At 67.7% G+C, this 198,929-nt stretch carries 125 protein-coding genes and 1 pseudogene; 44 read left to right on the plus strand and 82 right to left on the minus strand.

What is annotated here, in order from left to right; translation table 11 throughout:
• The first annotated feature begins 467 nt into the window (after positions 1–467).
• Complete coding sequence (locus GOPIP_RS13900) at positions 468–2,048, plus strand: HNH endonuclease signature motif containing protein (RefSeq protein WP_006370328.1); 1,581 nt, start codon at positions 468–470, stop codon at positions 2,046–2,048.
• 200 nt (positions 2,049–2,248) lie between these two features.
• Here the strand turns inward: GOPIP_RS13900 and GOPIP_RS13905 are convergent, their stop codons facing one another.
• The 5 genes from GOPIP_RS13905 to GOPIP_RS13925 all read right to left on the minus strand — a co-directional run bounded on the left by GOPIP_RS13905 (position 2,249) and on the right by GOPIP_RS13925 (position 8,313).
• Entirely contained in the window at positions 2,249–3,256 is a 1,008-nt protein-coding gene (locus GOPIP_RS13905) for a Gfo/Idh/MocA family oxidoreductase (RefSeq protein WP_006370329.1), read from the minus strand.
• The gene (locus GOPIP_RS13910; RefSeq protein WP_006370330.1) at positions 3,253–4,287 is read right to left on the minus strand and encodes a Gfo/Idh/MocA family protein; all 1,035 of its coding nucleotides are present in this window, start codon (positions 4,285–4,287) and stop codon (positions 3,253–3,255) included. The genes GOPIP_RS13905 and GOPIP_RS13910 overlap by 4 nt, the downstream gene beginning before the upstream one ends.
• A gap of 39 nt (positions 4,288–4,326) precedes the next feature.
• Complete coding sequence (locus GOPIP_RS13915; protein WP_006370331.1) at positions 4,327–5,565, minus strand: substrate-binding domain-containing protein; 1,239 nt, start codon at positions 5,563–5,565, stop codon at positions 4,327–4,329.
• A 124-nt stretch (positions 5,566–5,689) separates the two neighbouring features.
• Positions 5,690–7,132 (minus strand): MFS transporter, encoded by a 1,443-nt coding sequence (locus GOPIP_RS13920; protein ID WP_006370332.1) that lies wholly within the window; start codon positions 7,130–7,132, stop codon positions 5,690–5,692.
• A complete protein-coding gene (locus tag GOPIP_RS13925) occupies positions 7,087–8,313 on the minus strand; it encodes a Gfo/Idh/MocA family protein (RefSeq protein WP_006370333.1) in 1,227 nt (408 codons plus the stop codon). The genes GOPIP_RS13920 and GOPIP_RS13925 overlap by 46 nt, the downstream gene beginning before the upstream one ends.
• 170 nt (positions 8,314–8,483) lie before the next feature.
• Here GOPIP_RS13925 and iolC point away from each other — a divergent pair, with 170 nt between their 5' ends.
• The 8 genes from iolC to GOPIP_RS13965 all read left to right on the plus strand — a co-directional run bounded on the left by iolC (position 8,484) and on the right by GOPIP_RS13965 (position 17,837).
• Positions 8,484–9,485: a 5-dehydro-2-deoxygluconokinase gene (iolC, locus tag GOPIP_RS13930; RefSeq protein ID WP_006370334.1), complete on the plus strand. Its 1,002-nt coding sequence runs from the start codon at positions 8,484–8,486 to the stop codon at positions 9,483–9,485.
• Positions 9,478–10,404 (plus strand): Cgl0159 family (beta/alpha)8-fold protein, encoded by a 927-nt coding sequence (locus GOPIP_RS13935; protein WP_035728038.1) that lies wholly within the window; start codon positions 9,478–9,480, stop codon positions 10,402–10,404. Before iolC ends, GOPIP_RS13935 begins: the two co-directional genes overlap by 8 nt.
• Positions 10,405–10,413: 9 nt before the next feature.
• Positions 10,414–11,277 carry a 5-deoxy-glucuronate isomerase gene (gene iolB / locus GOPIP_RS13940; protein ID WP_006370336.1) on the plus strand — a complete coding sequence of 288 codons (864 nt, stop codon included), beginning with the start codon at positions 10,414–10,416 and terminating at the stop codon, positions 11,275–11,277.
• A gap of 30 nt (positions 11,278–11,307) precedes the next feature.
• On the plus strand, positions 11,308–13,350 hold the full coding sequence (gene iolD, locus GOPIP_RS13945; protein WP_006370337.1) for a 3D-(3,5/4)-trihydroxycyclohexane-1,2-dione acylhydrolase (decyclizing): 2,043 nt from the start codon (positions 11,308–11,310) through the stop codon (positions 13,348–13,350).
• Positions 13,350–14,255, plus strand: a complete 906-nt coding sequence (locus tag GOPIP_RS13950; RefSeq protein ID WP_006370338.1) for a sugar phosphate isomerase/epimerase family protein — start codon at positions 13,350–13,352, stop codon at positions 14,253–14,255. The genes iolD and GOPIP_RS13950 overlap by 1 nt, the downstream gene beginning before the upstream one ends.
• A 51-nt stretch (positions 14,256–14,306) precedes the next feature.
• The gene (locus GOPIP_RS13955; protein ID WP_006370339.1) at positions 14,307–15,365 is read left to right on the plus strand and encodes a Gfo/Idh/MocA family protein; all 1,059 of its coding nucleotides are present in this window, start codon (positions 14,307–14,309) and stop codon (positions 15,363–15,365) included.
• Positions 15,366–15,368: 3 nt separating this feature from the next.
• Positions 15,369–16,244, plus strand: a complete 876-nt coding sequence (locus tag GOPIP_RS13960) for a sugar phosphate isomerase/epimerase family protein (protein ID WP_006370340.1) — start codon at positions 15,369–15,371, stop codon at positions 16,242–16,244.
• Between the two features lie 99 nt (positions 16,245–16,343).
• The gene (locus tag GOPIP_RS13965; RefSeq protein ID WP_006370341.1) at positions 16,344–17,837 is read left to right on the plus strand and encodes a CoA-acylating methylmalonate-semialdehyde dehydrogenase; all 1,494 of its coding nucleotides are present in this window, start codon (positions 16,344–16,346) and stop codon (positions 17,835–17,837) included.
• 532 nt (positions 17,838–18,369) lie between these two features.
• Here the strand turns inward: GOPIP_RS13965 and GOPIP_RS13970 are convergent.
• Positions 18,370–19,410 (minus strand): LacI family DNA-binding transcriptional regulator, encoded by a 1,041-nt coding sequence (locus GOPIP_RS13970; protein ID WP_020170499.1) that lies wholly within the window; start codon positions 19,408–19,410, stop codon positions 18,370–18,372.
• A gap of 108 nt (positions 19,411–19,518) precedes the next feature.
• Here GOPIP_RS13970 and GOPIP_RS13975 point away from each other — a divergent pair, with 108 nt between their 5' ends.
• Complete coding sequence (locus GOPIP_RS13975) at positions 19,519–20,934, plus strand: sugar porter family MFS transporter (RefSeq protein WP_006370344.1); 1,416 nt, start codon at positions 19,519–19,521, stop codon at positions 20,932–20,934.
• 113 nt (positions 20,935–21,047) lie between these two features.
• On the opposite strand, the gene GOPIP_RS13980 is transcribed toward GOPIP_RS13975, so the two are convergent.
• Both GOPIP_RS13980 and GOPIP_RS13985 read right to left on the minus strand, forming a co-directional pair.
• Complete coding sequence (locus GOPIP_RS13980) at positions 21,048–22,067, minus strand: Gfo/Idh/MocA family protein (protein WP_006370345.1); 1,020 nt, start codon at positions 22,065–22,067, stop codon at positions 21,048–21,050.
• A 42-nt stretch (positions 22,068–22,109) separates the two neighbouring features.
• Complete coding sequence (locus GOPIP_RS13985; protein ID WP_244421151.1) at positions 22,110–23,012, minus strand: LysR family transcriptional regulator; 903 nt, start codon at positions 23,010–23,012, stop codon at positions 22,110–22,112.
• Between the two features lie 90 nt (positions 23,013–23,102).
• On the opposite strand from GOPIP_RS13985, the gene GOPIP_RS13990 reads away from it, so the two are divergent.
• Complete coding sequence (locus tag GOPIP_RS13990; protein ID WP_006370349.1) at positions 23,103–24,365, plus strand: MFS transporter; 1,263 nt, start codon at positions 23,103–23,105, stop codon at positions 24,363–24,365.
• Here GOPIP_RS13990 and GOPIP_RS13995 read toward each other — a convergent pair.
• The 6 genes from GOPIP_RS13995 to GOPIP_RS14020 form a co-directional block, all read right to left on the minus strand.
• Positions 24,362–25,579: a fatty acid desaturase family protein gene (locus GOPIP_RS13995; protein WP_006370350.1), complete on the minus strand. Its 1,218-nt coding sequence runs from the start codon at positions 25,577–25,579 to the stop codon at positions 24,362–24,364. The genes GOPIP_RS13990 and GOPIP_RS13995 overlap by 4 nt on opposite strands.
• A gap of 44 nt (positions 25,580–25,623) precedes the next feature.
• Positions 25,624–26,946 carry a fatty acid desaturase family protein gene (locus GOPIP_RS14000; protein ID WP_006370351.1) on the minus strand — a complete coding sequence of 441 codons (1,323 nt, stop codon included), beginning with the start codon at positions 26,944–26,946 and terminating at the stop codon, positions 25,624–25,626.
• 145 nt (positions 26,947–27,091) lie between these two features.
• Positions 27,092–28,204, minus strand: a complete 1,113-nt coding sequence (locus tag GOPIP_RS14005) for a GNAT family N-acetyltransferase (RefSeq protein WP_006370352.1) — start codon at positions 28,202–28,204, stop codon at positions 27,092–27,094.
• A 121-nt stretch (positions 28,205–28,325) separates the two neighbouring features.
• Positions 28,326–29,468, minus strand: a complete 1,143-nt coding sequence (locus GOPIP_RS14010; protein ID WP_050955267.1) for a ferredoxin reductase — start codon at positions 29,466–29,468, stop codon at positions 28,326–28,328.
• A 115-nt stretch (positions 29,469–29,583) separates the two neighbouring features.
• Positions 29,584–30,150: a DUF6912 family protein gene (locus tag GOPIP_RS14015; protein ID WP_006370354.1), complete on the minus strand. Its 567-nt coding sequence runs from the start codon at positions 30,148–30,150 to the stop codon at positions 29,584–29,586.
• Between the two features lie 76 nt (positions 30,151–30,226).
• Complete coding sequence (locus tag GOPIP_RS14020) at positions 30,227–31,669, minus strand: wax ester/triacylglycerol synthase domain-containing protein (RefSeq protein WP_006370355.1); 1,443 nt, start codon at positions 31,667–31,669, stop codon at positions 30,227–30,229.
• A gap of 145 nt (positions 31,670–31,814) precedes the next feature.
• On the opposite strand from GOPIP_RS14020, the gene GOPIP_RS14025 reads away from it, so the two are divergent.
• Complete coding sequence (locus GOPIP_RS14025) at positions 31,815–32,894, plus strand: 2,3-butanediol dehydrogenase (RefSeq protein ID WP_006370356.1); 1,080 nt, start codon at positions 31,815–31,817, stop codon at positions 32,892–32,894.
• An 8-nt stretch (positions 32,895–32,902) separates the two neighbouring features.
• Here the strand turns inward: GOPIP_RS14025 and GOPIP_RS14030 are convergent, their stop codons facing one another.
• From GOPIP_RS14030 to hpf, 3 genes are all read right to left on the minus strand, one after another.
• Complete coding sequence (locus GOPIP_RS14030) at positions 32,903–33,517, minus strand: Rv3235 family protein (protein ID WP_014360918.1); 615 nt, start codon at positions 33,515–33,517, stop codon at positions 32,903–32,905.
• A 65-nt stretch (positions 33,518–33,582) separates the two neighbouring features.
• Positions 33,583–36,408, minus strand: a complete 2,826-nt coding sequence (secA, locus tag GOPIP_RS14035; protein ID WP_006370358.1) for a preprotein translocase subunit SecA — start codon at positions 36,406–36,408, stop codon at positions 33,583–33,585.
• A gap of 204 nt (positions 36,409–36,612) precedes the next feature.
• The gene (hpf, locus tag GOPIP_RS14040) at positions 36,613–37,380 is read right to left on the minus strand and encodes a ribosome hibernation-promoting factor, HPF/YfiA family (RefSeq protein ID WP_006370359.1); all 768 of its coding nucleotides are present in this window, start codon (positions 37,378–37,380) and stop codon (positions 36,613–36,615) included.
• Positions 37,381–37,868: 488 nt separating this feature from the next.
• Here hpf and GOPIP_RS14045 point away from each other — a divergent pair, with 488 nt between their 5' ends.
• Entirely contained in the window at positions 37,869–38,549 is a 681-nt protein-coding gene (locus tag GOPIP_RS14045; protein WP_006370360.1) for a ComF family protein, read from the plus strand.
• Positions 38,550–38,577: 28 nt separating this feature from the next.
• On the opposite strand, the gene lpqB is transcribed toward GOPIP_RS14045, so the two are convergent.
• The 3 genes from lpqB to mtrA are packed head-to-tail and all read right to left on the minus strand — an operon-like array spanning position 38,578 to position 42,681.
• Positions 38,578–40,350, minus strand: a complete 1,773-nt coding sequence (gene lpqB, locus GOPIP_RS14050; protein WP_006370361.1) for an MtrAB system accessory lipoprotein LpqB — start codon at positions 40,348–40,350, stop codon at positions 38,578–38,580.
• Entirely contained in the window at positions 40,340–42,007 is a 1,668-nt protein-coding gene (gene mtrB, locus GOPIP_RS14055) for an MtrAB system histidine kinase MtrB (protein WP_006370362.1), read from the minus strand. The genes lpqB and mtrB overlap by 11 nt, the downstream gene beginning before the upstream one ends.
• Positions 42,004–42,681 carry an MtrAB system response regulator MtrA gene (gene mtrA, locus GOPIP_RS14060; protein ID WP_004023513.1) on the minus strand — a complete coding sequence of 226 codons (678 nt, stop codon included), beginning with the start codon at positions 42,679–42,681 and terminating at the stop codon, positions 42,004–42,006. The genes mtrB and mtrA overlap by 4 nt, the downstream gene beginning before the upstream one ends.
• 152 nt (positions 42,682–42,833) lie before the next feature.
• Here mtrA and GOPIP_RS14065 point away from each other — a divergent pair, with 152 nt between their 5' ends.
• Complete coding sequence (locus GOPIP_RS14065) at positions 42,834–43,493, plus strand: dTMP kinase (protein WP_006370363.1); 660 nt, start codon at positions 42,834–42,836, stop codon at positions 43,491–43,493.
• Positions 43,494–43,547: 54 nt separating this feature from the next.
• On the plus strand, positions 43,548–44,582 hold the full coding sequence (locus GOPIP_RS14070) for a hypothetical protein (protein WP_006370364.1): 1,035 nt from the start codon (positions 43,548–43,550) through the stop codon (positions 44,580–44,582).
• A 90-nt stretch (positions 44,583–44,672) separates the two neighbouring features.
• Here the strand turns inward: GOPIP_RS14070 and ahcY are convergent, their stop codons facing one another.
• The 12 genes from ahcY to GOPIP_RS14130 all read right to left on the minus strand — a co-directional run bounded on the left by ahcY (position 44,673) and on the right by GOPIP_RS14130 (position 54,808).
• The gene (ahcY, locus tag GOPIP_RS14075; protein WP_006370365.1) at positions 44,673–46,151 is read right to left on the minus strand and encodes an adenosylhomocysteinase; all 1,479 of its coding nucleotides are present in this window, start codon (positions 46,149–46,151) and stop codon (positions 44,673–44,675) included.
• A gap of 178 nt (positions 46,152–46,329) precedes the next feature.
• The gene (locus tag GOPIP_RS14080; protein WP_006370366.1) at positions 46,330–47,877 is read right to left on the minus strand and encodes an amino acid permease; all 1,548 of its coding nucleotides are present in this window, start codon (positions 47,875–47,877) and stop codon (positions 46,330–46,332) included.
• Between the two features lie 117 nt (positions 47,878–47,994).
• Positions 47,995–48,942: a cation diffusion facilitator family transporter gene (locus GOPIP_RS14085; RefSeq protein ID WP_006370367.1), complete on the minus strand. Its 948-nt coding sequence runs from the start codon at positions 48,940–48,942 to the stop codon at positions 47,995–47,997.
• Between the two features lie 220 nt (positions 48,943–49,162).
• Positions 49,163–49,465, minus strand: coding sequence for a WXG100 family type VII secretion target (locus tag GOPIP_RS14090; protein ID WP_006370368.1), 303 nt, complete (start codon positions 49,463–49,465; stop codon positions 49,163–49,165).
• Between the two features lie 161 nt (positions 49,466–49,626).
• Complete coding sequence (locus GOPIP_RS14095) at positions 49,627–49,944, minus strand: WXG100 family type VII secretion target (protein WP_006370369.1); 318 nt, start codon at positions 49,942–49,944, stop codon at positions 49,627–49,629.
• A 114-nt stretch (positions 49,945–50,058) separates the two neighbouring features.
• Positions 50,059–50,886 carry an ESX secretion-associated protein EspG gene (locus GOPIP_RS14100; RefSeq protein ID WP_244421152.1) on the minus strand — a complete coding sequence of 276 codons (828 nt, stop codon included), beginning with the start codon at positions 50,884–50,886 and terminating at the stop codon, positions 50,059–50,061.
• Between the two features lie 2 nt (positions 50,887–50,888).
• Positions 50,889–51,887: a PPE domain-containing protein gene (locus tag GOPIP_RS14105; RefSeq protein ID WP_006370371.1), complete on the minus strand. Its 999-nt coding sequence runs from the start codon at positions 51,885–51,887 to the stop codon at positions 50,889–50,891.
• A 95-nt stretch (positions 51,888–51,982) separates the two neighbouring features.
• Positions 51,983–52,300 (minus strand): PE domain-containing protein, encoded by a 318-nt coding sequence (locus tag GOPIP_RS14110; protein WP_006370372.1) that lies wholly within the window; start codon positions 52,298–52,300, stop codon positions 51,983–51,985.
• Between the two features lie 34 nt (positions 52,301–52,334).
• On the minus strand, positions 52,335–53,699 hold the full coding sequence (locus tag GOPIP_RS14115; protein ID WP_006370373.1) for a hypothetical protein: 1,365 nt from the start codon (positions 53,697–53,699) through the stop codon (positions 52,335–52,337).
• Positions 53,696–54,004, minus strand: a complete 309-nt coding sequence (locus GOPIP_RS14120; protein WP_006370374.1) for a type VII secretion target — start codon at positions 54,002–54,004, stop codon at positions 53,696–53,698. Before GOPIP_RS14120 ends, GOPIP_RS14115 begins: the two co-directional genes overlap by 4 nt.
• 121 nt (positions 54,005–54,125) lie before the next feature.
• A complete protein-coding gene (locus GOPIP_RS14125) occupies positions 54,126–54,455 on the minus strand; it encodes a hypothetical protein (RefSeq protein ID WP_035728066.1) in 330 nt (109 codons plus the stop codon).
• A 5-nt stretch (positions 54,456–54,460) separates the two neighbouring features.
• Entirely contained in the window at positions 54,461–54,808 is a 348-nt protein-coding gene (locus tag GOPIP_RS14130) for a hypothetical protein (RefSeq protein ID WP_006370376.1), read from the minus strand.
• A gap of 413 nt (positions 54,809–55,221) precedes the next feature.
• Here GOPIP_RS14130 and GOPIP_RS14135 point away from each other — a divergent pair, with 413 nt between their 5' ends.
• Positions 55,222–56,799 carry a MinD/ParA family ATP-binding protein gene (locus GOPIP_RS14135; RefSeq protein ID WP_244421153.1) on the plus strand — a complete coding sequence of 526 codons (1,578 nt, stop codon included), beginning with the start codon at positions 55,222–55,224 and terminating at the stop codon, positions 56,797–56,799.
• Positions 56,800–56,838: 39 nt separating this feature from the next.
• Here GOPIP_RS14135 and GOPIP_RS14140 read toward each other — a convergent pair whose 3' ends face one another.
• Positions 56,839–57,486 carry a DedA family protein gene (locus GOPIP_RS14140; protein ID WP_006370378.1) on the minus strand — a complete coding sequence of 216 codons (648 nt, stop codon included), beginning with the start codon at positions 57,484–57,486 and terminating at the stop codon, positions 56,839–56,841.
• 197 nt (positions 57,487–57,683) lie between these two features.
• On the opposite strand from GOPIP_RS14140, the gene GOPIP_RS14145 reads away from it, so the two are divergent.
• Together GOPIP_RS14145 and GOPIP_RS14150 are read left to right on the plus strand one after the other, a co-directional pair.
• Positions 57,684–58,778 carry an alpha/beta fold hydrolase gene (locus GOPIP_RS14145; protein WP_006370379.1) on the plus strand — a complete coding sequence of 365 codons (1,095 nt, stop codon included), beginning with the start codon at positions 57,684–57,686 and terminating at the stop codon, positions 58,776–58,778.
• A gap of 73 nt (positions 58,779–58,851) precedes the next feature.
• Positions 58,852–59,433 (plus strand): NINE protein, encoded by a 582-nt coding sequence (locus GOPIP_RS14150; RefSeq protein WP_079930625.1) that lies wholly within the window; start codon positions 58,852–58,854, stop codon positions 59,431–59,433.
• 28 nt (positions 59,434–59,461) lie between these two features.
• Here the strand turns inward: GOPIP_RS14150 and GOPIP_RS14155 are convergent, their stop codons facing one another.
• On the minus strand, positions 59,462–61,435 hold the full coding sequence (locus tag GOPIP_RS14155; protein WP_006370381.1) for a sugar phosphate isomerase/epimerase and 4-hydroxyphenylpyruvate domain-containing protein: 1,974 nt from the start codon (positions 61,433–61,435) through the stop codon (positions 59,462–59,464).
• Between the two features lie 224 nt (positions 61,436–61,659).
• Between GOPIP_RS14155 and GOPIP_RS14160 the strand changes: the two genes are divergently transcribed.
• From GOPIP_RS14160 to GOPIP_RS14170, 3 genes are all read left to right on the plus strand, one after another.
• Complete coding sequence (locus GOPIP_RS14160; protein WP_006370382.1) at positions 61,660–63,024, plus strand: MFS transporter; 1,365 nt, start codon at positions 61,660–61,662, stop codon at positions 63,022–63,024.
• A 59-nt stretch (positions 63,025–63,083) separates the two neighbouring features.
• Positions 63,084–64,022 carry a shikimate dehydrogenase gene (locus GOPIP_RS14165; RefSeq protein ID WP_006370383.1) on the plus strand — a complete coding sequence of 313 codons (939 nt, stop codon included), beginning with the start codon at positions 63,084–63,086 and terminating at the stop codon, positions 64,020–64,022.
• Between the two features lie 158 nt (positions 64,023–64,180).
• The gene (locus GOPIP_RS14170) at positions 64,181–64,828 is read left to right on the plus strand and encodes a TetR/AcrR family transcriptional regulator (protein ID WP_006370384.1); all 648 of its coding nucleotides are present in this window, start codon (positions 64,181–64,183) and stop codon (positions 64,826–64,828) included.
• Positions 64,829–64,834: 6 nt separating this feature from the next.
• Here the strand turns inward: GOPIP_RS14170 and truA are convergent, their stop codons facing one another.
• The 8 genes from truA to infA form a co-directional block, all read right to left on the minus strand.
• Positions 64,835–65,728 carry a tRNA pseudouridine(38-40) synthase TruA gene (gene truA, locus GOPIP_RS14175; RefSeq protein ID WP_006370385.1) on the minus strand — a complete coding sequence of 298 codons (894 nt, stop codon included), beginning with the start codon at positions 65,726–65,728 and terminating at the stop codon, positions 64,835–64,837.
• An 8-nt stretch (positions 65,729–65,736) separates the two neighbouring features.
• Positions 65,737–66,366, minus strand: a complete 630-nt coding sequence (gene rplQ / locus GOPIP_RS14180; protein ID WP_006370386.1) for a 50S ribosomal protein L17 — start codon at positions 66,364–66,366, stop codon at positions 65,737–65,739.
• Between the two features lie 63 nt (positions 66,367–66,429).
• Positions 66,430–67,482, minus strand: a complete 1,053-nt coding sequence (locus tag GOPIP_RS14185; RefSeq protein WP_006370387.1) for a DNA-directed RNA polymerase subunit alpha — start codon at positions 67,480–67,482, stop codon at positions 66,430–66,432.
• Between the two features lie 91 nt (positions 67,483–67,573).
• On the minus strand, positions 67,574–68,179 hold the full coding sequence (gene rpsD / locus GOPIP_RS14190) for a 30S ribosomal protein S4 (RefSeq protein ID WP_006370388.1): 606 nt from the start codon (positions 68,177–68,179) through the stop codon (positions 67,574–67,576).
• A gap of 21 nt (positions 68,180–68,200) precedes the next feature.
• Positions 68,201–68,608 (minus strand): 30S ribosomal protein S11, encoded by a 408-nt coding sequence (gene rpsK, locus GOPIP_RS14195; RefSeq protein ID WP_005207980.1) that lies wholly within the window; start codon positions 68,606–68,608, stop codon positions 68,201–68,203.
• Positions 68,608–68,976 carry a 30S ribosomal protein S13 gene (gene rpsM, locus GOPIP_RS14200; protein ID WP_005170495.1) on the minus strand — a complete coding sequence of 123 codons (369 nt, stop codon included), beginning with the start codon at positions 68,974–68,976 and terminating at the stop codon, positions 68,608–68,610. The genes rpsK and rpsM overlap by 1 nt, the downstream gene beginning before the upstream one ends.
• A gap of 195 nt (positions 68,977–69,171) precedes the next feature.
• Positions 69,172–69,285, minus strand: coding sequence for a 50S ribosomal protein L36 (gene rpmJ, locus GOPIP_RS14205; RefSeq protein WP_005207978.1), 114 nt, complete (start codon positions 69,283–69,285; stop codon positions 69,172–69,174).
• Positions 69,286–69,378: 93 nt separating this feature from the next.
• Positions 69,379–69,600: a translation initiation factor IF-1 gene (gene infA, locus GOPIP_RS14210; RefSeq protein WP_005170487.1), complete on the minus strand. Its 222-nt coding sequence runs from the start codon at positions 69,598–69,600 to the stop codon at positions 69,379–69,381.
• A gap of 318 nt (positions 69,601–69,918) precedes the next feature.
• Here infA and GOPIP_RS14215 point away from each other — a divergent pair, with 318 nt between their 5' ends.
• Together GOPIP_RS14215 and GOPIP_RS14220 are read left to right on the plus strand one after the other, a co-directional pair.
• Positions 69,919–70,314 carry a phage holin family protein gene (locus GOPIP_RS14215; protein WP_006370390.1) on the plus strand — a complete coding sequence of 132 codons (396 nt, stop codon included), beginning with the start codon at positions 69,919–69,921 and terminating at the stop codon, positions 70,312–70,314.
• Positions 70,315–70,475: 161 nt separating this feature from the next.
• Positions 70,476–70,703: a hypothetical protein gene (locus GOPIP_RS14220; RefSeq protein WP_006370391.1), complete on the plus strand. Its 228-nt coding sequence runs from the start codon at positions 70,476–70,478 to the stop codon at positions 70,701–70,703.
• A 54-nt stretch (positions 70,704–70,757) separates the two neighbouring features.
• On the opposite strand, the gene GOPIP_RS14225 is transcribed toward GOPIP_RS14220, so the two are convergent.
• On the minus strand, positions 70,758–71,606 hold the full coding sequence (locus GOPIP_RS14225; RefSeq protein ID WP_035728069.1) for an LLM class F420-dependent oxidoreductase: 849 nt from the start codon (positions 71,604–71,606) through the stop codon (positions 70,758–70,760).
• Positions 71,607–71,740: 134 nt separating this feature from the next.
• Between GOPIP_RS14225 and GOPIP_RS14230 the strand changes: the two genes are divergently transcribed.
• Both GOPIP_RS14230 and GOPIP_RS14235 read left to right on the plus strand, forming a co-directional pair.
• A complete protein-coding gene (locus tag GOPIP_RS14230) occupies positions 71,741–71,920 on the plus strand; it encodes a DUF1059 domain-containing protein (protein ID WP_006370393.1) in 180 nt (59 codons plus the stop codon).
• Positions 71,921–71,981: 61 nt separating this feature from the next.
• A complete protein-coding gene (locus GOPIP_RS14235) occupies positions 71,982–73,109 on the plus strand; it encodes an EAL domain-containing protein (protein ID WP_244421154.1) in 1,128 nt (375 codons plus the stop codon).
• 46 nt (positions 73,110–73,155) lie between these two features.
• Here GOPIP_RS14235 and GOPIP_RS14240 read toward each other — a convergent pair whose 3' ends face one another.
• A complete protein-coding gene (locus GOPIP_RS14240; protein WP_035728051.1) occupies positions 73,156–74,982 on the minus strand; it encodes a hypothetical protein in 1,827 nt (608 codons plus the stop codon).
• A 106-nt stretch (positions 74,983–75,088) separates the two neighbouring features.
• Between GOPIP_RS14240 and dtd the strand changes: the two genes are divergently transcribed.
• Both dtd and fdhD read left to right on the plus strand, forming a co-directional pair.
• Positions 75,089–75,550 carry a D-aminoacyl-tRNA deacylase gene (dtd, locus tag GOPIP_RS14245; RefSeq protein ID WP_006370396.1) on the plus strand — a complete coding sequence of 154 codons (462 nt, stop codon included), beginning with the start codon at positions 75,089–75,091 and terminating at the stop codon, positions 75,548–75,550.
• Between the two features lie 19 nt (positions 75,551–75,569).
• On the plus strand, positions 75,570–76,412 hold the full coding sequence (gene fdhD / locus GOPIP_RS14250; RefSeq protein ID WP_006370397.1) for a formate dehydrogenase accessory sulfurtransferase FdhD: 843 nt from the start codon (positions 75,570–75,572) through the stop codon (positions 76,410–76,412).
• A 34-nt stretch (positions 76,413–76,446) separates the two neighbouring features.
• Here the strand turns inward: fdhD and GOPIP_RS14255 are convergent, their stop codons facing one another.
• From GOPIP_RS14255 to GOPIP_RS14320, 14 genes and pseudogenes are all read right to left on the minus strand, one after another.
• Complete coding sequence (locus GOPIP_RS14255; protein WP_006370398.1) at positions 76,447–77,511, minus strand: ABC transporter ATP-binding protein; 1,065 nt, start codon at positions 77,509–77,511, stop codon at positions 76,447–76,449.
• Positions 77,511–78,821, minus strand: a complete 1,311-nt coding sequence (locus GOPIP_RS14260) for an ABC transporter substrate-binding protein (RefSeq protein WP_006370399.1) — start codon at positions 78,819–78,821, stop codon at positions 77,511–77,513. The genes GOPIP_RS14255 and GOPIP_RS14260 overlap by 1 nt, the downstream gene beginning before the upstream one ends.
• Positions 78,822–78,901: 80 nt before the next feature.
• The gene (locus GOPIP_RS14265; RefSeq protein WP_006370401.1) at positions 78,902–79,822 is read right to left on the minus strand and encodes a carbohydrate ABC transporter permease; all 921 of its coding nucleotides are present in this window, start codon (positions 79,820–79,822) and stop codon (positions 78,902–78,904) included.
• The gene (locus tag GOPIP_RS14270; protein ID WP_020170473.1) at positions 79,819–80,736 is read right to left on the minus strand and encodes a carbohydrate ABC transporter permease; all 918 of its coding nucleotides are present in this window, start codon (positions 80,734–80,736) and stop codon (positions 79,819–79,821) included. Before GOPIP_RS14270 ends, GOPIP_RS14265 begins: the two co-directional genes overlap by 4 nt.
• A gap of 132 nt (positions 80,737–80,868) precedes the next feature.
• A complete protein-coding gene (gene map / locus GOPIP_RS14275; protein WP_035728053.1) occupies positions 80,869–81,663 on the minus strand; it encodes a type I methionyl aminopeptidase in 795 nt (264 codons plus the stop codon).
• 101 nt (positions 81,664–81,764) lie between these two features.
• Positions 81,765–82,318 (minus strand): annotated as a pseudogene (locus tag GOPIP_RS14280) (adenylate kinase).
• The gene (gene secY / locus GOPIP_RS14285; RefSeq protein WP_006370409.1) at positions 82,315–83,637 is read right to left on the minus strand and encodes a preprotein translocase subunit SecY; all 1,323 of its coding nucleotides are present in this window, start codon (positions 83,635–83,637) and stop codon (positions 82,315–82,317) included. Before secY ends, GOPIP_RS14280 begins: the two are co-directional and overlap by 4 nt.
• A 334-nt stretch (positions 83,638–83,971) precedes the next feature.
• Entirely contained in the window at positions 83,972–84,412 is a 441-nt protein-coding gene (gene rplO / locus GOPIP_RS14290) for a 50S ribosomal protein L15 (RefSeq protein WP_006370411.1), read from the minus strand.
• Positions 84,409–84,594, minus strand: coding sequence for a 50S ribosomal protein L30 (gene rpmD / locus GOPIP_RS14295; protein WP_006370412.1), 186 nt, complete (start codon positions 84,592–84,594; stop codon positions 84,409–84,411). The genes rplO and rpmD overlap by 4 nt, the downstream gene beginning before the upstream one ends.
• 5 nt (positions 84,595–84,599) lie before the next feature.
• Positions 84,600–85,247, minus strand: a complete 648-nt coding sequence (gene rpsE, locus GOPIP_RS14300; RefSeq protein ID WP_006370413.1) for a 30S ribosomal protein S5 — start codon at positions 85,245–85,247, stop codon at positions 84,600–84,602.
• Positions 85,248–85,290: 43 nt separating this feature from the next.
• Positions 85,291–85,695 (minus strand): 50S ribosomal protein L18, encoded by a 405-nt coding sequence (gene rplR / locus GOPIP_RS14305; RefSeq protein ID WP_006370414.1) that lies wholly within the window; start codon positions 85,693–85,695, stop codon positions 85,291–85,293.
• Between the two features lie 3 nt (positions 85,696–85,698).
• On the minus strand, positions 85,699–86,235 hold the full coding sequence (gene rplF / locus GOPIP_RS14310; protein WP_006370415.1) for a 50S ribosomal protein L6: 537 nt from the start codon (positions 86,233–86,235) through the stop codon (positions 85,699–85,701).
• A 16-nt stretch (positions 86,236–86,251) separates the two neighbouring features.
• Entirely contained in the window at positions 86,252–86,650 is a 399-nt protein-coding gene (gene rpsH, locus GOPIP_RS14315) for a 30S ribosomal protein S8 (RefSeq protein WP_006370416.1), read from the minus strand.
• A 298-nt stretch (positions 86,651–86,948) separates the two neighbouring features.
• Positions 86,949–87,710 carry a hypothetical protein gene (locus GOPIP_RS14320; protein ID WP_006370417.1) on the minus strand — a complete coding sequence of 254 codons (762 nt, stop codon included), beginning with the start codon at positions 87,708–87,710 and terminating at the stop codon, positions 86,949–86,951.
• A 37-nt stretch (positions 87,711–87,747) separates the two neighbouring features.
• Here GOPIP_RS14320 and GOPIP_RS14325 point away from each other — a divergent pair, with 37 nt between their 5' ends.
• Together GOPIP_RS14325 and GOPIP_RS14330 are read left to right on the plus strand one after the other, a co-directional pair.
• Entirely contained in the window at positions 87,748–88,509 is a 762-nt protein-coding gene (locus tag GOPIP_RS14325) for a DUF2127 domain-containing protein (protein ID WP_006370418.1), read from the plus strand.
• Between the two features lie 80 nt (positions 88,510–88,589).
• Positions 88,590–88,919 carry a cupin domain-containing protein gene (locus GOPIP_RS14330; RefSeq protein ID WP_006370419.1) on the plus strand — a complete coding sequence of 110 codons (330 nt, stop codon included), beginning with the start codon at positions 88,590–88,592 and terminating at the stop codon, positions 88,917–88,919.
• Between the two features lie 593 nt (positions 88,920–89,512).
• Here GOPIP_RS14330 and GOPIP_RS14335 read toward each other — a convergent pair.
• The 5 genes from GOPIP_RS14335 to GOPIP_RS14355 are packed head-to-tail and all read right to left on the minus strand — an operon-like array spanning position 89,513 to position 97,336.
• Positions 89,513–90,004, minus strand: coding sequence for a hypothetical protein (locus GOPIP_RS14335; RefSeq protein WP_006370420.1), 492 nt, complete (start codon positions 90,002–90,004; stop codon positions 89,513–89,515).
• A complete protein-coding gene (locus GOPIP_RS14340; protein ID WP_006370421.1) occupies positions 90,001–90,858 on the minus strand; it encodes a ParA family protein in 858 nt (285 codons plus the stop codon). The genes GOPIP_RS14335 and GOPIP_RS14340 overlap by 4 nt, the downstream gene beginning before the upstream one ends.
• Before the next feature lie 24 nt (positions 90,859–90,882).
• Positions 90,883–93,834: a Z1 domain-containing protein gene (locus GOPIP_RS14345; RefSeq protein WP_006370422.1), complete on the minus strand. Its 2,952-nt coding sequence runs from the start codon at positions 93,832–93,834 to the stop codon at positions 90,883–90,885.
• A complete protein-coding gene (locus GOPIP_RS14350; protein WP_006370423.1) occupies positions 93,831–95,279 on the minus strand; it encodes an ATP-binding protein in 1,449 nt (482 codons plus the stop codon). The genes GOPIP_RS14345 and GOPIP_RS14350 overlap by 4 nt, the downstream gene beginning before the upstream one ends.
• The gene (locus GOPIP_RS14355) at positions 95,276–97,336 is read right to left on the minus strand and encodes a hypothetical protein (protein ID WP_006370424.1); all 2,061 of its coding nucleotides are present in this window, start codon (positions 97,334–97,336) and stop codon (positions 95,276–95,278) included. The genes GOPIP_RS14350 and GOPIP_RS14355 overlap by 4 nt, the downstream gene beginning before the upstream one ends.
• 212 nt (positions 97,337–97,548) lie before the next feature.
• Here GOPIP_RS14355 and GOPIP_RS14360 point away from each other — a divergent pair, with 212 nt between their 5' ends.
• The 3 genes from GOPIP_RS14360 (at position 97,549) to GOPIP_RS14370 (ending at position 100,917) form a co-directional block, all read left to right on the plus strand.
• Entirely contained in the window at positions 97,549–98,157 is a 609-nt protein-coding gene (locus GOPIP_RS14360) for a DUF4262 domain-containing protein (protein WP_006370425.1), read from the plus strand.
• A 102-nt stretch (positions 98,158–98,259) separates the two neighbouring features.
• Positions 98,260–99,621 (plus strand): AIM24 family protein, encoded by a 1,362-nt coding sequence (locus GOPIP_RS14365; RefSeq protein WP_006370426.1) that lies wholly within the window; start codon positions 98,260–98,262, stop codon positions 99,619–99,621.
• A gap of 201 nt (positions 99,622–99,822) precedes the next feature.
• Entirely contained in the window at positions 99,823–100,917 is a 1,095-nt protein-coding gene (locus GOPIP_RS14370) for an esterase/lipase family protein (RefSeq protein ID WP_020170468.1), read from the plus strand.
• A gap of 108 nt (positions 100,918–101,025) precedes the next feature.
• Here GOPIP_RS14370 and GOPIP_RS14375 read toward each other — a convergent pair whose 3' ends face one another.
• On the minus strand, positions 101,026–102,450 hold the full coding sequence (locus tag GOPIP_RS14375; protein WP_006370428.1) for an aspartate ammonia-lyase: 1,425 nt from the start codon (positions 102,448–102,450) through the stop codon (positions 101,026–101,028).
• A gap of 121 nt (positions 102,451–102,571) precedes the next feature.
• Between GOPIP_RS14375 and GOPIP_RS14380 the strand changes: the two genes are divergently transcribed.
• The gene (locus GOPIP_RS14380; protein ID WP_006370429.1) at positions 102,572–103,261 is read left to right on the plus strand and encodes a FadR/GntR family transcriptional regulator; all 690 of its coding nucleotides are present in this window, start codon (positions 102,572–102,574) and stop codon (positions 103,259–103,261) included.
• Positions 103,262–103,291: 30 nt separating this feature from the next.
• Here GOPIP_RS14380 and GOPIP_RS14385 read toward each other — a convergent pair whose 3' ends face one another.
• The 6 genes from GOPIP_RS14385 to rplN form a co-directional block, all read right to left on the minus strand.
• Positions 103,292–103,711 carry a hemophore-related protein gene (locus tag GOPIP_RS14385; RefSeq protein ID WP_006370430.1) on the minus strand — a complete coding sequence of 140 codons (420 nt, stop codon included), beginning with the start codon at positions 103,709–103,711 and terminating at the stop codon, positions 103,292–103,294.
• Positions 103,712–103,875: 164 nt separating this feature from the next.
• Entirely contained in the window at positions 103,876–104,688 is an 813-nt protein-coding gene (locus GOPIP_RS14390) for a thioesterase family protein (protein WP_006370431.1), read from the minus strand.
• A 274-nt stretch (positions 104,689–104,962) separates the two neighbouring features.
• Positions 104,963–105,148, minus strand: coding sequence for a type Z 30S ribosomal protein S14 (locus tag GOPIP_RS14395; RefSeq protein WP_006370432.1), 186 nt, complete (start codon positions 105,146–105,148; stop codon positions 104,963–104,965).
• Between the two features lies 1 nt (position 105,149).
• On the minus strand, positions 105,150–105,728 hold the full coding sequence (gene rplE / locus GOPIP_RS14400; RefSeq protein WP_006370433.1) for a 50S ribosomal protein L5: 579 nt from the start codon (positions 105,726–105,728) through the stop codon (positions 105,150–105,152).
• A gap of 1 nt (position 105,729) precedes the next feature.
• Positions 105,730–106,047, minus strand: coding sequence for a 50S ribosomal protein L24 (gene rplX, locus GOPIP_RS14405; protein ID WP_006370434.1), 318 nt, complete (start codon positions 106,045–106,047; stop codon positions 105,730–105,732).
• Position 106,048: 1 nt separating this feature from the next.
• Positions 106,049–106,417, minus strand: a complete 369-nt coding sequence (gene rplN, locus GOPIP_RS14410) for a 50S ribosomal protein L14 (RefSeq protein ID WP_006370435.1) — start codon at positions 106,415–106,417, stop codon at positions 106,049–106,051.
• 480 nt (positions 106,418–106,897) lie between these two features.
• Between rplN and GOPIP_RS14415 the strand changes: the two genes are divergently transcribed.
• From GOPIP_RS14415 to GOPIP_RS14440, 6 genes are all read left to right on the plus strand, one after another.
• The gene (locus GOPIP_RS14415) at positions 106,898–120,739 is read left to right on the plus strand and encodes a non-ribosomal peptide synthetase (protein WP_035728056.1); all 13,842 of its coding nucleotides are present in this window, start codon (positions 106,898–106,900) and stop codon (positions 120,737–120,739) included.
• A 62-nt stretch (positions 120,740–120,801) separates the two neighbouring features.
• Entirely contained in the window at positions 120,802–121,056 is a 255-nt protein-coding gene (locus tag GOPIP_RS14420; RefSeq protein ID WP_006370437.1) for an MbtH family protein, read from the plus strand.
• The gene (locus GOPIP_RS14425) at positions 121,043–122,182 is read left to right on the plus strand and encodes an ABC transporter ATP-binding protein (protein ID WP_373278843.1); all 1,140 of its coding nucleotides are present in this window, start codon (positions 121,043–121,045) and stop codon (positions 122,180–122,182) included. Before GOPIP_RS14420 ends, GOPIP_RS14425 begins: the two co-directional genes overlap by 14 nt.
• Positions 122,172–122,954, plus strand: coding sequence for an ABC transporter permease (locus GOPIP_RS14430; RefSeq protein ID WP_006370439.1), 783 nt, complete (start codon positions 122,172–122,174; stop codon positions 122,952–122,954). The genes GOPIP_RS14425 and GOPIP_RS14430 overlap by 11 nt, the downstream gene beginning before the upstream one ends.
• A gap of 34 nt (positions 122,955–122,988) precedes the next feature.
• Positions 122,989–123,681 carry a sigma-70 family RNA polymerase sigma factor gene (locus GOPIP_RS14435; RefSeq protein ID WP_006370440.1) on the plus strand — a complete coding sequence of 231 codons (693 nt, stop codon included), beginning with the start codon at positions 122,989–122,991 and terminating at the stop codon, positions 123,679–123,681.
• Positions 123,674–124,663: an anti-sigma factor gene (locus GOPIP_RS14440; RefSeq protein WP_006370441.1), complete on the plus strand. Its 990-nt coding sequence runs from the start codon at positions 123,674–123,676 to the stop codon at positions 124,661–124,663. Before GOPIP_RS14435 ends, GOPIP_RS14440 begins: the two co-directional genes overlap by 8 nt.
• A 107-nt stretch (positions 124,664–124,770) precedes the next feature.
• On the opposite strand, the gene GOPIP_RS14445 is transcribed toward GOPIP_RS14440, so the two are convergent.
• On the minus strand, positions 124,771–125,217 hold the full coding sequence (locus GOPIP_RS14445; protein WP_006370442.1) for a response regulator transcription factor: 447 nt from the start codon (positions 125,215–125,217) through the stop codon (positions 124,771–124,773).
• Positions 125,218–125,399: 182 nt separating this feature from the next.
• Positions 125,400–125,561, minus strand: coding sequence for a hypothetical protein (locus tag GOPIP_RS29105; RefSeq protein ID WP_006370443.1), 162 nt, complete (start codon positions 125,559–125,561; stop codon positions 125,400–125,402).
• Positions 125,562–125,699: 138 nt separating this feature from the next.
• On the opposite strand from GOPIP_RS29105, the gene GOPIP_RS14450 reads away from it, so the two are divergent.
• A complete protein-coding gene (locus GOPIP_RS14450; protein ID WP_006370444.1) occupies positions 125,700–126,482 on the plus strand; it encodes an acetoacetate decarboxylase family protein in 783 nt (260 codons plus the stop codon).
• Between the two features lie 130 nt (positions 126,483–126,612).
• Positions 126,613–127,650: a pirin family protein gene (locus GOPIP_RS14455; RefSeq protein WP_006370445.1), complete on the plus strand. Its 1,038-nt coding sequence runs from the start codon at positions 126,613–126,615 to the stop codon at positions 127,648–127,650.
• A 19-nt stretch (positions 127,651–127,669) separates the two neighbouring features.
• Here GOPIP_RS14455 and GOPIP_RS14460 read toward each other — a convergent pair whose 3' ends face one another.
• Positions 127,670–128,317, minus strand: a complete 648-nt coding sequence (locus GOPIP_RS14460; RefSeq protein WP_006370446.1) for a CE1759 family FMN reductase — start codon at positions 128,315–128,317, stop codon at positions 127,670–127,672.
• Positions 128,314–129,438 (minus strand): LLM class flavin-dependent oxidoreductase, encoded by a 1,125-nt coding sequence (locus GOPIP_RS14465; protein ID WP_006370447.1) that lies wholly within the window; start codon positions 129,436–129,438, stop codon positions 128,314–128,316. Before GOPIP_RS14465 ends, GOPIP_RS14460 begins: the two co-directional genes overlap by 4 nt.
• Positions 129,439–129,586: 148 nt before the next feature.
• Here GOPIP_RS14465 and GOPIP_RS14470 point away from each other — a divergent pair, with 148 nt between their 5' ends.
• Positions 129,587–130,093, plus strand: a complete 507-nt coding sequence (locus tag GOPIP_RS14470; protein ID WP_006370448.1) for an MTB12 C-terminal domain-containing protein — start codon at positions 129,587–129,589, stop codon at positions 130,091–130,093.
• A gap of 158 nt (positions 130,094–130,251) precedes the next feature.
• Complete coding sequence (locus tag GOPIP_RS14475; RefSeq protein ID WP_006370449.1) at positions 130,252–130,803, plus strand: DUF4190 domain-containing protein; 552 nt, start codon at positions 130,252–130,254, stop codon at positions 130,801–130,803.
• 50 nt (positions 130,804–130,853) lie between these two features.
• On the opposite strand, the gene GOPIP_RS14480 is transcribed toward GOPIP_RS14475, so the two are convergent.
• The 8 genes from GOPIP_RS14480 to GOPIP_RS29480 all read right to left on the minus strand — a co-directional run bounded on the left by GOPIP_RS14480 (position 130,854) and on the right by GOPIP_RS29480 (position 197,795).
• Entirely contained in the window at positions 130,854–131,159 is a 306-nt protein-coding gene (locus GOPIP_RS14480; RefSeq protein WP_238534739.1) for a hypothetical protein, read from the minus strand.
• 315 nt (positions 131,160–131,474) lie between these two features.
• The gene (locus GOPIP_RS14485) at positions 131,475–131,708 is read right to left on the minus strand and encodes an MbtH family protein (RefSeq protein WP_006370451.1); all 234 of its coding nucleotides are present in this window, start codon (positions 131,706–131,708) and stop codon (positions 131,475–131,477) included.
• Positions 131,709–131,806: 98 nt separating this feature from the next.
• Entirely contained in the window at positions 131,807–145,573 is a 13,767-nt protein-coding gene (locus tag GOPIP_RS14490; RefSeq protein ID WP_006370452.1) for a non-ribosomal peptide synthetase, read from the minus strand.
• Positions 145,570–185,856, minus strand: coding sequence for a non-ribosomal peptide synthase/polyketide synthase (locus tag GOPIP_RS14495; protein WP_006370453.1), 40,287 nt, complete (start codon positions 185,854–185,856; stop codon positions 145,570–145,572). Before GOPIP_RS14495 ends, GOPIP_RS14490 begins: the two co-directional genes overlap by 4 nt.
• Positions 185,853–194,177: a non-ribosomal peptide synthetase gene (locus GOPIP_RS14500; RefSeq protein WP_050955266.1), complete on the minus strand. Its 8,325-nt coding sequence runs from the start codon at positions 194,175–194,177 to the stop codon at positions 185,853–185,855. The genes GOPIP_RS14495 and GOPIP_RS14500 overlap by 4 nt, the downstream gene beginning before the upstream one ends.
• A gap of 309 nt (positions 194,178–194,486) precedes the next feature.
• Positions 194,487–195,329 carry an ABC transporter permease gene (locus GOPIP_RS14505; protein ID WP_006370455.1) on the minus strand — a complete coding sequence of 281 codons (843 nt, stop codon included), beginning with the start codon at positions 195,327–195,329 and terminating at the stop codon, positions 194,487–194,489.
• Positions 195,326–196,186: an ABC transporter permease gene (locus tag GOPIP_RS14510; RefSeq protein ID WP_006370456.1), complete on the minus strand. Its 861-nt coding sequence runs from the start codon at positions 196,184–196,186 to the stop codon at positions 195,326–195,328. Before GOPIP_RS14510 ends, GOPIP_RS14505 begins: the two co-directional genes overlap by 4 nt.
• 19 nt (positions 196,187–196,205) lie before the next feature.
• A complete protein-coding gene (locus GOPIP_RS29480) occupies positions 196,206–197,795 on the minus strand; it encodes an ATP-binding cassette domain-containing protein (RefSeq protein ID WP_238534741.1) in 1,590 nt (529 codons plus the stop codon).
• A 410-nt stretch (positions 197,796–198,205) separates the two neighbouring features.
• On the opposite strand from GOPIP_RS29480, the gene GOPIP_RS14525 reads away from it, so the two are divergent.
• Positions 198,206–198,929, plus strand: a 724-nt coding sequence (locus tag GOPIP_RS14525) for a glycosyltransferase family 2 protein (protein WP_006370458.1), incomplete at its 3' end; no start/stop codon positions are given.

A 198,929-nucleotide genomic window follows, 5' to 3' on the forward strand; every position in this document is an offset into this window, starting at 1 on the left:
AAAGGTCCGGAGTAAAACGCGTACGGGGCGGTTTTCTGACCGACGCTCGACCCTTTCCCCGATGGTGCAGCGCTTCCATCACCCGACGCTCGCTCCTTTCCCCCGATGGTCGAGCGCTTCCATCACCCGACGCTCGCTCCCTTCCCCCCGATGGTCGAGCGCTTCCATCACCCGACGCTCGCTCCCTTCCCCCCCGATGGTCGAGCGCTTCCATCACCCGACGCTCGCTCCTTTCCCCCGATGGTCGAGGTGCGAGCCGCGTGCGGCGAGCCTCGAGACCCTGGTGAGATGACAAGTATCGCAACCACATCCACTACCCACTCGACGTGATTGACCGCCCAGTCGACGCGCCCGAAAGAAGTTGTCCACAGATTTCTCCGGTCTGGCGATCATCGGACCGGTTTTGTCGGTACCCCTTCGTACACTTGTTCTCATCAAGTCCGATCGCGGGAGGGGAGATTGTTCGGATGTCGACCACATTGACGTTCACCGACCCGGAAGCCGACGCTGCCGCGATCACAGCCATGTCGCGCGACGAGCTCATCGAGACCGGCCCTGAGCTGTTGCGCCAATCGCGTAAGCATGAGGCCCGGACGGTGCTGGCAGCCGCCGCGCTGGCGGATCGGGTGTATCGGGAGCGTTTGGCGGGCCAGTCCGAGGTCGAGGTATGGGGCTCGGTGATCGAGCACGCCGACAAACTCGCACGCGCCGAAGTGTCATTGCAATTCACGATCTCCCGCAGCAAAGCCGGCAGCTGGATAGCGCTGGCGGACCTCCTCAAAGAACTCCCCCTGATCCGCGCTGCGTATTTGAACGGGGAACTCTCCACCAACCGGGCCTCGATCATGGCGCGCGCCGCCCAGCGTGGCGGGGACATCGACGTGGACACCGACACCGACACCGTCGATACCGGTGACGAGTCCGAGATGACGTTCGAAGAGATCGTCCTGGACTACGGATCCCGCGCCACCACCGACCCGGTACTGGCGCAGCAGCTCGACGCTGCGTTGATTTCAATGAACCCCGACAGTGTCACCGAGGAACGCGAAGACATCGCCGACCTGGTGGGACACGTGACCATCACCACCCCCGATGTTGCCGGGCACTCCTCTCTGGATGCGGTTGTTCCCGCGCACTACGGGGTATTTCTCACGACGCAGATCAACGCCCTCGTTGACGAACGGACCTGCCGCAAGGACCCGCGCCGCGTGGGATCGCTGCGGGTGATCGCCCTCGGGGAGATCACCGGAGTGCCCGGAGCCCGGCTCGACTGCGAATGCGGCTTGGAGAGTTGCGCGAAAGGCGGTGCTGCCCGTGACGAGTCGGCGGAGACACCCGCTGACGCTGCGGATGCACAAGCGTGGGACGACCTGCTCCCCGAACCCGCCGATGCCGATGTGCCCGAAGTCGAGTTGGTGGAGCCGGTCGTCGAACCCGAGGTCCCCGACCCGATGGATGAGCCGACGCCGGAAGAGGTTCCGGTGGCGTTCGGGCGGGCCCTGGTCGTACCCGGGGCACCCGTACTGACGGTGTTGAAGGATCCGGACGGGATTCTCGTCCCCCGGTTGCAGGGATACGGGCCGATCGACCCCGACTACGCGGCCACCCTGTCCGAGGTTGCGAAGACCATCCATTATCCCGAATCCGTGCGCACGGCTGGACCGTTGATCCCACAGATCTCCGACCGCGCACAGGCACCGCCGGCCGACCCCACCGGACACGGCGGTCACACCGTGCCACCACCTGGGGCATTGACCTATGCACCCAGCGCCACACTGCGCGCTGAGGTGCTCGCCAACGACGCCTGGTGCCGATACCCCTACTGCGGAACGCCGTCACACCTGTGCGACCTCGACCACTGGCGACCCTTCAACCACACCGACCCCGAGGCCGGAGGCTGGACGGTGCTCGGCGACCTGATCCCGCTGTGTCGGGCCGATCATCAGCGCAAACATCTCGCCGAGTGGGTGCCGACGCTCTACACCGATCGGCGGGTGCAGTGGCGGAGCAAGCGGACTGGGCAGGTGATTGTCACGTATCCGCGGTGACGGGGTTTCGTTGTGGGCTGGAACCAGCTGTGGCTCAACGGGTCTCGAGGCTCCTCGCTGGCGCTCGTCGCACCTCGACCACCAGAATAGGACGCCTCGAACACCAAGAAAAGACACCTCGATCACCGGGGAAAGGGACGCCTCGACCGCCGAGGAAAGGGCCTCGACCACCGAGGGGAAAGGCACCTGAGTTGCCCGGGCTATGCCCCGACGGTCTCGCGGGCGTAGGCCACCGGAACCACTTGCCCATCGTGGGTCATCGATTCGATGACGGCTTCGGCGACGATCGCGGCGCGTAGGCCGTCCTCGGCGGTTGCCAGGCGCGGGGCTCGGCCGGTTTCCAGGGCGCGGACCCATTCGCAGAGTTGCTCGCGGTAGGCGTCGGCGTAGCGCGGACGCCAGTCAGCGGGGTAGGCGAGCGATCGGGCGCGCCCACGGTCGGTGACCACGGTGGAGGGCAAGGTCAGCGCGGCAACACCCTCCTCCCCGACCACCTCGCACCGGGTGTCGTATCCGTACTGCGCGTTGAGGAACACCTCCACGGTGATGAGTACGTCGGATTCGGTGCGCATCACCAGGATCTGCGGATCGATGCGACGACCGGCGTGCCGCGAGGAGCGTCCGGCGTGCCAACTCACCTCGGCGATCGGCGAACCGATCAGCCATGGCATCACATCGAGTTCGTGGATGGCCGAGTTGGTCACCGTCGACGCCGAATCGCCGTCGGGATGGGCCTCGACCGTACGGCTCACACAATGTGCGACGAGCACCTCGCCGAGTTCGCCCGAGGTGACGCTGCGTCGCAGGTCCACATACGAGGGGTCGAATCTGCGCATGAATCCGACGCTGATCAGGGAACGGCCACTGCGCTTCTCGGCCGCGCACACCGAGCGTGACTCGGCGACCGTCGGCGCGAGCGGCTTCTCACACAGCACCGGCTTGCCCGCATCGATCACCGCGAGGGTCAGCGCAGCGTGGGTCGAATCGTGCGAGGCGATGATGACGGCGTCGACGTCGTCGGCGGCGATCAGAGCCTGCGCGTCGTCCACCACGCGGGCGGAACGCAACTGCGCAGCAACCGTATTCGCCGACGCAGCATTGACATCGGCGATCGCGGTCACCTCCGCGCCGTTGACGTAACGATCGAGGGTGTGTGCGTGATCGGCGCCCATCACGCCGACGCCGATGATGCCGATACGGATGGTCATGGGTGCTGCTCCCCGGGGAAAACGATGTCGAGACGTGCGCGGATGGCGTCCATGGTGGTCAGGGTCGAGATCACGTCGTCGAGCGGGTGGATGGTGGATTCGCGGTTGCCCGAGACGATCTCACGGGCGGCGTCGGCCGCCGAGTAGTGCAGCCCGTCCTCATGGCCGCCGTGTTCCTCGTCGTGTCGCAGTACACCGCCGTCGCGCAGACGCACCTCGAACGGTCCCGGCTGATAGAAGGGCCCGGGAATCCGCACCTGTCCATCGACTCCGCAGATCGCCGCCGATGTCGGGGTGTCGGAGAGGATGGTGGTGTTGAGCACCGCCTGCGCACCGTCGACGTTGCCGAGCACCGCCGAGATCTGGCCGTTGAGTTCGGCATTCGCCGGGGTACCGAGGGCGGCGATGTCGGTGGGGGCGCCGAGGACCCAGTGCGCGAAGGCCACCGGGTAGGAGCCGAGATCGAGCATCGGACCGCCGGCCAGGGCCGGATCGTAGATGCGGTGATCGGTGGTGAAGTACTCGCCGTGGTCGGCCATCACCGTGCGGATCTCACCGAGCATCCCGGAGTCGAGTACCTGCCGCAGGACATCGAACTTGGGCAGGAATCGCGACCACATCGCCTCACCGGCGAACAACCCTGTTCGCGTGGACTTCTCGGCGATCTCACGCGCCTGCTCGGCGTTGATGCCCAGCGGTTTCTCCACCAAGACGTGCTTTCCGGCGTCCAACGCGGCGAGTGCGCCGGGCCGGTGCTCGGTGTGCGGGGTGCACACGTAGACGATGTCGACCGACGGGTCGGCGAGCAGCGACTCGTACGACCCGTGATGAGCGGCGATCCCGAAGCTCCGCGCGAACTCCTCGGCGCGGCCGGCCGATCGCGAACCGACGGCAACGACCTCTTGGGAGGTGTGTTTCTGCAACGCCGCAACGAACCTCGAGGCGATCCACCCGGGGCCGAGGATGCCCCAGCGCATGGCGGGTGCCGACCGGGGGTCGGGGGTACGGGCAGCGGGAAGATGCACGGGCACAGGTGTCCTTTCCGACAACGATGCGAGAAGTGTTGGGAATCAGCCGATCCGGTAGACGTGTTTGCCGACCTCACGGGCCTTGCGGGCCCAGTCGTCGCCGAGATCGCCTGGCAGTGCCACGAGTACGGCGTCGATGTCGGGATCCTCGAGCAGATCCTCATACAGTCCGTAGCTGGCCATGATTCCGAGCCGATCGGCAATGCGCCACGCCGTCAACGTCGATGCGCTGGCAACGACCTCGATGGACCCGGTCAGCAGCCCCGGGGTACCCAGCGCCCGCTGCACCTCATCGCCGAGGTCGTCGAGCATCAGTCCCCACCGGCGCCGGGCCGGAACGTCGGGGCGCTCCGGGGTGGGTGCCACCGCGATCTCCTTGACCGCGGCCGTCGTCGACCGGACCACCAGTTGCGGTTCCAGGGCCACCTCGCCATGGAATCCGCAAGCAGCAGAAGCCACCTCGACACCGGCCAGGATGCGGCCGAGGGCCTCGATCGCGGCGTCGGCGAGACCAGGCACGTCCTGACGGACCGTCGTCAACTCCACGCCCTCGACACCGGCGAGATGTCCGTCGTCGTAGCCCACCACCGACATCTCGGCCGGGATCTCCACCCCCTGCGCGCGCATGACGTCGATGAAACCGAACGCCATCCGATCGTTGGCGAGGAAGACCGCGGTCGGCCGTGGCAGTCGTTCCAGGATCTCGTGGGCCACCCGGGCCCCGGCCTCTTCGGTGTAGTCGCCGCGCAGGATCTGGCAATGCTGCTGCAGTCCGGCCGCGGTCATTGCACCGATGTAGCCGCGCTGCCGCTCCGCGGCGCAGGGGTGGTCGCCGCCGCCGATGTGGACGATCGCGTTGTGCCCCAGATCGATCAGGTGCTGCACCGCCAGATGGGCGCCCTGCCATTCGTCGGTGCCGACGGTCACGCGGCCCAACCCGGGGACACGCTCGCCGATGACCACCGAGGCCGCCGGGAGGTCGAGATCGTCGTCATGGGTGGCGCCGATGACGATGATGCCGTCGCAGCCCATGCCGACCAGATCGGTGACGGCGCGTCGGCGGGTCCGTGCACGCCCGTGCCCGCTCAGCGCGAGGCGATACGACGACTGTCCGGGCGTGACCGCACGCCGGTCGGCCGCGGCATAGAGCGCGTCGACGAGGTCGGCCTCGAACGGGTTGGAGGCGTCGAACACGACGCCGACCAGCGCACACCCGACTGCTGCATCGACCGACCGGTCTGGCGTCGTACTCGACGACGGCGACTCCACGCTGCTGGTCATGGGGTGATCCTCTGGTTGGGGGCGAACGAATCGGCCGACAAGCCGCACCGGCGTCGTTGATTCACTGTCGATGTAAGTCGGATCACACCCAAAAGTCAATACTTTGTCCGGACATACTGAGAAATCAGCGAGTGCCGAGTGCGTGCGCACCCACCCGCGAGGGCAGTGCACTCGCGCCGACCGCGCAGACCACCATCACGACGGCCAGAATCACGAAGACCGCGGAATACGCCCCGGCCGGGAGCACCGCTGCCGTCGTGCCGAGCAGTGCGATCGCCATCGACGCGAGCGCAACACCGAAGGCATTGCCCAGTTCCTGCACGGCAGCGTGTAGGGCATTTGCGTCACCGAGTCGTCCGTCGCCCACGTCGGCGAAGGCGAGCGTGTTGTACGCGGAGAAACCGATCGACCGCAGCATTCCGGACACCACCAGCACGAACGCCAGCAGCCACGCCGGCGTCGCTGCACCGACCGCGGCCAACGCCACGAACGTCACCACCGACGCCGCCGACACCACCAGGAGAACGCGGCGGATTCCCCAGCGGCGCATCAATGGTGTGGTCAGGGGTTTGATGACGACGTTGCCGGCGAAGAGCGCGGTCACCATCGCGCCGGCCGTCACCGGCGACCAGCCGAAGTGCACCTGCAGCATCAGCGGCACCACGAAGGGCACCGCGCTGATCGCAAGCCGGTACGCCGTGCCGTATCCGATCACCGAGGCGAAGGAATGTATGCGCAGCACAGCGAGATTCAGCAACGGATCGCGCGCCGAACGCAGATGTACGACGGTGCCGACGCCGACGACAATGGCCACCACCAGCCCTGCCACGACGATCACCCAGCGCACCGGCGTCGCGGAGAGCACCTCCGCCACGGTCATCGCCGCACCGACCGCCACCATCGTGCCCAACGCCCCGACCACATCGAGCCGACGAATCGGCCGCCCAACGTCGGGTCGCAGAATACGCAGTGCGGCAACGACTCCGATGATGCCGATCGGAATGTTGAGGAGGAAGATGACCTGCCAGGAGGCGTGCTCGACGATCAGCCCGCCCAGCAGCGGTGCCACCACCGGCGCAACGAGCGCAGGCCAGGTCAGGTAGGCGATCGCCCGCGCCACATGCCCCACCGACACCGCCCGCAGAACCGCGAGCCGCCCGATCGGCACCATCATCGCCCCACCGGCCGCCTGGACCACCCGCATCCCGATCAGCACCGGAAGTGACGGCGCCAGAGCACATCCCACCGACGCGAGGGTGAACACCACCAGTGCGAGCACGAACACCCGGCGCACACCGAAGCGCTCGGCGATCCAACTGCTCAACGGGATGAGCACCGCCAACGTGATCAGGTAGGCGGTGACCACCCCGGCCGCATCGAGCGCCCCCACGCCGAAGCCCGCGGCAATGGACGGCAGGGCCGTGACGACGATGGTGGCATCGAGGATCTCCATGAACATCGCGCCCGCACCGAGCAGTGCCAACGCGCGCGGAAAATCCCCACTCGGCTGCGGTGGTGAGGTCACGAGGCGCTCGAGACCGCCTCCACCGGTGCGGGCGAGACCCATCGCCCCTCGCGCACCGAGGCCGTCATGGCGTCGAGCGCCTCGGCGGCACGCACCGCGTCGTCGATGGTGGCACCCGGCCCCACCTGGGCGAGTGCGTCGGGGCCGGCGATGGCCGCGGCGAATCGGGCGGCCTCGATCACCTTGAGATCGTCGTAACCCATGGCGTTGGCCGAGCCCGGCTGGAAGGCGCCGTACTGTCCGTGGCCGGGGCCCACGAACAGCGTCGACACCGACAGATCCTGGATCACCCGGGACGCGCCGCTGCGCCCGATCTCGAGTTCACCCATGCGGCGATAGTCCCACCGCACGATTCCGGTGGTGCCGTGGATCTCGAATCCGTACGAATTCTGCTCGCCCACCGACACCCGACTCGCCTCCAGGACGCACCGCGCGCCCGAGGTCATCCGCAACTGCGCCGACAGGTAATCCTCGTTCTCCACCGGCCCGCGCACACCCCCGGTGGCCAGCTGGTGGCCCGACGTCGCGCCGGTCGGCTCGGGCCGGGTGTCGATGAAGATCGCGGTGTCGGCGATGAGTGAGTCGATACCGCCGAGGAGATACCAGACGAGGTCGACGCCGTGCGAGGCGAGATCACCGAGGACCCCGTTGCCGCCGCGTTCACGCTGAAAGCGCCAGCTCAGCGCGCCGTCGGGATGGGCGGCGTAATCGCTGAAGAACCGGAAACGCGCGTGGGTGACCTCGCCGATCTCCCCGGCTGCCACGATCTCCCGTGCCAACGCGACCGCGGGAGCGTTGCGATAGTTGAACCCGACCGCGGTGCTCACCCCGGCCCGGTGCGCCGCGTCGGCGACGGCACGGGCGTCGGCCGACGACAGCCCGACTGGCTTCTCGATCCATAGGTGCTTGCCGGACTCGACCACCGCACAACCGATTTCGCGGTGCAGAAAGTTCGGTGCGGTCACACTCACCCCGGCGATCGCGGGATCGGCCACGAGGTCGCGCCAGTCGGTGACGCCACGTGCGTCGAACTGTTGCCCCGCCGCGTCGGCCCGCCCGGGCACGTCGTCGGCGATGGCCACCAACCGGGGTGCCGGGCGCAGCTGCGGATAGTGGTGCGCCACTCGGGCGTACGCCTGCGCGTGGGCTCGGCCCATCCAGCCGAAACCGATGATCCCCACCGGCAATTCGGCGGAGGACCCGGACACTGCACTCGTCGTCATGGGAATCCCTTCCTGGTTGCTGCATTCGGCACCGCACTCGTGGCGGCTGTGATCCGCGCCACCCACTATGCCAGGTAAGAATGTCAGGACAAAGTCTTGACATTGCTCTGTGGTGTGCCGCACAGTGGAGGAGCGAACACCGCGAACGACTTACGAGCAGGGAGCAGTCCGTGACCACAGCCCGACCAACACCCGTCTTCGACGTGCTGGCGATCGGCCGCAGCGGCGTCGACATCTATCCGCAGCAGATCGGCGTCGGCCTCGAGGAGGTCACCAGCTTCGGTAAGTTCCTCGGCGGCAGCGCAGCCAACGTGACCGTCGCGGCCGCCCGGCTCGGACACTCCGCGGCTCTGATCTCCGGCGTGGGCGACGACCCGTTCGGCCGCTTCGTCCGTGCCGAGCTGGCCCGACTCGGCGTCGACAACCGCTTCGTCGGCGTCGACGACGTGTACGCGACACCGGTGACGTTCTGCGAGATCTACCCGCCTGACGACTTCCCCCTGTACTTCTATCGCAAGCCCACCGCCCCCGACCTGCAGGTCGCCGTCGCCGATATCGACACCGTCGCCGTCGCCGATGCTCGACTGTACTGGTCGACGGTGACCGGACTGTCCGAAGAGCCCTCGCGCAGCGCGCATTTCGCAGCATGGGAGGCTCGGGCCCGTCGACCGCTGACGGTGCTCGATCTCGATTACCGCCCGATGTTCTGGGAGTCACCGGCCGCGGCCACCGAGCAGGTGCAGCGCGCACTGACCGAGGTGACCGTCGCGGTGGGCAACCGCGAGGAGTGCGAGGTCGCCGTCGGTGAGACCGATCCGCACAAGGCTGCCGACGCACTGCTCGACCTCGGTGTCGAACTCGCGATCGTCAAGCAGGGACCGCGCGGAGTGCTCGGCAAGACGCGTCACGAGACCGTCGAGGTCGCCCCGCTCCCGGTCGACGTCGTCAACGGACTCGGCGCCGGCGACAGTTTCGGTGGCTCGCTGTGCCACGGACTGCTCTCGGAGTGGCCACTGGAGAAGATCCTGCTGCACGCCAACGCCGCCGGCGCGATCGTCGCCGGTCGCCTCGAATGTTCCACTGCCATGCCCACCGCCGACGAGGTCGCCGCGTTCGCTGCCACCGCAGCATCCACCGGCACCGACAACGCCCAGGAGAGCCTCCATGTCTGAACTCGCCACCACGATCACCCCGACCGACCTGCTCACCGAGTTGCCCACCTGCACCTCCTACGCCGAGGTGACCGCCGTCCGCGCACAGCGCCCCGAGATCATCGGACAGGCCTGGGCTCGCCGGCGTCGGCGCGACACCGTCAACGGTGACGAGCGGCTGATGATCGTCGCCGCCGATCACCCGGCCCGCGGCGCGCTGTCGGTGGGCAAGAACCCGACCGCCATGAACAGCCGCACCGATCTGTTGGACCGCCTGCGCGTCGCGCTGGCCAACCCCGGCGTCGACGGCGTCCTCGCCACCTCCGACATTCTCGAGGATCTGCTGCTTCTCGGGGCGCTCGAGGACAAGGTGGTGTTCTCGTCGATGAACCGCGGCGGACTGGCCGGCTCCTCGTTCGAACTCGACGACCGGATGACCGCGGCCACCGCCTCCTGGACCGTCGAGGCCGGCCTCAACGGCGCAAAGATGCTCTGCCGCATCGATCTCGACGATCCCGGCACCCTGAACATGTTGACCTCGTGCGCCGCCGCGGTCGACGAACTCGCCGCGGGCGAGGTGATCGCGATGCTCGAGCCGTTCATGTCCCAACGGATCGAGGGCAAGGTCCGCAACGACCTGAGCGCCGATGCAGTGATCAAGTCGATGCACATCATCCAGGGCATCGGCTCGACGTCGGCCTACACCTGGCTGAAGTTGCCGGTCGTCGACGAGATGGAGCGCGTCATGGACGCCACCACGATGCCGACGCTGCTCCTCGGTGGCGACCCGCAGACCGCGCCCGAAGAGACCTTCGCGAGTTGGGAACGGGCACTGGCGATTCCATCCGTTCGCGGACTCATCGTCGGCCGCACCCTGCTGTATCCGTCCGACGACGACGTCGCCACCGCGGTCGACACCGCCGTGAACCTGGTGAGCTGAGGCAACACCATGAACAGCAAGTACTACGTCCCGGCCGGCAGCGCCACCGCGCCGCTGAGTGTCGACGTGACGCCGGAGTCCGCCGGTTGGACCGAATCCTCGCTCTGGGTGGCGCAATTGGGTCCGGGTGACTCGATCACGCGCAGCTCCGGGCCCGACGAGATCATCGTGATCCCGCTGTCCGGCTCGGCCGTGGTGGCCTGCGACGGAAGACAGTTCGAGCTCGAGGGTCGCCAGAGCGTCTTCGACGGGCCGAGTGACTTCGCCTACGTCGGCCGGGACTCGGAGTTCACCGTGACCAGTGCCGACGGTGGCCGATTCGCACTGTGCGGCGCACGGGCGTCAACGACGCTGCCGTTCCGGTACGGTCCGAGGGCCGGTGTGCCGGTGGAGCTTCGCGGTGCGGGCAACTGTAGCCGGCAGGTCCACAACTTCGGCACCGCCGACGTGTTCGAGGCCGACTCGATCATCGCCTGCGAGGTCATCACCCCGGGCGGCAACTGGTCGAGCTACCCCGCGCACAAGCATGACGAGAACTCCGAGGTCGAATCGCAGCTCGAGGAGATCTACTACTTCGAGTTCAGTCAGATAACCGGTTTCGGCTATCACCGGGTTTACGGAACGCCCGAGCGCCCCATCGAGGTGCTCGAGGAGGTCCGCTCGGGTGACGTCGTCCTCGTACCGCACGGCTATCACGGACCGTCGATCGCCGCTCCCGGCTATCACATGTACTACCTCAACGTGATGGCCGGACCGGGCCCCGAACGGACCTGGAAGATCTGTGACGATCCCGCCCACACCTGGCTGCGCGGCAGCTGGGAACATCAGGAGATCGATCCGCGTCTCCCGCTGCACGACAACAACTCCCACTGACCACCACCCACCACTGAGAAAGAAGTCATCGTGGCACCGATCAACCAGGGGCGCGCCGGCGGCGTGACCGGCGTCCGCACCCCGCACGGTGAACCGACCGTCCGGCTGACCGTCGCGCAGGCGACCGTGCGCTTCTTGGCCAACCAGTACGTCGAGCGTGACGGCGAGCGGTCGAAGTTCTTCGCCGGCTGTTTCGGCATCTTCGGTCACGGCAACGTCGCCGGACTCGGACAGGCGTTGCTGCAGAACGAGATCGACGACGTCGATGCCGGGCGCGAGCTGTCGCTGAAGTACGTGCTCGGACGTAACGAGCAGGCGATGGTGCATTCGGCCGTCGGCTATGCCCGGATGAAGGATCGTCTGCAGTCGTGGGCCGTGACCGCCTCGGTCGGACCCGGTGCCACCAACATGCTCACCGGCGCCGCACTGGCCACCATCAACCGGATTCCGGTGCTGCTCTTGCCGGCCGATACCTTTGCCACGCGTGCCACCTCCCCGGTGCTGCAGGAGCTGGAGTTGCCCTCGTCGGGTGATGTCACCGTCAACGATGCGTTCAAGCCGGTCTCGCGGTACTTCGACCGCGTGTGGCGGCCGGAGCAGCTGGCCGGCGCGTTACTCGGCGCAATGCGAGTGCTGACCGACCCGGTGGAGACCGGCGCCGCGACCGTCGCCATCCCGCAGGACGTGCAGGCCGAGGCGTTCGACTTCCCCGAATCGCTGTTCGCCGAACGCACCTGGCATGTGGCGCGCCCGCTGCCCGAACGTCGCGTGATCGCCGAGGCAGCCGAGATCATCCGCTCGGCACGCCGACCGCTGATCGTCGCCGGTGGCGGGGTCATCTACTCCGGTGCCACCGAGGCGCTCGCCGACTTCTGTTCGCGCACCGGCATTCCGGTCGGCCAGAGCCAGGCCGGCAAGGGCTCGCTGCCCTATGACCACCCACAGTCGGTGGGTGCCATCGGCTCCACCGGCACCACCGCCGCCAACGCGCTCGCCGCCGACGCCGACGTCGTCATCGGGATCGGCACGCGCTACAGCGATTTCACGACCGCCTCGCGTACCGCGTTCACCGGCGAGGGCGTGCGTTTCGTCAACATCAATGTCGCATCCCTGGATTCGGTCAAGCATGCCGGCTACAGCGTCGTCGCCGACGCCCGGGAGGCCATCGAGGCGCTCGACGAGCTGCTGGCCGATCACCGCGTCGAGCAGTCCTACCGTGACCGGGTCGCCGAGCTCGCCGCCGAGTGGGATCGCATCGTCGACGACGCATACTCCCCCACCGCCGTCGGCGTCAACGTCGCCACCGGCGAGGAGGCGCTGACCCAGGGCTCGGTCATCGGTCTGGTCAACGAGACCTCCGATCCGCGCGACGTGGTGGTGTGTGCCGCCGGATCGATGCCCGGCGATCTGCACAAGTTGTGGCGGACCCGCGATGCCAAGGGCTATCACGTCGAATACGGGTATTCCTGCATGGGATACGAAGTCGCCGGTGGTCTCGGCGTCAAGATGGCCTGCCCGGACCGCGACGTGTTCGTCATGGTCGGCGATGGTTCGTATCTGATGATGGCCACCGAATTGGTGACCGCCGTCCAAGAGAACCTGAAGGTCATCGTGGTGCTCGTGCAGAATCATGGCTTCGCCTCCATCGGCTCGCTCTCGGAGTCGTTGGGGTCGCAGCGATTCGGCACCGACTACCGCTATCGCGGTGAGAGCGGACGCCTCAACGGGTCCACGCTTCCGATCGACCTGGCGGCCAACGCCGCATCCCTGGGCGCCGACGTCATCCGTGCCGGCACCGCCGCCGAATTCGCCGACGCCATCAAGACCGCGAAGGCCGCCGACCGCACCACCGTCATCCACGTCGAGACCGATCCGCTGATCGGTGCCCCCGACAGTGAATCCTGGTGGGACGTCCCGGTATCGGAGACCTCGACCCTGGAATCCACCCAGCAGGCCTACGGCGTCTACGAGCAGTGGAAAGCCGTCCAGCGCCCCTATCTCGCCCCCACCACGCCGGCCGACTCCCCTGCGCCGTCGAACAATCCCGCCCCGTCGAACAATGGAGTTCAGTGATGTCGAAGATCCTCGTCGGTTCCGCCCCCGACTCGTGGGGCGTCTGGTTCCCCGACGATCCGCAGCAGACCCCCTACACCCGCTTCCTCGACGAGGTCGCCGCGTCGGGTTATGAGTGGATCGAGTTGGGCCCGTACGGTTATCTGCCCACCGATCCACAGCAGTTGCGCGACGAGCTCGGCAGTCGTGGACTGAAGCTCTCGGCCGGCACGGTGTTCGAGCATCTGCACCAGGACGATTCGTGGGATGCGGTGTGGACTCAGATCGAGGACGTCGCCAAGTTGACCGCAGCCGTCGGTGGCAAGCACGTCGTCGTCATCCCGGAGATGTGGCGCGACCCGGCCACCGGCGAGGTGCTCGAGGATCGCACGCTCACCGATGAGCAGTGGCGCAAGAAGACCCAGGGCATGAACGAACTGGGCAAGGCGATGTTCGAGAAGTACGGTGTGCGGGCGCAATACCACCCGCATGCCGACTCCCACGTCGACACCGAGGAGAACATCTACCGGTTCCTGGAGAACACCGACCAGCAGTTCGTGAACCTGTGCCTGGACACCGGTCACGTCAGCTACTGCGGAGGCGACAACATCGCCATCATCAACGCCCACCCCGACCGCATCGGGTACCTGCACCTCAAGCAGGTCGACGAGCAGGTTCGGGCCAAGGTCGCCGCCGATGACCTGCCGTTCGGCGAGGCGGTCCGCCTGGGCGCGATGACCGAACCGCCGCGTGGCATCCCGGAGATGCCGCCGCTGCTCGAGGCCGTCGCCGCTCTCGACATCGACATCTTCGGCATCGTCGAGCAGGACATGTACCCCTGCAGTCCCGATGCCCCGCTGCCCATCGCCCAGCGCACCCAGAAGTATCTGGGATCGTGCGGTGTGCCGGCCGTCCGTTTCAGCTGATTCTCTCTCCCTCCAACTTATTTCACCCCGAACTATTTCACGGAGTACACCATGACCGACTTGCGTATCGCCGTCCTGGGCGTCGGGATGATGGGTGCCGACCACGTCGCCCGCATCACCGAACGCATCAAGGGCGCCACCGTCACCGTCCTCAACGACTACTTCCCGGAGAAGGCCGAGGAACTCGCGGCGACGATTCCGGGCTGCCGGGTGATCAACGATCCGCTCGACGCGATCGCCGATCCCGATGTCGACGCCGTCATCCTCGCCACCCCCGGTCCCACCCACGAGAAGCAGTTGCTGGCGTGCCTGGAGGCCGGCAAGCCGGTGATGTGCGAGAAGCCGCTGACCACCGATGTGGCCACCTCCCTGGAGGTCGTCAAGCGGGAAGCGGAGTTGGGGCGCAAGCTGATCCAGGTCGGGTTCATGCGGCGCTTCGATCACGAATACGAGCAGCTGAAGTCGCTCATCGACGACGGCACCTTCGGGCAGCTGCTGGTGGCGCATTGCGTGCACCGCAACCCGATGGTCCCACCGGGTTTCGACTCGGCGATGATCGTCAAGGATTCGATCGTCCACGAGGTCGACGTCACCCGGTTCCTGTTCGACGAGGAGATCGTCTCGGTGCAGATCATCGCGCCGGGTTCCAATCCGCAGGCGCCCGAGGGCCTCAAGGACCCGCAGATCGCGATCTTCCGTACCGCGTCGGGTCGCCACATCGACGTCGAGTGCTTCGTCACCACCGGTGTCGCCTACGAGGTGCGCACCGAGGTCGTCGGTGAATTCGGTTCTGCCTTCATCGGTCTCGACCAGGGCGGCGTGGTGCGCAAGCAGCGCAACCCCGTGCAGTCCAGTGCCGGAGGAAGGAAGGTTGCGGGGATCTGGGGCGGCGATATCACGCCGTCGTTCGTGGAGCGCTTCGGCGCCGCCTACGATGCCGAGATCCAGCGGTGGGTCAACGCCGTCAAGGCCGGCATCAACGTCGACGGCCCCGGTGCGTGGGACGGTTATGCCGCGGCCGCGGTGTGCGCGGCGGGTGTCAAGGCTCTCGAGACCGGCGAGATCGTCACCGTCGACATGGTCGACCGCGCATCGATTGCGGGGGCCTGATCCATGAAGGTCGCCCTCGATCCCACGCCGTTCCATCATTCCCATTCGCTGCTCGAATTGCCGGGCGTGGTCGCCGATCTCGGGTACGAGTACCTGCAGCTGACCCCGCACGTCGACATGATCCCGTTCTTCAATCATCCCAAGGCCGACGACGATCTCGTCGCGAGGTTTCGCCGGGCGTGCAAGGACGCCGGCGTCGGAATCGCTTCGGTGCTACCGGTATTGCGGTGGTCCGGGCCCGACGAGGACGCCCGCGAGGCGGCCGTGCGCTACTGGAAACGCGCCATCCAGATCACCGTCGATCTGGGCGTGAACGTGATGAACACCGAGTTCTCCGGTCGTCCGGAGAAGCCGGAGGAGTCCGAGCGGGCCTTCTACCGGTCGATGGAGGAACTCGTGCCGATCATCGAACGTGAGGGCATCGACGTCCGGATCGATCCGCACCCAGATGATTTCGTGGAGGACGGGTTGGCCGCGATCCGCATGATCCGCGGGATCAACTCGAAGAACTTCGGTTTGGTCTACGTCGCCTGCCACAGCTTCCACATGGGCGGCAACATGCGGGAGATCATGACGACCGCCGGTGACATGCTTCGCCTGGTGCACGTGGCCGACACCATGGATCATCGTGCCTCACACGGGCTTCGCTACATCACCAACCCGCCCGGTAACGCCGTACGCGTGCACCAGCACCTCAAGATCGGCGACGGCGACGTCAATTGGGACGAGTTCTTCGGCACACTCGGCGAGATCGGCTTCTACGACCGCGACGACTCGGTCATGGTGTCGAGTGTGTTCGCCGAGAACGAGAACGCCGACGAGGTGTCCCGCTACCAGCTCGCCACGATGAACGACTACGTCGCCAAATTCCGTCCCTGACCCCGTTCACCGACACACCCCGCTCACTGCCCACACACCCAGTCCCCCACTGATTTCGGCGTCGCGTGACTGCACACGTCGCAGAACAGGAGTACCTCCATGTCCACCACCGTCTCCCACTGGGCCAACAACAAGCCCTACCCGGGTACCTCGAATGCCACTGCGCCGGTGACGAATCCGGCGACCGGACAGGTCACCGGGCAGGTCGCGTTGGCCAATGACGCCGACGCCCGCGCGGTGATCGACGCCGCCGCGGCGGCGTTCCCCGCCTGGCGTGACACCTCGCTGGCCAAGCGCACCTCCATCCTGTTCCGCTTCCGGGAACTGCTCAACGAGCGCAAGGGCGAGCTGGCTCAGATCATCACCGCCGAACACGGCAAAGTCCTCTCCGACGCCCTCGGCGAGATCTCCCGCGGCCAGGAAGTCGTCGAATTCGCCTGCGGCATCCCGCACCTGCTCAAGGGCGGATTCACCGAAAACGCCTCCACCAAGGTCGACGTCTTCAACATCCGCCAACCCCTCGGACCCATCGGCATCATCTCCCCCTTCAACTTCCCCGCCATGGTCCCCATGTGGTTCTTCCCCATCGCCATCGCCGCCGGCAACACCGTGGTCCTCAAACCCTCCGAAAAGGACCCCACCGCGTCGATCTGGCTGGCCGAACTCTGGAAAGAAGCCGGACTGCCCGACGGCGTGTTCAACGTCCTACAAGGCGACAAGACCGCCGTCGACGAACTACTCACCAACCCGTCGATCAAATCCATCAGCTTCGTCGGCTCCACCCCGATCGCCCAATACGTCTACGCCACCGGCACCGCCGCGGGTAAACGCGTCCAAGCCCTCGGCGGCGCGAAAAACCACGCCATCATCCTGCCCGACGCCGACCTCGACCTCGCCGCCGACGCCATGGTCAACGCCGGCTTCGGCTCCGCCGGCGAACGCTGCATGGCCATCAGCGTGGCCGTGGCCGTCGGCGACATCGCCGACGAACTGGTCGCCAAGATCACCGAACGCGCCCGAACCATCACAACCGGTGACGGCACCAAGAACTCCGACATGGGACCGCTGGTCACCGCCGCCCACCGCGACAAGGTCGCCTCCTACGTCGACGCCGGCGAACAAGCCGGCGCGACCGTCGTTCTCGATGGCCGTGGTGTCGAAGCGGACGGCGGAGCCGACGGGTTCTGGTTGGGGCCAACCCTGTTCGACAACGTCACCCCCGACATGAGCATCTACACCGACGAAATCTTCGGACCCGTCCTGTCGGTCGTGCGCGTCGACTCCTACGACCAAGCCCTCGAACTGATCAACTCCAACCCCTACGGCAACGGCACCGCCATCTTCACCAACGACGGCGGCGCCGCCCGACGCTTCCAGAACGAAGTCGAAGTCGGCATGGTCGGCATCAACGTCCCCATCCCCGTCCCCATGGCCTACTACAGCTTCGGCGGCTGGAAAGCCTCCCTCTTCGGCGACACCCACGCCCACGGCACCGAAGGCATCCACTTCTTCACCCGCGCCAAAGCCATCACCAGCCGCTGGCTCGACCCCTCCCACGGCGGACTCAACCTCGGCTTCCCCCAGAACGCCTGAGATCAACTCCCCGGAGGATCACGCCTGTGCGATGAGTCGGCGTACGGCGGCTACCTGAGTCGACGCATCCACACCCGGGAATCCCGCTCGCGGCACGCCCCCGCTGCGAGCGGGATTCTTTGTGTGGTGGTCCGGAACCAGCATCACGGCAAGCGGTCTCGAGGCTCGGCGCACGCGCCTCGCACCTCGACCATCGGGAGGGGGACACCACCCCGATCGAGGGGAACGCCCCGTCCGCTCTCTCGATCGAGGGGGAAACGTCCCGTCGTCTTTCCCGAACGAAGGGGAGCGCACCGTCACCTTTCCCCGATGGTCGAGGTGCCGAGGAGCGCCAGCGACGAGGCCTCGAGACCCCGCTGCGAGCGGGATTCTTTGTGTGGTGGTCCGGAACCAGCACCACGGCAAGCGGTCTCGAGGCTCGGCGCACGCGCCTCGCACCTCGACCATCGATCCGGGGGGCGACCATCCGGGGGGCTCGGCGACCGATCGGTTGGGGAAGGCCAACCGGGAGGCGCTCGGCGACCACCCGGCACTACCGCTGCTCGCGGGGTGGAGCCGTCGTGCCGCGCACTTTCAGCGAGGGTTCGAGCACGACGTCATCGCCGCCGTCGGACTGGTCGGTGAGCATTGCGACGGCGAGATCGACTGCGGTGGTGGCCATTCCGGTTGCGTCCTGGTGGATCGTGGTCAGATCGATCCGGGGGTTGTCGGACAGCAGGCTGTCGTCGTAGCCGACGAGCGAGATGTCGCCGGGGACGTCGACACCGGCTCGGGTGAACACGTCGAGCAGCCCGAGCGCGCAGCGGTCGTTGCCGGCGAGGATGGCTGTCGGTAACCTGCTGCGCCCCAGGAGTTCTCGTGCGGCGCGCGCACCCGCATCCTCACGATGCGCGCCGGCCACGATCGCGATGTGCTCGGAGAGCCCGTGTCGTTGCATCGCCGTGCGGTAGCCGAGGGTACGGTCGCCGGCCCCCGGACCGTCACCGCCGTCGACGTGCAGGATGTCCCGGTGACCCAGTCCCACAAGATAATCCACGGCCTGCGCCATGCCGAGATGGTCGTCGGTGCGCACCGTCGCCACTGCGCCCGCATGCAGTACGTCCTCGGTCAACGTCCGGCCCACCACCACCATCGGTGCGCGTGCCGCCACCGGGAGCAACTCGGCGCCGTCGGTGTGCGGCCCCAGCACGATCAGGGCACCGCAGCGGTGATCGATCAGCCGCTCGAGCGAGGACACCTCCGAGCGCTCCGGCAGGTTCGCCGTCAACAACACGTCGTGGTTCAGCGCCTCGGCCGCCGGATACATGTGGGTGACGAGCTCGGACTGGAACAACTGCGACATGTCGACCAGCACGCCGAGAGTGCGGCTCCGCCCCCGGGCGAGCATCCGGGCGACCGAGTCGGGACGGTAACCCAACTCCTCGGCGACGGCGAGCACGCGCAGCTGCGTCTCCTCCCCCGCACCAGGCTTGCCGGCCAGGATGAACGAGACCAAAGTGCGCGACACGCCGGCGCGTTCGGCCACGTCGGCCATGGTCGGTCGCCGACGCCGGGACCCTGCAGTGGTCGTCATGACTAACCCCGTTTCCGAGTGACGCTTGACACAATCGCTTTGTCAGGACATAGTACTACTCACACGCGTTAGTAACGCGCGTTAGTTCCCCAGGAAATCGAGGTTTCCATGTCTACGACGACATCAGCCGCTTCCAACAGGCGGTTTCTCACCAAGCTCACCGTCATCGCCACTCTCGGCGGACTGCTCTTCGGCTACGACACCGGAGTGATCTCCGGTGCGCTGCTCTACATGAAAGACGATCTCCACCTCTCGGCCTTCGGCGAAGCCACCGTCGTCAGCGCCCTACTCTTCCCCGGCGCCGCCTTCGGCGCACTGTTCGGCGGCCGCGTGGCCGACCGGCTCGGGCGCAAGCGCACGCTGCTGCTGTGCGGCCTGGTCTTCCTGGTCGGCGCCGTCGGCTGCGCCCTCGCCCCGAATGTGGCGATCATGGTCATCGCCCGCATCATCCTCGGCCTCGGCGTCGGCGCCGCGGCGGTCACCTGCCCCCTCTATCTGGCCGAGATGGCGCCCGCCGAGCGTCGTGGCCGGATGGTCACCATCAACGAGTTGATGATCGTCACCGGTCAGATGTTGGCCTTCGCCATGAACGCGCTGCTCGACCACATCGTCACCGACCCGCACGTGTGGCGCGTCATGCTCGCCGTCGCCGCGGTGCCCGCGGTCGCACTGTTGCTGGGCATGCTCGCCCTGCCCGACTCGCCGCGCTGGTACGCCCTCAAAGGACGCCTCGATGAGTCACGAAACGTCCTGGGCCGCAGCCGTACACCCGACGAGGCCGACGCCGAGTACGCGACCATCGTCGATCACATCACGCACATGCGCGGTGGCCGCACCCCGCTGTCGGTGGTGCGCGACGTGCCGTGGATTCGACGGATCGTGCTGATCGGTTGCGGGCTGGCCATCATCCAGCAGGCAACCGGCATCAACACCGTGAACTACTACGCACCGACGATCCTCGAGCAGAGCGGACTGGGCGTCAGCGCCGCACTCATCGCGACCATCGCGGTCGGCGTCACCTCGGTGGTCACCACCATCATCGGCATCATCCTGCTGGGCTACATCGGCCGCCGCACCATGCTGCTGATCGGCTTCTCGGGCGTCGCGATCACCCAGGCCGCCCTCGCCCTGGCATTCCTGCTGCCGCAGACGACCTCACGCAGCTACATCATCCTCGCGTGCATGGTGGCCTTCGTCGCCTTCGTGCAGATGTTCATCGGCACCTGCGTGTGGCTGCTGCTCTCGGAGATCTTCCCGCTCAGCGTCCGCGGCTTCGCGATGGGCATCGCGGTCTTCGTCCTCTGGTGCACCAACGCGCTGATCTCGTTCCTGTTCCCGGTGCTCAACTCGGCACTCGGCTCGACCGGAACCTTCGGACTGTTCGTCTTGGTCAATCTCGCCTCGCTGGCCTTCGTGTACCGATCGGTGCCGGAGACCAAGGGCATCACCCTCGAAGGCCTCGAGGAGCACCTCGAAGCCCATCACGACAGCCGCAGCCCGGCCGCGGTGACCGCAGCAGCCTGACCGCAGGCACGGCACGACAACCGAACACCGACGAACCCCGTGGGCGAGACCATTCGGTCTCGCCCACGGGGTTCGGTCGTCAGAGACGCAGGGTCGTCAGAGATGCAGGGTCGTCAGAGGCGTACGAGGACCCCTTCGTCGGCGCTGCGTCGTGCGGCGTCGAGCACCTCGAGCACCGCAACGCCCTCCGACGCCGGGACAGGCTGGGGCGCACCGTGATCCACCGCTGCGGCGAATCGCCGATAATACTCGTCGGCACGCCCCTGCGCCGACGGGACCGTCCGGGCGCCAGCGGCGGTGTGCAGCGTCCCGAGCCGGTCGGGACGTTCGAATCCCCACCCCGCCGGATCGTCGACCGGCCGCTTGCCCGCGAGGATCTGCTCGGTCTGCGCGTCGGTGCCGTCGCTGAGGTATGCGCCGAGCGAACCGTAAAGCCGCCACTGTCGCGACACGACGTGGTTGAGCTTGCTCGAGGTCACCGTGGAGAAGACGCCGCTGCGGTGGGTCATCGACACGCTGAATCCACAGTCGGTCCGACCGGCCGGCAGATCCACCCGGTCGAGGTGGGCGTACACCGACTCGACCGGCCCCAGCAGGGTGAGCATCTGATCGACGAGGTGTGCGCCGATGTCGCGCAACAGTCCACCCGTGGGGCCTGCGTCGAGTCCGGCGGCCTCGTCGAGGTCATACCGCGACTCCACCCGCCAGAGGTCACCGAGTTCGGGCAGCACACCGGTGACGGTCGCGAAGTCGGCGTCGAAGCGGCGATTGTGGAACACACTCAGCAACACACCGGCTTTCGCCGCCGCCCGCTCCAGTTCCCGACCGCCGTCGGCATCCGGCGCGAAGGGCTTGTCGGCCACCACGTGCACGCCCCGCGACACCGCCTCGAGCACCAGATCACGGCGCGTCTGCGGCGGCGTGGTGATGGTCACCGCGTCCACGCCGGCATCGAGCAGATCGCCGAGTGAGTCGAAGACCGCAACACCCGGAAGATCCGTCGCCACCTCGCGGCGACGATCGGGGTTGCGGGTGACCACCCCGGCCAGCTCGATCTCGGGTACCGCCTGGATATAGGGCGCATGGAAGATCCGTCCACCCGCGCCGTAACCGACCAATCCCAGTCTCACCATCGACTCCACTTCATTTGTCCGGACATTGGTACAAATGTAGCGTCAGGCAGTCCGTGTCGTCACCTCCCGGACGATGTCGAGTACCGCCCGGGCGGCCGTCGATGGCGAGCGCACAGAGGAGTGCGCGATCGAGACAACCCAGTCGAGATCGCGGTCGGTGCAGGGCACCCCCACCGCACCGGCGTGGTCGTGGGCGACGCTCCAGGGCACCAAGGTCACCCCGAAATCGTTGAGCGCCAATCGGATACCGAACTCTTGATCGGCCACCTCGATCACCGATCGGCGGTGCGGGAGCCACTTGTCGGTCACCGCGCGGGTACCCCACCCGGGCGGATAGTCGATGGTGCGTTCGGCGGCGAGATCCGCGGCAGTGAAGCCGCCGGCCCGAACCAGCCGGTGGTCGGGGTGGGCCACCAGCACCAGGGGCTCTCGGGCCAGCCGGTACACGGTGATGCCGGGGATCTCCTGATCCGGACCGCCGAGCAGTGCCAGATCCAGCGTTCCGTCGCGCAGCCCGCGGATGTTGCCCTGACTGCCCTGCGGATTCTGCCGCATCGCGATCGCGACACCCGGATGCCGCCGATGCACCGCCCCGAACGCCTCCGCGAGATCGATGGTGACGATGTTGACCAAGGCACCCACCGCGACATCACCGCGGATGTCCCCGCGCAGCGCCGCGAGGGCGTCGACGATCTCGGCGCGCGCCCGGACCGCGGCTCGAGCGGGTTCGACGACAGCGCGCCCGGCCTCGGTGAGCACCAGCGTGGTCGGGGTGCGATCGAAGAGTGGCGCGCCGACCTCGCGCTCGAGTTTGGCCACCGACGTCGACACCGCCGACTGCACGACCTGCATCGACCGTGCCGCAGCGGTGAAGGTGCCATGCTCACAGCACGCGAGGAAGTAGTCGAGTTGTCGCAGTTCCATCGTGATCGCCCTCTCACTCACCCCCGCCGACCTGGCCATCATCTTCGATGTAGATGTGGCCATCAGAATCTATCGCTTTTCTTCACGACGACCGGGCCGCACCATGGGTACATGGCGTCGACGACCTCCTCCCCGACCACCCGACTCAGCCGGGTGATCGTGCTGTTGTTCGCGGTGACCGCGGGGTCCTCGGCGGGCTGTCTCTACTACCTGCAGCCCCTGCTGCACGAGGTCGGCGGCGACCTCCACGTCTCGACGACGGCCGCGGGCCTGATCATCTCGGTGACCCAGGTCGGCTATCTGATCGGTCTGGCTCTGGTCGTACCGCTAGGCGACTTCCTGGACCGCCGACGGCTCGTCGGCGGGCTGCTGGTCGTGTCGTGCATCGGTTTGGCGATCGCCGCGGCGGCACCCACCTACGCGGTCCTGATGATCATGGTGTTCGCGGTCGGGGTGTCGGCGTCGGCGGCGCAGGTGGTCGTGCCGTGGGCCGCGGCGGTGGCCGGGCCGAGTGAACGCGGCGCCGTCGTCGGCACGGTGATGAGCGGATTGCTCGTCGGCATCCTGTTCTCGCGCGTCCTGTCGGGTCTCATCGCGCAGGCGGGCGGCTGGCGCACCGTGCTCGTCGTCGCCGCGGTCATGCAGGTGATGATGGCCGCGGCCGTGTGGTGGCGGGCGCCGCACACCGCGGTCGAGCGCTCGAACAGCACCTCGTATCCGCGTGTGCTGGCCTCGATCGCGACGCTGATCCGCACGGAGAACGTCCTGAGACACCGCATGGTGCTCGGCGGGCTGAACATGGCCGCCTTCTCCGCGATGTGGACGGCGATCGCGTTCCTGCTCGCCGGAGCGCACGGCTCGTCGTATCACTTCTCCGACGCCGAGATCGGGCTGTTCGGTCTGGCCGGGGTGGCCGGCGCACTGGCCGCCCCGCGGGTCGGCAGACTCGCCGACCGCGGCTATCTGCGCCACACCCAGTACGGCGTGTGGGTCGTCCAGCTTCTCAGCTGGGGGCTGCTGTGGGCGGGTGCGCATCAGGTGTTGGTGCTGATCCTGGCGCTTCTCGTCTTCGATTTCGGCGTGCAGGGCGTGCAGATCGCCAACCAGGCCGCGGTGTACTCGCTCGACGGCGAGGCACGCTCTCGGCTGACGACCGCCTACATGGTGGCCTACTTCGCCGGTGGCGTCGCGGGTTCGGCGTTCGGCGGATGGGCGTATCAGATCGGCGGCTGGAACCTGGTGTGCGCTGCGGGTGCGGCCACCGCAGTACTCGGCATCGTGCTGTGGGCGGCGTTCGCAATCGGTGAGCGCGAGCACTCGGTGCAAGGAGTCGCCGCGCAGCAACGGCTGCGCGGCGAAGTCCAGGCGGTCTAGCGCGAACTCAGCGCGCGACGGCGCAACCGCCGCCTGCGCCGGGCCTCGGCGATGGCCGAGCGCAGACCGAGCGCCTTGTCGATGCCCGCGAAGCGCCGTTCCGACGCCGTCTCGGGTGCATCGTCGGCGGTGTCGCGCAGGAACCGGTCCGGCAACGCGAGTTTGTTGATGGTGCGCAGCGTCTTGCCGTATTGCACCCACAGCGAGCCGGTCGTGTAGGGCAGATCGTATTTCTCACACAGTTCACGCACGCGCACCGAGATGTCGGCGAGCCGATTGCTCGGCAGATCGGGATAGAGATGGTGCTCGATCTGGTAGCAGAGGTTCCCCGACATGAACGCCATGGCCGGGCCTGCGTGAAAGTTGGCGCTGCCCAACATCTGTCGCAGATACCACTGACCCTGGGTCTCGTCCTCGAGGGTGTCGACGGTGAACTTCTCCGCGCCGTCCGGGAAATGACCGCAGAAGATGACCACGTACGCCCACAGGTTGCGGATCAGATTCGCCGTCAGATTCGCGGTCAGGGTGTGCCGGAAATTCGGGCCGGTCAGCGCCGGGAACAACACATAGTCCTTGGCGACCTGCTTGCCGATCTTGCGACCGAATTCCTTCATCTGCGGGATCGCGACCTCTTTGGGCTTCTCGCCCTGAATGACCTCTTTGAGCGCGAGGTCGTGCAGGCCGATGCCCCATTCGAAGGTGGCCGCCAGGATGACGTTGAACAGCGGCTGCAGCGCGCGGCGCGGTTCCCAGGGCTCGTCGCGGGTGACCCGCAGGATCTTGTAGCCGACGTCGTGATCCATGCCGACGACGTTGGTGTACTTGTGATGGATGTAGTTGTGGGAGTGCTTCCAGTGCGGCGACGCGCACACCATGTCCCATTCCCACGTCGTCGAGTGGACCTCGGGATCGTTCATCCAATCCCACTGCCCGTGCATCACGTTGTGCCCGAGCTCCATGTTCTCGATGATCTTGGCCACTGCGAGCGCGCCGGTGCCCAGCAGCCACAACGACCGCCGATGGCTGCCGAGCAGCGCGAGACGCCCGGCGACCTCGAGGACCCGGTGTGCGAGGATCGTGCGCCGCAGGTAGGTGACGTCGCGCACCCCGCGGTCGGCCTCGATCTCGCGGCGCAGCGCGTCGAGTTCGGCCCCGAGCGCCTCGACGTCGGCGTCGGTCAGGTGGGCGTACTCATTGATGTCGGTGATTGCCATCGGTGTCCATTATGCGCTTGCGGCGCCGAGACGGGGAGCCCGCCTCATGCCGCGCGACGCTCCACCACCTGGGACGATCGTCCCACTCGGGTCCGCCGACGCTCGCGCAGGGACTTGATCGCCGAGCGCAGTCCGCGGCGCCGCCCGGTCAACGGGTCGACGGTCGCATGCAATCGGGTGCCCTCGGGCAGACCTTGCTTGAAACGACGTTCGGACGCGGTCTCGGGTGCGTCGTCGGCGGTGGCCGAGAGGTATTTGTTCGGCAGCGACAGCTTGGCGATGGTGCGCCACGACTTCGCGTACTGCAGCGGGAACGAGCCGGTGGTGTAGGGCAGGTCGTACTTCTCGCACAGCGCGCGCACCCGCACCGCGATCTCGGCGAGCCGATTGCTCGGCAGGTCGGGGAAGATGTGGTGCTCGATCTGATAGGAGAGGTTGCCGCTCATGAATGCCAGCACCGGTCCGCACCGGAAGTTGGCGCTGCCCAACATCTGTCGCAAATACCACTCGGCCTGCGTCTCGGAGTCGACGTCCTGCTTGGTGAACTTCTCGGCGCCGTCCGGGAAGTGCCCGCAGAAGATGACGGCGTTGGTCCACAGGTTGCGGATGACGTTGGCCATCGCGTCGGCGGTCGCCGCCTTGCGGAAAGCCGTTGCGGCATCCCGCTTGTCGCCACCCAACACCACCGCTGCGGCGGCGACCAGGGTCGGCTGCACGGCATAGTCCTTGGCGAGCTGCCTGCCCACCTTGCGGCCCACGTCGGCCAGATCCCGGCGGAACTGTTCCTTGGCCTCGGGGGTGCGGCGCTTCTTGCCGAGCTCGAGATGTTGTGCGGCAACGCCGTATTCGAACAACAGCGCGAGCAGCGTGTTGTACACCAGGTTGCCCAGGTAGAACGGCCGCCACCGCTGATCGCGCGTCACGCGCAGCAGCCCATAGCCCACGTCGTCATCCATGCCGAGCACGTTGGTGTACTTGTGATGGATGTAGTTGTGGGTGTGCTTCCAATGCGCCGATGGGTCGGTGTTGTCCCACTCCCACGTGGTCGAGTGCACCTCGGGATCGTTCATCCAATCCCACTGCCCGTGCATCACGTTGTGCCCGAGCTCCATGTTCTCCACGATCTTGGCGACGCCGAGGGTGGCTGCACCCGCCCACCACAGCCCGCGATTGCGCGAGCCGGCGATCATCGTCCGACCGGCGAGCTCGAGTCCGCGTTGGAAGCGGATCGTGTTGCGGATGTAGCGGGCGTCACGCTCTCCGCGTGCCGCCTCGATGTCGGCCCGGATGGCATCGAGTTCGGCGCCGAGGGCCTCGACGTCGGACTCGGACAGGTGGGCGTATTCGGGGATGTCGGTGATCGCCATGGGTTCCTCTCACCTCACGCCGCGGCCGGGACAATCCGCTCCGGCCTACGGCTACGTTTCCGTAACTTACGATAGCGTAGGTTACTGGGCGCGAGCTGTCCAGCCTTGGTGAAACAGACATCGGTGCGACCTCGGTCGGGACCGCTCAGAGTGTGCAGTTCTCCCGCAGGAGCTCGTACCCGACGAGATCCTCGATGTGGCCGTCGGAACTCGCGGCCAGGGGCTGGGTGCCGAACTCGGTGAAACCGGCGTTGCGGGCGAGCGCCCGACTGCCCTCGTTGGAGGCGGCGGCGAACATCGTCAGCCGCCGGATGTCGAGGACATCGAAGATGTGGCGCACCGCCGCCGGGAATGCTTCTCCCAGAACACCTTTGCCGCGCGACGCCGGATGCGTGTAGAAGCCGATCTCGGCGCCGGTGACGTCGTCGATCGCGAAGATCGAGATGTCGCCCATGTATTCGTCGGTCTCCTGATCGGCGACCGCCCAGGTGCAGGTGTTCCCGCAAGCAGCGGTCCACCACTTACGGGTGCGTTCGAGTGCCGCATGTTCGACCGACAGCGGATCGGGGCGCTCGAAGAGGTATTTGCGCGAGATCGGGTCGTCGAGGGTCTCGCGGATCCGCTCGTCATCCTTCTCGGCCAGCGGGCGCAACCGGAATCGTTCGGTGTCGAAGGTGGTGGCATGCCACCGCGATTTCGGTGCGAAGTCGTCGCCGGCATGCCACTTCGCACACCACGCGTCGACAACGCGGCTGTTCATCTCGAGCCAGTCCGGCAGGCGCGCGAGCAGGGTGAACCCGGCGGCGTGGGCGACCCGAAGGCTCGCCAGATTGCCCTCGGCGGCGTGGAACCGCACGACCTCCACGTCGCGTTCGGCGGCCGCATACGTCATCGCGAGCACCACCGCGCGACGCGCGAGACCCGCTCCCCGGGCATCGGGGTGCAGGACGAATCCGACCTCGACGATCCGCCCGGCGCCCTGCAGTTCGACGCTGCCGACGAATCGGCCCTCGTGCTCGATCGCCCAGGTCATGGAGTCGCCGTCGTCCCACCCCCGCAGGGCCCCGTCGATGAATCGCTCGGCGTCGGAACGGCCGTAGGGCGAGGGCATGCGCGCCCAGCGCATGGTCAGCGGGTCGGTGGCATAACCGACCACGCGATCGATGTCGTCGCCCCGGTGTGCCCGCAGGGTGACCACCCCGTCGGAGCAGACCGGAACCTCGGTCGTTTCGGACAGTCGGGACACTTCGGCTCGCACGCGGATCTCCTCCGTGGTCGACAGCAGCCGTGTTCGAGCCTAACGGGTCTGCGGCGACGGGGCGATGTTTGCACCCGATCGATCGGGTCCGGGCACGGCGGCGGGGCGTCGCAGCGCGCTGTCAGACGTCGAGGGTGCAGTCCCCCGCCGCCGCGCTGACGCAGGTCTGGATGCGTTCACCCTCGACATGTTCGACGCCCGACCGCAGGTCGCGAACGCATCCGCGGTCGAGCATCACCACACAGCTCTGACAGATACCCATGCGGCACCCGAACGGCATCAGGACACCCGCCGACTCCCCCGCCTCGAGCAGAGTGGTGGCGCCGTCGACGTCCTGCGTGCGCCCGGAACGGCCGAACGTCACCGTCCCGCCCACCGCGCCCACCACGCCACGCTCGAGGGCGAACCGCTCGATGTGCAGTAGATCGGCATGACCGTCGGCGAACACACCGGAGACCATGTCGAGGAAGGCGCCCGGTCCGCACGCCCACGTCTGCCGCTGCGTCCAATCCGGACACAGTGCGGTCAGCGAGTCCGGGGTCACCTTGCCGTCGGTCCGGGTGTATTGGATGTGCAGATCGATGACGCCGTCGGCGTGCAAGCGGGCCAGTTCGTCGCCGAAGAGCAGATCCGCGGGCGTCGGGGTGGAATGGATGAGCCGGATGTCGGTGCGCTGGTGGCGGTGAGCCATGGTGCGCAGCATCGAGATGATCGGCGTGATGCCACTGCCGGCCGTGACGAACAAGATCTTGTCCGGAAGTGGTTGCGGGAGCACGAATTCACCTTGCGGTGCGGCCAACCGCACGACGGTGCCCGGCGTCAGGCCGTTGACCAGATGCGAGGACAGGAAGCCCTCCGGCATCGCCTTGACGGTGATGGCGATGGTCCCCTCGTCGCGCGTCGTGTCGGGGACGGAGGTCAGCGAGTAGGAGCGCCAGGTCCACCGACCGTCGACGAGCACGCCGATGCCGATGTACTGACCGGGCACGTAGTCGAAGGAGAATCCCCACCCCGGGCGGATCCGAATGGTCGCCGAGTCCTCGGTCTCGGCGGTGACCGACACGATCTTGCCGCGCAGTTCGCGCGCCGACCACAGCGGATTGGCCAGATGCAGATAGTCGTCGGGCAGCAGCGGGGTGGTCACCCGGGCAACAGCAGCCCGAATCCACTGCCCGCCCCTGGTCCGGGCGGCGATCCCCGACACCGGTTCCTCGAATCGCTCCCGGATGTCCCGAATGCTGATTCCCCCAGCCCTGATCTTCATGGCGCCCATCCTCGAACTCGTCGATCCGCTCACCGGACCACCGTAACCTACGGGAGCGTAGGTTAGCGTGTCGGCGACCGGCCGTCAGCGGTTGTCGCCGGGGCGGTGTGGCGTCTCAGAGCAGTTCGAGGAGGAACGGCAGCTCTTGGGTGGCATACCACCCCAGGTCGTGATCCTCGACGTCGCCGACGGCCAGTTCGGCGTCCTCGTCACCGAGGTCGGCGGCGTCGATGACGACCACGGCGTTGCGCACCGCGGCCTCGGCGTCGGCCCCGTCGACGTGCACCGAGGCGACGGCCGAGCGCGGGATCGGTCCGGCGACACGGACCACGGCGTCGTCGAGTTCGGGATGCAGGGTGGGGTTCTCGACGTCGGCGGCCACGACGGCCCGACGCGGTGGCAGCTTCGGGGTGACACCGGGCTTGGTACCCGCCGCATCGGCGGCGAGTTCGGCATCGGCGTGGGCGTCACCGGGTGCGGGGGCCTCACCGGCGAGCAGCCGCAACGACGCCCGCGCGGCCTCACGCATCGCGACCTCGGCGAGTTCCTCGTCGTCGCCTGACAGGAACGATTCGCGCAGGGCCGGGGTCAGCGCGAATCCCGTTCCGCCGACCGGGCGGAACTCACCCGACTCGTCGAGTTCCATCAACATCGTCAACGTCGCCGGAAAGTACACCCTCATCGATGAGTCCTTCGCTTCTGCACGCGCTCACCCTACTGGCCGGCGGCGGTGGGCGTGACCACGCGATCGCTCCCAGTCATTGCGCCCCCAGTAATTCCTCGAACGACTCGGCGACATAACCCGCGAGGGCGGGCAGATCACCGATCACGCCGCGGTCGGCGGTGAACGCGAAGTTCAACCGGTCGAGATACTCCACCACCCCGATCGACAGCGCATGTCCGGCGATCAGGCCCGGCACCGCATGCAGAGCACTCACCTTGCGCCCCAAGACATATCGATCCGACACCGGCGAGCTGGTGATGGACAGGGGGATGTTGTAGCCCCGAGTGCCCAACGACCGGAAGGCCCACGAGCTGAATTCCGGGAACGGCACCATACCGAGTTCGGGAAGCAGCGGACGCGGACCGAGTGTCACCCGGCGCGACGATTGGGCGTACCGATCGGCGAGCGCGGCGACCTGCGAGAGTCGCACCTTCGGATTGTCCTCTCCCACGGGCAGATCCGTCACGAAGCCCGGGGTACCCACATCGATCCACGTGGCATCCCGCTCGGCGTCCGGTGCCACCCCCGGATCCCGGGTCGACAGCGGGATCTCGACGCGGACCGTGTCGGTGATGGGTGCGGCGACGTCGAAGGACAACAGCCATCGGCGCATCACGCCGCTGACGATCGCCAGCACCACATCGTTGACGGTGCAGCGGTGGTGTTCGGCGATCTTGGCGCAGTCACGACGGGGCACCGAGGACACCGCGAACATCTGCGAGGAACTGCCCGGCGAATTCAGCGGACTCTGCGGCGCCGAGTCGGTCACGTCCCCGATCAGATCGCCGATGCGACGCACCGTGGAGTCGACGACCGTGCGGACACCCCCGACGACGCCGTTGCCGGTGACGACCGAATCGATGAACTCCCCCGGCCGCGACACCGCCTCGGCGAGTGCACCGATCGCCAGCGACGTCGCACCAGGTGGGTGTCCGGGCATCCACAGGTCGGGCTCGTACTGGACGACGTCGGCGGTCTCGTCGGTGATCACCTGACTGATCTCGGGTCCGGCGAAGTCGTCGACCAGACACCGATGGCTCTTGGTGAGCACCGCATATCCGTTGCCCTCGAGCCCCTCGATCAGATACATCTCCCACAGCGGCCGGGACCGATCCAGCGGGCGCGACATCACGCGCGCGATCAGATCGCCGAGCTCGGCCAGGGTGCCCGGGCGGGGCAGCCCGGAGCGGCGGATGTGGAAGTTGATGTCGAAGTCGTGATCGTCGACCCACACCGGCCGCGCCAGACCCATCGTCACCGGCAGGACGATCTGCCGGTAGCGCGGCGCGAGCTGTAACCGGTTCTCCACCAACGACACCAGCGAGGGGTAGTCGAGGACGTGCTGGGCCCCGTCGGGTGCGGCCCCGGCGGGCGGGCCGGCATCGTCGAAGATCAGCAGCGCCCCCAGATGGCTGGTCGCGCCCGCCGGATCCAGGAAGTAGTACATCGCCTCGCGCGGGGACAACCGATTGGCCACATCGACGATCGTAAGGCCTCGGGTGCAACCCCTCGGCAACTGTTGCCCGACCCGGGCGCTCGGTTCTTCACTCGATGCCAGAGTGCCCGGCGAGGAACCGACGACCACGACGGTGCGCCGGCACCGGAGAAGAACGGAGTTGATGATGCGCGCAGCACGCTATTACGACCGTGGGGACATCCGGATCGAGGACATCGACGAGCCCACCGTCGAGCCCGGAACGGTCGCCATCGACGTGGCGTGGTGTGGGATCTGCGGCACCGACCTGCACGAGTACGCCGACGGGCCCATCTTCATCCCGCCGTCGGGGCATCCGCAGCCGATCAGCGGCGAGAGCGCGCCGATCACGCTGGGACACGAGATGTCGGGCGTGGTCTCGGCGGTCGGCGACGGTGTCGAGGACCTCGCGCCGGGCGATCACGTCGTCGTGGAGCCCTACATCATCGCCGACGGCGTCGACACCGGCCCGGACAGCCACAACTATCACCTCTCGGCCGACATGAATTTCATCGGGCTCGGTGGTCGCGGCGGCGGGCTCGGCGAGAAGATCGTCGTCGAGCGACGCTGGGTCCACAAGGTGTCCAAGGACATTCCCCTCGACCAGGCGGCGTTGATCGAACCCCTGTCGGTGGGTTTCCATGCGGTGCAACGCAGTGGCGCCGGCGCCGGGGACGTCGCGTTGATCACCGGAGCCGGCCCGATCGGTCTGCTCACCGCAGCGGTGTGCAAGGCCGAAGGCATCACCACGATCGTCAGCGAACCGAGTCGGCTGCGCCGGGAGAAGGCACGTGACACCGGTGTCGGTGACCACATCGTCGACCCGTCGACGCAGGACGTGGTGCAGGTCGTCCGCGACCTCACCGACGGTCGCGGCGCCGACGTCGGCTTCGAATGCACCTCGGTGCAACCTGCCCTCGACACCCTCTTCGATGCACTCAAGCCGACGGGAGTCCTTGTGGTGGTGTCGATCTGGGGTCACCCCGGAACGCTCGACATGCAGAAGCTGGTGCTCAAGGAGATCGACATGCGCGGCACCATCGCCTATGTCAACAGTCATCCGGCGACCATCCGGCTCGTCGAGGAGGGCAAGGTCGATCTCGCACCCTTCATCACCGGGCGCATCGGACTCGACCAGCTTCTCGACGAGGGCTTCGACACGTTGTTGCACCACAACGAAACCGCGGTGAAGATCCTGGTGTCGCCGTCCGGTGCGGGCGTGCGCTGAGCGCCGGCTCAGCTCATCTCCAACGTCGCCAGCCGCCACCGGTATTCGACCCGAACCGGAAGGCTGGATCGGACCCGGCCGGCCTGGCGCACCCGAACCGGGACGCGTTCGATGCGTCCGGCGAAAGCGCGAACCCGGCGACCCCGCTCGAAACTGCCGAAGATCTCCGCCGTCGACGGATCACACATCTGGATGTGGATTCGTCGGATGCGGGCGCTCACGCCCACGGCGCGGTTCTCGGGCCGGGCGATGTCGGGGCGCAGCAGGGTGACGATGTGTTCGTAGAGCTGCGGGGAGACCGCGGTCTCCAGGTGTACCGCCGGACGCCGCCGATCGAGGACCTCGAGCAGTGCGGTGATGGTCCGCGCGGCAACGCGTCGTGCCTCGACCGTTCCCGCCGGTACCGCCACCGGCTCGGGTCGTCGCACCGGCGGCGTGCCGAGCGGCGCGGTCACCAGCGGCCCGTCGGTCGCCCGGCTCGGCTCCCCGACCGGCTCGTAGGCGGGTGCGGCAACGACGCGCAGATGATCGACGGGGGCATCGGCCACCGCGTGAACGGGAGCATGAGCCCCTGCGCGAGCGGGAGCGTCGGCGGGAACGGTGGCGGTGAGGGTTGTGGTCATGGAAATCGGACGCACCGCAGGGCGCCCCGGTTCCACTTTGTCCGAAGTTTTTTTCGGCGACTGCGCTACCGACGCTTCTTCTTGGCCTTCGGTGGTCGGGAGGTCTTGGTCTGTGCGCGGGCCGCGGCGCGGCGTTCACGCCGGGACGCCGACATGACCGCCGGATCCTCTAGCTCCTCGGCCTCACTGTGGCTGACCTCGCCACCACCCTCGTCTGGTCCGGAGAACGTCATCGCCGAGACATCGGGGCCACCGTCGTCGGGCGCGCCGTCACCGACCGCCCGCAGTGCAGGCGGCGCCTGGCTCGACGCACCGGTCGCGGCACCGGCCAGCGCGGGTGCCGGCTGTCGCAGTGAGGCCGCGGCGGGCGCGGGAACGGGCGGGGCCTCGGTCTGGACCTGCACGTTGAACAGGAACTGCAGGGTCTCTTCCTTCAGGCCCTCGAGCATGCCGCTGAACATGTCGAAACCCTCGCGCTGATACTCCACGACCGGGTCACGCTGGGCCATCGACCGCAGGTGGATGCCCTCACGCAGGTAGTCCATCTCGTAGAGGTGGTCGCGCCACTTGCGGTCGAGCACCGACAGCAGGATCGTCCGCTCGAGCTGACGCATCGCGCCCTCGCCGGCGACCTCGGTGATCTGCGCCTCCCGCTTCTCGTAGGCGGCCTGCGCGTCGGCGATGAGGATCTCCTTGAGCTCCTCGGCGGAGATGTCGTCACGCTCGCCGTACTCGTTCTCGCCGACGACCTCCTTGGGATCGAGCTCGATCGGGTAGAGCGCACGGCACGCCGACCACAGTTCGTCGAGATCCCAGTCCTCGGCATAGCCCTCGGCAGTCGCTCCGTCGACATACGCGCCGACGACCTCGGCAACCATCTCCAGGATCTGCTCCCGGTGGTCGGAGCCCTCGAGGATGGTGCGGCGCTCGGCGTAGATGACCTTGCGCTGCTCGTTCATCACCTCGTCGTACTTGAGGACGTTCTTGCGGACCTCGAAGTTCTGCTGCTCGACCTGGGTCTGCGCGCTGCGGATGGCCTTGGTGACCATCTTCGCCTCGATGGGCACGTCGTCGGGCAGGTTCACCCGGTTCATGATCGACTCGAGGGCCGCGCCGTTGAATCGGCGCATCAGCTCGTCGCCGAGCGAGAGGTAGAACCGGGACTCCCCCGGATCGCCCTGACGACCGGAACGGCCGCGCAACTGGTTGTCGATGCGACGCGACTCATGGCGTTCGGTACCGAGCACGTACAGACCGCCGGCCGCACGGACCTGCTCGGCCTCCTCGGCCGCGGCCGCCCGCGCGGTCTCGATCGCCTCTTCCCACGCGGCCTCGTACTCGTCGGGAGTCGACACCGGGTCGAGGCCCGCCTTGCGCAGCCGCGTGTCGGCGATGATGTCGGGATTGCCACCGAGGACGACGTCGGTACCGCGACCGGCCATGTTCGTGGCGACGGTGACCGCACCGATACGACCGGCCTCGGCGACGATCTGGGCTTCCTGCTCGTGGAACTTCGCGTTCAGCACGGTGTGCGGGATGTCGCGTTTGGTGAGCTGGCGCGACAAGTACTCCGAGCGCTCGACGCTGGTGGTACCGATCAACACCGGCTGGCCGATCTCGTGGCGTTCGGTGATGTCGTCGACCACCGCGGAGAACTTGGCCTCCTCGGTCTTGTAGATCAGATCGCCCTGGTCCTTGCGGATCATCGGCTTGTTGGTCGGGATCGGCAGTACGCCCAGCTTGTAGATCTGGTCGAACTCGGCGGCCTCGGTCTCGGCGGTACCCGTCATGCCGGCGAGCTTGTCGTACATGCGGAAGTAGTTCTGCAGCGTGATCGTGGCCAGCGTCTGGTTCTCGGCCTTGATCTCGACGCCTTCCTTGGCCTCGATCGCCTGGTGCAGACCCTCGTTGAACCGGCGACCGTCGAGCACGCGACCGGTGAACTCGTCGACGATGAGGACCTCACCATTGCGGACGATGTAGTCCTTGTCGCGGTGGAACAGCTCCTTGACCTTGATGGCGTTGTTGAGATAACTCACCAGCGGTGAGTTGGCCGCCTCGTAGAGGTTGTCGATGCCCAACTGGTCCTCGACGAACTCCACGCCGGCCTCGTGCACGCCGATGGTCTTCTTCTTGATGTCGACCTCGTAGTGCTCGTCACGCTCGAGAAGCGGTGCGATGCGGGCGAATTCGACGTACCACTTACTCGATCCCTCGGTCGGCCCGGAGATGATCAGCGGGGTGCGCGCCTCGTCGATGAGGATCGAGTCGACCTCGTCGACGATCGCGAAGTTGTGGCCGCGCTGCACCAACTCCTCGAGGGAGTGCGCCATGTTGTCGCGCAGATAGTCGAAGCCGAATTCGTTGTTGGTGCCGTAGGTGATGTCGGCGGCGTAGGCCTCGCGGCGCTGATCCGGCGACATCCCGGTCAGGATGACCGCGGTCTCGAGGCCGAGGAACCGGTGCACCCGGCCCATCCACTCGGCGTCGCGCTTGGCGAGATAGTCGTTGACGGTGACGACGTGGACGCCGTCACCGGAGATCGCATTGAGGTAGGCCGGCAGCACACAGGTGAGGGTCTTGCCCTCACCGGTCTTCATCTCGGCGATGTTGCCGTAGTGCAGCGCCGCGCCGCCCATGATCTGGACGTGGAAGTGTTTCTGGTCGAGAACGCGCCAGGCGGCCTCGCGGGCCACCGCGAACGCCTCGGGCAACAGTTCCTCGAGCGTCTCGCCCTCGGCGTAGCGCTCCTTGAACTCGTCGGTCTTGGCCCGCAGATCGTCGTCGCCGAGCGCCTCGACCTCGTCGGACAATGTCTCGACGTGCGATGCGATGGCATCGAGTCGCTTGACCATCCGGCCTTCGCCGATGCGCAGCAGCTTGTTCAGCACCGTTGATCGAGTCCCTTACTCATGTCGACGTCCAACCACGGCCCGTGCAGCGCACAGGCCGCCGTCCATCGTACCGAGGCCGCCTGAAGAAGATCTGATCGGCCGCGTCGGGGGTCCGGGATCGATGCGCCTACCGACGCACGGCAGGGCGGTCCGGACGATATGTCCGCACCGCCCCGCCGACGTGCTCGACCGGTTCTCCGATCAGGCGAGTCGGATCAGCCCGTAGTCGAAGGCGTGTCGTCGGTAGACCACCGACGGCTTGTCGGTCTCCTTGTCGTGGAACAGGAAGAAGTCGTGCCCGACGAGTTCCATCTCGTAGAGCGCGTCGTCGACGGTCATCGGCACCGCCGGGTGCTCCTTGACGCGGACCACCTGACCGGGCGTGCGTTCGGCGACACCGTCATCCCACTGCTGGTCGGCCGACTGTTCGGCATCCTCGGGCGAGGGGCCCGCATCGACCGACAGCTGATTGTCACGCAGGCGGGGTGCCCCGACCTCGGTGGCCTCGGCCACCGACAGCGGTCGGCGGTTGCCGTAGTGCACCTTGCGGCGGTCCTTGACCCGACGCAGTCGCGACTCGATCTTGTCCAGTGCCGACTCGAGTGCCGAGTAGAAATTCTCGCCACACGCCTGTGCGCGTACCACCGGGCCCTTGCCCATCGCGGTGAGTTCCACCTGCTGACAGACCTTGGACTGGCGGCGGTTGCGTTCGTGGTTCAGCTCGACGTCGAAGCGGAAAATGGTCGGATCGTAGCGTTCGAGTCGGGCGAGCTTGTCGCCGACGAAGATCCGGTAATGCTCGGGTATTTCGACGTTGCGGCCGCTGAACGCCACCTTGGCGTTGGGCTCGGCGGGTTCGTCGGACTCCACCGTTCCCGGTGGGATGACGAACGCGGACTGGTTGTCGATGTCGTCGACCGCGGCGACCTTGGATTCGCGCTGGCCCTTGCGGTGGATGACAGATGACATGGAACTACCTCCTGGAAAGTGCTATTCGACCTCGAGGTGCCGAGCACGGGGTCCACCAATCACATGCGCCCAAGAGGACTGTCAAAGAAGTTGGCGCTCAATGATTTCGGATGGATCCTTCAATGTCGACTCAAGAATCGCAGAGCAGGAACCGAGTCAGTACCGACCGACGGTCGGCACCCATGTGCACTGGCCTCACCTCCCGGCGCGGAGCGGTGTGTGCTCCTCCGCGATGACCAATCAACCTCTTGTACCTCTGACCGTAGTCGGATGTTCGCAGCGCGGCCACGTTTCTGATCAGTGCGTCACGTCGTGGTCACCGAAGTCGGGACCAACGGCCCACCATCCGAGCGCAACGACCGGCGATACACAGACCCGGACCGGTCCACGGCGGTGACGCCCTCACGCCTGCGCAGCCGGATATCGCCGGCGTCTGATGCCACGCTCGTCGGGTGACTTCGTCCCCGCCCCGCTCCTTTGGCTCTTTCATGTCGGTCCTCGCCGTGGGGATGGGCCGGGTCGGCGTCGAGGGCGCCGACCTCGTCCTGCCCCGCACGTGCGGTGGATGCGGCCGCCCCGGGTGCGACTGGTGTCCCGACTGTGCGGCGAGGATCGCCGACGCGCCCCTCGAACTGCATCCCCGGGTGGCGATCGACATCCCGGTGTGGTCGGTGGGACGTTATCGGGGACCGCTGCGCGCCTCGATCATCGCGATGAAGGAGCACGGAAGACGTGACCTCGTCACACCTCTCGGACGGGCGCTGGCCGACACGCTGATCACGCTGGCCCGCTGGGGCGAGCTGCCCGACGCCGCGCGGCTTCATCTGATCCCGGCGCCGACCCGCCCGCTTGCGGCCCGGCGTCGTGGCGGTGACCCGGTGACGGCAATCGCCGGCGTCGCGGCCGGACGACTGGGTCCACGGGCCCGGGTGCGGCCGCTGTTGACCACGGCGATGACCACCCGCGACTCGTCGGGTCTCGACGCGCGCGAGCGGCGCGCGAACCTGCGTGGCAGCGTCCGTATCCGCACCGGCGCACGCTGTCCTCCGGGTGCGGCGATCCTCGTCGACGACGTGCTCACCACCGGCGCGACGGCTGCCGAATCGGTGCGGGTGTGCCGCGCACACGGCATCGGGATCGGTGCGGTCGTCGTCCTCGCCGGGGCCTGAATTGCCTGGCGCCACAACCGAGTTGTCGTCAGGGGATGACCGGGATGGTCCCCGGTGTCATCGCCGGTTCGACCTCGGTCCAGTATTCGTCGGCCTGACCGTTGGTGCTGCCGAGACGCAACACACCACGCTGGTCGGCGATGTAGACGGTCGTCGGGTTGGCAACGACCGCGGTGACCGGCGGCGAGACGTTGCCACTGAGCAGGCCGACGGCCGGGGTGCCGCTGATCGACACCTGCACCACGGGCGAGTCGGTGGCGTCACGGGCGACCATCACGGTGGTCGGCGACGCCCAGTCCAGCGACACCGCGCGATTGCCGATGTTGTAGGCGGCGATCATCGGCTGCGCGAGGGTGAGTTGCCCGTCGGCGTTGGTCGCGAGCACCGCGAACACCACCTGGCCGGACACGATCATCGCGACCCGCACCCCGTCGGGGGCGACCTGCATCTCGGTGATCGGACCGCGCACCAGCGCGGCGACCTGCCCGGCGTCGATCTCGGCGACGCGGGCACCGCCGGGGTCGTTGCCGATCCACTCGACGGGCCGGCCGTCGACGACGGCCCAGACCAGGTCGTTCTCGGGACCGAAGGAGGGCCGGGTGATCGACGTGCCGGAGGCGATCGTCGTCGGCGCCCCACCGTAGTCGCCGACCGCCAGATTCAGCCGGGGGTCGGGGCCGTCGGCGGCGAGGACGGCGGCCACATGCGATCCGTCCGGAGAGATCGACGCCGACCGTACCGAGGTCCCGGCGCCGAGCGGACCCGGCACCGGCACGGTGCCGTCGTCGATGACCTTGGACATCGCTCCATTGCGAATGATGTTGAGCCCCACCGCCGATGTCGGCGGCACGTTCGGGTCGAAGGCCCGCACGTCGGTCGTCTGCCATCCCGCGGCCCGGTCGCCGACGAGTGGTGCACCGTCGGCGTTGATGACGTACGGACCGCCGATGTCGGCTCCGCTGAGGGTCCAGATGATCTGTGCGGCGAGCAGCGTGCGATCCCGGGTGGACGGACTGCCGATACCGGTCAGGTCGACGCGCACCCCGCCGCCGGCCACCGGAGTGACCGGACCCCGCATCGCGGCCCCACTCGGAAACGCGGAATCGACCGCGGTGGCCAGATCGTCGGCCGGCCCGTCGATCAACGTGTTCACCAGCGTCGTCGGGTCCGAATCGGTACCGCCGTAGAGCCACCTCGGGTCCGGCACGAGGTGCGATCGCGTCCGGTCGGTGTAGTACACCGAGACCGAGCGGTAGCTGACCTCGAACTGGTTGCGGTCGATCATCGTGCGGTCGGGCAGGGTGCCGTCGATGCGCCACTGATTGCCCACCCGCGCCAACGTCAGGGTGGTCTCCACCTGTCCGGTCGCCGGCAGCAGTTGACCGTCGGGTTTGAGGACGCCCACGTTGTCGCCGACGAGGCGCATCCGAACGGCGGTCGGGCTGCGCTGATCGACGTAGGTGTTGATGTCATCGAGGATGATCGCGTCACCGCGCTCGTCCCATTGCGCCGCGGTCACCGGGGCGAGGAACTTGCGGGCCGCGGCGTGCGCGTCGGTGGGTGCCGCGGTGGCCTTGAGGTATGCGCGGACCAGCGCCTCGGGGTCCATGTCCGGCTGGGGCGCCGGCACCGCGTTGGTCGGGCCCTCGCGGGCGAAGGAGCTGATGGGTTGCGGCAGCGAATCGTCGGGGATACCGCCGCAGGCCGCGACCAGCGCCGCGACGACACACAGCAGCGGTACCAGCAGGCGCCATCTCGCCCCGACCGACCTCGTCGCGGCCGACCGATGTTCACTCGCCACCGACGGCTCCCTCGACGCGGGCGGGTTTGGCGACGCTCTTGACCTTGCTCGCGCCGACCGGCTTCAGCGGCAGCGGAGAGCCGAGCACCTTGTGTCCGCGTACCAGGGGCAGGGTCAGCCGGAAGCAGGCACCTTGACCGGGTTCGCCCCACGCTTCCAGCCGGCCCTGATGCAGCCGGGCGTCCTCGATGCTGATCGCCAGGCCCAGCCCGGTGCCGCCGGATCGGCGGAACCTCGACGGATCGGAGCGCCAGAAGCGGTTGAACACCAACTTCTCCTCACCCGGACGAAGACCGATGCCCTGATCGCGGACGGTGATCGCCACGGCGTCGCCGTCGGAACGCATCGACAACGTCACGGGTTTGCGCTCCCCGTGGTCGATCGCGTTGGCCAGCAAATTGCGCAGGATTCGCTCGACCCGGCGCGGGTCGATCTCGGCGAGGACCGGCTCGGCCGGGAGATCGAGGATCAATTCGGTACCGGTCTCCTCGGCCAGGCGCGACACCGTCGAGAGCGCAGCGTCGATCGGGATCGCCATGTCCATCCGTTCGGCGGCCAGCTCGGCCATACCCGCATCGTGTCGGGAGATCTCCAGCAGTTCGTTGAGCAGCGTCTCGAACCGGTCGAGTTCCTTGTCCAACAATTCCACGGATCGGCGGCGCACCGGGTCGAGCTCGTCGCGGCCCTCATAGAGCACGTCGCTGGCCATCCGGACGGTGGTCAGCGGCGTCCGCAACTCGTGACTGACGTCGGAGGTGAACTGCCGTTGCAGCCCACCGAACTCCTCGAGGTGGGTGATCTGCTTGGACAGGCTCTCGGCCATGTCGTTGAACGACATGGCCAGCCTTGCCATGTCGTCCTCACCGCGGACCGGCATGCGTTCCTTGAGTCGGCCGTCGGCGAATCGGACGGCGATCCTCGACGCCGAGCGCACCGGGATGACCACCTGTCTCGACACCAGCCAGGCGATCGCCGCCAGGAGACCGAGCAACACCACACCACCGGTCAGCAACGTGCCCCGGACCAGGTCGACCGTGCTGTTCTCGGTGGTCAACGGGAAGACGAGGTACAACTCCAGCCCGGGCACCGAGGCGTTGGTGGGTGAGCCGATGATGAGTGCGGGTTCCTGGCCGCCGGTCGAGTTGGCCACCGACGAATACTGGTAGGCGATCTGACCGCCCTGCACCATGTCGCGCAGGTTCCGGGGGATCTCCGACACCGGTCCGACGCCGGTCGCACTGCCGTCGGCGCCGGTACCGGGCACCAGCAGCACCGTGTCGAACGTGCCGACGTTGCCCGACGACTGTCCGCTGTCGATGTCCCGGTCGGTGAGCAGCGACCGTGTCTGGCGCAGCCGGTTCTGCACCGACATGTTGCCGTCACCGCTGGCGAGATCGCGTTCCACCGACACCCGGGCGCGCTCGACCTCCTCGGTCGCCGCAGTGAGTTTGACGTCGAGCAGCCGGTCGGTGATCTGACTCATCAGGACGAACCCGAGGATCAGGAGCACGACGAAAGACAGCACCAACGTCGAGACCACAACCCGCAACTGCAGTGAGCGTCGCCAGATCCGGCCGAAGACCGAGGCGATCGCGCTCGCCGTGCGGGTGAGCCGTCCGAAGGTGCTGTTGACGCGTCGTCTGTTGCGACCGATCACGGCGGGCCGGCCTTGTAGCCGACCCCCCTCACCGTCAGAACGACCTCCGGGTTCTCCGGGTCGGTCTCGACCTTCGCGCGTAACCGCTGAACATGCACGTTGACGAGTCTAGTGTCGGCCGGATGCCGATAACCCCACACCTGCTCGAGCAGGACGTCGCGGGTGAACACCTGTCGGGGTTTGCGGGCCAACGCCACGAGCAGGTCGAATTCGAGCGGCGTCAAGGAGATCGGGACGCCGTCGCGGGTCACCTTGTGTGCGGGAACGTCGATCTCCACCGGCCCGATCGACAGCAGTTCCGCGGGCTCCTCGTCGGTGCGGCGCAGCCGTGCGCGCACGCGGGCGACGAGTTCCTTGGGTTTGAACGGTTTGACCATGTAGTCGTCGGCGCCCGACTCCAGGCCGAGCACCACATCGACGGTGTCGGACTTGGCGGTCAGCATCACGATCGGCACCCCGGAGTCGGCGCGCAGCACCCGGCAGACGTCGATGCCGTTCATTCCCGGCAACATCAGGTCGAGCAACACCAGATCGGGGCGGATCTCGCGAACAGCGGTCAGCGCCTGGGTCCCATCACCCACCACGAACGGCTCGAACCCCTCGCCGCGCAACACGATCGTGAGCATCTCGGCGAGCGCGGCATCATCATCGACGACGAGGATCCGTGGCTTCATGCTGACAATGGTGACACTGTTGTGACCATCCGGCCGTGATCGACGCGCCGCGCGTTCGTGACGCCCGGACGCCGGTGGCCGCCGCCGTCCGGGCAGAGTGGTCACGCGGACACAACCGCACAGGCAACCGGTCAATCACACAGGAGCACAAGGTGGGTCGACTCATCGCCGTCGAGGGACTCGACGGCGCCGGTAAGAACACGCTGGTCACCGGCCTGGTTCGGCGATGGCGGGAGCGGGGTGTCGCCGTGGCCACGGTCACCTTCCCGCGGTATCACCAGTCGCTGTTCGCCGACGTCGCGGCCGAGGCGCTCCACGGCGAGCACGGGGACCTACGCGAGAGCGTGTACGCGATGGCCCTGTTGTTCGCGCTCGACCGATCGGCGGCGGCCCCGGAGATCCGGGCCGCGCTCGAGAGCAATGACGTCGTCGTCGCCGACCGCTATGTCGCGTCGAACGCCGCCTACAGTGCCGCGCGTCTCGCCCAATCCGCCGACGGTGAGGTCGTGCGATGGGTGCACGACCTGGAATTCGGGCGGCTGGATCTCCCCCGACCCGACCACACCCTGTTCCTCGCCGTGTCGGCGGACGTCGCGATGAGTCGAGCGCAGGCACGATCCGCCGGCGACCCGACGCGACCCCGCGATCACTATGAGCGCGACGCGGATCTGCAACGCCGTGTCGATGCGACGTATCGCGAGCTGGCCCGGTCCGGGTGGGCCTCGCCGTGGACGGAGGTGGCCGACGCGGCACCGGAGACACTGATCGACCTACTCGGCGCCGGGGTCGACGACCCGAATGACGCGCGCTGACGCCGCCGCACGCGGTCCGATAGCCTGGCTGGACCCACGTCGCGAGGAAGACTTATGACCTATCCGCCGCCCCATGGTGGCGATGCACCGCGGGAGCCCGCACAGTCGGCACCCACGCCCGAGGAGGTCGCCGACCCGGTGACCCCTGGTGCGGGACCGACCCCGACGCCCGCGCAGATGCCGACCCGCACGATGACGACCTGGACTGCCGGCGGACACACTCCGCCACCGCAGGCGCCTTCGCCGCAGGGTCCCGCGCCCGGCGCGGCCGCCTTCCCGCCACCGACACCGGTGTCGCAACCCGTTGCCGCCCAACCCTTTTCATCACCGGTGCCGCCGTCGTACCAGCAGCCGCCCCCGTACCAGCAGCCGCCGTCTCAGCCGGCGCCGGGGTCGTTCGGTCTGCCGGCGACTCCTGGACTCCCGGCGGGCGGCGTGCCGGGAGGTGGCTTCGGGCCCGGTGGCGGCTTCGGGCCCGGCGGCCCGACCGGTCCCGGCATGCCCGGTGGCGGGCAACGTCCGCCGGGCGGCCCGCGTAACACCGGCGCGCTCGTTGCCATCGGCGCGGGCGTGCTCACGGTCGTCGTGATCGTGGCACTCGCGGTGACGTTGATCGTGGTCAACACCGGCAGCAGCACCGACACCACGGTCGCGACCGGTGCGCCGTCGACCGCTCCGTCCACACCCGGCGGTGGTGGCGCGAGCACCGCACCCGACACCGACACCCCGACCCAGTCCGCCCCGGACACCGACGGTACGTCCGCGGTGGACCCGGCGACCGCATACGCCATCGCCGACGCGATGCAGCGCTACATCGCCGCGGCCAATGCCCGCGACGTCGCCCGGATGCAGGCCACGGTCTGTAGCGCGGCGCGATCGTCGGTGCAGGCGCCAACACAGCAGGGCAACCTGGTGCTCGAACAACTGCGGGTGAACTCCATCAACGGCGACACCGCACAGTCGACGATCCAGACCCACCTGGAGCTGGGATCGCAACGCAGCAGCAGCCAGGAGGACACGGTGAGTTTCGAACGCGAGAACTCGTCCTGGTACTACTGCCCGGGCGCCGAGCCCGCCATCACCGCCTGAGGACACCGAGAACCCGGTACTGACGAATAGCGAAAAACGCTGCCCCGCTCGAGGTGTCGAGCGGGGCAGCGTTTTCGAGATGGGTGCGCCTCAGTAACGGTAGTGCTCGGGCTTGTAGGGTCCCTCGACGTCGACGTTGATGTACTCGGCCTGCTCCTTGGTGAGCTTGGTCAGCGTGCCGCCGAGCGCCTCGACGTGGATCTTGGCGACCTTCTCATCGAGATGCTTGGGCAGCCGGTAGACCTCGTTGTCGTACTCGTCGTTCTTGGTCCACAGTTCGATCTGTGCGATGACCTGGTTGGAGAAGCTGTTGCTCATCACGAACGACGGATGACCGGTCGCGTTGCCGAGATTGAGCAGCCGGCCCTCGCTCAGCACGATTATCGAGTGGCCGTCGTCGAAGATCCACTGATCGACCTGCGGCTTGACGTTGATCCGCTTGGCGCCGGAACGCTCGAGACCCGCCATGTCGATCTCGTTGTCGAAGTGCCCGATGTTGCCCAGGATCGCCTGGTTCTTCATCTGCTTCATGTGCTCGAGCAGGATGATGTCCTTGTTACCGGTCGAGGTGATGACGATGTCGGCCCCGGAGATCGCATCCTCGACGGTGACCACGTCGAATCCGTCCATCAGTGCCTGCAGGGCGTTGATCGGGTCGATCTCGGTGACCTGGACGCGTGCGCCCTGACCGGCCAGCGATTCCGCACAGCCCTTGCCGACGTCGCCGTACCCGCAGATCAGGACCTTCTTGCCGCCGATGAGGACGTCGGTGCCGCGGTTGATGCCGTCGATGAGCGAGTGGCGGGTGCCGTATTTGTTGTCGAACTTGGACTTGGTGACCGAGTCGTTGACGTTGATGGCCGGGAACGCCAGGTCGCCGGCAGCGGCGAACTGATAGAGCCGCAGCACACCGGTGGTCGTCTCCTCGGTGACGCCCTTGACCGACTCGGCGACCTTCGACCACTTGGTCTTGTCGGCCTCGAAGCTCGACCGCAGCAGATCCAGGAAGACCTTGTACTCGGCGGAGTCGTTCTCATCGGCGGGCGGAACGACACCGGCCTTCTCGAACTCGGCGCCGCGCAGCACCAGCATGGTGGCATCGCCGCCGTCGTCGAGGATCATGTTGGCGGGCTCGTCGGGGTTGGGCCAGGTGAGCATCTGCTCGGCGGCCCACCAGTACTCCTCGAGCGTTTCGCCCTTCCACGCGAACACCGGGACGCCCTTGGGCTCGTCGGGCGTGCCGTGCGGGCCGACGACGACTGCGGCGGCGGCGTGGTCCTGGGTGGAGAAGATGTTGCACGAGGCCCACCGGACCTGCGCACCGAGCGACACGAGCGTCTCGATGAGCACCGCGGTCTGGATGGTCATGTGCAGCGACCCCGAGATCCGTGCGCCCTTGAGCGGGGCGACCTCGGCGTATTCGCGCCGCAGCGACATCAGGCCGGGCATCTCGTGTTCGGCGAGTTCGATCTCCTTGCGGCCGAAGTCGGCCAGCGAGAGATCGGCAACCTTGAAGTCGATGCCGTTGATGGAGTCTGCCTGCGGTGCGTCGTTCTGCACCATGGTCATCTGGTCCCCTTCGGAGTCGGTGTGGCTCCTCGCGTGACACCGGTGAGCGCAGGGTGCGCCCACCGGGGACACGACGAAGAGATCTGAGGACCAGGCTATCCGACGCCGTCAGCGGGCCGCCGGGCGTGGGGCGTGGGCGCCGAGCGGGACGCCACCGGGCGCGCCGCTCCAGGGCGGATCACTCCTTGGACAGGTCGGGGCCTCCGGACGCGGCGGCACCCGCGCTGACGGTGTCGACGCCCTCGACCTCGCCGCGCTCACGCTTGCCGACCATCGAGTGGCGCATGCCGTACAGGAAGTAGACGGCCACACCGATCACCATCCAGATGACGAAGCGAATCCAGGTCAGCGCCGACAGATTGAGCATCAGCCAGATGCAGGCCAGGATGGCCAGGACCGGGATGATCGGTCCGCCGGGAACGGTGAAGCCGCGGTCGAGATCCGGCCGGGTGCGGCGCAGGATCATCACACCCGCCGCCACGACGATGAACGCGAACAGCGTCCCGACGTTGACCATCTCCTCCAGTTTGTCGATCGGGAAGAAGCCGGCGACGATGAACACCACCAGTCCGATCAGCAGGGTGAGCCGGGCCGGGGTACCGAAACGCGGGTGCGTCTTGGCCAGACCGCGTGGCAGCAATCCGTCGCGGCACATGGCGAACAACACCCGCGACTGGCCGAGCATCAGGACCATCACGACGGTCGTCAGACCGGCGAGGGCACCGATGGCAATGGTTTTCTCCGCCCAGGTGACCCCGTTGAGCGCGAATGCGGTGGCCAGATTCTTGGGTTCGCCGTTGCCTGCGCTGGTGGCCAGCTGTGTGTAGCTGACCATTCCGGTCACCACGATGGTCACCAGGACGTAGAGGACGGTGACGATCGCCAGCGATCCGAGGATTCCGCGGGGGACGTCCCGACGCGGGTTCCGGGTTTCCTCGGCGGTGGTGGCGACCACGTCGAATCCGATGAACGCGAAGAAGACGATCGACGCCGCCGCCAACACGCCGTACCAGCCGTAGGAGCTCTCGCCGCCACCGGTGATCAATGAGAACAGTGACGAGTCGACCGACTTCTCGGCGCCCGCACCGCTTTCGCCGGGCGGGATGAACGGGCTGAAGTTGGCGGCCTTGACGTAGAAGAACCCGACGACGATCACCAGCAGCACCACGGCCACCTTGATGGCCGTGATGACGGCACTGACGCGCGAGGACAGTTTGGTGCCGAGTACCAGCAGCGTGGTCACCACGGCGACGATGATCATCGCCCCCCAGTCGATTGTCACCGACCCCACATCGACTGTGCCGCCGGAGAATCCGAACACACTGCCGAGATAGGACGACCACCCCTTGGACACCACCGAGGCGCCCACGGCGAACTCCAGGATCAGATCCCACCCGAGAATCCACGCGAGGAACTCGCCGAAGGTCGCGTAACCGAAGGTGTACGCCGATCCGGCGACCGGCACGGTCGAGGCGAATTCGGCGTAACACAGCGCCGCCAGGGCACAGGCGATGGCGGCCATGATGAACGACAGCGAGATGGCCGGGCCGGCCTTGTTACCCGCGGTGGTCGCGGTGATGGTGAAAATACCTGCGCCGATGACCACCGACACCCCGAAGACCATCAGATCCCACGAAGTCAGGTTCTTGCGCAGTTGGTGTCCGGGCTCATCGGTGTCGGCCATCGATTGCTCGACGGACTTGACCCGGGTCAGCGGGTTGGCCATTCGCCTCGACCTCTCTTGTTTGGTGCAGCCGTGTGCGGTTCGAGCCGATCGGCGAGAACGACCACCACGGTGCCGACTGGTTGCGGTGGGCTAGACGCTAATCGACGCGATCACGACTTACCCGGATTTCGGTGCGGATCGGGCCGACGGATCGCTGCGGTCGATATCGGGTTCGAGGTAGATGATGCGGGCCTGCGGTACCGCCGCACGCACCCTGGTCTCGGCGGCGTCGATGGTATGGGCCACGGTCTGCAGGTCGGCGTTCGGTGGCATCGCGATCTTCGCGGCCACCAGCATCTCCTCCGGGCCGAGGTACTGGGTCTTGATGTGGATGACGCGGTCGACGCCGTCGGCGGCGAGCGCTGTCATGATCGCGGCCTCCTCGGATTCGGTGGCGCCCTCCCCGATCAACAGGCTCTTCATCTCCACGATGAGCACGATCGCGATGACCCCCAGCAACACCCCGATGCAGACCGTCCCGATGCCGTCCCAGATCGCATCGCCGGTCGCCATCGTCAAGCCCACGCCGCCGAGGGCGAGGACGAGACCGATGAGGGCTCCGCTGTCCTCGAGCAGGACGACGGGCAGTTCGGGGTTGCGAGAGTTGCGGATGAACCGCCACCAGCTCGCCGACCCCTTCAACGGCCGCGACTCGCGAAATGCGGTGGCGAAGCTGTAGCTCTCCAGGCAGATCGCGACGAGCAGGATGACGACCGCGACGAGCGGCGACTCAAGCCCGTGGTCGTGGGCGTGAATGATCTTCTCGACTCCCTCGTAGAGCGCGAAAAGCGAACCGAGAGCGAAGATCACGAGTGCGACGATGAACGAGTAGAAATACCGGTCGCGCCCATACCCGAAGGGATGCAGCCGATCGGCCCGGCGGGCCGATCGTTGTTGCCCGAGCAGCAGTAGGCCCTGGTTGGCGGTGTCGGCGACCGAGTGCACGCCCTCGGCGAGCATCGACGACGAGCCGGTGACGGCGAACCCGACGAACTTGGCGATCGCGATACCGGCATTGGCGGTCAGGGCGGCGACGATCGCCTTCTTGGAACCTTCGGCGGACACGAGCTGATCCTCCCATTCGCCGGGAACCCGGCATGACGGCGCAACATCGCGAACTCTAGGGCATCACCGCGCGCCGGGACACCACCATCGGCACCGGCGCGAGCACCGCCACCGAGCCCTCACCGGCGGATCGGGTGACGAGCCGATGCCCACACCTTCGGTGCCGGAGCCCCCGCGGCGCCGAAGGTGTGGGGTGTGGGCCGGGCCCGTTGCGGCGGACCTAGACGAGCCCGCCGAAGCCGCGTGCGATCGAGGTATCGGTCTCGTTCATCACCGTCCGCGCATTGGTGACGCCGCGCTGGATGCCGAGCAACTGCTCGCGGGCCTGCATGAACACGCGGTCCCAGTTCTGCTGGGCGGCGTCGTAGGCCTGCTTCGCGCCGGGCGAGCGCCAATTGCCGTCGAGTGCGGCGACTTGAGATTTCAGCTGCGACGCCAGGTCTTCGAGGCGGCCGAACTGGGCGTTCAGTCCCCCTTCGAGGTCGCCGAGGGCGGCGAAGTCGTACTTGATTCTCCCGGACATGGGAAGTCCTTTCGGTCAGATGTGGTCATGGCCAGAGTTGATCGAGCTCGGTGGTGATTCGAGCTCGGTGGTGGTCGAGCTCGGTGGTGATTCGAGGTCAGTGGTGAGGTGCGCCAGTCGGGCCGGGGCCCACAGACACGGTGGTCTACAGCGGCAGCGGTCTACAGGCGCAGCGGCCCCTCGGCGCCGAAGCCGCCCGCGGCCTGCGAATCCTGGTCGTCGTAGCCGCTGAAACCAGCGGTCAACTGGTTCCGGATGTCGTCGAGAGCGGCGTTGAGCGCCGTCGCCGACGAGTTCCAGTCGGTGTGGGTGTTGTCGAATGCGTTGGACGCCCGGCCGTTCCAGCTGGACACGCCCGTCGACGCCGCGGTGGCGATCTGCCGGATCACCGCCTGCATGTCGTCGACGATCTGCGAGACCGATTGCGCTGTGGCCAAGCCTGATTCGACGTCGACGTCAACTGCTCCATCGAGATTCATGGTGCTCCTCCTCATAGATGTCGGCACCGTCGTCGCGATGCCCCCGAAGCGCTGTCCGTGCGGACAGGCGCTGATGTCCCCCGGCGAAGATCTCGATGGGGAAATCCCGTCGACTCATGGGAACCACCGTCGTCCGGGCAGGGTGTCGATCAGCCGGTCCACGGCCGCACCGATCCGATGCCCCGTTCCCGGGGTGATGGTGGTCCACAATCTGTCGTCGGGAGATCTGCTGAGGCCCATCAGAATTCGACCCGCACGCGAGTCGATGATCCCGATGGCCCCAGAAGTCTGGGTGAAGGCGCCGCCGGCACGCGAGGTGGCCACGATCTCCCACCGCACGTCGCAGGACAGCAACGCGTCGGCCACACGGATCGCATCGGCGGCCGTGGCGCCCCATGCACGCAGTGCCGCAACAACACCGGCGGTGTCGGCACAGTGGCCGAACCTCTCGGCCAGTTCGCGGGTGGGGACGCTGGTCTCGGTGAAGTCCAGTGCGTCGTGCGGGCCGCACGTCGCGCGAACGACGCCCGCCAGGGCGTTGGTGTCACGCACGTCGAGGAGGGCGAGGTCGAGGTGATCGCCTCGCCGCACCGCGAGAACGTGGTCGTGACCGCGCCGGGCCACGCAGGCGCGAACCGTCGAATCGGTGGCGAAACCCCGGATCTCGAGTTCCCGGTCGGGGTGGGCGAGCACCCCGAGCACCAGGTCGGCCCACAGCGTGGGGCCGCTGCTGTCGACGAGTCCCGCCTCCGTGATGGCACGGTCCAGAGTGGCATCGTCGTGATCGGCAAGGCCTCGGGTGTCGGCTCCTGTCTCGCTGTGTGCACCGTCGGCCGCCGGCGTCCAGAGGTCGAGGACCACCGGCCAGGTGGTGACCCCACATCGTTGCCCGAGTCGGCGCAATACCGCGATCTCGAGGCGGCGGGAATCGGTGGAGGTCACGATCACGGCGTCCTCCCCGTGTCCAGGATGAGGGTCTGCTCGACGTATCGGGGGTCGAGCGCCGTGCTCGACTGTGCGGCGACCTCGGCCCAGGTTTCCGGAGGGCGTGGGGACGCTTCGGCCTGCCCGATCTCGGCCTGTGCCTGGGTATCGACGCGGACGACACGGTCGCCCATCGATGCCGTCGAGGTCATCGGTGCCATGGGCGGAGGTAGCGCGGACGACGCTCCGGACGTCGTCGATCCCGCCTGACCCGCGCCGGCGGTGGTGACCGCCGTGGGTGACGCGGCGGGCGCCGAGGCCACCATCGTCGGCGTGTACGCACCCCGAGGAGTCGGCGCCGAGAGCATCATCGGCGCAACGATTCCCGTGCCCGCGCCCGACCCATGACCCGCGGCGGCGGGGACGACCGGCGTCTGCGGCGATCGGCTCGACGTGGTGACCGGCGGGGTGTCGGGCACCAGTTGTGGTGCGGAACAGGGAGCTCGCCAGGGCTGTGCCAGCGGCTCGGCGGCCGTTTCGTAGGCCTCCATCACCCGTGCCGCGCGCATCCGTTGATCGTGGACCGCGCGTTCGGCGTGCGCGGCCGCCCCGGTGGCGATCGGCGCGACCGAGGCGACGACCGCCGCACCATGCGCGAGCGTGTCGGCGAGATCGACCTCCGCGGTGCTCGGCATCGCCAGGCGCGCCACCGACACGGCGAGTGACTGCGCCTCGGTCATCGCCGCAGCTTCGGTGGCCTGCGCCGCCATGTCGGTCAACCATCCGAGGAGATCGTCGAGGCGGTCGAGGGCGTCGGTGGCTGCGCCGGACTCCCAGTCGGCCCGCAGTCGTGCGAGGACGGCTCCGTATTCGGCTGCTGCGCCGGTGAACTCACCGGCGAGTGCGCCCCAGGCGATCGCGGCGTCGGCGAACGCCGACGCTCCGGGTCCCTCGACGAGGTCGCTCGCGAGTCGGCGACTGGTACGGGTGTCCCAGAGGACTCCGGTGAATCCGGTCATGCCCACTCCTCTCGGCTGCTCGGTGGGTTGGTCGGGATGACGGTCTACGGACGGGGTTCAGGTGGTCATGCGGTCGTCGGCGCCTGGGGCCGTCGTCAGGTCCGCAGTCCGGTCGCGGCTTGATCGTCGGCGTCGGCGAGGTCGCCGGCGTGGGACCGCAGCATCGCCGCGATGTTGCGCAGTTGTTCGATGCCGGAGGTCGCGTCCTCGGCGAAGCGATCGGCCACCGCGGTGGCCGAGGCCGCCGTGGTCACCGATACCTCGTCTCGACCGGGCGCGGCGACTGCGGCCTCCGCGGCGAGTCGTCCGAGCGCTTCTTTCAGGGACAGCGCCAGACGTTCGAGATCGGCGCAGGCCCTGGACAACTCATGCGGATCGACGTCCACGTTGCCGGTGGTTGGTGACGGTGTCACGGGCTGACCTTTCTGATGGTGACGAGCACTGGACTCATCGGGGTGAGACCGGCCCGGCCGGACCGAGTCGTAATTCGATGTCGGGCGGGGTCTCCGGGTCGGCGTCGGCGCCGAGCACGGCGGGAGCGACGTCCGCGACGCCGCCGACCATCTGCTTTCCGTTGTCCTCGGTCACCAGATAATCGGGAACCTCGTGGGTGTCGTCGGACGACCCGGCCCCGCGTGCAGCCCCGGCGGCGGCCATCGGCGCCATCGATGCCGGCATCGGTGTGGCGGTCCCGGAGGCCGCACGCGCCGGGGAGGCCGGGGTGTAGCTCGCCGGTTCGGTGGCACCGACGACGGGCATCCCGGAACGGGCCGCGCCCAGCGGCGCGGTGATCGCCGTACCACCGGCCCCACCACCGCCGCGGCCGGCACCACCGGCGCCCATCGGCATCGCACCCAGACCGGCCGGGCCGCCGCCGGGCCCGGAAGGCCCACCGGCGCCGTCCTCCGGCGCGACATATGCGGCCGGCCGGACCGCCGTATCGTCGGCGGCCAGCACCTGCTGCAGTGGTGCGGTGAGCATCGAGGGGATCTCGGTGGCCGTGGAGATCACCGGGGACACCGCGTCGAGGATCGTGCCGGCGAGGGCAAACGGTGACTGCGTAGCACCGGCTGCGCCGGTGGGCGCGTTGGTGACCGGCACAGGCGCCCCGTTCACGGTCATGTGGGTTGTGGGAGCCAGCAATTGGGCCCGCGTGGCAGCGACGGCGGCGGTCGCCTCGGACAGTCCGAGGCCGGCCAGGCTCACTGCGAGTGGCAGGGCCGCCGGCCCGGTGAACGAGACGGCCGCGGTGATCTTGGCGATGGTGGCGGCCAGGATGGCCTGCAGGGTTGCCACACCGGCGGCGACGATGCCCGCGGCGGCCTGGATGTCGAAGGACATGCCGCTGCCCTGCGCTGCGAGTTGCCCACTGTTGACGCTCGCCTCACCGGTTTTCGCAGCCGCCGACACCGCGCTCTGACCACCCCACACCTCGTCGGCGATCTTCAGGGCGGCCTGCGCCATCGACATCGACGACTCGAGCATCGTGGACAGCCCCTGGAAGATGACCGTCGGATCGAAGTCGGCCGCCGACAGGTCGCCGGTCCCGAAGCTGCCGAGCAGATCGGTGATCGGTTTGACGAGCAGACCGACGTCGATGACCGGTAGTGGCGGCAGCCCTGGAAGCGGTGGCAACGGCGGGAACTCGGGCAGCGGCGGAAGTCCCAACCCCGCCAGCACGTCGCCGACCGGCCGGTCGAGGATCGGTCCGAGCGGTGTCGCCGCGATCATGTCGTTGACCGACATCTCGGTGAGCGCCGGGAACTCGGGCCGCCCGGAGGTGGGCTGCCCGGAGACGGACGGTTGACTCACAGCACCGACCGCAGGGTTGCGGCGGAGGCGGCGTCGACGGCCTCGAATTCGGCGAGGCCGCCGAGTGCGCTCGCCGCAGTCGCCGCGTGGACGGCGGCCAGGTTGCCGACCGCGAACAGGTGATTGGCCTGTGCAGCAATGAATGCCGCGAGGAATTCTTGCCCGATCAGTCCGAACACGGGGATCATGACCGCCGTGTTCGCGGCGGCGTTGACCGACCCGGCCGCAGCCACCGCAGTACCGATCGCGGCGTTGGTCGCCGCGAAGCCCTCGAGGACCTCCGGTGTCACCGTCACATGATTCATGTTCTCCCCCTTGCCATGTCATCTACTGCCACGTCATCTACAGCCATGTCATCTACAGCCACGTCATCTACAGCCACGTCGTCGACTTCAGTCACGCTCGTCGATGTCACCGCGCGGTCGGTCACCGCGACCCGTCCGGCCGCGACTGCACCAACTCCGCGAATGACGCGGTGAAGTCTTCGGTCATCGCAGCTCGTCGGGCGAATGCTCGTTGGGCGGCGAGCATGGCCGTCGCCACGATCCCGGAGCCGAGGCGGGCGCCACCGAGCTCGCCGGCCCCATCGGCGAGCCACAACCCCGTCATCGCCCCGGATCCATCGACCTCCACGGTGATCAGATCGTCGGCGGAGCTCTCCCGGACCCGAATCCGCGCCAGCTCGTCGGAGAAGTCGTGTAGACGGCCCAGTTGGGTGATCGCGCGGGATTCGAGTTCGTCCATCGCCGAGTTCATCGCACTCACACCGACCTGAGCCAGGACGCGGGTGCGTCGGCCTCGTCGTCGTCGCGCAGCTCGGCGCCGGCCAGATCGTCGGGCCTGGGCAGACCGAGCGACTCGACCACCTCCGATGGCGTCCCGGACTCGAGCAGCCGAGCGCGCAGCCGGATCGCCGAAGCCATCGCCGACTGTTGGCACAATCGAAGAACGTCGTCGGCCACGGCCTGGGGATGTTTGCGCAGCTGGGTGTCGTCGATACGCACCGCCAGCGGCAGGCCCGCCGGCGTCGTGATCACCGAGATCGCCCCATCCCGCGATCGCGCCGAGGATGTCTCCTCGACCCCACCACCGAGATCCTCGCCGGTCATTGGCCCTCCCCCCACGTCGATTACTCCCTGTACCGCAGCGGCGTCCGCGCCGCCGCTGATGTGCGATGTCCTGGTTGGACGCAGCGGGAGCGGTCAGGGTTCCCACTCGACCGGAACTTTTTCGACCGTTGCCGATGACCTCCGCTGACGGTGTTGAGATGATGCCACAGATCACATGCGGTGTCCGGTTTGCGCGTGATGTCTGGGGATAACCCCGGAGTCGTCGGAGCCCTCTTGCTGTCACGGGCCTCTTACGACGCCCCGTCGTCACCGCCCCCGACCCGGATCGTTGCTCGGCGTGACGCTCACCATTCACGATCCGACACCCATGGGTACACTCCCCAGCGTGGTGACGTCCGTCCCGCCGAGCGGGCGGACCCATGTCACCGGGAATCACCTTGCAGGGGGAAGCGATGACGCACGAGAACAACGGACATCCATCGGCGATGATGCCCGCAACCCCACCATGGTTGCAGTTCGCACCTCCCGAGGACGCGTCACGAACCGGCGATGCACCGACCGAACCCGCACACGGAACCGAAGCACCGGGCGAGGCCGTTGCCGGCTTCGGCGTCGACCGACAACCGTTTCCCCCGTCCCCAACGGAATCCCCGGCCCCGGGCACACCGACCGACGGCGCACCCACCAGCGCAGCACCCGCCGGTCCGGTCCCCGCCGATGCAGCACCGGAGCACCCGGCACCGGCGAGCTCTTCCACTCCTGCGGCGCCGGCACCGCCGCCGCAGTCGCACCACGCACCGTCCCCCCCGGCCAACGGATACCAGGCACCTCACGAGGCACCCCAGCACCCTCAGCACAACCAGCCCGCACCGGGATACCCGTACGCGCCCAACGGGTTCGACCCCTCGGCGCACGGGTACACGCCCGGCCCCATGCCCACCGGACCCACCCCGCCCGGACCCGTGCCCTCGGGTCCGGCCCCCGGCGCACCGACGCCCCCGCACATGCCGCCCGCGCCGGCCGGCTACGCACCGCCGCCGGACAACGGCTACGCCCAGCCGATGGGATTCGGGTCGCCGACGCCGCAACAGGGACCGGCTCTCGACGAGGTCGCCCTGCTGCGCAAGGCTCGCCGAGCCCCCGCCCGCGGCTGGCGGCGGGCGGTGCACACGATCTCGGCCGGCACCATCAATCCCGGCGACTCCGCCACCGAGATCCGGTACCAGCAACTACTCGAGCGGTTGCGTCGACCGGTTCGCGGTGATTACCGCATCGCGGTGCTCTCCCTGAAGGGTGGTGTCGGAAAGACCACCACGACAGTCGGTTTGGGCTCGACCTTCGCCTCCCTGCGCGGCGACCGGGTGATCGCCGTCGACGCCAACCCCGACCTGGGAACACTGGCTCAGCGGGTCCCGCAGCAGACGGCGTCGACCGTGCGTAATCTGCTCTCCGACGACAACGTCTACCGCTACAGCGATGTGCGCGCCCACACCTCACAGGCACCGTCGCGTCTGGAAGTACTTGCCTCCGAACGGGACCCGGCCATGGCCGAAGCATTCAGCGAGGACGAGTACCGCGGCGTGGTCACCATCCTCCAACGCTTCTACAACATCATCATCACCGACTGCGGGACCGGCCTGAGCCACTCGGCGATGAACGGCGTGCTCGACCTGGCGAACGCCATCATCCTGGTCTCGTCGCCGGCGCTGGACGGCGCCCGTAGCGCCTCGGCCACACTCGATTGGCTCGAGGCCCACGGATACGGTCACCTGGTGTCGCGCGCGGTCGTCGTACTCAGCTCGTCGCGCCCGGGGTCATCGACCATCGACACCGATCAATTGGGTCAGCACTTTCTGACGCGATGCCGTGCGGTACAGACGATTCCGTTCGACGATCATCTCGCCGAGGGCGCCGACGTCGATCTCGAGCTCGTCGGCAAGCCCACCCGTTTGGCGTTCGTCGAGCTCGCCGCGACCATCGCCGACGAGTTCGCGCCGACGGTTCGCCGCGAGGAACCGTTCTACGGCTGAACCGGGCCGGACACGCCCCGGGCGCCAGGAAGGCGACGGTCAGTCGGAGTCGGGGTCGACGGCGGCAAGCGTCTCTGCTCGCTCGCGGCGGTGCGCCAGCCAGCGTCGGGTGATCCCGACGGCCATCGGGATCACGACGGTGAGCATCGAGGCGATGATGAACACCTCGAGGTGGTCGCGGATCAACGGCACCTGCCCGAGGAAGTAGCCGAGCAGGATCAGTCCGGACGCCCACACCACGCTGCCGAGCAACGAGAACAGCGTGAACACCCGATGCGGCATGCCGCTGAATCCGGCGACCAACGGAGTGAGCGTCCGAACCACTCCGATGAATCGGCCGAAGAACACCGTCAGCGGGCCGTAGCGCTGGAAATAGCGATGGGTGCGCTCGACGTACTCGGGTCCCACCGCGCGCATCATCCGGCCCTCGATCACCGACCGGCCCAGACGCCGACCGAGGAAATAGCCACATTGATCACCGGCCGCCGCCGCCAGCGGCACCACGAGACATAACCACCACAGCTTCGCGAACGGATTCGGCTGCGCGGCAAGCACTCCCGCGGTGAACAATACCGAATCGCCCGGGAAGAGGAACCCGATCAGGATGCCGGTTTCGACGAACATGAGGACGCACAGGCCGATCACGCCGCCGGTGGCGAGGAACGAGTCGACATCGAAGGGGTTCATCATGGTCCACCCTAGGTGCTGCGAGCACCACCGGCCCCGGCCCGCCGGGGTGTCGATGCCCACGTTAACTCGATGCAACATGCTGGGCAGAGCGCGCCCATGTGGGGTTTACTCGGTCGTAAACATGCGGCGCGAATCCACCGCGCACGACCCCAGCCCGCCGACTCTCACGACGACGTGACCTCAAGGAGCCGACCGTGTCCACCACCCAGCCTCCCCCGACCTCCGGCCGGACGAAGACGGCGGGTTCGTCCACGCCGAATCTGCGGCCCGTCTCCGACACCGAGGTCCGGATCGAATACCACACGATCCACGGCTATCGCCGCGCGTATCGCATCGCCGGAAGCGGTCCGGCACTCCTGCTGATCCACGGCATCGGGGACAACTCCTCGACCTGGGACGAGGTCATCCCGATGCTCGCCCAGCACTACACCGTCATCGCGCCCGACCTCCTCGGCCACGGCCGCTCGGACAAACCCCGCGCGGACTACTCGGTACCGGCATTCGCCAACGGGATGCGTGATCTGCTCGTCGTCCTCGGTGTCACGAAGGTGACCGTCGTCGGCCATTCCCTCGGCGGCGGCGTCGCGATGCAGTTCTGCTACCAGTTCCCGCGATTCGTCGAGCGGTTGGTGTTGGTGGCCGCCGGTGGTGTGACGCGCGAGGTCAATCCGGCATTGCGGCTGGTGACACTTCCGGTGGTCAACGAGGTCCTGACGCTGCTGCGGATACCCGGGGTGATGCCCGCGCTGCAGGGCGCGGCCAAGGCCCTGGTCAGCCTGCCCCACCTTCCCGGTGTACCGCAGGAGATCTCACCGCGCCGGGCGCTCAACGACCACGAGGATCTCTTGCGCGTACTCGGCGATCTCGCCGATCCGCACGCGCAGGCGGCGTTCCTGCGCACCCTGCGCGCGGTGGTCGACTGGCGTGGTCAGGCGGTGACGATGCTCGACCGCTGCTACCTGACCGAACGCCTTCCGGTGCTGTTCGTCTGGGGCGAACTCGACACCGTCATCCCGTACGAGCATGCGCTGATCGGGCATTCTGCGATCCCGCATTCGGAATTGGCGACGTTCCCCGGCGCCGGTCACTTCCCTTTCCACGACGATCCCGAGCGTTTCGTGCAGGTGATCACCAGCTTCCTCGAGCGCACGCAGCCGGTGGACTTCGATCCGCAGAACTGGCGGTATCTGATGTCCACCGGCGGTGCCCGGCCGGAGGAGTTCGTCGGCGACGAGGACACCGTCGAGGCGGTGCTCGATGCGATCGAGGACGAGCGCAGCGCAACCTGACCTGCGGGCGGGGGACGAGGTGTCGATCGGGTGGCCTACGCTCGACTCCCCTGCCGCCGATCCCCGTGAGAACATGGTCGCCATGAGCTATCAGCAGTATCCGGGAAACAGCGGTCAGGGCCAGGCGTACGGCGCAGGCCAGCCGGGCTATGGTTCCCAGCCCGGGTACGGGTCCCAACCAGGTTATGGATCTCAGCCGGGCTTCGGATCGCAGCCGGGCTACGGCGCCCAGCCGTACGGCGTTGCCCCCGGCCAGTCCCCGTATCCCGCCTACGGTGGGGTGCCCGGATACGGCGACTTCAACGTCGACCCGGCGACCGGTGAACCGTTGTCGGACAAGAGCAAGCTGACCGCGGGCCTGCTGCAGCTGTTCCTCGGGGGCTTCGCCGCCGGTCGTTTCTACATCGGCGACATGAAGTTGGCTGTGATCCAGTTGAGCGGCCACATCGTCGGCTGGCTCCTGGTGATCGTGGGTTTCGTCGTCGTTGCCGCCGGGGCCAACAGCAATTCCACCGGCGGAGCGGCATTCGGCGGAATCATGCTGCTCGTCGGCTGGCTGGTGATCCTCGGCTTCGGCATCTGGGTCCTCGTCGACGCGATCATGATGTTCGCCGGCAGCGTCCGCGACCCGCAGGGACGCAAGCTCCGCAGCTGAGCGGCGAGCACACACGCGACAGACCGGTTCAGGCGTCGAAGGCGAGCGCCGCGGCCACCCGCACCGGCGAGTTGGCCTCTCCGTACCCGCGGTATCCCCCGCGACGGCAGACCACCTCGAAGAACAGGTCGTCGGCGATGGTCGGGGTGAAGAAGTGGAAGAACTCTCCGCCGGTCTCGTCGGCGTCGTAGAGGATGTCGTAGCGGCGTAGCGCATCGATCCGATCGGCATCGAGGTCGAAGCGCGCCCGCAGGTCGTCGTAGTAGTTCTCCGGGATCGGCAGTGTGATCAGCCCTCGGGAGCGGCATGCGCGGGCGGTGGCGATGATGTCGTCGCAGGCGAATGCCGCATGGGTCAGTCCGCCACGCCGGCGCAGCGGGCCGTGACCGTCGAGTCGCGACGGCACCAGGGACGCGACGAGTCGGATCGGCTCACCGCTCTCGGTTGCCGATGTCAGTGCCTGCGAGCGCATCGTTCCGACCGCGTCGGGCACGTCGAGCCCCTCCTCGACGGACATGCCGAATACCGAGCGCAGCAACAACATTGCCGCCTCCCAGTCCGCGGGGCTCATGCCGATGCCGATGTGGTCGACCCCGGTGTAGAGCGAGGTGACCGCGGCGGGCTCGCGCGGCACCAGATCGAAGTGGCGCTGCCAGGTCCCCGCCGACAACGCGGGACGCAGGTCGACGGCGAGGGTGTCGGTGACGTCGAGTCGCACGACCTCCACCGCCGCCTCGGGCTTCGACGACGGCCCGGGTGCCGCGATCGATGCAACCGGCACGTCGAACTCCGCGGCACGTGCCGCCCACGCCTCCGGATCGGCACTGCGCAAACCGATTTGCGCGATGGTCGGCATGTCGGCCGGCGCTCCCGGCGACGTCCAGACGGTGCCGACGGTCGGATCGACGACGACGGCCAACTCGGCATCACGGTAGAGCTGCAGACCGGTGGAGCTGTCGACGCCGCTCAGATCGAAGCCGATGGCGCCGAGGACCTCGCCGAGTTGGGGAGCCGAGGTCGGGCCGGCCGCGACCCGGATCGACACGATACCGCCGGTGACGGGCCGCCGTTGCTCATCGTTCGCCGAACTCCCCTGCAACACAATGGTTTCGGATGATCCGGGACGGTCGGCGCCGACCAGTTCCGCGAGATATCGTAGCGAGCGGTGCGCATCGCGTGCGGTACGTACCGGATCCGCATGGCGGAAGACATCGCTGAACACCTCCAACGACCACGGGCCCCGATAGCCCGCCGCAAGAACGTGGTCGGTGAACGACGCGAGATCGAAGTTGCCCTGCCCCGGCAGGCATCGATGATGGCGACTCCACTGCAGCAGGTCCATCGCCATCCGCGGGGCATCGGCGAGCTGCAGGAAGAAGATCGAGTCGCCGGGCAGGTCGGCGATACCGGACGGGTCATCACCCCGCGAGAGGATGTGAAAGCTGTCCAGGCAGGTACCGAGTGCCGGATCATCCACGGCGGCAACGATGGCGGCCGCGTGGCGGTAGTCGTTGACGTGATACCCCCAGGCGAGCGCCTCGTAGGCCAGTCGCTTGCCACGCGCCGCGGCGAGCTGCGCCGCGGTCGCGAGTTGTTCGGTGAGTAGTCCGTCATCGCACGCCGCGGACGCCAGCGGCGACGAGCACACCAGCAATAGGTCGCAACCCAGGTCGTCCATCACGTCGAATTTGCGCTCGAGGCGAATGAGGTTGCGCCGGAATCGGTCCGGATCGTGGGAGTCGAGATCGCGGAACGGCTGATAGAGGTCGATGGCCAGTCCGCGATCGGCCGTGGCGCGCGCCAGCTCGGCAGGCCGACCGGGGGCGGCGATCAGATCGGGTTCGAAGATCTCCACCCCGTCGAAGCCGGCGTGGGCGATGGCGTCGAGTTTGTCGCCGAGAGTTCCCGACAGACAGACCGTCGCGATCGACGTTCGGGCGCCGAGCGGCAGCGCCGATCCAGGGGCACCCGAAGCGGTCTGCGCGGTGCGGGTCAGCGACATGAGATGGCCTCCTGTGATCCGGGACACGATGCGAAAAATGTACCAGATGGTTCATTGAGTTGCCCTGCAACGCTGATATGAGTGCAGTTTTCCAAGGCTGCCACCTGCGCATATTGAGATATTTATGAACGATCTGGTTAGTTGTCTTGACCGGGACGAAGGTCCTTTGTATCGTCAGTCACACGCCCGACACCCTGTGTTGGCGAGCACAACTTGGAGGACCGATGACCGCACCCACTTCCGATCTGCCGGCAGCCCAGCCGCGCAAGGCCGCGTTGGCCAGCTTCATGGGCAGCCTGGTGGAGTACTACGACTTCTTCATCTTCGGCACCGCCTCGGCGCTGGTGTTCAACAAGATCTTCTTCCCCGACATCAGCCCCACGGCAGGGACCCTGGCCAGCTTCGCCACATTCGGCGTCGCCTACATCGCCCGCCCGGTCGGCGCGGTGGTCCTCGGCCACTTCGGTGACCGCATCGGCCGTCAGCGGGTCCTGGTGTTCACCCTCATCCTGATGGGCCTGGCCACCTTCGCGATCGGATGCCTGCCCGACTACCACTCGATCGGCATGGCCGCACCGATTGCTCTCGTCGCTCTTCGCCTGCTGCAAGGACTTTCGGCGGCAGGCGAGCAATCGGGCGCCAGTTCGCTCACGGTCGAACACGCCGACCAGGGCAAGCGCGCGTTCTACGCCAGCTGGACGCTCAACGGCACCCAGGCCGGGCTGCTCGTCGGCACCCTCGCCTTCATCCCCGTCGCCGCGCTCCCCGAGGACACCCTGCTCAGTTGGGGCTGGCGTGTCCCGTTCTGGTTCAGTGCCGTGGTCATGTTCGTCGCATACCTGATCCGCCGCACGATGCCCGAGACCCCCGTCTTCGAGAAGATCAAGGACTCGACCGAAGGCGTCTCCGACATCCCGCTGCTGGTGCTGCTGCGCTTCCACTGGCGGGCCCTGGTCCGGGTGATCGCCTGCTCGACGATCTCGGTCATGAGCACTCTGTTCTCGACCTTCGCCCTCAAATACGCGACCACCGACTTCGCCGTCTCGAAGAGTTCGATGTTGCTCGTCAGCGTCATCGCCAACCTCGTCATGCTGCTCAGCCAGCCGCTGTGGGGCCTGGCCGCCGACCGTATCGGGCGCAAGCCGATCTTCATCGGCGGAGCACTGGGCTGCGCCGTACTGGCATTCCCCTACCTGCTGATCATCACCACCGGCTCCTTCTGGGCGATCCTCGTGGCCACCCTGATCATCCAGACCGTCGTCTACGCGGCCGCCAACGCCGTCTGGCCGTCGTTCTACTCCGAGATGTTCCCGGCCAAGGTCCGGTACTCGGGCGTGGCCATCGGCACCCAGATCGGCTTCATGGCCAGCGGGTTCCTGCCCCTGATCGCCGCCGCGATCCTCGGCGAGGGCCGGATGGGTTGGGTCCCGGTCGCCGTGGTCGTCGCCGCGTTCGCCGTGGTCGCCGCACTCGCTGCCGCCACCGCGGTCGAGACGCACAAGACCGACACGATGCGACTCGGCGAGGAACCCGTCAAAGGAGCCGACACCATGACCGCGTCCGCCCCGGCCTCGCCGTCGATGGCCTGACACCTCTCGCCCACCCGGCACCGGGACGATTCCCGGCCCGATCATCAAAGGACACACCAATGTTCGACATCGAATTCGCCACCGCAGCCCGCCGCGCATCCGGCGGTGCCGTGGTCGCCGCCCTGATCGGGCAGGGGATCTCCCGGTCGCTCACGCCTGCCATGCATGAGCGCGAGGCCGCCCACCACGGACTGGACTACACCTACCTGACCCTCGACGTCCCGGTGGCGGCCACGGCCACCGTCGACCTCGCAGCGTTGCTGGCCCGCGCCGCCGACGCCGGGCTCGTCGGGCTCAACGTCACCCATCCGTTCAAGCAACGCATACTGGCTCATCTCGACGATCTCTCGCCCGACGCCGCCCGTCTCGGTGCGGTCAACACGGTCGTCTTCGACGGCGGTCGCGCGATCGGCCACAACACCGACTGGTCGGGGTTCGCGCGCAGCTTCGACCGAGGCCTCGGCGCCGGTCTCGGCGCAGCGGCCGCCCCCCGGAAGTCGGTGGTGCAGATCGGCGCCGGCGGAGCAGGTGCTGCCGTCGCCTATGCCGTACTCACCACCGGAGTGGCCCACTTCCACCTCGTCGACACCGACACCACCCGGGCCGCCGGACTCGCCGCCACCCTGCGCGCCATGTTCGATGCCGAGATCACCTCCGGTGGAGTCGATTCCGTTGCCGCCGCGCTGGCCGGCGCGGACGGGCTGGTGCACGCCACCCCGATCGGGATGGCCCATCACCCCGGCATCGCGGTGGACCCGGCGCTGCTGCGCGCCGACCTCTGGGTCGCCGACGTCGTCTACCGTCCGGCCGTCACCGAGTTGATCGCGTCGGCCCGTGCGGTCGGCGCACGCACCCTGCCGGGCGACGGGATGGCGGTCGGGCAGGCCGTCGACGCGCTGCGGCTGTTCACCGGCATCGAGCCGGACGCCGACCGGATGGCCGCCCACATCGCCGAACTCATCGCCGCCGAGGACCTCGCCGAACGCCGGACCGCCTGAGGGCGCCCGTCACAACGCCGAGGGCGCCCGCCAGTTCACCGACAGCGCTCAGCTCAGTCCCGACAGCGCTCGATGAGGCGCTGTCGGCGCCGGGAAGAGCGCTGTCGGCGTCGTGGCGAGCGCCCTCGGCACAGTGAACGAACGATAGAGTTCATGGCGTGACCGATCCCGCACCCCGACGCCGCGACAGCGAACGCACCAAGGCCGACATCGTGAAGGTCGCGACGAAAGAGTTCGCCGACAAGGGGTTTGCGGGTGCGCGGGTCGACGAGATCGCCGCCAAGACCCACACCACCAAGCGGATGATCTACTACTACTACGGCGACAAGGACGGTCTGTACCAAGCCGTCCTCGAGGCGTCCTACGGACGTATCCGGCGCCTCGAGCAGAAGGTCACCCACATCGCCGACGACCCGGTTGCCGCGTTGCGCCACGTCGCCGAGATCACCTTCGACCATCACGACCGCAACCCCGATTTCATCCGCATCGTCGCGGGTGAGAACATCCTGCGGGCGGCGCACCTCAAACATGCGGCAGGCGTTGGGCGGCTGGGTAATCCGGCGCTCGACGTGCTGTCACGGATTCTCGAGTCCGGTCGTGAGAAAGGGATGTTCCGCACCGACGTCGACGCCCTCGACGTCCATCTCGCGATCAGCAGTTTCTGCTTCTTCCGGGTGGCCAACCGGTTCTCATGGAAGACCCTGTTCGACCGCGATCTCGCCGCCACCGACCAGCGCATCCATCAACGACGCATGATCGGCGACATGATCGTCGCCTATCTCACCGACACGTCCACCCCGGACTGAACCGCCTCAATCCCCGCAGCATCCGCCGGTACCCGGCGGCACCGCGTCGCGGACATCACGCGTGACGGCGTTGCGCGCGGACAACTCGTCGGCCGCCGGGTAGTCGACACCCACCAGACAGAGACCACGCGCCTGGGCGACCGGGACCTGGCTGCTGCGCGCGCGCTGCGCCAACAACCCACGGCACCATTCGACATCGCGACGGCCGTCGCCGACGCAGGCGACCGCACCGACGAGCGAGCGCACCATCGACCAGCAGAACGCATCGGCACTCACCTCGCCGATCAGCACCCCCTCGTCGTCACGGCGCCACGCGAAGCGTTGGAGATCGCGGACCGTGGTGGCGCCTTCCCGGCGACGGCAGAAGGCCGCGAAATCGTTGAGCCCCAGCAGCGTCGAGGACGCTGCGTTCATCGCCTCGACGTCGAGTGGGCGACGCCACGTCGCGGTGGTCCGCGCCCGGGTGGGTTCGGCACCGAAGACCGCATCGGTGAGCCGATACCGGTAGTGGCGACGCAGCGCCGAGAACCGGGCGTCGAAGTGTTCGCTCACCGGGGTGACGGTCTTGACGCGCACATCGTCGGGCAGCATCTTGGCCAGCCGACCGACGAGCAACGCAGGACCGCCGGCCAGACTGCGCGTTTCCAGCGCCGAGGCCGGGATGTCGGCGTGACAGACCTGACCGGTCGCGTGCACGCCCGCGTCGGTGCGTCCGGCGACGGTCAGGCGGATCGGCACGCGCAGCACCGTGGTGAGGGTGTCCTCGAGTACCCCGCACACGCTGCGCTGCCCGACCTGACGTGCCCAGCCGGCGAAATCGGTTCCGTCATAACCGATGTCGAAGCGCAGACGAACGAACCCGCCGCCCCCGGAATCGGTGGCGGCGGGTTCGTGCGGCACTGTCCGGCTCAGTCGTCCGACTTCTTCTCGGTCGAGCTGTCGACGTCGGCACCCTGCTCGTCTGCCTCGACGGCGGTCGCGGCGGTCGACTCGTCGTCGACGGCCTCGGCCACAGCCTCGGCGTTGGCCTTCGCGGCGTCGTCGGCGTCGGCCTCCACGGCCTCGACGACGTTGTCGCCCGCAGGCTCGGCAACCGCGGCCTCGGTCTCGTCGAGCTTGGCCTCGGCGGCCTTGCGGGACGCGGCGACGCGGGTGGCGCGGTCGGCCTCGCTGGACGCGGTCGACCCGGTGACGAGTTCGATCACGGCCATCGGGGCGTTGTCACCCTTGCGCGGCAGCGTCTTGATGATGCGGGTGTAGCCGCCGTTGCGATCGGCAAAGCTCGGACCGATCTCTTCGAACAGGACATGCACGATGTCCTTGTCGCGGATCACCTTGAGCACCTCACGACGGTTGGCCAGCTTGCCGGCCTTGGCGTGGGTGATCAGCTTCTCCGCGTACGGCCGCAGGCGCTTGGCCTTGGCCTCGGTGGTGGTGATGCGGCCGTGCTCGAAGAGCGAGGTGGCGAGGTTCGCCAGGATCGCCTTCTGGTGGCTCGCCGACCCGCCGAGGCGGGCACCCTTGGTGGGCTTGGGCATTGTCTTCTCCTAGACGGACTCCCCCATCGCTGAATGGGGGAAGTCAGGGTTGGCGTGCAGCGGCTACAGCTGCTCGGTCTCTGCGAAATCCTCACCGGAGTCACCGTCGAACGACACATCGTCCGACCACGTTCCGGTCGCCGGGTCGTAACCGGCCACCTGCGACGGATCGAAGCTCGCCGGGCTGTCCTTGAGAGCCAGACCCAGGGCGTGCAGCTTCACCTTCACCTCGTCGATCGACTTCTGCCCGAAGTTGCGGATGTCGAGCAGATCCGACTCGGTCCGCGCCACGAGCTCACCGACGGTGTGTACACCCTCGCGCTTGAGGCAGTTGTAGGACCGGACGGTCAGGTCGAGATCCTCGATCGGCAGGCTGAACGAGGCGATGTGATCGGCCTCGGCCGGGCTCGGCCCGATCTCGATGCCCTCGGCCTCGACGTTGAGCTCCCGGGCGAGCCCGAACAGCTCCACCAGGGTCTTGCCCGCCGACGCCAACGCATCACGCGCGCTGATCGAGTTCTTGGTCTCCACATCGAGCACGAGCCGATCGAAGTCGGTGCGCTGCTCGACACGGGTGGCCTCGACCTTGTAGGTGACCTTGAGCACCGGCGAGTAGATCGAGTCGACCGGGATGCGGCCGATCTCGGCACCCGACGCCTTGTTCTGCACGGCCGGCACGTATCCGCGGCCCCGCTCGACGACGAGCTCGATCTCGAGCTTGCCCTTGTCGTTCAGGGTGGCGATGTGCAGATCGGGGTTGTGCACGGTGACACCGGCCGGGGGGACGATGTCGGCGCCGGTAACGGTGCCCGGACCCTGCTTGCGCACGTACATCGTGACCGGCTCGTCCTCTTCGGAGCTGACCACGAGGCCCTTGAGGTTCAGGATGATGTCGGTGACGTCTTCCTTCACCCCGGGGACGGTGGTGAACTCGTGGAGCACACCGTCGATGCGGATGCTGGTGATCGCAGCACCCGGGATCGAGCTGAGCAGGGTACGACGCAGCGAGTTGCCGAGGGTGTAGCCGAAGCCGGGCTCGAGCGGTTCGATGACGAACTTCGACCGGTTGTCGGCGAGGATCTCCTCGGTCAGGGTGGGTCGCTGTGAGATGAGCATTCTGAGATTTCTCCTTGTGGCCGACCGCTATATGACGGCCTAGAAGTGAACCGAACAGCTTGTGCTGCTTGGCAATTACTGATTCGACGGACTACTTGCTGTAGAACTCGACGATGAGCTGTTCCTGCAGCGGGACCTCGATCTGGGCGCGCTCGGGCACGTTGTGCACGAGGATGCGCAGGGTCGAGGGAACCACCTGCAGCCAACCCGGGACCGGACGATCGCCGACGAGCTCCTTGGCGATCTGGAACGGAGTGGTCTGCAGCGACTTCGGCCGGACGTCGATGATGTCGTACTGGCTGACGCGGTAGCTGGGCACATCGACCTTCACACCGTTGACGGTGAAGTGGCCGTGGCTGACCATCTGCCGGGCCTGACGACGCGTGCGGGCGATGCCGGCACGGTAGACGACGTTGTCCAGGCGGGTCTCGAGGAGCTTGAGCAACTCGTCACCGGTCTTACCGGTACGACGGTTGGCTTCCTCGTAGTAGCGACGGAACTGCTTCTCGAGCACGCCGTAGGTGAAGCGAGCCTTCTGCTTCTCCTGCAGCTGCAGGAGGTATTCGCTCTCCTTGATCCGCGAACGGCCGTGCTGGCCGGGCGGGTAGGGGCGACGCTCGAACGCCTGGTCGCCTCCGATGAGGTCGACGCGAAGACGACGGGACTTCTTTGTGGCGGGGCCGGTATAACGAGCCATTGTCTATTCTTTCCTTTCCCGCTAGACCCGACGCCGCTTGGGCGGACGGCAACCGTTGTGCGGCTGCGGGGTGACATCGGAGATGGTGCCGACCTCGAGGCCGGCGGCCTGCAGCGACCGGATCGCGGTCTCGCGACCCGAACCCGGTCCCTTGACGAACACGTCGACCTTCTTGACGCCGTGCTCCTGGGCCTTGCGCGCGGCGTTCTCGGCCGCGAGCTGAGCCGCGAACGGGGTGCTCTTGCGCGAGCCCTTGAACCCGACGTGGCCCGACGACGCCCAGCTGATGACGTTGCCGTTGGGGTCGGTGATCGACACGATGGTGTTGTTGAACGTCGACTTGATGTGTGCGTTGCCGTGCGGGACGTTCTTCTTATCGCGACGGCGTGCGCCCTTCTTCGGGCCTGCGCTTCGTGACTTAGGAGGCATTACTTCTTCTTCCCGGCGATGGTCTTCTTCGGGCCCTTGCGAGTACGGGCATTGGTCTTGGTGCGCTGTCCACGGACGGGCAGGCCACGACGGTGACGCAGACCCTGGTAGCAGCCGATCTCGATCTTGCGACGGATGTCGGCCTGGACCTCGCGGCGCAGGTCACCCTCGACCTTCACCGAGGCTTCGATGTATTCACGCAGCTTCGCGACGTCTGCGTCGGTGAGATCCTTGGCGCGCAGGTCCGGGCTGAGCCCGGTTCCGGCCAGGATCTCCTTGGAGGTGGTACGCCCAACTCCATAGATGTAGGTCAGTGCGATCTCCAGCCGCTTCTCGCGGGGGAGATCCACACCAGCAACACGTGCCATGTGGCGGGATTCCTTTACTTCTCAGAGGTCTGCTCCTGGTCCGTCCCGGACTCTTGCCGGGCTCCGGCCTCTGAACCGGAGGTGGGCGCCGACCCGTGTGTCGACGCTGGTGCCAAGAGGGCTTCACAAATCCTGTTCAGCTCTTCTGGTGTATTCAGTTGTCTCTCAAGCGACCCGGAGGGTGGCGAGTGATGATCAGCCCTGACGCTGCTTGTGACGCAGGTTCTCGCAGATCACCATGACCCGACCGTTACGGCGGATCACCTTGCACTTCTCACAGATCGGCTTGACGCTCGGCTGAACCTTCACGTCAATCTCTCCTGTTACTCGCCCGCCGGGCACGGCCGATGGCCGCACCGATGGCGGGTGTGGTTACCCCGGGCCGCCCCGGCCCGGGAGGTCTTACTTGTAGCGGTAGACGATGCGCCCACGACCGAGGTCGTAGGGCGAAAGTTCCACGACGACCCGGTCCTCGGGCAGGATGCGGATGTAGTGCTGCCGCATCTTGCCGCTGATGTGGGCGAGCACCTTGTGACCGTTTTCCAGCTCGATGCGAAACATCGCATTCGGCAGGGGTTCGATCACCCGACCCTCGACCTCGATGGCCCCGTCTTTCTTCGCCATGTCCTCCGCGATCCTGTCGCGCGCCCTCATCAGGCGCGTAACCCGGTTGAATTCGTTCCGATCCGTTACTGTGTGGGCACCCCGGGACAGCGTCACCAGGTGCCCGTTCCGGTGCTGACCGGAACTCGATACCTCACGCCCCGGCCCGTGCAACCACCTGCGGAGAGACTCCTGCGGTGGACACACGAATGCCGGCACGCTTTGCGCACCGCCGTCCTATGCTACGCGAACTGCGGGAACACTCCAAACCGTCGAGAAACCCGGAACCATGGCCGCACGAATCCGGCATCTCGCGCCGACGATGGCACACTATTTGCCATGCGTGCCTTCTTGATCCAGAGCGCTCTCAGCGGCGTCGCCCTGTGGGTGGCGACACTGATCGTGCCCGGCCTGGACTTCGTGTTCCCCGACAATGCGGGCTTCGGCGTCAAACTGGGGATCGTCGTGTTGGTCGCGCTGATCTTCGGCGTGATCAACGCGTTCATCAAACCGATCGTGCAGATCTTCGCGATCCCGCTCTACATCCTCACCCTCGGGCTGATCCACATCGTGATCAACGCGTTCATGCTCGAGATCACCTCGTGGATCACCCACAACACCACGTCCTGGGGCCTACAGGTCGACCACTTCTTCTGGTCGGCGGTTCTCGGCGCGCTGGTCATCTCGGTGGTGAGCTGGCTGATCTCGATGGTGCTCAAGGAGCCCGTCCGATGAGTCGAATCAGCGAGCTGCGCCGGCCGTCACGCTCGTTACCCTGCCTGTGTGTGAGGCGTCGCGTGGCAGTTGCATCTCAGGGTTGCCCCTGAGCGCATACGTCAGGGTTTCGGGGATGCTCCCGATGTTCGTCGCGGTGAAGTCGGAGGACGATCATCGACATGAGAATCGACACCTGGTGGCCACGGTTGGCCTCGGATACGCAGGCGTGGTTGATCGAGCACAACGGCGAACCGTTGCCGCCGGGAGTGAAGGCCGAGATCTTGACCGTGAACGGCGGATCGACGGAGCCCTCGTGGTGGGCCGGGGAACTCGGCGAGGGTCAGACGGAGCTTTCCGATGCCGCCGTCGACTGGATCGAGTCGGTTGCCAACGACGAGGGCATCTGAGAAACGCTGCCCCCGCCCGGCGTCACCGGCCGTCGAGACATCAGGCCGCCGACGTCAGGCCCCGGCGGCGATGATCGCCGTCAGCTGCTCGATCGGCGATCCGTCGCCGAGCACCTGGATGGCGACGTGGTCGGCGCCGGCGGCGAGGTGCTCGTCGACCTGCTTGCGGATCGAGGCCGCATCGCCGTGGGCGACCAGCGCGTCGATCAAGGCGTCGGAGCCACCGTTGGCGATGTCGTCGTCGGTCCATCCGAGTCGCTTCAGATTCGACGTGTAGTTGCGCAGGTGCAGGTACGGCTGGTCGACCGGCGGGCGTCCGACGGCTCGCGCCGCCTGCGGGTCGGTGTCGAGCACCACCTTGTGCTCGGGAGCCAGCAACACGCCCTCGCCCAGGGTTTCGCGGGCGATCGCGGTGTGTGCGGGAGGCGTCAGATACGGGTGCGCCCCGAGCGCGCGGTCGGCGGACAGGCGCAACATCTTCGGCCCCAGCGCGGCCAGCACACGACGCTCGGTGGGCACGTTCTTCTCGTCGAGGACGTCGAGATATTCCCCGACCGCCTCGTACGGCTTCTTGTACTCGGCGGTCGCCTCCGGGTGGCCGGCACCGATGCCGAGATAGAAGCGGCCCGGGAAGTCCCGGTCGAGTTCGTGGAATTCGTCGGCGATCGCGGCGGCGTCGGTGTTCCAGATGTTGACGATGCCGGTGGCCACCGTGATGTTCTCGGTTGCGTCGAGGACCTTGCGGATCGGACCGAGATGCTTCGGGGATCCGCCCAGCCAGATGGTGCCGTACCCGAGACGTTCGATCTCGCGCGCCTCATCCGGCGAGAACCGGCCGAACCAGCCCCATACCCCGTGCCGTCCGAATCGTTGGATGTGCGCGGTCTTCCCCGAGTCAGTCATGTTCTCCGAGTCAGTCATGCCCTCCGCAACCGCAGACGGCGAACGGCTATTCCGATCGCCCCGACTTTCCGCCGGCCCGACTCCCGTCCGATGCGGGGTACCATTCCGAATACTCACCGGAAAGGAGTTCCCTGGTGAAGAGTTTCTGGTGTGGGGCCGTGATTCCCGACTGCGATACGCGTTTCGTCGGCAGAGACGAACCCGACGTGCTCCGGCAGGTGGCCGAACATGCCGCCGGTGTGCACGGACTCGACGATCTGCCCGCCGCCACCGTCGACCGGGTCCGCCGGTTGATCTCCGACATATCCGAGTGATCGGGCGACGCGCGCAGACCGGCGGACGCGGAAAGCGATTGGTGGGATGCACCACCCTGCGGTGAGCGAGCCGGTCGACGAGCTGGATGCAGCCGTCACCGAGTTGCTCGACGCCGGCCGCGCACCGCGACTGGTCTATCAGCCCATCGTCGACATCGCGCGTCTGCGTGTCGTCGGATACGAGGCACTCAGCCGTTTTCCGGGACCCCTGCAGGCCAGCCCGGACCGGTGGTTCGCGGCGGCGGTACGCGTCGATCGGGCCATCGAGCTGGAAGCGATGGTCGTCGAGAAAGCACTCGCCGCGCGAGTGCACTTGCCGGCCAACTGTTTTCTGACGATCAATGTGGCGCCCGAGGCGCTTGTCTCGACGCCCATCCAGAAATTGTTGCAGCACACCGACCTGACGCGGGTGGTCGTCGAACTCACCGAACACTCCGCGGTCTCCGATTACGATGTCGTCCGCCGAGCGGTGGCCCAGGTACGCGACCGCGGTGGTTTCATCGGTGTCGACGACGTCGGCGCCGGGTATGCAAGTCTGTACCGGATTCTGGCCATCCGGCCGGACTTCGTGAAACTCGACCGTGAATTGATCACCGGCCTCCACAACGACGAGGCCAAGGCCGCGCTCGTCGAGATGTTCGGCGGTTTCACCAGCCGGATGGATTCGTGGGTCGTCGCCGAAGGGATCGAGCAGCGCGACGAGTTGCATCGGTTGGTGCAGCTCGGCGTCCCCCTGGGTCAGGGATACCTCCTCGGGCGTCCTGCACCCGAGATGGGTTCTCTCGAACTCGATCCGAGCACCCTCGCCCCGACCATCAACCCGACGGTGACGGCGGCACCGCAGTCCACGGTGGCCCGTCTCGCGCACCCCTGCCTGACCGCACCTCTGGACTCCCCCGACGGCACGTTGCGCACCACGCTCTCCGACGGTTCGACTCTTCCGCTGGTCATTCTGCTCGACTCCGGTGGTCGCCCAACACAACTGGCGCAACAGAGCGATCCGACGACGATCGAACGGCGCGACGTGCTGCGGATCCTCGACTCCACCGACCAGCGAGAAGCGTTGCGGCGTGCGATGACGCGACCACGGCCGAGCCGGTTCGATCCCCTCGCGTGCTGCGACATGTCCGGAGCGTTCCTCGGCGTCGTGCCGATCGAGCGGCTGATCGAGGCCCTGATCGTGGTCTGAGTGGGTCCTGCGGCGGCGAGATCTCGCCGGCCGGGGAGAGGAGCTGCTACATACCGGCGAGCATGTCGTCGCGCCGCTCGATGATCGACGCCCGCATCTGTGAGGTCAGCAGCGTCGGGGTGCCCAGTGCCATCATGTGGCCGCTGTCGTGCGGATTCACGCCGTTGGCCCGCAGAAACGGCTCGGCCCGTTGCGACACACTGCCTTTCACGCCGAACCAGTCGAGAAACTCGGCAACGGTCGTCGTCAGGAAATCCCCGCCGAGGGTGTCGTTGGCGCGCCCGATGATCCAGCCGATGGCGGCCGCCGCCCGATCGGTCGACGCTTTCCGACGAAAGATCGCAGGATCGCGGCGCGCCGCCCGGGCCAGCAATCGCCGCATGGCCGTGCGGTGTTCGACGTCGAAGAAGACCTCCGCGCTCGCATCGCAGCGCTGCCGGATCACCTCGACCACGGGCAGGATGTCCTCGGCAATTCCCGTGACGTCGAACTGTTCGTCGGGCAGCGGCTCTGCGTCGAGGCTCAGCAGCGTCGGGCGTCCGCCGACCCGTTTGTCCAACTCGCACAGAATGAACTCTTCGAGAGATGACCCACTGGAATCGAAACCCGGTGGATAATCGGACAACCCGTCGAGGATCGAGGCATCCTGCCCGAGCGCCGACGCCCGGGCGAGCTGCGCCAGCAGTACGGCGTTGGATGGCCGGTCACGCCGGATCTCCTCCCGGAACTCTGCTTCGCATTCGTCGATCGCCGCGAGGGTGTCGGCGGTGGCGGCCCTGCTGATCCCGCGCTCACCGTGGCAGTAGCGGACGAAGCGACGCATCAACTCCGGGTACCGCTGAAGCGATTCGACGTCGTCGATGATCTTGCGCGGAATGCGATCGAGCAACATGATCTCGACGACCACCGGACTCCACCGCATGGGATCCGGTGCAGCCATCCACATCAACGGTTCGAGAGCGCTGCGGTGCTCCGCATCGTCGAGGGGTCGACCGTGGGGCGAGGCAAAGAACGCGTCGGCGAGCTCGGAGTACTCGACATCGGTCCACTCGCGCGGTGACGGCGCGGCACCGGCCTCAGGTAACAGCCGCAGCGCCCACTCGACCAGCGGACGGCACATCGGCCACGAGTCGGATTCGGCCGGCGGGAAGGTCATCCGACCGATCTTCATCGCCTCCTCGAGGGTCGCGCGAGCGGTACCCGCGTCGACGGGATCGCACACCACCGTGGTCATCGACGAGGATGCGCTCTCCCGGAAATGCGCGAGCAAATCCTCCACCGGCGCCGGAACGACGAAGGCATCCTTCACGATCGAACCCATGTTGTGGTCGACGTACACCAGGAATGAGAGCTCGTGCGCCGGCGGCCACCCGATCGTGAAGATGTAGGACTCGCCATCGCTCAGTTCGTCGCCGACGGCATAGACCTCAGAGACCACGCGCGCCTCGCCGAACGTGTCGAGCCACGCCGGCATCGGCTGGCGACGACCGGCCAGCGTGCGTGTGATGCGCGCCGCGAGGAGTTCGTCAGCCTCGAGTTCATCGGCAAGTAGTTCCCGGAAAACCGTCAGGGCGGCCGTCGTCTCGGCGAAGGAGATCTCCACGAACGACTCGATCAGCGTGTCGCGCGTGGCTCGATCCTCCCGATCGGCGAGCGGATGCGGTTCGGGATCGGTGGCCTCCAGCAGCCCGCCGAGCGTGACCAGCAGGTCGATCGGTTCACCGGTCCGCAGCGCGCGTCGGATGCTCTGGATGAGCGGCTGCTCGTCCGCCCCCGGCAGCGGTCCACCGCCGCGTCCACCGCCCGTTGCCGAACGCACCGGCTGCAGATGCCTGCGCTTGGGATCTTTCTTGCCTCGCGATCGCTTACCCATCACGGGCAGCGTACTGGCAAGCGGTCGGCGTCGTCAGGTACTGGTGGCGTGAGGTCGGCCGGGGCGCAGTCGACCGCAGAGCATCGGCGATGGCAGGCTGATCCCCATGCGTGCTGTCATCCAGCGGGTCACCGAGGCCTCGGTCGTCGTCGACGAGGACGTCGTGGGAGAACTCGACATCACACCCGGCGGCCACGGTCTGGTGGCCCTGATCGGCGTCACCCACGCCGACACCGAGGCCGACGCCACCAAGTTGGCCGACAAGATCTGGCGTCTGCGAATCCTCGACGGCGAGGCCATGGGCGGATCGCCGGCGGAGGTGTCGGCTGCCGACATCGACGCACCGATCCTGGTGATCAGCCAGTTCACGCTGTACGCCAACACCGCCAAGGGTCGACGCCCCTCATGGAACGCGGCGGCGCCGGGGGCGGTCGCCGAGCCCCTCGTCGATGCGGTCGTCGACGCCCTGCGGGCCGCAGGGGCGACGGTGGCCACCGGGCGTTTCGGCGCACACATGAGCGTGCGCCTGGTCAACGATGGGCCGGTAACCATCATCGTGGAGACGTGACACCGGTAGCTTCGAGGTCATGGGACGTATCACCGCACGTCGCCGGGTGATCCGCGTCCGGCGCGGCGAACCCACGGCGCGCGCCGACGTGCTGGCCGTCGAGGAACCACTGGAGATCCGGATCGGCGGTCGGGCACTGGTCGTCACCATGCGCACACCCGGCCACGACGTCGAGCTCGCGACCGGCTTCCTGGTGTCGGAAGGGCTGATCGCCCGCGCCGAGGACGTGATCTCGGCCCGCTACTGTGCGGGTGCCCGGGCCCCCGGCGAACCCAACAGCTACAACATTCTCGACCTCACCCTGGCCGACGGGATCGGTGCGCCCGACGCCGTACCCGCCCGACGCTTCACGATGAGCAGTGCCTGCGGAGTCTGCGGCAAGGACAGCATCGACGCGGTGGCGACGGCGTCGCGCTTCACCGTCGACGACGACCCGCTGGCCCTCGACACCGACACCGTCCTCGCACTCCCCGACCGTCTCCGTGAGGGACAAAAGGCATTCGACCGGACCGGCGGCATTCATGCCGCAGGTCTGTTCGACGGCACCACCGGCGAGATGCTGGTGATCCGAGAGGACATCGGACGTCACAACGCCGTCGACAAGGTCGTGGGCTGGGCCCTGACCCAGGATCGACTTCCGTTGCGCGGCACCGTCCTCCAGGTCTCGGGACGGGCCAGCTTCGAGCTCGTGCAGAAGGCGGCGATGGCCGGCATCCCGATGCTCTCGGCGGTGTCCGCTCCGTCCTCCCTTGCCGCGGACCTCGCCGAACAGCAGGGGATGACGCTGGCCGGGTTCGTGCGCGGTGATTCCCTGGTGCTCTACAGCCGACCCGACCGCGTCCTGGGATCACCGGCCCGGTGAGCCGCCCACATCCCCGCTTCCGACACCGCCGCTCTCACACCCGCTCCCCCGTCTGCCCGTCGAACCAGTGAACCTCGTCGGCGACGGGCAGCAGACCGATCTCGTCACCGACGGTGAACATCTGCCGGTGATCGGCACGCACCACCACCCGCCCGTCGCGCACCGGCAGATCGGCTGCGCTGTAGACGAATTGCTCGGCGCCGAGTTCTTCGACCAGTTCGACCCGTGCAGTCACCGACCGCGGTGTCCCGGCCGCGACCAGCTCCCAGGATTCGGCGCGCATCCCGACCACCGCCTTCCCCGGCACCGCCCGCGGCGCCGGCAGGTCGGCACCACCGAGGTCGACGTGCCCGTCGTGCACCTCGACGTCGATCAGACACATCTGTGGCGTGCCCATGAAACCGGCGACGAAGACATTGGCCGGATGCCGATAGATCTCCCGCGGCGTCCCGACCTGTTGCAGCACACCGCGATCGAGGACCGCCACCCGATCGCCCATGGTCATCGCCTCGACCTGATCATGGGTGACGTAAAGCGTCGTGGTGTCCAACTTGCGCTGCAACGCGGCGATCTGCGCACGTGTGCTCACACGCAGCTTCGCGTCGAGATTCGACAGTGGTTCATCCATGCAGAACACCTTGGGGTGCCGGACGATCGCCCGACCCATCGCGACCCGTTGACGTTGCCCGCCGGACAGTTTCGCGGGTTTGCGGTCGAGCAGTTCGTCGAGTTCGAGCATCGCCGCCACCTCGTTGACCCGGGCGGCGGTGTCGGCCTTGCTCATCCCCGCGTTGCGCAGCGCGAATCCCATGTTGTCGGCGACCGTCATGTTCGGGTACAGCGCATAATTCTGGAACACCATCGCCACGTCACGGGACTTCGGTGGCAGACCGACGACGTCGGCGTCGTCGATGAGGATGGCGCCCGATTCCACCGACTCGAGGCCGGCGACCATGCGCAGGCTCGTCGACTTGCCACAGCCCGACGGGCCGACGAGCACCATGAACTCGCCGTCGGCGATCTCGAGGTCGAGGGCATCGACGGCGGGCGAACCGTCGCCGAATCGCTTGGTGGCCTTGGCGTAGGTGACCGAGGCCATTACTTGGGCAGCTTCGGCTGGATCTGGGTGGTGTAGATCTGCTCGATCTGCTTCTGCGTATCGGCCATCGTCGCGGCGACGTCGGCGTTCTGCAGACCGATCTTCTCGAAACCGGTGCCGATGATCTTGTCGCCGCCGGGAATGAACACCCGAGCGTAGTTCTGCGGCTTGGTCTTCGGCAGTTGTTCGATCGCGGTCCGGAAGTTCGGGTTCTTGTCCAGGAAGGCGGTCATCGACGGCGCGGTGACCGCGGCCTTGCGCACCGGCATGTAACCGACGTTCTGCGAGAAGTAGGCCGTGTTGTCGGTGTTGGTGATGAAGTCGATGAACTTCAGCGCGTTGACCTTGCGCTCGTCGGAATTGCGGGCCGGGATGGCCAGTCCCGCACCACCGGTCGGGCAACCGATCGTGCCGTCCGGGGCCGGAAGGAACGCCGTCGAGAACCGGAATTTCGCATCCGAGGTGATACCCGAGAGGTCACCGGTGGAGGCGACCGTCGAGGCGAGGAGTCCCGCGCTGAAATCACCGGCGATGTCGTTGGAGATCTTCGCGTACCGGTCCTTGTTGATCGTGTCGCTCAGATACTGCGCAGCGGCAACGGTTTTCGGGTCGGTGAACGTCATCGTCCAGTCGTCGGAGTAGGCGCCACCGAAGGTCCAGGTGGGTCCTTGGAAGGTCCAGCCCAGGTAGTCCACGGCGTTGCCCCACCCGTGCGCCGACTTGCCCGAGCCCACCACCGACTGGATGCGCGGACCCCACTCGGCGAACTCCTGCCACGACGCCGGACCGCGGGCGGGCAGCCCGGCCTGGCTCCACACATCGGCGTTGTAGTAGAACAGCGGGGTCGACCGTGCGTACGGCAGCGCCCACGTCTTGTTGTTCCACTTGTAGTCGCCGACAAGGGAATCGACGTAGCCCGACGGATCGACGCCGGCCTTGCCGAAGAGGTCGTCGAGCGGTGCGATCGCACCGATCAGGGCGAAGTTGAACCACCACACATCGCTGAGGATGATGATGTCGGGCAGTGCGCCGCCCGACAGTGCGGCGTTGAACTTCTGCGCCGCCTCCTCGTAGTTCTTTCCCGCATCGATCAACTGCACCTTGATGCCCGGGTTGGCCGCCTCGAACCGCTTGATGAGTTCCTTCTCGACGTCGGTCGACTTGCCGGGATGGTTCGACCAGAAGGTCAGGTTGTTGGGATCACCGTCATTGCTCGAGCCGCCACCCGAGCCGGCACATGCAGCGAGGGCGGCCGCAGCGGCCACGGTCAGTCCGGCGCCGAGGAATCCACGGCGGGTCAAGTCGGTCATGCGCATTCTCCTGGATGTGTGATGAGTGATGAGAGTGGGTCGGGATGGTCAAACAGGCGGGGCCACAACGGTGTACGCGATCACCCCTTGACCGCACCGGAGGTCAGGCCCTTGATCATGTGGCGTTGGAGTGCGAGAAAGACGATCAGCATCGGCAGCATCGCCAGGACCGTCGCGGCCATCACCGGTCCCCAGTTGGTGACGCCGTCGTTGTTCTGCAGCTGCGTCAGTCCCACCGGCAGTGTCGCCACGCTGTAGTCGTCGGCCATCAAGAACGGCCACAGGTATTCGTTCCATTCGTTGACGAGGGTGATGAGGGCGAACGCCACCATCGTCGGAATCGACAACGGCAACACCACACGCACGAGCAACCGGATGTGCCCGGCGCCGTCCATGCGGGCGGCCTCGATGATCTCCGGTGGGATCGACAGAAAGTGGTTGCGCATCAAGAAGGTTCCGAACGCGACCCCGGCCAGCGGCACGATGATCCCGGCGAAGGTGTTGCGGAAACCGAGTTGGGCGACCAGCGAGTAGTTGGTGATGACGGTGATCTGATTGGGCACCATCAGCGCCGCGATGATCACCAGGAACACGAGGTTCTTGCCCGGGAATCGCAAGAAGACCAGACCGTAGGCGCTGAGCACGCCGAGCACGAACTTGATGACACCGAGGATCAGCGTGACGATCAGCGAGTTGCGCAGGAACTGCCAGAACGGCACCGAGGTGGTGGCCTCCCGGTAGTTCTCGGGATGCCACGTCGAGGGCCACCACACCGCGGGCTGTACGTAGATCTCGGATCGATCCTTGAAGGAGGTCAACACGATCCACGCCAGGGGCACCACGACGACGGCCAACGCGACGAGCATCGCGAGATAACCCAGCACCTGCACCGTCCGCCGACGCCTGCGCGCACGTACGGCAATCCGTCCGCGCTCGTCGGAGACGATCGCCCCGCCGCGTCGGTGCGCGTCCGCAACCGGTGTGTCCGTGGTCGAGGTCATCGTGCGCCTCGATCCATCAGCCGTACCTGGGCGACGGTGACCACGAGCAGGATCAGGAACATGATGGTGGCGACGGTCGCACCGTACCCGGCGCGGAAGTTGCGGAAGGTCTCCTCGTAGACCTGGTAGACCATCGTCGTCGTGCCGTTACCCAGGGGACCACCGCGGGTCATCACGTTGATGATGTCGAAGACCTGTAATGAGTTGAGCAACACGGTGATCGAAAGGAAGAACGTCGTCGGACGCAGCTGCGGCAGGAGCACCTTGCGGAAATGTGTCCAGCCCGAGGCGCCGTCGACGGCGGCCGCCTCGTCGAGATCTGCCCGTTTACCCTGTAGCGCAGCGAGATAGATCACGAACGCGTATCCGAGGTTCTTCCACACGTAGGTGACGGTGATCATGAACAGCGCCCAGTGGGGTTGCTGATAGAAGTCCGGCGCCGACCCCAGTCCGAGCCGATGCATCAGGTCGTTGATCAGGCCGAAATTCGGGTCGAACACGAACTGGAAGGCGATGCCGACCGCCGCGCCCGACAGCACGAACGGGGCAAAAACCACCGACCGCACCAGGTTTCGGCCCTTGAGCTGCCGATCGAGCAGTAACGCCAGCGCCAGTCCGAGGGCCATGCTGCCGACGACCGCGACGACGGTGAACACCACCGTGTTCACGACGATGGTCGCGGTGTCCTCACGGGTGAACCATTCGCGATAGTTCGCGAGGCCGATGAACGTCGAGCCGGGCGAGGAGATGTTCCAGTCGTAGAACGACATCCGGATGTTCTCGATCAGCGGCCGATAGGTGAACACCGCCAGCAGAACGAGATTGGGGCCCACGATGGCAAGGAACAGGGCATAGGACTTCCACGGCCGACGCCGGCCCGCGCGGGGCAGCACATGTTCGTTCACCGATGGCACCCGGCGAGTATTCAGCCGGCACCTGACCGGACGCGAACGGCTGCGTTGAGCGCCGGTGAGCGATACGTGTCCGGCAGGTGTCGCCGCCTGAATCGGATACGGCGCGTCGCCGCGGTCAGCTGGGCCGAAAGATCAGGACGGTCGGTTGGTGAGGATTCGCGGCCCGTCGGCGGTGACGGCCACGGTGTGCTCCCAATGTGCGGCACGCGAGCCGTCGTCGGTGACGACCGTCCAGTCGTCGTCGAGAACGCTTGTCTCGGTCGTGCCCAGGGTGAGCATCGGCTCGATCGCGAGGGTCGACCCGACGACGAGCAGGGGGCCCGAGCCGGGCGCACCCTCATTGGCCAGGAACGGTTCCATGTGCATCTCACGACCGATACCGTGACCGCCATAGCCGTCGACGATCCCGAACGCACGATCGAACTCTCGCTCGGCGTCGTGGGTGCCGGTCTCGATGGCGTGCGAGATGTCGGTGAGGCGTGCGCCGTCGATCATGGCGGCGATCCCGGCCTCCATCGACAGCCGGGTTGCCTCGGAGAGCTCGGCATCGGCCTGCGACAGTTCACCGACCCCGAAGGTCCAGGCCGAATCCCCGTGCCAGCCATCGAGAATGGCACCGCAATCGATCGAGACCAGATCGCCCTCGGCGAGAATGACAGTGCTCGACGGGATTCCGTGCACCACCACGTCGTTGACCGACGAGCAGATCGATCCCGGGAATCCGTGGTAGCCCTTGAACGACGGCACCGCCCCGGCCTGACGGATCACGGTCTCGGCGACCTCGTCGAGTTCGAGGGTGCTCACCCCGGGCGCTGCCGCCGCGCGCACGGCAACGAGCGCGGCACCCACGACGGCACCGGCGGCTTCCATCGCGTCGAGTTCCCCGGCGCTGCGGAACGGCACGCGCTTGCGTTTACGGAATCCCATCACCACACCTCATCCGATCGTCTCGGCTGGAAGAAAAGGCGCCGGGCCACACCGATCGTGCGGTGTGGCCCGGCGCCGGAAAATACTTGTGTCGGTGGACGTCAGGAGACGCCGGCACCGAGTGCGCTCAGCACCCGCTGATGCACGTCCTGGATGTCGCCGACCGCGTCGATCGTCTTCACCTGATCGCCGTAGTAGTCCAGCAGCGGCGCGGTCTCCTTCTGATACACCGACATCCGATTGCGGATGACCTCTTCGGTGTCATCGGCACGGCCACGGGCCAGCATGCGCTCGACGACGACGTCGGGGTCGACCACGAACGACAGCACCGCATCCAGCGAGGAATCGAGACCGTCGAGGATCTCGGCGAGGGCGTCGGCCTGCTCGGTCGACCGCGGGAATCCGTCGAGGATGAATCCCTTCGACGCATCCGGCTCGCCGACCCGGGCGCGCACCATGTCGACGGTGATCTCCGAGGGCACGAGGTCACCGGCGTCGAGATACCGCTTGGCTTCGATGCCCACGGCGGTGCCCTGTGAGATGTTGGCGCGGAACAGATCACCGGTGGAGATGTGCGGGATGCCGAGCGATTCGCTCAACAGTTCCGCCTGGGTACCTTTGCCTGCTCCGGGGGGCCGAGAATGACAAGTCTCACTTCAGGAATCCTTCGTACTTGCGTTGCATCAATTGACTGTTGACCTGCTTCATCGTGTCCAGTCCCACGCCGACCATGATCAACACGGCCGTGCCCCCAAATGGCAGGTTCTGAACACCACCACTGTTCCCGATCTCCAGGAACAGGTTCGGCAGTACCGCGATGATACCCAGGTAGATCGAACCCGGCAGGGTGATGCGACTGAGCACATACCCGAGGTAGTCCGCGGTCGGTTGCCCCGGGCGGATACCCGGGATGAAGCCACCGTACTTCTTCATGTCATCGGCACGTTCCTCCGGATTGAAGGTCACCGCCACGTAGAAGTACGTGAAGAAGATGATCATCAGGAAGTACACGATGATGTAGACGTAGTTGCTCGGGTCGGCGAGATAGGTGCTGACCCAACGCTGCCAGCCCGACGGCGCCTCCGACGAGCTCTGCGTGAGCTGCACGATGAGCTGCGGCAGATACAGCAGTGACGAGGCGAAGATGACCGGGATGACGCCGGCCTGGTTGACCTTGAGCGGCAGGTAGGTCGACGACCCGCCGTACATCTTGCGGCCCACCATGCGCTTGGCGTACTGCACCGGGATGCGCCGCTGGCCCTGCTCGATGAAGACCACACCGGCGACGATGATGAGCACCGCGACCACGACGAGCCCGAAGACCAGGCCGCCTCGGCTGGTGAGGATCGTGCGTCCCTCGGCGGGGATACGGGCGGCGATGCCCGCGAAGATCAGTAGCGACATGCCGTTGCCGATGCCGCGTTCGGTGATCAGCTCACCGAACCACATCACCAGGCAGGCGCCTGCGGTCATCACCAGGACGATGATCGTCAGGCCCAGGATCGACTTGTCGTTGAGGATGTTGTCGCCGCAACTCGAGGGCAGCAGGTTGCCGCGCACGGCCAGTGCCACGATGCCGGTGGACTGCAGCAACGCCAGCGCGACCGTCAGGTAGCGGGTGTACTGCGTCATCTTGGCCTGACCCGACTGGCCCTCCTTGCGGAGTTGCTCGAAGCGCGGGATGACCACCGTCAGCAACTGCACGATGATGCTGGCCGTGATGTAGGGCATGATGCCGATCGCGAACACCGACAGCTGCAGCAGTGCGCCGCCGGAGAACAAGTTGATCAGCGAATAGACCTGGTTGCCGCCACCACTGTTGATGGTGTCGATGCACTTGTGCACCTCGACGTAGTTCACGCCCGGTGAGGGAACCGTCGCCCCCAGGCGATACAGCACGATGATGCCGATGACGAAGAGGATCTTCTTCCTCAGATCGGGCGTCCTGAAGGCCGCGATGAGGGGGGAGAGCACTAATTCCTCCTAGAACGACCACGCGTCATCTTGCACCGGGTGTCCGGCTCACGTGCTCGGCAATCGACATTGATCAGTGGTTGCGGGGCAACAACGGTGAAACTCTAACAGCCGCTCGCGCGCGGCCCGTCCGACGTCTGGTGTGACGTCGTCGGCCGGGCACGGCCGTCGCGGCCGCCACCTTCCGATGGCGGCCGACGCTCGGACGTCATCCCCCCGGGCGCCGGTGACCACAATAGACGTCGTGGTCGGCCGGGTGCCCCGACGCCGAGGTCCGCAGCGGCGACGACGCGGTGTCGCATCCGCTACGGACCTCGGCTACCTGCATTTTTTCTTACTGCTCGGTCGCGCTGCCACCGGCAGCGGCGATCTTCTCCTTGGCCGATGCGGTGAATTTGTCGGCGGTGACGTTGACCGCCACACCGAGTTCACCGTCGCCGAGGACCTTCACGAGCTTGTTCTTGCGGACGGCTCCGGCGGCGACGAGCTCGTCGACGCCGATGGTGCCGCCCTGCGGGAACAGACGGGCGATGTCGCCGACGTTGACGACCTGATACTCGATCCGGTTGCGGTTGGTGAAGCCCTTGAGCTTCGGCAGCCGCATGTGGATCGGCATCTGGCCACCCTCGAAGGCGGCGGGCACGTTCTTGCGTGCCTTGGTGCCCTTGGTGCCGCGGCCGGCGGTCTTGCCCTTGGAGCCCTCGCCGCGACCCACACGGGTCTTGTCGGTCTTCGCGCCCGGAGCGGGGCGAAGATGGTGGAGCTTGATGGTCATGACTTAACCTCTTCGACTGTCACGAGGTGCGAAACCACGTTGATCAGACCGCGGTTGATCGGGGTGTCCTCGCGGGTGACCGACTTGCGGATGCCCTTGAGGCCGAGCGTCCGCAGGCTGTCACGCTGGTTCTTCTTGGTACCGATGGTGCCCTTGACCTGGGTGATCTTCAGCTGTGCCATCTCTCTCACACTCCCTGGCCGGCACGGGCGCGGAGCATACCGGCCGGTGCCACGTCTTCGATGGGGAGACCACGACGAGCCGCGACCTCTTCCGGACGCTGCAGCATCTTCAGGGCGGCCACGGTGGCGTGGACGACGTTGATCGCGTTGTCCGAGCCGAGGCTCTTGGCGAGAACGTCATGGACGCCCGCGCACTCGAGCACGGCACGCACCGCGCCACCGGCGATCACACCGGTACCGGGGCTGGCCGGACGCAGCATCACGACACCGGCGGCGGCCTCACCCTGAACCGGGTGGGTCACGGTGCCACCGATCAGCGGAACGCGGAAGAAGTTCTTGCGAGCCTCTTCGACGCCCTTCTGGATCGCGGCCGGGACTTCCTTGGCCTTGCCGTAGCCGACACCGACCATGCCCTGGCCGTCGCCGACCACCACGAGAGCGGTGAAGGAGAACCGGCGGCCACCCTTGACCACCTTGGACACACGGTTGATCGCGACGACCCGCTCGAGCTGGTTGCGGTCGTTGTCGCGGCCACCGCGGTCACCGCCGCGACGGTCACGGCCGCCCCGGCGATCGTTGCGGTCTCCGCTTGCGTTGTTGTTGTTGTCGTTTCCGGCGGGTCCGTTTCCGCCGTCACGCTGACGTCCGGGCATCAGAGGATCCCTCCGGTCTTGGTTTGGGTACGTGTGGTCATCATCAGAACTGCAGGCCTCCCTCACGGGCGGCGTCGGCGAGCGCGGCGATCCGGCCGTGGTAGTCCTTGCCACCACGGTCGAACACGACGGCGTCGATGCCGGCGGCCTTGGCGCGCTCGGCGATCAGCTCGCCGACCTTGCGGGCCTGGGCGGACTTGTCGCCGCCGGCCGCGCGGACGTCGGCCTCGATGGTCGACGCCGCGGCCAGCGTGTGGCCGGCGAGGTCGTCGATCAGCTGCACGTGGATGTGGCGGCTGCTGCGCTTGACCGCGAGACGCGGACGCACCGGCGTGCCGGCGACCTTCTTGCGCAGGCGGAAGTGACGACGGTTGGTCGCGGTGCGACGGCGGGTCGACACATCCTTGCCGAGGGGCTTGCGGACTGTCTTGGCTGCTGTATCACTCATGGCTTACTTACCCGTCTTTCCGACCTTGCGACGGATCTGCTCGCCTTCGTAGCGAATGCCCTTGCCCTTGTACGGGTCCGGGCGACGCAGGCGGCGGATGTTCGCCGAGATCTGGCCGACTTGCTGCTTGTCGATACCCGACACCGAGAACTTGGTGGGCGACTCGACGGCAAAGGTGATGCCCTCGGGAGCCTCGATCGGCACGGGATGGCTGTAACCGAGCGCGAACTCGAGGTCCTTGCCCTTGGCCTGGACGCGGTAGCCGACACCGAAGATTTCCATCTTGTTGGTGTAGCCCTTGGTCACGCCCTCCACGAGGTTGGCGACCAGCGAGCGGTTCAGGCCGTGCAGGGCACGGTTGCGGCGCTCGTCGTTGGGCCGGGTGACCACGATGGTGGCGTCTTCCTGCGCGACGGTGATCGGCGCGGTGACGGTGTGGCTGAGTTCGCCCTTGGGTCCCTTGACGGTGATGGTCTGGCCGTCGATGGAGACGGTGACGCCCGCGGGGATCTCGATCGGGTTCTTACCGATACGCGACATGTTTGTGTACCTCCCCTTACCAGACGTAGGCGAGGACTTCGCCGCCCACGCCCTGGTTGGCTGCCTGGCGATCGGTGAGCAGACCGGACGACGTGGAGATGATGGCCACGCCGAGGCCACCCAGGACCTTGGGCAGGTTGGTGGACTTGGCATACACCCGCAGACCCGGCTTGGACACGCGGCGCAGACCGGCGATGCTGCGCTCCCGCGAGGGGCCGTACTTGAGGGCGACGACGAGGTTCTTGCCGACCTCCGCATCTTCGGTGCGGTAGTCGGTGATGTAGCCCTCACGCTTGAGGATCTCGGCGATGTTCACCTTGATCTTCGACGAGGGAAGAGTCACCTCGTCGTGGAACGCCGAATTGGCGTTACGCAGACGTGTCAAGAAGTCTGCGATCGGGTCAGTCATGGTCATGGTTGACCGTCAACCTTTCTCGTAGCGGTTCCCATACAGCGCCGGTCAGCGATGTGACTCCAGAGGATCGCTCCCCTGACCTGCGGTGGGCCTTCCACGAAGTGGATAGTTGTTATCTGTTCTCGTCGCCGATGCCCTTGGCTTTTCACCAGCACCGGAGACTGTTCAGTTGTGGTCCACACGCGTACGTGTGGTGAGTCCCTGGCACCTGAGGTGCACAGGCAACCGGTCTAGTGTAGAGAATTCGCTGGCCAGACCCAAATCGCCGCCGGCAGCGCCGTCTCCACAGCGACAGCGCTCAGGGCGTGAGTGAGAAGTCGTATCGCGAGGTCGGCACGACGTCGAGTTCCCGGTCGGCGCCGAAGCGCGCGACGCTGGCCAGCATGGCGGTCAGCCGCCGCTGCAGTTCTTCATCGTCGCCGTCGCTGCCATAGAACGCGTGAGGGTCGGAGATGGCCGCCATCGGGAACAGCTCTTCGACGATGCCGGTCACCCGCACATCTCCTCGGTCGCCGGAATCCGTTGTCAGACAACGCTCGACGATGTTCTGGTAGTAGCCGAAGGTCGCCTGGGTGTCGATGGCCACCTGTGTGTGCTCGTCGAGCCAGATCCGCAGCCATTCGTCATGGGCGAGATCCTGTGGCCGTCGCAGGAAGGCGATATTGGCCAGTGCGTCGACGCGCGTGCCGTCGGCGGTCGGCGGCGGGTCGAGCGGCGCACGGGTCTGCACCTCCCACGCCGCGAAGCTGTCCACATGTGCGTCGATGCTCTCGAGCGCTGCGGTGGCATCAGGGGCCCAGACGCTGATCACCGCATCGATCGGCGGGTCGAAGGTGGAGATCCGCATCGCCCCCTGCACCGCGTCGTCGGAGATGTTGATCTGGAGACGTCGGACTCCCGCGGACGCGCAGTCGGCTCGAAATGTCGGGGTCAGTAGCTGCCCGCTCCCCCAGACCGCCACCATCACCTTTCGATCCCCGAGACGCCGGCTCATGTCGGTGAGGGTAGCGGCGCCGAAGCCGCCGGCGGTCGAGATCGGCTCGACCGACCGGATGACCATCGGCCCCGCACGCCGGGTTCGGCGTTAGTCTGCCGAAGTGAACTGGGAAGTGTTGTCATGCGGCCTGCGCGGTCACGAGACCTATCGCCCCGACGAGTCCGAACTCGCCGATCGCCTGCACGTCGACAGCGCCGCCGGCCAGGCGTGGCGGTGTCTGCGATGCGGCGACTTCGCCGTGGGTGAGCCCCGACGCAGCGGTCCCGCCGACCACGCACCCGAGGTTCCACGCGGCGCGCTGCTGCGCGACCTGATCATCATGCGGGTGCTGGCCGTCGAGCGGCTGCTCCGCGGCCTGTTCCTGGTGCTCGCGGGCGTCTTCGTCATCGAACTGCGCCACAGCCAGCAGACGCTGCAGGAGAAGTTCGACGCCGAGCTGCCGTTGTTGCGGCCGATCGCCGACCAAATCGGCTGGAACATCGACGATTCCAAGGTCGTCAGCTGGATCGAGAAGGCGACGACGCTCTCGAGCACGACGATCGTCCTTGTCGGATGCGCCCTGCTCGCTTATGGCGCAAGCCAATTCGTCGAGGCCTTCGGTCTGTGGTTCGCCAAACGATGGGGCGAGTACTTCGCGGTGATCGTCACCAGCATCTTCATCCCGCTCGAGGTCTACGAACTCGTCGAGCGTGTGACGGTGTTCAAGGTGCTGCTGCTCGCCGTCAACGTGGCCGCGGTCATCTGGCTGATCTGGAGCAAACGCCTGTTCGGGGTGCGCGGCGGCGGGAAGGCCTACCACGCCCAGCACAGCGCCGAGAGTCTGCTGACGGTCGAGCGGGCAGCCGTCGCCGACGGACACTGATCCACAGCCGCCGAAAGGCACGATCCACAGTTCCCTCGCGGTTGGTTCCGAACCCGGCCCCCGGGTGCAAGAGTGAAGGCATGGACACCAGCCACCTGACCTCGCTCGTCGACCAACTGATCGGGACCGCCCACCGCAGCCGCAGCGGCCGGGCGGCGCAGACCCTGCACGGCGACTCCTCACATCGGCTTCGGCACACCGTCATCGCCCTGGTGGCCGGGCGTGAACTGGCCGAACACGAGAGCCCCGCGGAGGGCAGCGTGCAGGTGCTGCACGGCCGGGTGACCATCACCGCCGGCGACGATGTCTGGAAGGGGCGTCGGGGCGATCTGGTGATGCTGCCCGACGCGCGGCACAGCCTGTCGGCACAACAGGATTCGGCGATTCTGCTGACGGTGATCACGGGGTAGGGCTTTCGGGTCCGCTGAAGAGACCGAAAGCACCTACTCCTCGCACCTCGTCAGGATTTGCCTTACCTCACGGTGGGCAGGCCGAAGAGTGTCGATCGTCGCTGTAGCCCTCTCCGAAACCGTGAATGGAACCCGGCCACACCTTGGCGATCCCGTGTCGACGGCCGTGGAAGCGCCATTCTCCCGCAATGGAACCCAGCTGCGAAGACCGGGACCATCAGCGCGCCGCCATCAATCGACGACGACACCCTCATCGGCTCAATGGAACACGGATCGAACTCAGGGCGACACGCAACCGCAGCTCGGACGCAGGTTTTACGCTCTACATGCCAACCACACCAGCCATGCCGAGGTTCGTCAGCACACGGCGGTCGTAACATACAGGTGACGTAACATACTGGGAGCGTATGTTGAGACGTTGGTATGCACTTCGTCAACCGCAGGCGCGAATTAGCGGACCTCGGTCGCTGGTCGACAACGCCTTAGCGGTGACCTCGAACGATGTGCTCGAACCGGATTCCTGACCACTCGAGGACAACTCACGGCTGCCTGATCTGGACGCTCTTCGTTCGAACGGCCTCGGCAGCGATGTCCTACCGGAACACACTCCCCTTGTTCTCCGACGCCTCGACGCGCTCGACGATCCACTCGGCGATCACTTCGGCCTTGCGCTTACGACTGGTTTCCTTGCGGGTGTCGAGTTCTTGCTCGGCGATGATGTCGCGGAGCTGATCAACCGTGAGCTCCCCCAACCGTGCCGTGAGACCTTGGGCACCGGATTCTCGGTAGACCACGAACGGGTCGAAGGCACCGGGCTGCCGTGCCACCCGCTTCTTCGGTGCCGGCGCGCGTTTGCGAGGTGTCGGCGCGGGCACAGCCAAAGCGGTGCCGTCGCCCGGCCGCAAAGCGTCGATCACGCCGGTCAACGCAGCGGCGAACCGAGACGATCGGTCCGCCTCGTCGATGATCACCCGCGTCAGCCCGGCGATCAACTGGGCTGCTTGCGGATTCTTGCTGTCGAGCTGGGCGAGGGCTCCTCCGATGGCGGAGTACTCCATGCGGCGGCGTGCATCGTCGGAACTCATTCGATCTTCCCCTGTGCTTCGGTCATCACATCAACGGTGAGGGCGCGGAACTGGTCGAACTGCCCCTGCGTGCCGTACTTGGTCTTGAGTGTTCCGTAGCCGGCGAATTCCGCCGCCGCAGCCACCGAGTTGGCCTCGTTGATGTAGCTGGGCAGGACGTTCTGGATGGTGGGGTCACGGCGTAGACGTTTGGTCGTCGACCGGTGCACCGCGGAATTAGCCTTGTACTTGGTGATCACCACGCCCAGTTCGACGATGGTCCGTCCGATCTCCTCGCTGAACTTGCGCACGCGATTCTGGATCTGCGGAATTCCATAGGTGGACAACACATCCGGGATCGTCGGGATGATGTAGGCGTCCGCCGCGGCCAGACCGTTGAGGGTCACCGGTCCGATGTTCGGCGGGCAGTCGATCAGGACGTAATCGTAGAAGTCGATAACCGGCGCGATCGCCTGCCGCAGAAAGCCGGTGCCCCCGTCTGCTACCCCGCCTTGCACGCGCAGGGCGCTCAGTTCTTCCTGCACCTCGATGAGATCGAGCGACGACGCGAGCAAATCGACGGTCGTCACCCGCTTCACCGGCGACACGCCCCGCTCGATCGCCTCGTCGAGCCGGAAGTACTCGGTGCCGTTGACCGCGTCGGAGAACAGCGTTGCCAGGGTCCGGCCGTTGGTGTTGAGCTCGAACCACCGTGCCTCGCTGATCATCATCGTGGTCAGGTTGATCTGCGAGTCGAGGTCGATGAGCAGCACTCGCTGACCGAACTCCGCCGACATGAACTCAGCGAGTCCGCCGGTGACGGTGGTCTTGCCGACCCCGCCCTTCAAGCTGATCGTCGCGATCACCTTTGCCATCGGGAACTCTCACCTTTCGTGTGATCACGCATCGACAATCGCCCCTGCCCCGTCCTTGCGGACGGTGAATCCGACCTTCGGCGAAGGATCGGCGAGGTACGGAAGCGCGTAGGAGAACAGGGTCGCCACGTCACGCGGGTCGGCCACACCGCGCTTGTGCGACTTGATATGCCGGCTTCGCGGCGGTGGGTCGCTGGCGAACAACAGGATCATCGCGCCCCGCGTCCGCTTCCGGAGCTGCGCCGCGAGTGGACCACCGACGTCCTTCTTCGGATTGCCGGCGATGTGCTCGATGGCGTCTCGCTCGCGCACCGCGGTGCCGGTGAATCCGGTGCGGTACTCGGCCTCTTCACGTTTGCGGTTCACGAGAGGAAGTTCTCTCGGGTAGTCGCCGATCATCACCGGCTTCTTGGTCTTCGGGATCGGCAGCAGGATCGCGAGATCTTCCAGCGCACCACGCTCGATCGCCGACTCGAAGGCCTTGCGGTGTGGCTCGAAGTCCCAGTTGGCATCCCACACGAACTGGCTGATCGCGCCGAGAACGACGTCGGCACTGACGATCCCGTAGCGCGCCTCGAAGATCCGTGGCGTCTGGTCCTTGTCGATGAACGAGAACGAACCGGTGCGGTCGAGTGCGTCGAGCAACGGACGAACGGCGCGGAAATGGCTCGCATTGTTGGCGCCGTCGCCGCGCGGGGCCTGCATCGTGAAACTGAAACTCTGTCCGCCGACGCTGCGATAACTCAACTCTGCGTTGTACATCTTGTTGGTGGCGGTCGGCTTGAGCCATGGCAGCCGCTGGAACACCATCGGCGGCACGTCTCGTGGCGTGACCATCGGCTCGCCGGCTTCGTTCAGCCCCTTGAACCTTCGCAGTTCGTCGCGGAACTCCTCCTCGTCGCCGACGATGGCCTCGAACGCGGCATACATGTCGACCACCGTCCCGCCGGGTCCGGGAACCTCCCGACCGATGAACAGCCGCACCAGATCTCGGTATCCGGGTCGGAAACCGAACCACCGCCCCATCTGCATCAGCGTGTCCGCCTGTGCAGTTCGCCGGGTGTAGTAAGTGGTGGTCAGCCCTTCGACCGTGAAACCGCGACTCAGCTTGGTGCCGCCCACCAGGATCTTCCACACCGAGCGCTCCTGGAAGTCCAACGGTTCCTGTACATAATCCTTGTCGGCGGCACCGTTGACGATGATCACCGGACTGATCCCCGCACCGATCCGGTCGCACGCCTCCCCGATGAACCCCTCGAGCTCGTCAAAGTACTGAGGGGTCGATGTCCCCGGCTCGGCACGATCGGCCGATACCACACGAAAATCGCTGTCCCACAGCTCCTCCAGGCGCGCCAGTCCGTGCGGCTGACTGTAGCCGGCGTTCTTCCAGAGACTCTCGAAGTCGGCGGCGAGGGACTCGTGCTCCTGCTGTTTGACCGATTCGTGTACGAGCATCGTGTGGTGACGGAAGTCCCCACGAACTCCCCGGTTCTGCCGGAACAATTTGATCGCCCCGGCCAGCACGTAGGAGTCCAGCGCCCCCAACCGTTCTGCGTCACGGTCCTCGTCGCATTGGGCTCGCAGACCCCGGACAAAGGCCTTCTCGTTGGAGTTGGCGGGGGTCTTCTCGGCCGTCTCGGAGAGATCATCACCGAGGTCGGTGTCACCGTCGTGGAAGTCGGCACCACCCATGTACTGCTTGGGGCGGTCGAGGCTGACGATGAAGTCGTTCGGGAAGATGTTCACCGAATCATCCGGATCGACAAACACATTGGCGAATGGTGTGGCGGTGTAGCCGACGTACTGGCTGCGTCCGAGCCGCTCGAGGAGCAGCGAGATCTGTTCGTTGATCGCGGTGCGCTCGATCCGCCCTGCGGCAAAATTCTTGGGGTTCTGCGTGTTCACCGACGCCTGGTCTGCTTCGTCGTCGATGATCAGAGTCGGGATCTGGTCGAGCGGTGTGGGAATCCGTCCGACGTCGGCGACGAGTTTCTTCAACACCGCCGCATTCTTCTTGACCACGGCAACCCGAACATTGCTCTGGTAGAGGTTGACCGGGTCGAACAACGGCTTCGAATGGTCGACGAACTCGTAGTGCAGGGTGCCGATCCCCTTCGCGAGCGCCTTGTAGTCATCGACACGACCGGTCAGCCGACGGATGGCGGGAGCCTCGTTGGAGTGATTCGGGTCGAGCACGTGATGGAGAAACTTGCCGGCGTGCCAATCCTCATCGTTGGCGTACTCCACCTCGTCGATGTTCTGCATGCCGATGAGTTCCATGTCGAGCCGGCGCTGGGTCTGACTGCGCAACAACTCGATCGTCCCGGTCAGCACGATCACCAACCGATACCCGGCGTCGATCGCCTTCGCGATCACACCGGTGAAGTTGGCGGTCTTGCCGCTCTGCACGTACCCGACGACCAGCCCCTTGGACTGATACGGCTCCTCGCGAGTCGGATCGGCCAGGCGCTGCACGACGGCGTTGGTGGCCACCCCCAGGTCCTCGACGGTCTCCGCACCCCACCCCTTGTCGAGGAGGAGTCGACGATAGGCAGACCAATAGAAGTCCTGCGCCGCACGCCGTTCCGGCACATACCAGGGTTCCCAGGGCTGCGGCGCAACGATCACCGTCGGCCCGCCGGCGATCGGGAAGGCCTCGGTGAGCGGCTCGAAGGCCGCGGGCGGAATCCCGAGAAGCGTATAGATCAAGGTCCTGCGTTCGGGGGTCTGTGCCTCGGTACCACCGGTCCACGCCGCGGCCTCTTCGGCGTCCCAACGAATCAGGGCCGATCGCACCGCCGACTGGACCGACGCGGCCTCGTCGGAGACCATGACGTCGACCACCAGATCCATGGTGACGGCGGAGGGGTCGTGTCCGGCATCCATCACGCGCCCGGCCACCGCGCCGAGGAATCGGGTGGGCGCGAGGTCGGTCGTGAACTCGCGGACCAGGGCGTCGATCACCACGTCGATCACTTCGGACTCCCCTCGTCGGCGGCGAGCGCCGCGATCAGGACACGTTGCCAGGCATCCATCTGTTCGACCTGTCTGGCACTATGCCGCACGGCGTCGAACATGTCCTGGGCAAGGAGGTACACCAGAGTCCTCAGCACGGGAACATCGTCGGCGGAACGGCGGCGCCCACCCAGTTGCGTGCGGAACCGGGCGTTGAGCCACAACGTGCGTGACTCCAGATCAACCTCGAAGAACCGATCGGCGGCCAGCACGCGCCAACCGATCGCGACCGGGTCCGCCGTGTCCACGAACGAGAAGCTGTCGGCGAACTCGTCGGCAACGTCGTCCGGTAGACCGATCCCGGGTTCGACGACGCTGATCGGCCGACGCTGTAGGCGTCGGGCCGCGACGGCGGTGGTCGCCGCGTCATCGAGGTAGTCGTCGGTGAGCGCCTGGTGCAGCGCGGCGGAGAGCGTCGCGTCCAGGGTCACCCCGGACTTCTCCGGATTGATGGTGATGTGCTGGGCGAGAACGTCATCGAGGTCGACACTCACTCGTGCCAACGCCCAGTCCGGCCGGGGCCGGAGCACGCCGAGCCACCCGCCGGCATGGAGCAGGCGGTCATTGCGGTAGACGAAAAATCCCTGCGAGTCACGACCGGGTAGGCCACCGAGTTTGTACTCGGGTGCCGAACTGCGAGCCGGCCAGATGTGCGCCTGCACCGCGTCGCGACCGAGGGCCGCCAGTGGCCGCGGGTAACCGGCTCGCCCGCTCACCCGGTAGCCGAACGGATCGATTCCGCGCACCGTCCGCGGTGCTCCGGCACGTCCGATGGCCTCGTCGAGAACATCGATCGTGATCGCCAAGCCCGTGGCGATCAGTCGGTGGAACACGAGGCCGAGGTGCGCCACCAGATCACCAACGACGGTCTCGAGCCACGCGACCTGCTCTTGCGCCGACGCCGTGTTCGGAAAGGTACGGATACCCCGCCATTCCACGACGGTGCCGGTCTCGAACGGAAAGCGCGGCCGCGCGGCCGTGATGACCTTCTCCGCGTCGGCATCCGGCAGTGTGGACAGTCGTGGCGGGTCGTGACGGTCATCGACGGCGAGCCGACGCGCCACCGGAAGATTCTCTGCCGCATGCGAATACACGGTCACGGTGTCGGCTTGACTGAGGGAAGCAGCTTTCAGCCCGACACCGAAATGCCCCTGATCGGCGACCCCATACGCGCGCTGTACGCCGTAGCGCATCGCCGCATCGATGGTGTCGGCGTCCATACCCCGACCGTCGTCGATGACCCGCAACCCGGTGATACGTCGGCCGGATTGCAGAAACCGGAGCAGTACGTGCGTTGCGCCCGCGTCGATGCTGTTGTCGATCAGATCGGCAACCGCGGTCGCGACGGTGTGATGCAGGCCGAGTGCGCGTTCGGTGGCGGTGAATGCGGTCGGTTCGGTCGTCATCGCACGGTGACCGTCCAGGCTTGCTCCAGGAGCGCGGCGACCGTGTCGTCACGGGACTGATAGCGGCTGAGGATGCGTCGCGGTTTGATGTCCGGATCGAGTCCGATCCCCGCCGCGAGCAGTGGTGCGACGTCGGAGTCGGCGACATCCTGCGGATCAGTGACGCCGATCAGGGCAAGGGCTCCGCGAACCGGGTCCGCGGCATCGGTCTCGGCGCAGGCCACCACGTCGAACCCGCCGCCTTCGGAATAGGTCAGGAACACCAGATCTCCGGGCTGCGAGGACAATTCGTTGAGAAAGCGGCGGATGGTCCCGCATGTCGGGTTCGTTCCGGTCCATCGGAGCATCTGTGTGCCGAGCCGGCTGGGCAACTCGCGCACGACGCCGTGGGTGCATCCCAGTGCCTGCGCCACACCGACAGGAACGGTGAATCCGGAACCACGAAGGTGTTCGGAGGTGACGCGGAGCCGAAAACACCAGGTGTCCCCGATCCGATACAGGCGGCGCGTAGGCCGGACGACAACGGCGACCGCTGTCGAATCCGCCTCTGCGGCGGAGTGTTCGGTGGCCGGACGATCAACGGCCGGCGTTCGTGGTGGCGTTTCTGACCCACCGACTTCTTCACCGAGAGACTCCGTCAGGCACCACAGGCCGTCCGGGGTGCAGGTGAAGCGCTCATCCTCATCAAGGTGTTTCACGACATGGTGTTCGGGTCGATCGGTGTTCAGCAGATCACTCAGGCGGTCGATGCCCAAAGGCCCGCGCACTTCCAGAATCCCGGCGGCATGATCGGCCAGACGGCGGGTGGACAACAACACGTTGTCGTCAAGGATCGGGATCTCGCAGTACTGCAACCACTCTCGGACCTCATCGGTCGACAGCCGAAGCGTCGACGCCGCGACGGGGACGGGCACGACAGCGTTGACGGATTCGAACTGCTCGAGCATCACGATCGTCCGCCCCTTGGCCGAGCGGAGATCGGGAGCCACCGCCCAGCCCCCGGTGACCTCGAATCCATCGTCAAGCCGGTCGAGCGCGAGCCATAGCGGCACGCCCAGTGAGGGCACCTCGGTGCGCAGAACGGGCTGCATGTCGAGCAGACGGTCGAGTGAGGTCACCGGCTGGATCTCGGCCCGAATGCTCGCGAGCAATCCGCCCGCGGTGGTCTCGAATTCACATGCAGCGGCCAGGTCCTGCTTGAGCTTGGCCACGATGCCGCCTGCTCGCCCTTTACTCACGTGCAGCCGGACGCTGAGCTGTCCCATGCTGATCGGTTCCGCGGCCATGACGAACTCGGTGAGTGCCAGCATCTCCCGGTCATCGAGTTGCTCGATCAGGTTCTCGAGCTCGTCGACCGGATTGGACTCCACCATCGTGGAGAAATCCTTGCCGGTGATCGCCGAGATCCGGGTGGCGACCTCCTGGACCTGTTCGGGAGCTTCGTCCTCGATCCCGACGGAGATGAGCGGCGCGCCCAGACTGCCGCGCAGACCGCGCCACCGTGCGAGCACTCTGAGGTCGTCGACGAGTTGCACGGCTACCGGACTGTCGGCCTCTTCGTCGGGGAGGACCCCGTGTTCGGGTAGTCGCAGGATGGACGCTCCGAGAACACCGGCGGCGACCTCCTGCACGGTGTCCGGGCTCGTGCCCTTCAACGCGAACAACGACGCCACACTCGACGACAGCAGTGTGCGGACGACTGCTCGGTCCCCGAGTCGTCGGACAACGGTCTCGGCGCGCGGATCAAGACGCAGGCCGGCGACGGGGATCGCCGGGTCGAGGAGCGGCGCGAGATCCCCGAAGGTGAGGTCCCGATGACGCCGGACCGCAAGACGAGCCAGGCCGACGACGAGATCGTCGAGAGAGACGAGATTGTCGAGAGACATGTCGGCGGCCGTGTCGCGCGGGGAGTCCGCGATCCACCAGTCCGACACGTTCGGGACCAGTTCTTCGAGGCAGGCGGCATCCGCCGATTCGTAGGAGTCCAGCCACGGGAAGAGGTCCACCCAGGTGTCATCGCGCAGGTCTGCGGCGTCGTACTCCGAAAACGCGAACATCACCCTCGAACTCCACCATTTCGCCACCACGCATGAGGTGATGATCTCCCCTCGGAGCTTAGCCAACCGAGGGAACCGCGCACTTCGGGCAGGCAGGTGCACCCGAGGGTTCACTCACCCGGTGGACACCGAACAGGGCAACCGATCGAGGCCTCCCGGACTTGTCGTACCCCCGTGATGTCATGAACGCACCCTCGAACAAAGGAGCGACCATGGCCGATCACGCCGCAGCAATCCGGGGCATCCCGCGCTGGCATCCCGATCCCCTCGTCCGTGAGACGCTGTCCACCATCCGCCGGTTCGGCTGGGCGGTGACAGCGGTCGGCGACGGGTGTTCGTGCGGGGATTCACGGTGCGCGCCGCCGGACTGCGCGTTCGCGTACACGACGGGTCTCGCGTTGCACTCGATCCCCGACCTGGTGGTCTTCGGTCTCGACGCACGCACCGGTTGTGAGTTGCTCAACGAACTCGGTGAGTTGTTCCACCGGGTCGACTGGCGATCGGTGGTCGACGGTCGGACCGAACTCGAGGTGCATGCTCTCGAGGTGCGGGTCCGGGTGATCGAGCTCGTCGACAAGTCCGACATGCTCATCACCAACGAGCTGTTCCCGAACCATCCTGCGCTGCAAGTGGTCTGGGCCGACGATCTGGGTACCTTCCCGTGGCAGACGGGCTATGCGCTGCAACCGATTCATCAACCGGTCAAGGGCGTCCCCGACACGGGCACCGCTCACGCCGGCGGCCCACGAGTCGTGAGTGCGTCGGTCGGCGGCAGTCGGGTCGAGTCTCGCCGTGCCCGGCGGCGCGGCCCTCGCGAGTAGAGCGGACGCCGCACGGGGCGGGCCGTCGACTCGCCCCGCGCGGCGTACGTGAGGACCGTGGACTCCGGTCGGTCACCGGCACATATCGGGCACACTGGAACCATGCGGCACCTCGCCCCAGGACAGAACACCGCGCTGCCATCGGCGACAGTGACGGTGTCGGTGCGTTCGGTGACGCCGGTGAACACCTCGGCGGTGTTGCTGACGTCGGCTCATCGGGTTCGGTCCGATGCCGACTTCGTCTTCTACAACCAACCGACCGGCCCCGGGATCTCCTACCGCGCCGACGGTGGTGCCGACGTGCTCGACATCGACACCACACGACTACCCGCCGATATCGTCACCGTGGCCATCGCGGCCAGCCTCGACGGAACCGGCCCCGTCTCGTTCGCGACCGCGGGACGCCTGGAGGTGACCATCGCACCCGCCGGCGCCGGGGCAACCGCCGAGGAGACGATCGCCTTCTCGCCGGATGGTCTCACCAGCGAGGCGGCGGTGGTCTGTGTCGAGATCTATCGACGCGGTGATGCCTGGAAGGTACGCGCCGTCGGGCAGGGATATGACGCCGGATTGGCGGGTCTGGCAACCGCTTTCGGCATCGATGTCGAGGACGACGTACCCGTGCCCGAGTCGCCTCCGGTGCGCGATCCCCAACCGTGGCCACCCGAGGCGCCGGCCCACCCCACCGCCAGTCCGTCTCCGCCCCGACCGCAGCCCGAGGGAGCACCCATGCACAGCGATCTGTTCAACCCCGATCATTCCGAGGTCTCCGGACAGGGCATCCAGAAGCAGGGCAGCAAGATGTGTCGCATCGGCCTGTCGGGTGAGGTGATGGCGCGGGCCGGGTCGATGGTCGCCTACCAAGGCGATCTGAGCTTCGAGGCTCTCGGCTCCGGCGGCATCGGACGCATGGTGCGACAGGCACTCTCGGGCGAAGGCGTGCCGCTGATGAAGGTGAGCGGCCGCGGCGATCTGTTCCTGGCCAACGCCGCCGCCGACGTCCACCTCATCGACCTCGACGGAACCGACGGCCTGACCATCAACGGCGCCAACGTGCTCGCCTTCGACTCCACGCTGCACTACGACATCGCGCGCGTGCAGGGGGCCGGCGCGCTCGGCAACGCCGGAATGTTCAACTGTGTCTTCACCGGTCGCGGGCGCATCGCGATCACCACCGACGGCACGCCGGTGGTTCTCACCGTCGACGCGGCCACCTACGCCGACCCCAACGCCGCGGTCGCATGGTCGTCGAGCCTGCGCACGTCGATCAAGTCCAACGATTCGTTCAACCTCGGAACCCTGATGGGGCGCAGCACCGGCGAACGACTCACCTTGGCGTTCGCCGGGCAGGGCTTTGTGGTGGTTCAGCCCTCGGAGTTGCCGCCGGGCGGATTCGTCGGCGGCACCGGCGACGGCGGACAAGCGGGCGTCGGTGGCATGCTCGGCGGGTTCCTCGGGCGCTGAACGCTTTTCGGCCCTTCATCGCCGACGAGTCACACGGCATCCGTGATAGCTGCTTTCAGGTAGCAAAGAGCGGACACCTTCGGGATCGGAGTACACACGTACTCTTACTGCGTGGTAACTTACGTTCTCGTCACAACGTGACGCACGACACTCGGCAGCGCCGCCACAGGGGGCGGTCACTTGTGGGAAGGGGAAATCGCAGTGCCGCATCATCGATTTTCACGACGGGCGTGGACCCGCAGAATAGCCACCACCGTGGTCGCGGTGGCCACCGGCGTGGGGGTGGCGCTGTCACTCGCGGGCCCGGCCGCCGCAGCCGACCAGCAACAGCAGCTCGCCGACTTCATCGCGGCGGGAGCCAAGAAACCTGTTGTCGCAGAGACGATTCTGGCGGGACGCAGCTCGTGGTTCACCCCGACCGGCAACGGTCCGCGCCAGGAGGGCTTCCTGCCGGCCTTCGGGTACGGGCTGACCAATCCCAACATCGCGCCGCCCGGGGCCAACGATTGGTCATGTAAACCGAAACAGGGTCAGGACCCGGTCGTCCTCGTCCACGGCACGTGGGAGAACGCGTACAACAACTGGGCGATGCTGTCGCCGGCCCTGAAGTCCGCGGGCTACTGCGTCTACGCGCTGAACTACGGCATCCTGCCGACCCTGCAAGGCGGCGGGTTGGGCGCACTGCTTCCCGGTGCCTTCGGCACGGGTGACATCGCGCAATCCGGCACGCAGCTCGGCGATTTCGTCACCAAGGTGCTGTCGACCACCGGTGCCTCGAAGGTGAACATGGTCGGCCATTCCCAGGGCGGCATCGCCGCGCGTCAGTACATCCGCTACGACGGCGGCGCCTCCAAGGTCGCCAACCTCGTCACCTTGGGCGCCACCAACAACGGCACCTCACTCGACGGAATCGGCACCCTGGGGCGCACCATCAACAACCTCGGCATCGACGTGCTCGGTCCGATCGCACTGGGCGTCGGCGCATCGGGCATCCAGCAGGTCTACGACTCCCCCTTCATCAAGAATCTCAACAAGGGCGGCGTGTACGCCGTCGGCGATGTGAAGTACACGATCATCGGCAGCCGGTACGACGAGATCACCACGCCGTACCAGTCGACCTTCTTCCCCGCGGGCACCAAGAACACGCGAAATATCGTGCTGCAGAACGGGTGCGAACAGGACACCTCGGACCATCTGTCGTTGAGCTATTCACCGCGCGCGGTGTCGATTGTCCTCAACGCCTTCGATCCGGCGGTTCCGATCGTGTGCGCGCCCAACGCCTGGCTCCTCGGCTGACGGCGAGACTCCACTTTCCGGCGAGGTGATGCCGCTCCCCCACGGCGGGAGCGGCATTGCCGTCTGCTCACCACAACCCCGAGACATCCGGGTTCTCGTCGCCGGTCATCAGCGGGGGCTGTCGCCCTCGGCGGTCACCGGACGCAGATTGGCCAGATGCGAAGGGCTGAGCAGTCGTTCGAGCTCGCCGCGCTCGAGGAGGCCCGCCTCGAGAACCAACTCGAGGACGGTACGCCCACTACGCAACGCCTCCTGGGCGATTGCGGTCGAGGCGACGTAACCCAGCGACGGGCTCAGCGCCGTGACCAGACCGATCGAGTTCTCGACCCGATGCCGCAGCGTCTCCTCGTTGGCGGTGATGCCGTCGACGCACCTGGCGGCGAGTGTCCGGCATGCCGCGCTCAGGTGGGTCATCCCGTCCGACAGGCAGGTCACGATGATCGGCTCGAAGGCGTTGAGCTGCAACTGGCCCGATTCGGCGGCCATGGTGATGGTGACGTCGTTGCCGATCACCTCATAGGCGACCTGCGAGACCACCTCGGGTATCACCGGGTTCACCTTGCCGGGCATGATCGACGATCCCGCCTGGACCGGCGGCAGGTTGATCTCACCGAGTCCGGCCCGCGGCCCCGACGACAGCAAGCGCAGATCGTTGCAGATCTTCGACAGCTTCACCGCGACGCGTTTGAGAACCCCCGACAGGTGCACGAACTGACCCACATCCTGCGTGGCCTCGACGAGGTCGTGCGCACTCACCAGGTCAAGGCCGGTCTTGTCGCGGAGATGGCCGACGGCCTTGTCCGCGTAGCCGACAGGGGCATTGAGACCCGTGCCGATCGCGGTGGCACCGAGATTGATCTCGTGCACCAGGGTCGCCGCCTCACGCAGACGTTGACGATCCTCGTCGATCATCACCGCGAACGCCCCGAACTCCTGACCGAGGGTCATCGGCACCGCATCCTGCAACTGGGTGCGTCCCATCTTGACGACCGAGGAGAACTCCGCGGCCTTGCGCGCAAAAGCCTGCTGCAGCACCGACATCGCCTCGTCGAGTTCACCGACTGCCCGGATGGTCGCCACGTTGACCGCGGTCGGGTAGACGTCGTTGGTGGATTGCCCGGCGTTGACGTGCTCGTTGGGGTGCAGGTGCCGGTACTCACCGCGACCGTGTCCGAGGATCTCCAACGCCCGGTTCGCGATGACCTCGTTGGCGTTCATGTTGGTCGAGGTACCCGCGCCGCCCTGAATGACGTCGACGACGAACTGATCATGAAAGCCGCCGTCGAGGATCTCGTCGCAGGCCGCGCAGATCGCACTCGCCCGCTCCTCGTCGAGGATGCCGAGATCGGCATTCGCGCGTGCCGCCGACCATTTCACCGCGGCGAGCGCACGGACGAGATGGGCGTTGGAGCCTATCGTTCGTCCGGTGACGAGGAAGTTCTCCACCGCCCGGAGGGTATGGATACCCCAGTACGCCTCGGCGGGCACCTCGCGCCGACCGAGAAGATCGGTCTCGGCTCGCTTCTGGGCCATCGTCACGTCTCACCTATCCTGCTGTCGGGCTGTCTGACAGCTCTAGTGTCATACATAGCTGAGCTATCGTCAACACGTACGACCACTACACACACCGGATCGAAGACGGAGGACCATCCCGATGACCAGCAGTTGGGCCGACCGCCGACCCGTCGCGACTCGGGTCAGCGCGGCCGAAGCGGTGTTCACCGACCTGCGCCAGGCCATCGAGAGTGGCGACCTCCCCGTCGGTGAGCGCCTCCCGTCCGAGGCCGCGCTCGGCGAGCGCTACGCGGTGAGTCGATCGGTCGTCCGGGAGGCATTGCGCTCGTGCACTGCACTCGGACTCACCGAAACCCGCACCGGCCGAGGAACATTCGTGGTCAGCAGCACGGCGTCCCACGACCTGAAGGTCGGCGAGTACACCGCGCGGGAGCTCATGGAGGCGCGGCCGCACATCGAGATCCCGGCCGCCGGGTGGGCCGCCGAGCGGCGCTCCACCGAGGACCTGCGTCAACTCACCGAATTGACGCAGGCCATGGCGGCCGAGTCGAATCAGACCGACTGGGTCGCCCTCGACGGACAGTTCCACCTGGCGGTCACACGAGCGAGCGGCAACCGGGTGTTCCAGAACGCGCTCGTCAACATCCGCAATTCACTGACTGCCCAGTCGGCCACACTCAATCTGGCGACCGGACGCATGCGCCGATCGAACGAGGAACACGAGCGCATCGTCGAGGCCATCAGCTCCGGCGACCGGCAGGCCGCCGAGCGGGCCATGGCCGATCATCTCGACGCCGTGCAGGTGGCGGTGCGCTCGCTCACCCACTGAACCAACCAGAGTTCTTCTGCCGCAGCAGGTTCAGAACTTGTTGCAGGTGCGCAGGGCCTTCGCCATGGCGTCACGGGTCATCGTGTGCTGCTGCGCGCCGATGCCGTGATCACGCAGAAACGCCATCACCGTCGAGCGGACCGGGTGCGCGTGACGATTCTTCTCCCGCAGCGCTTTCCGCTGCGCAGGCGACAGCACGATCATCTCCTCGAAGTGTCGCTTGGCCCGCGGATGCGAGTTGATCTGCTGCCACAGCGCCGGATCCTCGACGGCGAGCGCCCGTTCGACCTGCATCACCGAACATGTCGTTCCGAAGGCCTTCGGCGGCGACGGGGGTGTCGGTGCGGCTCCGGCGATACCGGCTCCGCCTGCCCCGACCACTCCCGCAATACCGATCCCCGCAACCGCCACCGCCACTCGACGACGCGTCGTTGCCAACCCCATCGACATTCTCCAGCCCCTTCCTCGGCACCGTGCCGACCAATAACAGCCGAAGCACACCCAATCGCGAAAACCTTTGCCGAAGCTGAGGACAAGCCGTGAGAACACCCCAGTAAGTCTGGGTGCAAGTGACGGTCAAGAGCAGGTCAACGATGTTTGCGACGTTCGTCCGATCAGGTGAAGATCGCGACGGTCTGGGTGCCGGTCATCACCAGTTGCCCGTCGGCGTCCCAGGCTTCCATCGTCTGGTAGGAGTAACCGCCGCGCGACACCGCACTCGTCGACCGCAGCAAGAACCAGCCGGTGGGGTCGACGGCCTCGTCGGCGCAGATGTCGATCGACCACATCACGGTACTGATGGGCGCCCAGTCGGAGAATGCCGTCATCGCCGCAGGCGGCAGGCTGTCACCGAGCGCGACGAGGGCCACGGCCGGATCGACACCCTGCGCATCACGGTGACGCATCCACCAAAGTACCTCAGGCTCCACGGCTTTCGTCACCGGTATCGCACCGCCGGCAATGCGTCGCTCGAATTGATCGGTGAAGCTCGGCTGCGCCCCGGGCCGTCCGCCGACGCTCGGGCAGCCCTGCGGGCCGGCGACGTCGGGGCGAGGGATCAGGGTGTGCTCGACGGAACTGTCACGCGCTCCGGCGAAGATCAGGGTCGATTGTGCCGCAACGGAGTCGCCGCTGCGCGTTTCCACGGCCACGCTTGTCACCGATCGGCCTTCGCGGAGTCGTCGTGCCCGCACGGTCATCGTCTCGGTGGCCGGTGCGGTGAACGCGAACTGCGCGGCCCGCAGGGCAGGTAACGGCGCGCCGTCGGTCTGTTGGGCGGCCACGACCGCGAGTGCTGCGGTCAAGCCGCCGTACGCGGTGCGGCCCTGGGTCCAGCCGGCCGGGATCGCGAACTCCTGTGCCGGGTCGAACGCGCGAAGCACCTCGGACAGAGACGTGCTGCGGGACTCGTTGTCGGTGACCGTCATGCGGTCATTCTATGCAGGAGTGCATAGTGAGGTTGAGTGGGGTTCGATGTGGCCGAGGGGCGCCCCGTGCGGTGCGGGGCGGAACGAAACCAGCATCGGTGCAAGAGGTCTCGAGGTTCGGCGCTGGCGCGCCTCACACCTCGACCACCGATCAAAGGGGCGCCGTCGGCGAGAGGGAGAGCGCTGCCGGCGAGAGCACGACGACCCCGCCTCCCGGTGCGGGAGACGGGGTCGCTGTGAGGTGTTGTGCGCCGGTGATGTCACCGGCGGGAAGTCACCAGCTCGACTTCTGCACGCCCGGCAGCTCGCCGGCGTGTGCCATCTCGCGCAGGCACACGCGGCACAGGCCGAACTTGCGGTACACCGAGTGCGGGCGACCGCACTTGTTGCAGCGGGTGTAGGCGCGCACGGCGAACTTGGGCTTCTTGTTGGCCTTGTTGATCAGAGCCTTCTTGGCCATCTCAGTTGTCCTTCGCGTTGTTGTCCTTGAACGGGAAGCCCAGCGCGCGAAGCAGCGCGCGGCCTTCGTCGTCCGTGGTGGCCGAGGTGACGACGGTGATGTCCATACCGCGCGGCCGGTCGATGTTGTCGATGTTGATCTCGTGGAACATCGACTGCTCGTTGAGACCGAAGGTGTAGTTGCCGTTGCCGTCGAACTGACGGTCACTCAAACCGCGGAAGTCGCGGATACGGGGCAGCGCGATCGACACGAGACGGTCGAGGAACTCCCACATCCGGTCGCCGCGCAGGGTCACGCGGGCCCCGATCGGCATGCCCTCGCGCAGCTTGAACTGTGCGATGGACTTGCGGGCGCGACGGATCTCCGGCTTCTGACCGGTGATCAGCGCGAGGTCGGCGACCGCACCGTTGATGAGCTTGGCGTCACGGGCGGCGTCGCCGACACCCATGTTCACCACGACCTTGACCACGCCGGGGATCTGCATGACGTTGGCGTAGTCGAATTCTTTGTTCAGCGCGTCCTTGATCTCGGCACGGTAGCGCTGCTTCAGCCGCGGCTGGACCTTTTCAGTGGTGGTCATCTCAGATGTCCTTCCCGGTCTTGCGCGAGATCCGGACCTTCTTGCCGGTCTCCTCGTCGACGCGATAGCCGACGCGGGTCGGGTTGCCGTCGGAATCCACGACCATCACGTTCGACACGTGGATCGGGGCTTCCTGCGTGACGATGCCGCCCGAGGCAGCACCACGCTCGTTGGCCGAGGCGGCGGTGTGCTTCTTGATGCGGTTCACGCCCTCGACGAGGACACGCTCGCGCTGCGGGTAGGCCTCGATGACCTTGCCCTTGGCGCCCTTGTCCTTGCCCGAGATGACGATCACGGTGTCACCCTTGTGCACCTTCATGTCAGATCACCTCCGGTGCCAGCGACACGATCTTCATGAACTTCTTCTCACGCAGCTCGCGGCCGACCGGGCCGAAGATGCGGGTACCGCGGGGGTCGCTCTCACCCTTGAGGATGACGGCGGCGTTCTCGTCGAAACGGATGTAGCTTCCGTCCGGACGGCGGCGCTCCTTGGTGGTGCGCACGATGACCGCCTTGACGACCTCGCCCTTCTTGATGTTGCCACCGGGGATGGCGTCCTTGACAGTGGCGACGATGGTGTCACCGATGCCGGCGTAGCGCCGCGACGAGCCGCCCAGCACGCGGATGCACAAGATTTCCTTGGCTCCCGTGTTATCGGCGACCCGCAGGCGAGACTCCTGCTGAATCATTCGATTCTCTCCTTGACCTGGATGTCGTCGACACGCCGAATCCACTGGGGCGGATCTGGCGTATCTGTGCGCCGGATTTCCGACCCGACGCACACGGCCTGTTGCCATCGGACACACGCCTGCCTGGGCTTTTCCGCTGTAAGCGGGCCTTCCCAGTGGGTTCACGAGCCGATTCGCGGCGCTCACGCACCGCAGGCAACCCGTCCAGTGTAGGTGAAACCGCAGGTGGGAACCAAATCCGCATCGCCGCCCCTACCGCGGAGCGCGAGTCGGGGGTTTCGTCGGCCGTGCGAGGGGGGAATGCCTGGCGCGGGCGCGTCAGGGGCGCGGGCGCGTCGGGGGCGCGGGGGTCGTCAGGAGTGACGGGGAACACACGTTTTCTCGCAATCCGAACCCATCTGGGCCCATCTGCCGTCCGAAGACCCTGCTGAGCCACACCCGGCACCGCACCGAGTCCGGTCCACGCCAAGGAGGCACCTCATGAGTGTTGACGACCTGACCATCGAGCTCACCGACACCGATGGCGCCATCCCGATGACCGCAGCACAGCGCGGCATCTACTACGCGCAGCTCCTCGAACCCGAGGTGCCGATGTCGGTGGCCGCGTTTGCCGAGTTTCACGACGCCGTCGACGCCGATCTGATGTGCCGTGCGGTCGCCGCCACCTCGATCGAGACCGAGTCCGGTCTGATCACCCTGGTCTCCGCCGAGGGCGATGTGACCGCCGGTGAACCCGGGGACGGTGAACCGCAGGTAAGGGTCGATCACACTCGCACCATCCCGCTGCACCGCCGCGACTTCTCCGACGCCGACGATCCGCGCGCTGCGGCGTTGGCCTGGATCGACGAGCACCGCTCACAGCCGACCGACCTGTTCTCCGACCCGCTGCTCGAGACCTACCTGCTCGAACTCGGTCCCCGCCACAGCATCTGGTACTGCTGGGGTCACCATCTGGCATTCGACGGCTACGCGGCGATGTACATGATGCTGCGCGTCGCGGCGCATTACACCGCGCTGGCCACCGGCTCCGATGTTCCGCCCGCGCACACAGCGACGATGGCGCAGGTCGCCGAGTTCGACCGCGATTGGCGTGAGTCACCGAATTTCGCTTCCGCCCTGCGGTATTGGGATTCGCGCCTACACGACGAGTCAGGTGCCCCCGCGGAGATCACCTCGCTGTCCACCGGATCTGCGCCGGCCGCGCCGGTGGCGGTGGTCCGCCCGGCAGTCCTCGACGCCGATCTGATCGCCACCATCCGCGCAGTCGCCGAACGTCACCAGGTGAAGGTGGCGTCAGTCATCACGGCCGCGGTCTCGGCCTACCTCGCCAAGCTCAACAACCGCACCGAGGCGATGACCTCGCTGCCGGTGGCGTGCCGCGACAACGACCTGTTGCGCACCTCGGCGGGTCTGACGTCCAACGTGCTCCCGATCCGCGTCGAGCTGACCGCCGACGACGCCCCGCGCAGTATCGGCGATCTCGTCCGCGCCACCAACGGCGACGTCCGGGCGGCGTTGCGCCATCAGCGTTTCCGCCACGAGGACATCACCGGCCGGGTGCTCGACTCGCCCTCGGGACGGCGCGGCTTCTTCGGCCCGATGGTCAACGTGATGCTGTTCTTCGAGCATATCGATTTCGCCACTCTCCGAGGCGAATTGAACGTTCTGTCGACCGGACCCGTCGAAGACGCCTCGATCAACGTCTACGACGGATTCACCGGTGGGATGCGGCTGGATCTCGAGGCGAACCCGAACCTGTACTCCCCCGAGGAAATCGAGACCCACCACCGTCGGATCATCGACTTCCTCGAACGGTTCGTCCGGTCCGACGCCGGCCTGCCGATCACCTCACTGCCGCTGCCCGGGATCGACGAGCAGTCGCGCATCGACGCCGCATCGCACGGCGACCCGGTCGATCTCGGCGACGCCACGGTCCTCGACCTGCTCGACGAGGCGGTCCGCACCCACACCGGGCACACCCGTTCGGGAGGCACCGCGATCGTCGACGCCACCTCCGGCGACGAACTCGATCTGGCCGACTTCACCGCACGCGCACAACAACTCGCCGACGCACTGACGGCGCGCGGGATCGGGCCGGAGTCGGTGGTCGGGGTCGCACTGCCACGCAGTGTCGAACAGGTCGTCGCGTTGCACGCGGTGCTGCGGGCCGGTGCCGCATTCCTGCCGATCGATCCGGCCGAACCGGCCGAGCGACTCGCCCACATCGTCGCCACCGCGGCCCCCACCGCGATCATCGTGGACTCCGACGGACCGGCGCTGCCCACAGCCGCGGCCACACTCACCGTGTCCGAATTGTCCACCGCATCCACCGATTCCGGGACCCGCCCGTCGCGTCCGCTGCCCGATCAGCCGGCCTATGTGTTGTTCACCTCCGGGTCGACCGGCATGCCCAAGGGCGTGACGATCACCCACCGCGCGCTGGTCAACCGCCTGCGTTGGACGCAGGATCGCTACCGCCTCGCCCCCGGCGACCGGGTGCTGCAGAAGACCCCCGCCACCTTCGACGTGTCGGTGTGGGAGTTCTTCTGGCCGTTCATCTCCGGGTCGGCGCTGGTCGTACCGACCCCCGACGGGCATCGCGATCCCTGGTATCTACGTGAGGTCATCGACCGCCACGCGATCACCACCCTGCACTTCGTCCCCTCCATGCTGGCGGCATTCGCCGAGACCCTCGCCGCCGAGGTCGACAACGCGACCAGCACCCTGCGCGGCCTGCGTCGAATCCTCACCAGCGGCGAAGCGCTGACCCCGGCCACCGTGGCCGCCACCGCACGCATCACCGACGCACCGATCCACAATCTCTACGGCCCGACCGAGGCCGCGATCGACGTCACCCACCACGACCACTGCCGCGCCGACGAGACCGTCACCCCCATCGGCACACCCGTCTGGAACACCGACGCAATCGTCCTTGATCATCGCCTGTGCCCGCAGCCGGTGGGCGCGATCGGCGAACTCTATCTGGGCGGACCGCAATTGGCCCGGGGATACGCCGCCCGAGCGGACCTGACGGCGTCGCGGTTCATCGCCACCACGGACGGCGGGCGCCTCTACCGCACCGGTGACCTCGTCCGCCGTCGCACCGACGGCGCCCTGGAATACCTGGGGCGCAGCGACTCCCAGGTCAAGATCCGCGGCCAGCGGGTCGAGCTCGGCGAGATCGAAACGGTGCTGGCACAGCTCGACGGTGTGTCCTCGGCCGCGGTGGCGTTGCGCGGTGACGTCGTCGACGGTGACGTGGTGCTCGTCGGATACCTGTGCGGTGATCGCCTCGATTCCCGGGACCTGCGAAGCGAACTCGCGCAACGGCTCCCGGCGCACATGGTGCCCACCACCCTCATGCTGCTCGAGCACATGCCGACCACCGCCAACGGGAAGCTGGATCGTCGTGCCCTGCCGGTGCCTGAACGTGCGGGCTCCGAGGCGCACGTGGAGCCGGTCGGCGCGACCGAACATCTCGTCGCCGACACCGTCGGCGAGGTCCTCGGACGTTCGTCGATGTCGATGTCGGACAACTTCTTCGACGCCGGCGGCAACTCGTTGTCGGCGACCCGCGTCGCGGCACGACTGACCCGGGCCACCGGCCGCCGCGTCGGCATCCGCGACATCTTCGACTCCGCCGATCTGCGCGCACTGGCCACCATGGTCGACGACACGGCACTCGATACCGCACCGGACTCCACTCGGTGGCGCTCCCCCAGCGGCCCGGTGCCGCTGTCTCCCGCCCAGCATCGGCTGTGGCTGACCGACCGGCTCGGTTCCGCCGAATCAGCCAACTACCACATCCCGTTCTCGGTGCGCCTCGTCGGCGAACTCGATGTGGACGCACTGCATTCCGCGCTCGTCGACGTCATCACCCGCCACGAACCGCTGCGCAGCACGGTGGTCGAGATCGACGGCACCGCGTGCATCGAGGTGCACGACGCCGCCGACGTCGACATCGATCTGACCGTCACCGACACCGACAAGGCCGTGAGCGATCTCGAATTCGCCGGCGCCCCCTTCGATCTCGCCCACGACATCCCCCTGCGAGCCCGCCTGGTCCGTGCCGGGTCCGACGATCACCGACTGACGATCGTCATCCATCACATCGCCGCCGACGGATGGTCGCTGACACCGCTGGCCGACGACCTCGCGACCGCGTATCGCAGTCGCGCCGCGGGGCGCGCCCCCGAGTGGGCACCGCTGCGGGTGTCCTATTCGCAATTCAGCGCCACCAAGCACGCGGCCATGGAAAGCGATTCCGCCGCAGACGATCTCGAATTCTGGCGGGCCGCGCTGGCCGATGCGCCGGCCGAGACCGAGCTTCCCCTCGACCGCCCCCGCCCGCGTGAACACGATTCGCGCGGCGCCACCACGAGCGTCTGGCTGCCCCCTCATGCGCACGCCGCCCTACACGCCGTCGCCGAATCCCGCGGCGCGAGCACCTTCATGGCGCTGCACGCGCTCGTGGCCGCCCTACTGCGCACCGGATCCACCCACGACGATCTGGTGATCGGCACTCCGGTCGCCGGACGCGGCGACGCCGACCTCGACCATCTCGTCGGCATGTTCGTCAACACGATTCCGCTTCGCACCCGCGTACACAAGCACCTGGGGTTCGATGCCCTGCTCGACGCCGTCCGTGCCGCCGATCTCGACGCGTTCGACCACGCCGAGCTGCCCTTCGACCGGATCGTCACCGAACTCAATCCGACCCGCGCCGCAGGCCATCATCCGTTCTTCTCGGTGTCGGTCGCTCTCGAGGACGCGATCACCGGCGGCCACGGTGGTGGCCGGGACAGCGCAGACGCCATCGACCTCGACTTCGCCGATCTGTCGGCCACCGCCTCGCGGATCGACGTGGGGCACACCAAGTTCGATCTGCAGTTCACCTTCACCGAACGACACGACGCCGACGGCACACCCGCCGGGATGTCGGTCGAGATCGGTTATGCCACCGCACTGTTCGACGCGACAACCATTGCCTCGCTGTCCACCCGATTGCGCCGCATCCTCGAGGCGATCGTGGCCGACCCGGGGCGCCCCATCGGCGACATCACTCTCCTCGATCCCGCCGAGCGTCTCGGCCTCGTGCCCGCCGTCGGGATGGCGGGACGTCCCGGCGAGCACCTCACCGACCTCCTCGCCGAGGCCGTGCGCGCCGAACCGGACCGCATCGCGGTGCGCGACACGACCACCTCCGTGACCTATCGTGAGCTCGACCGTCGGGCCAACCGGCTCGCACGCGAACTGCTAGACCTCGGCGCGGGCCCCGAACGCTTCGTCGCGGTCGCCATGCCCCGAGGTGTCGACACGATCACCGCGGTGTGGGCGATCACCCGGACCGGAGCAGCATGGGTGCCCGTCGATCCGACCTATCCGAGCGAGCGGATCGCGTACATGATCGACGACTCGCAAGCGGTTCTGCTGCTGACCGATTCGGGGTCGGCGCCGATGGTGAACGGCGTCGCCGGTGATCGGCGCGTCATCGTCCTCGATGAGGCCGGCGGCTGGAGCGACCACTCCGATGCACCCATCGCCGACGACGAGCGGCTCGCGCCGCTGTCGGTGGATCACCCCGCCTACCTGATCTACACCTCCGGAACGACCGGCACCCCGAAGGGCGTCGTGGTGAGTCACCGGGGGCTGGCCGACTTCGCGGCACATCAGGTGGCGCACTTCGGGTTGACCGCGCGGTCACGCACACTGCATCTCGCCTCACCGAGCTTCGACGCCTCGGTTCTCGAGATGCTGATGGCGATCTCGGCGGCGGCAACCATGCACATCGCCCCGCCCGGAATCGTCGGCGGTCGCGAACTGGCCGAGCTGATGAACGAACGGGCCATCACCCACGCCTTCCTCACACCGTCCCTGCTGTCCACGCTGAGTCCCGACGACGTGCCGGATCTGCACGCGCTGGTGATCGGTGGGGAACACCCCAATCCCGAGGCGGTTCGCGAGTGGTCGCGCGGCCCGGCGCTGTTCAACGCGTACGGACCGACCGAGACGACGGTGGTGGCCACCGTGTCGGAGGACATCACTCCGGTGGACTCGACCATCACCATCGGCCGGCCCATCCGTGGGATCGCCGCGCTGGTCCTCGACGAGCGGTTGCAACCGGTCGCGCCCGGCACGGTCGGCGAGTTGTACATCGCCGGACCGCACCTCGCCCGCGGCTATCACGGTATTCGGCCGTTGACCTCGAAGCGCTTCATCGCCAACCCCTTCGGCGCACCCGGCGACCGGATGTACCGCACCGGCGATCTGGTGCGGTGGACCTCCGAACACGAGCTGGAGTTCCGTGGGCGTACCGACGATCAGACCAAGATCCGTGGGCACCGTATCGAACTCGGCGAGATCGACGCAGTGCTGACCGCCGACGACGCCGTCGCCTCCGCGGTCACCGTCACCAGCGGCGCGGGCGAGAGCGCGAGCATCGTCGCCTTCGTCACGCTCGACGGCGACGTCGATCCCGCGTCGACGCTGGCAGGTGTCTCCGACCGAATCCGCGATCACCTTCCCGCACACATGCTTCCGCGCAGCATCGTGGCGCTGTCGGCGATCCCGACCACCCCGATCGGCAAGATCGACCGCCGCGCGCTCGCCGACCCCGACACCGTCACCGCACTGAAGGTCGGTGAGATCGGTTCGGACACCGGCGAATACGTCGCTCCCGCCAACGCCGCCGAACGCATGGTGGCACAGGTGATCGCCGAGCGGTTACAGCTCGACCCGGCGAGCGTGGGTCGTGACCACGACTTCTTCGAGCTCGGCGGCAACTCGCTGCTGGCCACCCACCTGGCCGGCGCGCTGGAACAACTCGGCGGTCGTCGCATCGAGGTCCGTGAGGTCTTCGCCCATCCCACCGTCGCCGGTTTGGCGCGGCTTGCGGGCGATGTCCGCGAGGACGACCCGACCTCGGTTCCGGCGTCCGACGCGCAGTCCGACGACGACGGTCCCGTCGTTCCCGGCCCGGCGCAGCAGCAACTGTGGTTCCTGAATCGACTCGGCGCCGACGACCCCGACGCCGACACCGCCTCGTACACGATCGCCTTCGCCCTCGATCTGCGCGGCGACCTCGACGTGGACGCGCTCCGGGAAGCGTTGCGCCACGCGGTCGATCGTCACGAACCGCTGCGCACCATCTATCCCGACATCGACGGACGGCCCGAGCTGCGGGTTCTCGACACCGACGACGCCGCCGTCGATCTCACGCTCGAGCACACCACCGCCGAGCTGTGGCCGCAGGCGGCCCGCGAGCTGGCCCGGCGTCCGTTCGATCTGACCCGCGACACCCCACTGCGGGTCGTATTGCACCGGATCGATTCGCCGGCAGGCGAATCCGATCATCACAAGCTGACCGTCGTCGTGCATCACATCGCTGCCGACGGCTGGTCGATGGCGCCGCTCGCGACAGACATCGCCGGCGCCTATGCGCGGATCCGCGACGGTCGATCATCGTCGCAACCGCCGCTTCGGGTCGGCTACCGCGATCATCTGCGGTGGCAGGCCCGGGGTCTCGGCGTCGATCCCGGCGCGGTCGTCCACCCGCGCCGGATCGACGACCGGGACAGTCGCCTCGCGACGCTCGCCGACTGGTGGGAGGACACCCTCTCGGGTATGGATCACACCCCGATCCTCACCCCGGACACCGCACCGGCACACAATGATTCGTCCGGCGATCGGCAGGACGCCGCCGGTGTCGTCCGCGTCGACTTCGACCGCGACATCCGCGACCGGCTGCGCAGCCTCACCGGTGATCACATCACCGAGTTCACGCTCCTGCACACGTTGCTGGCCGCAACGCTGCGGCACCACGACTCACGACCCGAGGTGCAGATCGACGGCGCCGTCTCCGACGTCGTGATCGGCACGCCGGTGTCGGGCCGCTCCGATCCGAGGCTCGCCGACATCGTGGGGATGTTCGTCAACTCGGTGGTGCTGCGCACCCCGGTCGACGGGAAGGTGACGTTCGGCCGGCTGCTCGATCAGGTCCGCGACCGTGATCTCGACGCACTCGTGCACGCCGACATGCCCTTCGAGTACCTCGTGGCCCGGCTCAACCCGCCGCGCACCGGCCGTCATCCGCTGTTCTCGATCGCGCTGGCCGCCGACGCGTCGATGCGCGACGGCGCCACCGACCTGCCACTGCCGCACCTGACGGGACTCGAGGTGTCGGCCGAGGAGGTCGAGACCGGCTCGGCTCGTTTCGATCTCGAGATCCGGCTGCGTTCGGACACACTGGTCTGCACCTATGCCACCGACGTCTATTCGCGTACCCGGGTGGAGTCGGTCGCCCGCGATCTGGTGGCGCTGGCGCATGCCGTCCTCGACGATCCCGATCGGCCCCTCGACGACGTGCTGCCCACCCGTACCGTCCAGGTACGGACCCCCGACCACGAGCCCCCGCCCCCGCGCCACCTCGCCGAGTTCCTGGAGACCGCTGCCGCCGAGTACCCCGACGCCGTCGCCGTCGACGACGGAACCGATGCGCTGACCTATCGTGAGCTCCTCACACGCGCCGAACGGTGGGCCGCGCACCTGCGCGACCTCGGCATCGGCACCGACGACGTCGTCGCCGTCGCCCTACCCCGATCACTGGACTCGGTGACGGCGACCTGGGCCGTCGCGCTGACCGGGGGCGCGGTGCTCCCGATCGATCCGCGCCATCCCGACGAGCGGATCGCCCACATGCTCACCGATTCCGGTGCGCTGCTGGGGATCACCTCCGACACCCGGCTGGGTACCCTGCCACATCTGGTGTGGTGGGTCGACACCGTGTCCCTCGATGCGTGGCCACTGCGCTCGGCCTCCCCGCGGACCCCGGAAGAGGAACTGCGGGCCGCGGCGCTCGCCGAATCGAGCGCCGACCGACACCCCGACAGCGCCGCTTACGTCATCTACACCTCCGGCTCAACCGGCACACCCAAGGGCGTCATCGTCACGCACGCCGGCCTCGCCGCCTTCAGCTCGTCGCAGCGCGACCGGTACGGAGTCGAATCCGGTGCTCGCACCTTGCATTTCGCCTCCCCGAGCTTCGACGCGTCGATGCTCGAACTGTTGCTGGCCGTCGACGCCGGTGCAACCATGGTGATCGCGCCCACCGACATCGTCGGCGGTGACGAGCTGGTGGACTTCCTTGCCGCCCAAAAGATCACGCACGCGTTCATCACCCCGGCCGCTCTGGCCACCGCCGGTCACCGTGAGCTGCCGGACCTGGTGACGCTGGCCGTCGGCGGCGAAGCAACCACCGCCGAGCAGGTATCACTCTGGGCTCCCGGCCGCCGCATGATCAACTGCTACGGACCGACCGAGACCACCATCGTCGCCACCATGTCGGCACCGCTGCAGCCGGGCGCCGAGATCACCATCGGCACACCGGTGGCCGGTACCACCGCACTCGTCCTGGACCACCGTCTGCGTCCGGTTCCCGACGACTGCCCGGGCGAGTTGTATCTGATCTCGCCGGGAGTCGCCCGCGGCTATCTGCACCGCAGCGCCCTGACCGCCACACGCTTCATCGCCGCCCCCGACCTGCCCGGGGTGCGCGCCGGCACGCCGATGTACCGCACCGGCGACGTCGTGCACCAGCGGCTCGACGGCTCGCTGATCTTCCACGGCCGCAGCGACAACCAGGTCAAGGTACGGGGATTCCGCATCGAACTCGACGAGGTGGGTGCGGCGCTCGCGGCGCATCCGGCCGTCGACTTCGCCGCTGCCGCGGTCGGTGGAACCGGCGCCGATGCGGTACTGCTCGGATACGTCCGGCTCGCCGTCAACGACTCCGACGCGCCCACCCCGGCCGACCTGCGCGCCTTCGTATCTCGCACGCTCCCGTCGCACATGGTGCCGGCCGCGGTGATCGTGATCGACGAGATCCCGTTGACCCCCAACGGCAAACTCGACCGCAAAGCCCTGCTCGCCCTGGAGCGCACGGCTGCGGCAGCCGCCGACGAACCCGCGACCGCCGCCCCGGACACCCGCTCTCCCCTCGCGCTCGTCGCCGAGACCATCGCCGGGGTACTCGACATCGACCCCGCCGAGGTCGACGCCGACGCCGACTTCTTCGGTCTCGGCGGAACCTCCTTGCAGGCCACCACCGTCATCAGCCGCCTCAACCGGCACCACGGCGGTACGGCGCTGCGGGTCCGTGATCTCTTCGATCACCCGCGGATCGGCGATCTCGCGGCGCTGGTGCATCCCGCTGCCGCACAACCCGTCCCGGTATCCGAGAAGGTCGAACGGCCCGCGGTGTCCCGACCCGTACAGGTGCCCCCGGCACCGGTTCAGCGCGGACTGTGGTCGATCGCGCGCGCCAACCCGGCGTCGACGGACTACCTCATCCCGCTCGCCATCCGGCTCGACGGCAGCGTCGACCTCGACGCGCTGCGCGGGGCGCTCACCGACCTGGTGGCCAAGCACGTCTCCCTGCGGACCGTGTTCCCCGCGCTCGACTCCGCACCGCACGGGGTGGTCCTGGAGCACAGCCACGCGGTGATCGGCGATCTCGCCGTACAGACCGTCGACGAGCTGCCCGCAGCGATCGCCGAGCGACTCGCCCAGCCCATCGATCCGGTGTCGCAGGCCCCGATCCGGGCGCATCTGCTGGCGCAGTCGCCGGACCCCGGAAACAGCGACGAGAACGGCACTCATGTACTCCTGCTGGTGATCCACCACATCGCCGCCGACGGCGCGTCGCTGCCCATCCTGGCCGCCGACCTCGCCGCCGCCTACGCCGAGCGTCTCGCCGGCCGTACCGACGCCTGGGCCGAACCCGACGTCGACTACCGCGACTACGCGATCCGCGCGGCAGCGCTCGAGGGCGACGATCTCGCGTATTGGACCGAGCTACACGCCGATTCGCCCACCGAGACCGCCGTGCCGGCCACCCGTGCGGCAACAGCCGATGAGGCCGGCGCCGGTCGGGCGGGCACCGTTGCGGTACCGATCGACGATGCCCTGCGCAGCGATCTCGTCGCCTGGGCCCGGGAGAACGCCACCACCGGTTTCACCGTGCTGCACACCGCGCTGGCGATCCTGCTGCACCGACTCGGCGTCGGCGACGACCTGGTGATCGGCAGCCCGGTCGCCAATCGGTCCGGCCCCAACGACGACGGCCCCGCCCTGGACTGCACCGGCATGGTCGGAATGTTCGTCAACACCCTCGCGCTGCGAACCCGGGTACGGCCCGACGACACGATCGCGGAGGTGCTCGAGCGAGTTCGTGATGCCGATCTGTCGGCCCTCGATCGCCGCGACACCCCCTTCGACGAGGTCGTCGAGGCCGTGAACCCCGACCGCAGCCCCGGTCGGCATCCGCTGTTCCAGATCGCCCTGTCGGTCCACGATTTCGGTGACGGGCTCCTGGGGACGGCGTGGCCGCTGTCCGACGAGCTCACCGGCGAGATCCTCGACATCGGCGCTGCCGCAGCGAAGTTCGATCTCCAGTTCACCGTGACCGGACTCGCCGCCCGCACCGTGCCGAGCTCATCGGCGCCCGGCGCGATGCTCGAGGTGACCTTCGATCGCACCCGTTACGGCCACGCCGACACCGAGATCCTCGCAACTCGTCTGTTGCGGGTCGTGCGGGCGATGATCACCGACGCCGACCGCCCGATCGGCGATGTGCGGATCACCGATCCACTCGAGGTCGCCGAGGTCAGCCCGGCACGCGGCCCCGAATCGGCACCGACGCTCACCCTCGGCACGCTGTTCGACGAGGCGGTCCGTCGCAATCCGGACGGCTGCGCCGCGGTCGCCGAGAATGCCGACGGCACCGAGGAATCCCTCACCTACGCCGAGTTGGACGCCCGCGCCAATCGGCTCGCCCGGGTGATCCTGGGACGCGACCTCGGCGACACCGAACCGGTGGTCGCGATGGCGATCCCGCGCTCGATCGACGCACTCGTCGCGATCTGGGCGATCGTGCGTTCGGGCGCCGCCTATGTGCCGATCGACCCGACGTACCCAGCCGACCGGATCGCCCACATGCTCGCCGATTCCGGTGCCGTGCTGGTGCTCACCCGTTCCGATGTCGCCGAGCGTATCGGCGACACCGTGCCCACGGTGGTCGTCGACTCGACTGCCACCCGGTCGCGACTCGGCCGCAGCGCACCCACACCGATCAGCGACCGCGAGCGTATCCCGGTGCACCGCACCGACGCCCTGGCCTACGTCATCTACACATCGGGATCGACCGGGCGACCCAAGGGCGTGCTGGTGCCGCATTCCGGACTGCGCGCGGTGCACGACGAACTGCACACCCGCATGGCGCCCGGCGCCGACTCCCGGGTACTGCATTTCGCCTCCCCGAGTTTCGATGCCTCGGTACTGGAATTCCTGCTGGCGGCATCGGGATCGGCTGCACTGGTGATCGTGCCGCCGGACCTCTACGGCGGAACGGCATTGGCCGAGTTCATCGACCGGCACCGCGTCAGCCACGCGTTCATCACGCCCGCAGCGGTGGCGAGTATGGATCCGGCGTCGGTTCCGACACTGTCGCACCTGGCCATCGGCGGTGAGGCCTACGGCCCCGACCTGGTCCGTCGCTGGGCACCCGATCGGACCGTGCTCAACGTGTACGGTCCCACCGAGACGACGATCATCGTCACCGGCAGTGAACCGCTTGTGGCGCACGCCGATCCGAACGAGATCGGCGCGCTGACCATCGGCACACCCAACAACGGTGTCGCCGCACTGGTCCTGGACCCACGTCTGCATCCGGTACCGACCGGGGTGATCGGTGAGCTGTATCTGCTCGGTGATCAGGTGACCCGCGGATATCACCGCAGGCCCGCGCTGACCGCGCAGCGGTATCTACCGGTCCCGATGGTCGCGGGCCCGGACTGGGCCGGCGCCCGCATGTACCGCACCGGCGATCTGGTCGCGCGGGACGAGCTCGGACGTCTGCGCTACGTCGGCCGATCGGACAACCAGGTGCAGTTGCGCGGCTTCCGCGTCGAACTGGGTGAGATCGACGACGCCCTGTGTGATGATCCGACAGTCGATTTCGCCGTCACCGTGCTGGTGGAGGACGACGCGGCCGAGGAGGGATCGGCGGCCCCGGCCGGCCTGCATTCCTACGTCCGCGCGGCCGACGGCGCCACGATCGACACGGCAGCATTGACCCGGCAGGTCGCGAACCGGTTGCCACGACACATGGTCCCGGCGAGTATCACCGTTCTCGACGAGATCCCGCTGACACCGGTCGGCAAACTCGATCGCGCGGCGCTGCCGCAACCCGCACGCGTTGCCGAAGCCGGTCGCGCACCCAGGCCCGGCACGGAAACCCTTGTTGCGTCGACCTTTGCCGACATACTGGGGATCGCGCCGTCCGCGGTGCACGCCGACGACGGGTTCTTCGACCTCGGCGGCAACTCATTGTCGGCGACGGAGGTGAGCGCCCGTCTGTCCTCGGCGACGGGTCGCGACATCCGGGTCAACGACCTGTTCGCGGCGCCGACGCCCGCGGAACTCGCTGCCGTACTGGGCGATTCCGCGAGCACAACGCCTGCCGGCGTCTGCAGCCCGGAGTCCGACGACCACGCACCGTCGGCGATGGCGACGGTGTTGCCGTTGCGGCGTCGACGCACCGCCGACGGCCCGGCCCCGCTGTTCGTCATCCATCCGGCGATCGGCCTGTCGTGGAGCTTCTCTTCGCTGCTGGCCCATCTGCCCGCCGACCGCCCGGTGTACGGTCTGCAACACCCGGCGCTGAGCGGCGGCGTGTCGCCGAACACGGTGGGCGAGTTGGCAGCTCACTACGTCGAGCAGATCCGGACGATCCACCCGGACGGCCCGTATCATCTGCTCGGCTGGTCGCTGGGCGGTCTCATCGCCCACGAGATGGCCGTGCAACTCACCGAGTCCGGTGAGAAGGTGGGCCAGCTGATGGTGCTCGACGCCTTTGTCGTCGCACAACGTCCCGATCTGGACACCACCCCGGATCTCGGTGCACTGCTCGCCGAATTCGGCATCCGGCCCCAGCATTCCGGCGAGCTGACCATCGAACGTGCGTGGGAGGCGGTCGTGGCCGCGGGCGGACCGCTGGCCTCGCTCGACGTCGACGAGTTCGCCGCGGTGCACCGGGTGTTCGTCGATGCGTCGCGACTCGCCGAGAACTGGCATCCACGCCGGTACGACGGTGATGCGGTGTTCGTCTCCGCGACCGCGGACACGCCGCCGGGGCCGCCGGCCATCGCCGGTTGGACCCGCGCGCTGCGCGGCCACGTCCACGAGATCCGCCTGAACTGCTCGCACGCCCGAATGTTGCAGGGCGAGAACGTACCCGGGTTCGCCCGCGCCATCGCGCAGGCCTGACGCGGGCGTCACCCGGTATCGATCGAGAGTCCACACGAATCACACGAGATGGGAGCATCACGATGACCAACCCGTTCGACAACACCGACGGGGTCTTCTCCGTCCTGGTCAACCACGAGAACCAGCATTCGCTGTGGCCGGACTTCGCGCCGATCCCGCAGGGGTGGCAGCAGGTGTACGGGCCCGACGGACACGACGCCTGCCTGGCCTACGTCGAGGACAACTGGCGCGACATGCGGCCGGCGAGCCTGATCGCCGCGATGGGTGAGGCGCCCGACGCCCACCGAACCGGGAGGAACCAGGATGGGACGGCATAGCATGGCCGGCGGATTCGACCCCGACCTCAGTACCTCACACCGCGGCGCGACCGACCCGATCACCGAGCGCCTGTCCGCCACCGGCTCGGCTCCCGCACTGGAATTGACCGGTGTGACAAAGACCTTCAGCTCCGGACCGTTCGGTCGCGGGCGCAAGGTGCGCGCACTCGACGGTCTGGATCTGACCGTGCCCGCCGGGACGGTCCACGCGCTGCTCGGACCCAATGGTGCGGGCAAGACGACGACCGTCCGCGCCGTCGCCACGCTGATGCGCCCGGATGCCGGTTCGGTGAAGGTGTGCGGTCTCGACGCGCTCGCCGACCCGGGGGCCGTCCGCGACATCATCGGGGTGTCGGGCCAGTACGCCGCGGTCGACGGAACGCTCACCGGTTTCGAGAACCTGCGCATGGTCGCCCAGCTGTACGGGCACTCACGCCGTGATGCGAGCGAGCGGGCACGCGCTCTGATCAACGATTTGGATCTCGACGCCGCGGCCGATCGGCCGATGCGCACCTACTCCGGCGGCATGCGACGACGCCTCGACCTGGCCGGTGCGCTCATCAACGACCCGAAGCTGATCATCCTCGACGAGCCCACCACCGGTCTCGATCCCCGTGGCCGACGCCAGATCTGGGAGGTCATCGGGGAGCAGGTCGCCACCGGGACGACGGTGTTGCTGACCACCCAGTACCTCGAGGAGGCCGACGAACTCGCCGATCAGATCACCGTGATCGATCACGGCACGATCCGCGCGCAGGGCACCGCGACAGAGCTCAAGGAGACCACCGCACCGGCGATCCTCACCGTCGAGGTCGCCCCGCATCACGATCGGCACGATCGTGGCAGCGGCACCGCCACCGAGGTGATCGCGACCACGCTGGCCGAGGTCGGTCTCGGCATGCCCGAGCGGATCGACGACGTGCGCTGGTCGGTACCGGTTGCCGGCGGAACGCGCAGTGCGGTCGCCGCGGTACGGATCTGCGGTGAGTTCGGGATCGAGATCGTCGACGCCTCGGTGAGCACCCCCACCCTCGACGACGTCTTCCTCCGGCTGACCGGTCGCGTCGCCGCCGACCCGCCGGCAAGCGAGGACCCACAACGATTGGAGCCCAGCGATGTTCGCTGACACCGCAGTCCTGGTCGAACGAAACCTGCTGACCGTCAAACGCATCCCGACCCTGCTGCTCTCGGCGACCGTGCAGCCGTTGATGTTCGTGGTGCTCTTCGCCTATGTCTTCGGCGCCACCCTCGGCGGAGCCCCCTACCGGGAGTTCCTGATGGCCGGCATCTTCACCCAGACCGTCGTGTTCAACGCCGCCTTCACCACCGTCGGCCTGGCCGGTGACATGTCCGGGGGCATCGTCGATCGCCTCCGGTCGCTGCCGATGTCACGCATCGGGGTGATCGCCGCGCGTGTCGGTTCGGACATGCTGCTCGGCGCCATCGGACTCGCGGTCATGGTGGCCAGTGGTCTGGCCATCGGCTGGCGGGTCCGCGGCAGCGCCGGCGACGCGGTGATCGCATTTGCCGTGATCGCCTTGTTCGCCCTGGCGATGGCCTGGATCGGCGCGGTCAGCGGTTTGGCGGCACCGAATGTGGAAGTGGCCCAGAGCATCGGGTTCCTGTGGATGTTCCCGGTGACGTTCCTCTCCAGTGCGTTCATCTCCGCACAGAGCCTGCCGGGACCGCTACGCGCGATCGCCGAATGGAATCCGGTGACCGCGGTGGCGACGATGGCACGCGAGAAGTTCGGCAACAGTGCGCCGCCGGATTTCCCGGCCCCGTCCGGTTGGGTCGCCGACCACGCCCTGGGGTACTCGATCGGGGCGAGCCTGGTGATCCTCGCGGTGTGCGTGCCGGTGTCGTTGCTGCTCTACCGCCGATCGACGAGTCGGTAACGACTGATGATCGATCGACCGGGATCGTGACACCATGCTGATCGGACATGTCTACCGTGGAGGGGTGCCACCCTCCACCGATGACACGTCGCCGCCACACCGCGAGGCCGACACCGACGGGCACGGCGGTTTTGCCGCCGCGCCGCACCCCGACCTGTCGTTCGCCGACGATTCCGATGTCTCGATGCGCGCGTTGCTCGAGGCGTCGGCGGTCGGCGACCGGGCATCGTTCGCCCGACTCTATGACCTGACCAACCCCCGCATCTATGGTCTGGTGCTGCGCGTGATCCGGGACGCCAACTATGCCGAGGAGGTCGTCCAGGAGGCGTACCTGCAGTACTGGCAGAAGGCGTCGACGTATCGGCCCGAACGCGGCTCGGTGATCACCTGGATGATGACCATCGCCCACCGGCGCGCGATCGATCGGGTGCGCACCGAGGATCTCCAACGACGCCGGGTCACCGAGGCCGGTGTCGCGCAGGCATCGGTGTCCGATCCGCTGCCACTCGAGGTGGTCGTCGACCGTGAGGAAACCCGCACATTGCGTACCTGTCTCGACGATCTCACCGAACTGCAGCGCTCCAGCATCGAGATGTCCTACTTCAACGGCCTGACCTATCCCGAGGTGGCCGCCCAGACCGACACCCCGCTGCCGACCATCAAGTCACGCATCCGGGACGGGCTGCGGCGGCTGCGCGATTGTCTGCGAGGACGCGGCCATGCCTGACACCGAGTGGCTCGACGATCACGTCGAACTGTTCGCCATCCATGCCCTCGAGGGCGCCGAGGCCGACCGGTTCGTCGACGAATACAACGGACTGACGCCGTTGGAGCGCACCATCTACGACGGCCGTATCGACGAAATCCACACCACCATGGCCGATTTCGCTGCCGGCTACGCCCTGGCGGCACGGCCGGAACTGCGTGAGCGGGTTCTCGATCACGTCTTCTCGGCGCCCGCCGACACCACCGGACCGCCGGACTCCCCCGAGTCGCCGGTCTCCCCGGGGTCGATGTCGTCGATCTCGACACCGGCGGAGACCGATACCGGCCGGCACGCGGCGGTCTCCCCGGCCCCCGGGAGCGACAGTCCGGCCTACGCGGCGACCGGTCCGCCGGTTCCGCCGGCCCCGACCCCTCAAGGCCCCGTCACAGAAGGCCCTGTCGCAGAACGCTCTGTCACAGAGGGCTCGACACCGGAAGGCCCCGACTCCGGCCGGGTCGTCGACCTGGCCGCCCGCCGACGCAGACGAGCCGCAGCGCTGGCCGCCGCGGCGGTCGTCGTGGGCGTCGCGCTCGGTGCCGGGGTGCTGGTCGGACGCCAGACCGCTCCACAACCGGCGCCGACGACGTCGGCCGATCGCAACGTCCTCGACGTGTTGCAGGCGCCCGACGCGGTGGTCTCGGTCGCTCGGCTGGCCGACGATCACGGGGCGATGTCGGTGGTCGCGTCGCGGACCCAGAACCGGGCCGTGGCGGTACTGCGTGATCAGCGCACACCGCTACCGTCGAATCGCACGTATCAGCTGTGGCTGGTCGGCGGCGCCAATGCGCAGCCGGCATCGGCGGGCCTCGTTCCGGGCTCCGGGACGGCCGATCCCCTACTTATCGAGCGCATCGATAATTCTCAGGTTCTTGCCGTCACGATCGAGCCGGAGGGCGGGTCACCACAACCGACGACCGACATTCTCGCGCAGGTGTCACTGTGATTCCCGGCCGCCACGACGTGCTACCCGGCTGACACGACGACCCCCGGACGCCATGGGCGCGGGGTCGACGTCGGTCGGTGGTACCGGGATTCAGGGTGTACCGGGGCTCACCAATCCTCGAGGCGGGTGATGCCGTCCTGCAGCGCGCGTGCGAGTAGGTGCGTCTTCGTCGGTGCGGGGCGCCCGACGGCCGCATATTTCGCCCGGATTCGCGCCAGGTGGGTGCTCACGGTCGATGCCGCGATGAACAGCTGCTCGGCGGCCTCGTCCTTCGATTCGGCTGCCAACCAGGCGAGAAGGACCTCGACCTCGCGCGGCGAGAGCACCGGACGCCGGATCGGTGCGGGCGCGGGCGCGGCGCTCGGCATGGCCGGGCGCATCGGTGGCCGGACCGGTGCGAGCGGACGCATCCTCAGATGCGAGCCCGGCGCGACCGGGGGCCGATAGTCGGCGATACGGGCCACCGAGGCTCGGAGGTCGCGGGGGTGACCGACCGGATGTCCGGGGGCCGGAAGGGGCATGGTGTCCGAAATATCGGAATGCGCGGTCGTCACCGTTGGTCCTCGTTTACTGTCAGGTACCACGGCTCACGCGCGGGGATCGCGCTCGCCGTTCGCACTGGGGTCCATCAACTCTTCACAGAGAATATTAAGGCTGCGTTCAGCAACCGAATAGTCCCAACATGGGGGACGTCGTTTGCAGATGCAAGGATTAAGCGATTCGTCAATCCGTGATCTCAGCGGGACACTGCACCACGGGCCCCCGCGCGTCCGGCCTCCCGTACGGCCTGCGCACGCGACGCATAGATCTCCCGCGCCGCGGGACGGATGATCGCGGCGAACAACGTCGCCATCAACAGCACTGCCACACGGCCGATCTCGGCGCCCGCCCCGCTCACGCCCCGAGGGCGCGGCGTTTTCCTCCGATCGGGTGGACCGATCAGGGCTCCGCCGGGCACGCCGCCCGCGTAGGATCACCCCGATGCCAAAATAGAACGTGTTCTAGAATTGATCCGGAGCGAGGCGAGGAACCGACCATGACGCACCCTTCCCGACATGACGTACTGGGCTCGACGGTGACGATGCCGGTCGAGATCCGGCGGGCCCGCTGCTTCGTCGCGGGCTTCACCGCCGACGCGAGGGCGATGCAGGCCGCGATCGATGCCGCGGGCGACACTCGCGGTGCGTTGGCGCCGTTGCGGATTCGTCGCGGCCGGGGCATGTGCATGCTGGTCTTCGTCGACTACATCGACGGCGATCTCGGTCCCTACAACGAATTCGGGGTGTGCTTCCTCGTCGATCCGACCACGACCGACGACGCCCCCGGCCCCGGGGATTCCCGGTCTGGCGGTTCCTGGTCCGGGTTGCGGTCGCTGTTCGCCGGCGACGCCCGGGCCCTGATCCATCGGCTGCCGGTCGACGGTGAGTTCACCCTCGCCGCCGGACGCGGGATCTGGGGATTCCCGAAGATTCTCGCCGACTTCGACGTCGACCACGAGTCGGCGACCCGGCACGGCCGGGTGAGCGTCGACGGTCGGCTGATCGCCGACCTCACCGTCAAATCGGGGGTACCGATGCCGGCGTCCTCGGTGGAGACCACGCTGCATGCTTACTCGCAGCTCGACGGCACGCTGCGGATGACGCCGTGGCGACTGCGATCGATCAGCGGCACCCGGACCCGACTCGGCGGCGCCCGCCTGCACCTCGGCGACCACGAGATCGCCGACGAACTGCGCTCCCTCGGCCTGTCGCGGCACGCGCTCATGACGACGTCGGTCCGCAGCCTCGCCATGACCTTCGACGACGCCGAGGTCATCTGAGCGACTCCGGTGAGCGGGACGACCGCGCGAGCCGGGGATCCGGCGAAACGAATCCGTAGACTGGCGGGGTCGTCCCAGCCCCGGTCGCCGACAGCCGCGACCGTCCCCAGCCAGTCAGGCGGTGTCGCACGTGAGCAATCTCGAAGCCCAGCCGGCGGAAGTCGAATGCCGAACCGTCGCCCAGAACTCGGTCGCCCAGACCTCGTCGGACGAGAAACGGGGCCGATTGCGGGCCGAGGTACTCACCGCCCGTGACGTCCCCCTCGGCGGCCCACGTGCGATGACGGTCCACCGAACCGTGCCCCAGCGCAGCCGATCGTTGATCGGTGCCTGGTGTTTCGCCGACCACTACGGCCCCGACGACGTCTCGGTCACCGGCGGAATGGACGTGCCACCGCATCCGCACACCGGATTGCAAACGGCGAGTTGGTTGTTCACCGGCGAGATCGAACACCGCGACACGATGGGCAATCATGCGATGGTCCGGCCGGGCGAGCTCAACCTGATGACCGCGGGGCACGGCATCGCCCACACCGAGGTGTCCACCCCCGACACCACGGTGCTCCACGGCGTGCAGCTGTGGATCGCGCTGCCCGCCGACGCCGTGGACACGCCACGGGATTTCGCGCACTACGCGCCGCCGCTGGTCACCGTCGGTGAGGTCACCGCGCGTGTCTTCCTCGGTGAGCTGCTCGGCAGCACCTCCCCCGTGCACACCTTCACACCGCTCCTCGGCGCCGAACTCCATTTACCGGCAGGCGCGGAGATCACCCTCGACGTTCGCGAAGACTTCGAACACGGATTCCTCGTCGACTCCGGAAGCGTCGACATCGTCGACTCCACCGCCCCCACCATCGAACGCACCCAACTCGGGTACGTCGGACTCGGCGCGAGCACCATCACTCTGCGCAACCGCGCCGAGGGCGCAGCGCGCATCGTGGTCCTCGGCGGCGCACCGCTGAACGAGGACATCGTGATGTGGTGGAACTTCATCGGGCGCAGCCACGACGACATCGTCGCCTTCCGCGAGGAGTGGATGGCGCACAGTGAGCGCTTCGGTCAGGTGCAGGGGTACACCGGTGAGATCCAGCACCTGCCCGCCCCCACCCTCCCCGGTACGCGCCTGCGGGCGCGGGAGAACGCGCCGGGGCGGGCCCGGGAGGGGTGAACGCGGGAAGGGTGAGCGCTCAGGTGCCGAGCAGCCGCGCGAAGTTCGCGATACCTGCGGACTCGGCGGCGGTGTCGTTCTGGCTGTCATTGTCGGACAACGCATCCGCGAACGCCCGGGACTGCTGTTTGCCACTCTCGAGCAGGGCCGCGAGTTCCCGTGCGGCGCGGTCGATCCGATCACCGAGGGTGGTGGTGTCACCGGAGCCGCCCGCCCAATCCTCGGCGGAGGCATAGACCCCCGTGGGCACCACGATCATGCGCAGGTAGCCGAACAGCGGGCGCAGCGCGTGGTCGAGCACCATCGAATGCCGTGGGCTTCCACCGGTCGCGGCGATCAGGACCGGCGTGGCCGCCATCTCGTCGACGTCCACGAGATCGAAGAACGTCTTGAACAGACCCGAGTAGGACGCATTGAAGACCGGGGTGGCGACGATCAGGGCATCGGCACCCTGCACGGTGTCGATGGCCGCGCGAGCAGCGCCGGTGGCAAAGCCCGCGGCCATCGACCGGCCGAGGTCGACGGCGAGGTCGCGGAGATCGATTGTCGTTGTCTGCACCCGGTTTTCACCCAGCGCACCGGTCACCGCCGAGACGAGCCGGTCGACGAGCATCCTCGTCGACGACGGCTCGCCGAGCCCGGCATTGACCGCGACCAGTCGGATCATGCCTGCACCTCGTGTTCCTGTATCTCGTCTTCCTCATCGGCGTGCACCGCGGCATCACGCGCCGCCACCAGCGAGGCGTGTGTCGGCGCGTCCGGGACCTCTGCGGGACGCCCCTCGGCGAATCCCTGACGCAATTCCGGCAGGACCGCGCCGAGTTCGTCGAGTTGTTCGAGGACGGTTTTCAGCGGCAGACCCGCGTGGTCGATGAGGAACAGCTGGCGCTGGTAGTCGCCGAAGGTGTTGCGGAACGACAGTGTGCGGTCGACGAATTCGGCCGGGCTGCCCACCGTCAGCGGGGTCTCCCGACTGAAATCCTCCAACGATGGACCGTGCCCGTAGACCGGCGCGTTGTCGAAGTACGGCCGGAATTCGCGGACCGCGTCCTGGGAGTTCTTGCGAATGAAGAACTGTCCGCCCAGCCCGACGATCGCCTGGTTGGCGTTGCCGTGGCCGTAGTGCTCGTAGCGTTCACGATAGAAGTCGATCAGACGCTGGAAATGCTCTGCGGGCCAGAAGATGTGGTTCGCGAAGAAGCCGTCACCGTAGTACGCGGCCTGCTCGGCGATCTCGGGGCTGCGGATCGACCCGTGCCACACGAACGGCGCAACACCGTCGAGGGGGCGGGGCGTCGAGGTGAACGACGTCAGCGGGGTGCGGAACTTGCCCTCCCAGTCGAGCACCTCCTCGGTCCAGAGCCGGTGCAGCAGATGATAATTCTCGATCGCGAGCGGAATACCCTGCCGGATGTCCTTGCCGAACCACGGATAGACCGGGCCGGTGTTGCCACGGCCGAGCATCAGATCCACCCGCCCGTCGGCGAGGTGTTGGAGCATCGCGAAATCCTCGGCGATCTTCACCGGATCGTTGGTGGTGATCAAGGTGGTGGCCGTCGACAGATTCAGCGTCGAGGTCTGTGCCGCGATGTAGGCCAGCGTCGTCGTCGGCGACGACGAGAAGAACGGCGGGTTGTGGTGCTCACCGAGTGCGAAGACATCGAGTCCGATGTCCTCGGCCTTCTTGGCGATCTCGACGATGGCCTTGATGCGCTCGTGCTCGGTGGGAACAACTCCCGTGGTCGGGTCCACCGTGATGTCGCTGACGCTGAAGAGTCCGAATTGCATGTCGCGCCTCCTGGGGTTTCGGGACTGTCATCCAGCTTAACCGGACCATGGTCCGGTTAATTCCGGACACCGGATGACCCGTCTTCCGGGCACGCTGACCTGGGTGAGTTAGTGTGGGCTTACCCGATCCTCGATGGGAGTCAGAATCATGAAGCTTCGGAAGTCCGTTGCCGCGGCCGCCCTGGCCGGTGCCGCCGTCTTCACCGTTGCCGCCTGCTCGAGCAGCGACGACAACGCCTCCACCACGACCGCGAGCACCTCGGCGGCCACGAGCGCCGAATCCAGCGCCGCGGAATCCTCCGGCAGCGACGCACCCGCTCCCGCAGATCTCGACAACGCCGCGGCTCAGGCCATCCTGGACAAGGCGCTGAACCCCGACACCTCCAGCACCGATCTCGACGCCGTCGTCGACACCAGCAGCCCGCTGACCAAGCCCGCGATCCAGGCCTTCGCCAAGGGCTCCAAGCAGATGGGTTACACCTACAAGGTCACCAAGGTCAGCGGCGACGGCAACGATGCCGCTCTGGTGACCTTCGATGTCGGCGGCGCACACTCCGCCAGCGGCCTGCAGATGAAGTTCGTCAAGGTCGACGGAAGCTGGAAGCTCTCCGGGGACGCGGTGACCTTCCTGCAGTCGATGGCCGGCGGTCACTGACCTCCGACAACGTACTCCCGAGCGCCGCACCGGAAGCCTCCGGTGCGGCGCTCCTGCATCTGCGACCGGCGTAGCGGTGACCGGATTGCCCGACGTGAGGACCGGTAGCATGGCAGAACCCGGTGACTGCCGGGACATCGATGCCGAGGGAGGGCGCTGTGCGAACCGATCAGGTCACCCGTCCGATCGTGCCCGCGGTGACCGATCGTCATGTGCGCTGGCCTGAGGTCAACGATCTGGTCGACGAGTCTGTGGAACCCGGGACCCCGCATCCCGAAACACCGGACCACGAAACACCGGACTTCGAGAACCCGCTCTTCGAGGTCCCGAGCGCCCGGAGCGATGTCATGGACGGGCCGCTGCCGCCGATCGGCGACCTGTGGGGTCGGGCCGAACTCGATCCGATCCCCGAGCTCCGAACATCGGGCGTCGGACCTGTCGTCTATCCGCGTGGACGCACCGCTCCGGCGGCAACCGCAGCGGTGGTGTGCGGCGTCGCCTCGGTTCCGCTGACCCTGGCACTCGGCATCGGTGGGGTGCTGGGCATACTGGCGATCATCCTGGGAGTGACCGCGGTACGCACGATCCGGCGAACACCGGGCATGCGTGGCACCGGTCGCGCGGTGGCGTCGATCGTGATGGGGACGGGCAGTGCCCTGGTCGGGCTACCGATTCTCGCGCTCGTCCTGATGGTCGGCTCGCTGCTGTAGACCCTGCCGCGCGGCGCACGAGCCCGCGCCGTGTTCTCGGACCGGAGCGATCAGCCGGCGACGCGCAGGTGTCCGACCGTGGGCTCGAGATGCCGGCCCAGCCACGCGACCACCTGGTCGATGTTGCGGCCCTGCTCATCGGGATCGGAGATCTCGGCCAGCGCCGGAACCGAGTGGAGCACGGCCGCGTAGAAAGCCGCCTCGCGCGACATACCGTGTTGCGCCATGACCACCTCGAAGGAGTCGAGCGCCTGGTCGAGCTCGCCGTAGGTCACCATGTGCCCACCGAAGCGCACGGCCGGCAACGACGGCGTCATGTCTGCCCTGTCGCGGATGTCCTGCAGTAGTTCATTCATGTGACACTCCCCCACCCGGCTGACTTGATTCATGGTCATCACCCTTCGATCAACCTCCCCGTCGACCGAGGGCTCTTGCAATCAAGCATCGATTGCTGCGTAACGATATGGGTACCTTACCGCTTGAAATGTGGCGGATTACACACAGAAACTGGTAACGCCCACAACAACTACGGTATATCCGTCAACAGAAACGATAGAGCTTGTGACACATGGGGTCTATGAGGTTTCTGGGTCTGATGTTGAAAAGAAACGTCGCCGTGACCACTGGGGTCCCGGCGACGTTTCGTGACATCTCGTCCTGCGTTCGACGGCTCAGCCGTTCTCCCGGGCGGCCTTGTCTGCCTCCATCGCGTCGATGAGGCTCTTTGGGCGCAGATCGGTCCAGTTCTTCTCCACGTACTCCAGGCACGCGGCCCGTGAATCCTCCCCGAACACCTTGGTCCAGCCGGCCGGGATATCGGCGAACGTCGGCCACAGCGAGTGCTGGTTCTCATCGTTCACGAGCACGTAGAAGCGGCCGTTCTCGTCGTCGAATGGGTTCGTCATCTCTACTCGACTCCTTCAGTCAATCGTCGTTGTCCTCGAGGCGGTTAGGTGAACCTCAGTCGTCTTTCACCGTACCGTCCCCGACCTCGTCGGCGGCACTAACCCCGCCCCGGTCTCCTGCCCTCCTCCGATAGGGAATCGAGCGCTGCCAGTTCGGCGTCGAGCACCGGGCCGATGACGGCGAGCGACGCCGCATCGGCCATCCCGAGATGGTGCGTGGCGACGTCGACGTTGCGGATCTCCCCGGACACGTAGGCGCGCCACCCCTCGGCGATCGTGCTCGGGTCGTCCTTGTCCTCGGTCGCGGTGAACACCTGCAGATCGCCGCGGAAGACCGCCGGCACGAAGTCCAGGACCACCTGCGTCGACAACTCGAAGCTCGTCATGATCCGGTCGACCTGGTCGGCGCCGAGCAACCCCATGCCCTCGATCTGGGCCCGGATGATCGCGGTGACCTCCTCCGGCGTGGACGCCTGCACGTCGTCACCGAGATCGAACAGGTCGCGCCAGCCACCGAGGACGTCGATGACGACCGAACCGTCCTGCTCGGCGCCGGGTCGTGCGGTCGCGTCGGGGGCGGGCTCGACGGTCTGCTCGGTCGCCCCCGGGTCCTCCGGTACGGAGTCCATGACGCCGAGGAAATCGACGGTCTCGCCCTCGCTCTGCAGACGCGTGGCCATTGCATGCGCGATCACACCACCGACCGACCAGCCCAGGATGCGATACGGGCCATGCGGTGCGACCTCGCGGATCTGCGCGACGTAGCGCTGCGCGAGCGCGTGGGCATCGGTGATCGACGGTTCGCCGCCGACCACATGCGGGTCCTGCAGGCCGTAGATCGGCCGATCGGCCAGATACGGCACCAGCCCGCCGTAGAACCAGGCCAGCCCACCGGCGGGGTGAACGCAGAACAGCGGCGGCTGCGAGCCCTCGGCGCGCAGGGTGATCAGCACGTCGGCTGTCGCGGCGTCGGCCCCGGTGATGCGTTGGGCCAGCCCGCGCACCGTCGCGTCCGAGAACAGCCAGGCCAGTTCGATCTCGAGTTGATGCTCGCCGCGCAGATATGCCGCGACCCGCGCCGCCGACAGGGAATTGCCCCCCAGATCGAAGAAGCTGTCGTCGGCACCGACCTCGTCGACGTCGAGTACCTCGACGTAGGCGGCGGCGACGGCACGCTCGACGTCGTTGCGCAGCGGCTCGATCTCGCGCTCGACGATCTGCGGCGCGGGCAATGCCCGTTTGTCGAGCTTGCCGACCGGGGTGAGCGGCAGATGCGCGAGCACCGTGATCGACGCGGGCACCATGTGCGCCGGGAGCCGCCGGGTGAGGTGCGCGCGGAGATCGGCGATCAACGTCGCCTGATCGGCGTCGGGATCGGTCGGCACCACGTAGGCGGCGAGCGCCGAGGCCACCGATCCCCCAACTCCTTCAGCACCGACTCCGTCAGCACCGACCCCGATGACGACGGCGGCGTCGACGAGGCGGTGCCGGCCGAGTTCGGCCTCGATCTCGCCGAGTTCGATCCGTAGTCCGCGCAACTTGACCTGATCGTCGCTGCGGCCGGCATATTCGATCACCTGACGTCCGTCGGGCCCGCGACGCCGGCGTGCGAGGTCGCCGGTGCGGTACATCCGTGTACCGGGCGCGCCGAACGGTGCGGCGACGAAGCGCTCGGCGGTCAGACCCGGGCGGTCGAGGTAGCCCCGCGACAGCGCGCACCCGGCGATGTAGAAGTCGCCGACGACACCCTCGGGCACGGGATGCAGCCGGGCATCGAGGACGACCTGCTGCAGTCCGTGCAGCGGCGCACCGATCCGCACCGGCGTCCCCGGAGTGGCGATCTCGCCGATGTTGGTGAGGATCGTCGTCTCGGTGGGGCCGTAGGCATTCTGTATCCGGACGTGCGCCGACCAGTGGTCCTGCAGCGCCTGCGGTACGGCCTCACCACCGACGGCGATGCACTCCACCGCGGGCAACCGGGCCGGGTCGAGGGTCGACAGGGTCGTCGGGGTGAGGAACGTGTGTGTCACCTCACGGTCGATCATGAACTCCTGCAACGCCTCCCCGCCGACGGCGTCGGCCGGTCGATAGACCAGGGTGCCGTTGTTGGCCACGGCGAGAAGATATTCGAGGACCGAGGCGTCGAAACTCGGTGACGCATAACCCATCACGATCGGCCCGTCACCGACGCCGAGCCGCGCCGACTCGGCGCGTGCGAAGTTCCACAATCCGGTGTGCGAGACCGCGACACCCTTGGGCCTGCCGGTCGAGCCGGAGGTGTAGATGACGTAGGCCACGTTGTCCGGACGCACCACCCGCAACCGGTCCTCGGCACCGATCGGTGCGTCGTCCATCGCCGCGATCTCGGCTGCGGTCGACTCGTGATCGGTTGCCACCCACTCGAAGTCATCACCCGGCAGGTCACCGACGGACGCGATCGACAAGCCGAGGACGGCCCCGGAATCCTCGATCATGGCCGAAACGCGCTCGGCCGGATAGCCGGGGTCGATCGGTACGTAGCCGCCACCGGTCTTGGCGACCGCCCAGATCGCCACGAACAGATCGGCCGACCGCGGGATCGCCAGCGCCACCAGTGATTCGGCGCCGATTCCGCAGCCGATGAGCCATCGTGCCAGCCGGTTCGAGCGGGCATCGACGTCGCGGTAGGACAGTGCTGTACCGGAGGGGTCGATGACCGCGGTACGTCTGCGCTGGCCGGCGACCGCCGCGGCGAAGATGTCGGCGAGCACCATGGGCGCCACCTCGGGCCCCCCGGACACCGGGACCAGCTCGTCGATCTGTTCGGCCCGCAGCAGCGGTGCGTCACCGACCGCGGTACCCGGCTCGGCGGTCAGCCGATCCAACAGACCGACCAGGCTCGCGGCCATCGACTCGACGCGGTGCGCATCGAACAGATCGGTGGCGTACTGCACGGCGCCGGACCAGGAGTGGCCCGCCGCTGCCGGGGTCACCGAGAACAGCAGGTCGACCTTGGCCGGGATCTCCCCGATCGACAGCGGCCGAACCTGCAGACCGGCCATCTCACCGCCGGCGACCGACTCCCCGGCGAGTTCGGCGATCACCGACTGTTCGAGGGTGAGCAGGACCTGGGTCAGAGGCGCAAACGCTTCCGAGCGCACCGGATTGAGGTGATCCACCAACGTCTCGAACGGGATGTCGGCGTGCGCGTACGCGTCGAGATCGATGCCCCGGATGCGTTCGAGCAGGCCGTGGAAGGACTCCTGAGCCCGATAGTCGGACCGCAGGACCAAGGTGTTGACGAACATGCCGATCAGCGGGTCGAGTTCGGGTCGGCCACGGCCGGCGACAGGTGTGCCGACCGCGATGTCGTCGCTCGCCGACAGCCGGGCGAGCAGTACCGACAGCCCGGCGTGGATCACCATGAACGGGGTGACCCGATACTCCTGGGCGAGTGCGGTGATCCGCTCGGTGATCGGGGCGTCGATCTCGAAATGTGTTGTCGCCCCGCGGGTGGACGCGACCACCGGACGCGGACGATCCGTCGGCAGGTCGAGCACACTGGGCAATCCCGCGAGCTGATGCGACCAATAGTCCCACTGTGCGTGCAGGATCGAACCCGGCTCGTCGACCGACCCGAGGTGCCGGTGCTGCCATACCGCGACGTCGGCGAATTGCAGTGCGAGCGGCTCGAACTGCGGTGGCACTCCGGCCACCCGTGCGTGGTACGCCGTCACCAGATCGGCGACGAGCGGCGCCAGTGACTCGCCGTCGGCGGCGATGTGGTGCAGCACCAGCACGAAGACGTGCTCCTCGGGGCTCGCCGACCACAAGCGGGCGCGCAGCGGGAAGTCGACGGTGACGTCGAACCCCGTCGTCGCCGCCGCCTCGAGGTCGTCGCGGCTCCCGGCTATCTGCCAGTCGACCGGCGCGGATACCGGGTGGACGAGTTGCTCGGGCACACCGGCGTTCTCGGGGAAGGTGGTGCGCAGGATCTCGTGGCGGGCGACGACGTCGAGGACCGCGGCATGCAAGGCCTCGACGTCCAACGCGCCGTGCAGGGCCAGCGCCGCGGGCACGTTGTAGGCCGGTGAGGTGGGGTCGAACCGGTTGATGAACCACATGCGTTGCTGCGCCAGGGACAGCGGCACGCGGTCGGGTCGTGGCGCAGGTGGCACCATCGCCGGACCCGATGCGCCCCGACCGCCGGCGAGGGCGGCGAGTTCCCGGACGCTCGGTGCCTCGAAGACGTCACGGACCGAGATCTCGCGTCCCAGCGCCTCACCCGCGCGCGCCGCCACCCGCATCGCCGACAGCGAGTTGCCGCCCGCGTCGAAGAACGACGCGGTCACACTGACCTGCTCGACGCCGAGCACGCCGGCGAAGACCTCGGCGAGCACCTGTTCGGCCGGTGTGGACGGTGCCACGATCTCCCCCGACACCTGTTGCGGCGCAGGTAGTTCTCGGCGTGAGATCTTGCCGGCGGTGTTGAGCGGCATCTGCTCGAGCAGCACCCAGATGGCCGGCCGCATGAACTCCGGCAGCGCCCGGGTCACGGTGGCCTTGACGGCATCGAGGTCGACGGTGTCGGGCGCGAGATAACCCACCAGCGATTCGCCGGCAGGTGTGGCGACTACCGTCGCGGCGGCATGGACGACCCCCGGGGCGGAGGTGAGCACGGCCTCGATCTCGCCGAGTTCGATGCGCTGGCCGCGCAGCTTGGTCTGGAAATCGGTGCGGCCCAGGTACTCCAACTCACCCTCGGCGTTCCAGCGCACCAGGTCGCCGGTGCGGTAGAGCCGAGCGCCGGCAGGCCCGTAGGGGTCGGCGACGAACCGTTCGGCGGTCAGGGTGGGTTGGCCGGCGTACCCGCGAGCCACGAGATCCCCGCCGAAGTACAACTCGCCGGGCAGCCCCGGCGGCACCGGACGCAGACGCTCGTCGAGGACGAGCGCGACGGTGTTCCACAGTGGCCGACCGATCGGCACGGTGTGGCCGTCGCGCCGGATGTGCTGCACCGCGGCGTAGATCGTCGTCTCGGTGGGACCGTACTGGTTGTACAGTTCCGTGGCGGGCAGCAGTCGCCCGATCGCGTCGGCCACCGGGCGGGTGAGCGCCTCACCACCGGTGTGCAGCAACCGTAACGCCGTGAGTTCGGTCAGGTCGGATTCGTCGACGATCTCGGCCATCGCGCCGAGTACCGAGGGCACCAGCGTCGCCGAGGTGACGCCGTGATCGATCATGCGACGCGTCACCAGCACCGGGTCGCGGTGCTCTCCGGGGTGGAGCAGGACGAGCCGTCCGCCGCACACCACGGGGCGGACGATCTCGATGATCGCGGGGTCGAAGGTGTACTCGAGTTGTTGCAGCACAACGTCGCCCGGGCCAAATCCGTAGTAGTCGCGGTCGAAGGCCAGATGCGTGCTCAACGCCCGACGCGAGACGGTGACACCTTTGGGTCGTCCGGTCGACCCGGAGGTGAAGATGGTGTAGGCCGCGTGCTCGGGAAGGACCGTCGCGCGGCGATCGTCGGCGGTGACCGGTGCGACGGCGGTGGAGTCGACCACAGAGAGATCCACGGCAGTGGCGGTATCGACCGTCAGGGTCCGCACGTCGGGCAGTGCGGCGATCCCGTCGGGGATCGGGCCGGGTCCGACGAGGACGAGTGACACGTCGGCCACCTCGGTCATGTAGCGCACCCGATCTGCCGGTGCGCCGGTGTCGATCGGCACGAACTGTGCGCCCGCAGCCCACACGGCGTGGATCGCCACGATCATCTCCACCGAACGTGGGATACACACGGCCACAGCCGTGTCCGGTCCCACTCCGGACGCGATCAGCTCACGGGCGAGCGTGCTCGCGCGGGTGAGCAATTCGGCATAGGTGACCTCTCGTTCGTCGGCGATCACCGCGATCGCGTCGGGCGTGTCGGCGGCGCGGCGGGCCAGCAGGTCGGTGACGGCATCGCCCTCGAGCGGTACCACCGCGCCGTGCGACCAGTCGTCGAGGAGTGCTGCGGTGGCCGAATCCACCAGCGGCACTTCGCCGATCGGGGTGTCCGGTGCGTCGACGAAGGTCTGCAGGATTTGGGTGAGCGCGGTGGCGAAGATCATGATCTGCGCCTCGTCGAAGGCCGTGGGCAGATACGCGAATCGCAGGTGGAGCCGATCCCCGCGCACCGAGGTCGCGAGGTTCAGCGGGTAGTGGGTGGAGTCGCTGACGTCCACGCCGCGCACCTGTAGTCCCCCGACCGCCGTCGGCGACGCCGAGGACAGGGAGGCGGTGTCCACCGGGTACGACTCGTGCACGGTGAGGGTGTCGAAGGCGATGGGAACGCCGCTGTGCGCGATGATCTCGGGCAGACCGAGATGCTGGTGGTCGAGGACCGCGGTCTTGTCGTCCTGCAGGGCGCTTGCCACGGCCGCCAGGGTGGCGTCGGGGTCGACGTCGACGACCACCGGCAGCGTGTTGATGAACAACCCGACCATGTTCTCCACGCCGGGTAGATCGGCGGGACGGCCCGACACGGTCTCCCCGAAGGTGACCACACGCGACTCCGAGAGCCGCGCGACCAGCAGCGCCCAGGCGACCTGTAGCACGGTGGCCAGGGTGGTGCCGTGTCGACGGACCGAATCCTCCAGTGCGGCGGTGAGTTCGGCCGGCACGGCAACGATGTGTTCGGCTGGTCGGTGTTCGGCGGTGGCCTCGGCACCCGGTGCGACGAGGGTCGGCCCCTGCGCACGAGCCAGTCGTCGCGCCCACGCCTGCAGCCCCGCGCGATCGTCGATGCGGCCGATGTGGTGTAGGAAGTCCCGGAAGTCTCCCCCGGATCCGTCGCCGGTGTAGGCCGATCCGGTGGCATACAGCGCCATCAGGTCGGCCAGGACCAGTGGCCCCGACCAGCCGTCGAACAGGATGTGGTGGTTGGTGATCACCACGTCGGTCTGATCGCCGTGACCGATCACCACCACCCGGAGCAGCGGCGGCGACGCGAGGTCGAACGGCTCGTTGCGTTCCTGCCGCGCGATCTCGGCCACCCGGTCCGGTGCCGCGGCGTCGTCGGCGAGGTCGACGACCCGCCACCCGGCCCGTGCGTCGGGCGGGATCACCGCGAGGACCGCACCACTGCGGGCACGCACGAACCCGGAGGCGAGCACCCGGTGCCGGAGCAGCAACTCGTCGGCGGCCGCACGCAGCCGGTCGAGGTCGACGTCCCCACCGAGCCGGAGCACCGCCTGGGTGACGTACGCATCGACGACGTCGTCTGCGGTGTCCGCAGTGCCACCCGAGGTGGCCGTGGCCGGGCCGTTACCGGCGAGCACCGACTGGAAGTAGAGGCCGCGTTGCAACGGCGACAGCGGCCAGATCGCCGCTCCGGGATAACGCGCCGCCACCTCGTCGAGGTCGTCCTGGGTGGCGTGACTGCCGGGCACGTCGGACGGTGAAAGACCCACCGGCTCTCCGGCGTCGACGATCTCGGTGAGTTCGGCCAGTTCTCGCCGCCACCGCTCGGCGATGTCGGTGGCGTCGGCCTCGGAGAGTACGCCCTGGGCGAATCGCAGATCGGCGGCCAGTACCGGCCCATTCGTTCCGGTGGTGACGGCGGCGTTGATGGTCAGCGGCGCCATCACCGGCATCGCCCCCGACACCGAGGACGGCAGGAACGGCGCGTCGGGTGCGGGCAGGAAGTGGGCCGTCGCGCCTCCGCCGACGTCTCCCCCGCCGCCGACGTCTCCCCCGCCGTCGGTGGCAGCCCGGTTGCCGAGGTAGTTCAGGGCGATCGTCGGCAAGGGGCGTTGCGCGAGAGGCGAGTTCGCCACCGCACGCAGGTCGGCGAATCCGATGCCGTGATCGGGGATCGTCAGTCGTTGTTCCTTGGCCGATTTGACCGCGTGCACGGCGTCGGCACCGGGGTCGACGAGCATCGGGATCAGGGTGGTGAACCATCCGACGGTGCGCGAGAGGTCGGCACGACGCGGGTCCGGGCCGGACTCGAGGATGTCCTCGTGGCGGCCGTGGCCCTCGACGAGGATCGTCACCGCCCGATCGTCGGCGATACCACGCTGCTGCTGCCAGGACCGGATCGCGCGCGACAGGGTGCCGGCGAGAACGTCGTTGACGCTGCCGCCGAATGCTTCGGGCACGGCCGCGAGCAGTGACCCGGTGATCGGCGCGTCGATCCGCGCGATCACCGAGCCGACCGTGCGCAGGCGGTCCCGCTGCGGATCGGGGTCGACGCCCAGCCGGGTGGGCGTCTCCGGGGAGCGCGAAAGCCACAGCGCCAGTTCGGATTCCCGCGACTCGCGCCGATCGGCCAGCGCCTGTTGCCAGGCGCGCATCGACGTCGGCTCCGAGCGTACGACCGGCGGCGTGCCGGCCGACACCGCCGCCGCCGCGGTGAGCAGGTCCTCGATGAGGATCGGCCACGACACGGCGTCGACGGCCAGATGGTGGATCACCAGGACCAACCGGGCGGCGTCGGCACCGACCACCAGCGCGGCACGCATCACCTGCCCGGCGGCCGGATCCAGTAGCCCTGCCGCCCGCGCATGAGCGTCGCGCACCGATTCGTCGAAATCTTCTGTGCCGGAGGCACTGTCGGTGATCACCCGCTCGATGGCGGCATGTGCGTCGAACGGCTCGCCGGTCGTCAACGCCCATCCGACCGCGCCTCGGGTCAGTCGCGCCGTGAGCATCGGGTGCGCCGCGCAGACCGCCGCCAGCATGATCGCGAGATCGTCGACCGACAGTTCCCTCGGTGCCGCCAGCACCATCGACTGGTTGAAGTCGGCGAAGTCCTCGGGTGCGGGCGAGGTGTCGACCATCCACGAGATGATCGCGCCGAGTTCGGTCGGCCCGGTGGGTCCGCCGGGCGGGTCGGCCAGTACCGGCAGCGCTGTGGCACCGTCGGTGGCTGCACGGGCCATCGCCCGAACGGTCTTGTGTTCGAAGATGTCTCGTGGGGTCAGCGTCAGTCCGGCGGCCTTGGCCGCCGAGGCGAGCTGGATGGACATGATGGAGTCGCCGCCGAGGGCGAAGAACGATTCGGTCACGCCGACCTCGTCACGACCGAGGAGGCCGGCGACGATCGCGGCGAGAGCGGTCTCGGCGGCGGTGGCCGGCGATACGCGATCGGCGGCCTCGAATACCGGCTCCGGCGCGGGCAGCGCGGCCCGGTCGAGTTTGCCTCCCGGGGTGAGCGGCAACTCCGCGAGGACGACCACCTGGTGCGGGATCATGTGCCCGGCCAGCCGTGCACCGGCGGCGGTGACGATACGCGCCGGGTCGATGGTGGCGCCGTCGTCGGGAACCAGGTAGGCCACCAGCCGCGATCGCCCGGAGTCGTCGGCGACTCCGAGGACCACCGCCGAGGCCACCTCGGGTAGATCGGTGAGCACGGACTCGATCTCGCCGAGTTCGATGCGTTGCCCGTTGATCTTGACCTGATGGTCGGCGCGCCCGGCGAATTCGATCTGCCCGTCGCGGCGCAGACGCACCAGGTCGCCGGTGGCGTACATCCGCTGCCCTGGGATACCGGTGAACGGGTCGGCGACGAAGGACGTTGCCGTCAGGCCCGGCCGTCCCAGGTAGCCGCGGGCCAATGAATCGCTGGTCCCCAGATACAGCTCGCCCACCACCCCGCGCGGCACGGGGTGCAGTCGCGCATCGAGGACGTAGGCGGTGAATCCGCGGACAGGATGGCCGATCGTCACCGGTCGGCCCACCTCGGAGCGGCCGGTGCTCGACCAGACCGTCGCCTCCGACGGGCCGTAGAAGTTGTACATGCGGCGTCCGTCGGCCCCGCGTCCGTCGGCACCGCACCCATTCGCCCAGCGCGCCACCAGTTCCGGCGGGCAGGCCTCACCGCCGGTGACCAGATTGCGGATCGTGCGACCGCGTTCGACCGGGACGGTCGCGAGCACCGTCGGGGTGATCAGGGTGTCGGTCACCCGATCGCGGCTCAGGACGGCGCCGAGGGCCTCCCCGGCGTAGGCGGTCGGGGGCGCCACCACCAGGGTGTGTCCGAGTGCGACGGACCACATCATCTCCAGCACGGAGGCGTCGAAACTCGGTGAGGCGACGTGCAGGACGCGGGTGTCGGGCGCCTGTTCGGGGGTTCCGGTGATCTCCCGGAGGGCGTCGACGAGAGTCGCGATGCCACGGTTGCCGACGCCGACGGCCTTGGGTCGGCCGGTGGAGCCGGAGGTGTAGACGAGGTAGGCCAGGGTGTCCGGGCCGATCTCGCCGGCACGGTCGGCTGTGGTCACCGGCGCTGCCGGGCGGGCCGGATCCGTGGCGATCGCGACATCAATCCAGTCGCAGCCACCGGCGGCACCCAGGCGGTGTCGGGTCGCCGCGTTGGTGACGCCCAGGCGCACACCGGAATCGGCGATCATGTAGTCGATGCGGTCCTGGGGGTAGGCCGGATCGATGGGCACGTAGGCGGCTCCGGAACGAATCACGCCGAATACTGCCACGACGGAATCGACGGAGCGTTCGAGGCCGACGGCGACCACGTCGTCGGGGCGCACACCGCGCGCGATGAGCTCGCGCGCCAACCGGTGGGTGCGCTCGTCGAACTCGCTGTGCGAGAGCACCTCACCGTCGCAGATCACCGCATCACCGGCCGGATCGAGCACCCGCGCGTCGAGGATGTCGACGAGCGGTCGGGGTGTACTGATCCCGCCGTCGGCGGCCGGCTCGAGGACGCCGGTGGAATTACGACTGGGGCGCATCGCCGAGAGCGCGGCATCGTCGACGACGTCGATGTCGCCGACCGCGCGCCGGGGGTCGGCGACCATGGTGGTGACGACCTGGAGCCAGGTCTGCGCGAACCGGACGACGGTGTCCTCGTCGAACAGTGATGTGGCGTAGAGGAAGTCGGCACGCATCGGACGATCGGCGGACCGGTCGGCGACGCCGACCGTCAGATCGAACTTGGCCACCGCGTTCAGCGGTCCGAGCGGGCGTGCGGCCAGTCCCGCCACCTGAACCTCGGCCTCGGCGTCTGCGGGGGCGCCGGCCGATTCGTGGGTGAACGCGATCTGCACCAGCGGTGGGTAGGCGGTCGAGCGCTCGGGGGCGAGTTCGTCGATGAGATCGTCGAATTGCACGTCGGCGTGGGCGAAGGCTTCGACGTCGGTCGAGCGCACCGCCGCCACGAAGTCGCCGATCGGCACTGCCGGATCGACGTCGGTGCGTAGCACGAGGGTGTTGACGAACATCCCCACCAGATCGGCGAGCGCGGCGTCGGTGCGCCCGGCGATCGGCGCCCCGATCACCACGTCGGAGGTGGCGGCCAGGCGCGCCACGGTGATGGCCAGCGCGGCGTGAGAGAGCATGAACGCCGTCACATCATGTTCGCGGGCAAAGGCTTCGAACTTCGCCGCCACCGCGTCGTCGACCTCGACGGAGACGACGGCCGCCGTCGTGTCGAGCACCGCGGGGCGCGGGCGGTCCATCGGCAGGTCGGTGACCGCGGGCAGTCCCGCGAGGTGGGCACGCCAGTAGGCCATCGCCGCGGCGGCCGGCGATCCGGGATCGGCGACGTCCCCGACGACCTCGCGCTGCCACAGCGCGAAGTCGGCGTACTGCACCGGCAGTGGCAGCGGTGCGTCGATCCCCGCGCCGGTGCGTCGTAGGTAGGCATTGAGCAGATCCCCGACGAACACCGGCGAGGACTCACCGTCAAAAGCGATGTGATGCACCGTGATCACCACATCGGAATGTGCGGCACGATCCTCCGCGGCGCGGCCCCCACCACGATCGGTTCGCACCCGCACCCGGATCGGCAGGCGGCTCGACACGTCGAACCCACGGACGGCACTCGCGGCGAGTTCGGCCTCGTCGTCGGTGACCGCGAAGTCGAGTTCTTCTGCCGCCGCGTCGGTCTCGAGTATCCGCTGGTATGGGCCGGCGCCATCGGACGGGTAGACGGTGCGCAGCACCTCGTGTCGCGCGAGGACGTCGAGGACGGCCAGCCGAAGGGCGTCGGTGTCGACCGCACCCTCCACTCGCAGCCCCATCGGGATGTTGTAGGCCGACGAGTCGGTGTCGAACTGGTTGATGAACCACATCCGCGACTGCGCGGTCGACAGCGGAAGCCGTTGCGGCCGTGGTCGTGCCGTGAGCTGTGCCCGGGTCCGGCCGCGGCCGGTCAGGGCGTTGGCGAGTCCGCGGACCGTCGGCGTGTCGAACAGATCGCGGACGGTGACATCGGCGTCGAGTGTCTGCGCCACCCGGGCGGCGACGCGGGTCGCTGCCAACGAGTTGCCCCCTAGGTCGAAGAACGACTCGGTCACGCTCACCCGATCGAGTCCCAGCACGTCGGCGTAGATCGCCGCGATCTCGGTCTCGGGTCCGGTCTCGGGCGCGACGATCTCACGGACCTCGATCTCCGGCCGGGGCAGCGCGCGACGGGCGACCTTGCCCGCACTGTTGCGAGGCATGACCGCCATCGGCACCCACAAGGTGGGTCGCATGTATTCCGGCAGTGCCCGCGTGACGGTCGCCCGGACGGCGTCGAGGTCGACGTCGTCGGGGCTCACATAACCGACGAGCTGTGCTCCCGCGGGAAAGTCGACGACGGCCGCGGCGGCGTGCACGACACCGGGGGCCGATGCGAGTACCGCCTCCACCTCGCCGAGTTCCATCCGCTGCCCGCGCAGTTTGACCTGAAAGTCGGTGCGGCCCAGGTACTCGATCTCGCCGGCGGAGTTCCAGCGCACCAGGTCGCCGGTGCGGTACAGGCGCGCGCCGGGCGGCCCGAACGGATCGGCGACGAAGCGCTCGGCGGTGAGCGCCGAGGCAGAGGCATACCCACGCGCGATCTGGATGCCGCCGAGGTAGAGCTCACCGGGCACGCCGACCGGTACGAGTTGCAGCCGCGCGTCGAGCACGAACGTGGTGGTGCTCGGCACCGGGACACCGATGGGCACGGTGGCCTCGCCGGGCAGGACGTGGTGGGCGGTGACGTCGACCGCCGCCTCGGTGGGGCCGTAGAGGTTGTGCAGCTCCAGCGCGGGCAATTCGGCGAGGACCGCCTGCGCGGTGGCCGCCGCGAGCGCTTCCCCGGAGGTGAACATCGCCCGCAGCGAACGCAATCCGGACAGCCGCGGGCCGAGCACGTCGACGAACGTGGCCAGCATCGACGGCACGAAGTGGATGACCGTAACGTTCTCGGTGGTGATCAGGTCGGCGATGTGGTCGGGGTCGCCGTGCCGATCCGGCTCGGCCAGCACGAGGGTCGCGCCGACGGTCGCGGGCAGGAACAACTCCCACACCGACACGTCGAAGGTGATCGGCGTCTTCTGCAGCACGACGTCGGAGTCCTTGAACCCGTACCACTCCCGCATCCACTCGAGCCGGTTGACGATCGCCGAGTGGGAGACCGTCACCCCCTTGGGGCGCCCGGTGGAACCGGAGGTGAACAGCGTGTAGGCGGCATCGTCGGGCCGGATCGGTGCGCGCCGTTCGGCGTCGGCGATCGGCGGGGTCGCCGGGTCGATCGGCACCGACGTGTCGACGCCGATCACCCGGATCGGTTCGGGCAGGTCGGCGATCACCGCGGGAGCCGCGCCGTCGACGACGAGGACGATCCGGGCGTCGGCGGTGTCGAGCATGTATCGCACCCGGTCGAGCGGTGCGTCGACGTCGAGGGGGACGTAGTGGCCGCCGGCCTCGACGATCGCGTGGATCGCGACGAGCATCTCCACCGAGCGTGGCATCGCCACGCCCACCGCCACATCGGGGCCGACGCCCGCGGCGATCAGCCATCGGGCGAGATCGTTGACGCGCGCCGCGAACTCCGCGTAGGTGACCCGTCGGTCACCGCACACCACGGCCACGCCGGGCGACGCGGCACTCATCCGGACGACCTCGGTCACGCGTTGTCTCCCTCTCTGTGCCCCGTGTCCCCATGCCGGTTGTCCCCGTGCCGGTTGTCCCCGTGCCACCGTGTACTCGCGTCGTCGGTGCGGGGTCGCGCCCCGTCCGACATCAGTGTCGACAGGGTGCTCGCGGGATGGCGCCCCGGGGTGCCCGACGACCACTGCACCAGCGTGTCACGTTCGGCCGGGGCGACGATCGGGGCGGCACCGACCGCAGCGTCGGGCGTTTCGGTCACCGCGTCGAGCACGGCGACGAAACGCGCCACCAACGTGGCGATACCGGCCTCGTCGAAGAGGTCGGTGGCGTACACCACCGACGACCGCCATGGTCCGTGAGCGCTCGCGCCGATGCTGATCGACAGGTCGAGCTGCGCGCCGACCACCGGCGGGGTCATCGGCGTGATGACGATGCCGGAGTCGTCGGCGACGGCGTCGGTCGGTGTCGGCTGCGCCAGGGTCAGCAGCACCTGCGCCAGCGGTGAGAATGCTTGTGAGCGCACCGGATCGACGGCGTCGACGACGGTCTCGAACGGGATGTCGGCGTGCGCGAACGCTTCGAGGTCGACTCCCCGGACATCGTCGAGCAACTCCGCGAATCCCGTCGCGGGATCGACGACGGTCCGCAGGACGAGCGTGTTGACGAACATGCCGATCAGTCCGTCGAGTTCGGCCTGGCCACGGCCGGCGATCGGGGTGGCGATCGCGATGTCATCGGTCGCCGAGAGCCGTGCGAGAAGCACCGCGAGTGCCGCGTGGATCACCATGAACGGGGTGACGCCACGGTCGCGCGCCAGACCCGACACACGGTCGGCGATCGGGCCGGGGATCTCGAACTCGAAGAGCGCACCGGCCTGCGAGGCGACCGCGGGCCGCGGATTCTTCGCGGGCAGGTCGAGAACGTCGGGGAGCCCGCGCAACTGCTCTCGCCAGTAGGTGAGCTGACGTCCGACGACGGTCTTCGGGTCATCGGCGGAGCCGAGTTCGCGGTGTTGCCACAGTGCGTAGTCGGCGAATTGCACCGGCAGTGGCGCGAATTCGGGGTCCTCGCCGGCCACCCGGGCTCGATAGGCGGTGATCATGTCCGCGATCAAGGGCCGCATCGATTCGCCGTCGCCGACGATGTGGTGGATGACCGCGAGCAGTACCCAGTCGTCGTCGCCGGCGTGCCACAGCCGGACCCGGAACGGCGGTCGCGCAGTGACGTCGAAGCCGGTGGCCGCGGCCTCGTACATCTGTGTCTCGTCGGCGACCACCGCCCAGTCGAGGCGGGCGAGAACGTCGTCGGGGCCGTGTACCCACTGCACCGGTTCGCCGTCGATCGTCGGGAATGTGGTTCGCAGGATCTCGTGACGCGCAACGACATCGCGCACCGCAAGCGCCAGTGCATCGGGATCCAGGGGCCCGCTGATGCGCAACCCGACCGGGATGTTGTAGGCGACCGAGTCCGGCTGCAGGCGGTTCAAGAACCACACGCGGCTCTGAGCGAAGGACAGCGGGACGGGCTCGGGTCGCGGGACGACGGCCCGGACCGGCGCGAGTGCACCGGCGCGGCCCGCGGCCACCCGGGCCAGTGCCCGCGGGGTCGATGCCTCGAATACGTCGCGCACACCGAGGTCGGCGTCGAGCGCATCACCGACGCGTGCTGCGAGTCGGGTGGCGGTGAGCGAATTGCCGCCCAGGGCAAAGAAATCCGCGGTGACCGACACGGTGTTCACGCCGAGGATCTCGGCGAAGCACGCCACCACTGCGGCCTCGGCGGCCGATGCGGGGCCGACGTGCTCACCGGCGTCGAGCACGGGGTCGGGTAGTGCACGTTTGTCGACCTTGCCCGCAGGCGTGAGCGGCAGGTGGTCGAGGACGGTGACAGCCGCGGGCACCATGTGCGCGGGCAGTCGCCGGCCGAGGAACTCAGTGAGGTCGGCCGGTGTCACCGATTCGGCTGCGGCGCCGCCGTCACCCGAGGTCACGACGTAGGCGGCGAGTGCGGTCGCGACTGATCCGCCGACCCCGATCACGACGGCGGCGTCGATCGCGGGATGCGCCGTCAGTGCCGTCTCGATCTCGCCGAGTTCGATGCGCAGGCCACGCAACTTGATCTGGTCGTCACTGCGTCCGACGTACTCGATCACCAGCCGTCCGGTGTCGGACGAGCCGGTGTCGGACGAGCCGGTGCCGGAGGGTCCGGACCTGGCAGCTACCCACCGGACGACGTCGCCGGTGCGATACATCCGCTCGCCCGGCGCGTACGGGTCGGCGACGAACCGTTCGGCGGTCAGCCCGGGGCGCCGCAGATAGCCACGGGCGAGCGGGGTTCCGGTCACGTACAGCTCGCCGGGCACACCGATCGGGACCGGGTGCAGACGGTCGTCGAGTACCAGGAGTCCGGCGCCGGCGATGGGTCCGCCGATGTGGACCGGCGCAGCGGGATCGAGTGCGGCGCTGATCGCCACCGCCACCGATGCCTCGGTCGGCCCGTACGCGTTGTGGAAGGCCACCCGGCCCGACCAGCCCGCCACGAGCGCCTGCGAGACCGCCTCGCCACCGGCGATCAGGACGCGCAGATCCGGCAGGTCGGCGTCGGGATCGACGGTCGCGAGGACCGCCGGGGTCAGGAACACGTGCGAAAGCTGTTGCGCGCGAAGGAACTCAGTCAGCTGCGCGCCGCCGAGCACGTCGTCGGGTCGATAGACCAGAGTCGCACCCGCGACCGACGCGAGCAGCCATTCCAGCACGGAGGCGTCGAAACTGGCCGACGCGAAGCCCAGCACACGGTCGCCCGCGGTGACGCCCAAACGATCGACCTCGGCGACGGCGAAGTTGTGCGCGCCGCGGTAGGTGACCGAGACACCCTTGGGCACGCCGGTCGAGCCGGAGGTGTAGATGACGTAGGCGACGGCGTCGAGGTTGTCCGCACCACCGGGAACGTCGAGGCCCGTATCCGGTTCGCCGGTCCCTGGTTCGACAGTCCCGTGTTCGTGCGAGCCTGCGACGAGGTCGTCGACGGTCAGCCAGTCGAGTCCGCCGGGTGCGGGTAGTTCCTCGCCGGGAGAGCAGATGCCCACGCGCACACCCGAATCGGTGATCATGTGCGCGATGCGGTCGGCCGGGTATCCGGGGTCGATGGACAAGTAGGCGGCACCGAGTCGAGTGATCGCCCACAGTGTCGCCAGACGGTCGACGCGGCGCCCGAGCGCCACAGCGACGATCGTGTCGGTCCCGATGCCGCGAGCCCGCAGCCCGCGGGCGATCGCGGCCGAGCGGGTGTCGAGGTCACGGTAGGTCAGCGATCGGCCGTCGGCGTCGGTCACCGCGGGGGTGTCCGGGTGCGCGGCGGCGACCTCGGCGAAGACCTCACGCAGATGCCGTGGCGCGGCGGCCGGGCCGCCGCTGACCGGGGTCAGTGACCGGCGGGTCTCGACGGGTACCAATTGCAGGTCTCCGCAGGCGATGTCGGGCGCACTCGCGATCGTTGCGAGGATCGTGCGCACCGCGGCGGCGAATCGTTCGATCTGCGCGGCGTCGAAGACGGCGGGCAGGTACTTGAGCGTGATCGCCACACCCTCGGCCGAGGGTGTCGCCGACAGGTTGAGCGGATAGTGCGTCGAGTCGCCGGCGTCGATGCCGAGGATCTGCAGACCACCGGTCAGGGCGGCGTCGGCGGTCGACAGCGACTCGCTTGCCACCGGGAACGACTCGTACACGGTCAGCGTGTCGAACAGTACCGGCAGCCCGGTGGTCGCGGTGATCTCCGGTAGCCCGAGATGCTGGTGATCGAGCACGGCGATCTTGTCCTGCTGCAGGCGCCGCAGCACCTCGGCCGCCGCCGAACCGGGATCGACATCGACGACGACGGGCAGCGTGTTGATGAACAGCCCCACCATCGATTCGACGCCGTCGAGATCGGCGGGCCGACCGGACACGGTTTCACCGAATCCGACGACCCGGTTGCCGGTGAGCCGCGAGAGCAGCACCGACCACGCGAACTGCAGCACCGTGCTCACGGTGACCCCGAGGTCGCGGGCGAGTGTGTCGAGCGCGGTGGACAATTCGGCGCCGAGATGTTCGGTGTGATCGCGCGGCGGGGTCGAGATGTCGTCGTCGTTCTGCGGCGCCACCAGTGTCGGTTCGGTGAGCGGGGCGAGCACCCGGCGCCAGGTGTCCAGACCTGTCGAGTCGTCGCGCGCGGCGAGCCGGCGGACGTGCGTACCGAAGTCGGCCGCCACTGCACCGCTGGTCGGTTCGGCATCCGAATCCCGGTGCGCGAGCGCGGAGGTGAACATGCCGCGTCCGGCGTAGAGCGCGAGTAGGTCGGCCAGGACGAGCGGCCCCGACCAGCCGTCGAGCAGGATGTGGTGGTTGGTGACGATCAGCGATGCCGTCTCGCCGTGGCGGATCAGCACGAACCGGATCAACGGTGGGGCGTCGAGGGCAAACGGCGCGAGCTTCTCGGCCGCGGCGATCTCGGAGACGGAGTCGGCCACCTCGTGCGACCCTCCGTCCAGATCGATTTCACGCCACGGGATATCGACGGCCTCGGGAACGACTGCGACGACCGCACCGGCATCGGTGCGGACATATCCGCTGCGCAGCACCCGATGGTGCGCGAGCAGTGCGGCCGCCGCGGCATGCAACCGCTCCGCGTCGATCTCGCCGCCGAGCTCGAGAACCGCCTGTGTCACATAGACATCGACGCCGTCGCCCCCGGTGGCCATCTCCGACTGGAAGTACAGGCCCTGTTGCAGTGGCGTGAGCGGCCACACGTCGGCGCCGGGGAAACGCACGGCGAGCGTGTCGAGTTCGTCCTGGCTGATGGTGGTGCCGGGAATGTCGGACGGGCTCGCTCCGATCGGTGCACCGCCGGCCACGACCCCGGCGAGCGCCCGGAGTTCGGCGCTGAAACGCGCTCCGAGATCGGCGACGTCGGCGGCGGTGAAGAGCGCCGACGGGTAGGTCAGCGAGGTGACCAGTTCCCGTCCGCGCGTACCGGTCCGGGTGGCCACGGTGACACTGAGTGCGTTGAGCGCCACCATCGCACCGGTCGCCGACGCGGCGAATCCGGGTGCGTCCCCGGCGGGGGTGAACGGGATCTCCTGTGGCGCTTCGGCGTCGGCGCCACCGGTGCCGCCGGCTGCGCGGCCGGCGCCGAAGAAGTTGAATCCGATACTCGGCAGCGGGCGGGTGGTGAGCTCACTGTGGGGATCGGGGTTCGCGTACCGCAACAGCCCGAAGCCGACGCCTGCGTCGGGGATCGACAGGCGTTCTTCCTTGGCCGCCTTGACCGCGTGGATCGCGTCGACCGACGGGTCGAGGCGCACGGGCGCGATCGTCGTGAACCATCCGACGGTGCGTGACAGGTCAGTGTCGTACGGGTGCGGTCCCGAGGCGACGATGTCCTCGTTGCGTCCGTGACCCTCCACGAGCACCGACACCGGACCTCGGTCGTCGATGCCGCGTGCGTGCTGCCATCCGCGCACGGCGCGGGCGAGCGCACCGAGCAGGACGTCGCCCGCGCCCCCACCGAAGGCGTGCGGTACGGAGGTCAGGACGGCCTCCGAGGTCGACGGGTCGAGGATCTCGGTGACCGACACCTCGGTGGCGAACCGGTCGCGGCCGGCCACGACCTCGGCGCCGAGATCGGTGGCGCGGGCCGGCAGCCGATCGAGCCAGTAGCCCTCCTCCGACATGCGGCGTTCGGCTTGGGCGGCAACCGCATCCGCCCAAGTGCGTGCCGAGGTGACCTCCGGTCGCAGGGCGAGCCCGATGTCGCCGGACTGGGCCTGTCCCCAGGCGGTGACGAGATCTTCCAGCAGGATCGGCCACGACACCGCATCGACGCCGAGATGATGGATCACCAGGACGAGGCGGCCCGCTCCGGCCGGGTCGACGACGAGTTCGGCGGCGACGAGTGCACCGGTGTTGGGGTCGAGGCGCGCTGATGCGTCGGCGAACGCGGTGTGCAGATCGGCGGTGAATCCGTCGGTGCCGACCGCCGAGCCGGATCGCCGGGCGCCGACCGCGGCTGCGATGTTGACGTCCGCACCGGCGGTGAGCGTCCAGCCGTCGTCGGTGGGCACCAGTGAGGCCGTGAGCATCGGGTGGGTGTCCACCACCCGCGCGAGCAGAGCCGCGACCGACGACGCGGTGGCGTCGGCGGGCAGGTACAGCACCCGCGACTGCGAGAAGTCACGGAAATCCGCAGGCTGCGTGGAATGTTCGATCATCCACGACACCACCGCCGGTGGTGTGACGGGGCCGCGGGCACCGGTCTCGGGCAGCATCGGCAGCGTGGTCGCGCTGTCGAGCGCGGCGCGCGCCATCGCGCGCACGGTGCGGTGTTCAAAGATGTCGCGTGGCGAGAGCGACAGGCCCGTCGCGCGGACCGCCGACGCGAGCCGGATCGACATGATCGAGTCGCCGCCGAGGGTGAAGAACGAGTCGGTGACCGACACCCGCGGCAGTCCGAGGAGACCGGCGACGATCGCGGCGAGGGTTTCCTCGACCGCATTCGCCGGCGCCACGTACTGTGCTGTCGCGAAATCGAAATCGGGTGCGGGCAGGGCCTTGCGGTCGAGCTTACCTGCGCTGCCCAGCACGACGTCGTCGAGTGGCATCCACACCGTGGGTCGCATGTACTCGGGCAGTGCGGCGGCCACGGCGGCGCGAGCGGCATCGAGATCCACCGTCGACGGCGACACGTATGCCACCAGATGTGCGCCGCCGGTGTCGGATTCGGCGACGGTGGCCGCGGTGTGGACCACCCCGGGCACCGTCGCGATGACCGATTCGATCTCGCCGAGTTCAATGCGCTGGCCCCGCAACTTCACCTGGAAGTCGGTGCGGCCCAGGTATTCGATCTCCCCGGAGGTGTTCCAGCGCACCAGGTCTCCGGTGCGGTACACGCGGGCGCCGGGCGCCCCGAAGGGGTCGGCCACGAAGCGTTCGGCGGTCAGCGCGGGAGCTCCGGCATAGCCGCGGGCGACCTGGGTGCCGCCGAGATACAGCTCGCCGGGCACGCCGACGGGTACCGGGCGCAGCCGGGCGTCGAGCACGAGTGTGGTGGTGTTCCACACCGGCACCCCGATGGGCACGATCCGATCGGCGTGGGTGACATCGGCGTAGGCCACCTCGACGGCCGCCTCCGTCGGGCCGAACAGGTTGACGATCGCGACGTCGGGCAGCAACTGATGGGCTCGTACGGTCACCGCGGGCGGCAGTGCCTCACCGGAGGCGAACAGCCAGCGCAGCGAGGTCAGCTCCGAGAACTGTTCGGACGGAACCACATCGAGGAACACCGCGAGCATCGACGGCACGAAGTGCACCGAGGTTGCGCGCGTCGCAGCGATCAGATCGGCGATGTAGAGAGGATCGGCGTGACCGCCGGCGTCGGCGATCACCATCTGCGCGCCGGCGATGACCGGTCCGAACAGCTCCGGCACCGAGACGTCGAAGGTGTACGGGGTTTTCTGGATGATGCGGTCGCCGACGGTCCACGGATATTCCGACAAGCCCCAACGCAGCCGGTTGAGCACCGACGCGTGGGAGACGGTGACGCCCTTGGGACGTCCGGTGGAGCCGGAGGTGAACAGTGTGTAGAGCGCATCGTCACCGCGGATCGGGCGGAGTCGCTCGGCATCGGTGAACGGTGCGGTCGACTCGTCGACCGCGACGGTGGTGTCCACCACCATCGACGTGACGACACCGGCGAGGGCGTCGAGATCGGCGGCCACCGGACGCGGGCCGGTGAGCAGCACACGGACACCGGCGGTGTCGACCATGTGGCGCAGACGTTCGGCCGGCGCGGCGGTGTCGATCGGTACGTACTGGCCGCCGGCGGCGACGACTGCATGGATCGCGACGACCATCTCGATCGAGCGATCGATGCACACACCGACCGCCACCTCGGGGCCCACGTCTGCTGCGCGCAGTGTCCGTGCCAGCGACGCCACCCGCGCGCCGAACTCGCCGAAGGTCACCGTTCGGTCGCGCAGCGACAGCGCCACATCGTCGGGCGCGGCACTGACGCGCGCGGCGACTGCATCGGCGACCGAGCCGGCCGGGATGCGCACCGCCGCACCGGTCGCCCGCTGCAGCAGCGCGTCGGTCTCGGCGGCGGACAGGATCGGTGCGTCGGCGACGGCGATGGCAGGGTCGGCGGTCAGCGAGTCCAGCAGCGCGACAAAGGCGTCGAGCATTGCGTCGATGCGCGCATCGTCGAAGAGGTCGCGGGCGAAGACGGCCTCGATCGGCCAGTCGGCGCCGTGATCGGCCACCGAGACACTCACGGTCAGATCGAGTTTGGCCGGCGGATCGGCCGGGCTGACCGGGGTGATGGTCAGGTCGGCGATGCCGGTCGCGGTCGGTGCGGCCGCGAACTCGGGCAGCGTCGACTGATCGAGTGTCAGCATGACCTGCGCGAGCGGCGCGAAGGCTTCCGAGCGGACGGGGTTGACCGCGTCGACGATCATCTCGAATGGCACGTCGGCATGGGCGAACGCCTCGAGGTCGGATTCGCGGACCTGATCGAGCAGCTCGTCGAAAGCCATGTCGGGTGTCACCCGCGCCCGGAGCACCAGCGTGTTGACGAACATGCCGACGAGCGGGTCGAGTGCACGCTGGCCGCGGCCGGCGATCGGTGTGGCGACGGGGATGTCGTCACCGGCCGACAACCGCGACAACAACACCGAGAGTGCGGCGTGGACCACCATGAACGGGGTGAGTCCACGTTCGGCGGCGATCGCCCGGATTCGGTCCCCGACCGCCGCGGGCACCGCACCGGTGACACGTCCGCCACGCTGGGTGGCCGCCATGGGCCGGGGGCGATCGGCGGGCAGGTCGATGACGTCGGGGACGTCGGCCAGGGCGTCGGTCCAGTAGGCGAGCTGACGGGCGACCACCGACGACGGATCGTTACGGTCGCCGAGTTCGCGATGCTGCCACAGGGCGTAATCGGCGAACTGCACCTCCAGCGGCTCGAAATCCGGTGCGCCACCGCCACTGCGGGCCAAATATGCCGTCATGAGGTCGCCGACCAGCGGCTGCATCGACTCGCCGTCGGCGGCGATGTGATGCACGACGAGCGCCACGATGTGCTCGTCGTCGCCGATGCGCAGTACCCGGCCACGGATCGGGAGTTCGGCCGCGACGTCGAAGCCGGTGGTGACCGCGGCCTCGATGTCGTCGGCGGAATCGACCACCGCCCAGTCCACTTCGTCGTCGATCGCGGCAACGGGGTGGATAAATGCCGAGGCACTCTCGCCGTCGGCGACGAAGGTGGTGCGCAGCACCTCGTGGCGGGTGACCACATCAGCCAGCGCCGCACGCAATGCCGCGACGTCGAGCCGGCCGGTCACCCGGAACACGGTCGGGATGTTGTAGGTGGGCAGCGACGGATCGAACTGGTTGATGAACCACATCCGCTGCTGTGCGAACGAGAGCGGGATGCGTTCGGGGCGTGGGACGGTCGCGGTCACCGGCGGCAGACCCGACGCCCGGCCGGCCACCGCGGCGGCGAGGGTGCGCACCGTCGGTGTGTCGAACAGATCGCGGATCGAGGTCTCGACCCCCAGTGCTTCACCGACCCGGGCGACCAGCCGTGCCGCCGACAACGAATTCCCGCCGAGGTCGAAGAAGGACTCGACGACGCTGATCTCGTCGATCCCGAGGATCTCGGCGAAGACGTCGGCGACAGCACGCTCCGCCGCGGATGCCGGTGCGACGATCTCGACCGCCTCGATCACCGGCTCCGGTAGCGCGGCCTTGTCCAGTTTGCCGACCGGCGTCAGCGGGAGTGCCTCGAGGAAGGTGATTGTTGCAGGCACCATGTGCGCCGGGAGTGACTGCGCGACATGTGTTTTCAGATCGGCGACGCTCACGGACCCGGGGTCGGCGACGACGTAGCCGGCCAGTGCGGTGGCCACCGAACCGCCGACGCCGACGACGACCGCCGAATGCACCGCGGGGTGCGTGGAGAGCGCCGACTCGATCTCGCCGAGCTCGATGCGGAGCCCGCGCAGTTTGACCTGATCGTCGCTGCGCCCGGAGTATTCGAGCACCGGTACGCCGGTGGCGTCGGCCCGCCAGCGGACGACATCGCCGGTGCGGTACATCCGGTCTCCCGGCCGCCCATGCGGATTGGCGACGAAGCGGTCGGCGGTCAGGCCGGGACGGTCGAGGTAGCCGCGGGAGAGCGGAAGTCCGCAGACGTACAGTTCGCCCGCCACACCGAGCGGCGCCGGGCGCAGGTGGGCGTCGAGCACCATCAGTCCGACGCCGGCGAGCGGGCCGCCGAGGGTGACCGGTTCACCGACCGACATCGGCGCGCTGATGGTCACGCCGATGGTGGTTTCGGTGGGCCCGTACAGATTCTGGATACGACGCAGCGGCGCCCACGCATCCTTCAACGCCGTCGGGACCGCCTCGCCGCCGGCGTAGACCACGCGCAACGCGGGCACCGAGTGCGGGTCGACGGTGGCGAGCACCGTCGGGGTGAGGAAGGTGTGCGTGATGGCCTGACGCATCAGGAGATCCTGCAGCGCCGGACCGCCGACGGCCTCGGCCGGACGGTAGATGAGCACACCACCGGATACCGCGGCCAACAGATATTCGAGCACCGAGGCATCGAAGCTCGGGGAGGCGAATCCCAGCACCCGCGAGTACTCGTCGGCATTCGACCGGCGGATCTCCTCCGCGGCGAAATTCGCGAGACCCGAATGGGTCACCGCGACACCCTTGGGCCTGCCGGTGGAGCCGGAGGTGTAGATGACGTAGGCGACGTTGTCGATCCGGACCTCACCGTGGAGGTCCGCGGCGGTGACCGCGGCACCGTCAGCGGCCGCGATCTCCTCGGCGACCGCCGGGTCGTCGAGGCGCACCCAGTCGAATGCCGCACCGGGCAGTACCTCGGTGGCGCCCGCGGTGAGGCCGAGGATCGCACCGGAGTCCTCCACCATGTTCGCGACGCGCTCGGCGGGATAGTCCGGGTCGATCGGCACGTAGCCGCCGCCGGTCTTGGCGACCGCCCAGATCGAGACCAGCAGATCCACCGAGCGCCCGATCGCCAGTGCCACGAGCTTCTCGGGCCCGATGCCACGGTCGAGCAGCCAGCGCGCCAACCGATTCGAACGCTCGTCGAGTTCTCGGTAGGTCAACGAGGCGTTGCCGGCGTCGACCACGGCCTGGCGTGGCCCCCAGGTCTCGGCGGCATCGATGACGATGTCGCGCAGGAGTTTCGGTGCGGTACCCGCTCCCCCGGTCACCACGGCGTCGGAGTCTGCGATCGCCACCGGCTCGGGTGCCGAGGCGCGTGCGGCCTCGGCGGTCCGGGCGAGCTCGGCCACCGACGGTTCACGGCCGACCGCGATCCGGCCCACTGGTGCGGCGGGATCACTCAATGCCTCGTCGAGGACGTCGACGAGACGCCCGGTGAACGCGGAGACCGTCGACTCGTCGAACAGATCGGTGGCGTAGAGCACCGAGCCCGGCCAGTCGGACCCTGCCGTATCCCCTGCTGTCGGGGAGACGCTCACCAGGAGATCCACCCGGGCGGGAACGACGTCGGTGGCAATCGGTTCGACACGCAGACCGGCGATCTCACCGATAGACAGGTCGGCGCCCGCCAATTCCGGCAGGGCGGTCTGATCGAAGGTGAACCACACCTGGGTGAACGGCGCGAACGCCTCGGACCGCACCGCGTCGGAGGCGTCGACGACCGCCTCGAACGGGGCGTCGGCGTGCGCGAAGGCCTCCAGATCGGTGTCCTTGATCGCGGCCAGCAGGTCGGCGAATCCGTGGTCGGCGTCGACCCGCGTGCGCAGCACCAAGGTGTTGACGAACATGCCGACGAGCGGATCGAGCACGGCCTGTCCGCGTCCGGCGATCGGGGTGCCGATGGCGATGTCGTCGCTGCCCGCGAGCCGGGACAGCAACAACGACAGGGCGGCGTGGACCACCATGAACGGCGTGGTGCCGTACTCGGCGGCGGCCGCGCGGACCTTGTCCCCGGTCGCGGCCGGCAGTGTGAACGGCACCCGCGCACCGCGGCCGCTCGCACGGGGCGGACGTGGCCGATCGGTGGGGATGTCGATGACGTCGGACAGTCCGGACAGCTTGTCCCGCCAGTACGCAATCTGTTGCCCGACAACAGATTCGGGATCATCCGGCGATCCCAGCACGTCGTGCTGCCAGAGCGCGACATCGGCGAACTGCACCTCGAGGTCGGCGAACTGCGGATCGGTGTCCGCGGTCTCGGCGAGGTATGCGGTCACCAGATCGGAGACCAGCGGGGCCACCGACTCGCCGTCGGAGGCGATGTGATGGGTGACGACGGCGAGGACGTGCTCGTCGGCACCGATCCGTGCGACGCGCACCCGGATCGGCCACTGCGTGGCGACGTCGAAGCCCTCGGCCACCGCGGCCTGGACATCGGCGACCGAATCAACTTCTGCCCAGTCGAGTTTCGCCGCGACGGCGGACGGACGGCCGATCTTCTGGTACGGCACACCGGATTCGGCCGGGAAGGTGGTTCGCAGCACCTCGTGACGGGTGACCACGTCGACGACGGCGGCATGGAGCGCGTCGACGTCGAGCGGACCGGTCAGGCGCAACACGATCGGGATGTTGTACGCCGCAGAGGTCGTGTCGAGTTGATTGACATACCACATGCGCTGCTGCGCGAATGCCAGCGGAATCCGTTCCGGGCGAGGCGATACCGCGGTGATCGGCGGGCGAGTGTCACCGTTGCCCGCGGTGGCCGCGACGAGCGCGCGCACCGAGGGCGCATCGAAGAGATCGCGGACGCCGACATCTGTGCCCAACGCGTCGGCGGCCCGGGCCGCCAGGCGCATCGCCGACAGCGAGTTGCCGCCGAGGTCGAAGAAGCTGTCGGTGACACTGATCTGCTCGACTCCGAGGATGTCGGCGAACACCTCGGCGACGCGGGTCTCCGCCTCACCGACGGGTGCCACGTAGTCACCGGCCTCGAATACCGGTTCCGGCAGGGCTCGCCGGTCGATCTTGCCTGCGGTGTTGAGCGCGATGTCGGCGACCGGCATCCACACGGTCGGCCGCATGTACTCCGGGAGCGACTCGGCGACCACGGCGCGCACCGCATCGAGATCGACGGTCTCCCCGGGGGCGGCGGAGACATAGCCGACGAGATGCTCACCACCGCCGGGGACGGAGGCGACGGTTGCGGCCGCGTGCACCACACCCGGGGCCGAGGCGATGACCGATTCGATCTCGCCGAGCTCGATGCGCTGCCCGCGGAGCTTGACCTGGAAGTCGGTGCGGCCCAGATACTCCAACACTCCATCCGGGCGGCGTCGCACCAGATCACCGGTGCGATAGAGACGGGCTCCCGGCGCACCGTACGGGTCGGCGACGAAGCGTTCGGCAGACAGATCCGGCCGCGCGGCGTACCCGCGCGCGAGTTGCACGCCACCGAGATACAGCTCACCGGGCACACCGTCGGGTACACGATGCAACCGCGAGTCGAGCACCACCGCGGACGAATTCCACACCGGCACACCGATCGGGACGGTCGGATCGTCGGCGGCGACGTCGCCGATCTGCTCGTAGGTGATCTCGACGGCGGCCTCGGTGGGACCGTACAGGTTGAAGAACAAGGCCTCGGGCCACAACGCACGAGCCTGCGCCGCGACGGCCGGCGGCAGGGCCTCACCGGTCGCCGAGACGATCCGCACCGAATCGAGGCCGGCGAGCCGCTCCTCGCGGTGTGGGCCGGAGCCGAGGATCTCGAGGAACACCGAGAGCATCGACGGCACGAAGTGCACCATGGTGGCGCGAGTGCGGCGGATCTCGTCGGCCACGTAGCCGGGATCGAGATGCCCGCCGTCGGCCAGCACGACCAGCGTGGCACCGGTCATCAACGGCGCGAACAGTTCCGGGACCGAGCAGTCGAAGGTGTACGGCGTCTTCTGCAGCACCACGTCACCGGCGTCGATCGGGAGGGTGTCCAGGCCCCACCACAACCGGTTGAGCACCGCGGTGTGCGAGAGCGTGACCCCCTTGGGGCGTCCGGTGGAGCCGGAGGTGAACAGGGTGTAGGCGGCGGCGTCACCGAGAAGTACCGTCGGGCGATCGGCGTCGGTGACCGGTCGCGCCGCTGCCGAGTTCACGTCGACGGCGGTGCTCGAGTCGACCCGGAGGATGCGAACACCGGCGTCGACCGCGGCCCCGACCGCGGCTGCGGCGGCTCCGGTGTCTGCGACGAGCAGGGCTGCGGCACCGGCGGTGTCGAGCATGTACCGCACCCGTTCGGCGGGCGCGTTGACGTCGATCGGCACGTACTGTCCACCGGCGGTCACCACCGCGTGGATGGCCACCATCATCTCCACCGAACGCGGGATGCACAGCCCCACAGCCACGTCCGGACCGACTCCGGTCGCGATCAGCTCACGCGCGAGCGTGTTGACGCGCGCACCGAACTCGGCGTAGGTGACCTCGCGCTCGCCGAAGACCAGGGCGCGGGCGGCCGGGGTTCGGCTCACCTGTGCGGCAAGGGCGTCAGACACGGTTGCCGGCGCCGGCAGGTCGACTCGCGCCCCCCATTCGCCATCGGCGATGCGGGCGGTCTGCGCGGGGTCGAGCAGCGAGGTGTCCCCGACGGCCACGGACGGCGTGGTGCAGAGTTGCTGCAGCAGTGCGATGAACCGCGCCGCGAGCGCGTCGATCCTCGACTCGTCGAACAGGTCGGTCGCATACGTGACCGACAGACCCCACTCCTGCCCGTCCGGACGGGAGGCGACGGTGACGTAGAGATCGGTTTGGGCCGCCACACTCACGTCGTCGACGGCAGTGACTGTCAGACCACCCGCATCACCGAGCGCGTCAATGGCCGAGGCTGCCGGATCGAACGAGAAGATGACCTGGGTGAGAGGCGAGAAAGCCTCGGAACGCACCGGATTCAGCTCGTCGACCAAGGTCTCGAACGGGATGTCGGCGTGCGCGAAGGCGTCGAGGTCGGTGGTACGCACCGTCGCGAGCAGGTCATCGAAGCCCTGCGCGGGATCGATGCGGGTACGCAGCACCAGCGTGTTGACGAACATGCCGACCAGTGGGTCGAGCACCGCTTGACCACGCCCGGCGATCGGCGTGCCGACCGCGATGTCATCGGTTCCCGACAGTCGCGAGAGCAACACCGCCAGCGCGGCGTGCACCACCATGAACGGTGTGACCCCGTGCCGTTGTGCGGCCGCGGAGATCGCGGAGCCCAGTTCGGCGGGCATCGGGTGTGCCACGTGGCCGCCGCGCCCGGAGGCGACCGCCGGTCGTGTCCGGTCGGCGGGAAGCTCGAGAACGTCCGGGAGTCCGGCGAGTTGGTCGGCCCAATACGCCAACTGTCGTCCGACCACCGACTCCGGGTCGTCGGTGGAACCGAGCACGGTGTGCTGCCAGAGCGCGAAATCGGCGAACTGGACCTGCAGCGGCGCGAAGTCGGGTTCGGTGTGGGCCGAGCGTGCGACGTACGCGGTCACCAGGTCGGAGACGAAGGGTGCCAACGACTCTCCGTCGGCACCGATGTGGTGGAAGACGATCGCAAGGATGTGTTCGGTTGCCGAGACGGGCCACAACCGCACCCGGATCGGCCAGTCGACGGTGACGTCGAAGCCCGCGGTGACCGCAGCCGCAACGCGCTCCTGCGAGTCCACCACCTGCCAGTCCAGACGGTCGGCCACCGAGTCGGCCGGATCGATCTGCTGCGCAGGCACTCCGTCGACATCGGGGAATCGCGTGTGCAGCACCTCATGTCGGGTGACCACATCCACCACTGCCGCGTGCAGCGCCGCCGCATCGAGATCGCCGGACAGCCGCAGGACCGCCGGGATGTTGTGCATCGCGGTACCCGGGTCGAATCGGTTGATGAACCAGATCCGTTGCTGGGCAAAGGACAGCGGGACCATTTCCGGCCGCGGAGTGACCGCTGTGACCGGCGGAAGACCTGCGGATCGACCCGAGATCAGTTGCACGAGTTCGCGAACCGACGGGGCATCGAAGATGTCGCGGACCGAGATCTCCACGTCCATGGCGAGCCCCACCCGCGCGGCCAGACGGGTGGCCGAGAGCGAGTTGCCGCCGAGATCGAAGAACGACTCCACGACGCTCACGGTGTCGACGCCGAGCACAGAGCCGAACACCTCGGCGACAACGTGTTCGGCCGGGGTTGCCGGTGTGACGGCCACTGCGGCGTCGCGCTCGGGAGCGGGCAGTTCGCGCCGGGCGATCTTGCCGGATGCGTTGAGCGGCATCTCCGCCATCGCCACCCACGCGGTCGGCCGCATGTAGTCCGGCAGGGCGGCCGCTGCCACCGCCTTGACGGCGGAGACATCGACGGTGTCCGGTGCGAGGTAGGCCACCAGCCGTTCCCCCGCAGCACCGCTCACCACGGCTGCCACCGCGTGGATGACCCCCGGGGCAGCGGTCAGAACCGCTTCGATCTCGCCGAGTTCAATGCGCTGTCCTCGCAACTTCACCTGGAAGTCGGTGCGACCCAGGTATTCCAGCTCACCGGAGCTGTTCCAGCGCACCAGATCACCAGTGCGATACAACCGTGCGCCTGCCTCACCGAACGGGTCTGCGACGAAACGCTCCGCGGACAGACCCGGGCGCGCGCTGTAACCGCGCGCCACCTGGACCCCGCCCAGATACAGTTCGCCGGGCAGCCCGGGGGGCACGGCCCTCAGGCGCGCATCGAGGACGTGGCCGATCGTGTTCCAGACCGGCGTCCCGATCGGCACCGTCCGTGCGGACCGATCGACTCGGAACGCGGTGGCATTGATCGTCGTCTCGGTCGGGCCGTATTGGTTGTACAGGACCGAGTGCGGCAGGAGGCGCCGGACCTCGTCTGCCACTGACGGATTGAGTGCTTCGCCGCCGGTGATCAGGTTGCGCAGCGCGGTCAGTTGGGACAGTTGCGTCGGTTCGATCACTTCGGTCAGGGCCGCGAGCATCGACGGGACCACACGCGCGGAGGTGATGCGGTGGGCGGTGAGCCGACGGGCGACCTTGACCGGATCGCGATGCTCGTCGGGTTGCATCATCACCAGGCGTCCGCCGCAGACCACGGGGCTGAGCAACTCGAGTACGACCGGATCGAAGGTGTACTCCAGCAGTTGCAGGAAGACGTCGTCGGAGCGGTAGCCGAAGTGGTTCTGATCGAACGCCAGATGCGCACTGAGTGCCCGCCGCGACACTGTCACGCCCTTCGGGCGGCCGGTGGAACCTGAGGTGAAGATCGTGTACGCGGCACAGTCGGGACGGACCGTGCCCCGGCGCTCGCTTGTGTGCAGTGGACGATGACCGGCCGCCGTATCTCTGCCGGCCACATCGACGACGAGTCGCCGCTTGTCGCCGAGACCGGTGACGCCTGCGGGCAACACGCCCGGCCCGATGAGAATGATCCGCACATCGGCGGTCTCGACCATGTAGCGGACTCGTTCGGTCGGCGCAGAGGTGCCGATCGGGACGAATTGTCCACCGGCGGCGAGGACGGCGTGGAAGGCCACGAGCATGTCCAACGAGCGTGGGATGCACACGCCGACAGCAGTATCCGGACCGACGCCCGCGGCGATGAGCTCCCTGGCGAGGTGAGTGGCCATCGCCCCGAGCTCACGATAGGTGACCAGGGTGCCGTCGACGTCGACGGCCACCTCGTCCCCGGAGACCTCGACCCGGCGCGCCAGCAGGTCGGTGACCGAGTCCTCCGGAACCTCGACGGCCTGGCCCTGCGACCACTCGCCGATTCGTATCGCGGTGTCACGACCGAGCAGATCAATATCTCCGATGAAGGTGTCGGGCGCCGAGATCAGCGTCCGCAGCACCATGGTCACGATCTCGGCGAACACCTCGACCTGCGCGGCGTCGAACGCCGTCGGAAGGTAGGAGAGCCGTATCCGCATCCGTTCGCCGTCGGGCATGGTGGCGAGATTGAGCGGATAGTGCGTCGAGTCGCGGCTGTCGATGGCCCGCAGATCCAGCTCGCCGGTGGCCGAGCCACGCGATGTCGACTCCAGGGACGCGGTGTCGATCGGATAGGACTCGTGCACGGTGAGGGTGTCGAACAAGGCACCCGACACCCCGGTGAGGGCAACGAGATCGGGCAACCCCAGGTGCTGATGATCGAGCACGGAGACCTTCGCAGCCTGTAGCCGCGACAAGGCGTCACCGATGGTGGCATCGGGATCGACGTCGACAACGGCGGGCAGCGTGTTGATGAACAAGCCGACCATCGTCTCCACACCGTCGAGATCGGCCGGACGACCCGAGACCGTCTCACCGAAGGCGACCACGCGTTGCCCGGTCAGGCGCGACAGCAGTACCGCCCAGGCGAATTGCATGACGGTGGAGATCGTCACGCCGCGCGAGCGGGCGAGATCCTCGAGTGCGGTGGTGGTGTGGTCGTCCAGCGTGACCGAATGTGTGTGCGGTGCAGCCGCAGCGGTCGCCTCGATACCCGGGGCCACCAGGGTGGCGCCCTCCACCGGTGCGAGTACCGAACGCCAGGCTTCGAGTCCCTCCCCGACGTCGGCGCGGGCCACACGCATCAGGTGTGTCGCGAAATCGGCTTCGCCGCTGCGTGTTCGACCGGTGTACGAGGTTCCGGTGGCGTACAGCGCAAGTAGGTCGGCCAGGACCAGTGGGCCCGACCAGCCATCGAGAAGCAGGTGATGGTTGGTGATGATCACCTCGGCGCCATCGCGGTGACGGACGACCGTGAAGCGCACCAGAGGCGGCGACGAGAGGTCGAACCGGGCGATGCGTTCGGCGTCCGCGAGCGCGCGCACCTCGGCGGCCACGCCGTCGGCGGAACCGTCGAGATCGACGACGTGCCAAGGAACCTCGACCGTCGCCGGGACGGCCGCCACCACCGCACCACTCGCAGTGCGGACATAACCGCTGCGCAACACGCGATGTTCGTCGAACAGGCGTTGCGCCGCCCGGCGGAGCCGCTCGAGGTCGACCGCGCCGAGCGACACCACGGCCTGGGTGACGTAGACATCGATGGTGTCGGCTCCGCTGCCGGCACGCTCGGACTCGAAGTACAGCCCTCGTTGGAGGGGCGTCAGCGGCCACACGTCCGCACCGGGGTACTGATGCGCCAGGGCGTCGAGATCGTGCTGGGTGACCCCGGATCCGGGGACGTCCGACGGGCTGTGACCCAGATCGTCACCGCGGGTGACCGTCTCGACCAGCGCGGCGAGCTCGGAGCGCCACCGCCCGGCGAGGTCGTCGATGTCGGCGGCGTCGAACATGCCCGCCGGGAACGCGATGTCGGCGACCAGGTTCCGGCCCTGCGGCGTCGACTCCGTCCCCACGTTGACGGTGAGTGCGTTGAGCACCACCATCGCCCCCGATGCCGACGATCCCAGCCCGCGCACGTCCGCGGTGGGCGCGAATGGTGCGGCCGTGCCGGCAGAGTCGTCGGCGCGGCCGCTGGCGCCGAAGTAGTTGAAGCCGATCGCCGGCAGCGGCCGACGAGCGAGCTCGGTGTCGGTTCGGGTGCCGTGGGGCCCATACCGCAACCAGCCGAATCCGGCTCCCGAATCCGGTTGTCCGAGACGCTCTTCCTTCGCCGCCTTCACTGCGTGCACGACGCCGTCGGCGGGATCGAGTGCCAGCGGGGAGATCGTGGTGAACCAGCCGACGGTCCGTGACAGGTCCGCGCGGCGTGGGTCGGCACCGGAGGCCACCAGTTCTTCCTGACGTCCGTGGCCCTCGACGAGAACGGTGACCGGCTGCTCGTCGAGGATCTCGCGTGCCACCTGCCATGAGCGCACCGCACGTGCGAGCGCACCGAGCAGGACGTCGTTGACGTTGCCCCGCAACGCCGCAGGGACGTCGGTCACGAGTGGCTCGGTGAGCGAGGCGTCGACGGCCATGGTGACCGACACGGTGGTTTGAGCCCGGTCACGCGAACGGTCGATGCTCGCGCCGAGCGGCGTGGTCGCCCGTCCGAGACGTTGCAGCCAGTGGTCGAGTTCGTCGGTGCGGTCGGCCGATGACTGCGCCAGACGGTGGTACCACCCGCGTTCGGAGGTGGCCTCGGCGCGCAGTTCGACGGGCCGCCGGCCGGCGCGCTGGGACCAGGCGGTGACCAGATCTTCGATCAGGATCGGCCACGAGACGGCGTCGACCGAAAGGTGGTGCAGCACCAGCACGATGCGGGCATTGCCGTCACGATCGTGGACCAGTCGGGCGGCCAGCGTGACACCGGCACCCGGGTCCAGGGACGCCGACGCACTCGCGTGTGCCTCGCGGAGCGCGGTCGCGTACTCGTCGCTGCCGACGGTCGAGGGCACCGAGGTCTCGGTGACCGTCGTGCGCAAGTCCACGTCGACGCCGACCGTCATCCGCGCACCGCCGTCGACGACGTCGAGGCGCGTCGCCAGCGCCGGGTGGACGGCCAGGAGTTCGGCGAGGAGTTCAGCCAGGTCGTCGACGGTCAGGCCGGCAGGCGCGGCGAGCACCATCGACTGAGAGAAATCGGCGAAATCGTCAGGGGTGTCGGACAGTTCGAGCATCCATGACACGACCGGCGGGATCGGCACCTCGCCGCGATTGCCACCGGCGGGGTCGGTGAGGTCGGGCAGGGCGGTCCGCTGCGCCGACAGGGCCCGGGCCATCGCGCGCACGGTTCGATGCTCGAAGATGTCGCGTGGGCTCAACGTCAGCCCACCGGCGCGTGCCGCCGAGGCCAGCTGGATCGACATGATCGAGTCGCCGCCGAGGGCGAAGAACGACTCGGTCGCGCTTATTCGTTCGACACCGAGCAGTGCCCCGATGACGGCGGCGAGTTGCTCCTCGACCGGCCCTTCGGGTGCGACGTACTCGTTCTCGGTGCCACCGAAGTCCGGGGTGGGCAGGGCCCGACGGTCGAGCTTGCCCGCGCTGTTGAGGGCGAGTTCGTCGACGGTCATCCAGACCGTGGGCCGCATGTATTCCGGCAGCGCCGCAGCGATGCGCGCACGCACGTCACCGACATCCACCGAGGCCGGCGACAGATAGGCCACCAGGTGTTGCGCACCGGTCGGCGCGACGGCCACCGCAGCCGCAGCATGCACGACACCGGGAGCCGACACGAGGACCGACTCGATCTCGCCGAGCTCGATGCGTTGCCCGCGCAACTTCACCTGAAAGTCGGTGCGGCCGAGGTACTCGATCGCACCGGAGGCGTTGCGGCGCACGAGATCACCCGTGCGATACAGCCGTGCACCCGCGGCACCGTAGGGGTCGGCGACAAAGCGTTCGGCGGTGAGCACCGCGGCACGTGCGTAGCCGTCGGCGATCTGCACGCCACCGAGATACAGCTCGCCCGGGACGCCGGCCGGCACCGGACGCAGACGTGCGTCGAGCACCAGGGCAGTGGTGTTCGGCACGGGTGTGCCGATGGTGATGACATCGGGCGCCGCGGTGACGTCGGCCCCGGTCACCTCGACCGCGGCTTCGGTCGGGCCGAACAGATTGTGGATCTCCACCCACGGCATGGCCCGGTGCAACCGGGCCACGGTCGCGGCGGGCAGCGCCTCACCGGAGGCGAACACCCAACGCAGACTGGTCAATCGGGCCAGTTGGGATTGCTCGACGACGTCGAGGAACACCGACAGCATCGACGGCACGAAGTGCACGGAGGTCACCGCGGCCGACTCGATCAGATCCGCGATGTAAACGGGGTCGGCGTGTCCGCCCGGCTCGGCCACAACCACCGTCGCCCCGGACATCAACGGCGCGAACAGCTCCGGCACCGAGACGTCGAAGGTGTAGGGCGTCTTCTGGAGGATTCGATCGCCTGCCGACCACGCGAAGGCGTCGAGCCCCCAGCGCAGTCGGTTGTACACCGCACGATGCGAGACGGTCACACCCTTGGGACGCCCGGTCGATCCGGAGGTGAACAGGGTGTAGAGGGCGTCGTCGGTGCGCAGGGGGCGCAGTCGCTCGGCGTCGGTGATCGGTGTGAAGGTCGCGTCCGGATCCAGCATGGTGGCCGTGTCGACGACGATCGTCGACACCTCGTCGCCGAGCGCACCGACCGCGGGCGGAACCTGCGCTCCGACGAGAATCAGTGCGACACGGGCCGTGTCGACCATACTGGCGACCCGCTCCGCAGGGGCTGCGGTGTCGATCGGCACGTACTGTGCACCTGCGGCGACGACCGCGTGGATGGCGACGAGCATCTCGACCGACCGGTCGATGGCAATGCCCACCGCCACACCCGGTCCGACGCCGGTGGCGATGAGCCGGCGAGCCAGCTCGCTGACCCGAATCCCGAACTCGCCGTAAGTCGTCGACCGGTCCGCCATCTGCACCGCGACCGCAGTGGGGGTGGCGAGGATCTGGGTGACGATCGCATCGGCGACGGTCTGGGCCTCGTACGCCACAACCGGGCCCGCCGAGAGTGCCAGCGCGTGGGCCACCTCGTCGCCGCCGATCCAGTCGGCATCGGCGATGGGCAGCGACGGATCAGCGGTCAGGGCATCGAGGAGGCGGACGAACCGCTCGGCGAAGACGACCATCGTGGCCTCGTCGAACAGATCGGTGGCATAGATCAGCGTGCCCGCCCAGGATCGCCCGGGCTCGTCGGTGGACAACCCGACGGTGAGGTCCAGCTTGGCCGGAACCTCCTCGGGAACAACAGATTCCACCCGGAGATCGGCGGTCCCGGCGACCGATGCCGCGGCGAGTTCGGGGACCGCTCCCCCGTCGAGGGTCACCATCACCTGGGCCAGCGGCGCGAACGCTTCCGACCGGGTCGGGGCGAGCGCTTCGACGACCGCCTCGAAGGGCACGTCGGCATGGGCGAAGGCGTCGAGGTCGGTACCGCGCACCTGCTCGAGGAGATCGGCCAAAGCGGTGTGCACGTCCACCCGGGTGCGCAGGACAAGGGTGTTGACGAACATCCCGACGAGATCGTCGAGCAGACGGTCACCGCGACCGGCGATGGGAGTGGCCACCGCGATGTCGTCGGTCGCGGTCAGTCGCGCCATGAGTGCGGCAAGAGCGGCGTGCACGACCACGAACGCGGTGGCGTTGTGACGCTGCGCGACTGCGGCGATCCGTTCGGCCACCGGCGCCGGGACCTCGAAGCCCAGGCGTGCGCCACGCTGGCTCGCGATCGCCGGACGCGCACGATCGGCGGGTAGGTCGAGTACCTCGGGTAGACCCGCAAGGTGCTCGGACCAGTAGGCCAGTTGGCGTCCGAGTACCGAATCGGGGTCGTCGACCGCACCCAACGCATCGCGTTGCCAGAGGGCGACGTCGGCGAACTGCACCGGCAGCGCGGGACGTGTCCCGACGGCGGAGCCGTCCCCGTTGACCCCGACGGCGGAGCCGTCCCCGTTGATCGAGTAGGCCGCGATCAGGTCACCGAGCAACGGCGACAACGATTCCCCGTCGGCGGCGATGTGGTGGAGGACCAGTGCCATGAGGTGTTCGTCGGGGCCGGTGGCGGCGATCCGCACCCGGATCGGCCACTGCCGGGTCACGTCGAACCCGGACCGCACCGCGTCCTCGAGGTGCGCTGCCGCGCCAACCACGGCGAAGTCCAGTGTGTGTTCCACCGACTCCGCCGGGTGGATGATCTGCTCCGGCGCTCCCCCGGAAACGGATTCAAAGGTGGTGCGCAGGATCTCGTGGCGGATCACGACATCGACGACGGCTGCGTGCAGCGCCGTGACGTCGAGCGGACCGGAGAGACGCAGCACGACCGGGATGTTGTAGGCGGGTGAGGTGACGTCGAACTGGTTGATGAACCAGATGCGCTGCTGTGCAAACGACAGCGGAATCACGTCCGGGCGGGGTGTCACCGGGCGGAGCTTCGACAGACCGGCCGGCCGATCACTGAGCGCCGCAACGAGATCACCGAGGACGGGGGTGTCGAAGACGTCGCGGACCGACACCTCGACCCCCAGTGCCTCACCGAGGCGCGCGGCCACCCGCATCGCTGCCAGCGAGTTGCCGCCGACGTCGAAGAAGGAGTCGGCCAGGCCGACGCGCTCGACGCCGAGGACATCGGCGAATACCTGCGCCGCGACCATCTCGCGGTCGGAGGTGGGTGCGACGTACTCGGCGGTGTGCGCCTGCGGCTGCGGCAGCGCGCGACGATCGACCTTGCCCGCACTGCCGAGCGGCATCTGTTCGAGCACCATCCAGGTGGTGGGCCGCATGTACTCGGGCAGGGCGGCGCGTACCGCGGACTGCGCGGCGGCGAGGTCGGCGTTGCGGGGTGCGAGATAGGCGACGAGTTGTTCCCCCGCAGCGGTGTGCGCCACCGTGACGGCAGCGTGGACAACGCCCGGTACGCCAACGAGGACGGCCTCGATCTCGCCGAGTTCGAGGCGCTGACCGCGCAGCTTGACCTGGAAGTCGGTGCGGCCCAGGTATTCGAGTTCGCCATCGGCGTTCCACACCACCCGGTCACCGGTGCGGTACAGACGGGCACCGGCTGGTCCGAACGGGTCGGCGACAAAACGTTCCGCGCTCAACTCGGGGCGTCCGGCATATCCCCGGGCCACCTGCACCCCACCGAGATACAACTCCCCGACCACCTTCGGCGGTACCGGGTGGAGTCGATCGTCGAGTACGTGGGTGGTGGTTCCGGCGACGGGGTGGCCGATGGGGATCACGGTGTCGGTCAACCGAACCCGATGTTCGGTGACGTCGACGGCAGCCTCGGTGGGCCCGTAGAGGTTGTGGAGTTCGACTCGGTCGAGCAGGGTCAGCAGGGTGTGGGCGGACGCCGCGCCGAGGGCCTCACCCGAGGTGAAGACCAGCCGCAGCGACGTCAGGTATCCGACGCGGGTGCCGAGGGCATCGAGGAACGCCGACAACATCGACGGGACGAAGTGGGTGACGGTGACGGCGTGCTCGGTGATGAGCGCCGCGAGGTGGTCGGCGTCGCCGTGTCGGCCCGGCTCGGCGAGCACCAATGGCGCCCCGTGGAGCAACGGCCACACCAATTCCCATACCGACACGTCGAAGGTGTATGGCGTCTTCTGCAGCACCACGTCGGCGGCGGTCAACAGGTACAGGTCCTGCATCCACTCGAGTCGATTGGCGATCGCGTCGTGGGACACCGTCACACCCTTGGGGGTGCCGGTGGAGCCGGAGGTGAAGAGAGTGTAGGCGGCGTTGGTGCCGCGCAGCGGGGCACGACGCTCGTGATCGGCGATCGCGGAATAGTCGTCACCACAGTCGGATTCGGCGTCGACAACAAGGATTGTCAGGCCGAGATCCGGAGCGGCGGCGGTCAGGGTGGTGGTCGTGGCCGAGACCAGAGCGACGGTGATGGCAGCGGAGTGGACCATCGCGGTGATCCGCGCGGCCGGTGCCTCGACATCGATCGGTACATACTGTCCACCTGCCGCGAGGACGGCGTGCACGGCGATCATCATCTCCGCCGAGCGTGGAATACTCACCGCCACAGCGGTATCCGGTCCGACGCCCTCATCGATGAGGCGGAGGGCGAGATCTCGGACACGGGCACCGAACTCACCGTAGGTCAGGTGCCGCGCTCGACTGATGAGAGCCACGGCGTCGGGGGCTCGGCGTACGGTCTCGCCGATCTGTGTCGGGATCGTCTTGTACACCGGCGCCGTTGGTGCGCCGACGGACCAGCGGCCCACCTGTTCGGCGACGTCGGGGGCGATCAGCGAGGCATCGTTGACGGCAGTGTCGGGGTCGGCGGCCAACGCCGACAGCACACGCACGAACATGTCGGTGAAGGCGGCGATCGTCGTGGCTTCGAAGAGGTCGGTGGCGTAGAGCACCGACCCCGACCATGGTTGTCCCGCAGCGCTGCTCGCCAGGGTCACCGTGAGGTCGACCTGGGCCGGAACCGACGGTGCGGCCAGTGGCGTCACGGTCAGGCCCGCGACCTCGCCGGCTGCCAGTGCACCTCCGGCAGTTGCATCGCCGGCCATGCCGGCCACCGCTTGATCGAAGCTCAGCATGACCTGCGCGAGGGGCGCGAAAGCTTCGGAGCGCACCGGGTCCAGCGCTTCGACCAGCGTCTCGAACGGGAGCTCGGCGTTGGCGAAGGCGTCGAGGTCGGTGACGCGAACGTCGTCGAGAAGCGCGCGGAAGTCCGCGGTCCCGTCGACTCGGGTGCGCAGCACGAGGGTGTTGACGAACATCCCGACGAGGAGGTCGAGATCGCGGCTGCCGCGACCGGCGACCGGTGTGGCGATCGCGACGTCGTCCGTGCCGGCCAGACGGGACAGCAGCACCGCGAGCGCGGCGTGAACCACCATGAACGGTGTCACGCCGGCTGCGGTAGCGAGGTGTGCGATGTCGCGGGTGAGCGTGGCGGGGATCTCGAAGTCTGCCCGCGCACCGCGATGTGAGGCGATCGCCGGACGTGGCCGATCGGTGGGCAGGTCCAGGACCGGGGCCAGGCCCCGCAATTGTGTTGTCCAGTAGTCGAGTTGAGTGCCGAGTACCGAGCCGGGTTCTGTGGCGTCGCCGAGCACCCGGTGCTGCCACAGTGCGAAGTCGGCGAATTGCACCGGCAGAGCATCGAACTCAGGGCGTCGTCCGTCCGTGCGGGCGTGATAGGCCGCCAGCAGATCGGAGACCAGAGGGGCCATCGATTCCCCGTCGGCCGCGACGTGGTGCAGGACCAGGGCGACGATGTCGGAGGGAGCCTCGGAGGCCTCCCGGAGAACGCGGATTCGCAGCGGGAGCGCCTCGCCGAGGCGGAATCCCGCTGTTGCGGCCGATTCGAGCCCTTCGGAGGTCGTCACCTCGGCCCAGTCGAGCATGGCGTCGATGGACTCCACCGGGTGGATCACCTGGTGCGGTGTGCCGTCGGCGTCGGGGAAGGTGGTGCGCAGGATCTCGTGTCGGGCGACGACGTCACCGATGGCGGCGCGCAGTGCCGGGCGATCGAGTCCGCCCGTGACGCGCAACAGGATCGGGATGTTGTAGGTGGGCGCGTCGGGTTCGAATCGGTTGATGAACCAGATCCGTCGCTGGGCAAAGGACAGCGGGATACGTTCCGGCCGTGGCGTGACCGCGGTGACCGGCGGTAGTGCGCGCGCATGTCCACGCGTGCGCGCGAGAAGCTCGCGAACCGTGGGGGCATCGAAGATGTCACGCACCGACACCGACACACCCAACGCATCCGCCGTCCGCGCCGCCAACCGTGTCGCCGACAAGGAATTGCCGCCCAAATCAAAGAAACTCGCGGTCACCCCCACCTCGTCGACACCGAGGATCTCGGCGAACACCGCAGCAACCCGAGCCTCGTCTGCCGTCGCAGGCGCCACCGCCTCACCGACCGACACCTCGGCCTCCGGCAACGGCAACGCCCCACGATCCAACTTACCGTTCGCCGTCAACGGCAGCCCGGCCACCTCAACCACCAAGTCCGGCACCATGTAACCCGGCACAACCCGAGCCACCGCCGCACGCACCTGCGCGGCCTCGACCACCGAACCCGGCTCACCGACCACATACCCGACGAGCTGCTCACCACGACCCGGCAACTCCACCACCCGCGCCGCCGCCGCACCCACACCCGGCACCGACAACAACGCGGCCTCAATCTCCCCGAACTCGATCCGGTACCCACGCAACTGCACCTGCGCGTCACCACGACCCACATACTCGATGTCACCGGCCACCCGGCGCGCCAGATCACCCGTCCGATACATCCGCGCACCCACCGGACCGAACGGCGACGCCACGAACCGCGTCGAGGTCAACCCCGACCGCCGCAGATACCCCTGCGCCAACTGCCCACCCACCACATACATCTCGCCGACCACGCCGTCGGGCACCGGACGCAACCGCTCATCGAGCACATGAATCCCCAACGACACCAACGGACGACCGATGTATGACGCATCCCCCGCCGACACCACCGCACGATCCAACGGCCGGAAACTCACATGCACCGTCGTCTCGGTGATCCCGTACATATTCACCAACCGCGCATCATCGGCAGGATTGTCATCAAACCACCGACGCACCTGTTCGAAACTCAACGCCTCCCCACCGAACACCACATACCGCAACCCCAACGACAACCCCGGCACCCGCCGACGCGCCTGCGCCACTTGATAAAACGCCGACGGCGTCAGACTCAACACCGTCACACCCTCGACCGCAACCAACCGCACGAACTCCTCAGGAACCCGCGCCACCTCACGGTCCACCACCACCAGACGGCCACCAGAAAGCAACGGCCCCCACAACTCCCACACCGAGAAATCGAACGCATACGAATGGAACATCGTCCACACATCATCAGCCCGGAACTCGAAATCACCCGCAGCCGAATCCATCAACGTCACCACATCACGATGAGTGACCTCCACCCCCTTCGGCCGACCCGTCGACCCCGACGTGTAAATCACATACGCACGCGAATCCGGATGCACCACAACATCATCAACACCACCACCCGCACCCGACGCGGCCAGCGACTCCACCGTCACCACATCCACACCAGCGCCGAGTTCACCCCACAATCCCAACCCCGACGACACCTCATCGGTCACCACCACCCGCGGCGACGCATCCTCCACGATGAACCGCAACCGATCCACCGGATTACTCACATCCAACGGCAAATACCCCGCACCCACCCGCAACACACCCACGATCGCCGCCACCAGATCCACCGACCGCGACGGCGCCACCGCCACCAAGTCCCCCGCACCCACACCACGAGCCCGCAACCCCGCCGCCACCGCGGCCGACCGCTCACCCAACTCCCCATACGACAGCGTCACCGACCCCGCCGACACCGCCCCACGACCACCGAACCGCCCCACGGAATCAGCGAACAACTCCACCAACGAACAACCCGCATGCACCGACTCCACCACCGGGGCCACCAACGACCCGCGGTAGGCGTCCTCATCCACCAACGACACCGACGACACCGACGCACCCGGATCCGCCACCAGACCACGCAACACCCGGACGAGAATGTCGGCGAAAACCTGCACCTGTTGCGCGTCGAATGCGGCAGGAAGGTACTTGAGTTTGAGTTCGATCCGATCGCCGATGACGCCGCTGACGAGGTTCAGTGGATACTGGGTGGCGTCGGAGGCGCTCAGGTCCTTGATTCCGATGCCTCCGACAGCGCCTGCGCCGGTGAGTGATTCGGCATTCACCGGGTAGGACTCGTGCACGGTGAGGGTGTCGAACAGCGGCCCCTTGCCGACCAGCGCGGCCAGGTCCGGCAGGCCGATGTGCTGGTGGTCGAGGACTGCGATCTTGCTCGACTGGATCGTGTCGAGAATGTGCGCCATCGACACGTCGGGATCGACGTCGACCACCGCAGGCAGCGTGTTGATGAACAACCCAACCATCATCTCCACACCGTCGAGATCGGCCGGACGACCCGAAACGGTCTCACCGAAGACCACGACCTGCTCGCCGGTGATCCGCGACAACAGTGCGGCCCAGGCGAATTGCATGACCGTGGAGACGGTCACCCCACGCGAGCGGGTCAGTTCGTCGATGGCCGTGCTCAATTCGGCGTCGAGGAGCAGGCTGTGATCGCGGGGGCGCATCTCGGTGGTGGCCTCGAGGCGTGGTGCGAGCAGAGTCGGATCGACGACGCTGTCGAGAACCGATCGCCAGGCCGCCAGGCCGGCAGCGGTGTCGGCACGGCTGATGTGGCGCAGGTAGTCGGCGTAGTCGGCGGTGTGCTCGGTCGCCGTGGCGGTGTAGGCGCGGCCGGTGGTGTAGATCGCGAAGAGGTCGGCGAGGATCAGCGGCGACGACCAGCCGTCGATGAGGATGTGGTGGCTGGTGACGATGAGGGTGGACTCGGTTCCGTTGCGCACCAGCACATACCGCATCAGGGGCGCGGACTCGAGATCGAAGGGGCGGGTTCGTTCGGCTTGCGCGATACCGTCCACTCCCGCCGCAGCGGCCGCGTCCGGGTCCGTGATGTCGACAACCCGCCACGGCACCTCGACCGTCTCGGGGACGACCGTGACGACCTCGCCGCTTCCCACCCGGACGAAACACGAACGCAGCACGCGATGTTCGTCGAAGACCGCGCGTACCGCGGCGTGGAGACGTTCGGCATCGACGTCTCCGTCGAGGGTGAGCACCGCCTGTGCGATGTAGACGTCGACGGCCCCTTGTTCCCGCCCGGCGGCGGCGAGTTCGGCCTGGAACTGCAGCCCGCGCTGCAACGGAGACAGCGCCCAGATGTCGGCGCGCGGGTAACGTCGGGCCAGCTCGTCGAGGTCGTCCTGCGTCACCGCGGCACCGACGACATCCGACGGCGAAAGGCCCGGATCGCCCTCGGAGGCAACGTGTTCGACGATCGCGGCGAGTTCGTTCTCCCAGCGCCGTGCGAGGTCGTCGACGTCGTCATGGCTCAGTGCGCCTGCCGGGAAGCCGAACCCGGCCTGCAGTCGGCGGCCTTCCGGGCCGACGACGGTCCCTGCGGTGATGGTGATCAGGGCGGTGGCCACCATCGCACCGGTGACCGTGCCGGGAAGTCGTGGCGCATCCGGGTCCGGGAGCAGAGTCCCGACGAGGCCGTCGGCGGAATCCCCCGCCACGTTGCCGAGGTAATTGAATGCGATGGACGGCAGCGGCGCCTGCGCGAGTGCGCCACCACGATCCGCGCGGAGCAGACCGAAACCGATGCCGTTGTCGGGCCGGCCGACGCGTTCTTCCTTGGCGCTCTTCACGGTTCGAGCGGCGTCACCGTCGGGATCGATGGCGATGGGGGCGACGCTGGTGAACCATCCGACGGTGCGCGACAGGTCGGCCGTGCGCGGGGCCGCGCCGCGCAGCAGCACCTCCTCGTAGCGTCCGTGTCCCTCGATGAGCATGGTGACCGGCTGCTCGTCGGCGATACCGCGGTCTCGTTGCCAGGACCGCACCGCGCGGGCGAGCGCGGCGACGAGTGCGTCGTTGACGTTGCCGCGGAAGGCCGCGGGTACCGACGTGAGCAACGGTTCGGCGAGGGACGTGTCGATGGTGTGCACGATCTCGGCGGTGGTGGACATGCGATCGCGTCCGTGGTCGATCTCGACGCCGAGATCGGTGGCGCGCGCACGGGCGAGCCAGTAGGTGAGTTCGGACTGCCGAGCACGCTTTTGGCTCTGCACCGCTCCGACGAAGGCCCGTGCCGAGGTCGCCTCCGGCCTCAAGGCGAATGGCTCACCGGCGAGGTATTGGCCCCAGGCGGTCACCAGATCCTCGATGATCGCGCGCCACGAGACGGCGTCGACACCGAGGTGGTGGATGACGATGACCACGCGACGCAGTTCCCCGGTCCCGGCAAGAACCGCCGATACCAGTTGCCCGAGTGCGGGATCGAGTCGCATGGAGGCCTCGCGGAACGCCGCGGTGATCAGCGCAGCACCCTCGGCCTCTCCGCCGTAACCGGTGGACTGGGTGACCGCGCTCTGTCCGTCGAATCGCCCGGCCCCTGCCTCGAGGTGCGGCCGACCGTCGATCTCGGTGAGTGCGGCGGTGAGCATCGGGTGGTTGGCGACCACGGCACCGATGACCTCGCGGAGCGCCGACACGGTGAGTTCGGCCGGGGCGTGGAGCACCATCGACTGCGAGAAGTCGGCGAAATCCTCGGGCGCGTCGGCGTGTTCGAGGACCCACGAGACGACGGGCGGAATCGGCATCGGCCCGACGCCACCGCCGTGGGGCTCCTCGAGCGCTGCGACGACGTCGCCGCGGCGTGCGACGGCGCGAGCCATCCCACGAATCGTTTTGTGTTCGAAGATGTCCCGCGGCGACAGTTCGAGTCCTGCGGCCCGCGCTGCGGAGGCGAGCTGGATGGACATGATCGAGTCTCCGCCGAGGCCGAAGAACGAGTCCGTCACGCCGACCCGTTCGATGCCGAGCAGTCCGGCGACGATACCGGCCAGCTGCTGCTCGACGGGGTCCTGCGGAGCGACGTAGGCGGCGTCGAGCGTCGGGGTCGGGGCGGGCAGTGCCCTGCGGTCGAGCTTGCCGATCACGGTCAACGGCAGTGCGTCCAGCGTCGTGATGCTGCCGGGCACCATGTACAGCGGAAGTCGCTGCGCGACATGCTCGCCGAGGGTTGCCGTATCGACCGGCGACCGGAGCACGACATAGGCGGCGAGACCGGACACGACCGACTCACCGCTGCCGGCGATGGCTCCGTCCGCGGAGACGCCGACCACGATCGCCGAGTCGACCGCCGGATGTGTCGCGAGGGCGGACTCGATCTCGCCCAGTTCGATGCGCAGGCCACGCAGCTTGATCTGATCGTCGCTGCGACCGCCGTAACCGACGGACAACCCGCCGTCGCCCTCGACCCACCGGACGACGTCACCGGTACGGTACATCCGCTGCCCCGCAGCGCCGTACGGATTGGCGACGAACCGCTCCGCGGTCAAGGCGTGACGGTGCAGGTAGCCTCGCGAGAGACTGGGTCCGGCGACATAGAGCTCACCGAGCACGCCCACCGGAACGGGATGCAGCCGCTCGTCCAGGATGAGCAGTTCGGTCCCCTCGATCGGTGATCCGATGAGCACGGGACCACCCGCGGTCATCGCCGCACTCATCGTGACGGCGACGGTGGTCTCGGTGGGACCGTACATGTTGTGCAACTCCACCGACGGCGCCCACCGGTCCCGCAGTGCTTCCGGCATCGCTTCGCCACCGACGAGAACGGTACCCACCGTGGGCAGTTCGGCCGGGTCGAGCGACGCCAGCACCGTCGGTGTGAGGAAGACATGGGTGAGCTGTTCGCGTGCCACGAACTCCTGTAGCGGTGCACCGGCGACGGCGTCGGCCGGGCGGTACACCAGTGCCGCCCCTGCGGTGACGGCCAGCAGATATTCCAGTACGGACGCGTCGAAGCTCGGCGACGCGAATCCCAGGATTCGCGAATCGGGTTGTGCGCGCGCGATCCTCGTTTCCGTGTCGGCGAAGTTGCGGATGCCCCGGTGGGTGACGCCCACCCCTTTCGGGCGACCGGTGGAGCCGGAGGTGTAGATGACGTAGGCGAGCGAATCGAGCGTCGGCTCGCCGTGTAGCTCATTGTGGTGCAGCGGTTCCGGCGACAGTCCGGCGATCGTCTCGGCCACCTCCGGTGTGTCGGGGTGAATCCAGGTGGTCGTGGTGGCGATCTCGCTGTTCTCCCACCTCTGCCCCAACGCACGCGGGCACAGGCCCAGTGCGACACCGGCATCGGCGAGCATGCCGGCGATCCGCTGCTCGGGGTGATCGGGGTCGATCGGTAGGTAACCCGCGCCGGTGCGCGCGACCGCCCAGATCGCGACCGTCAGGTCCACCGACCGCGGAATCGCCAAGGCCACGAGGGCTTCTGGTCCAGAGCCCGCGGCAAGGAGGTGGCGTGCGAGTCGGTTGGCCGCCTCATCCAGCTCGGCGTAGGTCAGGGTGCGCGTCTCGTCGGAGACGGCGACCGAGGTGGGGAACCTGCGGACGGCCTCGTCGAAGATGTCGGCGAGCAGCATCGGTGCGCGGCCACGTGGCCCGGCGACCGGCGTCAGTGCCGCCGCCTGGGCAGGGGCGAGGAGCGGCGCGTCGCCGATCACTGTCTCGGGCTGGGCCACGAGGTGTCCGAGCAAGTCCACGAACCGGGACATCATGGTTTCGACGGTGCGCGCGTCGAAGAGGTCGGTCGCGTAGTTCACCCGTCCGGTCCACGCGCCGGTGCGTCCGGCGCGCACACCGACCGTGAGATCGACCTTCGCGGAGGTCTCCTCGATCTCCAGGACGCCGACGGCGAGGTCGTCGAGGTCGGCAACCATCGCCGACGGGTCAACGGGATTCTGCTCCACCGTCAGCAAGACCTGGGTCAGCGGCGCGAAAGCTTCCGAGCGCGTCGGCGACACGGCGTCGACGACGGTCTCGAACGGTGCATCGGCATGGGCGAACGCGTCGAGGTCGGTCTGGCGGACCGCGTCGAGGAAGTCGGCGAAGGTGTCGGCACCGTCGACCGCGGTCCGCAGGACGAGCGTGTTGACGAACATGCCGACGAGTGGGTCGAGAGCCTGGTCTCCCCGGCCCGAGATCGGGGTACCGATCGCGATGTCATCGGTGGCGGCCAGCCGCGACAACAGCACCGCCAGCGCGGCGTGGATGATCATGAACTCGCTGATCCCGCGTGCCGCGGCGAGTGCGCGCACCGATTCCGCGGTGCCGGCGGGGATCTCGAAGCCGACCTCGGCGCCACGCATCGAGGCGACGGCCGGGCGTGGGTGCGTGGTCGGCAGGCTCAGCACATCCGGTAGACCGGTGAGCCGGTCGGTCCAGTACGCCAATTGCGCCGACACCACCGACCCCGGGTCGGCAGCCGAGCCGAGCACCTCCTGCTGCCACAGTGCCACGTCGGCGAATTGCACTGCCAGCTCCGCGAATTGCGGTGTGCGACCACGTGAGCGGGCATGGTAGGCGGTCACCACGTCGGTGACCAACGGGCGCATCGACTCGCCGTCGCCGGCGATATGGTGCACCACGATGAGCACGATGTGTTCGAGATCCTCGACGTGCCGAATCCGGATTCGGATGGGATGGTGAGCGGTGACGTCGAATCCCGCTGTCGCGGCAGCGAACAGCTCCGACTCGTCGTCGACGACCGCCCAGTCCAGCCGCGAGCCGGTCAGCGATCGGTCGGTCACCACCTGACGCGGCGCGCCCTCGACGGACGGGAAGGTGGTACGCAACACCTCGTGGCGGTCGATCACGTCGACCATGGCCGCGCGCAGCGCCGACAGGTCGAGTTTGCCGGTGAGGCGCAGCGCGATCGGGATGTTGTAGGCGCCCGAGGAGGTGTCGAACTGGTTGATGAACCAGATCCGTTGCTGCGCGTAGGACAGCGGGATGCGCTCCGGGCGCGGGTGATGCGCCCGCACCGGCGGAAGCCCGACACCACGGCCGGCCACCCGGCGTGCGAGATCGGCGACCGTCGGTGCGTCGAAGAGATCGCGGACGGCGATGTCGACGCCCAGTGCCGCACCCGCTCGGGCGGCGACGCGCATGGCGGCCAACGAATTCCCGCCGATGTCGAAGAACGAATCGGTCACCGACACCTGGTCCACGCCGAGCACCTCGGCGACGACGGCGGCGATGGTCGTCTCGGCGGGCGTCGACGGCGCGACGACCTCGGTGTGCGCCGCGGGCGCCAGATCGGGAAGCGCTCGGCGGTCGATCTTGCCCGCGCTGTTGCGGGGCATGGCATCGAGTACCACCCAGACCGACGGCCGCAGGTGCGCGAGCAGCCGGTCGGCCACTGCATCGGCGATGACCTCGGTGCGAAGCGTGTCGCCGGGGTGACCGACCACGTAGGCGACCAGTGCGTCCCCGGCCGCCGACGATCGGACGTCGGCTGCTGCGGCGACGACGCCGGGAACCGACGACACCACCGACTCGATCTCACCGAGTTCGATCCGTTGCCCGTGCAGTTTGACCTGGAAGTCGGTGCGCCCCAGGTACTCGATGTCGCCGTCGGTGGTCCATCGCGCCAGATCACCGGTGCGATAGAGACGCTGTCCCGGCGCACCCGACAGGTCCGGACCGCAGGGGTCGGCGACGAATCGCTCCGCGGTCAGCGCAGACGCCCGGGCGTAACCACGGGCCATCTGAGGGCCGCCGAGATAGAGCTCGCCGGGCACACCCGGTGGGACCGGACGCAGACGTCGGTCAAGGATTCGGACCAGCACACCCGGGGCGGGCCGGCCGATCGTGACGGTCTCGACCGGCTCGCTGAGCGTCGCGATCGTCGTGTCAACGGTCATCTCGGTGGGCCCGTATTGGTTGATCACCGTCGCGTGCGGTGCCGCGGCGAGCGTGTACTGCGTCAACGCCGGCGTCAATGCCTCACCGCCGGTGTAGATCCGGCGCACCGTCGACAGCGCGGCGGCCGCGTCGGAGACCTCGTCGAGGAATACCGAGAGCATCGACGGGACGAACTGCACCATGGTGATGTCGTACTCGGCGAGGCTGCGGGCCACGGCGGTTGGTTCGCGATGGTCGTCCACACCCGCCACGACGGCGTGTGCGCCGACGATCAACGGCCAGAACAACTCCCACACCGACGCATCGAAGGTGAACGGGGTCTTGACGAGGACGCGCTCGTCCCGCGGTTCGATGCCGGCGGGCGTGAACCACGTGAGCAGCGCGGTGAGGGCCCCGTGGGAGACGGTGACGCCCTTGGGTTGTCCGGTCGAGCCTGAGGTGAACAGAGTGTAGGCAGCGTGATCGGGGCGCAGGGGTGCGAGCCGATCCCGATCGGTCACCGGGCGCCCATCCGCGCGTTCGAGTTCGGTCAGGTCGACGATGGTGACCGGCAGGCGATCAGCCGCGTCGGCGAAGACACCCGAGGCGTCGGACATCGTCAGGGCCGCGGCCACCTGCGCCGTATCGAGCAGATGGGCGACCACCGAGGCCGGAGCCTCCGGGTCCACCGGCACATAGTGACCGCCGGCGACGATCACCGCGTGCACGGCCACGAGCATCTCCGGCGAGCGCGGAATCCCGACGGCAACAGCAACGTCCGGGCCGACACCGAGGCCGATCAACCGCCGCGCGAGGGCGTTGACCAGAGCACCGAATCCGGCGTACGTCCACTGCGTCGAACCCCCCGGACTCGAACCCCCCGGACTCGAACCCCCCGGACTCGAACCCTCAGCACGGTTCCCGGCGTCGACGACGGCGATCTGCTCGGCGTGGGCGAGGTGAGCCGCACCGAGCGCTTCGGCAACCGTGGCCGCGCCGGGGCGGACCGAGCCGTCCGACGTCCACCGTTGCAGCGCAGCAGCTTCCAGCGTGGAGAGAATCGTGGCGTCGCCGACCGGTCGCGCCGGGTCCCCGGTGAGCCCGTCGAGCGCACGGACGAACCGCTCGGCGAACACCGCGACGGTCTCGGGATCGTAGAGGTCGGTCGCGTAGACGATCGATCCCTGCCATCCGCTCGACGAGTCGGCGATACCGACGGTCAGATCGACCTTGGACGAGATCTCGGGCGGCTCGGCGGCACTGACCCGCAACCCGCCCGCAACACCGATATCGACGCTCTGCGAAGCCAACTCGGTGATCGCGGACTGATCGAAGGACAACCACACCTGCGCCAGCGGCGCATACGCCTGGGACCGAATGGGGTTCACCCGCTCGACGATCGCCTCGAACGGCAGGTCGGCGTGAGCGAGCGCCTCGAGATCGATCCGTCGGGTCTCGGCCAGGAGGTCGTCGAAGCTCATGTGCGGCTCGACGGTCGTCCGCAAGATCAGTGTGTTGACGAACATGCCGACCATCGGGTCGAGAACCGATTGGCCGCGGCCGGCGATCGGGGTGCCGACGGTGATGTCGTCGGTCGCCGAGAGTTGCGCGAGCACCACCGACAGCGCGGCATGGGCCACCATGAACGGCGTCAGGCCGCGTTCGCGTGCCAGCGCACCCACTCGTTCGGACAGTTCGGCGGGCACGTCGAAATCGACTCGGGCGCCGCGCTGCGAGGCGATCGCCGGGCGAGGCCGGTCGGTCGGTAGCTCGATCACATCGGGGGCGCCGTCGAGTTGGGTTGCCCAATACGACAATTGCGCGCCGATCAGGGAATCCGGGTCGTCGGCGGCACCGAGGACCCGCTCCTGCCAGAGGGCGACGTCGGCCATTTGGACCGGCAGCGGCGTGAATTCGGGTGCATGGCCCTGTGAACGCGCCTCGTACGCGGCGATCAGGTCGGCGACCAGCGGGGCCAACGACTCACCATCGCAGGCGATGTGGTGCAACACGAGCACCATCGCCCAGGAGGTTGCCGACACCTGGGTCAGCCGGACTCGGACGGGTAGCTCGTCGCGCAGGTCGAATCCGGCGAGAAGCGCTGCACGCGCTTCGGATTCGTCACCGATGCGCCAGTCAAGTGCGGCTTCGGCCACGGTCATGTCCGCGACCTGCTGGACCGCCGTGCCCTCGGTCTCGGGGTAGGTGGTGCGGAGCACCTCATGCCGGCGCATGACGTCGAGCAGTGCCGCGCGCAGGGCGTCGGTGTCGACATCGCCGTCGAGCCGCAGCACCGCGGGAATGTTGTAGGCAGCCGACGCGGGGTCGAAGCGGTTGATGAACCACATCCGTTGTTGGGCCAGGGACAACGGAATTCGCTCGGGGCGGGGCACGACGGCCTCGATGGCCGGCAGTCCCGGGCGGGTGGCGTCGGCGGTGATCGCGAGTTCGCGGACTGTGGGCGCCTCGAACAGATCCCGCACGCTCAGGTCGACCCCCAGCGTCTCCGCGGCCCGGCCGACGATCCGCGCCGCGAGCAATGAGTTGCCGCCGACGTCGAAGACCGAGGTCGTCACACTGATGTCGTCGAGCCCGAGCACCTCGACGACGATCGCCTTCAGCGCGGTCTCGGTGGCCGTCGCGGGCGCGACGATCTCGGTGTCGGCGGTCAGATTCGGGCGCGGGAGGGCCGCGCGATCGAGTTTCCCGTTGCCGGTCAACGGCAACGAGCTCACCTCGACGACGACATCGGGGACCATGTAGTCCGGGACCGCTCGTCCCGCGACCCGTCGTACCTGCGCGACGTCGAGAGCACTGCCGTCACCGGCGGCGCCGTGCGCGTCCTCGTCCGCGACAACGTATCCGACGAGGATCTCACCGCGCCCGGGGAGGTCGATCACGCGAGCGGCTGCTGCGCTGACCCCCGCTGCCCCCAGCAGGGCTGCTTCGATCTCGCCGTACTCGATGCGGAATCCGCGCAACTGCACCTGATCGTCGCCACGTCCGAGATACTCGATGTCCTCCCCGACTCGACGCGCGAGGTCACCGGTCCGGTACATCCGTGAACCGTCCGCGGCGAACGGGTTGGCGACGAAGCGAGTCGCACTCAGCGAGGGCCGCTTACGGTATGCCTGTGCGAGTTGTGTTCCGGTGACGTACATTTCACCGACGACGCCCTCGGGCACCGGCCGCAGCCGGCCATCCAGGATGTGGATGTCGAGCGAGGAGAGCGGACGCCCGATGAAGGAGGCGTCGGCGGCGGCGACGGCGTCCCGGTCCAGCGGCCGGTAGCTGACATGCACTGTCGTCTCGGTGATGCCGTACATGTTCACCAGTTGCGCGTGATCGGCGGGGTTGTCGTCGAACCATCGGCGAACCTGCTCGAAACTCAGTGCCTCTCCACCGAAGACGACATAGCGCAGCGACAGGTCCAGCGGCGCGCGGCGACGCTGCGCGACCAGCTGGTAGAACGCCGACGGTGTCTGGTTGAGAACTGTGATCCGCTGCGCAGCCAGCAATTCGAGGAACGCTCCGGGGTCACGGGAGACGTCGCGGTCGACGATCACCAGCCGCGCACCGGTGGTCAGGGGGCCCCAGATCTCCCATACCGAGAAATCGAACGCGTACGAGTGGAACAGCGTCCACGCATCGTTGTGGTCGAAGGAGAAGTCGTCCGCGGCCGCCGCGAGCAGGGCCACCACCTGACGGTGCGACACCACCACGCCCTTGGGTTTTCCGGTGGAACCGGAGGTGTAGATCAGGTATGCGGGCAGGCGGTCGTCGATCGCCGCTGCGGCGTCCGGCGACTCGGCAGGCTCGGCTGTCCCGTCGGCGAACCGACGCTCGATGTCGGCCGGGGAGACCAGTGGCGCTGCGGCCTCCGCCCACTGCGCGGCGAGTTCGTCGTCGACCAGGACCATGAGGGGTTCGGCGTCGCCGATGATGGACAGTGCACGCGCGGGCGGCTGGCCGCGGTCGAGCGGCAGATACGCGGCACCGGTGCGCAGAATCGCCACGAGGGCAACGATCAGGTCGACGTCGCGGGGCAGCGCGACACCGATCAGGCGGCCCGGTCCGGCACCCGCATGCCGCAATGCGTCGGCGAGGTGCGCCGACCGCTCGTCGAGTTCACGGTAGGTCAGGTGGCGATGGGTGTCGCTCACCGCGGTCCGGCCGCCGAAGCGTGCCACCGCCGATCCGAACAGTCCGACAAGCGATCCCAGATCGTGACTGCCGATGACGTCGAGCGCGCGGCTGCGCACCTGCTCGATCGCGCGTCGTGTGGCCTCGGCGAGATCCTGCGGGCTGTGCCCGGGCGACATGAGCGCCCGCGTCACGCCCGCACCCACCGCTGCCTCGGTGTCGAGTCCCTGGGTGGCGAACACCTGCGCCGTCGCCGCGACCTGCGCGTGCAGGTCGGCGAAGGTCACCGGGCCGGCGGGCGCATCGATCGCAATCGAATTCGGTACGGATCCGGCTGCGAAGGCGATCAGATGGAGAGTCGACGGGCGCGGACCCCAGGTCTTGGCTATCGCTGAGGCCCTTGAATCGACTTCTGTCACGTTGGAGTCATTCCCTTGTTCGCCATGTTCGCCACCCCGTTGATCGAGGTCCCGTTGATCGCCGTGCCGTTGGTCGCAGTGCCGTTGGTCGCAGTGCCGTTGGTCGCAGTGCCGTTGGTCGCAGTGCCGTTGGTCGCACTCCTGCCGGCACCTGCCGAATCACCCACGGCGACCAGCGAATTCGATCGCAGATCGCCGAGGACGTCCCCGAGCGCCTGCGGTCCGGAGACGGCGACGTCGGGGATCAGGCTCATGAGCGCGGTCGTCAGCGCCGAGTCGGCATCCGGTAGTGCGCTCGCCATCGTATCGGTGATCGCCGACAGCACCGCGAAGGTCACCTCGGTTCCGTTGTGACTGGCCGCCACCGCATCCGGCGCGGCGTTCGCGGCCGCCGCGACGAGTTCGGGGATCGACAGCGAATGATATCCGTGGCCCGCCGCGTCGAGTGCGGCCTGCGCCTCGGTATCGGTGGCGATGGAGATGTCGTCGACGAGCACCTGCGGGTTCTCGGCGACTTCCTCGAGCACCCGCAGATACCGCTGCGCATGCAGCTCAACCGAACTGCGGTTGTAGAGATCCTTGGCGTAGATCAGTTGACCCTTCATCACATCGGAGTCCTTCGTGCCAGGTGTTGCGTGCGGATCGTCGGGGAACAGTGTCAATTGCAGATCCACCTTGGCCGGCACCAGTTGTTCGGACACCGGGGTGATGGTCAGATCGGCCAGATCCACTGTCGGGAAAGCGAAGTTCTGATAGGCGAACATCACCTGATAAATCGGGTGATGGCTGGTCGCCGGCGCCGCCGCAACCGACGACACGATGGAGTCGAAGGGGATGTCGGCGTTGGCCATGTCCGCCAGGTCATCGTGGCGAACCCGCTGGAGTAGTTCGGCGAACTTCTCCTCCTCGCGGATTTGGGTACGCAAGGCCAATGTGTTGACGAACATCCCGATCACGCCGTCGAGCTCGGCCTGTTCGCGACCTGCGAACGGCGTACCGATGACGATGTCGCGCTGCGCCGTGAGGCGGCTGAGCAGCACCGCGAACGCCGCGTGCATGACCATGAACAGGGTGGCATTGTTCTGGCGGGCAACGGCGTCGAGCCTGCCGACCAACTCGCCGGGAACCTCGAAGACGACCTCGTCACCGGCGAATGTCGGTACACGCGGCCGCACCCGGTCGGTCGGCAACTCGAGCCTCGCCGGCGCACCGGCCAGCCGCCCGGTCCAGTAGTCCAGCTGCCGCGTCGCCTCGGTCCGGCCGTCGGGGCCTTGCGTGTCAAGCCAATCATGGTGCCACACAGCATAATCGGCGTACTGCACGGCGAGCGGTTCCCACGCCGGTGCGACACCGCTCACCCGAGCGGTGTATGCGGCCATGAAATCGGTGGCCAGCGGCATCATCGACGCGCCGTCGGCGGCGATGTGGTGCACCACGAAGACGAGGACGTGGTCGTCGGGAGCGACCGCCAGCAGCGCCAGTCGCAGCGGCGGCCCGGCCGTGACGTCGAACCCGCCACCGGTGACCGTCGCGATCTCGGCATCGACATCACCGCGGACGTCACGCACCGACCGTTCGATGCGCGTCAATGCGGCCTCGGGCTCGAGGACGAGTTGTACCGGCTCACCGTCGAGCATCGGATACATCGTCCGCAACGACTCGTGCCGGCTCACCAGGTCCGCGAAGGCGTGGTCGACGCTCGTCCGGTCGAGCGCTCCGGACAATCGGAGCGCGATCGCCACGTTGTATACCGGCGATGCGGGATCGGCTCGATTGACCAGCCACATGCCGCGCTGGACGGCCGACAGCGGCGCGCTCGTGCCGCGCCGGGCCGGGGCCAGCACCGGCCGGTGGTGTGGCGTGTCCATACCGCGCACATGCTGTGCGGCCTCGCGTACCGACGGCGCGTCGAACACTGCCGCCAGCGGGACCTTGATCCCGAGCTCGGCGGACAATCGCGCGGCAACCTTGGTGGCGCTCAGGGAGTTTCCGCCGAGATCGAAGAACGACTCGGTGACGCTGACCTTCTCGACGCCGAGGACCTCGGCGAAGACCGCCCCGATGATCCGCTCGGTATCGGTGCTCGGGCCGACGAACGGGGCGGTGGCCAGTACCGGTTCGGGCAGCGCACGACGGTCGACCTTGCCCGCCGAGTTGAGCGGCATCTGCTCCATCGGCATCCAGATCGTCGGCACCATGAATTCCGGCAGATGCTCGGCGAGGTGGGCCGCGGCCGTGTCGGGCGCCACGGTGTCGGGCGAATAGTAGGCGACCAGGTTCTGACCGGCGGCCAACTCGATCACCGTCGCCGCAGCGTGCACGACACCCGGGACGTTGACCAGCGAGGCCTCGATCTCGCCGAGCTCGAGGCGCTGTCCCCGGAGCTTCACCTGGAAGTCGTTGCGTCCCAGGTATTCGATGTCGCCCGAGGTGTTCCACCGTGCCAGGTCGCCGGTGCGGTACAGACGGGATCCCGGAGGTCCGAACGGGTCCGCCACAAACCGTTCCGCCGTGAGCCTGCCCTGTGCGGCGTATCCGCGGGCGAGCTGGACGCCACCGAGATACAACTCGCCGGGGACACCCACCGGGAGCGGTCGCAGCCGGCGATCGAGGATGAACGTGGTGGTGTTGGCGACGGGTCGCCCGATCGGGATCGCCGTATCGGTGGCCCCGACGTGATACTCGGTGACGTCGACCGCGGCCTCGGTGGGACCGTACAGGTTGTGTAGCCCCAGGCCGGGCAACGCGGACAGCACCGACCGCGCAGTCGGCGCCGCAAGGGCCTCCCCCGAGGTGAACATCAGTCGCAGCGAACTCAATTCGGCCATCCGGGTCGGCCCGGTCACGTCGGCGAACGTCGACATCATCGACGGCACGAAGTGCATCGTGGTGACGCCCTCGGATTCGATCAGCGACGCCAGATACTCCGGGTCACCATGACGTCCGGGTTCGGCGATGACCAGACTGGCACCGACCATGAACGGCCAGAAGAGCTCCCACACCGACACGTCGAAGGTGATGGGCGTCTTCTGCAACACCACATCGGATGTGCTCAGCGGGTAATGCCGTTGCATCCATTCGAGTCGATTGACGATCGCCCGATGGGAGACGGTGACGCCCTTGGGTTTTCCAGTCGATCCGGAGGTGAAGATGGTGTAGGCGGCGTGATCGGGCAGCAGTGGCGCGATCAGCTCGTCGGTCGTCACCGGGGCGACGGCGTGTTCGATCGGCGCGGAAGCATCCACCGTGTGCACCCAGACGCGGTCGGCGAGGCCGGACACCACGGGCGGGAGCGCACCGGGACCGACGAGCACCGTGCCGACGCCGGCCATCTCGACCATGTACTCGCCGCGGTCGAGCGGTGCGTCGGGATCGATCGGGACATACTGCCCACCGGCCGTGATCACCGCGTGTAGCGCGACCAATAGCTCGACCGACCTCGGGATACACACGGCGACAGCCACATCGGGACCGACTCCGACACCGATCAGTTCCCTGGCCAGGCTGTTGACGCGGTCGGCGAATTCGCGGTACGACACCCGCCGACCGTCGTGGACGAGCGCCGTGGCGCGCCGCTCGGACGCCGCTGCCGCCAGCAGCAGGGGCCGGGTGATCTCCTCGGAGTATCCCCTCGACCAGCCGGCGACGACGTCCAATTCCGAATCGGGGAACCAGAACAAGTCGTCGAGCGGCCGGTCCTGCGCCTCCTCCAGGGTCGCCGCCATGCGGTCCAGGATGTCGTGCAGGTAGTGGCTGAAGCGCTCGATCGTGCTGTGGTCGAAGAGCTCTCGCGAGTAGCCGAAGGACAACGAGATCTGCTCGGAGTGGTCGGCAACCGGACCGAACTCGATCACGTTCAGCGAGAGGTCGTACTTGGCGAACGGCGGGCGGGCGTCGATCAACCCGAGTCCCGACTCCGCATCAAGCCGGCCCACCACCTGATCGTGCTGCATGACCAGCTCCACCTGGAACAACGGCGAGTGCGACCGGGATCGTCGGGCCCCCACCGCATTCACCACCTGCTCGAAGGGCACGTCGCCGTGACCGAGCGCCTGTGCGCGAGTGTGATGAGCCGAGGCGAGGAGATCGGTGAGACCGTCGGCGGGCTGCACCCGGGTGCGCAGCACCACGGTGTTGACGAACATCCCGACGAGATCGGCCAATTCGGGTTCGTCACGACCGGCGATGGCGGTGCCGATGGCGATGTCCTCGCCACCGCTGAGCCGCGACAGCAGCACCGCGAGCGCCGAGTGGAAGACCGCGAACAAGGTGACGCCGTGGTGCGCGGCGAGGGCGTGCAGCCGCTCGACGGTTTGTGCGTCGAGCATCGTGTCGACGTAGCCGCCGGCGCCCGTGGGACGCGTGGGCCGCTGGCGGTCGGTCGGCAGCCCGATGAGCTCCGGCATGCCCTGGAGCTCCTTGCGCCAGAAGGCGATCTGACGACCCATCACCGAGTCGGCATCGGCCTCCTCCCCCAGCACCGAACGCTGCCACACGGCGAAGTCGGCGAACTGCACCGGCAACGACGTCCACTCGGGAGCCTGCCTCTGAGCGCGGGCGGCGTACGCGGTCAACAGGTCGGTGATCAAGGGCCCGAGAGACGCACCGTCGGCCGCGATGTGATGTACGACGACGACCAGCACGTGATCAACGCTGCCGCCGACTGTCTCTCCAGAGGCACTGTCCGCAGAGTCGGACACCGCGAGCAACCGAATTCGCAGCGGCCAGTCCTTGGTGACGTCGAAACCGATCACCGACAGGTCTGCAATCCGAGCGTCGACGGCTGAAGCGTCGACCGCCTCCACACCGAAAACACCTGCAGCGGTGACGTCGTCGATCTCGCCGATGGACTGGAAGGTCTCGCCGTCGTCATCGGGGAACGTGGTCCGCAGCGGCTCATGGCGGGACACGAGGTCACCGACGGCGGCGGCGAGGGCGTCCGCGTCGACGTCGCTGCCGAGCCGAACCGCACCCGGGATGTTGTAGGCCCCCGAAGCCGGATCGAGCCGATTGATGAACCAAAGACGTTGCTGGCTCAGCGACAACGGGATACGCACCGGCCGCTCGACCTGCCCGGGGAGCGGAAGGGCAGCGGCGTCCTGCGTCGGCACCGCTGCGGCGACGATCTCGGCGAGCGTGCCCGCTTCGAACACGTCCGACAACGACACCGACAGCCGCGCCACGCTCCGCAACCGCGAGACGATGCGAGCGGCGGTCAGCGAATCGGCGCCGAGCGCAAAGATGTTGTCGTGCATGCCGATGGGCGTCACGTCCAGGACGTCACCGATAACCGAGGCGACGGCGATTTCCCGCGCGGTGGACGGTGCGATGAAGGCGACCCGCTCATCACGGGCAAATCGCGGCGTCGGCAGGGCGCGGCGATCAAGCTTTCCGTTGGCGGTGATCGGCAGCTCGTCGATCAGCATCACGAGGTCGGGGACCATGTAGGTGGGCACCGCTGCTCGTACCGCATCGCGGATCGAGGACTCGTCGAGGCCCGCAGCGGGATCGACCACCGCGTACCCGATCAGTTTGGCGCCACCGGCATTTCGGGCGTCGAGGACCACGGCGGCCGCAGCGGTGACGCCGCCGACGGACCGCAGAGCGGTCTCGACCTCGCCGAGTTCCACACGGAACCCACGTAATTGCACCTGCGTGTCGGCCCGGCCCAGATACTGGACGTCGTCACCGACGCGGCGGCCGAGATCGCCCGACCGGTACATCCGACGGCCACTGCCGTCGGGGTCGGCGACGAATCGGCTTGCGGTGAGCGCCGCGCGATTGCGGTATCCCAGGGCCAATTGCTCACCGACCACGTAGATTTCACCGATCGCGCCCTCGGGAGTCGGTTGGAGACGGTTGTCGAGGATGCGCACACCCAACGTGGACAACGGTTGTCCGATCAAGCTGCTGCTCTCGCCCCGGACCAACTCGGGATCAAGCGGACGGTATGTCACGTGCACCGTGGTCTCGGTGATCCCGTACATGTTGACCAGAGCGACCTCGTCGCCGAAGGCGTCATACCAGCGCTCGACCTCGTCGAACCGAAGCTCCTCGCCGCCGAACACCATGTACCGCAACGACAACGGGGTCGGTGTGCGTCGACGCGCCTCGGCCAGGACACCGAAAGCCGACGGGGTCAGCGAGACGACCGTGACATTCTCGCGCGCAAGCACCTCCAGGAACTCGGCGGGCGCACGCGCGACCTGGCGATCCACGATCACCGCACGCCCCCCGGTGAGGAGCGGACCGAAGATCTCCCAGACCGAGAAGTCGAACGCATAGGAGTGGAACACCGACCACACATCGTCGGCACCGAACTCGAACTGCTCCTGCGCCGCGTCGAACAGTGCGATCACGTTGTGGTGGGTGATCTCGACACCCTTGGGTCGGCCGGTCGACCCCGAGGTGTAGATGACGTAGGCGAGAGTGTCGTCGGGCACCGCGGGCGGTGCCGGCGCGGTCGCACCCTCGGAGATCAGCTCGTCGACCGAGACCACCGGGAACGTTCCGCTCCAGTCCGGTCGCGAGGCGTCGTCGTCGACGATGACACACACCGGAGCCGCGTCACCGACGATGAATGAGAGCCGGTCGACGGGGTTGCTGGTGTCCAGCGGCAGATATGCCGCGCCACCGGTGAGCACGCCCATGATGGCTGCGACCAGCGTCGTGTGGCGTGCCGTGGCCACGCCCACCAGGTCGCCGGGCCCGACACCGCGGGCCCGCAGGGCTGCGGCCACCGCGGCCGCTTGCGCCCCGAGTTCGCGATAGGTGACGGTGACGCCGCGCGCGTCGGTGACCGCAGGTCGATCCGGATGGCGACGCGCAACCTCGCCGAATCGGGAGACGATCGTCGCCGGCTCGCCCGAGCCGTGTGCTGCGGGTTCGGCCAAGGCGGCCAGCATCGCCCGATCGGCGGGCGTCAACATCTCGATGGCGCCGACAGGTCGATCGAGCGACTCCGGCGCCAGGCAGTTCTCGAGGAAGTGCAGGAAGCGAGCGTGGTGGGCGTCGAGTTCGGCCTGGGTATACAGGCCCGGATTGCCGTGGAGATCGACGACCAGCGGCGCGGCGGGCCCCGACTGATACATGTTGATCAGCAGGTCCTCGAGAATTCCCGACGTCAGGATCCGGTAGTCGGACTCGGTGCCGTCGATGGCGACCGGCTCGTCGAAGAAGACCATGTTGATCGCCGGGCCGAATGAGGTCGAACCGGCGTCGAGTCCGGCGTCGCGCCGGATGTCGTCCGACCGGTATCGCTGGTGGCGCAGCGCTCCGGTCAGCTCGAGCTGCGCAGTGGCGATGAGATCGCGGACGGACTTGCCCTGGGGATCGCGCAGCCGGATGGGCACGATGTTGGACACCATGCCGCCCGACCGCTTGATCTTCACGTTGGTGCGCCCGGTGATCGGCAGGCTCATCACGATGTCGTCGTTGGCCGTCACCCGCGACAGGTAGGCGCCGAACGCGGCGGTGAGCAACACGGCAATCGAGCTGTTCAGCTCCGTGGCCAGGGCTTCCAGGCGGCGTTGCGACGCGGGCTCGAGCTCTTGACTCGACACGACATTGGCGAACGAGAGCGGCGCAACCGCCGCCGACCGCGTCGAGAGCGTGACCCGCTCGGGAAGGTCGACGACCCGCTCGAGCCAGTGCGCACGATCGGCGTCGCGTCGACTGCTGTTCTGGTAGCTCTGCTCGTACTCGACGATCTCGGCCATCGTGGCGAGCTGTTTGTCGTCGGGAACCAGACCGCGCCGGAGCGCGTTGTATCGGTCAATGGTCCGCCGCACCCCGGTGAGCGCGGCGTAACCGTCCAGAACGATGTGATGGGCGCGGTTGTAGAAGAACGTTCGTTCGTCGCCGACCTGCAGAATTGCGGCAATGACGAATTGGTCGTTGAGCAGATCGACGGGGCGCTGGTACTCCGCGCGCATCCAGGCCAGTGCCGCACCGGCCGGGTCCGGTTCGGCGCGGAAGTCAAGGATGTCGACCTGCTGATCGAAATCGAGATCGACGAACTGCATCGGCACGCCGTCGACCTCGGCGAGGCGGGTGTAGGGCGACTCCAGGTGCTTGCCGACGTGGATGGAGCACTCGGCGAGCAACTCGATGTCGAGACCGCCCGGGGGATGACGGATGTCGAGGTACTGGGCAATGTTGACCGAGTAGTCCGGTGCCAGCGACTCGGCGAACCACATGCCTCGCTGAGCCGCGGTGAGCGGCAGGTACTGCAGCGGGGTCTCCGCTGCGACCTGCGCTTTCGTGCGATGCTCGGCGATCGCCACCTGTACCGACACCTCTCGTTTTCGAACGTCATCCATCGGGCCGTGAGTCCCGACCTGAATTGCACCGACGATTCACATTTCCACGACACGGACTGAACCTCAAAACCAGCACTTGAGGGCCATTCCTGCGTCGCGCGGAAGAGTGAACCGTGGACGCAGTCCATTCTTTCAATCGCTGGCAATTAGGCACGACGTTACGCGATAAATTGCGCTGGTCGGTGTACACCGAACGGAATCGGACATGTCGAGTCGTACCCGGCATGTCGTGGCACATTCGCAACCTCGAATTTGACATGTCTCCTGTGACATTACTGTTCGCTTCACCGGCGAACTGTGGGTTTCCTGTCATCGGTCCCGCGCAGCTCGCCGATATCCACGCAAAGCGGGAACAAGCGACAAACCGATGATCACCACAACCCACACGGCCACCTTGATGAGATTTTCGGTGAGCGCGCCGCCCACAGCGAGTGCACGCATCGCCTCGATGGCGGGGGTCATGGGCTGGTTGGCGACCACCGGCTGCAACCACGAGGGGTAGGCGCTGACCGGGGAAAAGCCTGAATTGAAGAACATCAGCATGCTCGACGCCAGTCCCAGGTACGGCACGATCGGGGCGCCTGGTCGAGCATTGACCGCCAACGCCAGCGTCATCATCGAGAACGCGGCGCCATAGGCCAGCGCGACCACGACCAGCCCGATCGCCGGGCCGGCACCTTGCGTGAAGCGGAAGCCGATGAGAAAGCCGGCTCCGAGCAGGATCACGGTCGTGATCAGGATGCGGATCAGCTCGGCGCCGACGCGTGAGGTCAAGTCGGCCGCCCGGTTGATCGGGAGCACGTAGAGACGAGCGAGCAAGCCGGTGGCACGTTCATGGTTCAGCCTGGTTGCCGACGCGATCGAACCGAACATCGCTCCGACCAGAATCACGAGCGGCACGGTGCCGTACGCGCTGTTCTGGCCGGTGGCCGACCCGATCGCATCTCCGAGGACGACCTTGAACATCAGCATGCTCAGGGCGGGGAAGATCAAGGATTGCAGCAGAGTCGGAAAGTCCCGCACGAAGACGACGACCTGCCGCCCGGTGAGCGGCACGCTTTGTGACCACCACGCGCGGATCGACCTCTCCTCGGGGACGTGGAGGGCGGGCGGGGCGAGATCGTCGAGGCGCCGCGACGCTTCGGCGCTCATCCGCGGGACTTTCGGGCACCGAGGAACAACAACACCACCGCTGCGACGAGCAGACCGACACACCACGCCAGCGAGGGCCGCACGAGCTCCCACGTCGCGGTACCCGCATCGAGGCCACGCATCGAGTCGGCGAACTGCGAGATCGGCTGGTTGCGCACGAACGGCTGAATCCACTCGGGGAATTGGGCCAAGGGCACAAAACCGGTCGAGAGCATTCCCAGGATGAGGGTGGGCAGCGTCATCGCCTGACTGGTCGCCTCCGGTGTGCCTGCCAAGAGACCGATTCCGTCGGCCAGCAGGGAAAACAGAACACCGATGGTCGCCGCCAAGGCGAAGAGCCCGACGGTGCCCAGCACCCCCCCGTCCGCTCTCCAGCCGATGATCAGACACGCGACAGCCGCACACAGCAGGGACACCGCCAGCAGAACGAGATTCGTGGCGGTTCGCGCAAGCATGGGTATCGCTGCCGACATGGGCAGAACCCGAAACCGGGTGTTGATGCCCTCGGCACCGTCATTGGCGGCCCGCATCGCCGCGGACGACGCTGCGAAGCCCACCGACTGCAGAACGATGATCGGCATGAGGAACTGGCCGTAATTCATCCCGGGCGCCTCGTTCATGATGCTGCGAAGAGGCAGGTAAAAGCAGACCGCCAGGAAAGCCGGCGAGATGAAGGCAAAGATCAGCTCACCGTTGCGGAAGACCTTCGAGGTGCCCCGGCAGGTCAGTGCCCACCACTGCTGCAGCGACCGAGGCCGAGGGTCGAGCCTCACCCCGGCACCGCCCGGCGGGGTCACCTCCGGCGACGCTGGGATGCCCCCTGACACCAAGGCCGACACCTTGGGACCTGTACTCATTGCGCAGTTCCTACCCGGCTCACGATGTCGTTCCCGGTCGGTCACGACGCGGATCGGTCAGCGCAAGGAAGACCTCGTCCAACGACGGGCGCCGCATTGCCACATCGCTGAGCTCGATGCCGGCCTCGGTGGTTCTGCGGATCACCTCGACGAGAGTTTCGGGACCGTGTGGTGCGGGAACCGCAACCACATGGTCGTCGCCGCCACCGCCACCATCAGGGATCAGATCGGCGAAGAGTCTTCGCAACCCGTCGAGATCCCGTGCGTGGGCCGGGGTCACCTCACAATACGCGGCGCCGATCGACAGTTTGAGCTCGTCCGATGTGCCCTCTGCGATCACCCGCCCCTTGTCGATCACCACAATGTTGTCGGACAGGACGTCGGCTTCTTCGAGGTACTGCGTGGTGAGCAGAATCGTCACGCCCGAATCCCGAAGTCGCTCGACGAGGGTCCACACCTCTTGTCTGCTGCGAGGGTCCAGCCCTGTCGTCGGCTCATCGAGGAACACCACTTTGGGCTGCGTCACCAGGCCACACGCGATATCGATCCGCCGACGCATACCGCCGGAGTACTGGCCCACCCGTTTTGCACCGGCGTCGGTCAACGAGAACATGTCGAGCAGTTCGTCGGCGCGTGCCCGCGCGACGGACTTCGACAGGCCCAACAATCGCCCGAACAGGACCAGATTTTCGCGGCCGGTCAATGCCTCATCCAGCGCGGCGAACTGTCCGGTCAACATGATCGATCGGCGAACGGCCGAGGCTTCATTGACCACGTCGTGTCCGTAAACGGTCGCCGTGCCCTTGTCGGGGGTCAGAAGAGTGCAGAGCATATTGACCGTCGTGGTCTTGCCTGCCCCGTTGGGTCCTAGGATCGCGACGATCTGACCCTGCGGCACCGAGAAACTCACATCATCGACAGCAATGGTGTCCTTGAATCGTTTGTGCAGCCCGGACGCCACGATCGCATACGACGTCTCGTCCGCCTGCGAGATCCCATCGACTGCCTTGCCACCGACCGCTGCCCTGCCATCGCCTTGATCGGCAGTGGCCGTTCCAGGTGACCTGGGTATCAACGGCCGAGACGCAGGGATGATCCCTCGACCGTCGGAATCGCGCACCGGCTGTACGAAAGGACGTCCCCCGAACGTCGCCGTTGGGGTCTCGTGAAGCGTGGGATCCACTCGGCTCTGAGGTGCTCGATCGTCTCGCGGCGGGGCGTACCCGTTGAGCGGCGGAGCGGTCGGCGAACTCGCCGACGGGGGCGTCGGCGATCGAACATGAGGATCAGTCCGGGGCGGTTGCGAGTTCTGCGCGACTCCATGAACCAGGCCCGGACCGGGTGCAGTCGAACCATTGACCGGGCGACGAGCCGGTTCACCACCCTGCCGAGTAGGCGGGTTACCGTTTGCCGACGTCGTTCCATTCGAGCCGAAATGCACTTGCTCCGACGCCACCGCACCGGCGGCACGCTCGGCGCGCCAGCGGCGAAGCTGCTGCTCGACAGGGTCCGGCTCGTCGAAGGGATCGACCTCGTCGGCAGGCTGCACGCTCGCATGCCTACGATGCCTCGGCTCACGTGCCGAGACAGACTCCTGGGCTTCGGGCATTGCTTTCCTCTACGTTCGGTGACGCTTTCGGCACAATAGACGAGGGATTCCGCCGAGGTCGGTACCGCGAGATCCGACGCCCTCGGATGGCAGCGGGTCCACGATTCAAACTTACGCACAGATCCGCTTCAACACGCTCATCCTCGCCCTAACCTATCGTCGAACGATCGACGAGAGTTACCCCTCCTCCGGTCGGCGGTTGCCGTCTTTCACGACGGCGATGCTTCAGAAGGTCCACATTTGATCGTTCGATCAAATGTGGACGGATCAAAGGGCCTGTCACCGTCGAGCAATCGGCGCCCGTTCGGCGCCCAACCAATTCCCACAGTTGAATTCAAGGCAATTCCAAGAAACGTGTACCTTGGCTAACGACGCGACGCCCAAACCAAGAGATTTTCGGGAGATCATCGGTGAAGCTTTCCGTCGTTATTCCTGCATACAATGAGGAATCCCAGTTGCCCGGCTGCCTCGACAGCCTGCTCGCCCAGACCAGAGCGATCGACGAGATCATCGTGGTCGACAACAACTCGACCGACCGAACATCTTCGGTGGTCGCCGACTACGCAGCGCGCCATGCCGCGGTCCGTCACGAGTTCGAGCCGGTCCAGGGCGTTCACGCGGCCCGAAGTCGTGGCCTCGACTCGGCGACATCAGAATTGATAGCCAAGGTCGATGCGGACACACGTGTCGGACCCGACTGGGCCGCACTGGGAGTGGAGTTCCTCGCGGGTCCCCGGGGTCGCGAGTTCTCCGCACTCACCGGGCCCCTCCTGCTGGCCGACGCCCCCTTCGAGGAGTTTCAGAAGCGGATGGCCGCACGCAGCTACGGCAAGCTGGCCGAGGGCGGATCGATCGGGTCGGTCCACGGGCCCGCGTACTTCCTCCGCCGCGATGCCTGGCGTCAGATCCGTCACCGCCTGCACACCGATAAACACGTGTGGGAGGACCTCGACGTCGGTTTGTCAATGGCCGCCTGCGGAATGCGGGTGGCATTTGATCCACGACTACTGGCCGAGACATCCTGTCGGCGCCTGCGAACGTCGCCGTGGCGCAACCGCCACTACATTCTCGGCGGTCGGCGGACGGCACGCGCACACGGGCACACCCGACTCACCGCGATGATGACGCTCGACG

This window comes from Gordonia polyisoprenivorans NBRC 16320 = JCM 10675 (assembly GCF_000241325.1).
GTDB lineage: Bacteria > Actinomycetota > Actinomycetes > Mycobacteriales > Mycobacteriaceae > Gordonia > Gordonia polyisoprenivorans.

What these genes read in the sequence shown, in the direction of transcription:
- GOPIP_RS13920 (WP_006370332.1), bottom strand. Translation starts at nt 7,132, where the DNA reads ATGGGTCTCGCCCGCACCGGTGGAGGCGGTCTCGAGCGCCTCGTGACC.
- rplX (WP_006370434.1), bottom strand. Translation starts at nt 106,047, where the DNA reads ATGAAGGTGCACAAGGGTGACACCGTGATCGTCATCTCGGGCAAGGAC.
- hpf (WP_006370359.1), bottom strand. Translation starts at nt 37,380, where the DNA reads ATGTCATCTGTCATCCACCGCAAGGGCCAGCGCGAATCCAAGGTCGCC.
- GOPIP_RS14070 (WP_006370364.1), top strand. Translation starts at nt 43,548, where the DNA reads ATGACCTATCCGCCGCCCCATGGTGGCGATGCACCGCGGGAGCCCGCA.
- GOPIP_RS14465 (WP_006370447.1), bottom strand. Translation starts at nt 129,438, where the DNA reads ATGCAATTCGGACTCTTCAGCGTCAGCGACATCACGGTGGACCCGACC.
- GOPIP_RS14265 (WP_006370401.1), bottom strand. Translation starts at nt 79,822, where the DNA reads ATGACCTCGACCACGGACACACCGGTTGCGGACGCGCACCGACGCGGC.
- rpsD (WP_006370388.1), bottom strand. Translation starts at nt 68,179, where the DNA reads ATGGCTCGTTATACCGGCCCCGCCACAAAGAAGTCCCGTCGTCTTCGC.
- GOPIP_RS14130 (WP_006370376.1), bottom strand. Translation starts at nt 54,808, where the DNA reads ATGACCGGCGAGGATCTCGGTGGTGGGGTCGAGGAGACATCCTCGGCG.
- GOPIP_RS14090 (WP_006370368.1), bottom strand. Translation starts at nt 49,465, where the DNA reads ATGTCCGGGAGAATCAAGTACGACTTCGCCGCCCTCGGCGACCTCGAA.
- rpsE (WP_006370413.1), bottom strand. Translation starts at nt 85,247, where the DNA reads ATGCCCGGACGTCAGCGTGACGGCGGAAACGGACCCGCCGGAAACGAC.
- fdhD (WP_006370397.1), top strand. Translation starts at nt 75,570, where the DNA reads ATGGGACGTATCACCGCACGTCGCCGGGTGATCCGCGTCCGGCGCGGC.
- GOPIP_RS14375 (WP_006370428.1), bottom strand. Translation starts at nt 102,450, where the DNA reads ATGGCCCAGAAGCGAGCCGAGACCGATCTTCTCGGTCGGCGCGAGGTG.
- GOPIP_RS14330 (WP_006370419.1), top strand. Translation starts at nt 88,590, where the DNA reads ATGGACACCAGCCACCTGACCTCGCTCGTCGACCAACTGATCGGGACC.
- GOPIP_RS14480 (WP_238534739.1), bottom strand. Translation starts at nt 131,159, where the DNA reads ATGAATGAACTACTGCAGGACATCCGCGACAGGGCAGACATGACGCCG.
- GOPIP_RS14350 (WP_006370423.1), bottom strand. Translation starts at nt 95,279, where the DNA reads ATGACGACCGAACCGACCGCATTCACCGCCACCGAACGCGCACTCGGC.
- GOPIP_RS14440 (WP_006370441.1), top strand. Translation starts at nt 123,674, where the DNA reads ATGCCTGACACCGAGTGGCTCGACGATCACGTCGAACTGTTCGCCATC.
- rpmD (WP_006370412.1), bottom strand. Translation starts at nt 84,594, where the DNA reads ATGGCACAGCTGAAGATCACCCAGGTCAAGGGCACCATCGGTACCAAG.
- GOPIP_RS14045 (WP_006370360.1), top strand. Translation starts at nt 37,869, where the DNA reads ATGTCGGTCCTCGCCGTGGGGATGGGCCGGGTCGGCGTCGAGGGCGCC.
- GOPIP_RS14395 (WP_006370432.1), bottom strand. Translation starts at nt 105,148, where the DNA reads ATGGCCAAGAAGGCTCTGATCAACAAGGCCAACAAGAAGCCCAAGTTC.
- GOPIP_RS13905 (WP_006370329.1), bottom strand. Translation starts at nt 3,256, where the DNA reads ATGACCATCCGTATCGGCATCATCGGCGTCGGCGTGATGGGCGCCGAT.
- GOPIP_RS14320 (WP_006370417.1), bottom strand. Translation starts at nt 87,710, where the DNA reads ATGGTCATCCGGTCGGTCGAGCCGATCTCGACCGCCGGCGGCTTCGGC.
- GOPIP_RS14030 (WP_014360918.1), bottom strand. Translation starts at nt 33,517, where the DNA reads ATGACCACAACCCTCACCGCCACCGTTCCCGCCGACGCTCCCGCTCGC.
- GOPIP_RS14125 (WP_035728066.1), bottom strand. Translation starts at nt 54,455, where the DNA reads ATGAACTCGGCGATGGACGAACTCGAATCCCGCGCGATCACCCAACTG.
- GOPIP_RS14185 (WP_006370387.1), bottom strand. Translation starts at nt 67,482, where the DNA reads ATGCTCATCTCACAGCGACCCACCCTGACCGAGGAGATCCTCGCCGAC.
- GOPIP_RS14160 (WP_006370382.1), top strand. Translation starts at nt 61,660, where the DNA reads ATGACCGCACCCACTTCCGATCTGCCGGCAGCCCAGCCGCGCAAGGCC.
- GOPIP_RS14485 (WP_006370451.1), bottom strand. Translation starts at nt 131,708, where the DNA reads ATGACGAACCCATTCGACGACGAGAACGGCCGCTTCTACGTGCTCGTG.
- GOPIP_RS14415 (WP_035728056.1), top strand. Translation starts at nt 106,898, where the DNA reads ATGAGTGTTGACGACCTGACCATCGAGCTCACCGACACCGATGGCGCC.
- GOPIP_RS13915 (WP_006370331.1), bottom strand. Translation starts at nt 5,565, where the DNA reads ATGACCAGCAGCGTGGAGTCGCCGTCGTCGAGTACGACGCCAGACCGG.
- GOPIP_RS14390 (WP_006370431.1), bottom strand. Translation starts at nt 104,688, where the DNA reads ATGACGGTCACCGACAACGAGTCCCGCAGCACGTCTCTGTCCGAGGTG.
- infA (WP_005170487.1), bottom strand. Translation starts at nt 69,600, where the DNA reads ATGGCGAAGAAAGACGGGGCCATCGAGGTCGAGGGTCGGGTGATCGAA.
- ahcY (WP_006370365.1), bottom strand. Translation starts at nt 46,151, where the DNA reads ATGACCATGGTGCAGAACGACGCACCGCAGGCAGACTCCATCAACGGC.
- GOPIP_RS13900 (WP_006370328.1), top strand. Translation starts at nt 468, where the DNA reads ATGTCGACCACATTGACGTTCACCGACCCGGAAGCCGACGCTGCCGCG.
- GOPIP_RS14430 (WP_006370439.1), top strand. Translation starts at nt 122,172, where the DNA reads ATGTTCGCTGACACCGCAGTCCTGGTCGAACGAAACCTGCTGACCGTC.
- GOPIP_RS14260 (WP_006370399.1), bottom strand. Translation starts at nt 78,821, where the DNA reads ATGACCGACTTGACCCGCCGTGGATTCCTCGGCGCCGGACTGACCGTG.
- rplR (WP_006370414.1), bottom strand. Translation starts at nt 85,695, where the DNA reads ATGAGTGATACAGCAGCCAAGACAGTCCGCAAGCCCCTCGGCAAGGAT.
- GOPIP_RS13965 (WP_006370341.1), top strand. Translation starts at nt 16,344, where the DNA reads ATGTCCACCACCGTCTCCCACTGGGCCAACAACAAGCCCTACCCGGGT.
- GOPIP_RS14460 (WP_006370446.1), bottom strand. Translation starts at nt 128,317, where the DNA reads ATGATCCGACTGGTCGCGGTCAATGCCGGGCTCGGCGAGCCGTCGTCG.
- rpsK (WP_005207980.1), bottom strand. Translation starts at nt 68,608, where the DNA reads ATGCCTCCTAAGTCACGAAGCGCAGGCCCGAAGAAGGGCGCACGCCGT.
- GOPIP_RS14215 (WP_006370390.1), top strand. Translation starts at nt 69,919, where the DNA reads ATGCGTGCCTTCTTGATCCAGAGCGCTCTCAGCGGCGTCGCCCTGTGG.
- GOPIP_RS13970 (WP_020170499.1), bottom strand. Translation starts at nt 19,410, where the DNA reads ATGACGACCACTGCAGGGTCCCGGCGTCGGCGACCGACCATGGCCGAC.
- GOPIP_RS14365 (WP_006370426.1), top strand. Translation starts at nt 98,260, where the DNA reads ATGCGGCACCTCGCCCCAGGACAGAACACCGCGCTGCCATCGGCGACA.
- rpsH (WP_006370416.1), bottom strand. Translation starts at nt 86,650, where the DNA reads ATGACCATGACTGACCCGATCGCAGACTTCTTGACACGTCTGCGTAAC.
- GOPIP_RS29480 (WP_238534741.1), bottom strand. Translation starts at nt 197,795, where the DNA reads ATGCCCGAAGCCCAGGAGTCTGTCTCGGCACGTGAGCCGAGGCATCGT.
- GOPIP_RS14450 (WP_006370444.1), top strand. Translation starts at nt 125,700, where the DNA reads ATGACGCACCCTTCCCGACATGACGTACTGGGCTCGACGGTGACGATG.
- GOPIP_RS13955 (WP_006370339.1), top strand. Translation starts at nt 14,307, where the DNA reads ATGACCGACTTGCGTATCGCCGTCCTGGGCGTCGGGATGATGGGTGCC.
- GOPIP_RS14500 (WP_050955266.1), bottom strand. Translation starts at nt 194,177, where the DNA reads ATGGATGACGTTCGAAAACGAGAGGTGTCGGTACAGGTGGCGATCGCC.
- GOPIP_RS14340 (WP_006370421.1), bottom strand. Translation starts at nt 90,858, where the DNA reads ATGGCAAAGGTGATCGCGACGATCAGCTTGAAGGGCGGGGTCGGCAAG.
- GOPIP_RS14505 (WP_006370455.1), bottom strand. Translation starts at nt 195,329, where the DNA reads ATGAGCGCCGAAGCGTCGCGGCGCCTCGACGATCTCGCCCCGCCCGCC.
- map (WP_035728053.1), bottom strand. Translation starts at nt 81,663, where the DNA reads ATGGGATTCCGTAAACGCAAGCGCGTGCCGTTCCGCAGCGCCGGGGAA.
- GOPIP_RS14240 (WP_035728051.1), bottom strand. Translation starts at nt 74,982, where the DNA reads ATGGGTAAGCGATCGCGAGGCAAGAAAGATCCCAAGCGCAGGCATCTG.
- GOPIP_RS14140 (WP_006370378.1), bottom strand. Translation starts at nt 57,486, where the DNA reads ATGAACCCCTTCGATGTCGACTCGTTCCTCGCCACCGGCGGCGTGATC.
- GOPIP_RS13960 (WP_006370340.1), top strand. Translation starts at nt 15,369, where the DNA reads ATGAAGGTCGCCCTCGATCCCACGCCGTTCCATCATTCCCATTCGCTG.
- GOPIP_RS14000 (WP_006370351.1), bottom strand. Translation starts at nt 26,946, where the DNA reads ATGGCGATCACCGACATCCCCGAATACGCCCACCTGTCCGAGTCCGAC.
- GOPIP_RS14165 (WP_006370383.1), top strand. Translation starts at nt 63,084, where the DNA reads ATGTTCGACATCGAATTCGCCACCGCAGCCCGCCGCGCATCCGGCGGT.
- GOPIP_RS13980 (WP_006370345.1), bottom strand. Translation starts at nt 22,067, where the DNA reads ATGGTGAGACTGGGATTGGTCGGTTACGGCGCGGGTGGACGGATCTTC.
- GOPIP_RS14010 (WP_050955267.1), bottom strand. Translation starts at nt 29,468, where the DNA reads ATGAAGATCAGGGCTGGGGGAATCAGCATTCGGGACATCCGGGAGCGA.
- GOPIP_RS14420 (WP_006370437.1), top strand. Translation starts at nt 120,802, where the DNA reads ATGACCAACCCGTTCGACAACACCGACGGGGTCTTCTCCGTCCTGGTC.
- rplF (WP_006370415.1), bottom strand. Translation starts at nt 86,235, where the DNA reads ATGTCGCGTATCGGTAAGAACCCGATCGAGATCCCCGCGGGCGTCACC.
- GOPIP_RS14150 (WP_079930625.1), top strand. Translation starts at nt 58,852, where the DNA reads ATGGTCGCCATGAGCTATCAGCAGTATCCGGGAAACAGCGGTCAGGGC.
- GOPIP_RS14025 (WP_006370356.1), top strand. Translation starts at nt 31,815, where the DNA reads ATGCGCGCAGCACGCTATTACGACCGTGGGGACATCCGGATCGAGGAC.
- dtd (WP_006370396.1), top strand. Translation starts at nt 75,089, where the DNA reads ATGCGTGCTGTCATCCAGCGGGTCACCGAGGCCTCGGTCGTCGTCGAC.
- GOPIP_RS14355 (WP_006370424.1), bottom strand. Translation starts at nt 97,336, where the DNA reads ATGTTCGCGTTTTCGGAGTACGACGCCGCAGACCTGCGCGATGACACC.
- GOPIP_RS14335 (WP_006370420.1), bottom strand. Translation starts at nt 90,004, where the DNA reads ATGAGTTCCGACGATGCACGCCGCCGCATGGAGTACTCCGCCATCGGA.
- GOPIP_RS13950 (WP_006370338.1), top strand. Translation starts at nt 13,350, where the DNA reads ATGTCGAAGATCCTCGTCGGTTCCGCCCCCGACTCGTGGGGCGTCTGG.
- GOPIP_RS14425 (WP_373278843.1), top strand. Translation starts at nt 121,043, where the DNA reads ATGGGACGGCATAGCATGGCCGGCGGATTCGACCCCGACCTCAGTACC.
- GOPIP_RS14120 (WP_006370374.1), bottom strand. Translation starts at nt 54,004, where the DNA reads ATGAATCATGTGACGGTGACACCGGAGGTCCTCGAGGGCTTCGCGGCG.
- GOPIP_RS13925 (WP_006370333.1), bottom strand. Translation starts at nt 8,313, where the DNA reads ATGACGACGAGTGCAGTGTCCGGGTCCTCCGCCGAATTGCCGGTGGGG.
- GOPIP_RS14155 (WP_006370381.1), bottom strand. Translation starts at nt 61,435, where the DNA reads ATGTCGCTGACCCGCACCGCGCAGACCGCTTCGGGTGCCCCTGGATCG.
- rplQ (WP_006370386.1), bottom strand. Translation starts at nt 66,366, where the DNA reads ATGCCCAAGCCCACCAAGGGTGCCCGCCTCGGCGGGTCGGCGAGCCAC.
- GOPIP_RS14510 (WP_006370456.1), bottom strand. Translation starts at nt 196,186, where the DNA reads ATGAGTACAGGTCCCAAGGTGTCGGCCTTGGTGTCAGGGGGCATCCCA.
- GOPIP_RS14470 (WP_006370448.1), top strand. Translation starts at nt 129,587, where the DNA reads ATGAAGCTTCGGAAGTCCGTTGCCGCGGCCGCCCTGGCCGGTGCCGCC.
- rpsM (WP_005170495.1), bottom strand. Translation starts at nt 68,976, where the DNA reads ATGGCACGTGTTGCTGGTGTGGATCTCCCCCGCGAGAAGCGGCTGGAG.
- GOPIP_RS14220 (WP_006370391.1), top strand. Translation starts at nt 70,476, where the DNA reads ATGAGAATCGACACCTGGTGGCCACGGTTGGCCTCGGATACGCAGGCG.
- GOPIP_RS14080 (WP_006370366.1), bottom strand. Translation starts at nt 47,877, where the DNA reads ATGGCCAACCCGCTGACCCGGGTCAAGTCCGTCGAGCAATCGATGGCC.
- GOPIP_RS14255 (WP_006370398.1), bottom strand. Translation starts at nt 77,511, where the DNA reads ATGGCCTCGGTCACCTACGCCAAGGCCACCAAGCGATTCGGCGACGGT.
- GOPIP_RS14435 (WP_006370440.1), top strand. Translation starts at nt 122,989, where the DNA reads ATGCTGATCGGACATGTCTACCGTGGAGGGGTGCCACCCTCCACCGAT.
- GOPIP_RS14360 (WP_006370425.1), top strand. Translation starts at nt 97,549, where the DNA reads ATGGCCGATCACGCCGCAGCAATCCGGGGCATCCCGCGCTGGCATCCC.
- rplN (WP_006370435.1), bottom strand. Translation starts at nt 106,417, where the DNA reads ATGATTCAGCAGGAGTCTCGCCTGCGGGTCGCCGATAACACGGGAGCC.
- GOPIP_RS13995 (WP_006370350.1), bottom strand. Translation starts at nt 25,579, where the DNA reads ATGGCAATCACCGACATCAATGAGTACGCCCACCTGACCGACGCCGAC.
- rplE (WP_006370433.1), bottom strand. Translation starts at nt 105,728, where the DNA reads ATGACCACCACTGAAAAGGTCCAGCCGCGGCTGAAGCAGCGCTACCGT.
- GOPIP_RS13990 (WP_006370349.1), top strand. Translation starts at nt 23,103, where the DNA reads ATGGCGTCGACGACCTCCTCCCCGACCACCCGACTCAGCCGGGTGATC.
- GOPIP_RS14095 (WP_006370369.1), bottom strand. Translation starts at nt 49,944, where the DNA reads ATGAATCTCGATGGAGCAGTTGACGTCGACGTCGAATCAGGCTTGGCC.
- GOPIP_RS14225 (WP_035728069.1), bottom strand. Translation starts at nt 71,606, where the DNA reads ATGACTGACTCGGGGAAGACCGCGCACATCCAACGATTCGGACGGCAC.
- GOPIP_RS14380 (WP_006370429.1), top strand. Translation starts at nt 102,572, where the DNA reads ATGACCAGCAGTTGGGCCGACCGCCGACCCGTCGCGACTCGGGTCAGC.
- iolB (WP_006370336.1), top strand. Translation starts at nt 10,414, where the DNA reads ATGAACAGCAAGTACTACGTCCCGGCCGGCAGCGCCACCGCGCCGCTG.
- GOPIP_RS14385 (WP_006370430.1), bottom strand. Translation starts at nt 103,711, where the DNA reads ATGTCGATGGGGTTGGCAACGACGCGTCGTCGAGTGGCGGTGGCGGTT.
- mtrA (WP_004023513.1), bottom strand. Translation starts at nt 42,681, where the DNA reads ATGAAGCCACGGATCCTCGTCGTCGATGATGATGCCGCGCTCGCCGAG.
- GOPIP_RS14015 (WP_006370354.1), bottom strand. Translation starts at nt 30,150, where the DNA reads ATGAGGGTGTACTTTCCGGCGACGTTGACGATGTTGATGGAACTCGAC.
- GOPIP_RS13975 (WP_006370344.1), top strand. Translation starts at nt 19,519, where the DNA reads ATGTCTACGACGACATCAGCCGCTTCCAACAGGCGGTTTCTCACCAAG.
- GOPIP_RS14135 (WP_244421153.1), top strand. Translation starts at nt 55,222, where the DNA reads ATGACGCACGAGAACAACGGACATCCATCGGCGATGATGCCCGCAACC.
- GOPIP_RS14105 (WP_006370371.1), bottom strand. Translation starts at nt 51,887, where the DNA reads ATGACCGGATTCACCGGAGTCCTCTGGGACACCCGTACCAGTCGCCGA.
- rplO (WP_006370411.1), bottom strand. Translation starts at nt 84,412, where the DNA reads ATGACCATCAAGCTCCACCATCTTCGCCCCGCTCCGGGCGCGAAGACC.
- GOPIP_RS13935 (WP_035728038.1), top strand. Translation starts at nt 9,478, where the DNA reads ATGTCTGAACTCGCCACCACGATCACCCCGACCGACCTGCTCACCGAG.